The following is a 223372-nucleotide window of genomic DNA, read 5'->3' on the forward strand; positions in this document are numbered from 1 at the left end:
ACAGTCAACTAATTCTACTATTTCCGATTTGAGAGGGCAAGCCGTTAGTCATTTGAAGTTTATGTATGGTATGTATTTCGCGATTAGGGGATGTTTAGAAGCATATAATGATCAATCTGAACCTAATTTCAAGCCGACAGTTACTTTATCCGAGGCGCAGCAGGTTCTGCGTGCGGCGGATGCTGCTGCTAGATCAGTCGGCATCGATGTTGACAAGGCATGGCTTGAAATGAGCTCCATTGGACAAGCAGCGGGAGAAGCGCTTAAAATTAAGACAGACGATAATTTTAAAAAATGTCAACAAAGTGGAATGTTTTTCCGCACAGTTACATCTCGCCTTCAGATGACAATTCGTAAATTAGATGGAAATATTCCTATAATAAGAAAGGATTTTTGATATGTATAATTCTTCATAAATAACATAAATTTATCTGATTTGTTGAAATATATAGCTAATTTTAGTGATAACAAATTCGACTTGGCGCAGCAGATGGCACAAATCACGGTTCCTAAATTGTCATTCCTATGTCGTTTATATTATCAAAAATTATACTATCAATTTCTATCTAACATTTCATAAGTGTGGCATGAAATTTGAGGCGGGCGATGTGAATCCAGCTTAATGGTGACAATTCCGTCGCTTGGAATAGCGGAAGAAGGTCGTTGGGCGCGAACAGACAACGAGCTTACTTAGAAGGAGACTTTCATTAGCATGGTTTGGTCTAAATCATCTATTTTATGAAATGGCCGCGCCCTCTCTCGATCTAATCTCTAATGTCCAAGTTACTGATGGTAAAATATCTCAAAAATATGATGTATTATGTAAAAGTTATGCATTAATGTACGTTATAATCCGACGATATAATTTTAATATTTCGCATACTTGCACATAAAATACAAACATTTGATGCGTAATATTTGTGATATCATGTAATTCATACTGAATTATATGCCGTTATTGAAATGGAGAACGTTTCCAATGTCGAATAACAGTACGGAAATTGAAATCCGCTACCTCAGGTATTTAATCGCTGCTTCCGAATATGGAAGCTTTCGGAAGGCAGCAGCGGCACTCGGTGTGCAGGAGTCCTCCGTTAGTCGGCGGATCCGGGACATCGAGGATCAGGTCGGGGCCTCCCTGTTCTTGCGACACCCCGGGGGGATCAACCTGACCATAGCCGGACAACGCTTCCTGCATCGGGTCCGCCATGCGTTGGACCACATTCGCGACGCGGCGGCGGAGGTGGCCGCCATTGGTCGTGCCGAGGACGGATACGTCAAAGTGGGACTATTTTCTTCACTTTCATCGGGTTTTTTGTCGGACTTATTTCGAGAATATGACGCAAAATATGGATCTGTTCATATCGATTTCGTCGACGGCGAAGCACACGATCACATCAACTCCATTCGGAAATTTCAGCTTGATATTGCTTTTGTCATCGGATTGGGCGATTGGCCGGAATGCGATACAACTTATCTTTGGTCGGAACAGGTTCTTGTGGCATTGCCCGAAGGCCATCCGCTTTCCACCGAGGACGCGTTGACATGGCGAGATCTCAGTTCTGAAAAAATTCTTATCCGAGACACTGCGGCTGGGATGAGAATCCAAGACTATGTCATTCGCAAAATCCGGGAAGTCGAATGCGAGCCCCGTGTCGAGGCTCAGCGGGTTGGGCGATATAAGCTTCTCAATCTCGTCGCGTCCGGCCGCGGAATAACGTTGGTCATAGAATCCGAAAATTTGGTCAAGGTCCCCGGCGTTATCTATCGTTCTCTGCGCGGCGAGGTGCTCCAGTTCTATGCTGCATGGTCGCCGAAAAACGACAATCCCGCGTTTCGGACATTGCTCAGCCTTGCTCGATCGATGGCTCGCTCTTCAGCACCCCAGACGTCATCCCCCGTGCAGGATCTGGATGGGGTGCTTGCCGAGCCTTCGCGAAAACGCGATCTGTCGCGATGAAGCGCTCCAGCATGGGCGCGATCAGCCTGACGGGATCGGTGATCGGATTCCCCGTCTCGCCACCCAGCACCTGCGCATAGGCGACAAGATCGCGGTGCAGCTTCGCTGGCAGTTCCACGGTCACCTTCACCGGCTTGTCGTCGAGGATCTCGCTGAGCTTCAGCTTCGGCATTTCAACCTCCATAGGATTCAAGAACGAGGTCGCGCGTGACGATGATCCGCACCGGGAATCCCGGCCGGATCGTGAGGGTCGGCGCAATGTTGAGCTGGCGCTGGACGAGCTGCCGGCCGGTCTGGCTGATGCTGTCGGATGCGCCTTCCCGCAAAGCACTCACGAGGTCGCTATCGCTGCCGGACGTTCCTGCGCTCGCCCCGACGCTGAGGATGGTCGAGAGCACCGCCGCCTTGAACAGCTCGCCCCAATGGTAGTCGATGCCATCCTCAAGGCCAGCGTAGCCTTCCGCGTCGGCTCCGGTCTGGCGCTCCAGCACGATGGACCGGCCATTGGGGAAGATCAGGCGGTTCCAGACGAGGAGCACCCGGCGCTGCCCGAAGCCGACGCCATTGTCATACTGGCCAATGATGCGGGTGCCCTGGGGGATCAGGAGGATCCGCCCGGTCGGGCTATCGTGGACATTCTCGGTCACCTGGGCGGTGATCTGGCCCGGCAGGTCCGAGCGGATGCCGGTGATCAGCGCCGCGGGGATGACGGCGCCGGCCTGCAGGATGTTGGCGGAGGCAGGAGCCGCCACGCGGTCGGGCGACACGGTGCGCCGGTCCACGGCCTGGCTCAGGAAGGCAAGCTGGCGCTCCTGGGCCGTCGGCGTCGCCGCCTGCGGCGCAAGGCCGAGGCTGGTGAGATCGGCGGCCGGCGCCGCTGACGCTGAAGTGACTCCCGCCTGCTGGGTCACCGCCGGGCTTGCCGACCGGGTATTGGTCTGAGCGAACAGCCGTCCGGTCCGGGCGTCTTCGCTTTCCCGCTGCTGGCGTTGCTCCTCGGGGCTCAAGGCGGGATTTGGCATGCCTCCCATTGTCGGCACCGTCGGCTGCACTGCCGTCTGCGCATTGAGGATCGGCCGGCCGAGGTCGCCGGGCAGCGGAGGCCCGAGCTTGGGGATGCCGGTGTAATCCTTGGGTAGGCCGGCGAGCCCGTCCGGCGTCGCCTTGACGTCGGTGGCGTAGAGTTCCTGGCCGTGTCCGTGGTCCTTTCGCGCTTGCAGGGCGTAGATCAGCGCCCCGCCGATCCCAAGGCCGGCAACGAGCCCCAGCCCGGCTAATACCTTTCGGGACAGGCGGGTCACCCGCGGCGGTTCCGGCCGCAGCCGCATGGCCGACACAGTCTCCCCCGTCAGTGGCCGAGCGCCGTCATCACCGCTCAGCTCCGGCCCTGTCTCCTTCCCGGGTTCGATGCCGCTCATAGGACCGGCCTCCCGTCGGTGCGGGAGATGCGCACGCGCTTCTGGTCCTTGTCGGCGCCGAAGCGCAGCTCGGCGGCTGCGAAGAGCCGGTCCACGATCATGTAGGTGCCGCGCACGCGATAGTTCACGAGTTCGGAGGTGTCGCCTTGCGGCCCGACCACGAACAGCGGCGGCATCTCGCCATGGGCGATCCCGCGGGGAAACTCGATGAAGACCTGCTGCCCATCATCGAAGGCGCGCAGCGGCCGCCACGGTGCCCGGTCGCCGCTCACCTCGTAGCGGAAGTTCACCTTTGCCAGGTCGATGCCCGTGGCGACGGGCTGCACCGCCTGCGCTTCCGCGTTCTGGCGCCTGAGGGCGATGAGCTGGTCTTGGGGATATTGCCAGGAGACCGAGGCCATGTAGGTCTTCTCGGTGGAGCGCAGCTCCATGTGGTAGGTGCGCAAATTGGTGTTGATGACGAGGTTGGTGGTGAGGTCCGGCCGTGTCGGTTTCACCAGGATGTGGACTTGCTTTGCCCCGCCCGCCCCGCTCTCGGTGTCGCCGATGATCCAGCGCACCGTGTCGCCGGCAGCGACCGGCCCCGTGCCCACCAGTTGCTCGCCGGGTTGCAGGGCGACGTCGGTGATCTGACCGGGCGAAGCGTAGACCTGATAGAGCGCGCCATCCACGAAGGGATAGACCTGCATGGAGTTGATGAAGCCGTTGCGCACCGGCTGAACGCGCGCGGCAGCATTGGCCTGGTTCACTCGGGCCGTCGGGTCCGCGGACTCGGGCTCGGCCTTGCCGTCCTTGCCCACCGGCTTCAGCTGGCCGGGCAGCGGCAAGGGCTTCGGCAGCTCAACGATGCGCACCGGCCCCGGCGGCTCAGCCTTGAAGACGGCGGGCGGGGCATCGTCATATTCGATCTCCGGGGGCTTCTCGAAGGTGGCGCAGCCCGCCAGGGCCGATGTGCAAAGCAGGAGAAGCGGCAAGCCGGACTTCCGGAAAGACGGAAAGGAGAGGACGCGGAAAGCCGGCCTCCCGGATGTGCGGATGGCAGGCATCATTGTGCGAGTTCCTTCGACCAGTTGATGGCGTTGACGTAGATCCCCAGCGGATTGGCCCGGAGCCGATCCGCATCCCGCGGCGCCTGCACCGCGACGGTGAGGATGGCGCTCCAGCGGGAGGTGTCGGCGAGGCTGCCGTCCTGGAAGCGGCGCTCGGTCCAGGCGATGCGGAAGGAGTCCGGCGAGGCCCGGATCACGCTGGAGACCTCCACCGCCACCTGCTGCTTGCCGACCCGGGCGAAAGGATCATTGGCGCGGGCATAGTCGTTGAGGGCGATTGCTCCGGCCAGGGTCGTGTAGGCGTAGGCCCTGAGCCAGTTCTGGCGGACGATCACGGGATCGGCAGAGATGCTGCGGACCTCTTCAATGAAGCGGGCGAGGTGGAAGGCGATCTGGGGATCGGAGGGGCGATAGTCCGAGGCGGCCGGCGCGACCGCCTGCGCCTGACCGAGCTTGTCCACCTGAACCACCCACGGAACCACCGAGCCGCTCAGGGCCTGCCACGCCAGGGCGCAGGAGAGGCCGGCCGACAGGGCGAGGCAGCCGAAGGCCATGAGGCGCCAGTTCTTCGCCTGGACCCGGGCCGAGCCGATGCGGTCATCCCAGACCTGGGCCGCGCGCTGATACGGCGTCTCAGGCTCGGGGGAGCGGCCGTAATGGACCGACGGGCGCTTGAAGGGGGTCATGGGCGATCGCTTTCGGAGAGGGAGATGGACGACCCGCCGCCATGGCTGTCGCCGGATCGGACGGCATGGGTCGCGGTCTGGATGCCGTGGGCGACCTGCTGGGAGCGGCGCATGCGCCGGGCCCAATCGGGGGCATCGCCGGAGGAGGCCGGGTTGCTCGACGGGGCTGGGCCGGAGCTGCTGGCCGCCGCTTCGCCTGATGTGTCGACCGAGCGCTGCAGAGGAGAGGTGGCCGCCGCTGCCCCGGCGCGTGCGACACCACCAAGCCCACCCGCGACGCCGGACATGCCCGACTGGCCAGCAGCACCGGCGCTGTAGGCAGATGCTGCACCGCCTGCGAGACCCGCTCCGGCGCGAGCGGCGGCCGCTGTTCCGGAGATCGCGGCCCCGGCTCCGCGCGCAGCAAGGCCTGCCGCGCCGGAGCCCGCGAGCGCCATGCCGCCGGCGGCAAGGCCCGTCCCCACGGCGGCTCCGGCGCCGAGCTGTGGCGCGCCCGTGATCAGTCCCGTGGCGATTCCCGGCCCGAAGATGCCGAGCCCGAGGAGCGCGAGCGCTGCTAGCACAGCGGAGAGTGCCTGGCTGATGGTGGGCTGGGCATCGCCATAGGAGGTGGTGAACTGGGAGAAGAGCCCCGAGCCGATGCCGACGATGACCGCCAGCACCATCACCTTCACACCGGAGGCGACGATGTTGCCGAGCACCTTCTCGGCGAGGAAGGCGGTCTTGCCGAAGAAGGCGAAGGGGATGAGCACAAAGCCGGCGAGCGTCGTCAGCTTGAACTCGATGAGGGTGACGAAGAGCTGCACCGCCAGGATGAAGAAGGCGATCAGGATCAGGAGCCAGGAGACCAGCAGCACGGCGATCTGCACGGCGTTGACGAAGATCGCCACCGGCCCGGTGAGCTGGCTCGCGGCATCGAGCAATGGCTGGCCGGCGGTGAGCCCCACTTCCGCGAGGCGGCCCGGCCGCAGGAACTCCGCCGTGCTGATGGTCGACCCGCCGGCCTTGAGGCCGAGGCCGGCGAAGCTCTCGAACACGATCTTGGCGAGCGCGTTGAAGTTGCCGATGATCCAGGCGAAGAAGCCGATGGCGAGGGTCTTCCTCACCAGCCGGCGCATCACATCCTCGTCCGCGCCCCAGGCCCAGAACAGGCCAGCGAGGGTGATGTCGAGGGCGATGAGGATGGAGGAGAGACCCGTCACCTCGCCCTTGATCAGACCGAAGCCGGAATCAATGTAGCTGGTGAAGGCGTTGAGGAAGGTGTCGATGACGCCGACGTCGTTCATGGCGTCGATCCGTCCACGGGCTTGCCGAAGAAGCGACGGCGGTTCGCCTCCCAGAGCGCGGCGCAGCGCGGATCCACGGGATCGGCGGTCTCCAGCGTGGCGCAGCTCTTGAGGTCAGCCGAGGAGACGCTTCCCGCCTTCACGCCGGTTGAGACGACCGGCTCCGTCTGCCAGCCGGAAGCCATGGCCAGAGCTGAGATCACCGCGCCAACAAGGCCGGCGACGACGAGGGTTCTGAGCGCGGTGCCCTGATCCATGGTCGCGCCTCAGTTCCCGCGGAACATCGTGACGGCGGAGGGCTGGTAGCTCGACGGGATCGAGAAGCGCCGGTAGCGCTCCTCGCCTTCCGACACCGCCGTCGCGCGCTCGGCTTCGGACAGGGCCTGCGCCCGTCCATTGGCGGCCACCACCGCGGTGAGGTCGGAAAGCTGCTGCGCCTGGAGGGCCTGGAGCTGGTTGCCCGCCTGCATGGCCTGCAATGCGCCGGTCGCCGCCTGGCTCTGCCCGACGAGCGTCGAGGCCTGGGTGCGGCCGGTATCGAGATTGCCGACGACGCCCGCCTGCACCCGCAGCGCATCCTGGAGGCCGGCGACCGTGGTCTCCCAGCGGCTCTTGGCCTGGGTGACAAGGGCGGCATCCGAACTGCTCAGGGAGACGGAGCCGTACTGCCCCTGGAAGGCCCGGTCGATGGCGGTGACGTCATAGGCGATCTTCTGGGCCTGCCCGAGCAACTGCTGGGTGCGCTGGGCCGACTGCTGGAGGGCGCTGAGGGAGGAGTACGGCAGGCTCGCAAGATTGCGGGCCTGGTTGATCAGCATCTGCGCTTCGTTCTGCAGCGAGGTGATCTGGTTGGTGACCTGCTGCAGGGCGCGGGTCGCCTGAAGGAGGTTCTGCGCATAGTTGGAGGGGTCGTAGACCACGTACTGCGCGGCCGCCGGCGTCAGCGGGTAGAGAACGAGCGGCGCAGCGACGAGCGCTGCCCGCAGCATCGAGCGGATCATGAGCGTGTCTCCAGACTGTCGAGGGTGGGGATGAGGTCGGCGGCCCAGCCGAGGCCGCGATGCCGCAGCCAGGCGGCGAGGAAACCATCGCGCCCATGCTCGGCGAGGATCTGCGAGAGCGCGGCCTGATCGGTCTTGGACCCCGCGGCGCACAAGGCGACCGCCACCTGCGAGAGCCCGAGCTCGAACAGGCGGTTGCCGCGTCGGGACTGGCAGTAATAGTCCCGCTTCGGGGTAGCCCGTGCGAGGATCTCGATCTGCCGGTCGTTGAGGCCGAAGCGGCGGTAGATTGCGGTGATCTGGGGCTCCACCGCCCGCTCGTTGGGGAGCAGCAGCCGCGTCTGGCAGCTCTCGATGATGGCCGGGGCGATGGCCGAGCCGTCGATGTCGGAGAGGGACTGGGTGGCGAAGACGACGCTGGCGTTCTTCTTCCGCAGCGTCTTGAGCCACTCGCGGAGCTGGCCGGCGAAGCCCTGGTCATCGAGGGCGAGCCATCCCTCATCGATGATGATGAGGGTCGGAGACCCGTTGAGCCGGTCCTCGATGCGGTGGAACAGATAGGACAGCACGGCCGGTGCCGCGGTGGTGCCGATCAGCCCTTCGGTCTCGAAGGCCTGGACGAAGGCCTGCCCCAGGTGCTCCGCCTCGGCATCGAGCAGCCGGCCATGGGCGCCACCGATACAATAGGGGCGCAGCGCCTGTTTGAGATCGTTGGACTGGAGCAGGACGGCGAGGCCGGTGAGGGTCCGCTCCTCGACGGGAGCGGAGGCGAGGGAGGTGAGGGTCGACCAGATGTGCTCCTTCACCTCCGGGGCGATGGAAACGCCCTCGCGGGAGAGGATCGCCGTGATCCAGTCGGCGGCCCATGAGCGTTCGGCGAGATCATCCACACGGGAAAGAGGTTGGAGCGCGACGCTGTCCTCGCTCCCATCGGACAGGCTTCCGCCAAGGTCGTGCCAGTCGCCGCCCATGGCGAGGGCGGCCGCCCGGATGCTGCCGCCGAAGTCGAAGGCGAACACCTGGGATCCAGCGTAGCGCCGGAACTGCAAGGCCATCAGCGCCAGCAGCACCGACTTGCCGGCGCCCGTCGGCCCGACCACGAGGGTGTGGCCCACATCGCCAACGTGGAGGGAAAAGCGGAACGGGGTCGCCCCCTCGGTCTTGCCGTAGAACAGCGGCGGCCCGCTGAAATGCGCGTCCTGTGCCTCGCCCGCCCACACCGCCGACAGCGGGATCATATGGGCGAGGTTGAGGGTGGAGATGGGCGGTTGGCGGACATTGGCATAGACGTGTCCCGGCAAGCTGCCGAGCCAGGCATCCACGGCATTGATCGTCTCGACCATGGCGGTGAAGTCCCGGCCCTGGATCACCTTCTCCACCAGCCGCAGCTTCTCGTCGGCGATACGGGGATCGGCATCCCAAATCGTCACCGCGGCGGTGACATAGGCAATGCCGGCATGGTCGGCGCCGAGTTCCTGCAACGCGAGGTCGGCATCCTCCGCTTTGTTGGCGGCATCCGAATCCACCAGCACCGAGGCCTCGTTGGTCATCACCTCCTTGAGGATGGCGGCGATGGACTTGCGCTTGGCGAACCACTGCCGGCGGATCCTGGTGAGGAGCCGGGTGGCGTCGGTCTTGTCGAGCAGGATGGCGCGGGTCGACCAGCGATAGGGGAAAGCGAGCCGGTTAAGGTCGTCGAGGATCCCAGGCGTCGTTGCCGTCGGAAAGCCCACGATGGTGAGGACGCGCAGATGCTCAGCCCCGAGCATGGGCTCGAGCCCACCGGTGAGCGCCTGATCGGCGAGGAGCGCGTCGAGATACATGGGCGTATCGGGGATCCGGACCCGCTGGCGTCGGGTCGAGATGCAGCCGTGGAGATAGGTCAGGGTCTCGGCGTCATCGAGCCAGCGGCACTCGGGCATGAAGGCTTCGACGAGCCGCAGAATGCGATCCGTGCGATCAATGAACCCGCCCAGAGCCTCATGGGGATCGAGCCCTTTCCGCTCGCTGCGCTCATAGAGCCAGCTCTCGGCCCGCGCGGCATCCTCCACCGGCGGGAGCCAGGTGAAGGTCAGGAAATAGCTGGATTCGAAATGGCTGCCCGCCTCCGCGAAATCCGCCTTCCGCTCGGCATCTACCAGGGCTGACGCGGCTTCGGGAAAGACACTCGCAGGATAGGTGCCCGCCGCATGCCGCTGGGCCTCCACAAAAAGTGCCCAGCCGGAGCCGAGGCGGCGAAAGGCACTGTTGAGGCGCCCCGCCACCGCCACCAGCTCAGCCGGCACTGCGGAATCGAGGTCCGGCCCGCGGAAGCGTGCCGTCCGCTGGAAGCTGCCGTCCTTGTTGAGGACGACGCCAGAGCCGACCAGTGCCGCCCAGGGCAGGTAGTCGGCGAGCCGGCTGGCGTGACGCCGGTATTCTGCGAGGTTCATCATGGTGTGCCTCACTCAAACCGACAGATGACCGGGGATGCGCAGATGGCGGCGCACCACATCGACGAAGAGCGGATCGCGCTTGGCGGCCCAGACGGCGGCGAGATGGCCCACGGCCCCGACCGCGAGCCCCACGAGCCAGAGCCTCAGCCCCAGCCCGACAGCACCGGCGAGGGTACCGTTGAAGATGGCGATCGCCCGCGGCGCGCCGCCGAGCAGGATCGGCTCGCTCAAGGCCCGATGGACCGGGACGGAGAAGCCCGGCACCCCGCCAATATCGCCCGCCATCAGACCAGCGCTCCGCCGCTGAAGGAGAAGAAGGAGAGGAAGAAGCTCGAAGCGGCGAAGGCGATGGAGAGGCCGAACACGATCTGGATCAGTCGCCGGAACCCACCCGAGGTGTCGCCGAAGGCGAGCGCGAGGCCGGTGGAGATGATGACGATGACCGCGATGATCTTGGCGACGGGCCCCTGGATCGAATCCAGGATGGACTGCAGGGGTGTCTCCCACGGCATGGAGGAGCCGGAGGCGTGGGCCGCGGAGACAACACACACGCAGGCGGTGGCACCGGCCATGGCCTTCAGCAGCCGGCGGTAGAACGGGGGGAGCGTGAAAGTCACAGGGAGGTTCCTTCTTCGGAGGGAGCAGTGATGGGGATGACGCGGTAGTCGCCGTCGGGCCCGAGACCTTCGACGCGGGCCAGCTCGGTGAGGTGGCGCGCGCAGCCCCGGCCCGACAGCACGGCGATGAGGTCGATGGTCTCAGCGATCAGGGCGCGCGGGACCGTGACGACAGCTTCCTGGATGAGTTGATCGAGACGCCTCAAGGCCCCGATGGCGCTGCCGGCGTGGATGGTGCCGATGCCGCCGGGGTGGCCTGTGCCCCAGGCCTTCAGGAGGTCGAGGGCCTCGGCGCCACGCACTTCGCCGATGGGGATGCGATCCGGCCGCAAGCGCAGGGATGAGCGAACGAGGTCCGACAACGAGGCGACGCCGTCCTTGGTGCGCATCGCCACAAGGTTGGGGGCTGCGCATTGGAGTTCCCGTGTGTCCTCGATGAGGACGACGCGATCGGAGGTCTTGGCCACCTCGGCGAGGAGCGCATTGGTGAGCGTGGTCTTGCCGGTGGAGGTGCCGCCGGCGACCAGGATGTTGGCGCGGGAGGCAACGCCTTGGCGCAGGGCTTCGGCCTGCGCCAGCGATATGATGCCGGAGGCCGCATAGTCGTCGAGCGTGAACACGGCAACGGCCGGTTTGCGGATGGCGAAGGTCGGGGCGGCCACGACGGGAGGGAGCAGGCCTTCGAACCGCTCTCCCGTTCCCGGCAGCTCGGCTGACACCCGCGGGGCGCCGGCATGGACCTCGGCACCGATGTGGTGCGCAACGAGGCGGACGATACGCTCACCATCTGCAGCGGCCAGTCGCTCGCCTGTATCGCAAAGCCCTTCGGACAGCCGGTCAACCCACAGGCGCCCGTCCGGATTGAGCATGACCTCGACGACGGCAGGGTCTTCGAGAAGGCGGGCGATCACCGGGCCAAGTGCGGTGCGCAACATGCGCACGCCCCGTGTCAGGCCTTCCGAACTGTGAGGTGAAGTCGCCATCTCATCCCCGCGCTTGTCTGGGACGACGCAGACGCGCCCCAGACGGGGATGATTAAAAGAGCCGGAAATTGGGAGGGTTCAACAAGCCAATGCGGGCGTCGCGGTCTGGCGTGCAGATACTTGAGAACGGCGGGGGTGCTGATATTCAACTTTGGACGAGTTTCTGATCGCCTGGCGAAGGCTTTTTATGGACCATCGTGCAATCTCCGGTCGTGCAGGATACGTTGGCGTGGCCACGTCGAATTGCTAGTCCTGCAGCGATCGCCGGCATAATTTCTGACGCGCCTTCGGAGCCCTACGGCCGATGATCATCATAGAGGAAGCCTTGTCGACGAAGACCTCGCTCCAGAGGAACCCCTTCGCCATTCTGGGCGCCACAGCCAGGGACAACCGCAGCCGTCTCATCGAACTGGCTGACGAGGTTGCGTTGGTCGCGGATGGTGATGAGCCCGAGAAGGCGCAATCCGCCCTTTTGAACATCCGTACGCGACTTGCTGCGGAAATGGGATGGCTGCCCGGTGTCGCCCCCAAAAAGGCTACGGCCGTCATCGAGAACCTCTTGACCACGGCGCACAAAGCTACTGGAGAACTGCCCCCTCTTGCCCGCGCGAATGTCCTCTCGGCATTCGCACAGTCGAAGTCAGATACAGTGACGCCTCAGGAGGCCGCCTCAATCTTCTATCGGCTAGCCTTGGCCGTGGAGGACATCGATCTCGGCGACGTGCTGCGGGACATCAACGAGGATCGTTCGGTCGCTGGTTTTCCTCCCGTCCGCGACGAGGACGCGGTCCTAGAGGAGTTCGAAGCCAGGAAGGGCGAATACGGAAAGGCCATCAACTATATCCTTGACCGGCTCCCGAGCCGAACCCTTGTGAAGGTGATGGACGCTGTGGTCCAGAAGGGTACGAAGGAAGGTAGTGAGCACGCGCCTGCTTTCATTCAGGAGATCGTTGCTTCCTACGAGTTCGAGCTGCGCGGGTTCATTGAGGCCGAAAGCTCCAACGTCGAGAGGCTCGTGAAACGCGGTGTTGCCTTGGCGGACTTTGGGGAGGCGCACCTCATCCCCGTGATCGAGGAGATCAAGAAGGTAGCGACGAACTTCAACGAGATCGTCGGGCCTGCCCAGCTCGTGGCGAAGACGAACGGCATCGACCATGTCGCGACCCATAACCTGGCTATCGTGATCCGCGAGCTAGCGATCACACTCCACAACGAACATGGCTTTGTCGACGCGCCGGCTCGGATCGCCGTCGTTCTGAACGACCACTTCGGTCTCCTGGATACCGTCGCCGATCAAGTCGCGCAGGATCTTGCCTACCTCAAGGAGGCCGAGAAGGGTAAGAAGAAGTCGGAAGCGGAGCGCGCTGAGTTCGAGAGGGAGATAACCTACAGCGCCGAGATTGGCGCCATGTTCAAGGACAAGGTGAGCATCTCGCCCGACGGTGTATCCTGGCAAAACAATCGCATCGCCCTCGACGCGGTCACGCGGCTCAGATGGGGCGGGACGCGGCACTCGGTTAACGGCATCCCCACCGGCACGGCCTACGTGATTATGCTCGGTGACCGCCGCTCATCGTTCACCATCAACACCCGCAAGAACGATATCTACGGAAACCTCGTCGATCGCATATGGCGGGCGATCGGTGTCAGATTACTGCTTGAAGCCGCAGCCAGGCTTCGGGCAGGGGAAGCGATGCGGTTCGGGGGGGCCATCGTGCGCGACGACGGCGTCACCTTGGTGCGGCATAAGATGTTCGGCTCGAATGAGCCCGTGGTTCTGAGCTGGCATCAGGTCAACATCTGGTCACAGGACGGCAGCTTCTTCATCGGCTCACGGACCGACAAGAAGGTCTATGTCGGCATGTCCTACCAGAACGACGACAACATTCCCGTCCTCGAAAACCTTATTCGTGCTTTCTTCAACACGGGCAAGGACAAGATTTCTGAGATGTTCAACTGATCAGTGCCAACCTCCGACCTGCTCGGCGGCCTGCGATTGAAGCGTCGGGAGCATCGCCTCGACCTCCGAACGAGCGACCGTCATGTCCGATTGGCGATAGCGATAGCTGGCGCAGCGGGCGTTGTAATTATCGACCCGGGAGTTGAAATTTCGAATATGCGTGTCACGCGTGCGGTCGATGATCGTCTGCATGCGCTCGATTCGGATCCGTTCTGCAAGGCAATACTTGATCTCCCCGAGAGATAGGGGCTGGGTCTCACCGACCGGTGGAATCTTCATCGGCTCGGAAGTTCGCGCCGACGTTGGTAGCGGATTGGCCGGCGCCGTCGGCTTACTGGCGGGTCGCGGCGCGTAGTTCGAGGACTGCGGCCCCGAGTTTAGATACACCACGACGCAAATGCCGGCGGCGATGACCACCGCCCACGTCCTCCGGCTTCCAGTCCAGAACCCCGGGCCTGCCGGAGTATCGCTTTTAGGAGACCACGACTTCGAGGGCGCAGTATCGGAGGGCTTGGCGACAGTTTCGGCGCTCGGCGCAAGCCGCGGCTCGAGCGTCGGCTCTGGGGAAATTGTCGAAGCCAAAGCCGCCAGCCCTGCGAAGCCTCGAGGTGGTTCCTGATTTATACCGCTCACCAGAACCTCCTAAAGGAAACCAACACGCGGCTTCGGAGGCTCGCCGCTCTGCGGCAGAGCGTTAATGGCATTCGCGAAGCATGTGTCGTCTATCTTGTCCATACGCGCGCGCGCGGCACGCCTCGCGGCTTCCCGAACCACAAAGGCGGTGTCGGAAAGCGGCCGCCCAGCCAATCGGGACGCGTAGACTTCAAGGGTCACGTCCTCTGTGAGCGGCACCCCCTCGAGGAGCGTCCGCAATAGATCAAGCATCTCCGTCTTTTCGGCATAATCGACCTTCACGATATGGTCGAAGCGACCGCGCCTAAGGACCGCAGGATCGATCATGTCGACGCGGTTTGTCATCCCGACGACAAGCACGCCCGCCTTGATTGCCTCTGGGATCGCTCGCAGGAACTCGGCGATTTCCTCGATCCTATGCTGACCGCCGCCCGCATCGCGCTCTGAGAGGAACGCATCCATCTCGTCGATCACGATCACGGAGGGCGCCGCGGCGATCGCGGCTTGGAACAATTGTCCCACCTTGCGACTGGTCTCGTGAATGAAGGGGCTCGCGACGCTCTCCGCGTCCACGGCGAAATACGGCCAGCCGAGGTGGGCAATGAGCCGCTCGACGGCGACCGTCTTCCCGCAGCCCGCCGGCCCTTCTAAAACGATTGCACCTGGATTTTCGATGCCGAGTGCGGCGTAATGGGATCGGTTGTGCACGATGTCGACGACGTGGTCGTTGAAAAAGTTCTCAAGCGCTGAGCGGCCCGGCAGGCGGAAACGTCCCTCGGTCCCCCCATTCCCTTCGCTCCGTGCAATCGAAACGTCGTCCATACCGCTGCTTGGGACCGGAATAGCGCCTGTGGGTTCCAACCCGGCCGCGCGGATCACGTCGGCCAGTTGCTCAACGGACATCCACGAGAGCAGGTTTTGAATCCCGGACATGGGATTGACCGACACGCGCAGCCCTCCTGTCAGCCACGAGCCTAAAACGAGTTCGTCGACCAGGAGCGCATCCTCGGTACATGCCGGAAGTATCCGCGACAGCTTTTCCACGTAGAGCCCGTGTCCAAGCGAGCCATCCGGATAGCGGACGCGAGTCTCGCGCAGGGAGGTCGCGAACGACAGTGCTTCCACCTTGTTTCGTGGCGAAGCACACTGATCGAGCGGCGCCAGCGAAAACGAAGGCTCGTTCAGGATAGCGCCCATCTCATTGGAGCCGAACCGGATCCTCAGCACATCGGCTTCGTCGAGAAGCCTATTCCCCAGCCAGCCTCGGAGCAGCTCGCCGCGCATCAGGAGCAACCGATCCTCGCCGTCCGCCTTCACGATCTGCCAGTCCTTTCCGGATAGCAGCACGCTACCGGCCTTCGCGCGGCCAGCGATGTCGAAGCCGATCGGGAGCCAGGCATCCAGGGGCATGTCAGGCCGACACGATGTTGGTGGTCGCTATGAGATCGTCCGCCTCCGCGGAGATGATCCTGATCCCGTCGAGGCCCTGAAGCACCGCTCGGAGCCTCTCGACGTCATTCGCGGAGATCGCGCGGAGGCCTTCGGCGACGAGGCGCTCGAACATCTTCCCGTCGGTGAATAGATGGGGGGTGGAAGCGTAGAGCTTGAAGCGGTCCACGATGAACCAATCCTGGCGGCGGAGAATCGCGCCTATCTTTCCGCGAAGTTCCTGGAGGTTGGCCTCGAACGCATGTCCCAGCGTGCTGATGAGGCGTTCCGTGGCCGCGTGCAAGGCCTCGAAGGAGCTGATCTCCGCCGGCTTCGCCACGGGCTTGATTTCCTGGAAGAACTCAACGAGGCGATCCAACTCCATGCGACGGATGACACGGAAGTTTGATTTGCGAGCGGAAGCCAGCAGGCTTTTGGCTTTCTGGACATTTTCCAATGCTTGCTTGGCAACGTGAGGATCAGTCTCCTGCTCGTTGATTGCAGCCGCTAGCTCCAGCTTCTCTCGCGCATCCAAGAGTGCAGGATCGTCGATCTTGGCGGAGATATCAGCAAGCTGTCCGGCCGCCTTGGAGGCATCGTCCAGAATGCGCTTGGCGGCTCGGCTGTAATCGATCATTCCGGAGGCGCGGGAATAGAAGTTTTTGTTGCTCTGGAACGCCCCACCGATGGCAGGGATTTCCACTTGGAGATCGATATTTCCGCCGTCGCCAATCTCATAGGTAAGAATGAGCTCGGCACCCGCGGGAATGACGCCGTCGTCGAAGTCGTTACCAGAGACCTCGAACAGGCCGACGAAGGTATTGTCCGAGACGGGGTGATCGATATCGCCCTCCCAGATCTTGAACTTCAACGAGCCCGGTGTGCCAGCGCGGAGCGATTCGGTCGCTTTGAAGCGCTGGACGCCTCGGGCCGGCAACTGGTCACCGGCCTTCACGAGATAATGGAGCTTGGCGACGTCGCTGATGGTGTCTCGAACCTCGACGCTGATAGAATGAGAGGCGGGGATGGCGTCGATGGTGGCGGCCGTCCGCGTGATGACGATGCGATCCTGCGCCAGCGTGAGCGGGCCTCCTGCGGGATCGAAGACGAACATCTTGAAGGTGTTTTCGCCCTGGTTTGAGAGTGGCACCTCCATGATGGCGCCATTCTTGATCTCCGCACGACCCGAGGACCAGCCGGTGTCCAAGCTGTCGACCTGGAACGATGAGCCAGGCGCCGCGGCGGATCCGAGCTTCAGCGCAATCTTCGCCTTCTGGTCAGGGGTTCTCGCGACGTAATTCACTGTCAGGTCCAATGTCGAACCGACACTGACAGTCCCCCTCGAACTCTTGCGGCCTCGGCTATGTGTGCTCCAGTCGATGGCCTCGGCGAAGATGGCGGCTCCGGTGGCGACCGCCGTCATTGGGTTCACGTCCGTCGATGGCGCGATGCCAAGTTCGAATGCGACGCGCTCGCGAAGCGGCTTGTATTGGGTGGGACCGCCAACGAAGACGATGCGTTCAATGTCGTGTGGTGTCAGACCCGCATGCTCGATGGTGTCCCGCGCCGCTTGGACAGACTCCTTGATCTTGCCTTCGATCAGGCCGCCCAACTGATCTCGGGTGATGTTGACGTCGAGATAAATCTCGGTTCCCGCCAGATCCCTGCACCCGCACTCGGTCTCCTGAGCGCCGATCACCGCGTTGTCGCGACTGGACAGCTCGATCTTGGCCTTCTCCACCGCTCGCTCGGCAACGCGCCGGAGCAGCTTATATTCGGAACGGGTCGCAAATCCCTCCGGAAGCTCGAAGGTCCCCTGGAGCCATGGCATGACGAGATTATCGACGATCATGCGATCGAAGTCGCGGCCGCCGCACATCTGGATGCCCCCCTGTCCGAGCAGGCTCACGCGTCCGCCGATGCTTTGGGCGATGGCGATGTCCAAGGTGCCACCGCCGAGATCGTAGATCAGGAAGATGCCATCACCCTGTCGACTGCGCATGACGCTCATCACTGCGGCGACGGGTTCCTGCATCAACGCCACCTTGCCGAGCCCCGCTGCACGCGCGGCCTCGATCGTAGCGTCCTTCTGCATCTGGTTGAAGGCCGCGGGCACGGTGATGACGGTGGCGACGTTCTCGTCGTTGCGGATATGTTCTGGAAGGTATCCAAATAAGGTACGCAGGATCTCGGAGGAGCATTCCTCCGGCGTCATCGCGATCCCTACCGCGGGTAGGTTGATCGGAGTCAACGTGCCAATGAGCCTCTTGAACAGCATCGCGGTGCTGTCCGAGTTGCGAGGTGCATTTTCGTAGGCCCGCTGCCCGACATAACGATTGCCGCGCCGGTCAATCGCGATCGCGGACGGTGTCACGTCATTCTGCTCCGGGCTCTTGTAGAGGTGGACGATCTTACCGTCGTAGGAGCAGATCGCGCTGTTCGTGGTGCCCAAATCGATGCCGACGTAATAGCTCATCATCCCACTCTCTTCAGCCTGACCGTACCCATGCGAAGCAGGCCGGAGGAATTCATCACGATCGGATCGATGGTCTCAGCGACGACCAACGTATCTTCCGGTCCAAACTCGTCGATATTGAGCGCCGTCGCGGCTGTGCCGGTGTCGTATTGCTGACCTTCCAAGTTCACCAAGCGCATGCCAGACGCTTCGAGGCAGCTTTCCACCTTACAGATGAAATATCTATGCTGGTTCGTGAACCGCGACGCCTCCATCGGATCCAACTTAGCCAGGGCTCTTCCGAAGAGCCGCTGGAAACGCCAGCTTTCCAGCGCGAGCTCCAAGAGCGCGTCTTCGGCGCGATTGGCCGGTTGATTGGGATCCATTGGTTCTTCCGTATTACGAGATAGTTTTGGATCGTCCTGAATCCAAGTGCAGCGAGTTTCACGCGCAAATTGTATGGGATGCGAATTCCGCCGCAACTCCCTATCAGCATCCTTGACGTTGGCGCTAGGGCCGTAAGTTGAGAGACTGCCCTTTCTGCGCTTTTCGTCGGTTGTATCAAGGCTGCTCTCTGGCACGAGCGGGTCTTCAAGCGAGCCTCTGCCAAGGCGCGCTCCTGGCGCACAGTGCTCGCAGTCACGGTGTGGGAGCGGCTTGGTCTTCCGTAACCTCCTGAATGAGCTTCGGTCCCTTCGCGAGGCGCCGACCGAGCGCGGCGACGAAGGCCTCATAGCGTTCCCCCGCCTTGGCCCTGGCTGCCTGGGCCGCGGGCTCGGGCAGGGCCGGCGTCGTGGTGAGCCAGAAACGGATGAACACGGCCAAAGTCTCGACCGAGATGCCGACGTCGCGCTCCATCCGCGTCATCCGTCTGTCCAGCAGATCCAGGCGCTTGGCGATCGCGGCTTCGCGTCGTTCGGCGGCGTCGGGAGACAGGAACGATGCGATGGCAGCCTCGGCGACCAGCGACTGAGGCTGGTCCCGGCGCGCAGCGTAATCAGCGAGCAAGGCCATGGTGTCCGGTTCGAGATAGACAGTGATCTGCGCCTTCTTTTTGCGCGGAGCCATCGCCGTCACAGCTCCATGCCGTCGCGGGGGTCGAGCGAGACCTGACGCGCCACACCCTGCATGACGCGCGTCATGCGGCTGTTTCGGGCGACGTCGTCCTCACTCTCGTCCGCGAGGTCGATCTCGAACTCGTTCTGCGGTAATGCAAGCTCCTCGACCGAAGCCACCCGAGCCAGCTCCGGCTGGTGTCGGCGCTCCGACCCGGTCGTGTCCTCATCATCCCTTCCCTGCACCATCAGGCTCAGTTGCGAGGGTGCGGGCAACGGCAACACGGTCCAGTCGTCGGCGCGCTGCTCGTTGGGTTCTGCAAGCAGAGGTGGCTGCAGGATTCGCTCCCGGAAGCGCGCATCCTCATAGTACCGCGCCTTCTTCGCCCGGATCGGCGGCGTGCCGGCGACCATGACGATCTCGTCGGCGGGTGGAAGCTGCATCACCTCACCCGGCGTGAGGAGCGGGCGGGCCGTCTCCGAGCGCGACACCATCAGGTGGCCGAGCCAGGGCGAGAGCCGGTGGCCGGCATAGTTCTTCATGGCCTTCATCTCGGTGGCGGTGCCGAGGGCGTCGGAGACACGCTTGGCGGTGCGCTCGTCATTGGTGGCAAAGCTCACCCGCACATGGCAGTTGTCGAGGATCGAATTGTTCGGGCCATAGGCCTTCTCGATCTGGTTCAGGCTCTGCGCGATCAGGAAGCTCTTGAGCTCGTAGCCCGCCATGAATGCGAGGGCGCTCTCGAAGAAGTCGAGCCGCCCCAGCGCCGGAAACTCGTCCAGCATCAGGAGGAGCCGATGGCGGCCGGCCTTCGCCTGCAGGTCCTCGGTGAGGCGACGCCCGACCTGGTTCAGGATCAGGCGGATCAGAGGCTTGGTGCGGTTGATGTCGGACGGCGGCACGACGAGATAGAGGGTGGTCGGCTGCCGGTGCGCTACAAGGTCGGCGATGCGCCAATCGCAGCGCCGGGTCACCTTGGCGACCACCGGATCGCGATAGAGCCCGAGGAAGGACATGGCGGTGGAAAGAACGCCGGAGCGCTCGTTCTCCGACTTATTGAGAAGCTCCCGTGCCGCGCTGGCGATCACCGGATGAGGACCCGTCTCGCCGAGGTGCGGCGTCGTCATCATGGCGGCGAGTGTCGCCTCGATGGGGCGCCTGGGGTCGGAGAGGAAGACGGCGACGCCGGCGAGGGTCTTGTCGCGCTCGGCATAGAGCACATGGAGAATGGCGCCGACGAGCAGAGCGTGGCTGGTCTTTTCCCAGTGGTTGCGCTTTTCCAGTGAGCCCTCAGGGTCGACCAGGATATCGGCGATGTTCTGGACGTCGCGGACCTCCCACTCCCCGCGGCGGACCTCCAGCAGCGGATTGTAAGCGGCCGATTTCACATTGGTGGGGTCGAACAGCAACACGCGCCCGTGCCGTGCCCGGAAGCCGGCGGTGAGCTGCCAGTTTTCGCCCTTGATGTCGTGGACGATGGCAGAGCCTGGCCAGGTGAGGAGCGATGGGACGACGAGGCCCACGCCCTTGCCCGACCGGGTGGGCGCGAAGCACAGGACGTGCTCGGGCCCGTCATGGCGCAGATAGTCCCCTCCATGGCGGCCGAGCACTACCCCGTCGGATCCGAGAAGACCGGCTGAACGGATCTCGTCCGGCTCGGCCCAGCGGGCGGAACCGTAGGTCTCGACCCGCTTCGCCTCCCGGGCCCGCCAGACCGACAGGCCGATGGCGATCGCAATGGACAGGAACCCGCCCGAGGCCGCGATGAAGGCGCCTTCTGTGAAAATCTCCGGCGCATAGGCATCGTAGAAATACCACCACCAGAAGAAGGCCGGCGGGTGATAGACGGGCCAGTACCCCAGCACGAACCAGGGTGAGCCGAGTTGGTCCTGGAAGCCCAGCCGCCAGGCGACATATTCCGTCGCCCCCCAGGTGGTGGCGAGCACGATGGCGAAGACTGCGAGGATCTGGCCCCAGAGGATCTTGGTCGCGGACATGCGGCGGTCCTTTTGCGCTTGAGGTCAGAGGCCGAGGCCGCGCTTGCGGCCGAAGGACCAGTCGATGCCACCATCGGACCGGGTGACACCGGAGACGTGCTTGCCGAGCTGCTTCTCGAGCGAGGGCGTCCAGGGCACGAGCTGGAAGCCGAGGCCGTCGTCGATCATGGCGAAGCGGCCTGAGGCCAGGGCGAAGCGCTGGCGATAGGTGCCGGTGACGTACTCACCAGTCCCGGCACGTTTGAAAGGCTGCCCGTTCCCGGCGGCGAGCCGCTCGCCCAGTGCGCTTATCTCCTGCCGGCGCAACGTCTCGATGAGGTCGCGAGCGAAGACGATGTGTTGGCCCTGACGCTGGGCGAGGCCTTCGGCGACCAGATGTGCAGCACGGCGGTCCTTGGCGTCCCGCACATCGCCGCCGAAGCCGTTGTCGGAGAGGGAGGTGGGCTCGCGGGCGAGCGCCTGCCGGTCGAGCCAGGTGGCGCCGGCTGCCGTGACCTGTCGCTCGATGTCGAGGTCCGAGCGGACCGCCAGCGCGGCCCGCTGTTGGCCCCGGGCATCCTCGAACCTCCTCAGCTCGACGATGGAGCCCGGAGCGCAATCGCCTGCCGAATCGAGGTCGGGCAGCCGGATGTGATGGGTGCGTCCATCGACGCCATCGACCACGGCATAGGCGGATCCCTTCAACTCGTCGTCGAGCCCGCGATCGACCAGGCGGCCGATGATAGGTGCATCGAGGCGCTCACCGGAAAGCACATAGCTTGCTGTACCGCGCTCGATGCCCTGCGCGGTCAGGGCCCGGTGTATCCGCTTGATGATGTCACCGCGCTCGCCCAGCGCGCGGAGCGTCGCTTCGGCCTTCTCGTCGATCACCCACTGGCCGGGGCCGACCTGATCGGCGAAGCCGAGGGTTTCGAGCTTGCGCAGTCGCCCGACCTTCAGGGCATGGAACCCGTCCGGCTGGCGATCGGCATGGGGCGCGACGTCGATCACGCCGGTCTCGTGCTGGTCCCGGACCAGTTGACGGTCGAGCTGCGTCCACCTCTCCGCCTCCACTTGCCGCTCGATGGCGCGGCGGATGTCGAGGTCGGTGTGCGGCCCCAGCTCCTGGGTGACCAGATCCTGTGCGCGGGCGCGCATGCCCTCCTTGATGTAATCGCGGGAGATGACGAGGTCCTGGCCGTCGTCGGTCTGGCCACGCACCAGGATGTGCAGGTGGGGATTGTCGGTGTTCCAGTGATCGACGCCGACCCAGTCGAGTTTGGTGCCGAGGTCCGTCTCCATCTGGCCGACGAGGTCGCGGGCGAAGGATCGAAGGTCGGCCATGTCCGCCGCGTCCTCGGGCGACACGATGAAGCGGAAGTGGTGCCGATCGTCGGCGCATCGCTCCGCGAAGGCGCGGCCATCCCCCTCCTCGGCGCCCGGCCCGAACAGGCGGGCCTTCTCTCCATCCCGGGTCACACCCTCCCGGTGCAGATAGCTGAGGTGAGCCGAGAGGGGCGTAGCCCGCGCCGTGTGCCGGACCACGCGGGTCTTGATCACCACGATGCGCGAGAGCCCAGTGAGCAGTCGGTTGGCGACGATGCTTGCCGTCCGGCCACGGCCGAAATGCGAGCGCGCGCCGGGCGAGATGCGGCCGGATCGGGAGACGTGCCCGCCAGCCTTCTGGGCCGCGGCGAGGGCCTGGGCGATGAAGGGACGGGACCTCTGGGCACGGGACGAGCGGATGCGGCCGGGCCGGACGCGAAACTCGTGCTCATCGGCCATGGCTCGGCTCCGCAAGGTGCGAGGAGACCAGAAAAACCAGAGACTTGAGCCACGGCGACAAGTTGCCAGTCGGAGGCGCAAGGTGCGAAGCGCCGGAAATTCCCAAACAAAAACAACCGCCAGACCGAAGCGCACCTTGCGCCCTTTTATCTCGCCCTCCTAATCGGTCGTATTTCCACTGCTCTTGCGGACATCGTCGTTCATCCTTCCCGATGCGAGAATATACTATGCTGTTCGCCACGGCACGCCTCCGCTCGCGGGCTTCGAGTTCCGATGCGCCTTGCACTCCTCCGCGCTCTGCGACGGGGTGTTCCGGCTGCACGTCGGCAGCGCTCGAACCGTCGCGGCGCACTTTTCCATCGGATTGACGGAGCATCGTCACAGGCAATCGAGCGCGGTCCGGCCGTCTTCCGATCGGCACAGCCGCAGGCAAGATAACGTGCGTTCCGTCGGTCCTGGTCTGCATCGGTCCTCATCCGCCGAGGGCGGATCTCCATGTTCAGAATGGCGTCCGTCAGCTGCGGGCGCGCTGCATGTCTCGTGTCAGCAAGTTGCTCATCGGTGGGCTCCCAGGAGCTTGCGATCCTTGGTGTGCGCCCGCTGCGCGGCGTCGGCAGTGCTCGCTGCCGGATCGCCGAGATAGAAGGTGCCGTCGCTCCACATGGCGTGCATGATGACGGCCAGTTTGCGGGCCACGGCGACGCACGCCTTGCGATGGCAGGAGCGCTTGGCGATCTCCTGGCCCCAGGCCTTCACCTTGTCCTTGCCCTTGAAGCGGGTCAGCAGTCCCGATGCCGCCTCGTAGAGCGCGCGGCGCACATCAGAGTCCCCAGCCTTTGAGATACGCCCCTGCACGTCGATCGATGTGCCCGACTGCCATCGCCTGGACGTCAGCCCGAAATAGGCGGCAACGTCGCGCGAGCGGCGGAAGCGGGACGGGTCGTCGATCGCCGTCATGAAGCTGAGCGCCGTCACCGGCCCGACGCCTGGGATCGCCATGAAGCGCCGGCACAGCTCGCTTTGCGCCACCAGCTTCACGACGAGATCGTGCAGCCGGCAATACTCCTTCCACAGCGCGGCGCGCGCCGACAGCATGGCGTCCATGAGCTCGCAGGACAGCGGATCGTCGGCCACCGCCTCCCGCACCGCCTGGTCGAACTTGCCGCGCGAGGTGCCACCGAGCTTGATCCCGAAGCTCTTCAGCGAGTGGCGGATGGCGTTCTCGAGATCGAGGAACTTGCGCTTCAGGTTGCGTCGATGCGTCAGCAGCAGGCGCATCCGGTAGCAGCTTTCCGTCTTCACGTGCGCCTGGCGGAACCAGCCTGTGCGCATGATGTGGGCGATCCCGAGGGCGTCCGCTGCGTCGGTCTTGTTGCGCTGGGCCGACATCGCGGCCCGCACATGCTGCGTCTCCAGGCAGATCGCCGGCAGGCCGAGCTTCTTGAGCTCGGGATGGAGCCAGGGCGACAGCGAGCCGGCCTCGTGGCCGACACGCTTCAATCGCCCAACGAAGGGCTTCAGCACCGCCAGCAACGCCTCCGGCTCGGTCGCCACCTTCACCGTCAGATGTACTTCACCGCGATCATCGACGACGCACACCGCCGTCTCCTCGATGGCCACGTCCAGCCCGCAAAAGAAGTCCATCACCCGCCTCCTGCGTTGCGTAACGCGGGAGATTTTACCGGGCGGCGAAGCTGTTGGTGGCGCGCTCTTCGGCGGGGAACCGTCCTGCCGATTACGGGCGGCAATCGGACGGTTGTGTCCTGCGTCTCCCATCCCGCCCCTCGCCTGAACACGAGAGGCCCCGCCAATCTGCGAATGAGCCCGGTCGTGGTCATTGCACGCCTCCAGAGCCGCCACGGGCGACGAACAGGCCAGCAGACTGCGGAACGATGGCCGAGATATCGCGCACGTCAGGTGTCGGCTGAGCATGATCCGTTGACATTGGATCTGCCGCTGACGTGCGCACTGGCTGCACGGCGAAGATCGGAGCTTGAGCCCAGGAGGGTGTCTCGACCGCCGGCGGAGAGGGTGATTTCGGCGCGGAAGGTTCGGCTTCGCCGCGCGCGATGTCCGGCGCCAACTTGTCGACGTAAGCGCGCGTCTCCGGGGGCAGCGGGCGTCCCTTCCGAGAGGCCTCGTAGCGGCCCGGCCCCGCATTGTAGGCGGCGAGGAAGCCAGGATTGCCGTAGCGATCGAACAACTCCCGCAGGTAGGCCGCACCCGCCATGATGTTGTCGTGCGGGTCGTAGGGGTCGTCGCCGAGGCCATAGTGGACACGCAGTTCAGCCCAGGTCTGCGGCATGATCTGCATCAGCCCCATGGCGCCTTTTGGCGAGGTAGAGCGCGCGTCGCCGTCGCTTTCGGCGCGCATGACGGCCCGGATCCAGGCTGCGGGAATGTCGAAACGCTCCACCGCTTCCGCGATGAAGTCGGCGTAGCGATCGCTTGACGACGGCGGGTTTTGTGGCCCTCGTGTTTCCGCCGCCATGGCTGTCATTGACCAGCCGCAGAGCACTCCGGAAAGGAGAAGAAGGACCAGCGCACGAGGGCAAATGAGCACGCGCATCGGTCCGCACGCGCCATCACAGGCGCGCAAAAACAGTCTCGTCCGCGGCATGACGGCCTCTCGACGTGTGATGAAGGTGAAGATGGTCGGTCGCCCTCAGCGCGTCGGCGCACGCCAGACGAAGTGCCCATCGCCGGCCTCATCGGTGTAGAGCGGCACGGCGCGGCCGATCACGGTGCTGGCGGGCAGTGGCCCGAAATACCGCCCATCGAGACTGTCGGGCACATCGAAGTTCATGAGGAAGAGCTCGCCGTGGGCGATGCGACGGCATCCGCGCCAGACCGGCAGGGGACGTCCCATGCGGTCGCGCTCCAGCGCCTCACCGTAAGCCACGCCATCGACGGTGATGGTGCCGTCTTTGCGGCAGACCTCCTGCCCGGGAAGCGCCGCCACGCGCTTCATCAATGGGACGCCGGCGCCCACATAGGCGCGCTCCACCAGGAAGCGGGCGAGCGCTGCCGGCGGCGTGATGGCGAGGAGGTCCATGACATCGAGCCTGCGCGCGGGCTCGATTTCGTAGAGCCCGACGGGCGCGCTGGCGGAGACGTTCCACACCAGCTTGAGCGGTGTCGGAACAAAGGCGGCCGCCGCCGCCCCCATCACCGAGAAATACGTCACCATGACATAGCCGAAGCGGGTCATTCTTCGCACTCCCGCCGCTTGAGCCACGCGTGATGGCGCTCAGTCGTGTAGGCGCGGGGCATGTGGCCGGCGATCAGGCGGTTGTGGACGTGCCGCCAGTGGTCGGGGGCGACATCCGCGCCGTTGACGCCGATGGCCTCGACGGCATCCACGTGCTGGAGCACTTTCTCGACCTTCGGCCAGCCGTCGGCGCGCAGCAGGATCTCTCCGCCGGGACGCACGAAGGGCAGCGTCTGGTAGGCCTCGCCGGGTGCGACGGCGCGCACGATGTCGATGCGCGACACCACGGTGCCGAAGTCGTTTGCAGCCCAGCGGACGAAGGCGAAGATGGAGTTCGGCGCAAACGATACGATGCGGCGGCTACGGTCGAGAGTTTGTGCCTGCGCAGGCCGGCCGAAGCGGATCCAGTTCTCGATCCGCTTCTCGATCCAGGTCAGCTCCACATGGGTGAGCGGGTCTGGGGTCGGCGCGGCGGGTGATGGGGCGATGGGTTTGGGAACAGAGGATGGCACCGGCGGGCTCATCATGAGGCCTCTCCTGATGTCGGGGGAAATTCTCGGGCGAGGAGATCGCGGAGCATGTCCGCGACGGTCTGGCCGCGACCGAAGGCGGCGATCTTGATGCGCCCGCGCAGGTCGGGCGTGACGTCGATGGTGAGCCGCGCGGTAAAGCCGCCGGTGACGTCATTTGACGTCTTCGCCTCCGCAGCCTTGATCCACTGCTCCGGATCAGCCGGCCGCGCGGCGAAGCCCTTGCGGGTCGGCGGTGCGCTCATGGTAGGCGTCCATAACCGGCGAGACCGACGATCTCCGCCGCCAGCGCCGTGATCTCGCGCGCAGCCGGGCCACGTTCGTCCAGCTCGCTGACGAGCCGCCCGGACTGTGCCGACATGGCGAAGGCGACGCGCTGGCCAATGGTGGTCGCGAGCACGGGCGGATCGTGATCCGCCAGCGTCTCGGCCGTCTCACGGGCGAGCACGGTGCGGGCACCGCAGCGGTTCAGCACGAACCGCGCAGCAAGCGCCGGTCGGTAAATGCGCGCCTCATTGAGGAGCGCGAGCATCTCCGCGGAGGCCCAGCCATCGAGCGGCGATGGCTGCGCCGGGATCAGCACGAGGTCGGCGGCGAGGAGCGCCGAGCGCATGAGGCCGGCGACGCGGGGCGGCCCGTCGATGACCACATGGTCGGCATCCCGCGCCAGCTCAGGGGCCTCCCGGTGCAGCGTGTCACGGGCGAGGCCGACGACGCCGAACAGGCGCGGCAAGCCCTCGCGGCTGCGCTGCTGCGACCAGTCGAGGGCCGAGCCCTGAGGGTCCGCATCGATGAGGGTCACGCGCCGGCCGCGGCTCGCCCAGGCGCCGGCAAGGTGCAGGGCAAGCGTCGTCTTGCCGACTCCGCCCTTCTGATTGAGCAGCGCGACGATCATCGACGGCCTCCCGATGCGTTCGCGGGAGGCAGATCGGCTACGGGAAGAGGTTCTGGCGCCTGAAATCCGTCTTTACGGAAAGACGGAAGACCCTCATCCTTAGAGGTGCGCAGATGGGCAGCTTTTTGGGCCGGCTGAGCGCGGTTATCCACATCGCCCGCGCGCCTTTTAAAGTTAGACTCTATGTTAGAGTCTAAGTTAAGAGCGCGATTTTGCGTTTTCGGGCTTAGGGTTAACCCCTGTTTCGGTTCCTGAAAGCACGAGGGGCCGGTTCCTGATGGCACGTGGCACCGGGTTCCCGATGGCACGAAGGGATTCACAGGTTGTCCACAGGCCGGCTCGAAGGCGAGCAGCGTGCGCGCACCCGCGTCACACTCCAGAAACAGGGTGTAGCCGGGCAGCGGCTGGCGGCGGATGATGTCCCGCAGCTCGAAGGCGAAGCGCTTGAACGGCGAGAGGCTACCGGACTTGAGGTGCAGGTGGCGGAAGTCGAAGCGCCAGCCGTTGTGCTGGCGGCCGCCGTGCTTGCGCACCAGCCGGTAGAGCCAGCGGTCGAGCCCGCCCGTCAGGTCGAAATAGGCCCGGTCGATGGTGAGAACGAGGGCATCTTCGAGAATGGCGCAATAGAACCAGTCAGGAACGATGAGCTCGATTCCCGCGGGTCTGCCATCCCGGTCGGTGCGCTCCTTCCACTCGTTGATCCAGGAGAAGCGATGGCGCCGTCCCTCGGCCCGCTGGCGGATCGAGGTGGACACGGTTGTGGATTGCAGCCGGTCGAGCGCCGCCTTCAGGCGCTGGTAGTCCCGCAGCGAGGTGCCGCGCCCCACGAACCTGAGGATCTCATAGGGGGTGGCGACCATGAAGCGCGACGTGCGCAGGCCAGCGTCGCGGGCCTCCACGATCTGGCTCGCCGCCCAGATCAGGATGTCGGCGTCCCAGATGGTCGCCATGCCGTGGTCAGGCACGGCCTCGACCCGGATGGAGACATCGCCGGCGGCAAAATCGATGGGCGCGATACGATGGGTCTTGGAGAGGGAGAAGAAGGGATAGGCCATGAGATCCTGCGCATCCCGTGGCGCGAACGCGCCGGGAAGCGCGCGGAACAGATCGAGCTGTCCGCGCTCCGGCTGGGAGCGATGCCGCGCCGCCATGGAGAAGGGTTCCGATCAGCGTGCGAAACGGTGGGGCTCGACAACGCCGGGCAGGGCGTGGCGCTTGGCCGGCAGCACGCAGCCGCGCGGATCGGAGGTGGAGGTGACGGCGCCACGGGCGACCCAGGCCTGCAGGTCCTCGATGGCATAGACGACGCGTCCGCCGAGCTTGCGATAGCCGGGTCCGGTTCCGTAGGTGCGGTGCTTCTCGAGCGTGCGGGGCGAGAGGCTGAGGAAGACGGCGGCTTCCTTGGTGCGCAAGTAGCGTGGCGGCAGCGGGACAGCGTCGGGTCGCATGGATCGAACCTCCGTGGGCGATCTCGGGCCGCTGGTCATCAGCGGCGGATGGCGATCACGGTGGCGAAGGGCAGCCGTCGAGGGGGATGGGGAAGTTGAGGGGGGCGAAAATCCCCACCCTCAGGATGCCGACGATGCGGCTATGGTCTTCTGCGATGACGCAGGAGCCTGAGATAGCCGCCGCCGATCATGGCGAGGCCGCCTTTGACGAGGCCGATGACCTTGTCGCGCAGCGCCGAGGTTTTCCAGGGCTCGGATGCCACGCGCTTGTGGCTGTAAAGGAAGATGGCGATGTCGCGATAGCTGGCGCCGTTCGCCCGACCATCGGCCGCCAGCATCATGGTGCGCAGCCGGCCACGCTGCTGCGCGGTGATGCGGGTGTCGGGGATCGCCGGCCGACCCTCGACAGCGCGCCAGAAGCGGGTCAAGGCCTCCACCCGTCCAATGGTGTCCGCGTCCAGCGGGATCAATGCCGCCAGCGGCGCGTCGGGGCGAGTCCCGGTCAGCAGCAGCACCTGCGCGGCATGAGGTGCCGAACCATGGACCCAGTATCGTCCCTCGGTGCTATCGCGCGGCGCAACCATGCCGCCGAACGACACGCTGGGCGCGCCCGGAAGAAACGCGGGCTGTTGGGCGAGAAGCACGATGGCCGGATCGACAACCGGCGACCACGGGACGTTCTGTTCCACAGCGGAGAGAGATGGCCGCGCGGCGAAATCGCAGCCCCCAGCGTTGCTCCACCTCCCGGGGGAGCGGGTCGGCGTCCGAGCCGGCCTTCACGAGGGACTGGTAGTGTTCCTGGTAGGTCTCGTCCCGGCGCAGGCATTCCCAGGCGAGGCCCTCCACCGACAGCGTGTCGAAATAGACGTAGCTGGCATCCTCTCGCCAGCGCGATGTATCGGGCTTCATCACTCGTCTCCGCATCCAGCGTGCGTGTCGAGTGAGGACAATCTGGGATTGAGAATACTGGGGGAAGTCTGCCAGGGAGCATCGCGTGATGCCGCAGCCGCATCACCCCTGCAAACGGGCTGCAACGTCAGACAGGGCGGTGGAGGAGGTCCTTGTAGCCGCTGGAGGCCACCCATCGGGCCCGGGCCAGATGGCTGTCATGGACATGACGGGCACGTTCGGACTCCCGAGCCGCGTCGATGCCGAACAGCACCGAGGCGATCTCCTCCCAGCCGGCGCCATCCGCCGTGGCGTCCAAAAGGCGCGCATAGAGCTTGATGTGCGCTCGGTCGTAGTCGGTGAGCTCGGAAGCGGACGGAGCGGTGTCTGCAAACGCGTCGGTCATGTCACCCCCCGTTTCCATGCCTGGCGCAGCCTTCGTCCCTTCTAGACGACGGCGGATGGTGAAGCGAGCCCGCGAGCCGGGAGCATCCCCGGGCCGCTCGGTGATCGATCGGCATCGGCATTGCCGCCGTCTAACCCGCTAGGGCCGCTTGATTACATATTATAGTTGATAAGCTCAAAGTGTGTAAATTGCGATCCGTCTGCGCATGGATATGCGCAAGCTGGTCGGCCGGAACTTCGCTCGCCTGCGTCAGGAAAAAGGCCTGACGCAGGAGGATGTCGAGGCGCGCTCCGGTTTCAGCCAGCAGTATATCAGCGGCCTCGAGCGTGGCCGGCGCAATCCGACGGTCATCACCCTCTACGAGCTGGCTCAGGCGCTGGGGGTCAGCCACGTCGAACTGGTGCGGCCGGACGGCAACGACTGACCGGTGAACCCGGTGGCGGGAAGGCCCCGGCCGGAACCGGCCGGGGCCTTGTGCGGCTCACTCGCCGCGGCGCCCGCTGGGGCGGGACCAGATCAGCGAGAAGGTGTCGGCGTCCTCGTCGTCGAAGAGGTTGGCGTAGATCGGGGCGTTGAAGCTCGGGTCGTCGAGCTTGAGGCCCAGATAGTCGCGGCCTTCGCTGGAGCGCTTGGACCAGGCGGCGCCGATCTCGATCTTATGTGGAGCTCCACATAACGTCGATTATGCGGAGAGCGGGATTATGCGGAGCGCTGGCCTGTGAGGTCTGTGTTGCCGCCGGTTTCGGCGGGGGTTCTGCTCCGCATAATTGCGAGGGTGGAAGGCGGGCGCCCCGCGGGAAGCGGAGCGCCCGTGGCCGGTCATCGCGACCAGATGAGCTTGTGCTCGCCCTTGTCGCCCTGGACCAGGGAGGCGTAGACCGGCGCCGTGAAGGACGGATCGTCGAGCTTGAGCGAGAGGTATTCGGTGCCCGTCTCGCGGGCGGTCCGGCTCCAGCCGGCGCCGAACTCGACGCCGTTGGCGGTGACGCGATAGTCGGGCGCCTTGTCGGTGTCGCGGTCGCAGGGCTTGATGGTGGCCTTGACGTTGAGGGTGAGGGTCTTGATCGTCCCGGCATAGGCGCCGTTCTCGTCGCGGGTGAAGGTGCCGATCTGAGCCATTGTCATATCTCCTGAGAGTTGCCCGAAGCCGCCCGATGAGGCCTCGATGGCGGTCGAGAGGCGACGGACCGGACGGCTGCACCCCTTGTGGGCCGCAGCGGCAGCGGAGGACGGTGGCAGCCGAGCTTGTTGTCCCGCGAGGAATGACCGCTTGCGGTCAGGGGAAGAAGGTCGGCGGAGCCGTTGCAGGCCAAGGCCGAACCGGCGCCAGACCAGCCCGGAAGAGAGGCCGCCTGGGGGCTTCGCCGCATGATCGGCAGAGATCGACGCAGGCGGTCGGCACCTCATCAGCACGTCGGCGACGCCAGCGCGTCATCCTCCCGCGGTCACCGACGCCAGCCTCCGAGCCAACGACACATGCCCCGCCCGATACGGCACAGACCGTGGCCGCGTTCGGACCGGCCATCCTGCTCCTGGCCCGACTGGGCCTCAGGGCCAGCGAAGTCGCCAACCTCGACTTCGATGAGATCGACTGGGTGACAGGCCGCATAACCCTTGCTGGCAAGGCGCGGCGTGAGGAGCGCCTGCCGCTGACCCAGGAGATCGGGGACGCCATCCTCGCCTATATCGAGCGGGCGCGGCCACGGATCGCGACGACGCGGGTGTTCCTGACGGACACGGCGCCTGTCCGCCAGCTGAGCCGGATCGCCGTGAAGTGCATCGTGCGCCGCGCCCTCGACCGGGCCGGCGTCAAAAGTGTCCATCGCGGCGCCCACGTTCTGCGCCACTCCGCCGCGACGTCCATGCTGCGCAGCGGCCGAGACCTGCTCATCGCTGCGTGGTCGGAGCGTCTCGCCACATCAGCTCCGGCACAGCTGCGCGGTCGTCATGCTGCAGGCCACCCACGACATCCGGAAGGTTGCCCTGTGGCTTGGTCATGCCGACATCCGCACGACGGAGGCCTATCTCCGCATGGACCCCTCTGAAAAGCTGGAAGCGATCGAGGCGGTCATCCCGCCGGAGCTCAGGCGCGGCCGGTTCAAGGCACCGGATGCGCTGATCGCTTCCTTGCTCTCGGACCTGGAGGCACCGGCCGGATCGGAACGGGTCCGCACCTGAAGCGGCTCTCTCGCCCAATCGCCCCGGTCCTGCACCGGCATCGTGTTCGACACGGTCTGTGCCGTATCGGGCGGGGCATGTGTCGTTGGCTCGGAGGCTGGCGTCGGTGACCGCGGGAGGATGACGCGCTGGCGTCGCCGACGTGCTGATGAGGTGCCGACCGCCTGCGTCGATCTCTGCCGATCATGCGGCGAAGCCCCCAGGCGGCCTCTCTTCCGGGCTGGTCTGGCGCCGGTTCGGCCTTGGCCTGCAACGGCTCCGCCGACCTTCTTCCCCTGACCGCAAGCGGTCATTCCTCGCGGGACAACAAGCTCGGCTGCCACCGTCCTCCGCTGCCGCTGCGGCCCACAAGGGGTGCAGCCGTCCGGTCCGTCGCCTCTCGACCGCCATCGAGGCCTCATCGGGCGGCTTCGGGCAACTCTCAGGAGATATGACAATGGCTCAGATCGGCACCTTCACCCGCGACGAGAACGGCGCCTATGCCGGGACGATCAAGACCCTCACCCTCAACGTCAAGGCCACCATCAAGCCCTGCGACCGCGACACCGACAAGGCGCCCGACTATCGCGTCACCGCCAACGGCGTCGAGTTCGGCGCCGGCTGGAGCCGGACCGCCCGCGAGACGGGCACCGAATACCTCTCGCTCAAGCTCGACGATCCGTCCTTCACGGCGCCGGTCTACGCCTCCCTGGTCCAGGGCGACAAGGGCGAGCACAAGCTCATCTGGTCGCGATGACCGGCCACGGGCGCTCCGCTTCCCGCGGGGCGCCCGCCTTCCACCCTCGCAATTATGCGGAGCAGAACCCCCGCCGACCGAGCCCGACAGATTGACCTATACGATCAGTGCCGTATCGATCGGCGTCTTCTTGCCCGAATCCTGCGCCGCTGCACGATCCGCCGCGACCAGAGCCAAGCCGAAGGCAGAAAATCGAAGCAAGGAAGATCTCTCTGGAACCGAGATGCTATCATCCATTTGCGCGGAATAGTCCGCGCATTCAACGTGATAATGCGGCGACGCGCCCTTTCCAGTAAGCCTAAATAAATCCAGGCGCCGGGAGCGACCCATGAGGATGCAATGCGCCCGAAACCGTGTCAGAGCGAACCGATCACGCTCTTGAGCTTCGCCTGGACGTGTTCGGCCGCCTGCTTGAGCCGCGGATTGTCGATCGCTTGCATTGAGGCGACGGGATCGATCGCCGCCACTTCGGTGTTGCCGTCCCCCTTGTCCTGCACGATGACGTTGCACGGCAGCATCGTGCCTACCTTGTCCTCAATCTCAAGCGCCTCGTGGGCAAGCGCCGGGTTGCAGGCGCCGAGAATGCGGTAGGGACGGAAATCGACATTGATCTTCTTCTTGAGAGTGTCCCTGACGTCGATCTCGGTGATGATGCCGAAACCCTCGCGCTTGAGCGCCTCAGTCGTCAGCCGCACGGCGTCATCGAAGCCGAGCGCAAGCGTTTTGGCGAAATAATAGCTCATGGTTCACTCCCAAGGCGTTCTTGCAAGACGCGAATATAGGAAAGTTCAACGCAGGCCGGAGAGATATTCGGCCACGGCCCTCTTATCGGCTTCGCTCAGCGCCGCCGCGATACGGCCCATCATTGTCGACGACGGACGCGCGCCACTCGCGAAGCGATCCAATTGATCGACGATATATGCCGCATGCTGTCCATTCAGATAGGGAGCGTCGGCCATCATGCCCATCATCGGCATCCGCTCCATCATGCCGCCTCCCATCATGCCCGTCACGGGCATGCCGCGTTGGCCGGACGCACGGTGACACATGGCGCAAGCGGGCATTCCCGCGAAGAAGATGCGCTCTCCAATCGCCGCCAAGCGTTGGTCCTTGACCGCGTCCGCCTTGCGCGACTGCTTGCCATAAAAGCTCGACGCATTCGCCATGTCGGCGTCGCCGAGGTCTGCCGCGATTGGCGCCATGATGTCCGACCTGCGAGTCCCATTCCTGAAGGCCCAGAGTTGGCGATAAAGGTAAGCCGGACTTTGACCCGCCAGTTTCGGAAATTGCGATTCGCTGCTATTGCAATCCGCGCCGTGGCACTCGGCGCATTTGGCATCGGCCACATGGCTTCCTAGCGCCGGGTCGCCTGCGCGCGCGCCATCCGATTGTCCCCGTGAGGCTCCCGTCATGGCGAGTAAACCTGCTCCAGCGATGAGAATGATCGCACCCGCTAATGAGATCGCCATCTTGCTCATTGTCATGGCTCCGCGACGTCACCCGGTCCGGATCAGGCGCTGAGGTCGCGCTTTTCCTGGAGGTATTCGTCGCGCTGGATTTCTCCCTTCGCGCAGTACTCACCGAGAATGTCGAGGCCTCGCGAAAGGCTTCGATCGTTACCGATCCGCACGGCGCCTCCAAAGAAGGAGAGGACAAGCGCAACGATCCCAACTGTCAGAAGCACCAGCAACAAAAAGGAGAGGATGCCGTCGGCATCCATCCCCAGCTATGTCTATCAGCCCGAGGGCCGTTCCACCACATCGGGGTCATTGCGCAGATTGCCAAAAGCCCGTCCGCCCCGATGTCCGCGGCCGGTTCCGCAAGTTCCCGTATTTGGCCCTGCCGCCGAGCGAAAGGAACGATTTATATAGGGTACCCCCCTATATTATAAACCCGTGATGGCACACACGATCAAGCACAAGACCAAGCTTCTCGCCCGCATCCGCCGAATCAAGGGGCAGGCCGAAGCCGTGGAGCGCGCGCTGGAAGCCGAGATCGGCTGCACCGACGTGTTGATGCTGGTCGCCTCCATGCGCGGCGCCATCAACGGACTGACGGCGGAGCTGATGGAGGACCACATCCGCCATCACGTGGTGAACCCGGACGCCGAGCCGGACCCCGAGCGTGCCAAAGGCGCCGCCGACCTGATCGAGGTCGTCCGCACCTACCTCAAGTGATCTGAGAGCAAGATGACTGCGTTTACAGACCTGCTCCAGCAGGGGGCCGCGCACGCCTGGCTGTTCATCCCCTCGGCCATCCTGCTCGGTGCCCTGCACGGGCTTGAGCCGGGCCATTCCAAGACGATGATGGCCGCCTTCATCATCGCCATCCGCGGCACGCTCACCCAGGCCGTCCTGCTGGGCCTCGCCGCAACGGCCTCGCACACGGCGGTGGTCTGGCTCATTGCCCTCGGGGGGCTGTATTTCGGGCAGCAATGGGGTGGCGAGGCCAGCGAACCCTATTTTCAGCTCGCTTCAGCCGTGGCGATCATCACCATCGCCGCCTGGATGGCCTGGCGGACGTGGCGCGAGCAGAGCGACGCGCATCACCACCATGAGGACAAGACCCGTCTCCTCTCGACCGCAGAAGGGGAACTGGCGCTCGACATCTTCGAGGATGGCGTGCCGCCGCGGTGGCGCATCTCCAGCCCCGGCGGGCGCATGCTTCCTGACGCCGAGCGCGTCTTTCTCGAAATCCTGAGGCCCGACGGTGGCCGCCAGGTCTTCCCGTTCGTGAACCGGGGTGAGTTCATCGAGAGCGTGCACGACATTCCCGAGCCCCATGCCTTTTCAGTGGTGCTGCGACTGTCCCTCGCCGACGGCGGGGAGGAGGTCCATACCCTCGCCTTCGAGGAGCATGACCACGCCCACATGAATCTCGGCGACGAGGACGATGCCCACGCCCGCGCCCACGCCGCCGATATCCGCAACCGCTTTGCCGGCCGCTCGGTGACGACCTGGCAGATCATCCTCTTCGGGCTGACCGGCGGGCTGATCCCGTGCCCGGCGGCGATCACGGTGCTGCTCATCTGCATGCAGCTGAAGGCGTTCAGCCTCGGCTTCGTGCTGGTGCTGTGCTTCAGCATCGGCCTGGCGCTCACGCTGGTGGCGGCCGGGGTGCTCGCCGCGCTCAGCGTCCGGCACGTCTCGCAGCGCTGGTCAGGCTTCAGCGCGTTCGCCCGGCGCGCCCCCTATGCCTCGGCCGCGCTGATCCTGATGGTTGGCCTTTATACCGGCTGGCTGGGCTGGCACGGTCTTTCACGGGAGCACGCGCCGTCGGCCGGCATCAGCGCGGCCACGGTGCGGGGCGCTCTCTCGCCGTTGCCAACTTCATATGGCGAAGCCGGCCTGCTGGGATAAAAGGGCTTGTCCGCGGAGCCGCCGGCGCGCTTGCGGGCCGGCTACGCAGGAGTGCGTCACCCCGTGTCCCCCGAAGGCCATATCCTGATCGTCGACGACGACGCGGAGATCCGGCGCCTCGCCGGCAAGTTCCTGCGCGAGCATGGGCACAAGGTCACCACGGCCCAGGACGCGCGCGAGATGCGCGAGGCGATGAAGGCGGGGCCGGTGGATCTCATCATCCTCGACATCATGCTGCCGGGCGCGAGCGGGCTCGACCTGTGCCGGGACATCCGCCGCACCTCCAGCGTGCCCATCATCATGCTCACCGCGCGCGGCAGCGACGTGGACCGCATCGTGGGGCTGGAGCTGGGTGCGGATGACTATCTGTCGAAGCCGTTCAATCCGCGCGAGCTGCTGGCGCGCATCCATGCGGTGCTGCGGCGCATGCGGCCTTCCGGTGGCGCCGCGACCGGCGGCTCCCTGCTCAACTTCGCCGGCTGGACGCTCGACACCCGCCGGCGCGAGCTCACCAATCCGGCGGCCGTCGTGGTGGACCTCTCCACCGGCGAATACGACCTGCTCCTGACCTTCCTCGAACACCCCCAAAGGGTACTGACCCGCGACCAGCTGATGGACGCCGCCAAGAACCGCACCGCCACGGGCTTCGACCGCGCCATCGACATCCAGGTCAGCCGGCTGCGGAAGAAGCTGGAATCCCACGGTGGGCCGGAGATGGTGAAGACCGTGCGCGGCGCCGGATATTTCTTCGTCCCGGAGGTGGAACGCTCGTGATCCGCGCCCTCATCCGCGCATCGGACAGCCTCGCCGTGCGCACCGCCGTGGTGGCGGTGCTGGGCATCGTTGTCGTGCATCTGCTGAGCCTGTGGACCTACGAGCACGCCATGGAGCGCGAGCGCCACGCCGCCCACGCGATCCGCCTCGCCGACCAGATCGTCTCGCTGCGCCGGTCGCTCATGGCGGCGGCGCCGGAAAGCCGCGAGGATGTGGCCCATGACCTGTCCGGCGGCGCCATCGACGCCCACTGGAGCCGGGAAGCCATGGCCGCGCCCGGTTCCCATGTCGTGGAGGGATGGCAGCGCCTCGCCGACGACGTGCGCACGCTGGCGCCCGACCTCGGGCCGCAGGATGTGCTGGTCGGCGCGGGTACCGACCCGCACCTCAGCCTGGTCGCGGTGCGTCTTCCGGACGGCAGCTGGCTGAACGCGCGCCTGTTCGCCTCCGTCCCGCAGGCGGCCGGGGCGCACGGATCGGTGCTGTCCACGACCCTCATGGCGTCGGGCGTGCTGCTGCTGTCCCTCGCCATCGCCGCCTGGCTGACGCGGCCGCTCCGGGCCATGGCGCGGACCGTCGCGACCTTGCCCCCGGATGCGCCGCTGGTGCGGTTGCCGGAGACCGGCCCCAAGGAGGTGCGGGAGCTGGCCCACGCCTTCAACGGCATGCAGGCCCGTATCGCCGAGCTGATGGAGCGGCGCACCCAGGCCCTTGCCGCGGTCTCCCACGATCTGCGCACGCCCATGACGCGCCTGCGTTTCCGCATGGAGGACGTGGCCGATCCGGTCCTGCGCGCGGCCATGGCGGCGGATGTGGCAGAGATGGAGCAGATGGTGGACGCCACCCTGTCCTACCTGCGGGGCGAGGCCAGCGAGGAGCCGGTGCGCCCGCTCGACCTCGTGGCGCTGGTGGAGACGCTGGTGGACAATGCCCGCGACCGGGGACTTGCCGCCGATCTTGCCGCGCCGCCGCGCCTGGTTGTGGCGGGCCGCCTCGTCAGCCTGAAGCGGATGGTGTCGAACCTTCTGGAGAATGCACTTCTTTATGGCGGCGCCGCGCATGTCGTGCTTGTGGAGGAGGGCGGCGAGGCGGTGCTGACGGTTCGGGACGAGGGCCCCGGCATTCCCGATGACCAGCTTGCCGCCGTGCTGGAGCCCTTCGTGCGGCTCGAAGCCTCGCGCAGCCGCTCCACCGGCGGGGTGGGGCTGGGCCTTCCCATCGCCCGCGCGGTGGCTGAGGCGCATGGCGGCTCGCTGACCCTCGAAAACGGCGCTGGCGGCGGGTTGGTCGTCACAGTGCGCCTGCCCAAGGTCCAGCCTGAAACAAACTGATACAGAAGCGATACGCGGCGTGACAGCCCGCGCGCTATCTGGCTCCCGTACCACCGGATCAAGGATCGGACGGGTTGAAGGATGGCGCGTCATTTCGTGCGGAGAGCAGGCCTTGGGCTGTGCGCCCTTCTCGCCGGCCTGATGCTGGCGACGGGCGCGAGCGCCCACGAGGGCCATGACCATGGCGAGCCCGCCACACCACCGGTGACGACGCTTGCTCCCCGCGCCGAGGCGGCTTCCGCCGATTTCGAGCTGGTCGCGGTGCTACGCGACGGCATGCTCGCCATCCACCTCGACCGCTTCGCCGACAACGCGCCGGTGGACGGAGCGACCATTGAAATGGACACGCCTGAAGGCGTGCAGGCCGCAAGGCCGATGGCGCCCGGCACCTATGCGGTCGCCGCTGCCTTCGCCGCGAAGCCGGGCGCGCACGATCTCGCCTTCACGGTCACGGCCGACGGCACGGTGGACGTGCTCGCAACGACGCTCACGGTGCCCGCGGCCCCGGCGCTGGCTGACTCCCGTGCCACCCCGACGGTGCTGGCGCTGCTGGGCGGGTCGCAGCTGGGCTTGCTCGCGGGCGTGGTCATCGGCTTTCTCGCGGCCGTGCTCCTGATGTCCTTGCGGCGGCGCACGGCGGCGCTCGTTCTCGCCGCCGGCCTGGGGCTTGCCGCATCCCTGCCGCCGGAGGCGCAGGCCGCGGATGCGCCGAAGCCTTCAACCCGCGATGCCGCCCAGCGCCTGCCTGACGGCTCGGTGATCGTGCCGAAGCCGAGCCAGCGCATCCTCGGTGTGCGCACCATCGTAACGGCATCCGCGAGCCATGCCCGCGCGGTGGAGCTGCCGGGGCGGGTGGTGCCGGACGCCAATGCCAGCGGGCTGGTGCAGACGGCGGTGGGCGGGCGGCTGGCGCCGCCGCAGGGCGGCTTCAAGCCGCTCGGTACCAAGGTGGCGGCGGGCGACATCCTCGCCTACGTGCACCCGCCCATCGGAGCCTCGGATCTCAAGGATCTGGAGCAGCAGGGCTTTGAGCTGGACCAGCAGATCGCCATCGTGAAGCGCCGCTACGAACGCCTGTCCGCCATCCAGAACGCCGTCACCCGCCGCGAGGTGGAGGAGACGGAGATTGAGCTGAAGGGCCTTCAGACCCGCCGCGCCACGCTGGAGCGGGTACAGCGCGAGCCGGAGGCGTTGCGTGCGCCCGTCGCCGGAGTCATCGCCACGTCGGACGCGGTGGCGGGGCAGATGGCGGACCCGAACACGGTGGTATTCCGCATCATCGATCCGGACCGGCTGTGGGTGGAAGCGCTGGGTTTCTCGCCGGATGTCGGAAGGTCCGGCGCTTCGGGTCGGTTGCCCGATGGCCGCTCGGTCATGCTCGCCTTCCTCGGAGCCGGGATGTCCGAGCGCAGCCAGGCCATTGCGCTGCAGTTTTCTGTCACCGTAGGTATCGAGGGACTGCGCCCCGGCCAGTTTCTCACGGTCCTCGCGGAGGCCGGCGCCCCGCGCACGGGCATCGCCATCCCCCGCACGGCGGTGGTGCGCGGGGCGAACGGCCAGGCCATCGTCTACGAACATGTCAGCGCTGAACGCTTCGTTGCGCGCGAGGTGAAGACGGAGCCGCTCGATGCCGGCCGCGTGCTGGTGACGGCCGGCCTGCCGCCCGATCGCCGCGTGGTCACCGAGGGTGCCGAACTCATCGACCAGATCCGCTGAGGCCGGCCGATGTTCACCTTCCTCGTCACCCAGTCCCTCAACAACCGCCTGCTGGTGCTGGCGCTGTCCCTCGCGCTGGTGCTCACCGGCGCCTATGCGGTCACCCGCCTGCCGGTGGATGTGCTGCCGGACCTCAACCGGCCCACCGTAACCATAATGACCGAGGCGGAGGGCCTTGCCCCGGCCGAGGTGGAACAGCTCGTCACCTTCCCGCTGGAGACGGCGATGAATGGCCTGCCGGGCCTCATCCGCCTTCGCTCGGTGTCGGGGGTGGGGCTCTCCGTTCTCTATGTGGAATTCGATTTCGGCACCGACATCTTCCGCGACCGCCAGCAGGTCGCCGAGCGCCTCGCCTTGGTGCGGGACCGGCTGCCGGCGAACGTCGCCCCGCAGATGGGGCCCATCAGCTCCATCATGGGGCAGATCCTGATGTTCGCGGTGACGAGCGACACCGCGTCCCCCATGGCGGTGCGCGAGGCGGCGGACTTCATCATCCGCCCGCGCCTGCTCGCCATTCCCGGCATCGCGCAGGTCATTCCCATGGGCGGGGAGGTGCGGCAGTTCCGCGTGTCGCCGGACCCGGCCGCCATGCGCGCCCTCGGCATCTCCGTCGATGTGCTGGAACAGGCGGTGGCGCAGTTCGGCACCAATTCCGGCGGTGGCTTTGCCGACCACGGCGGGCGCGAGTTCCTGATCCGCAACATCGGCCGCACCCTCAGCCTCGATGATCTCAAGGGCCTGGTGCTGCCCCGTCCCGGCGGCGGCACCGTCTTCCTGCACCAGGTGGCGCAGGTGGATTATGCGGCCCGCCTGAAGCGCGGCGATGCCGGCTATATGGGTCGGCCGGCGGTGATCGTCTCGGTGGAGAAGCAGCCGGAGGTGGACACCCTTGCCCTCACCCGCGCGGTGGAGGACGCTGTCAACGACCTCAACCACACGCTGCCCGACGGCATCCGCATCTCGCCGCCGGTGTTCCGGCAGGCGGACTTCATCTCCGCCTCCATCGGCAACGTGGAAAAGGTGCTGATGGAGGCCATGGCGGTGGTGGCCGTGGTGCTGTTCCTTTTCCTCGTCAACTGGCGCACCACCTTCATCTCGCTCACCGCTATACCCGTGTCGATCCTCGCCACGGCCATCGTGTTCCACGCCTTCGGCCTCTCCATCAACACCATGACGCTGGGCGGCCTCGCCATCGCCATCGGCGAGCTGGTGGATGACGCGGTGGTGGACGTGGAGAACATCTTCCGCCGCCTGCGCGAGAATGCCGCCGCCGCGGCGCCGCGGCCGGTATTCGACGTGGTGGTGGCGGCGAGCCGGGAGGTGCGCTCCGGCATCGTCTACGCCACGCTCATCATCGTGCTGGTGTTCGTGCCCTTGTTCGCGCTGCCGGGCATCGAGGGGCGACTGTTCGCGCCGCTGGGGCAGGCCTATATCGTCTCGATCCTCGCGAGCCTTGTCACCTCCGTCACGCTCACGCCGGTGCTCGCCTTTTACCTGCTCCCCGCACTCAGCCGCCATGTGGAGCGGGAGAGCGTGCTGGTGCGGGGTCTGAAGCGCGGATACGCCGGCCTGCTCGCCGCCGCCTTCCGCCACCAGCGCCTCGTGATGTGCGCAGCCGCGCTTCTCTTCCTCGCGGCGGTGGCGGCCGCCGTGGGCCTGCCGCGCGCCTTCCTGCCGCCGTTCAACGAGGGCTCGCTCACCATCTCCATGTCCTTCCGGCCGGGCCTTTCCCTCGCCGAGAGCCATCGCATGGGCCTTGTCGCCGAAAAGCTCATCCTGGACGTGCCGGAGGTGAAGGCGGTGGGTCGGCGCACCGGCCGGGCCGAGCTCGACGAACACGCCGAGGGCGTCCATGCCTCCGAGATCGAGGTGGATCTAGGACCCTCCGCCCGCAGCCGCGCCGAGATCACCGCCGACATCCGCGACCGCCTCGCGGTGCTGCCGGCCGCCTTCAACCTGGGCCAGCCCATCTCCCACCGGCTGGACCACATGCTCTCCGGCGTGCGGGCCGAGATCGCCCTGAAGCTGTTCGGCGACGACCTCGATACCCTGCGAACTACGGCGGAAGACCTGCGGGGGCGCCTCGCCGGCATTCCCGGCCTTGCGGACCTGCAGGTGGAGCGGCAGGTGCGCGTGCCGGAAGTGACGGTGCGCGTGGATTATGGCCGCGCCGCCCTCTACGGCCTCCAGCCCGCGCAGGTGACGGACGCGCTGGAGCGGCTTTCCAACGGCCGCGTGGTCTCCCGCCTCGTGGACGGCGCGCGGCGCTTCGACGTGGTGGTCCGCCTGCCCGATGCGGCGCGCACCACGGAGGGACTTTCGGGCCTGCTGATCGAGACGCCCTCTGGCTGGGTGCCGCTCTCGCAGGTCGCCGAGGTGACGGAGACGGACGGGCCGAACCAGATCCTGCGCGAGGGCGGGCGCCGGCGCATCGTCGTGCTGGCCAACACCTCCGGCGGGCGCGACGTGGCGGTGGTGGTGGCCGACATGCGTGAAGTGATCGCGGCGACCGCACTGCCGGCCGGCATCTCCGCGAGCCTTGAGGGCACCTTCGCCGCGCAGGAGCAATCCATGCGCACCATCGGCGGCCTGTCCGCAGTGTCGGCGCTACTCGTTTTCGCGCTCCTCTACAGCCGCTACCGCTCGGCGCTGTTCGCCGCCATCATCATGGGGAGCGTGCCGCTGGCGCTCATCGGCGCGGTGGTGGCGCTGTGGATCGCCGGGCAGCCCCTGTCGGTGGCGAGCATGATCGGCTTCGTGACGCTCACCGGCATCGCCGCGCGCAACGGCATCCTGAAGATCAGTCACATCATCAATCTCGCCATCGCCGAGGGCATGGCGTTCGGCCCCGCTCTGGTGATGCGCGGCAGCCTGGAGCGGCTGACGCCGGTGCTGATGACCGCCGCGTCCGCCGGCATCGCTTTGCTGCCGCTCATGAGCGGGGCCGAGGTTCCGGGCAAGGAGATCCTCCACCCCGTCGCCATCACCATTTTCGGCGGCCTGGTCAGTGCCACGCTGCTCGACGCCGTTCTCACCCCCGTCCTCGTCCTGCGCCATGGCCGACGCCCGCTGGAGCGGCTGGTGGCAGCGGCGTGGGAGACCGCCCCCTCCACCGCCGCCGCCCGCGCGGACGCCTTCTGACCGGAGCCTGTCATGATCTTTCGCCGCCTTTTGCCGGCCGTCCTCAGTCTCCCGCTGGTCGCCTTGCCCGTCCTGGCCCACGAGCCCGGCGCGGGGGCGAACGGCGGGGTGCGGGTGGATGCCGGCCATTACCACGCGGAGCTGGTGGCCGACGGCACGCCCAATGTCGCGCTTTATCTGAGCGACGGCGCCGACAAGCCGGTGGCGGCCGAGGGCTTCAAGGCCAACGCCATCCTCGTGGTGGACGGCAAGGCCCAGCGCTTTCCCCTCTCGCCCGCCGGCGGCAACCGGCTCGCCGGGACGGCGGCGGTTGCCATCCCAAAGGGCGTGAAGGGCGTGGTCCAGATCTCCGCGCCCGACGGCGCCTCCGCTCAGGCCAAATATTGAAGACCGCCCGAAACCCCTTCGCTTCGCCTCGTCTGCCCGGCGACGAGCCAAAGAGGCCGATCATGACCCGACCCGTGTTCCAATCCGCCCTCTCCCGCCGCGCCGTCCTGACCGGTGGCGCGGCGCTCGGCGCCCTCGCCTTCTCCAGCGGCTGGCAGCGCGCCCTTGCGGCTCCGCTTCTCACGGTGGAAAGCCTCACCCTCGACGTGAACGGCAAGGCGGCGAAGGTGTTCGCCGTTAAGGGCCCTTCCGGCGAGGGCCTCTTCGCCAAGGAGGGAGACCGGCTCACCGGCGCGGTGCTCAACGCCTCGCAGAGCCCTGCGGTGATGCACTGGCACGGCCAGATCTTCGCCCCGCCGGACCAGGACCTCGCCCGTCCCAATGGCGGCGAACTTGCCCCCGGGGGCATCGATCAGGTGGATTTCCGCCTTACCCCGGGCACCCACTGGATGCACTCCCACACCTTGAGCGAGCAGCAATTGCTCGCCGCGCCCCTCGTCACCCGGGAGGCGGACGCGGGCGATGTCCAGGACGTGGTGGTGATGCTGCACGACTTCTCCTTCCGCAGCCCGGAGGAGATCCTGGCCGAACTCGGCGGAGCGAACGCACACGGCGGCCACGGTGGTCACGGCATGGGCCAGCAGATGCAAGGCATGCCGGGAATGGCGATGCCGGGAATGGACCACTCCGGCCACGGCATGGGGGGAATGGGTGCCGGGCCGGGCGCTGGAATGGGCGCCGCGATGCAGGGGGGAGGTATGCAAGGCGGCGGCATGATGGTGCACGCCAACGATGTTGCCTACGACGCCTTCCTTGCCAACCGCCGCACCCTCGCCGATCCCGAGGTGGTGCAGGTGGAGAAGGGCGGTCGGGTGCGGCTCCGCATCATCAATGGCGGCACCGCCACCGCCTTCTTCATAACCGTGCCGGGCCTGAAGGCGACCTGCATCGCGGTCGATGGCACGCCTTGCGCCCCGCTGGTGGCGGATGCCTTTCCGCTCGCCCAGGGACAGCGCATCGACCTCCTCGTGGAGATCCCGGCAGGGGGCGGTGCCTTTCCGGTGCTGGCGCAGGTGGAGGCCTCGCCCCGTCGCACCGGCTTCGTGCTGGCGACGGCCGGTGCTGCCATCGCCCGCCTCGGGGAGACGGCCGACAGACCGCAGGGGCTTCTCGACCTCGCCTTCGAGGGGCGGCTTTCCGCCTTAAATCCTCTCCCGGCGCGGCGGGCGGACAAGGTCTTCCCCATCATGCTGGGCGAGGAGCCGGGCTATCGCTGGACCATCAACGGCCGCATCCACGGGGAGGACGTGCCCTTCAGCGTGCAGCAGGGCGAGCGGGTGGAGATGACCTTCCTGAACCCCACCGGCATGAGCCATCCCATGCACCTGCACGGCCACCATTTCCAGGTGGTGGGCATCGGCGGGCGCCGCTTTGCAGGCGCCCTGCGCGACACGGTGATGGTGCCGCCGCACACGCCCGTGACCATCGCCTTCGATGCCGGGCAGAGGGGCGAGTGGTTCCTGCACTGCCACCACCTCTATCACATGGCCACCGGGATGATGGCGGTGGTGAAGGTGGCTTGACGATCGAGGTGGACAGGAAGCAGCAGGAAGCCTGGCGGGAGGCTGCAGGTCCGCGCCCCGCCATCCCGAGGACCGTCTGGGCCCTCGGCTTCGTCAGCATGTTCATGGAAATCTCGTCCGAGATGATCCACGCGCTGCTGCCGCTCTTCCTCGCCGGCACCCTCGGTGCGAGCGTCGCCATGATGGGCATGATCGAGGGCGTGGGGGAATCCAGCGCGCAGATCGCGAAGGTCTTCTCGGGCTATTTGTCGGACCACTTCGGTCGGCGCAAGCCGCTGATCCTGCTCGGCTACGGGTTCGGCGCCGCATCCAAGCCGTTCTTTGCCCTGGCCGGCGCTCCGGCGATGGTGTTCGCCGCGCGCTTCGCCGACCGCGTCGGCAAGGGCATCCGGGGCGCGCCCTGCGATGCGCTTGCGGCCGACGTCACCCCGCCCGAGATCCGCGGACGCGCCTATGGCCTGCGCCAGGCCCTCGACACGGTGGGCGCCTTCGTCGGGCCGCTGCTTGCCGTCGCGCTGATGGCGCTGTTCGCCGACGACATGCGGGCCGTCTTCTGGGTCGCCCTCGTTCCCGGCGCTCTTGCCGTGCTCTGCGTCGTCCTCGGCGTCGAGGACAGGTCCGTGGGCACGGTTGGAACAGGCCGGCCTCCACCGGTGCGGATCGCGGATCTCAGGCGCCTCGAACGTCCCTTCCTTGTCGTCGTGGCCATCGGTGTCGTCTTCACGCTCGCGCGCTTCAGCGAGGCCTTCCTCGTCCTGAATGCCTACGACGAGGGACTGCCGCTGGCGCTCGCTCCGTTCGTGCTCGTCGCGATGAATGTCGTCTATTCCCTCGGCGCCTAACCCGCCGGCGCCTGGTCGGATCAGGCGCCGCCGGAGCGGCTTTTGCTCAGCGGCCTTGCCGTGCTGGTGGCGGCCGACCTCTCCCTCGCCTTCGTCCCGGGCCTGTGGGGGGCGTTCCTCGGCATCGGCTTGTGGGGCGCGCTCATGGCGCTCACCCAGGGCCTTCTCGCCAAGCTCGTGGCCCAGAACGCCCCGGCGGCGCTGCGCGGATCAGCCTTCGGCCTGTTCAACCTCGCCACTGGCCTCGCGACGCTGGCGGCGAGCCTTGCCGCCGGGCTGCTGTGGGACATCAGTGGCGCCCGGGCGACGTTCATCGTCGGCGCCGTCTTCGCCCTCCTCGCATCCGCGCTCGTGATCACCTTCGATCCCAGCCGGAAGTCCTGAGGCGGTCCCGCCGACCATCGTCGCGGGAGGCGCGCTGGTCCTGTCCGACAGGGGGCGGTGGACAGGCTTGGCCTGCCCACCCCTTTCGTCCCCGGGACGCACTCTCATCGGCCGAGATACTTGAGGAGCGCCGCGATCCCGAGGACGACCAGGACCAGGATCAGGAGGCCGAACAGCCACATCCCCCACATGCCGGAGCCCATCATTCCGTCGAAATTCAGCATGGTTCCCTCCCTGGAGCCGGATCCGTCTCTGCAGTCCAAGAACGAGGACGCCTTAGCCAAGCGGCGTGCGCCGCAGGCGCAGGGCATTGGCGATGACGCTGACCGATGACAGCGCCATGGCCGCGGCGGCGATGATGGGCGACAGCAGAAGCCCGAACAGGGGATAGAGCACGCCCGCCGCCACCGGTATGCCGGCCGCATTGTAGATGAAAGCGAAGAACAGGTTCTGGCGGATGTTGCTCATGGTGGCGTGGCTCAGCTGCCGGGCGCGGGCGATGCCCTGGAGATCGCCCTTCAGCAGCGTCACGCCGGCGCTCTCGATGGCGACGTCCGTCCCGGTACCCATGGCGACGCCGACGTCCGCCGCGGCGAGGGCGGGCGCATCGTTCACGCCGTCGCCGGCCATGGCGACGATCCGCCCTTCCTGGCGCAGCCGCGTCACCACCTGCGCCTTGTTCTCCGGCAGCACCTCTGCTTCCACCTCGTCGATGCCCAGGCGCCGGGCCACCGCCTCGGCGGTCGTCCGATTGTCGCCGGTGAGCATGACGACGCGGACCCCGGCGGCCCGGAGCGCCGCCAAGGCCACGGGGGTGGTCGCCTTGACCGGGTCGGCGATGGCGATGAGGCCGCCGATGCGCCCGTCCATTGCAACGAAGATCACGGTGGCACCATCGGCGCGTAGCGCCTCGGCCTCGGCCGACAGGGGGGAGAGGTCCACGCCTTCCTCGCCCATGATGCGGTGGCTGCCGATGACGAGCTTTTGGCCGTCCACCGTGCCAGTCACGCCCTTGCCCACCGGGCTGTCGAAATCCTGGGCCTCGCCGAGAGGCAGGGCGCGCTCCTCCGCCGCGGCGACGATGGCCGCCGCGAGCGGGTGCTCGCTCGCCCGCTCGAGCGTCGCCGCAAGCCGCAGGAGCGCGTCCTCTTCCAAGGCGCCGGCCGTCTTCAGCGCGACCACCTTCGGCTTGCCTTCCGTCAGGGTGCCGGTCTTGTCCACCACCAGCGTGTCCACCTTCTCGAACCGCTCCAGCGCCTCGGCATTCTTGATGAGCACGCCCATGGATGCGCCGCGACCGACGCCCACCATGATGGACATGGGCGTCGCCAGCCCGAGCGCACAGGGGCAGGCGATGATGAGCACCGCCACGGCGGCGATCAGCCCGTGGGCGAAGCGCGGCTCCGGCCCAAAGATGCCCCACGCCGCAAAGGCAAGGACCGCGATGGCGATCACCACCGGCACGAACCAGCCGGATACCTCGTCGGCGAGGCGCTGGATCGGCGCGCGCGAGCGTTGCGCCTCGGCCACCATGTGGACGATCTGCGCCAGCATGGTGTCCCGCCCCACCTTGCCGGCGCGCATGACGAAGCCGCCGCTCTGGTTGAGCGTGCCGCCGATGACCTTCGCGCCGACGTCCTTGGTGACTGGCATGGATTCGCCGGTGATCATGGATTCGTCCACCGAGGAGCGGCCCTCGACCAGCTTGCCATCCACCGGCACCTTCTCGCCTGGCCGCACGCGCAGGCGGTCGCCCACCACGACCGCCTCCAGCGCCACGTCCTCGTCGCTGCCGTCGTCACGCACGCGCCGGGCGCTCTTGGGGGCGAGGTCGAGCAAGGCGCGGATGGCGCCGCCGGTCTGCTCGCGGGCGCGCAGCTCCAGCACCTGGCCGAGCAGGACCAGCACTGTGATGACGGCAGCGGCCTCGAAATAGATGGCAACCGATCCGTCGGCGGCGCGGAAGGTCGCGGGGAAGATCTGCGGCGCGAAGGTCGCCACCACGCTGTAGGCCCACGCCACGCCCGTGCCCATGGCGATCAGCGTGAACATGTTGAGGCGGCGGGTGACCAGCGACTGCCAGGCGCGGGTGAAGAACGGCCATCCCGCCCACAGCACCACCGGTGTTGCCAACACGAGCTGGGTCCAGTTGGACGCTTGCGCGCCGAGCAGCATGTGGAGATTGGTGAGGTGCCCGCCCATCTCCAGGGCCAGCACCGGCAGCGCCAGCGCAAGGCCGATCCAGAAGCGGCGCGTCATGTCCACGAGCTCGGCGCTGGGACCGGTTTTGCCTGTCGCCACCTCGGGCTCCAGCGTCATGCCGCAGATGGGGCAGTTGCCCGGTCCCAGCTGACGGATCTGCGGGTGCATGGGGCAGGTGTAGATCACGCCTTGAGGCTGACCCTTCGCTGCGGGCGGCGTTTCCGCCGCACCGGCGGTATAGGCAGAAGGGTTTGCGTCGAATTTGTCGTGGCATTTTGCCGAGCAGAAGAAATAGCTCTTGCCGCCGTAGTCCGACCGGAACCCGGCGGTGGCCGGGTTCACCTCCATGCCGCAGACGGGATCCTTGACCATTTCCGTGGGCGCGATCCCGGCGCCTTCGGGCGGGTGAACTGCATGGTCGTGGTGGTGATGGTGGCCGGCGTGCGTGTCGTGCTCAGTCATGAGGGCGGTCTCCGGAGCGAGGGGCTGTCGCGGATGAAATTCCGATACGGGGAAAAAGGCGGGGACGCGGCTGGCATAATCATCCCACGTCGGCCCGAACTCAGTGCGGGCTGCGGCTTCTTCCTGCCGTGCGAGCCGCACATAGACCGAGACGAGAATGGGGAACATGGCGAGCGTGACCAGCGTCGGCCATTGCAGCAGGAAGCCGAACATGATGACGACGAAAGCGGCGTACTGGGGATGCCGCACGCGGGAATAGGGACCTTCGGTCGCGAGGCGGTGATCGCGCTGGGCCGCATAAAGCACGTTCCAGCTCGCGACGAGCAGCCAGAAGCCGCCGAAGATCAGAATATTGCTGAAGATGTGGAACGGCCCGAAATGGGGGTTCACGCGCCATCCGAACAGGGTCTCCAGCAGATGGCCGGCGTCGTGGGACCAGAAATCGACACCGGGAAACTGCCGGCCGAGCCATCCCGACAGGAGATAGATGGTCAGCGGAAAGCCGTACATCTCGGTGAACAGGGCAAGGATGAAGGCCGAGAACGCCCCGAGCGTGCGCCAGTCCCGCGGTGTCTGCAGCCGGGTGAAGCTTGCCGCAAACAGGATGAAGACCGCCGAGTTGATGATCACGAGGCCCCACAGGCCATAAGCGGAGGTCTCGGTCATCGGTTGCCCCCATCGGGACCCGGCGGCCGTTCGCCTGGCTGGTGTCCCGCATGATGGCCGTGGCCGTGATGCATGAACATGTGCATCAGCGGGCAGGCGAGCAGCAGGAGGAAGGGCAGATACCCCAGCGCATGGACGCGGTGCTCCGAGAACAAAAGAAAGGCCACCGCGAGAAGAAAGCCGATGGCGACGATGCCGCCGGGCGAGCGCCAGAAGCTTCGGTGCGGGGCGCGCGTGCCGGTGTCATTGCCGGGCCGCGGCATATGGCCGGTGTCGTCATGCAAGGACATTTGGTCCTCCTCCACCTGAGCGAAGCAGGCCGGCTGCGATCGCCGACCCGCCAGCGAGGTTCGACGCTCACATGGGGCCCATTCCACCCGGCATCATGAGCTGGTCCGCCGTGCGCTTCTGCGCTTCGTCGAACGACGCGTAGAGCGGCCCGAGCGCGGCCTTGAGGCGGCGCACCGCTTCGAGGCGGGCGACGAGCATGCGCTCGTGACCGTCGATCCGCTGCGGCAGGGTCGGCGCCGAGCCGCCCTGCGCGGCCATCATCATCTCCTGCATGTCACCCATCATGGCGCGATTGGCCTTGAGCGCTTCCGTGAATGCGCTCCACAGGGGCTGCTGCGCCTCAGTGATCTTCAGTTCGGCCTTCAGGAAGGCGATGCGCCCTGCGATGCGGTCGGGGTCCATCATCTGGCTCATCCCCATGCCGGCCCCTGCGTTTCCGCCGCCCATCATGCCCATGCCACCCTGGCCCATCATCCCCATCATGCCCGGCCCCATCATGCCTTGAGGGCCACCTGGCGTCGGCGTGGCCTGAGATGGCTGCGGTGCCGGCGCGGCAGCCTGGGGCGCAGCAGGCTGGGCCTCCGGCGGATGGTGCGCGTCCTCGGCGAAGCCCGGCGTCGAGAGCAGCAGCGCGCCGGCGAGCATCAGATTGCGAAACGTCGTCATAGTCAGTTCTCTCCTATCGCTGCGGTCCGGCTGATGCCGGCCGCCTGGAAATCCAAACCGCTCCGTGTATCCTGTGGCCCTGTGCCCTCACTCCTGTGCTGTGGGTCCGCACCGGCTGGGTGGGCACTGCCCACGCCGTCATAGAGACTGTCGAAGAGGCGCTCCCACAGGGCGTCCCGCAGGCGCCGGCCCTGCTCGATCCCCTCGGCGACGCGCGAGACGACGTGCTCCTCCTCGACCTTGAAGGGGTTGTCCGCTGCGGCCGGATGCCGGTCGGCGGCGACCTGCTCCGCGAGCCATCGGACATCGCGCATCCAGGGCATAAAGCCTTCCGACAACAGGTAGCGGCTGGTGCGCATTGGGTGCAGCGTCTCAAGCATCGCCGCCGACCAGGGCGTCGTCAGCGCCCGTACCCAGGGGCTGACGAACGTGCGGTAGAAGGCTTCGTTGCGCTCCGACAGGTCGCGCACGCGCTCGAAGGCAGGGTCCTGCCGGGCGAAGCGGATGTCGGACACCTCGCGCGCCTCGAAGCGGACCTGATAGGCGCCCTCACGGCAATCGGGATCGCCGGACGGATTGTCGATCTTCATCTCGTAGAGGCCGGGCGGGAGCGTCTCGATCCGCGGCAGGCTCTCGAGGATGGCCCGATGCTCCAGCCGCGCAACCTTTGCGGAAACGAAGATGCCGAGGTGACCCACATGGCGGTTGATGAGATAGACGATGCGCTGGCCCGCCGCCTTGAGATCTTCCGTATCCTGGTACACGATCGGTAACCAGCCGAGCGCCTGATGGGGCGGCGTGATGTTGTCGCCATAGGATGCGAAGATCACGAGCGGGTTGCGGATGCGCCTGAGATCCGCATGGCACCCTTCGCAGATCCGGACGCGGCCCTGCTCCAGCCTGTTGCCGACGAAGAAGTTCTCCACGATGGCGAGGATCTCCTCGCGGCTCAGGAAGTAATAGCCGCCCCACCAGCGCTCGAAGGCGAGGAACCGCTCCCGCTCAGTATCCATGTGGGCATAGAGGTTCGCGTACTTCTCCCATACCGCCTCGGGCTTCAGCCCCTCGAAGTTCTGCACCAGAAAGGCGCCGTCGAAGCGTCCGTCCCCGAGGTCGGCGAGAAGGTGTGTCAACCACGCCCCGCCCTCGAAGCCGGCGGCGATGCGCATGGGGTTGATGCCGGTCTCGCCGGCCCAGTAGGACAGAGGGGTCCCGTTCAGCACGGCCGGTCCGGCCAGCCCCGCGCAGTTCGCGGCGAGCAGCGTCACCGCCCAGCCGGCCTGGCAGTTCCCATAGAGCACAGGCGCGGCGCCGGAATGTCGCCATGACACCTCCTCGACGAACCGCCGCAGCACGTGAAGCACGTCGGCGAGCGTCTGCCCCGCGGCGGGCTCTGGATAGAAGGTGACGAAATAGACGGGGTGCCCCTGGTGCAGGGCGATGCCGACCTCGGAGTCCTGCTTGAAGCCACCGATGCCGGGGCCGTGGCCGGCGCGCGGGTCGAGGATCACCACGGGCGGCTTGGCCGCGTCCAGACAATCTTCCAGGCACTCGTCCCCCACGCGGGTCACGCGCAGGAGGGCATAGTTTGCCGGACGCTCGAGCCGGCGGGCATCGAGCAGGACCTCATAGTCGAAGTCGAGCAGAGCCGGCTTACCGGCGCGCTCGTGCGCCAGCATGTTGTCGGCCCGCTGGCGCAGCGTGTCCCAGAACAGGATCCAGCGCTCGGCCACGTCCCTGCCATAGGACAAGAAATCGCGAGCGAACGTTCCGGGATCGCTGGAGAAGGCGCTCCCTTGGGCATTTCGGGTTTGCCGCGGGGTTCCGGTGCCAGTCGGTCCGGATTGTCCAAGCGCAGCCGTGCCGGCCATAGGCTCGGCAAGCGTGTCGCGACCATACATGGAAAGGTCCTCGTTTCGCCATCGGCACGAGGCCGACGCTGATTTCGGGGGCATCTTGCGGCACGTCGACGCGCCGGCGCCCTCAACGGGCGCTGCTTCGCGCGTCCGCCTCACGCCTGAAATGCGTTGAGACCGGTATCAGCTCTGGAAACGCGGGGGATCGAGGCCGGGCAAGACCGCCAAGCCGTCCGCGGCCTGGTTGGCGAGATCAAAGGGCTCTCGAACAAAGGTCAGATCCAGAACGTGCAGGCTCGCGCCGTCGGCCACGGGCACATAGACACTGCAGGAGACGCTGCAGCACTTTCCGTGTTCAGCGGGTTGGGTCGGCTCGTCCGGATGATGATCTGCGGGATCAAGCGAGGCGATCTGGTACGGATGATCCGCCGCAGCTGCGTATGCCGAATCCTCGTCATGGCACGGCGCGGAATAGGCGCTCGCGATGGGTCCGAACAGCATGGCCATTGCCACCAGGATCGCTGGCAGCACCTTCACCCACCCCGCTGCCGACCTGAGCCTGATCATATGCCTCATCGCCTCACCGGCGAACTATGCCTCATCATAGGTGCGCATGAAAGGACCGCCTTGAGCAGGATCAACGCGGGCGCCGACGAGGTCACCTGTTGCACGTGCTGTTCGGCGAGATCATCACGCTGAACACGCTGGGACTGGGCCTGGAGGTGCCGATGTTGGCGTCGATCCGGCCAGCGTCCCTGATCCTCACCCTTGCCGCGCTCAACGCCGTGTTCCGCTTCCACCTCGGCGTGATGACGATTTTGGCAGGCTGTTCAGTGCTCGGACTGCTCTATGGGCTTGCGGGCGGTATCGGGTGAGCCATGAATAATGGCTCTGTTCGACTTGGCGCGTCGACGGACGGATGCCGAACGGGGATGATGGCGGCCTCCGCAACCTCACAGAAGACCGGCCCGATCCTCTTCGGCTTCACGTCCCCCGTTCCGGGCCGGCTCCGTGCACTTCCGCCGCGACGGGTAGGACCAGATAAGATAGCTCCCATCATGCGCTGGTCCGCGACCGACCACGTGGCGTCGTCTCGTCTCAAGTAATCGCGATCGACCGCCGCTTGGGCCTCTGCCACAATCCGGACGGCGCCACCGATCCGCATCCTCGGACAGCATGGATGGCAAGGCTCTTTCGGCTCCGGCCCTGCCGAATGACATGGAGCGTGCTCAGATCTGCGCAAGGTCCCAACTGGACGCGCTGGCCGCGACCCGCAACAGCGTCGTGACGCCGATGGCAATAGCGCCGATGATCGAGAAGACGATCTGCCACGTCTCGGACGGCATGGCGAGCTTCGCGATGCCATGCGTGGCGTGATAGCCGACGATGACGGCCGGGATGACGAAGGCGAGCGCAAAGAGGAGCCGCGCCCACATCGGACGAACGACCGCGAACAGAACCTGGCCGATGCCGAGCGTGATGCCCCCGGCGATCAGGCCAACGACGATCGCACCGAGCCAGCCCGCGCCGGTTTGGTGTGCCCAAGTGCCGGCGCTGACAGCGGCGAAGAACGGCAGCGCGAAGACCGCGAGCGTAAACAGCAGCCAGCAGAATAACGCGATGGCGGCGAGACCAAGCAGGATGCCGAGGAAAATCATGGTGGTATCTCCATAAGGAAAGCTCTGACGGTTGCGCCTTCCACCACCACCACCGCGGCGCGATCACCAGCATAGCAAGGGAAAAAGCCGCCGGAATCCCTGCAATGGGGATGCTCGGGACTTCCGCGCTCCCTCCGCTATCTGGCGAAGGGATCAATCTCCCAGACGATCTGGGAGGCATCGCCGTCGAATTCGTCGGCCGGCACGACCGAGAGGCTGCCGTCGCCGGCGCGAAAGATCACGATGACGACCATCAGGGTCTTGGCAAGGCTGAGGGCGAAGGCCTGCGCATCGGTAGAGGACATGGGGTCCGGCTCCTGCTCGAAGCGGAGGACCATCCCCCGCTGACAGGCGCCCGATTGGTCCGGCCGATGGCCGCAATCACCGCGACGGCGAAGCGGAGCGGCGGCACGCGGTGCGTAGCCGACCCCTTGCGGGTTGATGGCGTCAGGCCCTCGGCCGGACCAAGGATCAGCGCAAAAAAAGCGGGGGTGGATGGTCGCTCGAAGATCGGCAGGTGCGGCCGTCTCCCTGCATAAGCTGACTCTGGAGGCTTTGTTCAGCTACACGTCTGATGAGTACAGGTCCTGCTCGTCAGTCCGGTGAAAATCGATAATGGAGCCAGCACTTTCATGAGAAACGTTCAGGGCTCGTGAAATTCGATTCCGATGGTCGAGAAGGGGGCAGCGCTCATGCGCCGCCTGACCCGAACCGATAGACCGGGATGCCGAGCTTGCGGGCCTTGTCGGCGAGGTTGTCCTGGATGCCCGTGCCGGGGAAGATAATGACCCCGATGGGCATGACCGAGAGCATCTGGTCGTTGCGCTTGAAGGGGGCGGCCTTGGCGTGCCGTGTCCAGTCGGGCTTGAACGCGACCTGCGGCACCTTACGGGCATCGGCCCAGCAGGCGGCGATCCTCTCGGCACCCTTGGGCGAGCCACCGTGCAGCAGCACCATGTCAGGGTGCTTCGCGCGGACCTGATCGAGCTTCGCCCAGATGTGCGTGTGGTCCATCGTGTCGCCGCCGGAAAAGGCGATCTTCGGACCTGTGGGCATCATCACCTCGGTCTCAGCCCGCCTGCGGGCGGCGAGGAAATCGCGGCTGTCGATGAGGGCTGCGGTGAGGTGCCGATGGTTCACCAGGGATCCGGAGCGCGGGCGCCAGGCTGAGCCGGTGTGCCGTTCGAAGGCATCGGCAGCCTCGTCGCGCATCAGCTCGAAGGTGTTGCGGCGTTCCATGAGGCTCTGGCCCTCGGCGATGAGTCGCTCCAGCTCCGCCGAGCGCACCTCGCTGCCGTCCTGTTCCTGCTGGCTGCGGCGCTGGCCTTGCTCGTTGTCGTCAAGGGTGCCCGAGATACGGCCGGCGGCACGGTGGAAGAGATGGACGGTCGACCACAGGAGATCGGGAAGGTCCGGCTCGAGGCGAGTGTCTTGCAGCGTCGCGATGAGGGCATCGAAGATGTCGGCAATTGCGCCGGTGATGCGGTCGGCATCGGGAAGCGGCCGCGGATCCGTTTCGTCGTCCGAGGGACGGTAGCCATAGAGCTGAAGTTCCTGCAGCAGGTGATCGGTGGGAGAGGAAGCGTGGCGGGGTCCGTCGTGCTCGGTGCTCATGGGAGGCTCCGTCGGTTGGACCGCAGCCTTGCGGCCTTCATGGCGACGAAGCCGGCGGGCGGGACGGACCTGCACCCCGCGGGAAGCGCGGGGCCGGAGCGTGAGCGGAGGATGGCGAAGGCCGGGGATTTTGCTTCGCGATGGAACGCCGCGTGTCGGGGCCCTGCGACGCCTGCGTCGTGGGGAAACACCGGCGACGGAAAATCACCGGCCGGAGCCATTGCCGGTCCGGGACGACTGCCGGCCGATCGCCCTCTGGAAGGCCTGGCTGCGGGTTCTCTGTCGGCGGTGGGTATCAGAGCGTGGCGGAAGAGCATTCCCGCTCGCAGCCACTCCAGATCATGGGCTCGTCACGGACAAGCGGGCGACGTCCTCGGGAGCAAGCTGACATCGGAGTTGCGCCCGCAAGGCGTCAACGCCAAAGGCGCGCAGATCTTCGTTGAAGTCGCCAAGCGTCGGCGAGAGCACGATGGCCTCGATCCCGGTGGAGTTCGCTCGTGCAATGAGGCTGTCCCGTGCCCTGTTGCCGGCCGGATCGGTGTCGCGGGCGATGTAGAGCCGCCGTAGCCCGGGTGGAAAGGCGATGGCGGAAAGGTGGGCGGCCGAGAGCGCCGCTGCCGTCGGGAGGCTTGGCAACACGCCGCGGAGGGAAAGGATCGTCTCGATGCCCTCTCCGGCAGCCATCACGTCATCAACTCGGCCGAAGCGAACGGCATGCTCCAGCAGGTGACCTATGGCCCGCCGGGGCGTGGCGATTGCCGCCTTGTCCGATCCGTCCGGAGCGAGCCACGTCCGGTGGATGCCCATGATCCGTCCCCTGAGGTCGGTGACGGCAGCGATCATGGCCGGCAGGGGTTGAATGGGCCCGTGCGCAGCCGGGCGATAGAAGCAGCGAGGATGAAAGCGCAAGCTTCCGGTTTCGTGCAAAGCCGAGATGCCGCGGGTCCGCAGATACGCCTCTACGATTGTGCCCGAAATCGGCTCTGCAGCGGCGAACAGCCGTCGTGCCGAGATGACCGGATCACGTGAGGAACATTGCTTTCCGCCATGAGGAGCTTCCGCGTCTGGTGAGATTGGTGGAAGGCGCAGAAATGCTTGAGCCTCTGCGACCACATCGGTGAAGTTGAGCAGGCCCCGGCTTTCGCGGATCACGTCGAGGAGGTCGCCGTGCTCGCCCGTGGCAGCGTCGGTCCATTTTCCGGCTGGGCCCTTCGCGGTGTCCGTCAGCCGCACGAACATGGAGCGGCCGGGAGAGTTGCGAACATCGCCGACCTGCCAATAGTGCCCCTGCCGTCGGCCCGCGGAGAGATAATGGCGGCAGACTGCCTCCGCCTGCCGCCCCAACTGCCGGGCCAGATCATGGGTCACATCCGTCATGGGGACGCTCCAAGAAAATGGCCCGCCGTCCGGGCCACGCGATAGGGGGGATCGCGGAGCCACAGACGGCGGGCCAGGTTGCCCGGGGAGGATTATTCGGCAGCGATCGAGGAGGAGATCGCTTCGGGCTCCTCAGTGTCGGCGAGGTCTTCGCTGTCGGCCATGGCCGTTTCGCCGTCGGTCTCCGCCGTTTCCTCGCCGACGGTGTCCAAGGGCTGGGTCCGCAGCGCCTCCGGGAGCCAGCCGCTGTCGGCGAGGAGGGTCTCGGCCTCCCGGGCCATGTCGCCCTTCTTGAGGTGGGCGATCCGCTCGGCCGGGCGCTCCCCCTTGGCCTCGGTCACCGCCTGCAGGATGCGGGCCTTGGTGACCCTGCCGAGGAAGGTGTCCACCGTGGGCTTCCATCCGACGGCTGCCATGTCGAGCGACACCGCCTGCGCCAGCCTATCGGCATGGGCGAAGGCGCGGGGACGGCGGTTCCAGGCCTCATGCACCGCATTGACCGAGAGGCTCACCACATGGGCGAACAGTGCGGCCCGGCTGTCGTGGTCCCACCCGCTCAAGGTGTCCCAGAGCGTGCCCGGCTCCTTCGGCAGAGCCTTGGCCCAGCTCTCATGCCGGACACGAATGGACTCGGCGGAGACGCTGTCATTGAGGCCCGGCGCCTGGGCATTGAACGAGACGCTCTTGAGATCGAGCTCAAGGCAGCTGTCCGAGCCATAGGCGTAGAAAGCTTTCAGCGTCAGGGCATGGACCGCGGCAAGGAAGGCGACGTCAGGCTGCTCGCCCAGCGAATGGCGCAGGCCGAGGGTGCGGTGGGTGGTCAGCTCCGTGAGCAGCCGGTCGGAGATGGGGGTGAGGCCGTCCTCCTCCTCGGGCTCGCCAGGAGCATCGCCTGCTGCCGCCTCCTGCCGAGGGGATGAGGCCACGAGGTTGGCACCGTCGGTCTCGATGGAAGGGTCATGGTCCTCCTCGACCGGCACCTCGTCCTCCGGGCGGACGAAACCCCGTTCCACCCGGAGCTTTCCATCCTGTGCGATGCTGACGAAGGCGCCGGCCCGGGCGACCTCCGCCGGATCGAACGCGAGAGGACGCGCTTCGAAGGCCTCCAGCATCGCCTCGAGTGCCCCGAGCCGCGCGTCGACCTCTTCGGGAAGCTCGTCGACATCGGCATGTTCTTCGGACAGACGATCGTATTCCCCCTGGGCTGCCTCCCGCGCAGCCTCCTCCGCTTCGGTCAAATGCATGGGCTCGCCCCGCAATTGGCGTAGGCCATAGGTGTGGCCATAGGCGAAGTCCGGCGCGACCTCGATCCACTTCCAACCCTCGCTCCGGATCACGTCGGCCTCGGCGACGAGCTTCTCGGCCACCATCCGGTCGACGAGGGGCACATCCTGCAGCCAGCCACCGTCATCGCCCTGGAACAGGTCGCGCAGCACCGTGCCGCCGGCCATCTCGTAGGCCTCGATGCCGATGAAGCGGGCCCGCTTGTCGGATGCCCGCACCGCGCCCTCCGTCAGCATGCGCCGGATGACATAGGGCTGCTTGTCGTAAGCTTGGGCGAGACGCTCCAGCACCTGCTCCTGCCGTTCATGGTCGCCCGATACGGTGAAGGCCATGAGCTGGTCGAGGGTGAGGCCATCCTCGGCATAGGTGTCGAGGAGCGTCGGAGAGAGCGAGGCGAGCTTCAGCCGCTGCTTCACCACCGCGACCGAGACGAAGAAGGCGGCGGCGATCTCCTCCTCGGACTGGCCCTTCTCCCGCAGAGCGAGAAAGGCACGGAACTGGTCGAGGGGATGGAGCGGCGCGCGCTGGACATTCTCGGCGAGGGAATCCTCCTCGGCGATGCCGCCCTCACGGACAATGCATGGCACCGGGGCCGTCCTGGCGAGGCGCTTGCGCTTCACCAGCAGCTCCAGCGCCCGATAGCGCCGCCCGCCGGCCGGGATCTCATACATGCCGGTCTCGACGCCGTCGGGATCGACCACGGCTCGGACATTGAGGCCCTGGAGCAGGCCGCGCCGGGCGATGTCCTCGGCGAGTTCCTCGATGGAGACGCCCGCCTTCACCCGGCGGACGTTGGCCTGACTCAGCACCAGCTTGTTGAAAGGGATGTCGCGGGAGGACGAAAGGGTGATCTTCTGAACGGCCGTGGCCATGGGATATTTCTCCGCGACGGGCGGCCAGAGAACCTCTCTCTGGCCTCCAACCCGTCACGAAGGACGGCGCCGCCCTCTTCCTCTGAGGGCAGCGCCGCAGAACCGATGATCCGGAAATCCGGAACAACACGAAGCCGGAGACACGACATTCCGCATCTCCGGCTTCGCGGATCTCAGACGGCGCGGTCGAGGAGTTTCTTCGCCCGCGCCTCCAGATCGAGGCGGGCATCCTGGTGGGGCTTGTCCCGGGCCACGGCCGTGATGCCCTGCACGAAGTCGAAGATGCTCTCCGGCTTGCGACCTTCTTCGGCCAGCACGGTCTCGATCACCTTCTGCGTCTCCGCCTTGGAGAAGCCCTTGCGGCGCAGGAACTCGGTGCGGTCCTCGTCGGTGCGCGCCACGATGCGCTCGCGTGCCGCCTTGATGCCGTTGACGAAGGGCATGGGGGAGGAGTTAGCAAAGCGCTCCAAAGCCGGCGCCGCCTGATGGGCGAACCGAGATGCGGCATACTTGGAGTGCCGGATGGTGATCTCCTCGAAATCCTCGACGCCCCACAGGTTGCGGTTCTGGCAGACGGCCCGCAGGTAGAAGCTGGCGATCCCCAGCGTCTTGGCGCCCACCTCCGAGTTCCAGCAATAGAAGCCCCGAAAAAACAGGTCCGGAGAGCCGTCCGGCAGCCGGCCAGCCTCGATGGGATTGAGATCATCCACCAGGAACAGGAAGACGTCCCGATCCGAGGCGTAGAGCGTGGTGGTGTCCTTGGTGATGTCGACGCGGGGATTGTAGATGCCTGTCGACCAGTCGAGCACACCCGGCACCTTCCAGCGGGTGTCGCCGGTGCCATTGCCGGCGATGCGGCGCACGGCATCCACCAGCTCGTGGTCGTAGATGCGGCCGTAGTCGGGACCGGTCACGGCCCGTAGCTCGACGCGGCCGTCCTCCACCTCCAGCGTCTTCACCTGCTCAGCGCGGTGCGTCAGCAGGCCGTGCTGCAGATTGATGCCGGCGAGCGGAGCCGGGAGTTGCCGCAGGTAGGCCGCCGGCGCGCCGATGAGGCTTGCAAGCTGGCCGAAGCTCCAGTGGGTCGGCGCAACAGGAGCCTCCGTCCCCGGCAGCGCGAGCGTCAGCCGGTCCGGCGCCTCTCGGCTCGCTTTGACGCGGATAGCCGCGCTCTCCACCGTCCGGGTCCGGCTCCGGTCGGACCGGCCGCGCACCGCGCCATACAGCTCCGACAGGGACAGATAGCGTTCGTCCGCCGGCCGGGAGAACCACTCCGACGACACGCGGCCGACGCGCTCGCCGCGATTGACATCCACCTTATACCCGCCGCTCGGATCACCGCGGGCGTCCAGAACCTGTTCGTTCATGGGATCGTTCTCCATGACGGGCGCCGGCAGCCTCTCTCCCGGCAGTCAACCCGTCACGGAAAACCGGTCCACCCTCTGACTCTTGAGGGGCGTTGCGGGGGCTCCCCGCTCGATGGGGTCGGCCGAGACCTGGCTCGGCCGCAGGGGAAGGCTTTCCCCTAGCAGCGTCACATCAGAAGAGCCGGATTCATTCAGGCCGGCTCGGGAACAGGAGATAGATCCAGTCGGCGCAAGCCGCCAGGATCTTCAGCGCCATGCCGGGGGAATGAATTTCAGCGCTGCCGTGGGACAGACCATTACGTAATGCGATAAGCGCCTCGACAGGATCGGCCATCAGCATGCTGCCCTCGACCATTGGCGGCAACGCGCCCGTTTTGCGTGCTCGATCGACCAGATTGCGCAGCGTGCCGCGTGCGTCTCCACCATGCCCACTCAAACGAAATTTGAGCGCTAGCTCGAAAGCTCCGAATGCTTGGATTTCTCCCACCACGAAGAGATCGTAGTCAAAAAAGGCGTAAAGCATGATGCTACGCGCTCTGTCGAAGGCCTTTTGAACCTCTACGGGTGCCGCACCCTTCAAGCCGACATCAACTATTCCGGCATGATGGTCTCGAAGCGTCATTCGACGCGCGACATCTTGCTCAATAACATAGAGGTCAGCGAACCGGGGATCGGGCTCGAGAAGGGAGTCGAATGGCTTGAGAGACATGGGGCAGATGGCTCCTCTGAGCTATGCGCCCCAAGCGTCAATGATTTGGCGCAGAGGAAACGGAGCTCTTTCCTTCGACCATTCGTGGTACGGCGCTGCCGTCTGGCTATAGGGGCCAGGCTCCGGTCGATCGAACTGAACCCGCGCCGGGATATGGAACGCGCTTCCGAAAACGATCGCCTCGCCCGACGACAAAATCGTCACCTGATCGAGCAAACGCCGCGCCTGCATCGGGATGATGCGTCGGAAATGGTCGATGTCGTCCGGGTTCTGCAGACGATGGCTGATGAAGTTGGCACACTGGCTGATAATTGTCTGGCTGATCTCGCTCGGTCGCTGGCTGGCGATGATCAGTGAGAGGCCAAACTTCCGTCCCTCCTTGGCGATACGCTCATAGGCGAGACGTGCGAGGCGATGGCCGCGGTCTTCGTCCGATCGCGCCGGCCGCGCGTAGTTGTGCGCCTCCTCCAGGACGAGCACCCAAGGATGCTTATAGCGTGATGCCGCCGGCAATCGCTCCCTTGCCTCGAGGAGTACGCGCCCGATGACGGCGCAAGCATAAGGGAGAATCTCGTTTCCCAACATGGATAAGTCGAGCACCGACACCTTAGGCCCGCCCGCATTTCCGAGACCAAAACGGGAAAACCACGATGCCAGATCCGGGATGCTAGTTTCGGCGTTCTCATAATTGAGAAACGAATGCCAGCGTTTATCGTCGAGGCGCGTCTTCAACCTCAGTTTCAACGTCGTGAGGTGTGCATCGACCCTTATGGTATCTTCCTTGGACACCGCTCGATTGATCAGGGATGGATCTGTCAACGTCGAACGGGAGATGCGCAACGGTGAATCGGCTGTCCGAACGGCAGTCTCGGCGACATGGCTGCCGCCGATGATCTTTGCGCGGATTTCATCCTGGAGCTTTCGAGCCTCGGCTTCGATCTGAGCAGCATTCGCGAGGACCTCTTGATTGAAACCGGTGATCGCTTTGTGCGATGCGAACAGAGTTTCAAATGAGGCTGTATCGATGTCGGAATTCGCCAGATAGCCTACAATCAGATCGCAATATGAACCAGCCGACTTCCGTTGTATCTTTTGGAGATCGGAAAGCAGCTTTTCGATTGAGATTAAAGCACTCTGGAATGTATTAAGATTCGAAACCTCATCAGCATTCCCGCCCTTCGCGATCGCCCACCAATCCTTCAGGACCGGCTCCTGCGTTTGTTCGGCAGCGCTCAACCAAGCGCAGATCTCTTCAGCATTGAGAAACCAGAGTGGAAGGCCGAATTCTTCACCGTTGAGGTAGATGCGATCGGGCAATCGTGTGACGGTCTTGCCTGTTGGGAATGCCTTTTCATACTCGCCATTAATGTCGAGGATAAAGACATGCGGCTCCTCGGCGGCACCATCGAGCGCCTTCATCGCCTTCTGGATCAGGCTGGAAACGGAAAAGGACTTGCCCGAGCCGGTGTTGCCGACGATCGCCAGAGGGCGCGAAAACAGATCGTTGTAGGAGGCGCGCACGACATTGCGCGTCTGGCCCGTTGGAAACCCGATTTTCAGGTCGTAGTCGAAGTCCTTGTCATCATAGCCTTCTGGCCTATTGCGCCGCGGCGGAAGCTCGAACACAGCGCGCAGCACGGCCGGCGATCCGATCTCAGCAGGGGTATCGAGGGTTGGCAGAACGGATATGCCCGGGCTGAAGGAGGCGTCGTCATCAATGTTCTCGATCGTGCCCAGCAACTGCACGCTGGCGATCCGGCGAGACTTCATCAACTCAAGGCTGAGGTCGTCGCCACTTGCAGGGTCGAAGCTCTCGCGCGCCTCGAGGTCGGTAATGATGCCGATGACGGTTTCGCCCGCCCCCAATGAAAATGTCAGGTAGGCGTTGATGGCGATCGCGACCTGGACGCCGTCAAGGGTCGCGCGAAGCGCCGAGCGGGTTTCGGGCAAAAGCTCGACTTTCACCCGAAACCCCTGAACAGCGACGATGTGGCCGACAAGTCTAGGATTATCCATGGTCAAGCCCCCGTATCGGGTTCGGCGGGCATTGCAGACGAGGCGATCTGCTTTTCAAAACGACGCAGACGCAAGAAATCGTCGAGCCATTGGACGTCGGGCATCGCTGACCGCGCAAAATCATCAAAGGTCGCGTGCTTGAACGTGGCAGCCGCAAAGGCTGCGTCGGTCGGGCACAACACGAAAGCGCGCTTGCCAAGGTCCTTGTACCGCCGGATGCGCTCGACGACCGGGCTCTCCGGATTGGGCTCCACCACCAGCATAACCAGCGACGGGTTGATCAAGGCACTCTCGATGATTCGGCTGACATGATCGTCGCCGAAGCCGTAGCCGAGGACGAGCAGGAACGTCTGAGGGATGCCGAGGCGCACTTGGAATGATCGGAAGAGATGCGCATACGGCATCGTCAGCGTCTGCGTGAACTTATTCGCGGTCGGCAGAATACCGATCGATGCGGTTCCCTCGGCAAGATCAACGAGTGCGGCTGCCTTCTCCTCCGGCTTCAAGTCCACATAGGCTCGGAACGGCGCGAGGTCGGGGTGCCGCGCCCGCATCTCGCCATCTTGCTCGAACCAGTGAATTGACCCATGCAGCTTGTAAAAATGCAGGAACTTGTCGAAGCGCCGGACTCGGCCTTCGGCGACTTCCCCCGGATAATAGACGTCAAGGCCGTAGACGGAGGGATCGAACCGCGCTGCGGCGCGGCCGGTGAACCCATCGAAATACTGGATGCCGAGCAACTCCAGCGCCTGCTCGAACAGGGTGTCGTAGTTCAACGTGAAAAGATGAGTTCGCCCGAGATTGCTATCTCGGGCGACGAGCTTGGAGAGAAATGCGAGCTGCGGCGGGGTCTCTCTTATCGACTTCGCCATGGCCTTATCGGGCAAGGACAGCGCGCATTCTGCGAAAATCGACATGCGCAGATGGTTTACGAACCACTGGAGATCGTCAAAGCTTGGTGCGGGTGTGCTCGGCCAGGTGACACCGGAGAATGGTGCGTCTTTCGACTGGCCAATGACCAAGGCGTTGGCGACGAAGGATAGCCAAGCTTCGAAACCTAGCGTCGGTTCATCGATAAAATTAGCCAGCCAGACGGCGTCCCTCCGCGCCTTGATGATGGGGCCGATTGAGGCAGGCACATCCGGGAGGGCCTCGATCGTTTCGAAGACAGCGGTTTCAAGATTCGCCATGGTCTTCCCGCCGGCTGAAACCGACGTACCGGAACCCGTCAAAACCACGAGGTTTTCCATGCGTAGCCATTCGGAGATCAGAGCTTGGAGGCGAACTCGCCCCTGTTTCTGGTCAAGCCCAAGCAGGAGATCTCCAGCATTGCCGTCTTCGGTCAGACCGATGAGCTGGTACTCGATGGGTACAGGCGGCGGCGCCATCTTCATTTTTCCCCCTCCAGGCCGCCACGCAACGGATTGATGATCTGGAGCCCGGCGAAGTCCTTCTCGTTGTCAGTCACCACGACGCATTCATTCGCACCGGCGACGGCGGCGATGATCATGTCGAGTCCGCTACGGGGACGACCCGCCACCTTGCCCTCCGCCATCAGCCGCGCCCAGATCAGGCCGGCCTTGGCGTCGAAGGATAAAATGCGGCCCGTGAACAGGGCCTGCGGCCCCTCCGGCCCGACAAACCAGGCGTCGAGCGCATCGCGTTTCTTGCCGCGGGGCTTTTCCAGAATGCCACGTCGAATTTCAGCGACGGTCAATGACGCAATAAACAGGTCCTCGTCGCGCTGTGTTGCCATCCAAGCCAGCAACGACGCCGACGGCTGCGGCTTGACGATATTGCTGATGATGTTGGTATCGAGGAGATAGCGCGTCACAGATCGACCTTACGCCCCTCTTCACGCGGGCGGGAAAGATCAAGCTCCGCGCCCACCAGCGGCGAGCGGCGTAAAGCGGTGAGGATGCCGCCGGGCTTGGGTGGTTCGCCAGCGACGACTGTCTTCACGGCCGCGCGAACCTGCTCCGCTTCCGGCCCTTCCTCAGCCAGACGACGGGCAAGAGCGCGTATCAGCTCGCGATCGGATTCGAGCGCCATGATCTCGAAGCGCGTGAAGCCGCGCTGCGTCAGACGGGCGCGGTAATTCTGGATCGCTCTCTTCTGTGCAGCATTGCCCATGGCCACCCTCCATGCTATATCTGGATATATAGCCCAGATTTGTTGTGCAGACAAGTGAGGACGCGATGGCGAAACGCGTTTCAGACAGGCTTGGCCAGAGAGCGGATCGCCGCGCCATCCGATGCCGGTATTTTCCGTCTGCTGTGATGCGCTTTTCTACGCCGGATGGCGCCAGCACCAGCAACAATATGCCGAATGCCGTCGAATACTCTCCGTTGATTTGCGTTGCTTATACTTCGATTCACAACAATCGTGAAGCCGATCAACTTGCAATCGCTATCGAACGGCGCAACGATGGACCAGGACAAACGCCAGCAGCAAAGGAGCGCGCTTCGGCTCGTCGAGCCGGAACTGTCGCTCGTGCGCCGCGGCGACGGTCCCGACCCGCGCCTGAGCGAGTTGGCTCGCCTGCTCGCCCGTCGTGCTGCGCGGGAGGTGTTCGAAGAGCAGATGAAGGAACGCAGCACGACGCGCTCCTGACACCTCAGGAGAGTGCGCTTTGAAAGTCGCGATCTACGCCCGCTATTCGTCCGACAATCAGCGCGACGCCTCCATCGCCGACCAGCTCCGCATCTGCCGCCTCCATGCCGAGAAGCAGGGTTGGCAGGTGGTCGAGGAATATACCGACCACGCCATTTCCGGCGCCTCCCTTCTTCGTCCCGGTATCCAAGCCCTGATCTCGGACGCAGCGCGCGGCCGTTTCCAGTACGTGCTGGCCGAGGCGATGGATCGTCTTTCGCGCGATCAGGAGGACATTGCCGGCCTCTACAAGCGCATGGCCTATGCGGACGTGAAGATCGTCACGCTCTCCGAGGGCGAAGTCACGCATCTGCATGTCGGTCTGAAGGGCACGATGAACGCCCTGTTCCTCAAGGATCTCGCCGACAAGACGCGCCGAGGCCAGCGCGGGCGCGTCGAGATGGGCAAGTCCGGCGGCGGCAACGCCTATGGCTATGATGTGGTGAAGAAGTTCGACGCCGGCGGCGAGCCCATACGCGGCGACCGGACCATCAACGAGTTTCAGGCGGGGGTCATCCGCCGCATCTTCCGTGACTATTCGGCCGGAAAGTCGGCGAAGCGAATTGCCTTCGAGCTGAACAAGGAGGGCATCTCCGCGCCGGGCGGTGGAGAATGGGGCTTCAGCACGATCAACGGCAATCCGAAGCGCGGCAACGGAATCCTCAACAACGAGATGTACGTTGGCAAGCTGGTCTGGAACCGTCAGCGCTTCATCAAAGACCCGGACACTGGCAAGCGCCAGGCGCGCATAAACCCGGAGGAGGACTGGATCACCCAGGATGTGCCCGAGTTGCGCATCCTTGACGACGAGCTGTGGCGGGCGGTCAAGGATCGCCAGAAAGCGGTCAAACTGAACCGTAGCGACAACGGCGAGACCGAGAACCACTTCCGGGAACGTCGGCGCCCCAAATACCTTTTCTCGGGCCTGACCAAGTGCGCCTGCTGTGGCGGTGGCTATTCGATGATCTCGGCTGACCTGGTTGGCTGCTCGACAGCCCGGAATAAGGGCACTTGCGACAATCGCAGGAACATCCGGCGCGATCAGTTCGAGGCGCGCGTCCTGAACGCGCTGCGCCATCACCTGATGGACCCAGCGCTGTTCAAAGAATTCTGCGAGGAATTCACCCGCGAGATGAATCGGCTGCGCATGGAAGGCCGAGCGTCGATCGATGCGGCCGAGGCCGAGATCAAGCGAATCGACCGGGAACTCGACAAGTTGATGAAGCTCATCCTCGCGTCCGACAGCGACGACGCCCCCACCCGGATGATGAAGCAGATGAAGGAGCTGGAGGCTCGCCAGAAGGAGCTAAAAGCGTTCCTGCAGGACGCCCAGGAGCCGCCGCCCCTCCTGCATCCAAACATGGCGCATCACTACCACGCCCAGGTGGATGAGCTGTATGCGGCGCTTCAGGAGGATTCGGAGGAAAAGCGGATGACGGCGGCCGACCTGATTCGCTCGCTGGTGAAGGAGATCATCCTGACGCCGGCAGAAGGCGAGCTTCGGGTCGACGTGCGAGGTGATCTGGCTGGAATTCTTGCGATTTCGCTCAAAAGCAAACGGCCCGCCAGAGGGGCGGGCCGATCGCAAGTCGAGATGGTTGCGGGGACCTGCTCTGATCAGAACTTGCGAACGCAAAAAAGCCGCCCGGTGGGGGCGGCTGATTTGCGCGATTTGGTATCGCAATTTGAGATGGTTGCGGGGGCAGGATTTGAACCTGCGACCTTCAGGTTATGAGCCTGACGAGCTACCGGGCTGCTCCACCCCGCGTCAGAACCGAGAGTTTGCCGGCGAACCGGCTGTCGGCGAGGCGTATGTAGCAATCCCCGCTCCCAATGGAAAGGCCACGGAGCATTATTTGTGGCCGGGCACCCCTGCCCTGTGGACGACGCATGTCTACGCGCCCTCCGCGATTGCCTGAAATTCCTTTATTCGCAAAAGGTTGAACGAAAAGGACAGGCTTCAGCCGTGGAGCCAGTAAGCGCCGGCCATGAGCACGATTTCGCCCACCACCACCCCGGCGAACACCGAACGGCGCACCAGAAGGAAGCCGGCGACGCCCGCCACCACCGAGCCGAGGCGCAGCATAAGCGGTATCTCGGCCAGCGCCCCGGTGGGCGCGAAGAGGAGCCGCGCCACCACGGCGGCCAGAAGCGCGGTCGCCACCGCCCGCACCCAGTGGAAGACGGCGCTGCCCTCCTCCACCCGGCGGCCCGCGATGACGGCAAGGGTGCGCCACACCTCCGTCGGCAGGAAGCCGAGGAGGATCACCAGCAGCAGGGCCGCGCCTTCACTCATCGGCGCGATCATCGCCGCCGCTCCAGCAGGCGACCGGCGATGAAAGCCAGCGTGCCGCCGCCGATGCCGGCAATCATCAGATCAAGCCCGCCCGCAAGGTTCAGCGTCAGCGGCATCAGGATGAAGCCGGCGGCGAGGGCCAGCCAGTCCGTCGGCAGCGTTGCGTTGCGCACCATCAGCACGGTGAAAGACAATGGCGTGAGCAGCAGCAGGCCGGCCGCGACCCATCCGGGCACCTCGCCGGCCACGGTATAACCCGCAACCGTGCCGAGGCAGCTGACGCCGATCAGCGACAGGCCGAGGCCCAGGGTGAAGGGCACGCGCCCCTCGCCCGGAAGGTGCGGCAGCATGCGCAGCCCTTCGAGCCACACGGTCATCGCCACGAAATGCGCGCAGACCAGCTCCCAGAACAGGCTGCGGCGCGGCCCGCGCATGTAGGGCGCCACGGAGACCACCATGGGCAGGAGGCGCATGGACGACAGCCCCACGGCGAGCGCGATGGCCGGCAGCGCCGTGCCCGCCGCGAGCCCGCCGATGAGGATGAGCTGCGCCGGCAGCGCCCACACGAGGAAGGTGGATGCGACGCCGGCCCCAAGGGGAAATCCCACCCCGTTGAGCACCGCGCCGAACCCGAGATAGCTCGCGAACAGCACCAGCGCGGGCACTGATACGGCCTTGCGCATTCCCATCAGGAAGTACACCGGCGGCGCATGATGCGCGGGGTGAAGGGAGGGCGGGGCGTTCACGGGAGTTCGGGTCCGGAGGCGAGAGGCAGAGGGGACACGGGTCGCCACAAGCCGGCGAACGCCTCCCAATAGCATCTCCCCCCGCAGCCGGGGAGTGATCCCGCCGCAGGGCGCCGGCGCGGGTCATGCGGGAATGACGCGGCTGCCAGAGCCGAATCTGCGGCTGGTGCGGACGGCGGGACTCGAACCCGCACGCCTTGCGGCGCAAGATTTTAAGTCTCGTGCGTCTACCGGTTTCGCCACGTCCGCGGGGCCGGGCGCACGGCCCGGCGGACGTGTCTTAGAGCATGTTTCGCGGCGGGAGTGTACCTCCTCGCCGCGCGTCGGGACGCCGGCTCAACGCCGGCCGGTGCGTTCGGCCTCGAGACGCCAGCACAGGATGGCGCCCATCATCAGGCCGCCGATGAGGCTGAGGTGCTCGACCACCACATGGAACTCGAACAGGCGCTGCTCGCCCTGCATGGTCCAGAAGGGATGGGCGATGGGGATGGTGAGCGCGGTGAACACCGCCAGCATGCCGAAGCCGAGCCAGGCCATGCGGTTGGCGATGACCATGGCCGAGCCGGCCAGCAGCACCACGATGGCGAGCGGCACGAACACCACGGCCGGCTTCACGCCGAAGAATTCGAACAGCGCGAGTGCCCCGCCGAAGTTGAACAATTTGTCCAGGCCGGCGCCCCAGAAGATGAAGGTGAGCAGCGCACGGGCGAAGATGCCGAATGCGGGGCTCGACAACAGGGCGGCGATGGGACGTGGGGTCAAGATGGCACCTGTGGGCAGTTGAGACGGCGCGCGCCTGATAGCCGGCGGCCGGCACCCGCGCGCCTGCCTCTCTTGCCGCCCGCTCTCTGAACGGCAGCTGAACCGATGTGCGCCGCCCGCCGGCGCGCCGTCCTCAGGAGGCGTCGGCGGCAACCGGGGTGATGGCGACGGATTCGCCGCAGCCGCAGGAGGACGTCTGGTTGGGATTGTTGAAGACGAACTGGGACGACACCCTGTCCGTCTTGAAATCCATCTCGGTGCCGATCAGGAAGAGCACCGCCTTGGAATCCACCACAACCTTCACGCCCTTGTCCTCGACCACCGAATCGAGCGGTGCCACCTCGGTGGTGAAGTCGAGCTTGTAGGACATGCCGGCGCACCCGCCGTTCTCGATGCCCACGCGCACGGCGGTCCCCGGCTCGGCATCGGCGAGAATCTCGCGCAGGCGCTCGGCGGCGACGTCGGTGATGCGGATCACCGGCGGCAGGCTGCGCCGGGCGGGGCGGACGGGGGGCGTTTCAGTGACACTCATGGCAAACCTCCAGACCCTGCCGGTTCAAGGTCGGCGGGCCAGCCTCCTACAAATGGTGGATGATCGCGGCAGGAGCAAGTCTCAGGATGCATCCGGGATGCCGCCCCCCTCCAAGGATGGCCGTGAGCCTGGTGAGCCGGTATTTTGCAACCATGACACCGCAACCATGACATGGGGAATTTCCGCGATTTCTCTTTTTCGCAGCGACGGTCAAGATATAGGTCTCGACACGGCGGCCTGACGCCGGCTCGAGGGGGCAGACGAAGCATGAGGGCGAAACCGGCCAGCAGGCGGTTCCGCGCGGCGACCGCGATCATGGCGGTTGCCGCGATGTGGAGCCGTGCGGCCGAAGCCCAGCCGGCCATCGCCACCGGCAGTTTCGGCAGCGCGCCGACGCTCAAGACCACCCTTATTGCCCTCGTGGTCGCCGCCGCCATTGGCGCCGCAGCCTTCATGGCCGCGCGACTGGTCGCCCGGCGAAACGCGGCGAGCGACGCGGCCGCAGGCCCGTTCAGCGCGAACGGCACGGCACATGCGCTGCCGGTGCCCACGGGCGCCGGAGGCGCCATGCGCGCCGTGCTCCTGCTGCTTGGGCTCGGCGCCATTCTTCTCGTGGTGACCGTGCTCGTCTACCAGGCCAGCGTGCAATCGGCGATCACCGATACGCGGCGCCTCCTCGCCACCCTCGCCGAGGTTCAGGTGCGCAGCCTCGCCCAGGAGCGCCAGCGGCTGGAGACGGGAGCGCTGGCGTTGGGATCGAGCCGCTTCCTCGCCGACGATGTGGCCGGCTGGCACGCCGAGCCGTCCTCCGAACGGCGTGAGCGCCTGCGCCTTCTGCTCGGCGACAGCGCGCGGGCCTTCGGCTTCGTCGGTGCCGAGCTGTGGACCAACAAGGGCGCCTTCGTGATGTCGTCCGGCCCGGAGCCCGGCCGGCCCGACATGGCGGAGATGGTGCGGCAGGTGGCGGCAACAGGCCAGTTGGCTGAGGCCCCCCCGCCCCGCGATTCCGGCCGCGCCGGCGGCTTCGCCTTCCTGGTGAACGTGCCGGTGCGCAACGCCGCGAACGAGCCTTGCTGCGTGCTGCTCCTGCAATCGCCGGCGCGGCCCGATGCCCACCCCATGCTCTCGGCGGTGTTCCGCACCGCCCGCACGGCCGAAGCGCTGCAGGTGGGGCCGGATCCGCGCGGCGGCGTGCGTGTCACCACGGCGGTCTCGCGCGATCAGGCGGCGCCGATGCCCCGGACATTCGCCGCCGACCCCTTCAGCTTCGCGGCCGGCACTGGCAACGCGGTCGGTGCCGGGACGGGCACCGATCCGTCCGGCCGCGCCGTTCTGGCGGTGCGCGTGCCAATTCCCGGCGAGCAGTCCGCGCTGGTCCTCAAGGTGGATCGCGACGAGATCCTCGGCGGCGCCCGCACCTCGGCCTTCTTCTCGGCGGCGCTCGCCTGCGCGCTGCTTCTGCTGGCGGTGGCGGTGGGGCGTGGGCTCCTGCAGAAAACCCGGATGCGCGATGCGGCGCGCGAGCTCACCGCCGCCCGCGCGGTGGGCGAGGCCGAGGCGCGCTTCCGCGCCGCCTTCGACCAGGCCGCCACCGGCATCCTCCACCTCGACCTCGACGGCACCATCCTGCGCGCCAACGACAAGGCCTGCCGCATGCTGGGCCGGCCGGCGGACACGCTTGCGGGCTTGAGCCTGTGGCAGCTGCGGGAGGCGGCCCACGCAGCCAAGGGTGCCGACGTGATCCGCCCCCTCCTCGACGGACGGGCCGCCGAGATCGAGACCGAGGAAAGCGTGGTGCGCCCGGACGGCTCGGCGATCTGGCTTGGCTTCACCTTCTCGCTGGTCCGCAATGCGGATGGCGCGGCGGACCACCTGCTGCTGGTCGCGCAGGACATCTCCGCCCGGCGCGCCGCCGAGGCGGCCCTGCGCGAGAGCGAGGAGCGCTTCGGCCTCGCGGTGAAGGGCTCGGACCAGGGCGTCTGGGATCTCGACGTCCGCACCGGCCGGCTCTACCTGTCGCAGCGGGCGCGGGAGATGCTCGGCGTCGGCCCCGATGAAGCGGTGGACGTGCGGCGTCCGTGGCACGAGATGCTGCACGCCGACGACCGGCGCAAGGTGGCGGCCGCGTGGAAGGCCTTCCTCAGGGGCGGGTCGCCGACCCTGGAACTCGACATCCGCCTGCGCCGGCCGGATGGCGCCTATCACGATTTCCGCTGGCACGGTCTCGCCGCCCGCGATGCCGCCGGCGCCATCAGCCGGACGGTGGGTCTTCTCGCCGACATCACCGGCTCCAAGCAGACCGAGCGCCACCTCCGGCTCGCGGCGGCCGTGTTCGCCAATTCCCACGACGGGCTGGTGGTGACGAACCTCAGGTCCGAGGTATCCGCCGTCAATCCCGCCTTCTCGCGCATCACCGGCTACGCCGAGGAGGAGATCCTCGGCCAGAACATGCGCCTGCTCCATTCCGGCCGGCACGACCGCGACTTCTACCGGGCCCTGTGGAGCGAGCTGACCACCGCCGGCGTCTGGCGGGGCGAGATCTGGAACCGGCGCAAGAATGGGGAAATCTTCCTCCAGCAGCTCAACATCACCACGGTCTATGACGAGAGCGGCGCGGCGCAGAACTTTGTGGGCGCCTTCCAGGACATCACCCAGAGCAAGCATTCGGAATTCGAGCTGGACCGGCTCGCCCATTACGATCCGCTGACCGACCTGCCGAACCGCACGCTCATCGCCTCGCTGCTCGACCTCGCCCTGAGCCGGCCGGGATCGCGCTGCGCCGTGCTGTTCTTGGACCTCGACCGATTCAAGACCGTCAACGACAGCCTCGGCCACATGGCCGGCGACGCGGTGCTGCAGATGGCCGCCCGGCGTATCCAGGACGGGCTGGAGAGCGGCGCCACCCTCGGCCGGCACGGCGGCGACGAATTCGTCATCATCCTGGAGGGCATCGCCGGGCCGGAGGACGCCGCAACCGTCGCCAACCGGATCATCCAGGAGATGGGCCGGCCCTTCGCCATGCCAGGGGGCGGCGAAATCTATCTCGGCGCCAGCGTCGGCATCAGCCTGTTCCCCGAGGACGCGGACACCCCGGCGACCCTGCTCCAGCACGCGGATTCGGCCCTCGCGGAAGCCAAGTCCCACGGCCGCGGCGGCTATGCCTTCTACACCCAGGCACTCACCCGCGGCGCCCGCGTGCGCATGGAGATGGAGGCGGACCTGCGCCGCGCCCTCGCCCGCGAGGAATTCGTCCTGAACTTTCAGCCGGTGGTGAATCTCGCCACTGGCCGCATCGCCGGCACCGAGGCGCTGGTGCGCTGGCAGAGTCCCACCCATGGCCTCGTCACCCCCAACCGCTTCATTCCCCTCGCCGAGGAAACCGGCCTGATCGAGCCGCTGGGCAATTGGGTGATGGAGGCCGCCTGCCGTCAGATGGCCGAATGGCTGGACAAGGGCGCCGACCTCGACTTCATCGCGGTGAACCTGTCACCGCGCCAGTTCCAGCGCGGCGCCCTGTGCGAGTTCGTGGACGACGTGCTGCGCCGCACCGGGCTGCCGCCGCACAAGCTGGAGGTGGAGATTACCGAAAACCTTCTGTTCGATGCGCGCGCCGCGGCGGAGCGCAAGCTGCGCCAGCTGAAGGAGACCGGCGTGCGCATCGCCCTCGACGATTTCGGCACCGGCTATTCCTCGCTCGCCTACCTCAAGCGTTTCCCCATCTCCAAGCTGAAGATCGACCGCAGCTTCGTGCGCGACCTGCCGCGCACGGCAGACGCGGAGATCGCCACCGCCATCATCTCCATCGCCCGGGCGCTCGGCTTCTCGGTGGTGGCGGAAGGCATCGAGGATCCGCGCCAGCACGACTTCCTGAAAGCGCGGGGCTGCGACTTCGGCCAGGGTCACCTGTTCAGCCGCGCGGTGTCCGGGGAGCGCCTGCTGCGCCTCGCGCTCAGCGGCCCTCTGGCGCCGGTGCCGACACCCGGCGCGCCCCGCGGCCCGGCGCCCCGGACCAATACGCCGGGCAGCACCTCCCTGCATTGAGGAGACGCTGCTATTCCCCGACCTTGAAGGGCATCGGGATATCTTCCAGCGAAATGATGCCGCTGGTCATGAGGTAGATGATGCCGGCGGTGACGACGAGCGCGATCAGGCTGGTGGCGATCACCTTGTAGAGCATCAGCGGACGCACCGGCGCGCCGGGATCGGTCCCGGGGACGACGTCCGCGCTCTCCGCCTGGGAGCGCACGCCCCACGGCAGCACGGCGAACAGGCTCACCCACCACACGATGAAATAGATGGCGACGACGGCACCGACCGACACGGCGTCTTCCTTGATTGGCGGCGCCAGGGTCCCGGCGCCGCGAAGGGAATTTCATGCCATCGGCCCCGGTCTGCGACCGGTGCCGCGCGGGCCGTTCCTCAGGCCTGCTCCAGTTCCACCAGCGTGCCGTTGAAGTCCTTGGGGTGAAGGAACAGCACCGGCTTGCCGTGGGCGCCGATCTTCGGCTCGCCCGAGCCGAGCACGCGGGCACCGCTGGCCTTGAGCTGGTCGCGGGCGACGATGATGTCGTCGACCTCGTAGCACAGGTGATGGATGCCGCCGTCCGGATTGCGCTCGAGGAACTTGGCGATCGGCGAATCCGCGCCGAGGGGCTCCAGGAACTCGATCTTGGTGTTGGGCAGGGTCACGAACACCGTGGTCACCCCATGCTCCACCTGCGGCACGGCGGCGGAGACCTCCGCGCCCAGGGTGTCGCGATAGAGCGCCGAGGCGGCCGCGATGTCGCGCACCGCGATGGCCACGTGATTGAGCCGTCCGATCATGTTTCCCCTCCGGTTCGTCACCGATCCATAGCGCAAGGCGCGGCACGGAGAAATACGGCCATTGGGCGCCCTCGGCTCAGCACGCGGCCAAGCGATCGCCGCGCGGGCTGTTTGGGCGTTGCTCCGCTCAGGCGCCGCGCGGGCTGTTTGGGCGTTGCTCCGCTCAGGCGCCGCGCGGGCTGTTTGGGCGTTGCTCCGCTCAGGCGCCGCGCGGGCTGTTTGGGCGTGCTCCGCTCAAGCGCCGCGCGGGCTTGGTCCGGAGGCTGCACCTCCGGACAGGCTCACACCTCAAGCACGTGGACGTGGCAGACCGGCTTCTTGCCCCAGGCCGCGTTGACGGCCGAGCGCACCGCCCGCTCCAGGCTCTCGGCCAGCGCCTCGGGATCGCGGCGGCGGGCCTTGGGAAGGTTGTCGAGGGTGGCGACCACCGTGTCGAGCACGTGATCGAGCATGTCCAAACCGCCCTCCCCGCGCTCCGGCACGCCGGTGATCTCCACGGAAGGATCGCCCGCGAGGCCGCCCTGCTTGTTCACCGCCACGGCGATGGAGATGGCGCCCACATAGCTGAGCTTGCGCCGCTCGGGGATGGCGCGCGCCCCCTCGGCCAGCAGCAGGCGACCGTCCTTGTAGAGGCGGCCGAAGGGCACGTCGTCCACCCGCTCGGCCGGGCCGGGGGCGAGGCGGATGACGTTGCCGTCATAGCAATTCACCACCTCCGGCACGCCCATGCGGCGGGCGAGCAGCGCGTGCTCGTGCAGGTGCAGCGCCTCGCCATGCACCGGGATCGCCACTTCAGGGCGGATCATGCGGTACATCTCCTCCAGTTCGCCCCGCCGGGGATGGCCGGAGACGTGGACGAGGGCGGTGCGATCGGTGATGACCTCCACCCCGCGCTTGATGAGCGCGTTGACGATGTGGTTCACCACCTTCTCGTTGCCGGGAATGGTACGCGAGGAAAACACCACCTGATCGCCCGGCGACAGCGCGATCTCGGGATGATCATCGTCGGCGATGCGGCGCAGCGCGGCGCGCGGCTCGCCCTGGCTGCCGGTGAGGATGGCCACCACGCGCTCGCGCGGCAGGTATCCATAGGCATCCGCGCCCCGGAAGGCGGGAATGCCGTCCAGCAGCCCCTGCTCACGGGCGACGCCGACGACGCGCTCCAGCGCCCGGCCCACCAGCACCACCTCGCGCCCGTTGGCATAAGCCGCCTCGGCGATGCCGCGGATGCGGGCCACGTTGGAGGAGAAGGTGGTGAAGGCGATGCGGTGCTTCGCCTTGGCGACGATGGCCTTCAGCGAGGCTCCCACATCCGCCTCGGACGGGGAGATGCCGTCGCGGATGGCATTGGTGGAATCGCAGATGATGGCGCGCACGCCCTCGTCGCCCAGCGCCTTCAGCCGCGCAATGTCGGTGGCCTCGCCGACGAGGGGCGTCGGGTCGAGCTTCCAGTCGCCCGTATGGACCACCAGACCCGCCTTGGTGCGGATGGCGAGGGCGTGGCTGTCCGGGATGGAGTGCGAGACCGGCACGAATTCGACGCTGAACGGCCCGATCTGTATCGGCTGGCGCGCGCGCACGACCTCGATGGGCAGTTCGGAGGGCGCGCCCGGCTCGCCGGCCCGCTTCGCTTCCAGAAGGCCGGCAGTGAAGCGGGTGGTGTAGATGGGGCACTTCAGGCGCGGCCACAGGTCCAGCACCGCGCCGATATGGTCCTCATGACCATGGGTCAGCACGAGGCCGGCGATCCTCTTGCGCTCGGTTTCGAGGAAGCGGATGTCGGGCAGCACGAGGTCCACGCCCGGCGCCTCCTCCCCCGCGAAGCTCATGCCGAGATCGACCACGAGCCATTCCCGCGCCTTCTTCGGGCCGAAGCCATAGAGGCCGAGGTTCATTCCGATCTCGCCCACGCCGCCGAGGGGCGCGAAGACCAGTTCATCCGTGGGTGCCATCAGGGGGTCACTTCCAAACGCGGCGCCCGGCGCGCCGGCGCGAGCGCGTGCCGGCGAGCGCATGACGCGCCAAACAGAAACAGCCCCGCGACGCGAGGCTCAGGAAAAGGCGGGCGGTCGTATGATGGGGTCCCGCCCCCGCAATGCAAGCCTTCCAGGCCCGGCCGCGACGATCAGTCGGGCTTGCCGAGGGAGACATCGCCCGCGGTGATGATCTCGGCCACGCCGTCCCGACGCCGCAGCATCATGGCGCCGCGGGTGTCGATATTCTCGAAACGCCCGACCACCTCGCGCTCGCCGATCTTCACGCTTACCTGGTCACCCATGCCAAGCGCATGACGCATCCAGTCCGAGCGGATGGCGGGGAAGCCGGCGCCGGCGTTCCACTGGTTGAGGCGGACCGCCATGGCCAGGTCGAGGGCCTCCAGCATCCGGTCGGGCGCGGTGGGCGCGCCGAGGGCTTCGAGGCTGGTCGCCTTGTAGGGCAGGTCCTCGGGATGGTGCAGGCAGTTGACGCCGAAGCCGATCACCGCCGCCGGGCGGCCGTTCGGGTCGGTGCCGCCTTCCACCAGAATGCCGGCCACCTTGCCGCCATCGATCAGAAGGTCGTTCGGCCATTTGAGCTTCATCTGCTCGGCCGCGATCTGCGGCGCGGCGGAGACGACCGCATCCCGCAGCGCGAGGCCGGCGACGAAGCAGAGCTGGGCGAGATTCGCCACCGGCGCCGGATTGGGCAGCACCAGCGTGGCGAAGAGATTGCCCAGCTCGGACGTCCACGGCCGGCCGCGGCGTCCCCGCCCGGCCGTCTGGATGTCAGACACCAGCCAGACCGGGAAGGTCTCGCCGCGCTGCAGGCGCGCCATCCCCTCGGCGTTGGTGGAGCCGATCTGGGTGAAGCGGACGATGGGAACCGTGGAACCCTGGAATTCGTAATGAGCCATCGTCTCAGAAGAGCGAACGGGCAGCGGCACTCGCAGCCTCAATGAGAGGAGCGGGATAGACGAAATAGAAGATCGTGAAAAGGCCGCTCACCGCCAGAACCGCCTTCAGCTCGGTCGGCATGGGGTCGAAGGCGTCCACCGGCTCGTCGAAATACATGATCTTGACGACCCGCAGGTAATAGAAGGCGCCCACCACCGACGCGAGCACGCCCACCACGGCGAGGCCGTAGAGGCCGGCCTGGATGGCGGCGACGAACACGTAATATTTGGCGAGGAAGCCCGCGAGCGGCGGGATGCCGGCCAGCGAGAACATCAGCGCGCCCAGCATCAGCGCCATCAGCGGATTGCGGCGGGCAAGACCGGCGAGGTCTTCCACCGTCTCCACGGCCTGGCCCTTGCGGCGCATGGTGAGCACGCAGGCGAAGGTGCCGAGCGTCATCATCAGATAGATCGCCATGTAGACCAGCACGCCGCGCACCCCCTCGGTGGTGCCGGCGGCGAGGCCCACGAGGGCGAAGCCCATGTGGCCGATGGACGAATAGGCGAGCAGTCGCTTGATGTTGCGCTGGCCGATGGCGGCGAAGGCGCCGAGCACCATGGAGGCGAGCGAGACGAAGGCGACGATCTGCTGCCACTGGTGGGAGACGTGGGGGAAGGCCTCGATGAGCACGCGCACGAAGATGGCCATGCCGGCGACCTTCGGGGCGGAGGCGAAGAAGGCGGTGACCGGGGTGGGCGCGCCTTCATAGACGTCTGGCGTCCACATGTGGAACGGCACGGCCGACACCTTGAAGCACAGCCCCGCCACCAGGAACACGAGGCCGAAGATGAGGCCGATGCTCGGCTCCTTCGCCACGGCGGCGATCTGCAGGAAGTTCACCGAGCCGGTTAAGCCGTAGATCAGCGAGGCCCCGTAGAGCAGCATGCCCGAGGAGAGCGCGCCGAGGACGAAATACTTCAGGCCCGCCTCGGTGGAGCGCACCGAGTCGCGATTGATGGCGGCCACCACGTAGAGCGAGAGGCTCATCAGTTCGAGGCCGAGATAGAGGGCGATGAGGTCGCCGGCCGAGACCAGCATGAACATGCCGAGCGTGGCGATCACCACCAGCACCGCATATTCGAACTTCGCCTGCTTCTCCCGGGCCTGCCAGTCCACCGACATGATGAGGGAGACCAGCGCGCCGATGGAGACCAGCACCTTCATGAAGCGGCCGAAGGCATCGATCACCAGCGAGCCGTTGAAGGCGGAGACTTCGGTGCCCGGCTGCAGCAGCACCAGCACGCCCGCCGCGGCGAGCACCGCGATGGCAAGCCCGGTGACCAGATTGGCCGAGCCCTCCCCGCGGAACGCGCCGATGAGGATCAGCACGATGGCCGAGACGGCGAGCACCAGTTCCGGCAGGACCGCGCCGAGGGGAGGCAGGAGCTGCGACATGAGGCGTCCTCGAAAATCAGAAGCTCAGCAGCAGGGCGGTCTTCACCGCGCCCGCCACGGAATCGGTGCGCGCGACGACCGCGTTCACCGCATGGGATGTCATGTTGAGGATGGGCGCGGGCCACACGCCGAACAGGATGGTGAGGATCACCAGCGGGACCATGATGACGATCTCGCGGGGCGAGAGGTCGGCCATGGACTTCAGCTTCTCCTTCTCCAGCGGGCCAAACACCACGCGCCAGTAGAGCCAGAGCGCGTAGGCCGCCGAGAAGATGACGCCGGTGGCCGCGAAGAAGGCGACCCAGGTGTTGCGCTCGAAGGCGGCGAGCATGGTGAGGAATTCGCCGACGAAGCCCGAGGTGCCCGGCAGGCCCACGTTCGCCATGGTGAACACCATCAGCACCGTCGCGTAGAGCGGCATGCGCTTCACGAGGCCGCCATAGGCGGCGATTTCGCGGGTGTGCAGCCGGTCGTAGATCACGCCGACGCACAGGAACAGCGCGCCCGAGACGAAGCCGTGGGAGATCATGAGGAACATGGCGCCCTGGAGGCCCTGCTCGTTCATGGCGAAGATGCCCATCGTCACGAAGCCCATGTGGGCGATGGACGAATAGGCGATGAGCTTCTTGATGTCCTCCTGCACCAGCGCGACGAGCGAGGTGTAGATGATGGCCACCACCGACAGGGTGAACACCATAGGCGCGAAATAATGGCTCGCCTCCGGGAACATGGGCAGCGAGAAGCGCAGGAAGCCGTAGCCGCCCATCTTCAGCAGCACGCCCGCCAGGATGACGGAGCCGGCGGTGGGCGCCTCCACGTGGGCGTCGGGCAGCCAGGTGTGCACCGGCCACATGGGCATCTTCACCGCGAAGGAGGCGAAGAAGGCGAGCCAGAGCCAGAACTGCATGCCCGACGGGAAGCCGAACTGCATCAGGGTGGGCACGTCCGTCGTGCCGGCCTTCCAGTACATGGCCATGATGGCGAGCATCATCAGCACGGAGCCGGCCAGCGTGTAGAGGAAGAACTTGAAGGCCGCGTAGATGCGGCGCGGCCCGCCCCACACGCCGATGATGAGGAACATCGGGATGAGGCCGCCCTCGAAAAAGAAGTAGAAGAGGACAAGGTCGAGGGCCGTGAAGGTGCCGAGCATCATGGTCTCGAGCACCAGGAAGGCGATCATGTATTCCTTCACGCGCTTATGCACGCTCTCCCAGGAGGCGAGGATGCAGAAGGGCATGAGGAAGGTGGTGAGGATGACGAAGGGCAGCGAGATGCCGTCCACGCCCATGTGATAGGACGCGAGATCGCCGAGCCACGCCTTCTTTTCCACGAACTGGAAGCCGGGCGCCGAAGCGTCGAAGCCCGGCAGCAGCAGCAGCGACACCAGGAAGGTGACGAGCGTGGTCCACAGCGCCACCCAGCGGGCGTTGCGCGCGGACACCTCGTCGTCGCCCCGCACCACGAAGATGAAGAGCGCCCCGACCAAAGGCAGGAAGGTGACGACGGAGAGGATGGGCCAGTCGGTCATCGTCACACTCCGGCGAACATGAACCAGGTGATGAGGGCCGCGACGCCGATCAGCATCACGAAGGCGTAATGGTAGAGGTAGCCGGTCTGCAGCCGCACCACCCCGCGGGTGATGTCGAGCACGCGGGCGGAGACGCCATCCGGGCCCAGCCCGTCGATGATGGTGCCGTCACCGCGCTTCCACAGGGTGCGGCCGAGCCAGAGGGTCGGGCGCACCAAGAGGAAGTTGTAGATCTCGTCGAAGTACCACTTGTTCAGCAGGAACTGGTACAGCGCGTCCTGCGACTTCGCGAGCTGCGCCGGCACCTTCGGGTTCACGATGTAGAACCAGATGGCGAACAGCGAGCCCACCACCATCATCACCGTGGGAGCGAAGGCCGCCCAGCCGGGGATGTCGTGCATGGCGTGCAGGATATGGTTCTCCGCGCCCATGAAGATGGAGTGGCGGAAGAAGTGCTCCACGCCCTCGCCCACGAAGATGTTCTTGAAGGCGATGCCGGCGAACAGCGCGCCCAGCGAGAGCACGCCGAGCGGAATGGTCATCACCAGCGGGCTCTCGTGCGCGGCCTCATAATGATGATGGTCGTGCGGGTGACCCCAGAAGGTGAGGAAGATGAGACGCCACGAGTAGAAGGCGGTGAGCGCCGCGGCGATCACGGTCATCCAGTAGCCGTAGACGTGGAAATAGTTGTGGCTCGCATAGGCCGCCTCGATGATGGCGTCCTTGGAGTAATAGCCGGCGAGGAACGGGAAGCCGGTGATGGCCAGCGTGCCGATCACCATCGTCCAGTAGGTGAAGGGGATCTTCTTCCTCAGGCCGCCCATGTGCCGCATGTCCTGCTCATGGTGCATGGCGTGGATGACCGAGCCGGCGCCGAGGAAGAGCAGCGCCTTGAAGAAGGCATGCGTGAGCAGGTGGAACATTCCGATGGAATAGGCGCCCGCGCCCATGGCCACGAACATGTAGCCGAGCTGGGAGCAGGTGGAATAGGCGATCACCTTCTTGATGTCGTTCTGCACCAGGCCGACCGTGGCGGCGAAGAAGGCGGTGGTCGCGCCCACCAACATCACCACGTTGAGCGCAGTCTGCGACAATTCGAAGATGGGCGACATGCGCGCCACCATGAACACGCCGGCCGTCACCATGGTGGCGGCGTGGATGAGGGCGGAGACCGGGGTCGGTCCTTCCATCGCGTCCGGCAGCCAGGTGTGCAGCAGGAACTGGGCCGACTTGCCGCACGCGCCGACGAACAGCAGCAGCGCGATGACGGTCGGCGCATCCCAATTGTGGCCGAGGAAGGAGATGGTCTTGCCCGCAAGGCCCGGGGCGGCGGCGAACACCTCCTCGAAGGCGATGGAGCCGGTCATCACGAAGATGGCGAAGATGCCCAGCATGAAGCCGAAGTCGCCCACGCGGTTCACCACGAAGGCCTTCATGGCCGCCGCGTTGGCCGAGGGCTTCTCGTACCAGAAGCCGATGAGCAGATAGGAGGCGAGGCCCACGCCCTCCCAGCCGAAGAACAGCTGGAGAAGATTGTCCGCCGTCACCAGCATGAGCATGGCGAAGGTGAACAGCGACAGATAGGCGAAGAAGCGCGGCCGGCTCGGATCCTCGTGCATGTAGCCGATGGAGTAGAGGTGGACGAGCGAGGACACGGTGGTGACGACGATCAGCATGATCACCGTCATGGTGTCGATGCGGAACGCCCAGTCGACCTTGAGGTCGCCCACGTAGATCCACTTCATCACCTGCACGCGGGTGTCGTGGTCGCCGAAGCCGACTGCGAAGAAGGCGATCCAGGCGAGCAGGCACGCGACGAACAGGAACGAGGTGGTCACCACCTCGCTGGCGCGGTCACCGATCTTCTTGCCGAACAGGCCGGCGATGAGGAAGCCGAGAAGGGGGAGGAAGACAATCGCCTGATACATGGCCTCAGCCCTTCATGGCGTTGATGTCCTCGACGGCGATCGAACCGCGGTTGCGGTAGAACACCACGAGGATGGCGAGGCCGATGGCCGCCTCGGCTGCGGCGACGGTGAGCACGAGCAGCGCGAACACCTGGCCCGTCAGATTCCCGAGGAAGGCGGAGAACGAGACGAGGTTGATGTTCACGGCGAGCAGGATCAGCTCCACCGACATGAGGATGACGATGACGTTCTTCCGGTTGAGGAAGATGCCGAGCGTCCCGAGCGTGAACAGGATCGCCGCGACGGTCAGATAGTGGGAGAGACCAATGTCCATGCCCATCCCCCTCAGAGGCCCTGGCCGGGACGCACCTTCACCACCTCGATGGTGGAGGAGCGCGTCACCTGAGCCGTGATGTTCTGCCGGCGCACGTTCACCTTGTGGCGCAGCGTGAGCACGATGGCGCCGATCATGGCGACGAGCAGCACGAAGCCGGCGGCCTGGAAGAAGTAGATGTAGTCCGTGTAGAGCACGGCCGCGATGGCGCGCACGTTGCTCTCGGTGGCGATGCCGCCCGGCGCGGACTGGACCGCGGAGGCGACCCCCGGCCCGGTCGCCCAGGCGCCCACCACCAGCACCAGCTCGGCGAGGAAGATGAGGCCCACCATCACGCCAACCGGCAGGTACTGCAGGAAGCCCTGGCGCAGCTCCACGAAATCCACGTCGAGCATCATCACGACGAAGAGGAAGAGCACCGCCACCGCGCCCACATAGACCACCACCAGGATCAGCGCGAGGAACTCGGCGCCGATGAGGATGAAGAGGCCCGCCGCGTTCACGAACGCGAGGATGAGGAACAGAACCGACTGCACCGGGTTGCGGGAGGAGATCACCATGAAGGCGGACGCCACCAGCACGAAGGCGAAGAGATAGAAAAACGCTGCCGCGACGCTCATGCGCGTAGCCCCCCTGCCCGCGGCGCGCCCGCGCCGGTCATGTCCGGCCCCGCAAGGCGGCCGGCCCCTGTGATGTGCTGACGCATCCCGAAAACCCGACGCATCCCGAAAGTCCGATCTTGGGCGCCGCGCGTTGCCGCACGTCGCCGGTCCCGTTCCAGAAGACCGGCAGGATGCCGGCCGTGTTCGTCTCGCCGCTCAGCGGTAGGGCGCATCGAGTGCGATGGACCGCGCGATCTCGCGCTCCCACCGGTCGCCGTTCGCGAGCAGCTTTTCCTTGTCGTAGTAAAGTTCCTCGCGCGTCTCGGTGGCGAACTCGAAGTTCGGTCCCTCGACGATCGCATCCACCGGGCATGCCTCCTGGCAGAAGCCGCAATAGATGCACTTCACCATGTCGATGTCGTAACGCGTCGTGCGGCGGGTGCCGTCATTGCGGCGCGGGCCGGCCTCGATGGTGATGGCCTGCGCCGGGCAGATGGCCTCGCACAGCTTGCAGGCGATGCAGCGCTCTTCCCCGTTGGGATAGCGGCGCAGGGCATGCTCGCCGCGGAAACGCGGCGAGAGCGGGCCCTTCTCGAAGGGATAGTTCAGCGTCGCCTTGGGCTTGAAGAAATAGCGCATGGCGAGGAAGAAGCCCGAGACGAGCTCCGTGAGAAAAATGGCGCGCGCGGCCTGATCGAGCTTCACAGGCGCTCTCCCCGAAGGCTGTGCGGAAGGGTGGAGGGACGGTTCATCGCGGTGCCGTCCCAGTGAAGTGCAGCACGCCCGCGACCACCACCACGGCGACGAGGGAGATCGGCAGGAACACCTTCCAGCCGAGCCGCATGAGCTGGTCGTAGCGATAGCGGGGCACCATGGCCTTGGCCATCGCGAACAGGAAGAACATGAAGCAGAGCTTGATGACGAACCACACCAGCCCCGGCACCCAGGTGAAGGGCGCGAACGGGATGGGCGAGAGCCAGCCGCCGAGGAACAGGATGGTCCCCATGGCGCACATGGTCATGATGGCCACGTACTCGCCCAGCATGAACAGCAGGTAGGGGGTCGAGCCGTATTCCGTCATGAAGCCCGCCACCAGCTCCGATTCCGCTTCCACGAGGTCGAAGGGCGGGCGGTTCGTCTCGGCCAGCGCCGACACGAAGAAGATGACGAACATGGGCAGCAGCGGCAGCCAGTACCAGCCGAGGAAGCCGAAGCGGCCGTTCTGCGCCTCGACAATCTCGGAGAGGTTCAGCGAGCCGGCGCACATCAGCACGGTGATGATGACGAAGCCGATGGAGACCTCGTAGGACACCATCTGCGCCGCCGAGCGGAGCGCGGCGAGGAAGGGGTACTTCGAGTTCGAAGCCCAGCCGCCCATGATGATGCCGTACACGCCGAGCGACGAGATGGCGAAGATGTAGAGCACGCCGACGTTGAGGTCCGCGATCACCCAGCCCGGCGCGATGGGCACCACCGCCCAGGCGGCGAGCGCGAGCACGCAGGTGACGAGCGGGGCGAGCAGGAAGATCGCCTTGTTGGAGCCCGACGGGATGGTCGGCTCCTTCAGCACGAACTTCAGAAGGTCGGCGAAGGATTGCAGGAGGCCGAACGGCCCCACCACGTTGGGACCGCGGCGCAGTTGCACCGCCGCCCAGATCTTGCGGTCCGCCAGCAGGATGAAGGCGATGAAGATCAGGAGCGCCACGAGCAGCGCGAGGCTCTGCCCGAGGATGATGAGCACCTGGATGAGGGTGTCCTGCCAGTTCATGTCCGCGTTTCCGTGAAGCTCGCAGCCGTCCGGTTCACCGTGCCCATCGCCTACTCCGCCGCTTCCGCCGCCGCCGCAAGGCGCAGCGCGGAGCATTCGGCCATCACGGCGGAAGCCCGCGCGATGGGGTTGGTGAGGAAGAAGTCCTCGATCACCGGCGCGAACGCCGCCTTGTCCACGCTGCCGCCGGCGCCCGCAAGGGTCGCCACCGCGCCCGCGTCCGCCACCGCCGCCTCGTCGATATGGCCGAGGTGGGGATAGGCCGAAACGAGCTGCGCGCGCAGCGCCTGCATGTTGTCGAAGGGCAGCGTCTGGCCCAGCACCTCGGACAGCGCCCGCAGGATCGCCCAGTCCTCGCGCGCCTCGCCGGGCGGGAAGGCGGCGCGGTTGGCGAACTGCACCCGGCCTTCGGTGTTCACATAGATGCCCGACTTCTCGGGATAGGCGGCGCCGGGCAGGATCACGTCCGCCCGGTGGGCGCCGCGATCGCCATGGGTGCCGAGATAGACGACGAAGGCGCCGGGGGCGACCTCCACCTCATCCGCGCCCATCAGGAAGGCCACGTCCAGCGCGCCGGGGGCGGTCATGGCCGCCACGTCCAGCCCGCCGGGCCCGGGCACCGCGCCCACGTCGAGCGCGCCGACGCGGGAAGCCGCGGTGTGCAGCACGCCGAAGCCGTTCCAGCCGTCCTTCACCGCGCCCACCGCAACCGCCACGCGGGCGGCCAGCGAGAGCACCGCCGCGCCATCCGGCCGCGCCAGCGCGCCCTGGCCGACGATGACCAGCGGCCGCTCGGCCTTGCGCAGGATATCGCCGAAGGCGGACGAGCCGGCGAGATCGGCGAGGCTGTCGGGGCCGGCGCCGAGATAATCATAGGCGTAGGTGAGGTCCACCTTGGCGCCGATGAGGCCCACCTTCAGCCCGCCCTGGCGCCAGCGCTTGCGGATGCGCGCATTGATGACGGAGGCCTCGTGCCGCGGGTCGGTGCCCACGAGAAGGATGGCGTCCGCCTGCTCGATGCCGGCGATGGTGGGGTTGAACACATAGGTCGCGCGACCCAGCGCCGGATCGAGCTTCGCGCCGTCCTGGCGCGCGTCGATGTTGGCGGAGCCGAGCTTGCCCATCAGCGTCTTGAGGGCGAACACCTCTTCCACGCTGGCGAGATCGCCGACGATGGCACCGACCTTCGCGGGGGTGGTGGCCTTCACCTTGGCGGCGATGGCGGCGAACGCCTCGCCCCAGGAGGCGGCCACGAGACGGCCATCCTTGCGCACATAGGGGCGATCGAGCCGCTGGACCTTCAGTCCGTCCCACACATAGCGGGACTTGTCGGAGATCCACTCCTCGTTCACGAGGTCGTTGTTGCGCGGCAGGATGCGCATGACCTCGCGGCCACGGGTGTCGATGCGGATATTGGAGCCGACCGCATCCATGACGTCGATGGACTCGGTCTTCACCAGTTCCCACGGCCGGGCATGGAACTGGTAGGGCTTGTGGGTCAGCGCGCCCACCGGGCAGAGGTCCGCCACGTTGCCCTGCATCTCGGAGCGCATGGCGTGCTCGAGATAGGTGGTGATCTCCATGTCCTCGCCGCGGCCGATGGCGCCGAGGTCCGGCACGCCGGCAACTTCGGTGGAGAAACGCACGCAGCGGGTGCACTGGATGCACCGGTTCATGGAGGTCTTGACCAGCGGGCCGATATATTTGTCTTCCACGGCCCGCTTGTTCTCGGCGAAGCGCGAGGTGTCCGCGCCGTAGGCCATGGCCTGGTCCTGCAGGTCGCACTCGCCGCCCTGATCGCAGATCGGGCAATCCAGCGGGTGGTTGATGAGCAGGAACTCCATCACCCCTTCGCGCGCCTTCTTCACCATGGGGCTCTTGGTGAGCACCACGGGCGGCTCGCCGTTGGGGCCGGGGCGCAGGTCCTTCACCGCCATGGCGCAGGACGCCGTGGGCTTGGGCGGACCGCCCTTCACTTCCACCAGGCACATGCGGCAGTTGCCCGCGATGGACAGCCGCTCATGGAAGCAGAAGCGCGGAATCTCGACGCCCGCCGCCTCGCACGCCTGGAGCAGCGTGTATTCGGCAGGTACATCGACCTCGGTTCCGTCGACGACGATCTTCGCCATCACTTCCACCTCACCTTGAACCGCGCCGGGCGCGGCCGGAGCCGGACGCACGGCGTCCGCTCCCTGAGACAACTCCCCTCCCCGCCCGTCGCGTCGGCGCGCCCGGCGGGGTGCTCTTCACTCCGCCGCCACCGGAACCACCGGTTCCGGATGCGGGTTGGCGGCATACTGGTCGATGCGCGCCTCGATCACATGACGATAGTGCCGGATGAGGCCCTGCACCGGCCACGCGGCGGCATCGCCAAGCGCGCAGATGGTATGGCCCTCGATCTGGGTGGTGACTTCCAGCAGCAGGTCAATCTCGCGCTTCTGGGCGCGGCCCTCGGCCATGCGGTTGACCACCCGCCACATCCAGCCGGTGCCCTCGCGGCAGGGCGTGCACTGGCCGCAGCTCTCATGCTTGAAGAAGGCGGAGATGCGGGCGATGGCCTTGATGATGTCGGTGGACTTGTCCATCACCAGCACGCCAGCGGTGCCGAAGGACGACTTCACCGCGCGGGTGCCGTCGAAGTCCATGATGAGGTCTTCGCACTGCTCGCCGGGGATCACCGGGCACGACGCGCCGCCGGGGATGATGCCGAGCAGATTGTCCCATCCGCCACGGATGCCGCCGCCATGCTTCTCCACGAGCTCCTTGAAGGGGATGCTCATGGCCTCCTCGATCACGCAGGGCGTGTTGACGTGGCCGGCGAGGCTGAACAGCTTGGTGCCCACGTTGTTCGGCCGGCCGATGGAGGAGAACCAGGCCGCGCCGCGCCGCAGGATGGTGGGCGCGACCGCGATGCTCTCCACGTTGTTCACCGTGGTGGGGCAGCCGTAGAGGCCCATGTTCGCGGGGAACGGGGGCTTCAGGCGCGGCATGCCCTTCTTGCCCTCGAGGCTCTCCAGCAGCGCCGTTTCCTCGCCGCAGATGTAGGCGCCCGCGCCGTGATGCACGTAGAGATCGAAGGGATAGCCGTGGACGTTGTCCTTGCCGATGAGGCGCGCCTCATAGGCCTGGTCCACCGCCGCCTGCAGGCGCTCGCGCTCGAAGATGTATTCGCCGCGGATGTAGATGTAGGCGGCGTGGGCGCCCATGGCGAAGGAGGCGATCAGGCAGCCCTCGATCAGCGTATGCGGATCGTTGCGCATGATCTCCCGGTCCTTGCAGGTGCCGGGCTCGGATTCGTCGGCGTTCACCACCAGATAGTGGGGGCGGCCATCGGACTGCTTGGGCATGAAGGACCACTTCATGCCCGTGGAGAAGCCGGCGCCGCCGCGGCCGCGCAGGCCGGACGCCTTCATCTCGTTGATGATCCAGTCGCGGCCCTTCTCCAGGATGGCCTTGGTGCCGTCCCAGTTGCCGCGCTTGAGGGCGCCCTGAAGACCGAAGTCGTGGAAGCCGTAGAGATTGGTGAAGATGCGGTCCTTGTCGGCGAGCATGGGCCTCACTCCTCCGGATCGCGCACGCCGGTGCCGGTCTTCACCGGCTCACGGTCGGAACCTGTAACGGACGGGCTGGAGGCCTGCGCCTCCGCGGCGACGGCCTCGCGCTTCTCGCGGGTGTCGGCGCCGTCGGCCGCCTTCTCCTGGGCCGCCGCGACGGCGCCCATGGGATCGGCCGGGCTTCCCTCGGCGGCACGGTGACGGCCGGCGGAGAGGAGATCGGGCGTCTCGGCGGTGGCCGCAGCCGGAGCCGGCGCGTCGGGCGCGGACGGCTCGGTGCCGGGCACGGTGGTGGCGAAGGCATAGAGCGCGGGATCGAGCAGCACGCGCGGGCCGCCCTCGGGCTCGGAGCCCCTGCGGGAATTCTGCGGCCCCACCTTCACCGGGCGGCCGGCGGCGAGATCGTCGAGCAGCTTCTCGAAAGTCTCGGGGGTCAGGTCTTCGTAATAATCGTCGTTGATCTGCACCATGGGCGCATTGGTGCAGGCGCCGAGGCATTCCACCTCAAGCCAGGAGAAGGTGCCGTCGGCGGACACGTGCCGCTCATGGCCGATCTTCTTCTCGCAGACGTGCTTGATGGCTTCCGCGCCGCGCAGCATGCAGGGCGTGGTGCCGCACAGCTGCACGAAATACTTCCCCACCGGCTCAAGGTTGAACATGGTGTAGAAGGTGGCAATCTCCAGCACGCGGATGTTCGCCATGCCGAGGCGCTCGGCGACCGCGCGGATGGCGGGCTCGGGCAGCCAGCCGCCGGCGGCCTTCTGGGTTTCCCACAGAAGGGGCACCACGGCGCTGGCCTGCCGGCCTTCCGGATACTTGGCGATCAGCTTCTGCGCGATGGCCTCCAGCTCCGGCGGGAAGCTGAAGCTCTCGGGCTGCTCGGCGGCGAGGCGGCGGACGGACATGGTTCAGATCCCGGAAGAAGCCGCGCGCAGGCCGCACGCGAGCATCGGGCAAAGGGCGAGCGGAAGGCGGGCCATCAGCGGTCCACCTCCCCGAACACGATGTCGAGCGAGCCGAGCACCGCGGAGACGTCGGCCAGCATGTGGCCGCGATTGAGGAAGTCCATGGCCTGCAGATGCGCGAAGCCGGGAGCGCGGATCTTGCAGCGATACGGCTTGTTGGTGCCGTCCGAGACGAGATAGACGCCGAACTCGCCCTTGGGCGCTTCCACCGCGGCATACACGTCGCCTTCCGGCACGTGGAAGCCCTCGGTGTAGAGCTTGAAGTGGTGGATGAGCGCCTCCATGGAGCGCTTCATCTCCGCCCGCTTCGGCGGCGCGATCTTGTGGTCCTGGGTGTGGACCGGACCGGATTCCTTCAGCAGGCGCTCGACGCACTGCTTCATGATGTAGGTGGACTGGCGCATCTCCTCCATGCGGACGAGATAGCGGTCGTAGCAGTCGCCGTGCTTGCCCACCGGAATGTCGAAATCGAGTTCCGAATAGCATTCGTAGGGCTGGGAGCGGCGCAGGTCCCACGCCGCGCCGGAGCCGCGCAGCACCGGGCCGGAGAAGCCCCAGGACAGCGCCTCTTCCACCGACACCACGCCGATGTCCACGGTGCGCTGCTTGAAGATGCGGTTGTTGGTGACGAGGGCGTCGAGGTCCGCCACCAGCTTCAGGAACGGGTCGCAGAAGGCGCCGATGTCTTCCACCAGCGCGCGGGGCAGGTCCTGGTGGACGCCGCCGGGCCGGAAATAGGCGGCGTGCATGCGGCTGCCGGAGGCGCGCTCATAGAAGATCATGAGCTTCTCGCGCTCCTCGAAGCCCCACAAAGGCGGGGTCAGCGCGCCCACGTCCATGGCGAACGTGGTGACGTTGAGGAGGTGGGAGAGCAGGCGCCCGATCTCGGAATAGAGCACGCGGATGAGCTGGCCGCGCCGGGGCACCTCGATGCCCAGCAGCTTCTCCACCGCGAGGCAGAAAGCGTGCTCCTGGTTCATCGGCGCGCAATAGTCGAGCCGGTCGAAATAGGGCACGGCCTGAAGGTAGGTCTTGGCCTCGATCAGCTTCTCGGTGCCGCGATGGAGGAGGCCGATGTGCGGGTCCACCCGCTCCACCACCTCGCCATCCAGCTCCAGCACGAGGCGCAGCACGCCGTGCGCCGCAGGATGCTGCGGGCCGAAATTGATCTGGAAGTTGCGGACCTTGTCCGCGGGCTTCATCTCGTCGGCGACATCAACCATGAGACGCTCCCTCACCCGGCCTTGGGCGGCGCGGGCGGCTGGCCCGAGGCCTTCTCGTCACCGGGCAGGACGTATTCGACGCCCTCCCACGGCGAGAGGAAGTCGAAGTTCCGGAACTCCTGCGGCAGGCGGACCGGCTCGTAGACCACGCGCTTCTGGGCGTCGTCGTAGCGCACCTCCACGAAGCCCGTGGTCGGGAAGTCCTTGCGCAGGGGGTGGCCGTCGAAGCCGTAGTCCGTCAAAAGGCGGCGCAGCTCCGGGTGGCCGGTGAACAGGATGCCGTACATGTCGTAGGCCTCCCGCTCGAACCAGTTGGCACCGGGGAAGACGCCGGTGATGGAGGGCACCGGGGTGTCCTCGTCGGTGGCGACCTTGAGGCGGATGCGGGCGTTCTGCTTCACGGAGAGCAGGTGATACACCACGTCGAACCGCTTCTCGCGGGCCGGATAGTCCACGCCGCACACGTCCACGATGCAGGTGAACAGGCAGGCGGGGTCATCCCGCAGGAAGGTCACGGCCTTGACGATCTGCGACGGCTCGATGAAGAGCGCCAGCTCGCCAAAGGCGATCTCGGTGCCGGTCACCACGCCCGGCAGGGCGCCGGAGACGTGGGCGGCGAGGTCGTTGAGGGTCTCGTCCATCACACCGGCTCCCGATCAGCGCTCGATGGTGCCGATGCGGCGGATCTTCTTCTGCAGCAGCAGCACGCCATAGAGCAGCGCCTCCGCCGTGGGCGGGCAGCCCGGCACGTAGATGTCCACCGGCACGATGCGGTCGCAGCCGCGCACCACCGAATAGGAGAAGTGGTAATAGCCGCCGCCATTGGCGCACGAGCCCATGGAGATGACATAGCGCGGCTCCGGCATCTGGTCGTAGACCTTGCGGAGCGCGGGGGCCATCTTGTTGGTCAGCGTGCCGGCGACGATCATCACGTCCGACTGGCGCGGCGAGGCACGCGGCGCGAAGCCGAAGCGCTCCACGTCGTAGCGCGGCATGGACACCTGCATCATCTCCACCGCGCAGCACGCGAGGCCGAAGGTCATCCACATGAGCGAGCCGGTGCGCGCCCAGGTGATGAGGTCATCCGCCGTGGTGAGGATGAAGCCCTTGTCCGCCAGCTCGCTGTTGATCTCCTTGAAGAAGGGATCATCCGCGCCGACCGGACGGCCGGTGGAGGGATCGACGATGCCGGTGGCCGCGCGCGCGACCTCGGGCTTTGTGGCCGAAGGGGTCAGTCCCATTCCAGAGCTCCCTTGCGCCATTCGTAGATGAACCCGACGGTGAGCACGCCGAGGAAGATCATCATCGACCAGAAGCCGAGATCGCCAAGGCCACCGAAGCTGATCGCCCACGGGAAGAGGAAGGCGACCTCGAGGTCGAAGATGATGAAGAGGATGGCCACCAGATAGAAGCGCGCATCGAACGTCATGCGGGCGTCGTCGAAGGCGTTGAAGCCGCACTCATAGGCGGACAGCTTCTCCGGGTCCGGATTCTGGTAGGCGACGATGAAGGGCGACACCAGCAGGGCCAGGCCGATCACCGCCGAAACGCCGATGAAGATCACCACCGGCAGATAGTCCATGAGCAACGCGTTCATCTTGCTCGCACCTCGGAGCGCTCGGTCGGTGCCATGGGCGCCGCGCTGGGGTCACCCAATCGGGTCTTAAGGAGCTAGAAACGGCTGATCGCCTGAAGCGTTACCGCGCCGCCCGGCTAGAGAAGTTCGAAACGACGCGTGAGCCTTATCGCAGCGCCAGAAGGGAGGCAAGTGCGCGGTTCGGCCAAGGTGTCATGCCATTGGTGGAGGATCGCGGGTACGCCCCCGGGCCTGTGGCGGCGGGCGCTGCCCCGCTCCTCCCGCGGCGCGGCGAAAGCTGGGCCGAAGCGGGATTGGCCGCATCGGACGAGAGGTAGATGGGGAGGGCCGCAATTCTGTGCAAGACGCGGTTGCGGGTCCCCTGTTGCAATCATGCGACACAATGCCGTGCGCAATTCCGGCATCTGCCGCATTCGCCGCGCGCCGGAACGCTCCGGACGGAACGACCGGCGCGAGGCGAGTCGCGCCGGCCCTCGGAAGATCGGAATGCCGGGACCGAGCCCGGCACCGTCTCAGCGGTGGCCGCGGCCACCGCCCCCGCCGCGAGCCTTCCCGCCGCCGCCGCCGACGCGCGCGCCGCCGCCCTGGAGCTTGGCGCCGCCGCCCTGTCGCGGCATCACGGCGGGCTTTCCGCCGCCGCCGCCGCCCCGCTTGATCTGCTGGGCGCCGCCGCCGCCCGGCTTGGCGGGCTTGGCGGGTTTGGCCGCGGCGCCTCCGGCCGGACCGCCCGGCTTGCCGGCACCGCCCGCGCCGCCGGGCTTGCCGGCGCCACCAAGACCACCCGGCTGGCCGGCTCCGCCCGGTCCGCCGGGCTTCCCCGGACCGCCGGGACCACCGACACCACCGGGACCGCCCGGACCGCCCGGACCGCCGATACTACCGGGACCGACGGGACCACCGGGGCCGCCGGGCTTGCCGGGGCCACCCGGCTTGCCGGCCAGCGGCTTGCCCGGATTTGGCTTCCACGGACCAACGGGGCCACCCGGACCACCCGGACCACCGGGACCACCGGGACCACCCGGCCCCCCGGGAGGCGGCGGCCAGCCGGGATGGCCGGGACCGCCCGGCCAGCCGCCCGGCGGGCGGGGCGGCGGCGGACGCCAGCCGGGATAGCCCGGCCACGGCGGGGGATAGACCCAGCCGCGATTCCAGTTCCAGGGATTGTTCCAGGCATTGCCCACCAGCACGCCCGCCCCGAAAGCCAGCAGGCCGACGCCGGCCGCGGTGTAGATGGTGGTCGGGTCGTAGGTCGGCACATACACCGTCGTCGGGTCGGCCGAGGTGATGTAGACGACGCTGCGTCCGTCCTCCTGCTTCGTCGTCACCACCTGCTTGTCGTTGGTCTTCAGCGTGCCCGCCGCATCGGCCTTGGCGCGCAGGGTCTGGATGGCGACCGAGACATCTTCCGGCTGGCTGACGAAGGCGTAGCCGATGGACTGGGTGGCATCGAGGTTTTCATTCAGCTTGGCGACGACGGTGGGGAAGCGCGCCAGCGCCTTCACCGAGGGATCCCATGTCTTCGCGTCCACGCCCGTGAAACTGCCCTTCTTCACCGCGCTCGGATTGGCATCCAGCCAGCGCTGAAGTTGCACCAGTTCCAGCGGATAGGCGGTGGCCGGCAGCATCTGCGCGAGCAGCGTGTCGGGATAGAGCGCATAGGGCGCCAGCAGGGTTTCCAGCTCGGCGACGCTGTAGAGCGCGGACGCAGGCGGCGCGGCGGGCGCAGGCGCACCGGTCGGAGGCGGCGCGTTGGCGGGCGGCGCGGCGGCAGCTGCGGGGGGCGGGGCGGCGGGAGGTGCGGCCGGCGGAGCCGTCTGGGCCGCGGCATCCGGCGGCGGGGCCGGCGGCGCGGCGGGCGGTTGGGCCGCAGGCGACTGAGCGGCCGGCGACTGAGCGGCGGGAGCCCCCGCGTCCGGCGCGCTTTGCTGGGCGAAGGCCGGATAGAGGCTCGTGGTCCAGCCGAAGGCCAGCGCCACGGCGATGCGGGACCAGCCCGCCAGTTCCCGGCGCCGCATGTTCGTGCGTGTTGATGTCAAGTCAGGGTCCTCCCCCTCGCCGGCCAGCCCGACCGCAGATCGGGCGAGGTGGCCAGATCTGGCGACCGCCGGGCAAGCCGCGCCTTGACAATGCGCAAACGCGGCCCGCCCGTCTAGAGCGCGGGGCGCCTGACGAAACGCCATCGCGAGGGCCGATAACCCCTCTCTCTCATTACGTTAGAGAAAGGCAGCGTCCCCGGCGGGCGGTATCAGGCGCGCAGCGTCTCGCTCACGGCCGCGACCAGCTGCTTCAGGGAGAAGGGCTTGGGCAGGAAGGAGAAATGCTCGCTCGGCGGCAGGTTGCGGGCGAACGCCTCCTCGGCATAGCCGGAGATGAAGATCACCTTCAGCCCCGGCTCGCGGCTCCTCAGTTCCCGCAGCAGGGTTGGGCCGTCCATCTCCGGCATCACCACGTCGGAGATGACGAGATCGACGCTGCCTTCCCGGTTCATCAGCTCCAGCGCCTCGACGCCGCTGGCGGCCGCCAGCACCTCGTATCCGCGATTGGCGAGGGCGCGGCTGGCGAAGGCGCGCACGGCGTCCTCGTCCTCCACCAGCAGCACGCGGCGCCCCTGCCCCGTGGTGTCGCCGGCCTTCGGCTCCGGCTCGGCGGGCTTCGGTGCCTCCTCTTCCTCGGCGCCCGCCATGTGGCGGGGCAGGAACACGCGGAAGGTGGTGCCGTGTCCCATCTCGCTGTCGGCGAGGATGGTGCCGCCGGTCTGCTGCACGATGCCATAGACCGTGGACAGGCCGAGCCCGGTGCCCTTGCCCACCTCCTTGGTGGAGAAGAAGGGCTCGAAGATCTTGTCCATGATGTCGGGCGGAATGCCGGTGCCGGTGTCGGCCACCTCCACCATCACATAGTCGCCCTCCGGCAGGCCCTGCCCATAGGCGGCGCAGCCGGCGGCCGGCACGTTGCCGGTGCGGATGGTGAGGGTGCCGCCATCGGGCATGGCATCGCGCGCGTTCACCGCGAGGTTCACGATCACCTGCTCGAACTGGTTCACGTCCACCTTCACCGGCCACAGGTCGCGGGCGTGCTCCACGTCCAGCGTGATGCGCTCGCCGATGAGGCGGCGCAGCAAGGCGGCGGCGTCGGATATCACGTCGGCGAGCTCGATCACCTGCGGCCGCAGGGTCTGGCGACGGGAGAAGGCGAGCAGCTGCCGCACGAGGCCGGCGGCGCGGTTCGCATTCTGCTTGATCTGCATGATGTCCGGGAAGGACGGATCGCTCGGCCGGTGCTTGGCGAGCAGTAGGTCGCAATATCCGATGATGGCGGTCAGCACATTGTTGAAATCGTGCGCCACGCCGCCCGCGAGGTGCCCCACGGCCTGCAGCTTCTGCGACTGGGCGAACTGCACCTCCAGTGCGCGCTGCTCCGTCATGTCGATGGCGCACAAGGCGATGTCGCCGCTGGCGCCCAGCGGCGCCGCATAGAAGCGGGCGGAGCGGGCGTTGGCGCCGGCCAGCGTCACGTCGCAGGGCGCGGGCGGCTCGCCCGCGCCGGCCGCGGCGGCGAGCAGCGCCTCGGTGCCGGCGGCATCGGCCACCAGAGCGGTGAGCGGCCGGCCGGCGGCGTCACGGCCGAACAGCCGCTCGAAGGCCGCATTGGCGGCGCGCACCCCACCGGAGCGGTCCACCAGCGCCATGGCCAGCGGCGCCCGGCGGAAGAACAGGTCGCCGAGGACGTCGGTAGACGTTTCCGGCGCGGAGGCGTTGGACGCGCGACCTGTCGCGCCCATGCCGGCCGAGGCCCCGAGCGCGCCCTCGACGGCATCGAGCGGAAGGGCCACGGCGCCGGTGCCATCGGCCGAGGCGGCGATGCGCAGCAGCACCGGCAGCGCGGTCCCGTCCTTGCGGCGGAGCGACGCCACCAGCGCGGCGCGGCCGCCGTTCGCCTGCGCGGCGGCGAGCGCGGGCACGCTCTCGGCGGCAAGGATGCGGGCGAGCGGCATGCCGTCCGGCCCCCAGTCAGCCAGCGCGTAGCCGAGCATCCGGCAGAAGGTGAGGTTGGGGTCCACCACGCGGCCGCCGACGATGCGCAGCAGCCCGGCCGGCAATTCCTCCCACGCCGCCACCAGATCCGGCCCCGCGTAGCCTTCGGGCGCGGCGGCTGGAGCGGGGCTCGCCACTTGTAGCTTGGGCTCGGGAGCGGCAACCGGCCCGGCTACGGGAACAGGCTCCACGATGGAAGGCTCCGGCGGGCGCACCGCCGGGGCGGCCGGCAAAGGCTTCGCGACAGTGGGCGCGGAAAGGGGCGCGGCAGGAAGCGGCGCGGCAGGGAGGGCCGCAGGAAGCGCCGGAGAGAGGGCCGGCGCCGGTTCGGCCTCCGCCATGTCGACCATGCGCAACGTCCACAGCACGCGCCGCGCGCCGCCCACGGGATGCACGGACACCTCAAGTTGCCGCGCGGTCTGGCCGCCGCCGAACGGCATGGTACTCAGATGGGCGCTGGCGCCGGCGACGGCATTCAGCAGTTCGCCCACGGTCGCCTGGCTGCCGGGAATGCGGGAAAGGAAGCGCTCGGGCAGCGGCGGCTCGGCGGTGCCTGAGCGGCACATGCGCAGATAGGCGGCGTTGGCCTCGACGATGCGCTCGCCATCCTCCACCACCGCCATGGCATCTCCGGTTGCCGCAAGGGCAATGCCGCCCAGCGGATCATCCGGCTCGGCGCCCTTGAGAGCCCGCCGGGCGGCGAAGAAGAGTTCCACCACCCCCACCACGGCCAATGCGCCTATGATGGCGGAGGGCACGCCACCCCCGTCCCGCCCGAGGATGGTGGCGCCCGCGAAGCCGCCCGCGAGCGCGAAGACGATGATGAACAGCCGGGTGCCCAGCGCCCCTGCTCCGCGCCCCCTGCGGCGCCGCCCGGCGGTGCCCTGGTCCTTCGTCTGGCGACCCCGCATGCGCTCTTTACCCATTCCGGCGACCCGTTCAGGCGATCCGCCGCCCAGATGCGTGCGGCATTCGCACGGATTTAAGGGAGAGAATCGCTGGTGACTTAAATCCTGCCACGATTATCAACAAAACCTTAGGCCCTGAGGCTCACGATGCGGTCCCGACGCGGCGAATGGCGCGTCCGGGTGCTTTGGCGTTTCGTGATAATGACGGCGTGATCGCCCAAGGGCATCGCGCATTCCAATATGGGTGCTGCAGGAGGCCGCCGACGGGCCTGCGCCCGGGGATGCGCCCTGTTCGAGGTAAGCGGAGGCATAATGCTACAGCAGATGTTCGGTACCCAGCTCGCGTTCCCGATTCGGGTGGCCGTCGCGGCCATCGTGATCGCAGCGCTGCTGGGGTTGACGGTGCTGGTGATGCGCCGCCTCGCCGCCCGTGGCACCGGAGGCGATCGTCGCGGCCGGCCCGGGCCGCGTCTTTCCGTGCTCGACAGCATCTCCGTGGACCAGCGCCGCCGCCTCGTGCTCATCCGTCGCGACGAGGTGGAGCATCTGCTGCTGATCGGCGGCAACAGCGATCTCGTGATCGAACAGAACATCGGCGCCGCCGACGCCGTGGAGGCCGCTGAAGGCCAGCCCGCCGCCGTCGCCCCGCCCCGTGAGGCTCCGACCCTCCAGCGCCCGACCCCGCGCCGCGCCCTCTCGGCTGCGCCCGCCCCCGCGACGCTGACCGCCGAGCCCGCCGCCGCCGGCCTTCCCGCCCCCGAGCCTGCCGCTACGGAACCCGCGCCCGCGCCGGCCGAGCCCCGCGAGGAGCGCCGCGCGGGCCTGTCGCGCCGTCCGCTGATGCGCGGCGACGGCACCCTGTCCGGCCGCCCCGCCGCGCGCGCCGCCGATGCCGCGCCCGAGCCTGCGGCCCGGGAGCCCGCCCGCGCCGAGGCGCCGCGCCCCGACCAGGCCCGCCTCCAAGCCCTCAAGGCCGAGTTCGCCGCCAGCACGCCCAAGATGGACGCGCCCAAGATCGACTCGCCCAAGGTCGACTCGCCCAAGATCGACGCCCCCCGGATCGAGACCGCCCCTGCCGACGCCTCCAAGGTGGAGGCGCTGAAGGCCGAGCCTGAGGACGCGCCACCCGCCGTCAGCGAGGCCTCGGCGAAGCTCGAGGACCTCTCCCATCGCCTCGATGCCGCGCTCGTCCATCCCGAGCCGGCCGCTGCCGCGCCGCAGATCAGCCTGTCCGACCTCCTCGGCGATGAGCCCGCTGCCGCCGCCGAGCCGGCCCCCGCGCCGCGCGCCGAGCCGGTGATCGAGCCCCCGCCGCCGCCGCGCGGCGAAGGCCCGCTGTCGCGCTTTCTCTACCAGTCGCGCACACGCGCCGCGGAAACGCGCGGAGCGGAGCCGCGCCCCGAGCCGCGCGCGACCGATGTGCGTCCCACCGAGCCCCGCGCCCGCGTGGATGCGCCGCTGCGCACCGAGACGCCGCGCCCGGAAGCTCCGCTGCGCCCCCGGGAATTTTCCTTCCGCCCGGCCGGCGAGGGCCGTCCGCTGCCGCCGCCGGCACAGCCCCGCCGCGAGCCCCTCGCCCTGCGCGACGTGAGCCGCGAGGAGGGAGCCCCCCGTCCGGACGCCGCCAGCCCGCTGCTGCGCGCCCCCTCCCCGACTGCGACTCCGGTCTCCACGGACATCGCCGCGCCCGTGATCCACGCGCCGGCGCCGTCCATCACCGCCCCGGTCCAGCCGGCTCCTGCCGTCGCCGCCCCCTCCGCCGGGGACGCGCCGACCGTCGAGCCGGAGACGCCGCGCGATCCGCTGGACGATTTCGACGCCGAGATGGCGAGCCTGCTCGGCCGCACCAACGCGCGCAGCCGCTGACCCTTTCGCAGGGTACCAGACGCAAGAAGGCCGGCGGGGCGATGGCTCCGCCGGCCTTCTTCATAGGTGCGAACGCGCCGCCGGAAGGGGCGGCCGGAACATTGGATCAGTCGTCGCGATAGACCCGCTCGCGCCGCTCATGACGCTCCTGGGCCTCCACCGAGAGGGTGGCGATGGGCCGGGCCTCGAGGCGCTTCAGCGAGATGGGCTCGCCGGTGTCCTCGCAATAGCCGTAGGAGCCGTCCTCGATCCGCAGGAGCGCCGCGTCGATCTTGGCGATCAGCTTGCGCTGGCGGTCGCGGGCGCGCAGCTCGATGGAGCGATCGGTTTCGGACGAGGCCCGGTCCGCAAGATCCGGGTGATTCTGGTTCTCGTCCTGAAGGTGCTGCAGGGTCTCGCGGGCCTCCTTCAGGATGTCGTCCTTCCAACGCAGCAGCTTGATGCGAAAATATTCGCGCTGCCGGTCGTTCATGAAGGGCTCGTCCTCACGGGGCCGATAGTCCTCGTCGATTTGGATCGACATCAGCAAGGTCCTCGATATGCGTCGCTCTGCCGTCGAAGCCCGACGCGAAAGGCGGATCGTGCCCATCCGGCCTTGCGTGGCGCCGAGTCCCGATGGCGAACTCCCCGTCACGGAACTTAAGGGCTGCCGCCCCAGCGTGCGGGCCGGCGGAGCCGACCTTTCGGCCAGGAGGACGCCCCTTGGTCGCCGCGCTTATATCGACGCCTTGGGGTTACGACAACCGGCATATCCGATCCCGTCCGCCTGCGCGCACCGGTTTCGACGCGGCCCGGATGCACCCTCGCGCGCGCCCCCCGTTCCGGCGCGCCCCTTGACGGATGGTCGCGGGGTGCCGACCTTGCTGCGGCGCGAGAGAGCGCGGGAAGGAAACACGTCTCATGCGGTTCGAGGGCACGAAGAGCTATGTGGCCACCGACGACCTGAAGGTCGCCGTCAACGCGGCCCTCGTCCTCGAACGACCGCTGCTCATCAAGGGCGAGCCCGGCACGGGAAAAACCGTTCTGGCGCAGGAGGTTGCGGCGGCGCTCGGGGCGCCCTTGATCGAGTGGCACGTCAAGTCCACCACCAAGGCGCAGCAAGGCCTCTACGAATACGACGCCGTGGCGCGCCTGCGCGACAGCCAGCTCGGCGACCCCAAGGTCCACGACATCGCCAATTACATCCGCAAGGGCAAGCTGTGGACCGCCTTCTCCTCGGACCAGCGGCCGGTGCTGCTGATCGACGAGGTGGACAAGGCGGATATCGAGTTTCCCAACGATTTGCTGCAGGAACTCGACCGCATGGAGTTCCACGTCTACGAGACGGGCGAGCAGGTGAAGGCGGCGCAGCGCCCCCTCGTCATCATCACCTCCAACAACGAGAAGGAGCTGCCGGACGCCTTCCTGCGCCGCTGCTTCTTCCACTACATCCGCTTTCCCGATCCCGAGACCATGCGGGCCATCGTCGAGGTCCACTTCCCCGGCATCAAGCAGCGGCTGGTGGGTGAGGCCCTGCGCATCTTCTATGAGTTGCGCGACGTGCCGGGGCTGAAGAAGAAGCCATCCACCTCCGAGCTGATCGACTGGCTCAAGCTGCTGATGGCCGAGGACATCGAGCTTGAGACCCTGCGCGAGAAGGACGTGCGCAAGGCCATTCCCCCGCTCGCCGGGGCTCTGCTGAAGAACGAGCAGGACGTGCATATGTTCGAGCGCCTCGCCTTTCTCGCCCGGCGGGAGCAGCGCTGACCCATGGATGCGACGCAGATCCTCGTCGCCCTCCTCGTCATCGGCGCGCCGCTGGCGCTGTTCCTCAGCCTGCGCGGCGGCGGCAAGGCGGCAGCCGGGAAGGCCGATGCCGTCAGGCCGAATGCCAAGCCGGACCCCACGCTGAACCGGGCGAAGCCGCCGGCCGATTACGGCCTCGGCCGGGAGGACTCCCCTGCCCCTGCGGCATCGGCTGCGAACACCGAGCCGGACAGTGCCAATGCGCAGCGGGCCGCTGCGGCTGCGGCAGTCGGTGGCGCGCTCATCATCGCGGCTGGTTATTCCGCCCATCATCATTCCGGCGAGGCGGGGGGCGAATCCCCCCATGTGGGCCACAGCGGCGGTGGGTCTGATTCCGGCGACAGCGGCGGCTCGGGCGACGGGGGTGGGGGAGACGGCGGTGGCGGCGAATAGCGTCTTCCTGCGCCTCATCGGAGACGATACTTAGCTAAATTACGAAGTTTTCCTTGCAGCCCTGTTCTGCACCTCTATACTTAGCCACATGGCTAAGCATGATCCCGATCTCTCCCTGCTCTTCCACGCGCTGGCCGATCCGACCCGCCGGTCGATCCTGACGCGCCTTGCCGAGGGGCCGGCAGCGGTGACGGATCTTGCCGGCCCCACCGGGCTGCGCCTGCCGACCGTGATGCGACATCTGTCCGTGCTGGAGGAAGCCGGACTGATCGCCACCACCAAGGACGGGCGGGTGCGCACCTGCGCCATCCGTCCGGAGGCGCTGGAGCCCGCCCGCACCTGGCTCGACGAACAGCGCGCGATCTGGGAGGCCCGGCTGGACCGGCTGGACGCCTTCGTGACCAACGCGATGAAGGGAGGAACAGAATGACCCCGACGGACCAGCCCGGCCGTTTCGCCACGCTGACCTTCACCCGCGAGGTCGCCGCGCCGCTCGCGACCATCTGGCAGGCCTGGACCGCCCCGGCCGCGCGGGCGGTGTGGGCCGCGCCCACGCCCGCCGTCACGGTGGAATTCTTGGAGGCGGACACGCGCGTGGGCGGCCGCGAGGTGTCGCTCTGCAAGGTCGAGGGCCAGCCGGACATCCGGTGCGAGTGCGGCTGGCTGGCGCTGGCGCCCTCGGCACGCAGCGTGAACTATGAGGTGGTCTCCACCGAGGGCGTCCCGCAATCGGCGGCACTGGTGACGGCGGATTTCTCCGGCGACGGCGAACGCAGCCGGCTGGTGGTGACCGTCCAGCTCTCAGCCCTCGCCGCCGACATGGAGGCCGACATGGAGGCGGGATACCGGGAGGGCTTTGACGCCGGCCTCGGCCATCTCGCCGCCGTGGCCACCCGCACCATGGTGCTGGAGCGGGTCATCAAGGCACCCCGCTCGGCTGTCTGGGGCGCGTGGATGGACCCCGCCTCGCTGCCGCAATGGTGGGGGCCGGAAGGCTTCTCCTGCCGCACCACGCGCATCGATCTCCGGCAGGGCGGCGAGTGGGTGTTCGACATGATCGGGCCGGACGGCACCGTCTTTCCCAACCACCATCTCTATGGAGAGATGCGGCCGCAGGAGCGGATCGCCTATGCCCTGCTCTGGGGCGAGAACGGCCCGAAGCATGCCGATGCCTGGGCCACTTTCGAGGAGCAGGACGGAGCGACCAAGGTCACGCTGGGCATGGTGTTCAGCACGGCGGCCGAGTTCCAGACCGCCAGGGGCTTCGGCGCCGAGGCGCTGGGCCAGCAGACGCTGGCGAAGCTGGAACGGCGCGTCACGTCGGGCTGAGGATCAGCCCGCAACCTTCGCGGCGAAATCCCTCACCACCAGGCCTTGCCGATGTTGAAGGTGTAGCTGAGGGAGACGCCGGCGGTGAACTGGTTGGCGTCGCTGGTCAGCGGCGAGGAGCCGGCATCGCCGATCAGGCGGCCGTAGCCGCCGAACACGCCGGTCTCGAAGCCGTTGCGGAAATTGTAGGTGACCTGCGCCACCGCACCCACCATGTCGAAGCCCGCCGAGGCGTTGTAGACGGGCAGCGGATTGTTGAGCGCCGTGGCGAGAGCCGACTGCAGCGGCGTGACGCCGAAATAGGCGCTCATGTAGCCCGCGCCGCCATAGGTGAGGCGGGGGCCGACGGCGAAGCGCCACTGGCCGTAGGGCAGGATCACGTCCGCGCCCAGCAGGCCGCGGATGCCGTCGAAGCCGCCAACGCCGTAGCGCAGCTCGGCGCGGGTGCGCAGCCAGTCGGTGATGTACCACTCGGCGAAGGCGCCCGCTTCCAGCGAGGCATCGATGTTGCCAAGGCCGGTGAGACGATACGAATCGTCCGAATCCCGGCCCCAGTCGATGCGGCCCACGGCGCCGATACGGAAATTGCCGGTGTCGAAGAGCGCGAAGGACGGGTTGTCGTCCACGCTGCGGAAGACGTTGAGCTGGCTCGCCTTGCGGATGGAGAAGATGAGGCCGGGCCGGAAGGAATAATTGTCGGCGCCGGGATAGCTCGGGTCCGCCGAGACGGACCCGCCGATGGTCAGGTACCAGTCCTCATTGGCCGAGGGCGGGACGGGCGTGGCCGGCGGCGGCGTGAACAGGTCGCCCGCATGCGCGAGGCCGCACGCTCCCCCGGCGAGCACCGTGGCGAGGAGGAGGGAACGCAGCTGCGGGAAAACGACCATCGGGCGACCTCTGAAAGAACCTGCGGCCACCCTGCGGCCGTGCGGCTTTACGAATTGCCAAAACCGGGGCAACGGCGCACGGCAATAAAGCCGGCAAATCCGCCTGTGCAAAGTGAGGGTTAACCGAGCGTTGGGTCAAGGCCGGCGGAACGATCCCTGCCGCGCGTTGCAGATCGGCCACGCCCAGTGCGCGATCCGATCAAATTGAATCAATTTGATCGGTGAATCGCCCTCTCATTCCAAGTCAGAGAACGCATTATCCGATCTGATAGCGATGTAATCAGACCGGCGCGTGCTCTGCCGTCAAGCCCGGCTCACGTCAGGATGCGCGGCGCCGCCGGCTGATGAAGACGGCGATGGCGACGCCCACCAGCGAGGCCGCGAGGCCGTACCAGGTGAGCGCATATTCCAGATGCCGGTTGGGAAAGGCGATGCGCGTGCCCCCGCCCATGGGCAGGCCGCCGGGCACCGGCGTCGCATCGGCATCGATCAGGAACGGCGCGGCGCCCGCGACGCCCCGGGCTGCGGCGATCTCGGCCGGCTCCATACGGTAGAAGCTGCCGCGCGCCGGATCATTGGCCGGCACGAACCAGCTCGCCTCCTCCGGGAAGCGCAGCAGGCCGACCACCTCCACCTCTCCGGTCACCTGCCCTTCCGCGCGCGTCGCCGGATCGCGCCGGTCGGCCGGGACGAAGCCGCGATTGACGAGGATGGGCGGACCGTCGCGGCGAATCAGCGGCGTCACCACCAGGAAGCCCTGCCCCTTCACCGAGCCGGAGGCCTCATCGCCACGCACCGTGTAGACGAGCGCTTCCCTGGCATGATCGAAGGTGCCCCGCACCTTGACCCGGCGGTATTCGTCTGCCTCGCGAGTCAGCGCCGGCCATTGGGCGGGGGGCGGCACGTCCGCCGGGGCGGCGTTGACGCGCGCCTCGACGCGGGTGAGCAGCGCCTCCTTCCAGGCGAGGCGATTAAGCTGCCACGTGCCGAGGCCGATGAGCACGGCAAAGGCGGCGCAGGCGAGGACGAAGAGAAGGAGGCCCCGCCCGCGCGGCGCCGGCGACGATGTCGGCGAAGGCACGGGGGAAGTCGGCGTGCCGGTCACTGGCCGGACTGATCCAGCCGGCCCTCGGAGGCCTTGTTGCGATACTGCAGCGCCACCATCAGCGCCTTCAGCGGCCGCAGCAGGCCGAGGGTGACGACGAGGATGGCCGGGATCCACAGCAGGGCATGCACCCACAGGGGCGGCTCGAACTTCACCTCCACCCAGAAGGCCAGCCCCACCACGATGAAGCCGGCGAACAGGATGACGAACACCGCCGGGCCGTCGCCGGCATCGGCGAAGTCATAATCGAGGCCGCACGAAGTGCAGGCGGGCGCGAGGTCCAGGAAGCCCTTGAACAGGGGTCCACGGCCGCAGCGCGGGCAGCGGCAGGAGAGCCCCGCCGCCAAGGGGGAAACCGGCGCGTGATAGGGATCGAGCGTCATGGGGCACCTCCGGTGCCGAAATGCGAAGGCCGGCGCATGGGTGCGCCGGCCTGGTGCTTGTCTCTGGCGCGAAGGGCCTTCGGATCAGGCGTGTCCGCCCTGCGCCCACACGTAGATGAAGGTGAACAGGAACAGCCACACCACGTCCACGAAGTGCCAGTACCAGGCGGCCGCCTCGAAGCCGAAATGCTTCTGGGGGGTGAAGTCGCCCATGTAGGTGCGCATCAGGCAGACGGCGAGGAAGATGGTGCCGACGATCACATGGAAGCCGTGGAAGCCGGTCGCCATGAAGAAGGTCGCGCCATAGATGTTGCCCGAGAAGTGGAAATGGGCGTGGTAATACTCGTAGGCTTGGCACATGGAGAACAGGACGCCGAGGATCACCGTGCACCACAGGCCCCACTTGAGGCCCTGGCGGTCGCCATGCACCAGCGCGTGGTGCGCCCAGGTCACCGTCGTGCCCGAGGTCAGCAGGATCAGCGTGTTGAGCAGCGGCAGGTGCCAGGGATCGAGGCTCTCGATGCCCTTGGGCGGCCACATGCCGCCGGTGAATTCCATGCGCTGGAAGTTGATGGCCTCGCCGGCGAACAGCGACGCATCGAAGAAGGCCCAGAACCAGGCGACGAAGAACATCACCTCGGAGGCGATGAACAGGATCACGCCGTAGCGCAGGCCGAGCACCACGACGCGGGTGTGGAAGCCGGCGCGGCTCTCGCGGATCACGTCCCGCCACCAGCCGAACATGGTGTAGAGCACGCCGAGGAAGCCGACGATCATGACGAGCGAGGTGCCGCCATGCATCCACACCACGGCGCCCGAGGTGAGGATCAGCGCCGCGACCGAGCCGATGATCGGCCACGGGCTCGGGTCCACGACGTGGTAATCGTGCTTCTTGATATGTACGTCGGCCATGGCGAACCGGCCTCCCCTTTTCCCTGTCTCGTCCCGCCCGCCCGGCGTCACGCCGGGGAGCCTATTGCTGTCCAGAACGGCGACGCCGCCCTGATGTCATGCCCCGTGGGGCGGTGATCGTTCGCGCCCTAGAGGGGCTTGCGCGTGCCGTCCGCGTCGACGCCGACCTTGCCCGGCTTGTCCGCGCGGACTTTGCTCAGCGCGTCCGCGTCGGCGCGGACCTGCGGCCTGTCCGGCTTCGCGGGGAAGAACGTGTAGGACAAGGTGATGTCCTTCAGCGTCTTCAGGTCGGGGTCGTCGGCAATGGCGGGGTCCACGTAGAACACCACCGGCATGTCCATCTTCTCGCGGCCGGCCAGCGTCTGCTCCTCGAAGCAGAAGCATTGCAGCTTCACGAAATAGGCGCCGGCCTGGGGCGGCGACACATTGTAGGTGGCGTTGGCGCGGGTGTCGTCGGCGGAGCGGTTCAGCGCCGTGTAATGGGCGAGGCTCGTGGCGCCGATCTTCACATTCATCTCGCGCTCGACGGGCGCGAAGGTCCACGGCAGGCCGGGCGAGACGTTGGCGTCGAAGCGGATGGTGATCTCGCGCTCAAGCGGCGCGGCGGTGGGTGTCGCGCCGACGCGGGTGGCGCCGCCGAAGCCGGTGAGCGAGCAGAACATGGCGTAGAGCGGCACGGAGGCGTAGGTCACGCCCACCATGGCGGCAATGAAGCCGACGCACGCGGCCGCCACCACCCAATGTCGGGCGGCGCGGGGGGCGTTCTCGGCCATCTTGTCGTTCGCCTTGTCCATTCCTCGTCCTCGCGTCCGGTCTCTCCTGCGAGAGAAGTCGCCCCCGGACCCCATCCTCTGCCTGTCCCCGAATGCCCCTGCCCTACAGCGGGCGGTTGAGCACGTTGGGACCGAGCTTCACGATCGTCACCACGTAGAACAGCAGCGCCAGGAACCCCAGCACGGAGGCGATGGCGATGTTGCGCGCCCGCCGCCGCTTCAGCTGCTCCGGCGTCAGCACCACGCCGTCCTCCTTGGGAGGGCGCGGCTTTTCCTTCTTTTCACCCTTTTCACCGCTCATCGCAGCAGGCCACCGATGACCGCCTCGCCGAGCAGCGTCGCGAACAATGCAAACAGATACACGATGGAAAATCCGAACAGGCCCTTGGCCGCCTTCACCGCCGCCTCGCCCTCACGCACGCGGAAGACGCGCACGGCGAGCACGATCATCCAGGCCCCGGCCAGCACCGAGACCGCGCCATAGGCGAGGCCGGCATAGCCGAGGAAGGCGGGGCTGGCGGCGAGCGGCACCAGGAACAGGGTGTAGAGCAGGATCTGGAGGCGGGTCTCGTCCGGCCCTGCCGTCACCGGCAGCATGGGCACGCCGGCGCGGGCGTAGTCGTCGGCCCGGTAGAGCGCCAGCGCCCAGAAGTGCGGCGGCGTCCAGAAGAAGATGATGGCGAACAGCAGCACCGGCTCCAGCGACACCGTGCCGGACGCGGCGGCCCAGGCGACCAGCGGCGGGAAGGCGCCGGCGGCGCCGCCGATGACGATGTTCTGCGAGGTCGAGCGCTTCAGCCACATGGTGTAGATCACCACATAGAAGAAGATGGTGAAGGCGAGCAGCGCCCCGGCGAGCGCATTGACCAGCAGGCCGAGAACCACCACCGAGAAGGCGGAGAGAGTGAGGCCGAAGGCCAGGGCCTCGTGCCCGGTGACGCGGCCGGACGGCACCGGACGGCCGCGCGTGCGGGTCATCACGGCGTCGATGTCGGCATCCCACCACATGTTGAGGGCGCCGGAAGCGCCCGCGCCGACGGCGATGCAGAGCAGGGCCGTGAAGGCGATGACGGGATGCACGTCGCCCGGTGCGCGCACGAGGCCGACCAGCGCCGTGAAGATCACCAGCGACATCACGCGCGGCTTCAGGAGCTCGAAATAATCGCGCGGAGCCGCCAGCCCCTCGCCGGCCGACGCGACCGTGCCCGACGCCAAAGCGTAGGGGTCGGTTCCGGTCAGGCTGGCACGCTCGTCACTCATTCGGTTACTCCGGACGTCCTGGTACGCGGGACTGAAAGGCGCGTTTCAGATTTCAACGATGGCGGCCCCGAAGAGCCGCGGGAGCCGCGGTGTCCCGCGGCTCCGGAGCTTTGCGACTGCCTCACTTGATGCGGGGCAGGACCTCGAACTGGTGGTAGGGCGGCGGAGAGGACAGGGTCCATTCCAGCGTGGTCGCGCCCTCGCCCCACGGATTGTCGGCCGCCTTCTCCTTGCGCAGGAAGGCGAGCGCGGTGCCGGTGAGGAAGATCAGCACGGCGATGCCCGAGATGTAGGAACCGATCGACGAGATGAAGTTCCAGTGGGCGAACGCGTCCGGATAGTCCGCATAGCGGCGGGGCATGCCGGCGAGGCCGAGGAAGTGCTGCGGGAAGAACACCAGGTTCACGCCGACGAAGGTGACCCAGAAGTGCAGCTTGCCCCAGAACTCGGGGATCATGTAGCCGAACATCTTCGGGAACCAGTAGTACCAGCCCGCGAAGATGGCGAACACGGCGCCGAGCGACAGCACGTAGTGGAAGTGCGCCACCACGTAATAGGTGTCGTGCAGCGAGCGGTCGATGCCGGCGTTGGAGAGCACGACGCCGGTGACGCCGCCGACGGTGAACAGGAAGATGAAGCCGATCGCCCACAGCATGGGCGTGCGGAACTGGATGGAGCCGCCCCACATGGTGGCGATCCACGAGAAGATCTTCACGCCCGTGGGCACCGCGATGATCATGGTGGCGGCCACGAAGTAGGACTGCGTGCCGGAGGAGAGGCCCACCGTGTACATGTGGTGCGCCCACACCACGAAGCCCACCACGCCGATGGCGACCATGGCATAGGCCATGCCGAGATAGCCGAACACGGGCTTGCGGGAGAAGGTGGACACGATGTGGGAGATCAGCCCGAAGCCGGGCAGGATCAGGATGTACACCTCGGGGTGGCCGAAGAACCAGAAGAGGTGCTGGAACAGGATCGGGTCACCGCCGCCGGCCGGATCGAAGAAGGTGGTGCCGAAGTTGCGGTCCGTCAGCAGCATGGTGATGGCGCCGGCGAGGACGGGCAGCGACAGCAGCAGCAGGAAGCCGGTGATGAGCTGCGACCAGGCAAACAGCGGCATCTTGTGCAGCGTCATGCCCGGGGCGCGCATGTTGAAGATGGTGGTGATGAGGTTGATGGCGCCGAGCAGCGAGGACGCGCCGGCGATGTGGAGGGAGAAGATCAGGAGATCCATGGCCGGGCCGGGGTGGCCGAGCTTGGACGAGAGCGGGGGATAGATGGTCCAGCCGCCGCCGAAGCCGTTGGTGCCGGGCGCGCCTTCCACGAACAGAGAAGCCAGCGCCAGGATGAAGGCGGGCGGCAGCAGCCAGAAGGCGATGTTGTTGATGCGCGGGAACGCCGTGTCCGGCGCGCCGATCATCAGCGGGGCGAAGTAGTTGCCGTAGCCGCCGATGAGCGCGGGCATCACCATGAAGAAGATCATGATGAGGCCGTGGCCGGTGGTGAACACGTTGAAGGTCTGCGGATCCTTGAAGATCTGAAGGCCCGGCTCCTGCAGTTCCATGCGGATGCCGATGGACAGGGCGCCGCCCACGATCCCCGCCACGATGGCGAAGATCAGGTACATCACGCCGATGTCCTTGTGATTGGTCGAGAAGACCCACCGCTTCCAACCCGTGGGGATGTGCGAATCGTGGGTGTCGCCGTAGCCGTGGCCGTGGGCGCTTTCGTCGTGATGGCTGTGGGTGACTGCCTCGGTGGCCATTCCCGCTTTCCTCGTGTTCCCGGCGCCGGCCCCGTCCCGCCGCGCCGCATCTACCCTGGAAACCGCCCGGCCGTCCGCCGCGCGGAGAAACATCGCGGGTCCGCGCGGGGCGGACCCTTTGAAATCAGCGCGCGGTCGCGGCGCCCTCGAGGCTGCCCGCGTCAGCGAGATTTCCCGCGTCAGCGAACTTGCCTTCGGCATCCTTGGCGGAGGCGAACTTGGCCTTGGCCTGGGCGACCCAGGCGTTGAAGTCGGCCTCGCTCACGGCGCGCACGGCGATGGGCATGAAGGCATGGTCGCGGCCGCACAGCTCGGAGCACTGGCCGTAGTACACGCCCTCGCGGGTGATCTTGAACCAGCTCTCGTTCAGGCGGCCCGGCATGGCGTCGATCTTCACGCCGAAGGAGGGCACCGCGAAGGAATGGATCACGTCCGCCGCCGTCACCTGGATGCGGATGTTCTTGTTGATCGGGACCACCACCTCGTTGTCCACCGCGAGGAGGCGGGGCTGGCCGGGCTTCAGGTCCTTCTCGGCGACCATGTAGGAATCGAAGCCGAAGCCGCCGTTGTCCGGATATTCGTAGGACCAGTACCACTGGTGGCCCGTCACCTTAACGGTGAGGTCGGGCTTGGGGATGTTCAGCTCAAGGTGCAGCAGCCGGAACGAAGGGATGGCGATCAGCACCAGGATCAGCACGGGGATGACCGTCCAGGCCACCTCGATCATGGTGTTGTGGCTGGTCTTGGAGGGCACCGGATTGGCGCGCTCGTTGAACCGCACCGCGACGATCACCAGCAGCACCAGCACGAACAGCGTGATCGCGGTGATGATGGTGATGAGCAGGAAGTTGAAACTGTGGATGTTCTCCATCACCGGCGTGACGGCATCCTGAAGGTTGATCTGCCACGGGGCGGGCTGGCCCATCTGGGCGTTCGCCCCCGCGCTCGCGAGCATCGCCGTGGCGAACACGCCGGCGGCGAGGGCTGCATCGCGCATACGGGCCGCGGTGCGAATGAGCGACATCATCTTCTACCCATCTCCCTGGCCGGCGGAGACCCGCCGGAATTTCCCTGCCGCCGGCGCGCCGTGGGGGCGCGTCACGAGGCCCTGTCCGAGTGCGAGACCCATTTTGGCAGTCGCGTGCAACTGCGCTGTTTTTGGGCAGGCACTCTCCCTAGAATCCATCAAACACAATTGGGTTCGCCTTGCAATCGCCCCGGGTTGGTCGCCGATGCGACATTAAGTCGAACGGTCCGGAAGGCGCCCGGACGGGTCTTTCGCCCCCCCGCCGCGAGCCCCCGCCCCGCCTCGATTTTGGGGCCTTGCGCGGGCACCGGCGCATACCCCGCGCGGGGCGGTGGATGACGCCACGGGGGACAATATGGCGCGCGTCCGGACGCAGCGGCAGCTCTGCCTGACCCAGCGGAACGAGGGCCGCGGAGAATCTCCCCGCCATCCCCCGCAGAAGCGATCCTGCCCCATTGTTGACGCGATGCCTTGGGCATTAAGGCATTGGTTCACGAAATCAGATAAGGCAGGATCGCCCGGCCTCCCCCGCCGGACACTGCCGGAGCTTGCGATGGTCCTGTCGTTCCGACCTTTTCCCGCCATTGAGACCGATCGCGCCAAGACGCCCGGCCCCGCGACCCGCCGCGCCGGGGGGCGCGCGCTCGTGCTGTTCGTCGGCGCCTTCGTGGTCGCGCTGATCTCGGCGGCGGCGCCGGCGGCGGCGCAGGGCGTGGTGAAGTCGGTGTTCGGCGAATGGCAGATCCGCTGCGACACCCCGCCCGGCGCGCAGAGCGAGCAGTGCGTGCTGCTCCAGTCGGTGCAGGCGGAGGACCGGCCCAACGTCGGTCTCACCGTGATCGTGCTGAAGACCTCGGACCAGAAGAGCCGCCTTCTGCGCGTGCTGGCGCCGCTCGGCGTGCTGCTGCCCGCCGGCCTCGGCCTCAAGATCGACGACCAGGACATCGGCCGCGCCGGATTCGTGCGCTGCCTGCCCAACGGCTGCGTCGCCGAGGTGGTGATGGACGAGACCCTGGTCGGCCGCCTCAAGACCGGCAAGCTCGCCACCTTCATCATTTTCCAGACACCCGAGGAAGGCATCGGCGTGCCGCTCAGCCTCAATGGATTCGGCCCCGGCTTCGACGCCCTGAAATGACCGCCGCGCTGCGCTGATGATCGCCGCGCTGCGCTGACCTGCGGACGGCCATCCCGGCGCCGTCCGGGCGGCATGGTTTCGACACGCTCGCCCGTCATGAGCGGTTTGGGGGCGCCACCGGGGGACGGGTGGCGTTGAACTTGCTTGAAACCAGCCGTTGCGGAAGCCATTCCGATCCGCCAAGGATCGCAGCGGTGGGGGGAGGACGTCGCGCATGCCAGTCGATGAACACGCCTTGTTCGGTGCAGCGCTGGCCTTCATGTGCGCCGCCGTACTCGCCGTCGTCGTCGCCAAGCGCATCGGCTTCTCGCCCATAGTCGGCTACCTGCTCGTCGGCATCGCCATCGGCCCCATCGGCATCAACGTGGCCGACCCGGCGGTGGTGCATACCGTCGCCGAGTTGGGCGTGGTCATGCTCCTGTTCCTCGTGGGACTGGAGCTGAAGCCCTCGCATCTGCTCTCCATGGGGCATTACATCTTCGGGCTCGGCACGGCGCAGCTGGTGCTCACCTCCCTCGCCTTCGCGCTGCTCGCCTATTTCGGCCTCGGCTTCGGCGTCGCGGCGGCAGTGGTCTCGGGCCTCGCGCTGTCGGTGTCGGGCACGGCCATCGCGCTCCAGTTGCTGGGCGAGCGCGGCGACCTCGGCAGTCCCTACGGCCAGCGCACCTTCTCCATCCTGCTGTTCCAGGACATCGCGGTGGTGCCGCTGCTGGCGCTGGTGCCGCTGCTCGCCCCCGGCGGGGAGAGCGAGATCCACGATCCCAAGGGCACGCTGGTCCAGGCGGCCATGGCGGTGGGCGCCATCGCGGTGATCGTGGTCGCCGGCCGCTATCTCCTCAATCCCCTGTTCCGGGTGCTGGCCCGCTCCGGCGCGCGCGAGGCGATGACGGCGGCGGCGCTGATGGTGGTGCTGGGCGCCGCCGGCCTCATGGAGATCGCCGGCATGTCGGCCGCCATGGGCGCGTTCCTCGCCGGCCTGCTGCTGTCGGAAAGCACCTTCCGGCACGAACTCGAAGCCAATGTGGATGCCTTCCGCGGCCTGCTGCTCGCCATCTTCTTCATGAGCATCGGCATGACGCTGAACATCGATGTGATCCTCCACCACATCCCGCGCCTCGTGGTGGGCGCGCTGGCGGTGGCGGTCATCAAGTCGGTGGTGGTCTATCTGGTGTTCCGCGCCGACAACATCGCTCCCGGCGATTCCCTGCGCGCCGCGGTGGCGCTGATGGCGGCGGGCGAGTTCGCCTTCGTGCTGTTCCCGCTCGGCCTCGCCAACGGCATCCTGCGCACCGAGCAGGCGGATCTGCTCATCGCCCTGGCCGCGCTCACCATGGTGCTCGGCCCGCTGCTGTTCGCCGGCATCTCGCGCTTCCTGCCGCGCTTCGCCCCGGCCGTGCCCGAGCCGCCCGCCGACGATTTCACCGATGCCGACGGCTCGGTTCTGGTCATCGGCTTCGGCCGCTTCGGGCAGATCGTCTCCCAGTGTCTTCTGGCGCAGGATGTGAGCGTCACCATCATCGACAAGGACGTGGAGATGATCCAGAGCGCCGGCCGGTTCGGCGTTCACATCTATTATGGCGACGGCACCCGGCTCGACGTTCTTCGCGCCGCTGGCGCGGAGACGATGGAAGTGATCTGCGTCTGCGTGGACAACAAGGAAGACGCCAACCGCATCGTGGAGATCGTGCGCGCTTCCATTCTGGGGCCGCGCCTGTTCGTGCGCAGCTTCGATCGCGTGCACTCGATGGAGCTGGTGCGGCTCGGCGTCGATTTCGAGCTGCGCGAGACGCTCGAATCGGCCCTCTCCTTCGGCGCCCGCACGCTGGAGGCGCTGGGAGTGAGCGAGAGCGCCGCGGAGGCCCGCATCACCGACGTGCGCGAACGCGACCGCGCCCGGCTGGAGCGGCAGATGCAGGACGGACTGTTCGCTGGCGGCGACGCCTTTGCCCGCCCCAAGGTGGAGCCGGAGCCCCTCACCGAGCCGGAGCGCCGCGCCCGCCCGCTCAACCCGGAAGCGCAGGACATCCTCAGCCACGAGACCGAATTCTCGGGGTAAGGGGGAGCGCGGCTCCCGGTATTTTGCCCGCTGCGCGGAAGTCCCGTGCCGGCCCCCGGATCAGCGCTCCGCCCGGCACCGCCGCTTGCCGCCGCCGTCGTCCTCCGACTTGATCGGAGGACCCATTTCGCCGTTCGCCCCCACGCCCGCTTCAGCCCAGCGATGGGCCCTCCGGTCAGGCCGGAGGGCGACGGCGGACACATGCTCGCCCATCCCCGTCAATTCCCCTGATCCAACCGAAGCATGTCGTGATTTCGGCGGGACGATGGCGTAAGCTCCTGCCAAGATTTCGGGCAGAAGCCGGAGCGGACGCCTTCGCCCGCGCAGGTCCGGAATCGGACGGAGTCGGTGGATGGATCAGTTTGTGGAGATGCTGCGCGCGGCCCAGGGCGGGCAGGCGATGGACAATATCGGCCGCATGTACGGCCTTTCCGCGCAGCAGGCCCAGCAGGTCGCCGAGGCGGTGATGCCCGCCTTCGCAGCGGCGTTCAACCAGGCCTCGCAATCTCCCGATTCCCTCGCCGCGCTGATGACGTTGATGACCAGCGGCCCCTACGGCGCCTTCTATTCCCAGCCCGCCGCCCCGGCCGAGCTGACCCGCGCCGGATCCGAGGCGCTCGATACCGTCTTCGGTTCGTCGGACGTGAGCCGCGCGGTGGCGGCCCATGTCGCTTCCTCGACCGGCCTCGGCATGACCCTGGTGAAGCAGGTGATGCCCACCTACGCCACCCTGGTGGTGGGCGGGCTCGCCAAGTCGCTGGCCGCCTCCGGCGCCCTGCAGCAGATGCTGGCCGCCATGCTGAGCCGCATGCCCGGGCAGACCGAACAGAAGATTGCCCCCATCTCCTCCGGCAATCCCTGGATCGACGCCTTCCTGGCCTTCACCAGCACCGCCACCGAGCAGGGCGGGCGACCCTATTCCACCGGCAATCCCTGGGCCGATTCCTATGCCCAGATGATGTTCCAGCGCGCCGCCCCGGCGCCCGCGCCCCAGCGCAACCCGGCGAACGCATGGCAGGACGTGGTGAACGCCATGACCAAGACCATGACCCAGGCCGGCGTGCCGCCCACCCGCGAGAAGCCGCCGGAGCCCCCGCCGGCACCGCTGCTGCCGTTCCAGAACTTCTTCGCCCAGATGTTCGCCCAGGGCTTCCCGCCGCCCTTCCCGCCCCCCACGCAGCCCGGCGCGGCGGATGCGGGCCGGCAGGCCTACAGCGTGCCCGACTTCTGGCTCGACATCATGCGCTCCGCCGCCTCCTCCATGGCCGCCGCCACCCAGAGCATGAGCGCGGCCACGCAGAACGTCCAGAATGTGCAGGAGGCGGAGACCCTCCCGCCGGACCGCCCCCGCCTCGGCCGGGCCGACAGCGACAAGTCATCGGGCGGCGGCAAGTAGAGCGGCGGCAAGTACAGCGGAGGCGCATAGAGCGCAGACAAAAATCGACCCGCGCCGGTTGCGGACGGCGCGGGTCGAGGAACGGCGGAATCGAGGGGCGCTTCCGCCGGATCAGGTTCAATCAGTCGACCGGGTTGCCACGCCACGCGGCGAGCCGCGCCGCCGCCCGGCGCTCCCGCACGCGGGTCACCAGCGTCTGGGTCGGATCTTCGAACAGCGGGGTGGCGGCGGCATCGCGCAGGTCCGCCCGCGTCACACCGATGTCGCGCAGCATGTGGTCGTCGAGATGGGAAAGCTCGGCCATCATCTGCCGTCGCTCCATGACGCGGCCGATGGTCTTCACCGACTGCAAGCCCTTGGCCGCGACGCCGACGGCCGAGAGGCACAAAGCGGCGACGAGTTCGCCAGCGGGGGCGAAGGGGGTCCTGCGGGTTTCACCATGGTACGTCATCTTCATCTCCGTTGCCTGGATGCGCTCCGCCGACCCTCCTTTCCGGGGCCGTGATGGTCTGAACACACCCGGCATGTGCCGAACGGGCCCGATAAGCCCCCGAACACCCCGGTGAAACCACCCGATTTCGCGCCGCATCCAATCGGCAGGACCTTTCTGGATGCTTCGCACAAATCACGCTAGCGAATGTTTTTCATCTCTCGTATCGTTTTGCGTGATGATTGCGGCGACGGGGCGGCCGGCCCATGCGGCCGGCGCAGGGCTGCCCCTCAGGAGCGCGACGATGACAGCCATGCTCGACCCCGACCAGCTGAGAACCTTTGTGGCCATTGCGGAAACGGGCAGTTTCACGAAGGCTGCGGAGGTGGTCCACAAGACCCAGTCGGCGGTCTCCATGCAGATGAAGCGGCTGGAGGAGCGGGTCGGCCGGCCCGTCTTCGTCCGCGACGGCCGCGCCTCCCGCCTCACCGAGGACGGCGAACGCCTGCTGGACTACGCCCGGCGCATCGTGAAGCTGAACATGGAAGCCGTCTCCAGCTTCGCCGACGCGGAGCTTTCGGGGCGCGTATGCCTTGGTGTGCCGGACGATTACGCGGATCGCTATCTGCCTGATATCATGGCGCGATTTTCCCGCACCCATCCGTCCGTCGAGCTCACCGTGATCTGCGAGCCCACCGCCGAACTGGTGCAATACATTGCCGCCGGCACCATCGATCTCGCCATCATCACCGCCACCGAGATCACCTCCCGCAATGCCCATGTGATCCGCCGGGAGCGGCTGCTGTGGGTCTCCTCCGCCCGCCATGCGGCGCATCTGGAAACCCCGGTGCCGCTGGCTTTGGGACGAACCACCTGCCAATGGCGGGAGATCGCCGTCTCGCGGCTGGCGGGGGCCGGGCGGGGGCACCGCATCCTCTACACCAGCCCCAATTGCGGAGCCGTGGTGGCGGCGGTTCTCTCCGGCTTGGCAGTGTCGGTGCTGCCGGAATCCGCCCTGCGGACGGGGATGCGCGTGCTCGGCGCGGCGGACGGGTACCCGCCCCTACCCCCTTGCGATATCGGACTTTTGCGCAACCGGCATGAGCCGTCACCGCTGGCGGATGCGCTGGCGCAGCACATCGTCCAGGGCCTCGACAATCTCACGGACGCAGACGCGGCGGAATAGGCGCAGTCCTCAGAGCGTCTCGGCGTAACGCTCGTAGGCATCCTCGACGGTCAGGATGTGCGCGCGCATGGCCTGCGCCGCCTCCCCCTTGTCGGCGCGCAGGATGGCCCGAACCACCCTGTCGTGCTCCTCATAGGAGCGGGCGAGTCGCCCAAGCGTGCGGAACTGCGCGCGGCGGAACGGCTGCAGGCGGGCGCGGGTCGCCAGCGTCAGTTCCGTCAGATACTCATTGTGGCTGCCGGCATAGAGCGTGGTGTGGAACCGCTCGTTCAGCAGCGTGTAGCTGCTCTCGTCGCCCCTGCGGGTGAGATCGGCCAGCTCGGCATGGATGGACTCGAGCCCCGCCCGCTCGGCCGGCGTCATGTTCACCGCGCTCAGCCCGGCGCACAGGGCTTCCAGCTCCGCCATCACATCAAACATGCCGCGCAGCCGCTCCAGAGAGGGCTGGGCCACGAGCGCGCTGCGATGGGGCCGCGCTTCGACCAGGCCGGAGGCGGCAAGATCGCGCAATGCCTCCCGTACCGGCGTGCGTGAGACGCCGTAACGCTTTGCGATATCGACCTCTTCCAGCGCGGTGCCGGGGGCGAGGCGTCCGCGCACGATGTCGTCGGCGATCTGCAGGCGCAGTTCCTCCGTGCGCGTCACCGGGCGCCCCACCGTGCGGCGCTTGCGCACGCGCGGGGCGGGGTCCGATGTCTTCAGGGGAGATGGCGCGAACAGGGTCATGTGCAGGATTTTACCGGGATTCCCGCCTGAGGCGAAATCCGTGAAACGTCGTAGGCCGGCGGCGCTCTACGCCGTCGGCTCGTCGATAACGGAGACATGGGCGCCCACCACGCGCCAGCCGTCCGGCTGTCGCACCCAGGTCTGCTGCTGGCGCCCGACCTTGCCCGGCGCGTTGTCGCGATAGAACAGGGTGGAGGCGACGGCGAAGTCCCGCCCGTAGGTGGTGATGACGGTCTGCGCGAGATCGCGCGCGAGGCCAACCGGCGAGCGGCCGCGACGAAAGGCGCGGATGGCGTCCATGCCATAGAGGTTCTCGCCGCCGCCAAAGCGGATGGTGCGCGGATCGTCATGGAACAGCGCTTCCAGCGTCTCCACGTCGTTGCCGACGAGCGCGGCCTCATAGCGCGCGAACGCGGCCTCAACCTCGGCCTTCACCTCGGGAATGTCGATCTCCAACGGGTCCTCCTTCACAGGGTTGCGGCTGGGGTTGCGGCCACGCCCAGCCGCTCCAGTTCCGCCGCAACACGCAGGGCCATATCCTCGCGCCACGGCGGGGCGATGACCTGCACGGCGATGGGCAGGTCAGGCGCCTCGCCCACCGCCACCCGCACCGGCACGGCCACGACGGGCAGACCGATAAACGAAATGGGCTGGGTGAACAGGCCGAGATTCGGTCGCACCAGCATCTCCTCGCCATCGAGCACAAAAGTCTTCTGCCCCAGCTTCGGCGCCCGGCAAGGGGTCGCGGGGGCGAGGAGCACGTCGTACCCCTCGAACAGCTTCAGCATTTCGTCCCGGAAGTGCCGGCGGAAGCGCTGCGCCGCATCGACCCACGAGGCGGGGATGGCGAGGCCGGCCAGCAGCCGGTCGCGCACGGCGGGATCGAAATCCTCCGGCCGGACGGCGAGCCGCCGCGCGTGCAGGCTCGCGCCTTCGGCTGCCGTGATGATGTAGGCGGAGGCGCGGGCGCGGGCGGCATCCGGGATGTCCACCATGTCGCGCGCGCCGAGCGCGGCGGCAACCGCATCCACCGCCGCGAAAACCTCGGGCTGCGCCTTGGCGCGGAACCAACCGCCGGCGATGGCGATGCGCAGACCGCCGATTCCCTCACCGATCAGCCCGGCAACGGGCTCGAACGGACGCGGCGTCTGGCCCGGATCGCGCGCGTCCTCGCCCTGCATGGCGTCGTAGGAGAGCGCGAGATCGGCGACGGAGCGGGCGAGCGGGCCGAGATGGTCCAGCGCCGTCACGAAGGGAAAGCTGCCGCCCCGCCCCAGCCGGCCATAGGTGGGCTTCAGCCCGAACGTGCCGCACAGGGAGGACGGCACGCGGATGGAGCCGTTGGTGTCGGAGCCCAGCGCAAGGGGCACCATGGCTGCAGCCACCGCCGCCCCGGTGCCGCCGGAGGAGCCGCCGGACATGCGGGTCAGATCGTGCGGATTGCGGGAGGCGCCGTCATGGACGTTCTCGCCGGTGAAGTCATAGGCGTATTCGCCCATGTTGAGCCCGCCGACGAGGATGGCCCCGGCCGCCTCCAGTTGCGCCACCAGAAAGGCGTCCTGCGTGGACGGGTGACGCTCCCGGTTGATTTTCGAGCCGGCGCGAGTCGGCAGGCCCGCGATGTCGAACAGGTTCTTCACCGCGAACGGTACACCAGCCAGCGGCCCCAGCGGCGCACCGGCCGCACGGGCAGCGTCGATACGGTCCGCACGGGCGCGGGCGCGCTCGGCGATCACGTCGGTGAAGGCGTTGATCGACGGGTCGACAGCCGCGATGCGCGCCAGCGTCGCCTCGATGACGGCCCGGGCGGTGACGGTGCCGGAGGCTACCGCGGCGGCGATCTCGGCCGCTGTCGCACCGGCGAGGCGGGTGGCGTCGGGAACGGGGACGGGCGCGTTCATGACCACCTCACGGACGATAGACGGGGGCCGGCTCCTCGGCATCGCCGAGGTCCAGGCTGCGGACGAGAGTCGCCGCATCGGCGATGCTGCGCAGATAGGCGAGCGCCTCCGTGCGCCATTCGGGGCGCGCGGTGATGCCATGGGCGGAGAGCGCGCCGTCGAGAAGCTGCGCGAGGGCGGCGTCCTCGACCTTGGGCAGGGTGGTTTCGGTGGCCATGGCGTGCCTCAGACCGGGGGATGGGGAATGGCGGCGATGAGTTCGCGGGTATAGGCGTCCTTGGGCGCCTCCAGCACCTGTTGCGCGGTGCCCTCCTCCACGATCCGGCCTTGCCGCATCACGATCACCCGGTCACACAGAAGGCCGACGACGTGGAGGTCGTGGGAGACGAAGAGATAGCTCATGCCGAGCCGCTGCTTCAGCTCCTCCAGCAGGTTCAGGACCACGGCCTGCACCGACACGTCCAGCGCCGCCGTCGGCTCGTCGAGAATGACGAGATCGGGGTCGAGCGCGATGGCGCGGGCGATGCCGACGCGGGCCTTCTGGCCGCCGGAGAGCTGATGCGGGAAGCGCTCCAGCAGGTTCTGCGGCAGGCCGACCATTTCGGCCAGCTCTGACACGCGGGCATCGAGCTTCGCGCCTCCGGAATAGCCCCCCATGCGCAGCAAGGGATCGGCAATCGCGCGGGCGGCGGTGTAGCGCGGATTGAGGCTCTCGGTCGGATCCTGGAACACCATCTGGATGCGCTTGCGCATGGGATGGTGAGCGAAGTCCTTGGCGGGGATCGCGCCGATATCCTCGCCCGCGAAGGTGATCTTGCCCGCCGTGGGATCGATGAGGCGCATCACCATGGTGGAGGTGGTGGACTTGCCGCAGCCGCTCTCGCCCACGAGGCCGACGCTCTCGCCGCGCTTCACCTCGAAGGAGATGCCGTCCACGGCGCGGAAAATGGTCTCCTCCCGCGTCAGGGGCTTGCCTTTGAGCTTGGCGAGGAAGGCCGAGGGCGCGCCCTGGCGGGGATATTCACGGACGAGGTTTTCGACGGTGAGAAGCGTTTCCCCGGTCCCGGTCGCAGGCGCGGGCGTCGCGGCCGGAGCGGCTGCGGCCTCGCCTTCCGGCAGAAGATCCTTCAGCGTGATGCCCGGGCGCGGCGTCGCCCGCATGAGCTTCTTGGTGTAGGGGTGCTGGGGATCGCGGAAGATGCGCTCGGCGGGGGCCGTCTCCACCACCTTGCCCTTCTCCATCACCATCACCGTGTCGCAATAGGTGGCGGCGAGGCCGAGATCGTGGGTGATGAGGATGGTGGACATGCCGCGCTCGCGCGTCAGCTCGGTCACCAGGTCCATCACCGCCTTCTGGGTGGTCACGTCGAGGCCGGTGGTGGGCTCGTCCGCGATCATCAGCTGCGGCCGGCAGGCCAGCGCGAGCGCGATGACGATGCGCTGGCACATGCCGCCGGACAGCTCGAACGGATAGGCGTGGTAACGATCCTCCGGCCGGGCGATGCGCACCTGCTTGAGGATGTCGATGACCTTGTGCTTCACGTTGCGCGGGTCGGCCTGGACATGCTGGAGCAGCACGTCGCCGATCTGCGCGCCCACGGTGCGGATGGGGTTCAGCGCCGCGCGCGGGTTCTGGAAGATCATCGACATTTCGCGACCGCGCAGGTCGCGCATCTCGCTCTCGGGGGCGTGGGCAACATCGATGCCCGAGAACGTGATGGTGCCTTCCGCGATGCGGCCGGCGCGGTCGAGGATGCGCATCACGGTGTAGGACGTGACCGACTTGCCCGAGCCGCTCTCCCCCACGATGCCCAGCGTCTCGCCCTTGCCCAGGGTCAGGTTCACCTGACTGACCGCGGTGACGATGCCGCGGCGGGTGGCGAACTCGACGGTGAGGTCGCGCACCTCCAGCAGCGGGCCGCTCGGCGTTTCGGAGGACTTGGCGGCGTGTTCCTTCACGTCCACAACTCCATGCATGGCGGCCTCCTCAGGTGCGGCGCTGGGGATCGACGATGTCGCGCAGACCGTCGCCCAGGAGGTTGAAGCAGAAGACCGCGAACATGAGCGCGAGGCCGGGGAACAGCGCGATCCACCATTCGCCGGAGACGATATAGGCCGAGCCCTCAGCCACCATGATGCCCCACTCGGGCGTCGGCGGACGCACGCCGAGGCCGATGAACGAGAGGCCGGCCGCGTTCAGGATGGCGTAGCCCATGGTCAGCGACATCTGCACCATCATGATGGGCATGATGTTGGGCAGGATGGTCGTCAGAAGGATGCGCCATTCGGAATTGCCGGTCAGCCGCGCCGCCTGCACGTAGCCGGCATTGCGGCGGATGGCGGCTTCGGACTTCGCCACGCGCACATAGAGCGGGAAGTTGATGATGGCGGTGGCGATGACGATGTTCGTCACCGTGTTGCCCAGCGCCGCCACGATGCCCATGGCCAGCACGAACAACGGGAAGGCCATGATGGTATCGGAGATGCGGCCGATGATCCGGTCCGTCCAGCCGCCGAAGAAGCCGGAGGCGATGCCCGCGACGCCGCCCACGGCGAACACGAGCGCCACCGAGAAGATGGCGATGGCCATGTCCAGCCGGCTCGCCACCACCACGCGCGAGAAGATGTCGCGGCCGAGATTGTCGGTGCCGAACCAGTGCGCCGCCGAGGGCGGCTGCAGCGCCGCCGCCGTGTCCGAGGCCAGCGGATCATAAGGGACGATGAACGGCCCGATCGTGGCGCACACCACCAGCACCAGGAACATGCCGAAGGCGATGCCGGTGACGGGATTGTCCGAGATCACATAGCGGGCGTGGGCGAGCGTGGCGGCAAGGCCGCCGGGCGCCTTCTGGGTGTCGGCCGTGGCGAGGGTCATGCTTCGCTCCGCGCGCGGGGATCGATGATGCCGTAGGCAAGGTCGATCAGGAGGTTGAGGATCACGTAGAGGATCGCCATGGCGAGCACGAAGCCCTGCACCGGCGCGTAGTCCGAGGTAATCAGCGCCTCGACCGCGTAGGAGCCGATGCCCGGCCAGGCGAACACCTTCTCCACCAGCACGTTGGCGCCCAGCAGGAAGGAAAACACCATGCCCAGCGTCGTCACCACGGGGAGCATGGCATTGCGGAAGGCGTAGGTGATGATGACCGTGTAATCCGTCAGCCCCGCCGCCTTCGCCGTGCGCACGAACTCGGAGGAGAGCACCGCCAGCATGGAGGCGCGGGTCATGCGGGCGATGGGCGCAAGGGCGAAGATAGCCAGCGTGATCGCAGGCACCGCCAGTTGCGCCAGCGCGGCGCGGAAGGTCTCGAAGTCGCGGGCGATCAGGCTGTCGATGACATAGAAGCCCGTCACCGTCTCGGGCGCCGAGAAGAACACGTCGAGCCGCCCCAGCGGCGCCGGCGCCCACCCCAGCTTGAAGTAGAAGACATAGACCAGCAGCAGCCCGGTGAAGAACACCGGCAGCGAGACGCCGGCCGTGGTGATGATGCGGCAGGCGTGGTCGATCCACGACCCTTGCCGTACCGCCGCAATGATGCCGAAGGGCACCGCGATGAGCAGCGCCAGCACCAGCCCCGCCAGCGTCAGTTCGGCCGAGGCCGGCAGGCGGGCCGCGATCTCGGTGGCGACCGGCTGGCCGGTGGAGAGCGAAGAGCCGAGGTCGCCCTGAGCGAGGGCCGAAACATAATCGGCGAACTGGGCCGGCAAAGACTTGTCGAGGCCGAGCTTGGTGCGGATTTCGGCGATGGCCTGCGGCGTCGCGGCCGGTCCCGCGAAATAGGCCGCCGTGTCGCCGGGCAGCACGCGGGTGAGCAGGAAGGTCACGATCACCACGCCGATCAGGCTGGGCACGGCTGTGGCGAGACGACTGCCTAGGAGCTTCAGCATGGCGATATCCCTGTGTGCAAATCGGGCTACGGGGCATCGGGCACCGCAACCGGTTCTCGTCTCCGGCGGGGCGCCGGGTGTGGGGTGAGGGGCGGCACCGATGCCGGCACCCGGGCGAACCCAAAGCGCCGGCTTCCGCCCCCAGCGCCACCCCTCACGCCGCTTCCTCCCTGAAGAGGAAGAGGGATGCCTCAGCCCTTCTGGAAGGCGCGATAGTCGAGGCGGCGGTGGAACCAGTATTCGTAGCCGGTGATGTTCTTCTGCATCGCGACGTTGACGAACGGCTGGTAGAGCGGAATGCGCGGCACGTCGGCGAAGGCGAGGTCCACCATGCCCTTCACGTCCGTATCATAGGCCGCCTTGTCTCCGCTCGCCGCCGCAGCACGCGCGCCGTCGATGAAGGTGTCCATCGCCGCCGACTGGTAGCTCATGGTGTTGAAGACGGAATTCGAGCCGTGGTAGCACCAGAAGAAGAAGTATTCCGGATAGTCCAGCCAACCCGAGAACACGTTGGTGTAGAGCGGCAGAACCTTCTTGTTCAGCTCCGTGCGCCAGTTGGCACCGGGGATCTTGTTGATGGTGGTCTTGATGCCGATCTGCGCCAGATTTTCCTGGAGCAGCACGCAGATGGGCTCGTTGACGCCGGCGAAGCCGAGGTCGAAGGAGAGCGTGGTGTCGATGCCGCCGGCAAGGCCCGCCTCGGCCATCAGCTGCTTGGCCTTGGCGAGATCGGTCTTGAACTTGGTGGGCTGCGGCCAGGCCACCTTGGTGGCGGCATCCGCCGGCGCGCCGAACATGGGGCGGCCCAGACCGTAGAGCACGGCCTCCATGATCTTCTCATAGGGAATGGCGTAGGCGATGGCCTCGCGCACCTTCGGATTGTCGAAGGGCGGGTTCTTCACGTTCATGCCGATGTACTGCACGCCGTTGGAATACGGCACCGACGTGATGTTGAGCTTGCCCGCCTGCTTCAGCTCCACGAAGTCCTTGTTGGGCAGATCGTAGGAGATGTCCGCGTCGCCGCGCTCCAGCAGCGCCCGGCGGTTGCCGGCGGACGGCACCATGCGCCAGATCACGCGCTTGATCTTGGGCAGCGGGCCGCCCTTCCAGTCGTCGAAGCGCTCGAAGATGACTTCCGTGCCGGGCGTCCACTTGGTGACGCGATAGGCGCCGGAGCCGGCGGTGTTCTGCTTGGTGTATTCGAGACCCCAGGGGTCCTTCTCGGTGGCGTTCTTCTGAACGAGCCCGGAATTGATGACGCACGGCACGATGACCGCGAGATCCGGGATGGTCAGGCGATCCTTGCGCAGGAAGTCCACGCGCACCGTGTGGTCGTCAACCACAACGAACTGCTCGGGCTTCTCCAGCGAGCCGGCTTTCATCTGGAAGGTGGGAAACCCGCCCACGGAGACGGCGCGGTCCAGCGACCACTTCACGTCCTTGGCGGTCACCGGCGTGCCGTCCTGGAAAGTCGCGTTCTTCTTCAGCTTGAAGGTGACGGACATGTCGCCGATGTTCATGTCCTCGGCCAGCTCGCCCTTGAGCTTGTCGCGGTCATAGTAGCGAACGCCCTCCTTCTCGGTCATCTCGTGGGTGATGAGCCGATCGTAGGTGTTCCAGCTCGCCTCATAGCCGGGCACGTTGGTGCCGACGCCATGGATGTCGAGATTGTTCGGGCCGCTCTCCGAAACGATCAACAGCGTCTCGTTGCGGGCCTGCGCCTTCGCCGGCGAGAACACCGCTGGAGCGGCGACGCTGGTGCCGGTCGCGACGGCTGTGGCGGAGGCGGATTTCATGAATTCGCGGCGGTTCATCAGCGACGTCCCTGTGGTGGTGGTCGCCTAATGCCATTCAAGCCGCGTGCCAATTGCATACAGTTTTTTATTTTAATCGTAAAATCAATTATATAGATCCGCTGCGCCGTAGATTGCACCATGGCGCAGGGCGGAAAATGACTACAATATGTGCAGCTATGTGCGCATTGTATGCAATTAGATGCGCATCACTGCGGCAACGCTTGCCCAGCGCGTGGCCAGCAGCCGCTTGGGGAAGATCAGGAGGGCAGGACGTCCGGGTCGGCGGACGGCGCGGCGGCGCGCTCGGCTTTCCAGGCCTTCATCTGGCGCCGATAGCGCATGGTGGAGACCGGCAGCAGAGCCAGATAGAGGATGGTGCAGACGGAAAGCACGATCCAGGGATAGCTCGCCAGCAGCGCGAAATAGATGGCCACCGCCACGAACAGCGGCAGCACCATGTCCCGCCGCACCCGCCGCCCCAGCGTCTTGCCGGACCAGGCGGGCACCGTGGAGATCATCAGGAAGGCAATGGCCAGGCAGTAGACCAGCGCGATCAACGCGCTCACCCGCCCGTGGGGAAGGCCGATCAGCTCCAGGTAAACCGGCAGCAGCACGGTGATGGCGCCGGCCGGGGCCGGGATGCCGGTGAAATAGTCGCCCGCGAAGGGCGGCTTGTTCGGGTCGTCCAGCATCACGTTGAACCGCGCGAGGCGAAGCGCTGCGCAGATGGCATAGGCCAGCGCGGCGATCCAGCCGAACGAGCCGGCTTCGTTGAGGCCCCAGAAATAGAGCATCAGCGCCGGCACGCAGCCGAAGTTCACGAAGTCGGCAAGGCTGTCCAGCTCCGCCCCGAAGCGGGAGGTGCCTTTCAACGCCCGCGCCAGCCGCCCGTCCACGCCGTCGAGGATGGCGGCGAAGACGATGGCCGCCAGTGCCAGCTCGATCCGCTCCTCGATGGCGAGGCGCACGGCGGTGAGGCCGGAGCACAGGGCCAGCAGTGTCACGAGATTGGGCAGCAGAACCCGGATCGGCACCTTGCCGATGCTGCCGCCAAGGCGCGGCCGGGGCCGGCCTTCGGGATCGAACGGGGGAAAGGGCGTTTCCATCAGCTCACCCGGTAGGCGGTCTCGCGCTGCTGCGGCTGGGAGAGATCGCACAGGACGGTCTCGCCCGCCACCGTCAACTGGCCCTCGCTGACCAGCACGCGCGACCCCACGGGCAGATAGACGTCCACGCGCGATCCGAAGCGGATCAGGCCGAAGCGCTCGCCGGCACCGATGGATTCGCCCTCGCGCACGAAGGAGACGATGCGGCGCGCCACGAGGCCGGCGATCTGCACGCATCCCACCCGGCAGTAGGGGGTGGAGATGATGAGGCCGTTGCGCTCATTGTCCTCGCTCGCCTTGTCGAGGTCGGCATTCAGGAAGAGGCCCGGCTTATAGGCGATGCGCTCGATGCGTCCGGTCACCGGCGCGCGGTTCACGTGGACGTTGAACACGTTCATGAAAATCGACACGCGCAGCAGCGGCTCGTCCGAAAGGTCCAGCTCCCGCGGCGGCCGCGCCAGCCCCACCTGCGAGACCCGTCCATCCGCTGGCGCGATGACGAGGCCCTCGCGCACCGGCGTCACGCGCTCCGGGTCGCGGAAGAACAGCGCCGTCCAGATGGCGAGGCCGAAGCCGATCATGCCGAAGAAGGTGGAGAAGGCGAACAGCACGAGCGCGATCACCACCGCGATCGCGATGAAGGGATAGCCCTCGCGATGGACGGGAACGAGCGTCTTGCGGATGCTGGCAATGATCGACAACAGCTTACTCCAGGGCGCACCGGTCGGCGCCGGCCGGCGCCGCGGCGCCAGAAGTCAGGTTTCCACCGGCGCCGGGACGCCGGGGTTTGCGCACAGGTAGTCAGCCGCCGGCCCGCCGTCAAATGGCGGAACGCCGCTCTTCCTCAACGCCCCGCACGTCGGAAGGCGCCGGGGCTCGCGCCTGTCCATTTGCGGAAAGCCCGGTGGAAGGCGCTCGGCTCGGAAAAACCCAGATCCGCGGCGATCTCCCCGACCGGCCGGTCGGTGCCACGCAGCAGATCCTCGGCCTTCATCCGGCGCAGGTCGTCCTTGATGTCGCGATAGGCGGCCCCCTCCTCCGCCAGCCGCCGCCGGAAGGTCGAGGCCGGCAGGCGCAGTTGGCGGGCAAGGTCCTCGAAGGAGGGCCAGGCCGCAGCCGGCTGCTCCCGCAGGCGCGCACGGACCCGTGCCGCCAGCCCCTCGTCGTGCCGGTAGCGCACCAGGATGTTGGCCGGCGCGCCGCGCAGGAAATCGCGCAGCGCCCGCTCGCTGCGGTGGGCCGGGAGCTTCAGGAAGGCGGCATCGAAGGCGAGCCGGCTTTCCGGCGCATCGAACCGGACCGGCGCGCCGAAGAACAGGCGGTAGTCGGCCCCGTGCTCCGGCGGTCCGCAGCGGAAATCCACCTGCCGCAGCGGGATGCGCCGGCCTACCAGCCAGCAGGTGATGCCGTGGAGGATGATCCAGTAGGTGCGATAGGCGAAGGCCGAGCGCGCCGCACCTCTGTCCACCAGCACCACCGACGCAAGACCATCGCCGACGACGAGTTCGCCGCTCGGGTCCTCCAGCACCACACGCAGAAAGCGCAGCGCCCGCCGCAGGGCTTGCTCCAGCGTTCCCGCGCCCATGAGGGCATGACAGAGCAGGGTAAAGCTGCCGCAGCGCATGGGGCGGGCGGCGAGGCCGAAGAATTCATCGTCCAGCGCCTCGGCCGCCGCCGTCCACAGCGCGCCGTATTGTTCGGCCGAGACCGCCTCGGTCACCGGCAGCGCGAGCCCCGCCCGTGCGAGCACCGGACCGGTCTCGATCCCCTGCGCCGCGAGGCAGCCCAAGGCATCGTCCACAAAGGTGCCGGAGATCATGCGCCGTTCCACGGCGTGCTCCCGTATGGCAAAAACGCTCACATCAATAGATCGCTAGTGTCATCGAATGTCACTCGGCTTTTCTGCTAGACGTGAGTCAACGGCCGCTCAAGCGGCGGCATGTCTCCCTGGGAGGGGCACCATGAAGATCGAAGGGCGCGTCTTTCTCGTCACCGGCGGCGGCTCGGGCCTTGGCGCGGCGGTGGCGCGGATGGTGGTGGACAACGGCGGCCGCGTCGTCCTCGTCGACATCAACGCCGACGCTGGCGCCGCCATGGCCGCCGAACTCGGCGACGCCGCCCGCTTCCAGCGCGCCGACGTGAGCAGCGAGGCCGACGGCAAGGCGGCCGTGCAGCTCGCCCTCGACAGCTTCGGCCACGTTCACGGCCTCGTGAACTGCGCGGGCGTCGCTCCCGGCGAGAAGGTGATCGGACGCGAGGGCCCGCATCGGCTGGACAGCTTCGTGCGCGGCATCACCATCAATCTCATCGGCACCTTCAACATGCTTCGGCTCGCGGCCGACGCCATGGTGAAGGAGCAGCCGGACGCGGACGGCGAACGCGGCGTCATCATCAACACCGCCTCCATCGCCGCCTTCGACGGGCAGATCGGGCAGGCCGCCTATGCCGCCTCCAAGGGCGGCGTTGCGGCCCTCACGCTGCCGGTGGCCCGCGAGCTTGCGCGCTTCGGCATCCGCGTCCTCACCATTGCGCCCGGCATCTTCGAGACGCCGATGATGGCCGGTCTGCCGCAGGATGTTCAGGACAGCCTCGGCAAGAGCGTTCCCTTCCCCTCGCGCCTCGGGCGGCCGTCCGAATACGCCGCGCTGGTCAAGCACATCTGCGAGAATTCCATGCTGAACGGCGAGGTCATCCGCCTCGACGGCGCGCTGCGCATGGCGCCGCGCTGACCCCCGACGCCCTCCTCCCTCTCCGGAGACAAGACCCATGACGGCTTCCGACCCCATCGTCATCGTCGGCACCGCCCGCACGCCCATGGGCGGCTTTCAGGGCGACCTCAAGGATGTCGCCGCAACCGCGCTCGGCTCTGCGGCCATCGGTGCCGCCCTCTCCCGCGCCGGCCTCGCGCCGGATCAGGTGGAGGAAGTCGTGTTCGGCTGCGTGCTGCCGGCGGGCCTCGGCCAGGCGCCGGCCCGGCAGGCGGCTCTGGGCGCGGGCCTTCCGCTCGCGACCGGCGCCACCACGGTCAACAAGATGTGCGGCTCCGGCATGAAGGCGGCCATGTTCGCCCATGACCTCCTCGCCGCTGGCTCCGCCTCCGTCGCCGTGGCGGGCGGCATGGAGAGTATGACCAACGCGCCCTACCTGCTGGACCGCGCCCGTGGCGGGTACCGCATGGGGCATGGACGGGTCATCGACCACATGTTCTTCGACGGGCTCGAGGACGCCTACGACAAGGGCCGCCTCATGGGCACCTTCGCGGAGGAGTGCGCGGAGGCCTATCAGTTCACCCGCGAGGCGCAGGACGCCTTCGCCATCGCCTCGCTCACCAAGGCGCAGAAAGCCATGGCCGATGGCGCCTTCGACAGGGAGATCACCCCCGTCACCGTTAAGGCCGGCAAGGCGGAGCGCGTGGTGGCGGCGGACGAGCAGCCGCCCAAGGCGAAGCTGGACAAGATCCCGACGCTGAAGCCCGCCTTCCGCGACGGCGGCACGGTGACGGCGGCGAACTCCTCCTCAATCTCCGATGGCGCGGCCGCGCTCGTGCTCATGCGCCGATCGGAGGCGGAAAAGCGCGGGCTCACCCCCCTCGCCGCCATCGTCGGCCATGCCACCCACGCGCAGGCGCCGAACCTGTTCACGACGGCCCCCATTGGCGCAGTGCAGAAGCTCGCCGACAAGACCGGCTGGGACCTGAAGGACGTGGACCTGTTCGAGATCAACGAGGCGTTCGCCGTGGTGCCCATGGCCGCCATGCGCGATCTCGGCCTGCCGGAGGACAAGGTGAACGTCCATGGCGGCGCCTGTGCGCTGGGCCATCCCATCGGTGCCTCGGGCGCGCGGGTGATGGTGACGCTGCTGGCGGCACTGGAGCGCTACGATCTCAAGCGCGGCATCGCGTCCCTGTGCATCGGCGGCGGCGAGGCGACGGCGGTCGCCATCGAGCGGCTGAGCTGAGGCCGCGTCCACCGCTCGGCAGCAAGCAATAAGAACCGGAGGGAGCCCATGATCCTCACCGAGACCCAGGTCGCCATCCGCGACGCCGTGCGCGCCTTCGCCTCCGAGCGCCTCGCGCCCGGCGCCGCCGCGCGGGACAGGGAACACCGCTTCCCGGGAGATGAACTGAAGGAGCTGGGCGCTCTCGGCTTTCTCGGCATGCTGGTGCCGGAGGAGCTTGGCGGCTCGGCCACCGATCTCGTCTCCTACGCCCTCGCGCTGGAGGAGATCGCGGCGGCGGACGGCGCGTGCTCCACCATCGTCAGCGTGCATTCCTCGGTGGGCTGCATGCCCATCGTGAAGTTCGGCACAGATGCGCAGAAAGAGCGCTTCCTGCCCAAGCTCGCCTCCGGCGAATGGATCGGCGGCTTCGCCCTGACAGAGCCCCAGGCGGGATCGGACGCGGCGGCGCTGCGCACCCGCGCGCGGCGGGACGGCGACCATTACATCCTCTCTGGCGCCAAGCAATTCATCACGTCCGGCAAGAACGGCAACCTCATCATCGTCTTCGCGGTCACCGATCCGGATGCGGGCAAGAAGGGCATCTCCGCCTTCATCGTTCCCACCGATACGCCCGGATACGAGGTCGTGCGGGTGGAGGAGAAGCTTGGCCAGCATTCCTCAGACACCTGCCAGCTCGCCTTCAACGACATGCGGATCCCTGCTGAACTGCGGCTGGGGGCCGAGGGCGAGGGGCTGAAGATCGCCCTGTCCAATCTCGAAGGCGGGCGCATCGGCATCGCCTCCCAGTGCGTGGGCATGGCGCGCGCGGCGTTCGAGGCGGCTTGCGCCTATGCAAAGGAGCGCGTGACCTTCGGCAAGCCCATCATGGAGCATCAGGCGGTCGCCTTCCGCCTTGCCGACATGGCAACCCGCATCGAGGCGGCCCGCCTGATGGTGCTTCACGCGGCGTCCCTGCGCGAGGCCGGCCTGCCCTGCCTTGCCGAAGCCTCCATGGCGAAGCTGTTCGCGTCCGAGATGGCCGAGCAGGTGTGCTCCGCCGCCATCCAGACCTTCGGCGGCTACGGCTATCTGGCGGACTTCCCCGTCGAGCGCATCTATCGCGACGTGCGTGTCTGCCAGATCTACGAGGGCACGAGCGACGTGCAGCGCATCGTCATCGCGCGGGGGCTGTGATGGTGGAGGCCCCCTCCCCGGCCCCGCGCGGTCCCCTCGCCGACATCCGCGTGGTCGATCTCTCCCGGCTTGCCCCCGGCCCCTATTGCACCATGCTCCTCGCGGATTTCGGGGCGGAGGTGATCGTGGTGGGCGGCGGGCGGGCCGGCGTCGCCATTCCGGAATTTTCTCGCGGCAAGCGGCATATATCTCTGGACCTGAAGGCCCCCGCCGGCCGGGCCGCGCTCCACGCTCTGGTGCAGACCGCCGACGTGCTGGTGGAGGGCTTCCGCCCCGGCGTCGCCGATCGCATCGGCGCCGGATACGAGACACTGGCGGCGCTCAATCCGCGCCTCGTCTATTGCTCGCTGACCGGCTTCGGGCAGGACGGCCCGCGCGCGCTGGAAGCGGGTCACGACATCACCTATCTCGCGCTCGCCGGGGTGCTCGGTTCCATGGGCCCGAAGGACGGACCGCCCGAGGCGCCGCTCAACCTTGTCGCCGATTTCGCCGGCGGCAGCCTGATCGCCGCCCTGGGCATCCTCGCCGCCGTGATCGAGGCGAAGACCACCGGACAGGGTCAGAAGATCGACGCCGCCATGGTGGATGGCGCGCTCTCCCTGATGGCCATGCACTGGCCGCTGTGGAAGACACCCCATTGGCCCGCGCGCGGCGACGGGCTGCTCGGCGGCGGCGCGCCGTTCTATCGCTCCTATCGCTGCGCGGACGGCGGGTTCATCGCGGTTGGCGCGCTGGAGCGGGGCTTCTTTGAAGCACTGTGGCGGCGCCTCGCGCTAGGCGAACCGCCGGACCATATGCGGCGGGACCTGTGGCCTCACATCGAGCGCACGCTGGAAGCGACCTTCGCCGGCCAAACGCGCGACCACTGGACCGCCCTGTTCGCCGGTACGGACGCCTGCGTCGCGCCGGTTCTGGCGCCCGACGAGGTGTGGAGCGATCCCCACATTGCCGCCCGCCATCCCGACAGCGGGCCGAACCGGGTGCCTGCGGTGCCGCGCCTCTCGCGCACGCCCGCACAGGCCCACCCGCTCGATCTCGCCGATTGCACGACCGACGTGCTGCGCGAGGCCGGCCTCAGCGACGCGGACATCGCCGCCGCCGTCATGCCGCCCGACACAGCGGGCCGCTCGGGCCTCGACTGGCCGCCGGAGCTGCGCTGAACGTCAGAAGGCGGGATCGGCAACCGCGGCCTTCGGCTTGTGGAGGCTCCGGCTGTCGTCCGGCGCCTCGTCGCGCTCGAACATGCCATAGTCGCGCACCACGGCGGCGACCCTCAGGCGATAGTCGCGGAACACGCCTGCCCGCCCCGCCGCCTGCGTCTTGCGATGGGAGGTGAGGTTGCGCCAGGCCTTCACCGCTTCCTCATCGCGCCAGAAGGAGAGCGAAAGCATCTTGCCTGGATTGGTGAGGCTCTCGAACCGCTCCACCGAGATGAAGCCGTCCATTTTCTCCAGCTCCACGCGCAGGCGCGCGGCGAGATCGAGATAGGTGTCGCGCTGACCTTCAGCCGGCCACACCTCGAATATGATCGCGATCAAGACCCGACCCCCTGTCCGGTGTTCGACGAGACTAAACCTTGTCGCCGGGCCGGCGCTGCACCTCGGGGAAGACCCACATGGCGATGACCATGAAAACACCCAGGAAGGCGACCGCATATTTCGGTCCCTCCTGCCCAAGCGCGGACTGGAAGGCATAGCCCGCCGCCGCGACGGCGAGGACGATGAGGGAGAGGATGAGCTTGATGTGGGTGGGCATGGAATGTCCCCTCTTGAAGGCCGGACAAGGCCGGCGCTGAGCTTCAGATGAGCGCGGCGCCGCCGCCGGGAAGCGCGGCCCAGACGGCCAGCGCCGCGCCCTGGAGCGCCACCAGAGCGGCAAGGCCGCGCCGGCCGTCGCGGAACGATGTGGGCAGCAGCTCGAACGGCGCCGGGGCGAACAGCAGGACGAGGCCGCCGACGACGATTAGGCTGGTGAGGCGCAGGTTCGCATAGCCGTAGGCCAGCGCCGCGGCGGCGAGCACGAGCCAGAGCAGACTGTTGACCAGGACGAGGGCGCGGCCCCCTGCCTGCCGCGCCCCCGCCGGCCGCGTGTTCGCCGGGAACATGCCGGAGAGCACGAGAAAGCCGAGGCACGCCGCCGTCCACAGACCGGTGAAGATCAACAGGCCGGCGACATTGGGTTCGATGGAGGCCATGGCCTCACTCCGCCGGGGCGACGTGGCCGGAAGGCGCCGTCTTGCCCTTCGGGGTGCGCGCGGTGCGGCGCATGTCGGTCTTCAGGTGGCGGGTGTCATAGCCGTTGAAGAGATGGCCGAAGAGCCCGCGATTGAGGTCCGACGTGCCGAACGCCCAGTCCATGATGGGGAAGGTCAGGTTCATGTTGCGCTCCATCATGAGCGACTGGTTGTGGTGCGCGGCGTGGTGGCGTCGGTTGGTGTTGATGAAGGGCACGTTCCGCACGAACCAGTTCTCGTCGATGTGCGTGGTGAAGTGCATGAATTCGTAGAGCAGATAGACCGAGGTCGTGGTGGTGATGAACAGCCAGCCCACATTCGGCGAGATCAGCCAGCCGAACACGATGGCGCCGGGAATGGACATGAGCGTGAAGGTCACCAGCGCATAGGGCGGGAAGAAGGTGACGCGCCAGTCGTGGTGACCGGCGAAGCGCATCTCCTCCTCGGTGAAGAACTGGTGATGCATGAGCGTGTGGCGGTTATAGACCGCGCGGAACAGCGGAAAGCTGGACGGCCGGTGCATCACATAGCGGTGCAGCCACCATTCGAAGAAATTGCAGAACAGGAACACGACCGGAATGGTGAGCCACTCCCACCACCGGACATCGTGCATGTTCGAGATGTAGATGTAGAGCGCCGTAAAGCCGATCGCATAGATGATGGCGATGTGCAGCCAGCCGTTATACCAGCCGGTGACGCGCTCGCGATAGGTTGCGCGGTATTTGCGCTGGCGATCCGTCATGGGGCTCGAGGTGAGTTCCATCGCTCTCTCCCTTGCGCGCTGTCGGTGCGCGCCATTCTCTTGATTCCCCCGCGCTTGAACTGGAGTGCCACGGCTTGAGGGCCGGCACCCCTTGCGATGCCCCCGCCGGACGGCCGAGGGGCGCTTCGCGACAGCGCGTGAAGAACTAATATGTCAGTCACACATCATATGCAAGACGGAGAATCTCTGGCTCAAACCGCCTCGCCACGCGCCCGAACAGCCAAGCCGAATGTCATCAACATATTGATTTTATTGGCATCGATCCATCCATTCCCTTTTAAAATGATCCAGATCAAAAAAGCTTCTTGCAGACATTCTTTTGGCATATCTATGATATGTCAGTTCACAAAGGCGGGCATGAGACCCGCCTAGGGGAGGACGCCAATGAACATTTCTCGCCGCACATTGATGCGGGGGATCGGTGCTGCCGGTCTCGCCGCCGCCGCTCCGGGGGTTTTCTCCCCCGCCATCGCCCAGTCGAAGCCGGTGCGCATCGGCATTCTCGCGCCCCGTTCGGGCGCCATGGGCACGGTCGGCGAATGCGGCATCCGCGCGGTGCAGTGGGCGGCGGAGCGCATGAACAAGGACGGCGGCATCGCCGGCCGCCCCATCGAGCTGGTGTTCGAGGAGGAGACCTCGCCGAAGGACACGATCGAGCGCTTCCGCCGCCTCGCCCTGCAGGAAAAGGTGGACTGCGTCCAGGGCCTCATCTCCACCGGCGTGTCGCTCGGCGTCGCGCCCGTGGCGGAGGAAGAGCAGGCCCTGCTCATCATGTGGGACGGCACCACGCAGGACGGCGTGAAGGAGGCGATGCCCAAGTCGCGCTATGTCTTCCGCTCCACCGACAACGAATGCGAGGCGGTGATGGCCTCGCTGCTCGCCATCAAATACTTCAAGGGCAAGATCAAGCGGATCGCCGGCATCAATCCGGACTATTCCTACGGCCGCAACAACTGGGAGGCCTTCCGGCAGATCCTCGCGCGCGCCGGGGTCGAGGTGGAGGTGGTCGCCGAGCAGTGGCCCAAGGTCGGCACCATGGACCTCACCTCCCATGTCGCCGCGCTGAAGGCCGCCAAGCCGGACTTCATCTTCTCCTCCATGCTGTTCGCCGATCTGCCGGTGTTCATGAAGCAGGGCTCGGCCGCGGGCCTGTTCGAGGGCGTGAACCTCGCCCTTCCCGCCGCCGGCTGGCAGATCAACCAGCTGAAGAAGGAGTTCATGCCCGAGAACATCGTGTTCGGGCACAACACGCTCTACTTCGCGCTGCCGAACGCTTCCGCGCTGCAGAAGGCGTTCGTCGAAGACTATATGGGCCGCTACAAGGAAGCCCCGCACTGGGAGGCCGACCGGGCCTATTTCGCGCTCGCCGCCTACAAGGCCGGCGTTGAGGCCGCGGCCAAGGCCACCGGGCGCTGGCCCAAGCTCGACGAGATCATCGATTCGATCCCCAAGCAGAAGGTCGAGAGCCTCGGCGGTCCGGGCCAGTTCCGCACCGACAAGATCGCCGAGCAGACCTTCTACCAGGGCCTGTCCACCAACCAGAATTCCTACGACTTCCCGACGCTGAGGACGGTGGACAGCTTCACCGCCGACCAGCTCCAGAAGCCGCCGGGCGTGGACTTCTGGGAATGGCTCAAGACCTCCAAGCTTCCCGTCTGAGGAGCGCCGCGTGACCGTCTTTCTCGACGTCCTCCTCGGCGGCGTGTTTCACGCCGCCATTCTCTTCCTCGTCGCCGCCGGGCTCCAGCTGGTGTTCGGCGTGCAGAAGATCGTCAACCTCGCCTGCGGCTCGTTCTACGCGCTGGGCGCCTATTTCGGCATAACGGCCGTGGGCCTTGCCTCGGCCGTGGGCTTTCCGGCCTGGACCGTTCTCCCGGTGCTCATCCTCGCGGGGCTCGTCATCGGCCTTGTCGGCCTGCCGGTGGAACGCGTCCTGCGCACCGTCTATCGCCGGGACGAGAGCTATCAGCTGCTCCTCACCTTCGGCCTGCTCCTGATGTTCCAGGACGTGTTCCGCTTCTTCTGGGGCGCGACGCCCCGGACGCTGGACAACGCCTATCTCGCCTACGGCACGGCCGAGTTCCTCGGCCTCAGGGTGCCCACCTACAATCTCCTCGTGATCGCCGCCTCCATCGCCATCGCGGTGGCGCTCGGCGCCTTCCTCCAGAAGACGCGCACGGGCCGCATCATCCGCGCCACGGCAGAGAACCGGGACATGACCGAGGGTCTCGGCGTGAATTCCTCCCGCGTCTTCGCCGCGGTGTTCACGGTGGGCTGCATGCTCGGCACCGTGGGCGGCGCGCTGGTGGTGCCGGCATCGGCCTCCTCGCTGGACATGGCGGTGGAGCTTGTGGTGGAAGCCTTCGCCGTGGTGGTCATCGGCGGCCTCGGCTCCATGCGCGGCGCGCTCGCCGGGGCGCTCATCGTCGGCCTGATCCGGGCAGCGGCCATCATGGTTCTGCCCGAGGCCGAGATTCTCTCCATCTATCTGGTCGTCATCGCCGTGCTCATCCTGCGGCCGGCCGGGCTCTTCGGAAAGGCAATGGCATGAGCACGCCCACCCTCGGCACCCCCACGGCCGCCCGCGCAGCCGCCGCGGCGGCCCCCGCCGCCGGCATGCGATGGCCCAGCGGCCTTGCTGCCTTCCTCGTGATCGTGGTGGCGATGGCGGGCCTGCCCCTCGTCGCCTCCACCTACATGCTCACCCTGATGGTGCCCTTCTTCGGTTTCGCCATCGCGCTGCTCGGCTTCAACCTCCTGTTCGGATACACGGGCCTTCTCTCCTTCGGCCATGCCATGTTCCTCGGCATCGGCGCCTATGCGGCGGCGGTGATGACCTCCAAGCTGGGCGTCCGCTCGCTGGAGCTGACTCTTCTCGTTGCGGTGGCGGCGGCGGTGGTCATCGCGGTGCCGGTGGGCTTCCTGTGCGTGCGTTACACGCGCATCTTCTTCGGCATGCTGACCCTCGCCTTCGGCATGCTGTTTCACTCCATCCTGTTCAAGTTCTACGGCCTCACCGGTGGCGATCAGGGCATGCGGGTGATGCGCCCGCTCCTGTTCGGCATGGAGTTCGAGGGCGGCAAGACCGCCTTCATCACCGGCCCGTTCTATTACTACGCCCTCGGCCTCCTCACGCTGCTCGGCTACGCCATGTGGCGGATCGTGCGTTCGCCCTTCGGGCTGCACCTCACGGCCATCCGTGAGAACGCGCAGAAGGCGGCCTATCTCGGCGTCACGGTCTCGCGGATGCGGCTCGCGGCCTATGTCATCTCAGGTGTCTACGGCGCCATCGGCGGGGTGATCCTGGCCGTCACCATCGGCCTCGCAGACCCAGAGATCGTCTATTGGACGCAGTCCGGCAACCTCGTCTTCATGGCGGTTCTGGGCGGCTCCAGCGCGTTTGCCGGTCCCGTGGTCGGCGGCCTCGCCTTTGTGCTGCTGCAGGACACGGTGATGTCCGCCACCCAGTACTGGCGGTTCGTGATGGGCGGAATTCTCGTGCTCATCGTCATCTTCTTCCCGCGAGGCATCGCCGGCCTGTTCGGCGACGCCTTCGCCCGCCTCAAGCGCGGGAGCTGACCCATGGCATCTCACGCCCTTCTCTCCGCCCACCAGGTCTCCAAGAGCTACGGCGACTTCCACGCGCTCCGGAATGTCTCGGTGCATGTGGACGACGGCGAGTTCATCTCGATCGTCGGCCCCAATGGGGCCGGCAAATCCACCCTCGTCAACGTGCTCACTGGCCTCCTGAAGCCCACAACCGGGCACGTCCATTTCCGCGGGCAGGACATCGCCGGCATCGGCCCGGTGGAGCTGTCCCGCCGCGGCATGGCGCGGGGGTTCCAGCTGGTGAACATCTTTCCCGCCCTCACCGTTCGCGAGACGCTGGGGGTCGCCGCCGCCTCCCGCCTCAGGCGCATCGGCAACCCCTTCCGCAGCCTCGGCGCTGACCGGGAGGTGCGTGACGCCGTGGAGGAGGTGGCCGACATCTTCAACCTGCGCCATCGGCTGGACCAGCAGGCGAGCGCCCTCTCCCAGGGCGAGAAAAAACTGCTGGACGTGGCGAGCGCCTTCGCCCTCAAGCCCGAACTGATCCTCATCGACGAGCCCACCTCCGGCGTCTCCACCGGCGACAAGCACGCCATCATGGAACTGCTGGTGGCTGCCTCGCGGAAGGCGGGCGTGCGCGGCATCATCCAGGTGGAGCACGACATGGATCTCGTCGCCCGCTACTCGGACCGCATTGTCGCGCTCCAGGCGGGCACGGTGCTGGCGGACGAAAAGCCGGAGACCTTCTTCAAGGATCCCGCCCTCATCGCCGCCGTGGTGGGCACGCGCCCGCCGAAGATGACCCAGAAGCCGGCCGTTCAGGAGATCCGCCCATGCTGAGCATTTCGGGCCTCAAGGTGGATATCGCCGGCAGCCGCATCCTGTCCGGCATCGACCTTGCCGTAGAGCCGGGCGAACTCGTCTGCCTCATCGGCCGCAACGGCGCGGGCAAGACCACGACGTTCCGATCCATCATGGGCTATCGCAAGCCCGCCGCCGGCTCCATCCGCTTCGCGGGCAAGGAGCTGGTCGGCCGCGCGCCGCACGAGATCGCGCAGATGGGCGTGGGCTTCTCGCCGGAGGAATCGGAGGTCTATGCCGACCTCACCGTGGCGGAAAATCTGGAGCTGCCGACCTGGACGCGGCGCTCCAAGATGTCGGAGAAGGATCGCGTGGAGCGCTCCCTCACCGTCTTCCCGAAGCTGCGGCAGTATCTGCACCGGGGCGGCGCGCAGCTCTCGGGCGGCGAGCGCAAGATGGTCTCGGTGGCGCGCGCGCTCGCCCTCGATCCGAGCCTCCTCCTGCTGGACGAACCGTTCGAGGGTTTGTCCCCGGCCATCATCCCGGTGATCTCGGAAGGCATCGCCTCCATCCGCGCCATGGGACAGGCGGTGCTGATGGCGGAATCCAACGTGCATCACCTGCCGGACTATGTGGATCGCCTCTACGTGCTTGAGCGCGGCGAGATGATCTTCTCCGGCACGCTGGCGGAGGCGCACCGTGACAAGGCGGTCATGCGCGTCATCGCCGGCGAGGTGGAGCTGGAGCACGCCTGAGCCATGCCCCTCACCTATCGTGCCGCGGTGCTTCACGCGCCGCAAACGCCGCTCGCCATCGAGACGGTGGCGGCGGCCCCGCTCGGCCCGTCGGACGTGCTCGTCCGCATCAAGGCGGCCGGGCTCTGCCACACTGATCTGGAGGTGATCGAGGGCGGGCTGGTCTATCCCATGCCCATCGTGCTCGGCCATGAGGCGGCGGGCATCGTGGAAGACGTCGGGCGTGAGGCCAAGGGCGTCCGCAAGGGCGACCATGTGGTGCTCTCCTGGAATCCCCATTGCGGCCACTGCTTCTATTGCGACCGCTCCCTGCCCATCCTGTGCGAGGGCTATCTCGCCGAAGGCCCGAAGGCGCGCGCCTTCGACGGCGCCGCCAAGGCGCGGCTCGCGGACGGGCGCGAACTCGGCAACCTCATGTTTCTCGGCGCCTTCGGGGAATACTGCATCGTCGCCGACCAGCAGGCCGTTCCCGTGCCGAAGGATCTGCCGTTCGAGGAGGCCTGCCTCATCGGCTGCGGGATCATGACCGGCGTCGGCGCGGCGCTGAACGTCGCCCATATCGGGCCGGGCGACACAGCGCTTGTCATCGGCTGCGGTGCCGTGGGGCTCGCTGCGGTGCAGGGCGCCCGGTTGGCGGGCGCGGAAACCATCCTCGCCACCGATCTCGACGACGCCAAGCTCGCCCTCGCCCGCACCATGGGTGCCACCCACACGGTGAATGCCCGCACAAGCGACGTGGTGGAGGCCGCCCGCGCCCTCACGGGTGGTCGCGGGGCGGACGTGGTGCTGGAATCCGCCGGCAGCCCCATCGCCTTCCGCACGACGGTGGAGGCGGTGCGGCCGGGCGGCGAGGTGATCTGGCTGGGCAAGATCGACGTGACGAAGGACGTGTCGTTCCGGTGGGGCGCGCTGATGGCGGAAAAGCGCATCCGCCGCGTCTCCTACGGCGGCGCTCGCCCCGCCCGCGACTTCCCGTTCCTGGCGCGCGCCGCGCTCGCGGGGCGGCTGGATCTCAAGGGGCTCATCTCCCGCCGCATCGCGCTGGAGGAGATCAATGCGGGCTTCGCCGCGCTGAAAGCGGGCGAGACCATCCGCAGCGTGGTGCTGTTCTGAGGCGGGCGGCCGCCCCACCTTGAGACTCCCTCTCCCGCAAGGGGAGAGGGGAGAAACAATCCTCACGCATCCAGCGTCTTGCGGGCGAAGTCCTCGATGTAATCCACGAGGTTGGAGGCCGCCGTCTCGGCCCCCTTGCGGTCGCGGCGGGCCACCGCCTCGGCCACCTCGGCGTGCAGCCGGGCCGCGAGCGGCAGGTCCGCCACTTCCCTATAGTGCTGATACCAGAAGCGGCGCGACAGGGCGTTCATGAGGCCCATGGAGCGCACCGCGAACTCATTGCGCGAGGCCTGCGCCATGAGGAGATTGAAGCGCCGGTCAAGGCGCATGAAGGCGAGGTCGTCCTCCACTTCGGCCGCCTGCCGCATGGAGCCGGCGATCTCGGCGAAGGCGTCCCGCTCCTCGGACGTGGCCCGCTCCGCGGCGAGGCCCGCCATCAGCACCTCCAGCACCCGCCGCACCTCCAGCAGGCGGAGCTGGGTGCGCAGATTGATGTCCGACACGAGCACGCCGCGGCGCGGCAGCACCACCACCAGCCCATCCCGTGCAAGCCGTTGCAGCGCCTCACGGATGGGCGTTCGGCCGATCTTCAGGCGATCCGACAGGGTGAGTTCGGAAAGCACCGCGCCGGGGGGAAGCTGGAGGGTCGCGATCAATTCCTCAAGGATGCGATAGGCCCGGTCGGTGAGGCTTGCATCTTCCGCCGGAGCCTCCTCGCGACGAGACCGCCGGGCCGGGACCCGGGGCTCCTTGCGGGTCTCGCGCAGCGGCTCGAGCAGGAGGTCCAGTCCCGCATCGGCGTCGTTCAGAGCCGCCTGCCGCTTCTGGCGCTTGACCGGCGCCCTGGACACCACCTTGGACACCGCCTTCGCCATGCCGCCCGCTCCTGTGCCGTCAATAAAAATGTGACGACGGATTCGCTCACCGCCGTCAAGCGTTGGGGCGTCCTTTGGCTCAGGCTGCGACGCGATGGATGGCGGCGGCGATGTCGTCGGAGGTCATCTCCCATTCGTTGGCGAAATTCGCCACCACATCGCGCATGAACTGGTCATGCAGCGCATAGGCGCGCCTGTCGTCGCCGAGATGGTCGGCGAGAAGCGCAAGCGCGAGTTGCGCGGGGGCCTGCCCCTCATAGCTCCATTCGAAGCCGTCGCTGCTCAATTTGGCGATGTCGGTGCGCTGGGGCAGCGGCTTGCCGTCCACCGTCACCGCGATGCCGTCGATGGTGCGATCTCCCCGATAGGTCTTCATGCGTCCTGCCCTGCCTGTCATTGCCCGTCCAATTGGGATTGCACTGATATGTTACATGAGCAGCAGACGGCATTCAACGACCCTGCGACGCGAAAGCTGCACGCGCGGCGGCACGCACTGGGGTAAGGTCGGCGCTTTCAGACGGGGGATTGCGATGACGACGACGATCTATGGCATCAAGGCCTGCGACACCATGAAGAAGGCCCGATCCTGGCTGGACGATCAGGGCGTCGCCTATGCCTTCCACGACTACAAGTCGGCGGGCATTGATGCGAAGACTCTACAGGGATGGGCGAAGAAGGTCGGCTGGGAGAAGCTGCTCAACCGGGCCGGTACCACCTTCAGAAAGCTGCCGGATGCCGACAAGGCGGACATCGACGAGGCCAAGGCGCTGGCGCTGATGCTGGCGCATCCCTCCATGATCAAGCGCCCGGTGCTCGAGCACGGGCGCGACCTGATCGTCGGCTTCAAGCCGGAGGAGTATGCGGCGCACATAAAGTGACGCGCGGCGAGATGAGGCCGGTCGGCGCCGGCCTCCCGATCGCTCCCGCCCTCAGGATGCCTCTGCCGCCGGAGGCGTTTCCACCGGCGCATTCAGCGCATCGGCGAAGCTGGTGAAGAACTGGTCGGACAGCTTCTTCGCGGTCGCCTGCACGAGGCGTCCGCCGAGGGAGGCGAGCTTGCCGCCGATCTGCGCATCAGCGACGTAGGTGAGGATGGTGTCGGCGCCATCCTCCGCCAGCGACACCTTGGCCTCGCCCTTGGCGAAGCCGGCGATGCCCCCATTGCCCTGCCCGACGATGCGGCAGCCGGCGGGCGCCTCCATATCGGTCAGTTCCACCGAGCCGGAAAAGGTGGCGGATACCGGCCCCACCTTCACCTGCACCTTGGCGGCATAGGCATTGTCACCGGTCTGCTCCAGCTCCTTGCAGCCCGGGATGCAGCGCTTGAGCACCTCCGGATCGAGGATGGCTTTCCACACGGTCTCGCGCGGGGCGCTGATGCGATACTCGCCGGTCAGTTCCACGGGATGGTCCTCCCCTTGTTCTCGTTCGCGCGTGCCGGTCTGAGGCGGCGCCGCTCAGACCGCACAATAGCGGTCCTGGATGTCCTTGTCGGCGAGGAGTTCAGCAGCGCTCGACTGATGCACCAGCTCGCCCTGGTCGATGATGATGGCGCGGCTCGCCAGATTGAGCGCCCATTCCACGTTCTGCTCGACCAGCAGCAGCGTCGTGCCCTGGTCCCTCAAGCGGCGGAAGAGGACGCCCATCTCCTCCACCAGAACCGGCATGATGCCTTCGGATGGCTCATCAAGCAGCACCATCTTTGGCTTCGAGATGATGGCGCGTGCGATGGCGAGCATCTGCTGCTCGCCGCCGGACATGGTGGTTCCCTGCTGCTCCAGCCGCTCCTTGAGGCGCGGAAAGCTCTTGGCGATCTCGTCGATCGCCTCCCGCTCATCCGTGCGGGCGGCGGCGACGAGGCCGAGCTGCAGGTTCTCCCGCACGCTGAGGCCGGGGACGATGCGCCGCTCCTCCGGCACATAGCCGAGGCCGAGGCGGAACCGGGCGTGGGCGCCGAGCGGGAGCAAGTCCGTGCCATCGAACGTCACCCGCCCTTCCACGCGCGGCATCAGCCCCATGATGGCGCGCAGGGTGGAGGTCTTGCCCGCGCCGTTGCGGCCGACGAGAGCGACGATCTCGCCCTGTTCGATCTTGAACGTCAGGTCGTGGACGACGTGGCTCGGCCCGTACCAGGCGTTGAGCTTCTGGACCTCAAGCATAGCCATCGTTCTGCCCCAGATAGACGCGGCGGACTTCCGGATCGGCCTGCACGGCGGCCGGCGTGCCATCGGCGATGAGCCGGCCGTGATGCAGCACGAGGATCCGGTCCGACAGGCCGAGGATCATCTTCATCTTGTGCTCGACGAGGAGAATGGTGCGGTCCGCCGCGAGGCGCTCGATGAGCGCTACCATGTCCTTGGTCTCTTCCGGCCCCATGCCGGCAGTCGGCTCGTCCAGCAGCAGCAGCTCGGGGTCCGCGACCAGCGCGATGGCGATCTCCAGCGCCCGCTGCTCGCCATGGGCGAGGTCGCGGGCGCGACGGGCGCTGCGATGGGTGAGGCCGACTTCGGCAAGGGCCGCATCCGCCTTCTGCACCAGCTCAGGATAGCGGTCGCGATGGCTGAACACGTCATAGCGCGTCTTCAGCGCCTGCGCGGCCACCCGCACGTTCTCCTCCACCGACAGCTCGGGGAAGAGGTTGGTGATCTGGTAGGAGCGCGCGATGCCGAGATGGGCGAAGCGGTGCTGCTTCAGCCCTTTCAGCTCCTGCCCCTTGAAGCGGATGGAGCCCGTGGACGGCTGAAGCACGCCGGACAGCACATTGAAGAACGTGCTCTTGCCGGCGCCGTTCGGGCCAATCACGGCCGTGACCTTGTTCCGCTCGAAGCTGGCCGAAATGCCCGCGAGGGCGACAAAGCCGCCGAAGGAGCGGCCCACGTCCGTCACTTCCATCAGCGCGCTCATGACGCCCTCCTGCGGCGCACGATCTGGATCAGGCTGCCCCAGATGCCCTTGGGCAGGAACAGCACGAACAGGATGAAGACGATGCCGACGATGAGCTGCCAGTGGGAGGTCCACAGCGAGGCGACATCCTCGATCAGCAGGAACACAAGCGCCCCCACGAACGGCCCGAAGAAGGAGCCGGCGCCGCCCAGCATCGTCATCATCACCACGATGGACGAGGTGTGGACGCTCAAGGCATCGAGCGGCACGATGGAAAGGTGCAGCGCCGAGAGCGTGCCGGCGAGGCCGCACAGGCCGCCGGAGAGGACGAAGGACAGGAGCTTGGTGCGCTCCACATCGAAGCCGCAGGCGCGGGCGCGGGTCTCGTTCTCGCGCACCGCCTCGATGGCCGCGCCGAAGGGTGAGTTCAGCACCCGCGAGACGAACCAAAGCGCCAGCGCGGCGAAGAACATGATGAAATAGTACTTCGCCAGCGGGTTCAGGAGGTTCACCGAGAAGCCGCCGATCAGGTCGGCCTTCGCCACGGTGAAGCCGCGCAGACCGTTCTCGCCGCCGGTCCAGCCGGAGGCCTGGAGCGCGACGTAATAGACGAGTTGCGCCAGCGCCAAGGTCACCATGCAGAAATAGATGCCGCGGGTGCGGATGGAGAGCGCGCCGATCACCGCCGAGAGCAGGCTCGCGCCGACGATGCCCGTGAGCATGGCGGGGAACCAGCCGAAGCCGAAATGCGCGATCGACATTCCGGTGAGATAGGCGCCCGCACCGAAGAAAGCCGCATGGCCGAACGAGAGCAGGCCCGTGTAGCCGAACAGCAGGTTGAAGCCCACGGTGAACAGACCGTAGATCAGCACGTTCACCGCCAGCGCCTGGGAGGGCAGAACGAAGGGCAGCACCGCCAGCACGGCGATGGTGAGCGGCACGCGCCAGCGGTCCAGCGCGGCGCCGGCCTTCGGCAGCGTGCGCGGCGCCACGGCCTGCCCGGCGGCGAGGTCGGTTGTGGTCATGGGGTCGTCTCCGTTCACGCGCCGGTTCCGTCAGGCGCCCGCCGGCCGGCCGAACAGGCCCTGCGGTCGGACGAGGAGGATGAGGGCCATCAGGCCGAACATGACGATGGTCGCCATTTCGGGAGCGAACAGCGCGGTCATGCTCACCGCGACACCCACCAGCAGCCCGGCCACCACCGCGCCGAGCAGCGAGCCCATGCCGCCGATGACGGTGACGACGAAGGCCTCCGCCAGCACCAGCGTGCCCATCTCCGGGCTCACGTTGCGCATGGGCGCCGCCAGGACGCCGCCGAGCGCGGTGAGGCCCACTCCGAGGCCGAACACGAGCAGCCAAAGCCGGCTCACGTCCACCCCCAGCACCTTCATGATGAGCGGATCGCGCGCGCCGGCCCGCACGATGAGGCCGAAGCGCGTCTTCTCCAGCGCCACCCAGAGCAGCAGCAGGATGACCGCCACCACGCCGACCACGAACAGCCGGTAGATGGGGAAATAGCCGACCCCGAGGTCCACCACGCCCTGCAGGGCGTCGGGCGCGGAGAACGGGATGCCGTCCGTGCCGAAGGTGATGCGCACGGTCTCCACCAGCACGTAGCCGAGGCCGAAGGTGAGGAGCAGCGGGTCATCCGGCGTGCGGCCATAGAGCGGCCGGATCAGGAAGCGCTCGATGAGCATGCCGAGCACGCCCACGGCGATGGGCGCGACGATGAGCGCCCACCAGAAGCTGCCCGTCTGCGCGGCGATCCACAGCCCTGCGTAGGCACCCACCATGAATAGGGCACCATGGGCGAAATTCACGATGCCGAGCATACCGAACACGATGGTGAGCCCGAGGGCGACCATCACCAGGATCGCCCCGAGGGCGAGCCCGGAGAACAGCTGCATGAGGATGAGTTCAAGGTCCATCGGGCGTCTCTCGGGGCGGACGGGGCATCTTCTCCCCTCTCCCTTCGAAGTCGGCTGTTGCCGACTTCGACTTTCGCGAGCCGAACTCGGCAACAGCCGAGGTCGGGCGGGAGAGGAGCTGGAGGTTGAGGGGGCAGGAGTGCTTTCGCCAACGCCAGTATCCGGCCCGACGGCGGCACACCCCTCACCCCGCCCCTCTCCCGCAAGGGGAGAGGGAGTTTGATGGCGGGGAGAAGGAAAAAATCCTCAGGTCGGGAAGCCCAGCTCGCCGCAGGAGCGCAGCATCTGCTCCGAGCCGGGGACGTTCTCCACGATGTCGAACAGGTCCTGCTCGCTCTTCATGTCGGCCTTGGCCTTGGACTTCAGCACCAGCACCGACTGCACCGACTGGTGATCGCACTTGCGGAAGTATTGCGGACCCTTGGCCACGTCATACTTCAGGCCTTCCAGCGCCTCGATCACCTTGTCCGTGTCTGTGCCGCCGGCCTTCGCCATGGCCAGCAGCAGGGCCGAAACACCGGTGAAGCCATAGGCACCGTAGTCCGTGGGCAGGGAGCCATAGGCCGCCTTGTAGGCGTCGTTGAAGGCCTTGGCGGAGGGAATGGTGCTCTCCAGCGCCCAATAATAGTTGGCGCCGCCGATGATGCCCTCGAACACGTCGGGCGCCACCGCGATGCGCTGGTTGTGCAGCAGCACGGGCACCACGATCTGCATCTGCTTCTTCATGCCGAAGTCGTTGGCCTGCTTGATCGAGTTGGCCTGGTCGCGACCGAAGTTGCAGATGGCCAGGATGTCCGGCTTGAGGGCGCGGATGCGCGGCATCAGCGTGGAATAATCCGCCGCGCCGAACGGATGCAGGATCTCGCCGACGATTTCGGCGCCCAATTCGCCGGCCGCGCGCTTGAAGCCGCGCATCATCTCATGGCCATAGGCGTAGTCGGCGCCCAGCAGGACCACCTTCGAGCCCTTCTTGAAGGTCGCCCGCGCCACGGCGGCCGTGGTCATGTGCGGGTTCAGCGCCTCGTGGAAGGTGTATTTCGAGAAGTCCTTCACCTCGTTGATGGTGTCGGACTGGCTGATGGAGACGTAGATGACGCCACGGGCGCGCGTCACCTCGTTCACCGCAAGCTGGACGGCGCTGGAGAGCGCGCCGACCACCGCATGCACCTTGTCCTTCTCGATCAGCTCAAGCGTGCGGGTGGCGGCCTCGCCGGCGTTCAGCTTGTCGTCGCGGACCAGCAGCTCGACCTTGCGGCCGGCGATGCCGCCCTTGTCGTTGACGAGCTTCACGGCGAGTTCCGCGCTCTTCACCTGGTCCTTCGCCTCGGCGCCAAAGGGGCCGGTGAGCGGGGTGGGGAAGCCGATGCGGATGGCTTCGGCCTGCGCGCGCACGATGGCCGGCGAGGCGATGAGGCCGACGCCCGCGGCGCCGAGGCCGGCGAGCACGGTGCGGCGGGATACGCTGGAGAGGGGATGGTCGGTGCGCTTGGTCATGAAATCCTCCCGGTGAGTCTTGTTTTTTGGCTGTGGGCGGTCGTCAGTAGGCGCCGAGCGCTTTCAGGATGCGCGCGGGGGTCATGGGAATCTGGGTCAGCTCGGCGTTGAGCGGCGCGAGCGCGTCGTTGACGGCATTGAGCGCGGCGGCGGACGAAGCGGCGGTGCCCGCCTCCCCGCAGCCCTTGGCGCCGAGTTCCGTATCGCGGGTCGGCGTTTCCATGTGGGCGATGACGATGTCCGGCATCTCGCAGGACATCGGCACGAGATAATCGACCAGCGAGCCGTTCACGAGCTGGCCCGCATCGTCGTAGCGGCATTCCTCGAAGAAGGCGGCGCCAAGCCCTTGCACGACGCCGCCGCGCACCTGCTCCTCCACGAGGAGCGGGTTGATGATACGGCCGCAATCCTCCACCACGAAGTGCTTCAGGATTTTGACGAGGCCGGTCTCCGTATCCACCTCCACATGGCAGCCGTGGATGCCGTTGGTGAAAGCGAAGGGATAGCCGGACGGCGCGAAATGATGCGCCACGGTGAGCTGGGCATCGGTGCCCGGCGGCAGCGTGTCGGAGCGGAAATAGGCGATGCGCGCCACCTCGGCGAGGCTGAGGCGCGCGGTGCCGCCGGCCCTGTCCACCACCTCGGCATCGACGAGATCGAGGTCGTCCGGCTGCGCCTGGAGGATGGCGGCGGCAACGTTCAGCACGTTGGCCTTCAGCTTCCGCGCCGCCTGCAACGCCGTCTCGCCGCCGATGCCGGCACCACGGCAGGCCCAGGTCGCACCGCCATGGGGCGTTACCTCGGTGTCGCCGGTGATGACGCGCACGATGTCGCGCGAGACGCCGAGATAATCGGCGACGATCTGGCCGATGATGGCCTCCGTCCCCTGCCCCTGCTCCGTCACCGAGATGAGGCAGCGCACCTCGCCGGAGGGGGTGATCTGGATGACCGCCCCATCCTGCGCCGAGATGCGCGCGCCGCCGATGCCGTAGAAGGCGGGCGTGGGATTGGTGATCTCCACGAAAGCCGCGATGCCGATGCCACGATGGATGCCGCGGGCGCGCAGCTCCGCCTGCTCGGCGCGCAGGCGATCGTAATCCATCAGCGTCTTGAGCTTGGCGAGGCAGGCCTCGTGGGAGAGTTGCTCGAACTTGTAGCCTGTGAGCGATTGGCAGGGATAGGCATCGTCCGGAATGAGGTTGCGCGCGCGCACCTCGAACGGGTCGAGGCCAGTCGCGGCCGCCGCCTTCTCCATCAGATGCTCGGTCACGGCGCAGGCGATGGGATGGCCGACGGCGCGATACTGGCTGGTCTGCGTCTTGTTCTGGAACACCACCTTCAGATCGGCGCGATAGGCCTCCAGCCGATAGGGCGCGCCGATGAGGCGGATGACCTGGTTGCCCTCCACCGCGCTGGTGCGGGGATAGGTGGAGAAGGGGCCGATGGCGGTCTCGTCCTCCACCGCCATGGCGAGGATCCGGCCACCGGCGTCCACCGCCGCCTTCGCCTTCACGCGATGGTCGCGGGCATGGATGTCGGAGACGAAGGCCTCCAGCCGGTCGGCCACATATTTCACCGGCCGGCGAGCCAGCATGGATAGGCCGATAACCGCCATGTCCTCGTGATAGACGTGCAGCTTCACACCGAAGGAGCCGCCGACATCCGGGGCCGCAACGCGCACCCGGCCCTCCGGAATGCCGTAGTGCCGCGAATAGAGATCCTGGAACTGGAACGGCGTCTGGGTGCCGTGGTGGACGGTGAGCGCGTGCACGCTGGCATCGTAATCGGCGATGAGCGCGCGCGGCTCCAGCGTCACGCCGGTATGGCGGCCGAAGGCGAGGTCCGCCTCCACGACATGTGCGGCAGAGGCGAAAAGATCGTCAACCGCGCCGCTTTCCAGCGAAGAACGGAAGCACAGATTGTCGGCGAAGCCCTCGACGAGGCGCGGCGCATTAGGCGCGAGCGCGGTGTCGAGATCGGCGAGGATGGGAAGATCCTCGAATTCGATCTCCACCAGCTCGCAGGCATCCTCGGCAGCGGCACGGCTTTCCGCCACCACGGCCACCACCGCCTGCCCGCTCCAGGTCACGCGATCGAGCGGCAGCGGGAGCTGGGGCTCGGACTTCATGCCCTTGAAATGATCGAGCGTGCCGACCCATGGCGTGCAGAGCTTCGCCAGATCCTCGCCCGTCGCCACCAGCGCGACACCGGGCGCCACGCGGGCGGCCTCCACATCGATGCGCAGAATGCGCGCATGGGCGAAAGGCGAGCGCACGAAGGCCGCATGGAGCATGCGCGGCAGCTTCATGTCGGTGACGTAATTGCCCCGCCCGGCCACGAGCCTCTTGGCATTGGGGCGCGGCAGCGGACGGCCCACATGGACGCCCGGCTGGAGATGGGGCGCGGCGCCGAGGGGACGATCGAACGGCGCGTTCATTCCGCGCCCTCCCCGTTCAGCTTGCGGGCGGCGGCCTCAATGGCGTCCACGATAGCCTCATAGCCGGTGCAGCGGCAGTAATTGCCGGAAATGGCGTCGCGAATTTCCTCGCGATCCGGCACCGTGCCTTTCGTGATCAGGGCATGGGCGTTCACCAGCATGCCCGGCGTGCAGAAGCCGCATTGCAGCGCGTTGCGCTCGTGAAACGCCTGCTGGAGCGGCGCCAGCGCGCCGCTGGCCACCAGCCCCTCCACCGTCTCGACGCGCTGGCCCTGCGCCTGAACGGCGAAGACGAGGCAGGAATGGACGGGAACGCCGTCCAGCAGCACGAGGCAGGCACCGCACGCGCCCATCTCGCAGCCCACATGGGTGGCGGTGAGTTCGAGGTCCGCGCGCAGGAAGTCCGCCAGCGTGGTGCGCGGCGCGACCATGCGCGCGGTTTCCACGCCGTTGACGGTGAGCGTGAGGGGGACGGCGCCCGCCATCATGTTCATCAGCAGGTCTCCAGCTTGCGCAGCAGACGGCCCAGCAGCACGCGGGCGAGGTGCCGGCGCATGGCGGCGGGGATTTCGGCGTCGTCGAGCGGGTCGATGTCCGCATCGAGCGCGCGCTGGGCCGCGGCGATGGCGTCGGCGTCAAGCGCCTTGCCGGCGATCTCGGCCTCAGCATTGCGGGCGCGCACCGGCGTCGGACCAACCGAGAAAAGAGCGATACGCGGGTTCTCGATCACGGCCCCGTCGCGTTCGGCGAGGATGCCGCCGCCGACCATGGCGTAATCGCCGCGCCGGCGTGCCATCTCATCGAAGGCCCAGACATGGCGCGGACCGGCAGCCGGCACATGCAGCGCCACGAGGATTTCACCGGGCACTATCGCCGTCTGGTAGAGATCCTGGAAGTAATCGTCCGCCGGGACGCGCCGAAGCCCGGACGCGCCGGAAATCTCCATCTCCGCGCCCATGGCCAGCATCATCGCGGGGAATTCGGACGCCGGATCGGCCAGCGCCACGCTGCCGCCGACCGTGCCGCGATTGCGGATGGCGGGATGGGCGACGAAGGGCGCAGCGGCCGCCAGCAACGGCGCATGGGCGCGGATGAGCGGCTCGGTCAGCGTTTCGGCGTGGCGGGTGAGGGCGCCGATGCGCAGGCTCTCCCCCTCAAGCCGGATGCCGCGCATCTCGGGAATCGCGGAGAGGTCGATGAGAACCTGCGGCGCCTGAAGCCGCATCGCCAGCGCCGGCACGAGGCTCTGGCCGCCGGAGATATAGCTCGCGTCCCCATCGGCCCCGTCGAAGGCGGCATGCGCTTCGGCAAGGGATGAGGGACGCGCATAGGCGAAAGCGCGGGCTTTCAAGGCAGTCCTCCCGGTTCTCGTGGCTTCATTTTTGTGACCACTTGGTCACAACATGATCTCAGGCCCATCTTCCTGTCAATAGTGCTGCCGCGCGAATGTCGGTGAACTTGGGGCGTGCCCGCCGCGACGCCGATTTTGCAATGCATCACAACGCTATTCCCATATGTATATAGGATTAAACATACCTCTCTTCTTTTCCTCGACTTGCACCTTCTCGCCCGGCCCGTGCAGCGCGGCTAACCGCCGCCGACTCCCTCCTGTGACCGGAAGCCCTTGGTGACACGGAGCGCTTGCGCTATCGCAGGAATAGTGGGCGCCCGGCCCATGCGCCGAACGGACGAGCCTTGAAGCCCCCTCCCGACCCGAAGCCGACTCCGCCCGCCCGCCGCCGCCAGCACATGCGCGCGGCGGATCGCGAGCAGGCGATCATCGAGGAAGCCGTCCGCTTCTTCGCCGAGCACGGGTTCGAGGGTCAGACCCGCGAACTGGCGAAGCGGATGGGAATTACCCATTCCGCCATCTATCGCTACATCCCTTCCAAGGAAGCGCTCATCGAGCGGGTGTACGAACACGTCTATCTCAGCCGCTGGAAGGCGGACTGGGCGGCGCTGGTGACCGACCGATCGATGCCGCTGGAAGCCCGGCTCACCCAATTCTATCTCGAATATGTCGAGAAGGTTTTTGATTACCACTGGGTGCGGATCTTCGCGTTCTCGGGGCTGAAGTCCTTCGACATCACCAGCCGCTATCTCACCATCGTCCGTGACCAGATCATTTTACCGGCCTGCGCCGAGTTGCGCGCAGAGCTGAAGCTGCCGCCCCCGAGCGAGACTCCCGTGAGCGAGCGCGAGGCGGAGCTGTTCTGGGGGCTGCACGGGCGAATCTTCTATCTCGCCATCCGCCGCTATGTGTACGGGACCACAACCCCGGAGAATCTCGATCCCGTGGTGAGGGACGCCGTGCGCGCCTTCCGGGCCGGCGTCGCGCCCGTGCTGAAGGACATCCTCGCGCAAGCCGATTCCTGAATGATTGCAAGCGCGGCCTTAGGCAACGCTGGCTCACGCAAGGTCATCTGGCCCCCTCGCCAAAGCGGGCGTCGCTTGGTAAAGTTTCCGTGCGATCGGCCTTGTTCTCGCCGTCGTGATCTGGTCTAGCGAGGGGCGTAAAGGGAAAAGAAACCGAATTTCGGCAGGTTTGCAGGGCTGGAGGGACTGTGCGGCGGGGCCGCGCGGGCGCGGCGTTCCGGGCGGTGGTCGGTCGGAGATGATCCGAACCGGGTATGGCTTGTGCGGTGCGGTAGACCGAAGGACCCTGGGATGGACGAACGGAGCCGGCAGCGACCGGCAGCGCTGATAGCGGGGACCATGAGGCACTCGGACCGTCAGGAATTCGCGGCTTGGCAGGACCACGCGGGCGACCAGCACGCACGCGGGGACCATGATGCCGGTTTGCGTGAACACGGTGAGTGGGACCGCGACGAGGCCGATCCCCACGCCGACTGGCATGACCGGGCCGACTGGCACTGGACGCCCCATATTCACGAGGAAGAGGTCGATGCCTCGGACTACGATCCCCACGCTGGCGATCCGCGTCCCGAAGGGCTCTCCCGCCGCGGCACGCTCGTCGGCATCGGCACCGGGATTGTCGCCGGGCTGCTGGTTGCCGCTGGAGCGGTCTGGTATTCGCAGGGCTCGTTCGCATTCGGCGTCTCCGCGCCGCCGCCTCAGGTATCGCAGCGCCCCGTGGTGCGCGAGCTGAGCATGGCGGCCGCCGGCGCGACCGTGACGGAGATCTCCCTCGTCGTCGGCTCCGGGTCTCTAGGCGTCGATGCCTCAAGCATCTACCTCACCAACGTCGCCGCCGATGGCCGGTTCTTCGCCGCCACGGCAGAGCCTTCCGACAATTCCCAGCGCCTCACCGGCCGCGTCGTGCCGCTGCCCATGGCCAATCCGCTGAACCGCAACCAGGTCGCGGCGGCGGACGGAATAAAGGCCCTGGAACAGTTCGATCAGGGTGCGGTGCCCCTGCCCCTGCGCAAGCCGGCCATGCCGACCCAGCGCCTAGCGTACGCCTCTCTTCCCGACGCCTCGCTCACGGACGCGCCCTCCGCAGTCCCAGGCAGCCAGGCTCCGACGCCGGATACCCCGACCCCGTTGTCCGAGGATGAGCCGGCCCTGCCCACCGCCGGCAGCGGCTATGCCATCTACGATATCAAGGCCAAGGTGGTCTACATGCCGAACGGGGATCGGCTGGAGGCCCATTCGGGCTACGGCGATACCTTCGACGACATCCGTGCCGTCAACAAGCGCATGGTGGGCCCCACCCCGCCCAACACCTACCAGCTGACCATGCGCGAATCGCTGTTCCATGGAACAGAGGCGGTGCGCCTCAACCCGGTCGGAACGGGCAGGATGTATGGCCGCACGGGCATCCTCGCGCATCCCTATCTCCTTGGTCCGCGTGGCGATTCCAACGGCTGCGTCTCCATCAAGGACTACGGCCGCTTCCTCGCCGCCTTTAAGCGAGGCGAGGTCAAGAAAATGGTCGTGGTGGCCGAGCTGAAGAACGGTCCGAAGCGGGAAGAGAACTTCCTCCTGTCCTTCCTGAAGCCGAAGGACTGACGGCGGCGCGGGTGCCTTCACCAAGGGTATCACCTTGGGTCAAGAGGACTTAAGGCCGAGCCCATCTCGGGCTATAAGGGGTGCGGAGGAACGCACCTATGAGCTTTAAATTCCTGACGAGACTGGTATCTGCCGCGGCCATCGGCTTCGCCGCCATGACCGCGACCGCCTCGGCGCAGACTTATCCGGACCGGCCCGTCCGCCTTGTCGTGCCGTTTGCAGCCGGTGGCTCCACCGACATCGTTGCCCGCATCATCGCCGCCAAGATGAGCGAAATCCTGAAGCAGCAGGTGATCGTCGAGAATCGCGCGGGCGCGGGCGGCAATGCGGGCGCTGCGGCGGTGGCCCGGTCTGCACCGGACGGCTACACCGTGCTGATGGGCACGGTCGCGACCCATGCCATCAATCCCGCCCTCTATGTGAAGATGCCCTACGACCCGGTGAAGGACTTCGCGCCGGTGTCCCTGCTGGTCAACGTGCCCAACGTCATCGTCGTCAATCCGTCGCTGAACGTGAAGACGGTGAAGGAGCTGATAGACCTCCTTAAGGCCAACCCCGACAAGTACGACTACGCCTCGTCCGGCATCGGGACGCCGCTGCACCTGTCGGGCGCCCTGTTCGAGAGCATGTCCGGCACCAAGATGGTGCATGTGCCCTACAAGGGCGCCGGGCCGGCGCTGCTCGACGTGGTGGGCGGTCAGGTGAAGATCATGTTCGACAATCTGCCGTCGTCCATAGGCCAGATCCGCAAGGGTGGCGTCATCGGGCTCGCGGTGACCACCAAGGAGCGTTCGCCGGCCGCGCCGGAGATTCCGACCGTCGCGGAATCGGGCCTGCCCGGATACGAGACCTACAGCTGGAACGCGATCTTCGCGCCCGCCGGTACCCCGCAGGCCTATATCGACATTCTCGCCAAGGCCGGCGCGGAAGCGGTGGCGGACCCCGCGGTGAAGGCGCGCCTCGCCGACCTGTCGGCCGTTGCGGTCGGCTCCACCCCGGCCCAGCTCGCCGACCATGTGAAGGCCGAAATCGCCAAATGGGGCCCGGTGGTCAAGGCGTCCGGCGCGTCGGTGAACGAGTAGTCGAACCGAGGGCCAGCCTGCCCCTGCGGCGCGGTTGCGCCTTCGGGCGGGGATGAGGATGCTGCAGGCGCGGGGGGCACCTCCGCGCCTGTTTTGCGTCACGACACCCGGACCCATCCATTGCCGATGCCACGCCTGCTGCCCGCCCTCCTCCTCGCCCTTCTGCCGACCGCCGGCCACGCCAACGACGACGTGCTCAGGCGCACCGCCGCCGGCGCGGAGCAGGTGTTGCAGACGGTGGACTACGCCAACACGCGCTATTCCCCGCTGAAGCAGATCGACAGCGGCAATGTCGGGCGCCTCCAGGTGGCGTGGACCTTCTCCACCGGCGTCCTGCGTGGCCATGAGGGCGCGCCGCTCGTGGTGGGGGACGTGATGTATGTCCACACCCCCTTTCCCAATGTGGTCTACGCCCTCGACCTTAAGAACGACGGCCGCATCCTGTGGAAATACGAGCCACGCCAGAAGAAGGACGTGGCGGCGGTGATGTGCTGCGATCTCGTCAATCGCGGCCTCGCCTATGCGGACGGCCTTATCTTCCTGCATCAGGCCGACACCACCATCGTGGCGCTCGATGCGAAGACGGGCACGAAGCGCTGGTCGGTGGCGAACGGCGACCCGGCGCTCGGCGCCTCCAACACCGCCACCGTGATGCCGGTGAAGGACAAGCTCATCGTCGGCATCTCCGGCGCCGAGGCCGGCGTGCGCGGACATCTCTCCGCCTACGACCTGAAGGACGGCCACCTCGTCTGGCGCGCCTACAGCACCGGGCCGGATGCGGACATGCTGTTCGATCCGGAGAAGACCACGGAGCTAGGCCGGCCGGTGGGCCGCGACTCGTCGCTGAAGAGTTGGTCCGGCGAGCAGTGGAAGATCGGTGGCGGCGCCACCTGGGGCTGGTTCGCCTACGACCCGAAGCTGAACCTCGTCTATTACGGCACAGCGAATCCCGCCACCTGGAACCCCACCCAGCGGCCGGGCGACAACAAATGGTCAGACACCATCATCGCCCGCGACGCGGACACCGGTGTCGCCCGCTGGGTCTATCAGATGACCCCCCACGACGAGTGGGACTATGACGGCGTCAACGAGATGATCCTGACCGAGCTGGAGGTGGACGGGAAGCCCACGCCGCTCCTCACCCATTTCGACCGCAACGGCTTCGCCTACACCCTGAACCGGGAAACGGGCGCCCTGATTCGCGCCGGGAAATACGAGACGACGGCCAACTGGGCGACCGGCATCGATCTCGACCCCGCCAGCCCCGCCTATGGCCGGCCGAAGCGCGATCCCGCTTTTTCCACCGAGCGAGACGGCGAGGATGTCACCTACACCGGCATCTGCCCCTCCTCGCTCGGCGCCAAGAACCAGCAGCCGGCGGCCTTCTCGCCGCAGACCCGCCTGTTCTACGTGCCCGTCACCCGCATGTGCATGGATTACGAGCCGTTCCACGTGGATTACGTGCCGGGCCAGCCCTATGTGGGCGCCACCCTCGCCATGCACCCCGCCCCCGGCACGGACGGCAGCACGGGCGCCTTTGTGGCGTGGGATGCGCTGAAGGGCGCGGCTGTGTGGTCGAAGCCGGAGCTGTTCTCGGTCTGGTCGGGGGCGCTGGCGACGGCGGGGGGTGTTGTCTTCTACGGCACGCTCGAAGGCTGGCTGAAGGCGGTGGATGCGAAGACGGGGCAGGAGCTCTACCGCTTCAAGACGCCCTCCGGCATCGTCGGCAACGTCACCACCTTCATGCTGGGCGGCCGGCAATATGTGGCCGTGCTCTCGGGCGTCGGCGGTTGGGCCGGCATCGGCCTCGCCGCCGGCCTCAGCGATCCGGGCGACGGCTCCGGCGCTAGCGATGCCTATGCGGCGCTGAACCAGTATACGGCGCTGGGCGGCCAGCTGACTGTGTTCGCCCTGCCGAGGGGGGAGTGAGGGCGGCGCGGTCTGAAAGCATCGCCGCAGGGCGTCTCGCCCCGGATCATCCGCCCGTCATCGCCCGGCTCGTCCGGGCGATCCACCCCTCCGCAGGAGCGCTGACCGGAAACCCGAACCCGCCCAACCGTGGATCGCCCGGACGAGCCGGGGGATGACAGCTCCCAGTTTCCCTTCTCCCGCAAGGGGAGAGGGAGCTCCTCCGGCGCGCGGATGCAAAAGCCGTCCATCCCATCAAACAACTGTCATGCCCGCCCGCGCCGCCCTATTGCGCGGCGGGCGGCACCCTGCTCAAGCGGGTGGCGAGGGCTTCTCCGCGCGGCAGGAGCCGGCTGATGGGATCGCTCTTCAGGCGGGCGAAGAGGATATGGTCCTCCCATGTGCCGTTGATGCAGAGATATTCCCGCGAATAGCCCTCGCGGGTGAAGCCGCAGCTTTCCAGCAGGCGGATGGAGGCCTGATTGGATGGCATGCAGGCCGCCTCCACCCGGCGCAGGTGCAGCACGTCGTGGGCCACCGGCAGCAGCGCCGTCACCGCCGCGCGCATATAGCCCTGCCCGGCATAGGGCGCCCCCATCCAGTAGCCGAGGCTCGCCGCCTGGCACACGCCGCGCCGCACGTTGGAGAGGGTGAGGCCGCCGACCAGTTCGTCGTCCACCCGGCGGAAGATGAAGAGCGGATAGGCCTCGTCCGTCACCATGTCGCGGGCGTAGCGCCGCAGGCGGCGGCGATAGGCGCCGCGGGTGAGGTCATCGGCCGGCCACAGGGGCTCCCACGGCGTGAGGAAGCCGCGGCTGATGTCGCGCAGGTTCCGCCAGGCCATGAAATCCCGCATCTGCGGCACGCGCAGATAGACCCCCTTCCCCTCGATGGCGGGGAGGGGCTCGGCCGGGAAGGGGAAGAGTGCGGACAGCCACATCAGGTTGCGCCCGAGCCAATCTCCATGCGGGGCAGGATGCTCAGCCGGGCAAGCCGGCTAATGCGTTTCGAGACGCTGCACCACCCGCGCAGCCGGTTCAAGCCCGCCCTTCGGTCCAATGACGCTGAGCGTTGGCCGCCCCCGGCCGATGAGCCGCGTCGCCGCAGCGCGCACGGCGGCCACGTCCACCGCCTCCACCTTGGCGACGATCTCCTCCACCGGAATCACCCGGCCGAAGCCGAGGATCTGCCGGGCGAGCTGGTCGGCACGGGCGCCGGAGCTTTCCAGCGCGGCCAGCAGCCCGACCTTCATCTGCGCCTTGGCGCGGGCCACCTCCAGCTCGGTCACGGTCTCCGCCGTGTCGAAGATCTGGTCCACCACCGCGTTGGAGAGCTCCTCCACGTCGCCGGTGTCGGTGCCGGCATAGATGCCGAACAGGCCGGTATCCTGATAGGTCCAATGGAAGGCGTAGATGGAATAGCAGAGCCCCCGCTCCTCCCGCACATCCTGGAACAGGCGGGAGGACATGCCCCCGCCCAGCACGTTCGAGAGCACCTGAAGGGCGTGGTAGTCCGCATCCTTGTAGGAGCAGCCCTCCAACCCCATCAGCACATGTACCTGCTCGAGGTCGCGCGCGGTCAGCCGCGTGCCGCCGGCGTAGGTGGCGGGCGAAAGCTCGGGCGCCGCACCGTTGCCGACGCCGGAGAGGCGCTTGGCGGCCTCGTCCACCAGCCGCTCATGCTCCACCGCACCGGCGGCGGACACCACCATGCGCGGCCCCCGATAGGTGCGCCCGAGATAGGCGCCGAGCTGGTCGCGGCTGAAGCCGCGCACCGTCTCCGGCGTGCCGAGGATGGAGCGGCCGACGCTCTGGCCGGGGAAGGCCTGCTCCTGGAAGAGGTCGAACACCAGGTCGTCGGGCGTGTCCATCACCGCGCCGATCTCCTGCACGATCACGTTCTTCTCCCGCTCCAGCTCGTCGGGGGCGAAGGCCGGCTCGGTGAGGATGTCGGCGAGGATGTCGATGCCGAGGCCCACGTCCTCGCCCAGCACGCGGACGTTGTAGGTGGTCTGCTCCACCGAGGTCGCGGCGTTGATGTCGCCGCCCACCTGCTCGATCTCCTCGGCGATGCGCCGGGCAGAGCGGCGGCGGGTGCCCTTGAACGCCATGTGCTCCAGAAGGTGCGAGATACCGTGCTCGTCGGCCTTCTCGTCGCGCGCGCCGGCGCCCACCCAGATGCCGAGGGACGCAGTGCCGAGATGGTTCATCTCGTCGGTGATGACGGTGATGCCGTTGTCGAGTGTCGAGATCTTCACGCTCATGCCGCGGCGCCCCGGCCGACGCGGGCATGGGTGCGGATGAAGGTCTCGATGGCCACGAGGTCGTTGGGCAGCACGCTCACGCTTTCCTTGCGGGTCAGAAGGTCCGCCATGTGCGGCGGCAGGCCGGGACGGATGCCGGTGGCGGCTTCCACCGCATCGGGGAATTTGGCGGGATGGGCGGTGGAGAGGATCACCTGCGGCACCTTGGCGGCATGCTCCACCTTGTCCGCCACCGCCAGCGCCACCGCCGTGTGCGGATCGGCGAGATAACCGGCGGACTGGTAGAGCCTGGCGATCGTCTTCGCCGTCTCCGGCTCGTCGGCGCGGCCGGCGGAGAAGTCGCCGCAGATAGTGGCGAGCGCGTCGTGCGGCACGGTGAAGGCGCCGGACTGGCCCAGCGAGGCCATGAGCTGGCGCACCTCACCACTGTCGCGGTCCAGCGCCTCGAACAGCAGGCGCTCGAAGTTCGACGACACCTGGATGTCCATGGACGGCGAGGAGGAGGGATGCACCCCCTTCACCTCATAGCGGCCGGTCTCCAGCGTGCGCACCAGGATGTCGTTGACGTTGGTGGCGATGGAGAGATCGCGGATGGGCAGGCCCATGCGCTTGGCCACATAGCCGGCGAAGATGTCGCCGAAATTGCCGGTGGGCACCACGAACGACACCTCGCGGTGCGGCGCGCCCAGCGCCGTGGCGGCATAGAAATAATAGACCACCTGCGCGACGATGCGCGCCCAGTTGATCGAATTCACCCCAGCAAGCGCGAGGGAATCGCGGAAGGCGTGGTGATTGAACATGGCCTTCACATGGGCCTGGCAATCGTCGAACGTGCCTTCCACGGCGATGGCGTGGACGTTGTGCGCGTTCACGGTGGTCATCTGCCGGCGCTGCACCTCGGACACGCGCTTGTGCGGGTAGAGGATGAATACGTCCACGGCATCGGAGTGCCGGAACGCCTCGATGGCCGCGCTGCCGGTGTCGCCGGAGGTGGCGCCGACGATGGTGGCGCGGGCGCCGCGGGCGGCGAGCACATGGTCCATCATGCGGGCGAGCAACTGCATCGCCACGTCCTTGAAGGCCAAGGTCGGGCCGTGGAACAGCTCCAGCAGGAAGCGGTTGGGGCCGATCTGCGTCAGCGGCGTCACCGCCGGATGGCGGAAGGAGGCGTAGGCGTCGGCGATCATCAGATCGAGCACGCGCTCGGGCAGCGCATCACCGACGAAGGGGGAAATCACCGCCTTGGCCACCGCCGGATAGGGTTTTCCCGCCAGCGCGGCGATCTGCTCCGCGCTCAAAGTGGGGAACGCCTCCGGCACATAGAGGCCGCCGTCGCGCGCCAGGCCAGCCAGCAGCGCATCGGAAAACGACAGGACAGGAGCTTCGCCCCGGGTGGAAACGTAACGCACGGGCCCTCGACAGGTCTTGAGAGGCCCAAAGCGGGCCTGCCGCCAAACTACCCGCAAGCGCGCTCGCGGGAAAGGCGGGGTCGCGAGGGGTGGGAGGAAGGGCGCTTTGGCGGTGAGCGCTGGCCGCCCGCGCCGTCGTCCTCCGGCTCGACCGGAGGACCCATGGTGGCGTTTGTCCCGGTATCCGCGCGAAGGCTCAAGCGGGGGGATGGGCCCTCCGGTCGAGCCGGAGGGCGACGGTTCTTAACCCTCAGCTTTTCTCGCGCACGTAGCGGCCGGGGGCGTCCTCGATGGCGGCGAAGTGGCCGCCGCCGATGGCGCGGGCGGGAACCTCCGCTGGATAATAGCTGGAGAACCAGTTCAGCCAGTCCGGCCACCAGGAGCCCTTGTGCTCCTGCGCGCCCTGGAGCCACAGATCGTAGCTCGGCCCGGTGGGGCCGTCGGCCCAATACTGGTACTTCATCTTGGCCGGGGGGTTCACCACGCCGGCGATGTGCCCCGAGCCGGCGAGAACGTAGCGCACCGGGCCGGACAGCATGTTCGCGCCGATGAACACCGAATTGGGCGGGGCGATGTGGTCTTCCCGCGTCGCCAGCGAATAGACCGGCACGTTCACCTTGGTCATGTCGATGCGCACGCCGGAAAGCTCGGCGAGGCCGCGGGCGATGTTGTTGGTGAGGTAGCAATTGCGCAGGTAATAGGAATGGTTCGCCGCGGGCATTCGGGTGGAATCGGCGTTCCAGAACAAGAGGTCGAAGGGGAACGGCGCCTTGCCCTTCATGTAGTTGTTGACGACATAGGGCCAGATCAGGTCGTTCGAGCGCAGCATGTTGAAGGCCGAAGCCATCTTGCTGCCTTCGAGATATCCCGTCTGCTTCATCTTGCGCTCGATGGCGGCGAGCTGGTCCTCGTCCACGAACACCTTCAGATCGCCCGCATGGGTGAAGTCGATCTGAGTGGTGAGGAAGGTGGCGGAGGCGATGCGGTCGTCGCCCGTCTGGGCCATGTAGGCGAGCGTCGTGGCGAGCAGGGTGCCGCCGACGCAATAGCCCATGGCGTGCGCCTGCCGCTCGCCGGTGGCGACGGCCACCTTGTCGAGGGCGGCCATGATGCCCTCGCGCATGTAGTCGTCGAAGCCCTTCTCGGCGAGGCGGGCATCGGGATTGACCCAGGAAATCACGAAGACGCTGATGCCCTGGTCCACCAGCCACTTGATGAAGGACTTCTCCGCCGTCAGGTCGAGAATGTAGAACTTGTTGATCCACGGCGGCACGATCAGCAGCGGCATCTTCTTCACGCTGCCGGTCGTGGCCTCGTACTGGATAAGCTGCATCAGATCGTTTTCGTAGATCACCTTGCCCGGCGTGGTGGCGAGGTTGCGGCCCACCTCGAAGGCACTCAGGTCCGACTGGCGAATCTTGAGCGAGCCCTTGCCGGCGACGAGGTCCTCCTTGAGATTTTTCATCCCCTTCACGAGATTCTCGCCGGACGACGAGAAGGTCTCGCGGATCAGCTCCGGATTGGTCATCACGAAGTTGGAGGGCGAGATGGCGTTCGTCACCTGCTTCACCAGGAAGCCGGCCTTGTGCTTGATATGGGGATCAAGGCCTTCGGCCTCCTCCACCATGTCCTCCGCCCAGCGCGTGGTGACGAGATAGGCCTGCTTGAGCGCGTCGAAGATGGGGCTCTCGCGCCAGCCTTCGTCCTTGAAGCGGGCATCCCGGGCGTCCGGCGCCGTCACCGGCTCCACCTGCTCGCCGCCGAGGCGCTTCAGGGTGTTGGTCCACACCGAGAGATAGCCGGCCATGAGGCGGGTCTGCGCCTCCAGCGTGCGCTGGGGATCGGTCATCCAGTATTCCGCGACCTGGCCGACGGTCTTGAGGGCGTCGGCGATGTCTTCGGCGAGATCGTCGGTCTTCGCCTGCGTGCGGGGCCCGAGATAGGCGGCGAGCGCCTTGCCGCCCTCGTCCACCATCTGCGCGAGATTCTGGGAGAAGGCCTCGATGTCGAGACCGGGGCGCGCGCCTTCGGACTTGCCGCTGGAGGCTCCGTCCACCTTGCCCTTGCTCTCGGCCTTCTGGCTCGCTGCCTCAGGCTTGGCCGTCGGCGTGGACGCGGGAGACGGGCTGTGCTGGGTCGCGGGAGGGACGACGCTGAGATGCGGGGGCGCCTCCACCGGCATCACGGGAGCGGTGGCGGATACGTTCGGCGTTTCCTCAACACGGGACATTCGCGTTTCCTTCTCGCGGGTCTTGCTCGCGGGCCGTTGCGAAACGTAGCCCATCTTTATCGCTGCCTGCGCTTCCTTCATACTCTAGAGTGTGAAAGTGACAGGATCGAGCCTCACGGCCGCGCCCGAGGCGCCTCTAGACACATCTCCTTGGTCGAACCTGCGGTACGCCCGCACGGCGGCGGCCCCACAGGAGGTATCTCGCCCCGGCATCGTCACGGCCGGGACCGGGATTCAGCCGGAACGGATAATGGACCTCTTCTCTCCGACGGCCCGTGGCCGGGCCGTCCCCTCGCTGCGCGCCGCACTTCTTCTCGCGCTGGCCGGCAGCCTCTGCGCCTGCGCGGGCGCCAACATTCCCGGGCTTTCGCCGCCGCAGACCGCGGTGCCGGAGGTGGACGCCGCCCAATTCCCCACCCTCGGCGGCCCGACCCCGGACCGGCGGGAACCGCTCACCGCAGAGCAGCAGCAGAAGCTGCAGCGCGACCTGGAGCGCCTCGCCCGCCAGCAGCAGGCGAAACAGGTCCCGCAGGCCCAGTGATCGCCGCCCGGCCGCCGGGCGTCTCTGCCTGTTGTGCGGTGCGATATCGGCGCCCCTGCCCCATCGCGACCGCAATCAAGGCTTTTTCATTCACCGAACAGTGCTACAAAGCCCGACTGCCGCGCCGGGAGAGACATGCGCGGCTTCTGGAGCCATTGAGATGACGACCGATTTCCACCGCATTCGCCGGCTGCCGCCCTACGTGTTCGAGCAAGTGAACCGTGTGAAGGCCGCCGCCCGCAATGCCGGGGTGGACATCGTCGACCTCGGCATGGGCAATCCGGACCTCGATGCGCCGGCGCATGTCTATGAGAAGCTCAAAGAGACCATCGGCAAGCCGCGCACCGACCGCTATTCCGCCTCCAAGGGCATCCCCGGTCTGCGCAAGGCGCAGGCGGCCTATTACGAGCGGCGATTCGGCGTGAAGCTGGATCCCGATCGGCAGGTAGTGGCGACGCTGGGCTCGAAGGAAGGCTTCGCCAACATGGCGCAGGCCATCACCGCGCCGGGCGACGTGATCCTGACCCCCAATCCCTCCTACCCCATCCACGCCTTCGGCTTCCTGATGGCCGGCGGCGTCATCCGCTCGGTGCCGTCCGAGCCGGGGCCGGAGTTCTTCCACGCGATGGAGCGGGCAGTCCAGCACTCCATCCCCAAGCCCATCGCGGTGGTGCTGTGCTATCCCTCGAACCCCACGGCCTGCGTGGCGGACCTTGAGTTCTACAAGGACGTGGTGGCCTTCGCGAAGAAGAACGACCTCATCGTCCTCTCCGACCTCGCCTATGCCGAGCTGTATTTCGATGGCAACCCGCCCCCCTCCGTGCTGGAGGTGCCCGGTGCCATGGACGTGACGGTGGAGTTCACCTCCATGTCCAAGACCTATTCCATGGCCGGCTGGCGCATGGGCTTCGCGGTGGGCAACGAGCGCCTCATCGCCGCCCTCTCGCGGGTGAAGTCCTATCTGGACTACGGCGCCTACACCCCCATCCAGGTGGCGGCGACGGCTGCGCTTAACGGCCCGCAGGAATGCATCGCCGAGATGCGCGAGACGTACAAGAAGCGCCGCGACGCGCTGGTGGAGAGCTTCGGCCGCGCCGGCTGGAACATCCCCGTGCCTCGCGCCACCATGTTCGCCTGGTCGCCCATCCCGGAGCCCTTCCGGGCCATGGGCTCGGTGGAATTCGCCAAGCTCCTCATCGAGAAGGCGGAGGTGGCGGTGTCGCCGGGCGTCGGCTTCGGCGAGCACGGCGACGAATACGTCCGCATCGCCGTGGTGGAGAACGAGCAGCGCATCCGCCAGGCGGCGCGCAACGTGCGCCGCTTCTTCGAGCAGGCCGGCACCACGCTGCACAACGTGGTTCCACTCAGCGCCGCGCGCTGAACCTTCGCCATCGGCCCCGTCTTCCGGCGGGGCCGGTCGGGCCGGCACCCAGGCGCAGCGCGGGCTGTGGTATGACGCCGGCCGAGGACAGAAACCGGACGGACAGATGAGCGAACTGAAAGTGGGCCTCGCCGGCCTCGGCACCGTCGGGGCCGCGGTCTTCCGCATGCTCGAGCGCCGCGCCGGCGAGCTGGAGGCGCGCACCGGCCGCGCCGTGAAGGTGACCGCGGTGGCCGCCCGCGACCGCAGCCGCGACCGCGGCCTCGATCTATCAAGCGTGACCTGGTTCGAGGATCCGGTGGCGCTCGCCCGCGAGGGCGACATCGACGTGCTCGTGGAGCTGATGGGCGGCGACGGCGACCCCGCCAAGGCGGCGGTGGCCGCCGCGCTCGACCGTGGCATTCCCGTCGTCACCGCCAACAAGGCACTGCTCGCCAAAAGCGGCGTGGACCTCGCCCGCCGGGCCGAGGCGTCCGGCGCGGGCCTCCACTTCGAGGCGGCGGTGGCGGGCGGCATCCCCATCGTGAAGACGCTGCGCGAGGCGCTGGCCGGCAACGCCATCGAGCGCGTTTCGGGCATCCTCAACGGCACCTGCAACTACATCCTCACCCGCATGGCGGACGAGAAGCTCTCCTTCCACGTCTGCCTCACCGAGGCGCAGCGGCTCGGCTATGCCGAGGCGGACCCGACCTTCGACATCGACGGCTTCGATACCGCCCACAAGCTCGCCATCCTCACCTCGCTGGCCTTCGGCACGCAGGTGGATGCGGAGGCGATCTATGTGGAGGGCATCCGCCAGCTGACCCTCGCCGATCTCGAGGCGGCGGACGATCTCGGCTACCGGGTGAAGCTGCTCGGCGTGGCGGTGAAGACCGACACCGGCATCGAGCAGCGGGTGCATCCCACCATGGTGCCCAAGCACTGGCCCATCGCGCAGGTGTCCGGCGTCACCAATGCGGTGGCGGTGGACGGCGACGCCGTGACGCTGACGCTGGTCGGCCCCGGCGCGGGCGGCGACGCGACCGCCTCGGCAGTGGTGGGCGACATCTTCGATGTGGCGCGCGGCGCCAAGGGCTATGCCTTCGGCCTGCCGGTGGAGCGCCTCGCCAAGGCCGAGCGCGCCGCCATGCAGCGCCACGAGGGCGGCTATTACATCCGCCTCGCCGTGACGAACAAGCCGGGCACCGCCGCCACCATCACCCGTCGCATGGCGGACGAGCAGATCTCGCTCGAATCCATCGTCCAGCGGCAGCCGGGCGGCGCGGCGCCGTCCGAGACGGCCCATGTGATCCTCATCACCTATGCCACCACCGAGGCCGCCGTGCGCCGCGCCATCGCCGCCATCGAGGCGGATGGCGTCGTCGCCTCCCTGCCTCAGGTCATCCGGATCGAGAAGGACTGATCCGGCGCGGCGACAAAACCAGAAGGACCGACGTCATGAGCGGTGCCCGGACCCAGAGGACGCCTGAGAAGTCTGCCCCGCGAGCCCAGCAGGTGCTCGATCGCCGCCTTGCCCTCGACATGGCGCAGGCCACGGAGCGCACCGCCGTCGCCGCCGCCCGGCTGCGCGGGCGGGGCGACGAGCAGGCCGCGGACATCGCCGCCATGGCCGCCTGCCATCGCGAGGTGAACGAGATTCCGGTCTCGGGCACGCTGGTGATCGGCGAGGGGCTGCAGGGCGAGTGCGACCAGCTGTTCGTCGGCGAAACGCTCGGGCGCGGCGGGGCCGAGGTGGACCTCGCCGTGGACGCGCTGGAGGGCACCACGCTCTGCGCCAAGAACATGGAGGGCTCGCTCTGCGTCCTCGTGCTGGCCGAGCGCCACTCCCTGCTCCAGATGCCGCCCTGCTACATGGAGAAGATCGCCATCGGGCCGGGCTATCCGGAGGGCATCGTCTCCCTCTCCCAGAGCCCGCAGGACAACATCCGCGCGCTGGCCGAGGCCAAGGGCGTGCCGCCCTCCGACGTCACCGCGCTCATCCTCGACCGGCCCCGCCATGCCGGCCTGATCGACGCCGTGCGCAAGACCGGCGCGGCCATCAAGCTCATCACCGACGGCGACGTGGCGGGCGTGGTGCACACCACCAACCCGCATGAGAGCGGCATCGACATCTATCTCGGCCTCGGCGGCGCCGCCGAGGGCGTGCTCGCCGCCGCCGCTCTGCGCTGCATCGGCGGGCAGATGGAAGGCCGCCTCGTGCTCGACACGGAGAAGAAGCGCACCCAGGCCAAGGCGCTGGGCATCACCGACTTCTCCAAGGTCTACAGGCTCGACGAGATGGTGCGCGGCGACTGCCTGTTCGCCGCCACCGGGGTGACCGACGGCGCGCTGCTGAAGGGCGTGCGCTTCGGCCGTGACGTGATCCTGACCGACACCATCGTGATGCGCGCCGCCACCGGCACGGTGCGCCGCATCGCCACCGAGCACCGCGACTTCTCCAAGTTCCGTCTGGCTTGAGCGCACCCGTCTCCCCTTGCGGAAGAGAGGCCGGTGCTGGTTATCGGTGTCATCGCCCGGCTCGTCCGGGCGATCCACCTCCCCGCAGGCTGGATGTACGAAGACCGGTCCCGGTCCAGCCGTGGATTGCCCGGACGAGCCGGGCAATGACGGTCACATTTCTCCCCTCTCCCCGTGCAGCAGAGGGATCGCACCGCAAGCTCTTCCCACGAAAAGCGGAACGGCCATGCGCCCGTCTGTCTTTTCCCTGACGTGGGATTGGGTGTAAGCACCTTGGCCCCGTTCGCCGGCTCCGGCCGGGCGGCGGAGACCCTCGGGAGAGCAAGATGTCTGACGCTAAGGCAAGGATCGCGGTATTGGGCGCCTCGGGCTACACCGGCTCCGAGCTTGTGCGCCTGCTGCTGCGCCATCCGCGCGCCGAGATCGTCGCGCTCACCGCGGATCGGAAGGCCGGCCAGTCCATGGCCGAGGTGTTCCCCCAGTTCGCGCCCTTCCCGCTGCCGAAGCTCGTGACCATCGACGAGGTGGATTTCACCGCCGTGGACGTGGTGTTCTGCGCCCTGCCGCATGCCACGACGCAGCTCGTCATAAAGAAAGTCTTCGACGCGGCGCCGAACGTGAAGGTGGTGGACCTTTCCGCCGACTTCCGCCTCTCCGATCCCGGCGCCTATGAGGAATGGTACGGCCATCCCCATCAGGTGCTGGAGCTCCAGAAGGAGGCGGTCTACGGCATCGCCGAGATCTATCGCGACGAAATCAGGAAGGCGCGGCTCGTCGCCAATCCGGGCTGTCATTCCTCCACCGCCATCCTGCCCATCGTGCCGCTGCTGGAGGCCGGCGCGCTGGACCCGGAGAGCATCGTCATCGATTCCAAGACCGGCATGTCCGGTGCCGGGCGCGCGGCCAAGGAGGCGATGCTGTTCTCCGAGGTGTCGGAGGGCATCCACGCCTATGCCGTCTCCGGCCACCGGCACATGGGCGAACTGGACCAGGAATTCTCCAAGGCCGCCGGCCGGCCGGTGAAGCCCATGTTCGTGCCGGTGCTCGCGCCCATGAACCGGGGCATCTACGCCACCATCTATGTGCGCACCACCGGCGCCACCGCCGAGGACCTGCACCGCATCCTGACCGACTTCTACAAGGGCGCGCCGTTCGTCCATGTCCTGCCCTTCGGCCAGGTGCCCCAGTCGCGCCACGTGCGCGGCTCCAACATGGTGTTCCTCGGCGTGGTGGCGGACCGCCTGCCCGGCCGGGCCGTCATCGTCTCCACGCTGGACAACCTCGTGAAGGGCGCGTCCGGCTCGGCGGTGCAGAACATGAATCTCGTCATGGGCTTCCCCGAGACCGAGGGCCTGGAGCAGATCGCGCTGATGCCCTGAGGCAGGGGCTGCTCGCCGAGGCGTCCCGCCGAACCGTCACCGCTTTGCACGACTGTCATCCCCCGCCTCGTGCGGGGGATCCGCCGGGCGGCTTGTCCGCTCAGCGTCACCCGTCACCCCTGCGGCGGCGAGGTGGATCGCCCGCACACGGCGGGCGATGACGGCGGGCGGCGTGGGCTGGCTGCCTCCACCCCTCGGAAACTATTGCGCCGCAACACTTCTTATGATTTCCGAAGCTGGTGCTCGGCCGTAGGGCGCATTACTGTCCCGCCTGAGGGACCGCCCTACCGTCGCCGGATGCACCGCCATGAGCTTCGTCGTCTGCCTCGCCGCGCTCTTCTTCCTGATGCTCGTGGCCTATCGCGGCTTCAGCGTGATCCTGTTCGCGCCCGTCGCCGCCATCGGCGCGGTGCTGCTCACCGATCCGGCGGCGGTGCCGGTGATCTTTTCCGGCCTGTTCATGGAAAAGATGGTGGGCTTCATCAAGCTCTACTTCCCGGTGTTCCTGCTGGGCGCCATCTTCGGCAAGCTCATCGAGCTGGCCGGCTTCTCGCGCTCCATCGTCTCGGCGGTGGTGAACCTTCTGGGGCCGACGCGGGCCATCGTCTCCATTGTGCTGGTGGGGGCGGTGCTCACCTATGGCGGCGTCTCGCTGTTCGTGGTGGTGTTCGCGCTCTATCCCTTCGGGGCCGAGATGTTCCGGCAGGTGGGCATCCCCAAGCGCCTGCTGCCGGCGGTGATCGCGCTCGGCGCCTTCTCCTTCACGGCGGATACGCTGCCCGGCACGCCGCAGCTGCAGAACATCATCCCCACCGCCTTCTTCGGCACCACGGCCTATGCCGCGCCCATCCTCGGCATCGTCGGCTCCATCTTCATCTTCGTAACGGGCATCGCCTATCTGGAATTCCGCCGGATGCAGGCCCACCGCGCGGGCGAAGGCTACGGCACCGGCCACCTCAACGAGAGCCTGCCGGACGACAGCGTCCCGCCCGTCCCGCCGCTGCTCGCTGTGCTGCCGCTGGTTGTGGTCGGCGTCGCCAACCTGTTCTTCGCCTGGCACATCCCCGGCTGGTTCGGGCCGCAGGCGAGCGCGACGCTGGTGGAAGGCGGGCCGGCTGTGAGCCTCGACACCCACGTCTGGGCCGGCATCTGGGCGGTGGAGGCGGCCCTGCTGCTGGGCATCCTCACGGTGGTGGCGTTCGGCTACAGGGCCATTGCCGGGCATTTCGCCGGCGGCTCGAAGGAGGCGGTGGGCGGCGCGCTCCTCGCCGGCCTTAATACGGCGACGGAATACGGCTTCGGCGCGGTGATCGCGGCGCTGCCGGGCTTTCTCGTCATCAAGGCGGCCCTCACCTCCATCCCCAATCCCCTCATCAACGAGGCGATCACGGTGACGACGCTGGCCGGCATCACCGGCTCGGCCTCGGGCGGCCTCTCCATCGCCCTTGGGGCCATGGCGCAGCAATTCATCGCCGAGGCACAGACCTACGGCATCCCGCTGGAGGTGATGCACCGCGTCGCTTCCATGGCCGCCGGCGGCATGGACACGTTGCCGCACAACGGCGCGGTCATCACGCTGCTCACCGTTACCGGGCTAACGCATCGTCAGTCCTATGGCGACATCTTCGCCGTTACCATCATAAAGACCACCGCGGCCTTCTTCGTGATCGGCTTCTATTATTTGACCGGCCTCTATTGAGCAGGTGCAGCATCGCCTTTAGGTTGCGGCGCAACATGGGCTGCGAGGGGTGGTGCGGACATGGCTGAAGTCGGGGGGGCCGAAGCCGGGGAGGCCGCTGCCGGGGGGCAGGTGATCGCCGTCGCCAACATGAAGGGCGGGGTGGGCAAGACCACCACAGTGGTCATGCTGGCGGAAGGCTTTGCGGAGCAGGGCGCGCGGGTGGTCGTGGTCGATCTCGACGCGCAGGCCAACGCCTCCTACTGCTTCGCCCATGACGACGAGCTGAAGGCGATCCTCGAGCGCCGCCAGTCGGTGACATCCTTCCTTGCCGACCGGCTGCTCTATGGCGACCGGACCTCCATCGCCCAGTACATCACACCGAGCATCTGCCATGTGATGAAGGCGGGCGAGGAACTGGCCATCGACATGGTGGTGGCGAGCCCCCGCCTGCGCCTGCTGGAGCGCGAGATCGTGCTGCGGCTGGCGGAGAAGAATTACGGGCTGCGCTCGCTGGAAGGCCAGTCGCTGAAGGTGCTGGACGAAGCGCTCAAATACCTGCGCGCGCATTACGACGTGGTGCTGTTCGATTGCGCCCCCGGCATCTCCGCCTTCACCGAGGTGGCCATCCGCCTCGCCGACATGGTGATCGTGCCCACCATTCCGGATTATCTCTCCACGCTGGGCTTCGACGCCTTCCGCGCCTCGGTGTGGGAGAATGCCCACGTCACGCGATCCACACTGCCCCAGCCCAGGCGCCGCCCGCTGGTGCTGGCGAGCCGGGTGCACGCGCAGAAGGTCCAGCATCGCGACACGCTCATCAGCCTGCGGGAGGAGGCGGCCGAAGACGGCGCGGTCTATGAGATCTTCGACACCGAGGTCCGCAACCTCGCCGCCATCGAGCGGGCCATGGACCCCGAGAACTTTCCCTACGCACCCTCCTTCGAGCAGAAATGGTACAACGCCGTGGACGCGGTGCGCGACCTCGTGAACGAGACGCGGAGGCGGCTCAATGGCTGAGACTTCGGAATTCTTCGCCCTCCTCGCGGCCATCGGCGGCCGGGCCGCCCTCTTCGCGGCGGGCGGCAATCTCGCGCGCAAGGCGGTGAACGAGATCGTCCGCGCCCAGCTCGTGGCCGACGGGACCGACCTCGAAGCGCTGCGCGCCATCCGAGCCGTGCTCGGCCCCGCCGCCTTCGCCGAGGCGCTGGACGGGGTGCCGGCGCCCAAGACCAAGGCGCTGCTGGCCCGCATCGATCCCCACGCCCCTGCCCTCGCCCAGCCCGGCGACCGGGTGAAGGCGCTCCTCGCCCTTGCCGATGCCAGCCGCGATCCTGCCCAGCCCGTTGCCAAGCCGGCAAAGAAGGCGTCGTCCCGCAAAGCGCCCGCGGCCGCTCCTGCTGCGCCCGCCACGGCCCCGGCTGCCCCTGCGGCCGAGGTTGCCCCCGAAGGCAAGCCCGCGCCGCGCAAGCGCAAGATCACCGGGCGCACGGCGCTCCGGGTGTCCGAGGAGCGGTGATTCCGCCGCGCGGGATTATGCCTTGTCCTTCTCTGGCGCGGGGTCCGGCCCCAGCGTGAAGATTTCCGCCACCGCCACCAAGGTGGGCACGAACAGGCACCACATACCCACCGCGCGATAGAGCAGCGCGGCCGAGAGGCAGCCGAAGAGGAAGGCGGCGAGGTACGCACTCATCCGCCCGAGGCGGGCGCGGTTGGCGGCAATGTTGGTGCCCTCCAGCGGCCGCCAGAGATTGGCGATGTCCACCAGCACCTGCGTGAACGTGCCCGTCATCACGGTGGAGGGCGGTGAATCGGTAAGGTGGGTGCGGTGGAGCGCGTTCTGCAGCGCCATGGCCGCCACCAGGGTCATGCCCATCATTACGGCGGCGGGGGAATTGTGGTCGTAGAAGGGCCCGGACTGCACGGCAACCAGCGCCGCATGCGCCAGCAGCACGAGCTTCGCCGCCATCAGCACGCGGAAATCGTCCCGCCCGCGCCGGGCGAGGGCGAGACTCAATTCCCGCGCGCACAGCACCACGAAGGCGAACACCGGCAGCGCCAGGACCTTCGCCAGCGATGGCGCCTCCCCATGGGCCAGCGAGGCGGCGATGGTGACGAAATTGCCGGTCACATGGGCCGCGAACAGCCCGCCGAGCGCGACGAAGCCCGCCGCATCCACGAAGCCGGCGTTGAAGCAGAGGAGGACGGCGAGCAGCACTTTCACGGCAGAGCCCTCATCCCGCCTCGGCCACGTCGCGGATGCGCAGCGCCACCCGCGTCTCGCCCTGCCAGGTGTCGATGTCGAGGCATCCGGCCACATGCAGATTGCGCCCGCGCGCAGCCAAGAGCGCCCGGCCCAGCGGCTCCTCGGCGCAGCGGAAGGCGGTGGCCTTCAGCGTCGTGCCGTCCGGCGAGGAGATGCGGGCGCGCACATGGCCGCCGCCGAAGCTCTCCACATAGCTGATGCGGTGGCCGGGAAAGGCGAACACCGGCTCCGGATTGCCGGCGCCGAACGGGCCGGCACGGGCGACGGTCTCCACGAGGTCCACCGTCGCCCCGCGCGCGGTCATCGCGCCGTCGATGGAAAGGGTGCCCTCGGCGCGGGCACGCTCCACATCCGGGGCAAGGCGCTGCTCCAGCTCCGCGCGCAGGGCGCCGAGCTGGCGGCGCTCCACCGTCAGGCCGGCCGCCATGGCATGGCCGCCGCCCTTCACCAATAGCCCGCTCTCCACCGCGCCGCGCACCGCCCGGCCGATATCCACGCCGGGAATGGAGCGGCCGGAGCCGGTGCCGGTCTCACCATTGAAGGCGATGGCGAAGGCCGGGCGTTGGAAGCGCTCCTTCAGCCGCGCGGCGACGAGGCCGACGACGCCGGGGTGCCAGCCCTCACCGCTCACCACCACCACCGCGCCCTCCTCCGAGATGCCCAGCGCCGCATGCGCCTCGGCCTCTGCGGCGGCAAGGATGGCGCGTTCCACCTCCTGCCGCTCGGCGTTCAGGCGGTCCAGCTCGGCGGCGATGCCGCGCGCCTCGGCGGGGTCCTGCGTCAGCAGCAGGCGCGCGCCCAGCGTCGCCTCGCCGATGCGCCCGCCGGCATTGATGCGCGGGCCGATGAGGAAGCCGAGATGGAACGGCCGGGGCGGCCCGTCGAGCCGCGCCGCGTCCATCAGAGCGGTCAGGCCGATGCGGGTGCGCCGGCGCATGGCGATGAGCCCCTTCGCCACGAAGGCCCGGTTGAGGCCGATGAGCGGCACGACGTCCGCCACGGTCGCCAGCGCCACGATGTCGAGTGCCTCCAGCAGGTCCGGCGCCGGGCGCTCGGCGTTGAAATGCCCGCTCTGGCGCAGCGCCCGCACAAGCCCCACCGCCACCACGAAGGTGATCCCGGCGGCGCAGACATGGCCGAGGCCGGAGAGGTCGTCCTCCCGGTTCGGGTTCACGATGGCGGTGGCGGGCGGCAGCGTCTCCCCCGCCTGATGGTGGTCAATGACCACCACATCCATGCCGAGCCGTTTCGCGGCCGCCAGCGGTTCCTGCGAGGTCGTGCCGCAATCCACCGTCACCAGCAGGGTCACGCCCCGCGCGGCCAACTGCTCGATGGCCGGCACGTTCGGCCCGTAGCCCTCGAAGATGCGATCCGGAATGTGGAAGAACGGGTCGAGCCCGCCGGCCTGGAGCACGCCCACCATGAGGGCGGTGGAGCAGGCGCCGTCCACGTCATAGTCGCCGAACACCGCCACCTGCTCGCCGGTCGTGACCGCGCGGGCGAGGCGGGCCACGGCGGCGGGCATGTCGGTAAGCGTGTCGGGATCGGGCAGAAGGGTACGGATGGAGGGGTCGAGATAGCGCTCCACCTCGTCCAGCGGCACGTTGCGGGCCGCGAGCACGCGGGCGAGCAACTCGCTGATGCCGAAGCGCTGGGCCATGGCGAGCGCCGTCTGTCCCCCGCGCACGTCCAGCCGCTCCCGCCAGGTGCGGCCGGTGGCGGAGCGGGCGACGTCGAGGAAGAGGCGATTCGGCACGGCGATATTCACGCGCGCATGAAGCCAGAGGAGAGGCGCGGCGTCGAGCGCGGGGGATTATGGGGGTTTTGTTGCCATTCCGTTCCCCTTCGGCGCCGGGTCTGCCACACTGGGGAAATCAGGGGCCGCGGCGCCGTCCCGATTCGCGCCGGCCCTGCCGTTCTGCTATCTGGCGCCCAAACCTCCGACCTCAGAGTGCCATGTCCGACAGCGATAATTCCGACGATCTCTTCGCCGCCCGGCCGCGCGGCTCCAGCAAGGCGCCGGCGAAGGAAAGCGCGCGCGGCAAGGCCGCAGTCGTGCCTCAGATGGCGGGCGATTATACCGCCGCCCACATCGAGGTGCTGGAAGGGCTGGAGCCGGTGCGGCGCCGGCCGGGCATGTATATCGGCGGCACCGATTCCAAGGCGCTGCACCACCTCTTTGCCGAGGTGATCGATAATTCGATGGACGAGGCGGTGGCCGGCCATGCCACCTTCATCGAGGTGCAGCTGGGTGCCGACGGCTATCTCACCGTCTCGGACAATGGCCGCGGCATCCCGGTGGAGGAGCACCCGAAGTTCCCCGGCAAGTCGGCGCTCGAGGTCATCATGACCACGCTGCATGCCGGCGGTAAGTTCGACAGCAAGGTCTACGAGACCTCCGGCGGCCTGCACGGCGTGGGCGTCTCGGTGGTGAACGCGCTCTCCGACGACCTGGAAGTGGAGGTCTCGCGCAACCAGACCCTCTATCGCCAGAGCTTCTCCAAGGGCCTGCCCCAAGGGCCGCTCAAGGAAGTCGGCCGCATCACCAACCGGCGCGGCACCCGGGTGCGCTTCCATCCCGACCCGGAGATCTTCGGCGCCGGCGCGCACTTCGAGCCGGCCCGCGTGTTCCGCATGGCCCGCTCCAAGGCGTACCTGTTCGGCGGCGTGGAAATCCGCTGGGCGTGCGATCCCGAGCTGCTGAAGGCCGGCGAGAACATCCCGGAGAAGACGGTCTTCCGCTTCCCCGGCGGCCTCAAGGACTATCTGGCGGCGGACCTCGAAGGCAACACGCTGGTCCATCCGGACATCTTCGCCGGCCGCATCCAGAAGACCGGCGGTCACGGCTCGGTGGAATGGGCGGTGGCGTGGGTGGCGGATGCCGATGGCGGCATCTCCTCCTACTGCAACACCATTCCGACCCCTGACGGCGGCACCCATGAGAACGGTCTCAAGGCTGTGCTGCTCAAGGGCCTGAAGGACTATGCGGAGCGCGCCGGACAGGGCAAGCGCGGCTCCGTCATCACCGGCGACGACGTGATCACCGGCTGCGCCGCCATGCTCTCCGTGTTTGTGCGCGAGCCGGAATTCCAGGGCCAGACCAAGGACCGCCTCGCCACCGCCGAGGCCGCCCGCATCGTCGAGCAGGCGCTGCGCGACCCCTTCGACCACTGGCTCGCCGCCAACCCGGTGCAGGCGAGCCGCCTGCTCGACCATGTGATCGACAGGGCCGAGGAGAGGCTGCGCCGCAAGCAGGAGAAGGAGGTCTCCCGCAAGACCGCCGTGCGCAAGCTGCGCCTGCCCGGCAAGCTCGCCGACTGCTCCAACACCGAGGCGGCGGGCTCCGAGATCTTCATCGTCGAGGGCGACTCGGCCGGCGGCTCGGCCAAGCAGGCGCGGGACCGCAAGACGCAGGCAGTGCTGCCCCTGCGCGGCAAGATCCTGAACGTCGCCAACGCCACCCGCGACAAGCTTGCCGCCAACCAGCAGCTCGCCGACCTCGGCCAGGCGCTGGGCTGCGGCACGCTCACCCATTACCGCGAGACGGACCTCAGGTACGAGAAGGTCATCATCATGACCGACGCCGACGTGGACGGCGCGCACATCGCCTCCCTCCTCGTCACCTTTTTCTTCCGCCAGATGCCGAAGCTGATCGAGGAGGGCCACCTCTTCCTCGCCGTGCCGCCGCTCTACCGCATCACGCAGGGGGCCAAGACCCTCTATGCGCGGGACGACGCCCACCGCGAGCGGCTGCTGAAGAAGGAGTTTTCCGCCAAGGGCAAGGTGGATGTGGGCCGCTTCAAGGGCCTCGGCGAGATGATGCCGGCGCAGCTCAAGGAAACCACCATGGACCCGAAGACGCGCACCCTGCAGCGCGTCTCCGTGGAGGATGCAGAGCGCGCCGCCACCGTTGATCTCGTGGAACGGCTCATGGGCAACAAGCCGGAAGCGCGCTTCGCCTTCATCTCCGAGCGCGCCGCTTTCGCGGGCGAGGAGATGCTGGACATCTGAGCCGGCGCTATCCGTCCTCGCAGGGGGCTCGGGCGGCACCTTGCTACAGCGTCTCTGACGGCGAGATGTGCCCCTTGCGCGGCTGGAGCAGCCCGGCGGGGCCGGCGAGCACCAGCATGCCGATGCCGGCGGCGATGAACATGGCCACCACCCCGGCGAAGCCCGCCGCCTGCGTCAGCGCCAGCGCACCCACCGCCTGGCCGATGAAGAAGAAGGAGGCGAACAGCGCCAGCGCCGATCCGCGCGCCTCCGGGGCAAGCTCGGTGGCGAGGATCTGCAGAACGTTGTGGATCATGTAGAAGGCAAATCCGGCGGCGCCGAAGATCGCCGCCATCAGCAGGAGCCCGTGGGCGCGGGTGGCGAGGATCAGCAGCACCCCCACCCCGGCGGCGCCCCACCGCACCATGCCGCCGAGCCCGAGATAGCGCACCAGCAGCGGGACGGCGAAGGTATAGAATGCACCGCCGATGGCGAAGGCGCCGAGCGCGATGCCCGCCTCCTTGGCATCGCCGATGCCCTGGTGGACCATCAGCGGCGCCACCAGCGGGAACACGCCGAAGCTCAGCGCGCCCTCGATGGCGACAACGCCATAGACTTTTATGGACAAAGGGTTGCGCAGCACGATGCCGTAGCGGGCGATGGACGCGGCGAACGACAGGGGCTGACGCTGCCCCTCCTCCGTGAGCCCGAAGATGGTGGCGAGCGCGGCGAGGGCGGCGACGCCGAAGGCGGACCAGAACACCTCGCGCCACCCCGCCATCTCGGCGATGAAGCCGGCCAAAGCCGAGCCGGAGAGCTGCCCCAGCACCAGCGCGAGCAGCACCCGGCTGAGCGCCACCGGCCGGCGCTCGTACGCCACCCTGTCGCCCACCGTCGCCAGGACCACCGGGATGATGCCGCCGGCGAAGGCCCCGGAGAAGACGCGGGAGGCGAGCAGCATCTCGTGGCTGGTCGCGGTGGCCGACACCGCGAGGCCGATGGAGAGCATGACGAGGTTCCCGCGGATGAGCCGCACCTTGCCCACCGCATCGCCGATGGGGCCGAACACCAGCTGCATCACCGCATAGGGAAAGGTGAAGGCGCTGGCGAGCATGGCCACCTGCTGCAGCGTCACCTGAAGGTCGCTCGCCAGAATGTTCAGCATGGGATCGACGACGCGCATGGAAAACGCGCTCGCGAACGCCGCAAGACCGAGGACGAGAAGAAAGGGCATGGGATCCGGGACGGCGACAGGGCCGCCATCCCTGCGGCGTCGGGCGGGATGGGTCAACCCGACGAGGCCGCATGGGTGCAGCGCACACACATTCACTCAACGCATGGCGGGTGCTCGGAAAGCGTGCATTGACGCAACCTCGTCCGCGCTTTCTGGCGTTTTCGACCCCGAATCGGCGACCCCGGCCGGAAAACATTGACACGGCGCATCATTTTCTTATGTTGCTATGCGTCGTCCGAGATATGTCGAATCCAAGCGCGCCGACCGACGACCACTCGTCTGACCCCGTACGGCACGGGACGTTCGATCAGCGGCGCGCCGCCGCATCCAAAAGATGCAATGTCATTTTCCGAACTCGGCCTGAGCGACAAGGTCCTCGCGGCGGTCGCCGACACCGGCTACACGATCCCGACCCCGATCCAGGCCCAGGCCATCCCCCATGTTCTCGCGCGCCGGGATGTTCTCGGCCTCGCGCAGACAGGTACCGGCAAGACCGCCGCCTTCACGCTCCCCATGCTGACGCTGCTGGAGCAGGGCCGCGCCCGTGCCCGCATGCCGCGCACTCTCATCCTGGAGCCCACCCGCGAGTTGGCGGCCCAGGTGGAAGAGAATTTCACGCGCTACGGCAAGTACAGCAAGCTGAACGTCGCCCTGCTCATTGGCGGCGTTTCCTTCGGCGACCAGGACTCCAAGCTCGCTCGCGGCGTGGACGTGCTGATCGCCACCCCGGGCCGCCTGCTCGACCATGTGGAGCGCGGCCGCCTGCTTCTCTCCGGCATCGACGTTCTCGTCATCGACGAGGCCGACCGCATGCTGGACATGGGCTTCATCCCGGACATCGAGCGCATCTGCAAGCTCGTGCCCTTCACCCGCCAGACGCTGTTCTTCTCGGCCACCATGCCGCCGGAGATCCAGCGCCTCGTCTCGCAATTCCTCTCCAACCCCGTGCGGGTGGAAGTCTCCAAGCCCGCGTCCACCGCCACCACGGTGACGCAGGAACTGGTTGCCTCCGGCCGCGAGGACTATGAGAAGCGCGACGTGCTGCGGGAGCTGATCCGCAGCTGCGAGAACCTGCAGAACGGCATCATCTTCTGCAATCGCAAGCGCGACGTGGCGGTGCTCCACCGCTCGCTGCAGAAGCACGGCTTCAATGCCGTCGCCCTGCACGGCGACATGGACCAGCACGCCCGCATCAAGGCGCTGGACGAGTTCCGCAACGGCGAGGCGACCCTGCTGGTGGCCTCCGACGTGGCCGCGCGCGGCCTCGACATCCCGGCGGTGAGCCACGTCTTCAATTATGACGTGCCGCACCATTCCGAGGATTACGTCCACCGCATCGGCCGCACCGGCCGCGCCGGCCGCGCCGGCACGGCCTACACCATGGTCACGCACCTCGATGCCAAGTCCCTCTCGGCCATCGAAAAGCTGATCGGCAACCCGATTCCCTGGCACGGCCCGGCCCTCGGCGATGCGCCGCCGGCCTCCGAGCGCCGCGGGCGCGAGGATGGCCGTCTGCGCGGCAAGCGCCGCATGGACAAGGAGCCGCGCGAGGGTCAGCCCCGCGAGGCTCGTGGCGATCGCGAAGGTCGCGGCGAGCGCGAGCCGCGCCGCGAGCGCGAGCCCCGGGCCGAGGGCGCGGAGCGTGCCGAGCGGCCCGAGCGTCAGCCGCGGGCTGAACGGGCGGAGCGTCCCGAGCGCGCCGAACGTCCCGAGCGTCAGGAGCGGGAACGCGCCGCGCGTCCGGAACGGTCCGCCGAGCGTGGCGACCGCCCCGAGCGCAACCGTCGTCCCACCCGCGAGGATGCTGCCGAGGCGCGTCCCCCGCGCCGCGAGCGGGCGCCTGCCAACGAGCCGGCCGACATGTCCCACCTCCCCGCCTTCCTCCTGCGCCCCGTGCGCGTGAAGGCCGGCGCGTGAAGGTAGCTGCGTGAAGGCCTGCGCCGACCTCCGGGCCGGCGCATCCTTTCAAATGTTCTGATGGATCAGCGCGCCGCTCAGCCTTGGGCCGGCGCGCTTTTCTTTTTGGCGGCGGGCTTCTTCCCGGCCGCGCCAGCCGCCGGCTTCGCCTTCTTCGGGGATGCTCCGCCTACGGGCTTCGCTTTGGCCTCATTGGCCGCATGTGCCACGAAGAGGGCGCGGCGGGCGAGGGCCGCGAGGTCCTCGGCATCGTCCAGCGCCTCTTCGGGCACGGACCAGAAGCCGCCCATGGTGCGGGTGACGCCCTTGGCCAAATAGCTGAAGGGCACGGAGCCCCGCCCCTTCAGATCCTCGGCCAATGCGGCATCGGCCTTGAGATAGAAGGTGTCGCCGGCCCACAGCGCGAACATCAGCCCGTCCGCATAGAGCCCGGCCCCGCCGAACATGCGCCGGACCGCCACCGGGCCGAAGGCGGCGAAGAGATCGGCAATCGCGTCCTCGTCCATTCCCCCTCCCTGCCCCGGCGTGTGGCCCTCCCACGCTCAAGCGCCGCGCGGGCTTGAAGGGGGAGCGGATCAGCCCACCAGCGCCAGCACCTGCGCGGCGGCGTCCATCTCGGTGCGGCGGGCGGCGCGGCGGAGACTGGCGAGTTCGTCCTCACCCCACTGCTCGCGGTTGAAATCCTCATCCACATGAGCCGCCGTCCAGGCCTCATCGGCGGAGAGGGCGCCTTCCGCCACCGCGAGGGCGAGGAGGGCGGAGCCCGTGAGGGTGGTCATGGAATGCACGGCCGCGAGGCGCAGCGGGTCGGCCGGCACCAGCGCCCGGACCTTCGCCAGCGACTCCTCCGGCTGCGCCACATGGGTGACGCCCTCGGCGAGGTAGAAGCGCGCGCCGTGGGTCGCCTTCATCCAGTCCAGCACAGCATCCCAGTGCTTCGCCTGCCGGTCCAACAGCTTCTGCGGACCATCGGCGCGATAGAAGAGCATGTCGGTGCCGGCGTAGTTCACTACCTCGTCCGTAACGGCCTGCGCCTCGGGCGCCACCCGGTCGAGGGCGACGTTGACGAGGCGGGTCAGCGGCATGGTGAAGGGGTCGATCTCGGTCTGCTGCGCCGCCCACTCCGCCGCCATGGCCTCGGCGAGGGCACGGGTCGGCGCCTTGAGCAGGCCGCGCGCGGGGGTGCGCACGGGCCGCCCGTCGAGGAGGATGGTGAAGCCGCCCTCCCCTTCGCCCACGCTCACCTCGGTGTAGAAGCGCTTGGGCAGGGGCGCCTTCTGGGCGGCGCGAGCGCGGGCGACGGGATCGCCCGGATCGCCGCTCTCCACATCTTCCAGGAACTCACGCATCTTGAGCTTTCCTCAGATCACGACGCGGCGGCGGGCCAGAAGCTCGGCGATGGCCTCGGGCACCTCGCGGAAGTGCTGGACGATCCGGTCCGCGCCCGCCCGCTCCAGCGCCGGCGTCTCATGATAACCCCAGGCGACGCCAAGCGCCGAGGCCCCGGCCTGCAGGGCCATGGAGATGTCATAGGTGGTATCGCCGATCACCACCGTATCCTCCGGCCGGGCGCCGATCTCCCCCATGGCCTGGAACACCATGGCCGGATGGGGCTTGGAAGGCGCGTCGTCGGCGGTCTGGATGGTGGAGAACCAGCCCTCCATGCCTTGCACGGACAGGATGCGGTTCACCCCCCGCCGCGACTTGCCGGTGACGATGCCGAGCACCACGTCCTCGCGCTGGCGCAGCCCCTCCAGCACCTCGCGGGCGCCGTCGAACATGGGCTCGGGCGCATCGGCATTCAGCAGGCGGTTGAAGGCGAGCTTGTAGGCATCGACCATCGCCTCGATGGGATAGGACGCATCCCCCTGCGACAGCACCGCGAATGCCTGCGGCAAAGAGAGCCCCACCAGCGAGAGCAGTTTCTCCCGGTCGGGCAGGGGCACGCCGTGGGCGGCGTGGACATCGTGCATGGCGGAGACGATGAGGTGCTGGCTGTCCACCAGCGTGCCGTCGCAATCGAACAGCACCAGCTTGAGGCCGGCGGCGGAGGAAGGATCGGTGTCGCCTGCTGCGCTCATTTCTGGGTCATCTGCTGGGTGGCGATATCGTAGGTCCATGTGATGCCGGACGGATCGACGAACAAGACCTGCCGGAAGCCGCGCTGCTCACACTGCTTGGGGAACGGCCCGGCGACGATCAGCTCGGCCGCCGTCTTGGCCGGGAAGTTGAACTTGATCGTGAGCAGCGTCGCATCGTCTCCGCCGGCCGTGACGGTGAGGTCGAGGCCGTTCTGGGCGAAGCTGTCCTGCTTGCTCTTGGCGAAGGCGCGGCGCGCGGCAGCGTCCGCCGCCGGGGCCGCGACGGGATTGTTCACGGTGGGCAGCGGGAGGGAGGCGTCCTGTCCCGGCGCGGCGGCGGGCGGGGTTGCCGGAGGCGGCGCTGCGGCCTGCGCCGGAGGCGGCGCGGGCGTGGGAGCAGGCGGGGCCGGCGCTGCGGGAGCCGGCGCCGCGGCCTGAACCTGCGGCTGGGCGTCGGGCGCGTCGCCCGGCTCGTCGGACATGACCCACCAGACGAGGCCGCCGGAGATCAGCGCCACCACGGTGCCGCCGAGGCCGACGAGGAAGGGCATGACGAAACTGGTGTGGAGCTTGCGGCCGCAGAAGGGGCAATGGGCCTCCTCGGGATAGACCTGCGCCCCGCAGCCGGGACAGAAGTCGGGCCTCGGGTTCATCGCAATCACCTCCGCACGCTCGGCCGAGCCCGTTCCGGTCGGCCTGGCTCCGCCACGCTGGCGGTCGCCCCGGCCCGTCCAGCACCTTGATCGATCGATGGACCCTGGATCATGCGGCAGGCCGCGAATCGCAGGGTCTTCCCCGTCACCACGAATGCACGACGGGGCGGAGGAACAGAAGCCCTCCACCCCGTCATCTCACTTCCGAATGCGCCCTTAGGAGGGCAAAGCCGGCCGGCCGGGCCCCGCTACTTCCCGAAGCCGAGATCGAGGGGCGGCGGGGGCGCCGCGTCGAGGCCGGGCGAAAGGTTCTCGAACTGCTGCTGGATCTGCTGCTGGTCGAGCTGCACGCCGCCGCTCTTGTAGTGGGTCACCATGCCGGGGAAGAGGATGATGAGCGCCACCATGACGAGCTGGATGCACACGAACGGCACTGCGCCCCAGTAGATCTGCCCGGTGGTCACGGGTTGCATCGTCTTGCCGGTCACACGGTCCACATAGGGCACCTTGGCCGCCACCGAGCGCAGGAAGAACAAGGCGAAGCCGAAGGGCGGATGCATGAAGGAGGTCTGCATGTTCACCGCCAGCATCACGCCGAACCAGATGAGGTCGATGCCCATCTTGTCCGCCGCCGGCCCCAGCAGCGGGATGATGATGAAGGCCAGCTCGAAATAATCGAGGAAGAAGGCCAGCACGAACACCAGCGCGTTCACCGCGATGAGGAAGCCGGTCTGCCCGCCGGGCAGCGACACCAGCAGCTCCTCCACCCATTTGTGCCCGTCCACACCGTAGAAGGTGAGCGAGAACACGCGGGCGCCGAGCAGGATGAACAGCACGAAGGCGGAGAGCTTGGCGGTGGAATAGGTCGCCTGCCGCATCAGGTCGAACTTCAGCCGCCCGCGGGCAAAGGCGAGGATGACCGCGCCCAGCGAGCCCATGGCGCCGCCTTCGGTCGGCGTCGCGACGCCGATGAAGATGGTGCCGAGCACGAGGAAGATGAGCGCCAGCGGCGGCACCATCACGAACACCACCTGCTCGGCGAGCTTGGACAGGAGCCCGAGTCGGAACACGCGGTTCACCACCGCCACCACGAAGGCGATGCCCACCGTGGCCGACATGGTGAGCACCACATAGTCCGCGCCGAACTTCACATGGCTCATCTCCATCAGTTCGATGGCGCCGGCGATGGACAGGGAGAGCGCGATGAAGAGCGAGGGCGTGAGCAGCTTCGCCGTGCCCGACATGACGAAATAGAGCACCACGAACGACGCGACGCCCCACACCGCCATGTTGGCGACGCCGGGAATGGCCCCCGCCGTGAGGCCCGGCAGGGAGCCCCGGGCGATGAGGAAGGCGAAGCCCGCCGCCGCCACCGCGCCGAGGATGCGCGAGGGCATCGTCTTCTGGTCCGGATCGCGCAGGGTCTGCGCCTCCAGCGGCAGGCCGGGCGCGGCGCTGGGGAAGATCGATGAGACCAGGAAGATGTAGCCGGCGTAGAGGCTGGCGAGCAGCAGGCCGGGCAGGAAGGCGCCCTCATACATGTCGCCCACCGAGCGGTTCAGCTGGTCGGCCATCACGATGAGCACGAGGGAGGGCGGGATGATCTGCGCCAGCGTGCCGGACGCCGCGATGACACCGGATGCGACGCGCCGGTCGTAGCCGTAGCGCAGCATGATGGGCAGCGAGATGAGGCCCATGGAGATCACCGAGGCCGCCACCACGCCGGTGGTCGCCGCCAGCAGCGCGCCGACGAAGATCACCGCATAGGCAAGGCCGCCGCGGATGGAGCCGAACACCTGGCCGATGGTGTCGAGCAGGTCCTCGGCCATGCCGGAGCGTTCGAGGATGAGGCCCATGAAGGTGAAGAAGGGCACCGCGAGGAGCACTTCATTGTTCATCGTGCCATAGACTCGTTCCGGCAGCGCCTGCAGGAACTTCGGCTCGAACAGGCCGAGATAGATGCCGATGAGCCCGAAGATGAGCCCGTTGGCGGCCAGCGAGAAGGCGACCGGGTAGCCGAGCAGCAGGAACAGCACCAGCGCGCCGAACATGATCGGCGCCATGTTGTGGACGAACCAGCCCCGGAAGCCGGGCTCCGCCGCCATCGCCACGTCTGGCAGGGCGATGAGCAGGACGGCGAGCAGCGCGACGGCGAGCGCGGCGACGGGACGACGCTTCAAGAGCGTGCGGACGAAGGACATGGCGCGCGCCCCTACTTCTTGGTTGCCGCAGCGGCGCCGGGCGCCCCTTCGGGGAGTTCGGCCTCGGCGAGCAGGCGCTCCGCCTCGGCTGCGAGCGCCGCATGGCTGCCGCCCGCGCCCTCGTGGGGGTCCTCCATCTTTCCGGTGAAGATGGCGATGCGCTTGATGAGTTCGGAGATCCCCTGCAGCGTCAGGAAGAAAAAGCCCACTGGCACCAGCAGCTTGGCCGGCCACTGGGGCAGACCACCGGCATTGAGGGACTGCTCGTTGATCCCGTAGGACGCCAGGAAGAAGGGCCAGGAGGTCCACAGGAGCAGGATGGAGAAGGGCAGCAGGAAGAAGATGTGGCCGAAGATGTCGATGCCATCGCGCCAGCGCTTGGGCAGGCGGGAATTCACGATGTCGATGCGGATGTGCTCGTTATCGATGAGCGTCCACGAGGCGCACAGCAGGAACACCGCCGCGAACAGCACCCATTGCAGTTCCAGCCACGAGTTCGAGCTCATGTCGAACAGCTTGCGGATGATGGCGTTGAGCGCCGACACCAGGATGGAGACAAGGATCAGCCACGCGGCGGCCTTGCCGATGCGGGTGTTGACGGCATCGATCCCTCGCGAGAGGGCGAGAAGGGCTGTCATTGAGATCAATTCCCTCGGGCGCGACCGGAGACGACTCCGGAGTGCTTCTTCTTTGGCCTTCAGGCCTTGGCCCGCACCATAGGGGAAGATGCCGCGACTTCAAGCCGGAGGCGGTTACCAGAATCCCTTACGTGACAAGGCTTAGACCAAGGTCGAAGGCGTCAGCTTCAGCGTGGCGCGCCGAAGGTCCCCGATATTGGCGAGTTTCAAGCCTCAGGCGCTTCGAGGATCGGATCGTACTGCGAGGCGTCAAAGCCCAGCACGGCGAAAGTCTGCGCCATGTGCTGCGGCAGCGGCGCGGATACGTCGATCACCCCCTGCCCGCGCGGATGCGGGATGACGAGCCGCCGCGCCAGCAGGTGCAGGCGGTTCTGCAGGCCGCGGGGCAGTTCCCAGTTTTCGATGTCGAAGTATTTCGGGTCGCCCAGGATCGGGTGGTGGATATGGGCGAGGTGGGCGCGCAGCTGGTGGGTGCGGCCCGTCACCGGCTTCAATGACAGCCAGCTCATCTTCTGCGCGGCCTGGTCCACCACGGCGTAATAGGTGATGGCGTGGCTCGCCTCGTCCTCGCCATGGCGGGCGACGCGCATCTTCTCCTCGTCCTCGTCGCGGGCGAGATAGGTGGAGATGCGCCCCTGCCGGGGCTTCGGGACGCCGGGCACCACCGCCCAATAGACCTTTCGCGCCTCGCGCGAGCGAAAGCTCTTGGCCAGCACCGAGGCGGCGAGCCGCGACTTGGCGATGAGCAGGCAGCCGGAGGTGTCCTTGTCGATGCGGTGGACGAGGCGCGGCTTCTGCCCGTCCCGGTCCTTCAGCGCCTCGAGCAGCCCGTCCACATGGCGGTACGTGCCCGAGCCGCCCTGCACGGCAAGGCCGAATGGCTTGTTCAGCACCATCACGTCCTTGTCCTCGAACAGGGTGATGGATTTGAGGAAGGCCCGGTCCTCTTCCAGTTTGCGGAGGGCGGGGTCCTTGGCCGCGCGGGGCTTGGCCGATGGATTGGACGGCGGGGTCGCGCCGGACTCAGGGGCGCCCTCCTTGCCGGCCTCGCCGTTGCGCGCGCCCTTTGCCGGCACGGGCGCCGCCTCGGGCTCATCGGCGCCGAGCGGGGGAACGCGCACGCTCTGGCCGGGCTCGACGCGGGAGGAGGTCTTCACCCGGCCGCCGTCCACCCGCACCTGTCCTGTGCGCACCAGCTTCTGCAGGTGACCGAAGGAGAGGTCCGGATAATGCACCTTGAACCAGCGGTCGAGGCGCATGCCCGCCTCGTCCTCGGCCACGGTTCTGGTCACGACAGCCATCTTCGCCCTGTTCCTCGCGCAAACCCTTTGATGCCGCAGCAATAGAGCTTTCACCGCGCCATGGCCACCGTCTCGCCGAAAGTCCTGCGCACCCTAAAAGCCCGCGCGGCACCTGAGCGTCGGCAACGCCCAAAAGCCCGCGCGGCGCCTGAGCGTGGCAACGCGACAATCACGTCAGGCTGCGCACCAGCATGATGCCGGCCCAGACGCCGCCAAAGCCCAGCAGCACAGAGCCGAGGGCATAGGCGAAGGCCAATCCCAGTTCGCCGCGTTCGGCGAGATAGAGGAAATCCAGCGAGAAGGTGGAGAAGGTGGTGTAGCCGCCCAGCATCCCGGTGGTGAGGAACAGCCGCACCGGCTGCGTCCACGTCTCGCCGTCCTTGAAGGCGAGATAGCCCGCCATGAGCCCCATGATGAGGCTGCCCGACACGTTGATGAGGAAGGTGGCGAAGGGAAAGCCGGTGCCCAGCAGCCGCGGCACGGCCAAGTTCACGAAATGCCGGATCATGCCGCCGAGGCCGGCGCCGAGGAAGACGATGAGGGCGGGGGGCAGGGTCATGGCGGGTCCCGGAACAGATCAGGAGCGCGCGCGGCGCGCGGCATGGAGAACGGCGAGGATGGTGATGCCATCCGCATCCGCACGATAGATGACAAGGTAGGGCGTATCGGCGATGGCGAGTTGCCGCGTACCCGGCACGGTGCCCGCCGGAGCGGATAGAGGGTGGTCTGCGAGATTGAGGATGGCCCGCTCGATGCGAGCGACAAGACGGCCGGCGGCCGTGGGGCTGTCGGCGGCGACGTAGCGCTCGATCTGCCTGAGGTGGCCGAGGGCGCGGGCACGGAAGGTGACCTTCATCCCCGAAAGCGGGCAAAAAAGGCTTCGACCTCCTCGGGGGACGCGTTCGGCTCCCCATCCTCCAGCGCGCGGCGGACCTCCTCCTCCTGCTCCGGGGTGAGGACATAGACGGCGCTTTCCCCGGCGCCAGCCTCGATCACGTGGAGGAACTCGCGGGCGAGTGCGTCCTGCTCGGCCTCGGGCAGGGCTTCAAGCTTCTCGATGAGTTCGCGCATCAGCCGGGTCATGGTCGCCTTCAGGGTCCAGCCTCGGGGCGGATCATATACGAAGGCCCGAGCCCCCGCCATTTGCCCCGCTATTTCCCGCCCCGCTCGGACCTGAGCCGCGCCCAGTAGTCGAGCCGCTTTTTGATCTCCCGCTCGAAGCCGCGCTCCACCGGGTGGTAGAAGCTCTGGCGGCCCAGGGCCTCGGGGAAATAGTCCTGGCCGGAGAAGGCATCCGGCTCGTCGTGGTCATAGCGATAGCCGGTGCCGTAGCCCTCGGCTTTCATCAGCTTGGTGGGCGCGTTCAGGATAACCTTGGGCGGCACCAGCGAGCCGCCCTCCTTGGCCACGCGCTTCGCCGCCTTGAAGGCGGTGTAGACGGCATTGGATTTCGGCGCGGTGGCGACATAGACCACCGCCTGCGCCAATGCCAGTTCGCCCTCCGGAGAACCAAGGAAGTCGTAGGCCTCCTTCGCCGCATTGGCGATCACGAGGGCCTGCGGATCGGCATTGCCGATGTCCTCGATGGCCATGCGCACGATGCGGCGGGCGAGGAACAGCGGGCTCTCCCCAGCATCCAGCATCCGCGCGAGATAATAGAGCGCCGCGTCGGGGTCCGAGCCCCGCACCGCCTTGTGCAAAGCGGAGATGAGGTTGTAGTGGCCGTCCTCGCTCTTGTCGTAGATGGGCGCGCGGCGCTGCACCACTTCGCTCAGGCCCGCCACATCGAACACCTCGCCCGGACGCGCGGCGCGCCAGACCTCCTCCGCCAAGGTGAGGGAGGCGCGGCCGTCGCCATCGGCCATGTTCACCAGCGCCACGCGCGCGTCTTCGGTGAGCGGGAGTTCGCGGCCCTCCACCTCCTCGGCGCGGGCAAGTAGCTTCGCGATGGCCTCGGCATCGAGGGAGCGGAACACCAGCACGCGGGCGCGGGAGAGAAGCGCCGCGTTCAGCTCGAAGGAGGGGTTTTCCGTGGTGGCGCCCACCAGCGTCACCGTGCCGTCCTCCATCACCGGCAGGAAGCTATCCTGCTGGGCGCGGTTGAAGCGGTGGATTTCGTCCACGAACAAGAGCGTCGCGGTGCCGGAGAGGCGACGGCCGCGGGCCTGCTCGAACACCTTCTTGAGGTCTGCGACGCCGGAGAAGATGGCGGAGATCTGCTCGAAATGCAGGTCCGTGGCCGAGGCCAGCAGGCGCGCCACCGTGGTCTTCCCGGTGCCGGGCGGCCCCCACAGGATGAGCGAGCCGAGGGAGCGCGTCTCCAGCATGCGCGAGAGCACGCCGTCCGGCCCCACCAGATGGTCCTGCCCCACCACCTCCGAGAGGCGCGACGGGCGCAGCCGGTCGGCAAGCGGCCGGGCCACCCCTTCCCCCAGTCCCGCGGCCTCGAACAGATCGCTCATGGGTGCCTCTGCCGGGGTCAGCCGCGCAGGACGGCGGTGATGCTGCGCCCGCCGCGCAGCACGGTCACGCGCCAGCCACGCTGGGGCACCGAGGACAGCTGGTCGAGATCGCGCGTGCGGCCGACCTTCTCATTGTTCACCTCGACGATGACGTCTCCCGGCCGGAAGCCGGCCACCGCGGCCGGGGAATTGTCCTGCACGTCATAAACGACGACGCCGGTGGCGTTGGCATCCACCTTCAGCTCCTCGGCGACGGCGGGTGAGAGATTAACAATGGTCGCGCCGGCGAAGGGCGTGCGGCCGCGCAGCAGCAATTCCTCACGCGGGACCGTCTCCGGCGCCACCTCCAGCACCACAACCAGCGTCTGCTCCTTGCCGGAGCGGTTCACCAGCAGCGCCGCCTTGCCGCCAATGGGGCGGGTCGCGAGGCGGTAGTTGAGGGATTCGGGATCGTCGATCCCCAGCCCCTCCACCGACACCACGAGGTCGCCGGTCTTGAGCCCGGCCTTGGCGGCGGGGCTGCCGGCGGTGACACTCTGCACCAGAACGCCGGTGGGACGCGGCAGGCCGAGGCTCTCGGCGATGTCCGGCGTCACCCGCTGGAGCCGGGCGCCGAGCCACGGCCGGCGGACCGTCTTCGACCCGCTTTTCGCCTGCTCCACCACAACCCGGCCCATATTGGCGGGAATGGCGAAACCGATGCCGTGGGAGCCGCCGGAGCGCGAATAGATGGCGGAATTGATGCCCACCACGCGCCCGGCCATGTCCACCAGCGGACCGCCGGAATTGCCGGGATTGATGGCCGCGTCGGTCTGGATGAAGAACTGGTAGTCGGAGACGCCCACCTGGGTGCGGGCCAGCGCGGAGACGATGCCCTGCGTCACCGTCTGGCCGACGCCGAAGGGATCGCCGATGGCCAGCACGAGGTCGCCGACGGCGAGGCCATCCGAATCGCCCAGCTCCAGGAAGGGGAACCGCTCCTTCGCCTCGCTCTTGATGCGCAGCACGGCGAGATCGGTGCGCTGGTCGCGCAGCAGGACCTCGGCCTCGTATTCGCGGCGATCATTGAGCGCGATGCGGATTTCATCCGCCCCCTCGATGACATGGTAATTGGTGAGCACCAGCCCCGAGGGATCGACGATCACCCCCGAGCCCAGCGAACGCTGCACCCGCTCCGGCGCGCGCAGGCCGGGGCCATCGCCGGGACCACCCGGCCCGCCGGGGCCGGGCATGCCGAAGAAGCGGCGGAAGAAGGGGTCGTCGAAGATCGGATTGACGCGCTGCTGCGCCGTCTTCAGCGCATAGACGTTCACCACCGCCGGTGCCGTCTTCGCCACCACCGGCGCGAAGGAGAGCGTCACCTCAGCCTGCGACGCCGGAACCCGCTGCTGCGCCGCCGGCTGGGCGAAAGCGGGCGCGCCGAGGACAAGAGCGAGGGCGGCCACTGCCGCCACCTGGGAAAATCGTTCGAACATACCCGCCACCCTTGAAGCCTGATCCGCGCTCAATGACCGGCGGAGCGCCTCGTTCCAGGCGCGGGGCCGGCCGATTCGCGCGGAGCAGCCGATCTTCGCAACGAAAGACGTTCTCTCGAACGAAAAAAGGGCGGTCCCAAGGACCGCCCCTTTTCATACGCTCAAATCAGCAGACGCTCACGCGGCCCGATCTCGCGCAGCCCGGTCTCACGCAGCTTCCGCAGCGGCGGCGGCGGTGCGGGCGTGGTCGGCGGCGCCCTTGGCGTCCACGTCACGATCCACGAACTCGATCACCGCGACGGCGGTGTTGTCGCCGTAGCGGAAGCCGGCCTTGACGATGCGGGTGTAGCCGCCCGGACGGGCTGCATAGCGGGGCGCCAGCACGTCGAACAGCTTCTTGACCACGGCCTGGTCCTTCAGCTCGGCGATCGCCTGGCGGCGGGCGTGCAGGTCGCCGCGACGGGCGAGGGTCACGAGCTTCTCCACCACCGGGCGAAGATCCTTCGCCTTGGGGAGGGTGGTCACGATCTGCTCGTGGGTGATGAGGGCGCCCGCGAGGTTGGAGAACATCGCCTTGCGGTGCTCCCAGGTGCGGTTGAACTTGCGGTGTACCTTGCCGTGACGCATGACGGCGAACTCCTGAAGATGGCGACGGACGAGCCGGTCGATGGGTTGCGCGGCTCGGGCCGCTCAAAGGGGATCAGGGCAGCGTGCCGCCCCGGATTGCGGATCAGTAGTGCTCCTCGAAGCGCTTGGCCAGCTCTTCGATGTTCTCGGGCGGCCAGCCGGGCACTTCCATGCCGAGATGCAGGCCGAGGGAAGCAAGCACTTCCTTGATCTCGTTGAGCGACTTGCGGCCGAAGTTCGGCGTGCGGAGCATCTCCGTCTCGCTCTTCTGGATCAGGTCGCCGATGTAGACGATGTTGTCGTTCTTCAGGCAGTTCGCCGAACGGACGGAGAGCTCGAGCTCGTCCACCTTCTTCAGCAGCGCCGGAGAGAACGGCAGCGTCTGGATCGCGGTCGCCTCGCTCTCGCGCTTGGGCTCCTCGAAGTTGACGAATATCTCCAGCTGGTCCTGCAGGATGCGGGCGGCATAGGCCAGCGCGTCCTCGGCCGTGATCGAGCCATTGGTCTCGATCTGGAGCGTCAGCTTGTCATAGTCGAGAATCTGGCCCTCACGGGTGTTCTCGACCTTGTAGGAGACCTTGCGCACCGGCGAGTAGAGGCTGTCGATCGGGATCAGGCCGATCGGGGCATCCTCGGGACGGTTGCGGTCGGCGGCCACGTAGCCCTTGCCGGTGTCCACCGTGAACTCGATGCGCAGCTCCGCGCCCTCGTCGAGGGTGCAGATGGGCAGGTTCGGGTTCAGGATGGCGACGTCACCGACGGTCTGGATGTCGCCGGCCACCAGCACGCCGGGGCCGGTCTTCTTGGCCACCATGCGCTTCGGGCCATCGCCCTGCATGCGGATGGCCACATCCTTCACGTTGAGGATGATGTCCGTCACGTCCTCACGCACGCCCGGGATGGACGAGAACTCGTGCAGCACGCCGTCGATGTGGATCGAGGTCACCGCCGCGCCCTGGAGCGACGACAGGAGGATGCGGCGCAGGGCGTTGCCGAGGGTCATGCCGAAGCCACGCTCCAGCGGCTCGGCGACGACGGTCGCGAAGCGCTTGGGATCGTGGCCCGGATTGACCTGCAGCTTCTCGGGCTTGATCAGCTCTTGCCAGTTCTTCTGAATCACTTGCTTCACCTTGCTTTCTCGCCGGGCCACGGCAGCTGCCGGGGTGATCGACCTCGTCCGGAGGCCTGGCCCGTCCCGCTCGGGGGAGGAGAAACCGGGCTTGATCCCCGCGGGACCGACCCGCGGAGGAACGAAGAGCGGATCAGACGCGGCGGCGCTTGCGCGGACGGCAGCCGTTGTGCGGGATCGGCGTCACGTCGCGGATGGAGGTGACGAGGAAGCCCGCCGCCTGAAGCGCGCGAAGAGCGGACTCACGACCCGAACCCGGACCGCAGACTTCCACTTCCAGGGTGCGCATGCCGTGCTCGGCCGCCTTGCGGGCCGCGTCCTCGGCCGCGACCTGCGCGGCGTACGGGGTGGACTTGCGCGAGCCCTTGAAACCCATGGCACCGGCCGAGGACCAGGAGATGGTGTTGCCCTGGGCGTCGGTGATGGTGATCATGGTGTTGTTGAACGAGGCGTTCACATGCGCCACGCCGGAGGCGATGTTCTTGCGCTCGCGGCGCTTAACGCGTGTTGCTTCTTTTGCCATCTGTTTCTCAGATCCTTCAGGCGCGCCCGTAGCTCCAGGCGCTCGGGATGGCCCTTGACGGGCCGGTCAACGGGGAAAAGGCCGGCTTGGCCGGCCTCCCCAAATCTCAAGCCTTGCGGCCGATCACTTCTTCTTGCCGGCGATCGGCTTCGCCGGCCCCTTGCGGGTGCGGGCGTTGGTGTGGGTGCGCTGGCCGCGCACAGGCAGGCCGCGGCGATGGCGCAGGCCGCGGTAGCAGCCGAGGTCCATGAGGCGCTTGATGTTCATCGCCACTTCGCGGCGCAGGTCGCCTTCCACGATGTAGTCGCGGTCGATGGTCTCGCGGATCTGCAGCACTTCCTGGTCGGTCAGCTGGTTCACGCGACGCTCGGCGGGAATACCCACCTTCTCGACGATCTCTTCAGCCTTCTTGGGGCCGATGCCGTGGATGTACTGGAGCGCGATGACGACGCGCTTGTTGGTCGGGATGTTGACGCCTGCGATACGAGCCACTGCGCTCTCCATGCGGGCCTGCGCCCGAAGGCAGCTGGCCGGTTGTTGTCCCCGCGTCCGGTGGAGGCCGGCCCATGCGGGATCTTGACGAAATCTGCCCCGGATACGACAAAACGACCGCCCTGCCCGACCCTTTCGGGTGGACCGAACGGCACCTTTTCCGAAGCGAGGGAGTGCCCATAGCGGAGATTCCCCGATGGGTCAAGGGCGTCAGGCCCCGCCCTTCAGCCCGCCCAGGGCAAGATCCGCAACGAAAAGGCCCTTCCGCCACCCGACGAAAGGGCCTTGATCTCGGGTTGGATGCCGAAGCCCCCTGCCCTCACGCCGCCTCGGCGAGGACCCCGTCAATGGCGGCGGTGACCTGATCGATGGGCGCCATGCCGTCGATCTGCTTCAGCTGGCCGCGCGCCTTGTAGTAGGGCGCCACCACAGCAGTGTCGCGGTTATAGGCTTCCAGGCGGGTCTTGAAGACCACCGGATCATCATCCTTGCGCACCGGCTCGCCCTTGGCAGCGGCTTCGGCGGCGCGGTTGAGGATGCGGTTGACCAGCTTTTCCTGGTCCACCACCAGCTCGATCACCGCGTCGAGCTTGAGGCCCTTCTCGGTGAGCAGATGGTCTAGCGCCTCGGCCTGCGCCACCGTGCGCGGGAAGCCGTCGAGGATGAAGCCGTTTCGGGCATCAGCCTCGCCGATGCGTTCGGCGATGATGCCGATGACGATCTCATCCGAGACCAGCCCGCCGGCATCCATCACCGCCTTCGCCTTCAGCCCCACCGGCGTACCCGCGGCAACCGCCGCGCGCAGCATGTCTCCGGTGGAAAGCTGGACGATGCCGTGACGGGCCACCAGCCGCTGTGCCTGAGTTCCCTTGCCTGCCCCGGGCGGGCCCAACAGCACCAGCCTCATATTACTTCCTCCTCCCCCCGCGCAACTTGGCCTTCTTGACCAGTCCTTCGTACTGGTGGGCCAACAGATGCCCCTGGATCTGGGACACGGTGTCCATGGTCACGCTGACCACGATCAGAAGCGACGTTCCTCCGAAATAGAACGGAAGAGAGGCGTAGGAAATCAGCAGTTCGGGGAAGAGGCAAACCGCCGCAATGTAGGCGGCACCCACGACGGTGATGCGGGTGAGCACATAGTCGATGTACTCGGCCGTCCGCTCACCCGGGCGGATGCCCGGAATGAAGCCGCCGTGCTTCTTCAGATTGTCCGCCGTCTCCACCGGATTGAACACGATCGCGGTGTAGAAGAAGCAGAAGAACACGATCAGCGCCACATACAGCACCATGTAGAGCGGGCGCCCGTGGCCGATGTGGGTGGTGATGGTCTGCAGCCATTCCGGACCCGAGCCCTGCATGAAGCTGGCGATCGTGGTGGGAATGAGCAGCAGCGAGGAGGCGAAGATCGGCGGGATGACACCCGACGTGTTGAGCTTCAGCGGCAGATGCGAGGACTGGCCCTCGTAGATGCGGTTGCCCACCTGGCGCTTGGGATACTGGATCAGCAGCCGGCGCTGGGCGCGCTCCATGAACACGATGAAGGCGATGACCACGATGGCCATCAGGATCATGCCGAGAATCACCACCGTGGAGATGGCGCCCTCGCGACCGAGCTCCAACGTGCGCACGAAGGCGCCCGGCAACTCGGCGACAATGCCGGCAAAGATGATGAGCGAGGTGCCGTTGCCGATGCCGCGCGAGGTGATCTGCTCGCCCAGCCACATCAGGAACATGGTGCCGCCGGTCAGCGTGATGACCGTCGAGATGCGGAAGAACCAGCCGGGCTCCGCCACCAGGCTGCCCGAGCCTTCGAGGCCGACCGCGATGCCATAGGCCTGGAACAGCGCGAGCACCACGGTGAGGTAGCGCGTGTACTGGTTCAGCTGCTTGCGGCCCGCCTCGCCCTCCTTCTTCAGCGCCTCCAGCGTCGGCGAGACGCTGGTGAGGAGCTGGATGATGATGGAGGCCGAGATGTACGGCATGATGTTCAGGGCAAAGATGGCCATGCGCTCGACGGCGCCGCCCGAGAACATGTTGAAGAGGCCGATGATTCCCTGCTGGGCGTTCTTGAAAACGTCCGCCAGCGCGTCCGGATTGATGCCGGGCATGGGGATGTAGGTGCCGAGCCGATAGACGAGAAGCGCGCCGAGGGTGAACCAGATGCGCTTCTTCAGCTCCTCGGCCTTGCCGAGGGCACCGAAATTGAGGTTCGCCGCGAGTTGTTCCGCCGCCGAGACCATGCCTTGCTCCGATGGACGCCACCCTGGTGGGCGGCCCTTATATGAGGGCGCAACGCTCGGGTGCCAAGGCAGAAGGACCGGAGCTCCCCGCCCACGGTCCGGTACCAGGCTCCCTTGCCGCGGCGCTGGTCCCTGGCGGGAGTGCCATGGGGCCGGTGCCCGGGCGCGTCCTGGACGAAGTGTCCCGAACGGAGCGTTGGGGCAAACTGGGGCCGGCGCGACGGATGGCCGCAGGCCGGCAGGAAGAGCCGGTATCCGGCCAAAGGCGTGCCGCCTGCGGCATGCGAGGCCGATCCCGACTCGGATGCTCGGGCCGAAAGGACCGTCGCACCCGTCAAACCAATGGCGGCACCGGAGCGTCACCTGAAACCGGGCGCGCGAGATACGCGCGGCCCGAAACACGAAGACCCGGCCATGAGCCGGGAATCCGCAGGAGGTTGGTCCGAACATGGGTTCGGCGCGGCGGCATGAAGCCCCGCGCCGTCCCCTGTTCCGATCAGCCTCTGCTCACTCGGCCTCGACGGCCGCCGCGAGCATGGTCACCGAGCCTCCGGCCTTCTCCACGGCGGCGACGGCGGATTTGGTGGCGTAGGCCACTTCCAGCGTCACCTTGGCGGAAAGCTCACCGGTGCCGAGCACGCGCACGCCATCCTTCACCCGGCGCAGCACGCCGGCGGTGACGAGGGCGGCCTCGGTCACGGGCTGACCCGCGTCGAGACGGCCGGCATCGACAGCGGCCTGGATCTTGGCGAGGGAGACCTCGTTGTAATCCAGGCGGAAGATGTTGTGGAAGCCGCGCTTCGGCAGGCGACGATGCAGCGGCATCTGGCCGCCCTCGAAGCCCTTGATGGCGACGCCGGTCCGGGCCTTCTGACCCTTCACGCCGCGGCCAGCGGTCTTGCCCTTGCCGGAGCCGATGCCCCGGCCCACGCGCATCCGCTTCTTGCGGGCGCCGGGATTGTCCCTGATTTCGTCGAGCTTCATGTCCCGCTCCTCACTCGACCACACGGACGAGGTGGGCGACCTTGGCGATCATGCCGCGGACGGCCGGGGTATCCTTGAGAGTGGAGCGGCGGTGCCGCTTGTTCAGCCCGAGACCGACGAGGGTGGCCTCCTGGTCGAACGGGCGGCGGATCGGCGAACCGACCTGCTCCACGGTGATGGTCTTGTCGCTCATGGCGCAATCCTATCCTTCGGTCGCGCCGCTCAGTCCGTCGCTTCCGCGTCTTCGACGCGGCGGCGGGACTGGAGCTGGGAGACCTTGATGCCGCGACGCGCAGCGACGGAGCGCGGCGAGTCCTGGTTCTTCAGGGCGTCGAAGGTGGCGCGCACCATGTTGTAGGGGTTGGAAGACCCGAAGGACTTCGCCACCACATCGTGCATGCCGAGGGTCTCGAACACCGCGCGCATCGGGCCGCCGGCGATGATGCCGGTACCCGCCGGAGCGGCGCGCAGGATCACCTTGCCGGCGCCGTGATGACCATGCACGTCGTGGTGCAGGGTGCGGCCTTCGCGCAGCGGCACGCGGATGAGGGCGCGCTTGGCGCTCTCCGTTGCCTTGCGGATCGCCTCCGGCACCTCACGGGCCTTGCCATGGCCGAAGCCGACGCGGCCCTTCTGGTCACCGACCACCACCAGGGCAGCGAAGCCGAAGCGACGGCCGCCCTTCACAACCTTGGCGACGCGGTTGATGTGGACCAGCTTGTCCACGAACGTATTGTCGCGGTCCTCGCGCTCGTGGCGCTGTTCCCGTTCACGGGCCATGTTCGCTCGTCCTTGCGTCAGAACTGAAGGCCGCCTTCGCGGGCGCCCTCAGCGAGCGCCTTGACGCGCCCATGATAAATGTATGCGCCACGGTCGAAGACGACCGCGGTCACGCCCTTGGCCACAGCGCGCTCGGCCACAAGCTTGCCGATCGTCTTGGCGGCCTCGGTGTCCGCACCGGTCTTCAGCGACCCGCGCAGATCCTTCTCGAGGCTCGACGCGGCGGCGAGGGTCTCGCCCTTCGCATCGTCGATGATCTGCGCATAGATGTGCTGCGAGGTCCGGTGCACCGACAGGCGGGGACGCCCGTTCGCCGCAACGCGGATCGCACGGCGCACCTTGGCCTTGCGGCGCGCGTGCGCCTCCAAATCCTTAGCCATGGTTCGCCTCCGTCACTTCTTCTTGCCTTCCTTGCGGAAGATGAATTCGCCGGCATACTTGACGCCCTTGCCCTTGTAGGGCTCGGGGCCACGGAACTCGCGGATCTCCGCCGCCACCTGGCCGACCTTCTGCCGGTCGATGCCCGAGATCACCACTTCGGTGGGCTTGGGGGTGACGATCTGGATGCCCTCGGGAATCGCGTAGATCACGTCGTGGCTGTAGCCAAGCGACAGGTTGAGGTTCTTGCCCTGCACCGCCGCCTTGTAGCCGACGCCGGTGATCTCGAGCTTCTTCTCGAAGCCCTTGGTCACGCCTTCGACCAGGTTGGAGACCAGCGTGCGGGACATGCCCCACATGGCCTTGTGCCGGGAGGTCTCGCCGTTCATGGCGAGCTTGATCTCCGAGCCCTCGATCTTGGCGGCGATTTCTTCCACCAGGGTCACTTCCAGGGCACCCTTGGGGCCCTTTACCTTCACCGTCTGTCCGTCCAGGCTGGCGGTGACGCCGGCCGGAATGGCGACGGGCAGCTTGCCGATCTTCGACATCTTGTCCTCCGTCGTCAGAACACGGTGAAGAGCACTTCGCCGCCGACGTTCTTGTCGCGGGCTTCGTGGTCGGCCATCACGCCCTGGGGCGTGGAGACGACGGCGATGCCGAGACCGTTGGCGACGCGGGGCAGGTTCTTGACAGCCGCATACACGCGGCGGCCGGGCTTCGACACGCGGGAGATCTCACGGATCACCGGCGTCCCGTCGAAATACTTCAGCTCGATCTCGAACTCGGTCCGGCCGTTGCCGTGATCGGTCGAGGTGTAGCCGCGGATGTAGCCCTCGTCGCGCAGGACATCGAGAACCGAGGCGCGCAGACGCGAGCCGGGGGTCGAGGTCTTGTCCTTGCGGCGCATCTGGGCGTTGCGGATGCGGGTGATCAGATCGCCGATGGGATCAGTTACAGCCATCGTTCCCTCCTCACCAACTCGACTTCACGAGGCCGGGCACCATGCCCTGGTTGCCCAGCTCGCGCAGCGCGATACGGCTCATCTTGAGCTTGCGGTAGAAGGCACGCGGACGGCCAGTCACCTCGCAGCGGTTGCGGATCCGGATCTTCGCGCCGTTGCGCGGCATTTCCGCCAGCTTGAGGGTCGCCTGGAAGCGCTCCTCGATCGGCAGGGTCTTGTCATTCACGATCGCCTTCAGACGCGCGCGCTTCGCCGCCTGGCCAGTGGCCAGCTTGCGGCGGCGCTCGTTCGTCTCGATCGCGCTCTTCTTCGCCATCTTAAGCTCCTGTTCTCCGCGTCTGAGCAGCTCGACCTGAGCCCCTCACGGCCGGAAAATCATGTCCTCACTCGTCTCGTCTTCCGGCTGCGGCCAGAGGCCGGAACCGAAGAGGCGCTTCGAGCGAAGCGCCCCTCATACCCGCTCACTGGCGGAAGGGGAAGTTGAAGGCCTTCAGAAGCGCGCGGGCTTCCTCGTCGGTCTTCGCCGTGGTGCACACGATGATGTCCATGCCCCAGATCTGCTCGACGCGGTCGTAGTTGATCTCGGGGAACACGATGTGCTCCTTCATGCCCATGGCGTAGTTGCCACGGCCGTCGAAGCTCTTCGGGTTCAGGCCGCGGAAGTCGCGGACGCGGGGCAGGGCCACGGTCACGAGGCGGTCCATGAACTCGTACATCCGGGTCTTGCGAAGGGTGACCTTCGCGCCGACCGGCTGGTTCTCTCGCAGCTTGAAGTTCGAGATCGCCTTGCGGGCCCGGGTGATGACCGGCTTCTGGCCGGCGATCTGGGCGAGGTCCGCGGCGGCGGTCGTCACCTTCTTGGTGTCGGCGGTGGCTTCGCCAACGCCCATGTTGATGACGATCTTCTCGATGACCGGCACTTCCATGGGGTTCTTGTAGCCGAACTGCTCGATCATCTTCGGCCGCACCACCTCGTCATAGAAGGTGCGCAGCCGCGCGTTATAGGTCGCCTCAGCCATCGATCCTCTCCCCGGAACGCTTGGCCACGCGGACCTTGCGTCCGTCATCCAGCACCTCGAAGCCGACGCGGGTCGGCTTGCCGTCCTTGGGGTCGGCAATGGCGACGTTCGACAGGTGGATGGGAGCCTCCTTGGAGATGATCCCGCCTTCCTGGTTCGCCGACTGGCGCTGGTGACGCTTCACGATATTCACGCCGCGCACGAGAGCCTTCTCGTCCTTCGGCATCACCTGGATGACCTCGCCGGTGCGGCCCTTGTCGCGGCCGGCGAGGACGACGACCTTGTCGCCCTTCTTGATCTTCGCGGCCATCACAGCACCTCCGGCGCCAGCGAGATGATCTTCATGTGGTTCTTGGAGCGCAGCTCGCGCGGAACCGGTCCGAAGATGCGGGTGCCCACCGGCTCCTTGTTGTTGTTGATCAGCACGGCCGCGTTCTTGTCGAAGCGGATGACCGAGCCATCGACGCGACGGATGTCCTTGGCGGTGCGAACCACCACGGCCTTCATCACGTCGCCCTTCTTCACGCGGCCGCGCGGAATTGCCTCCTTGACGGACACCACGATGATGTCGCCGACGTGGGCATACTTCCGCTTAGAGCCGCCAAGTACCTTGATGCACATGACGCGACGGGCGCCGGAATTGTCCGCCACGTCGAGATTGGTCTGCATCTGGATCATGACGCACCTGTTCTCGTCATCCAGCGCCGCCGGCGCACCGGCATTGCCTTAACCCTTGTTCGCCGTGCCCGCTCATCGGAACACGGTGTTGCCGCGGTGCGGTCTCCACTCGATCTTCCCTTGGGGCGATCGACGGACCCGGCACCGGAGCCCTCCCGGCCGGACGATCCATCCGGACGGGAAACTCTCTTATCAGACCTCGGCGCGCTTTTCGCCCTGGATCACGATCCAGTTCTTCAGCTTCGAGATCGGACGGTGCTCCTCGATCCACACCGTATCGCCCACGTGCCAGGAATTGGCCTCGTCATGGGCATGATACTTCTTGGACCGGCGAACGGTCTTCTTGAGCAGCGGATGGGTGAAGCGGCGCTCCACCCGAACCACCACGGTCTTGTCGGTCTTGTCGCTCACCACGACGCCCTGGAGCACGCGCTTCGGCATCGCTTCCTCACTTCGCCTTCTGCACCGGCGAACCGGTGCGCTTGTCGGTCTGCACGGTCTTGATCCGCGCGATGTCGCGGCGAATCTGCTTGGACCGGGCGGTATTCTCGAGCTGTCCCGTCGCCTTCTGGAAGCGCAGGTTGAACTGCTCCTTCTTCAGCTTCAGCAGCTCATCGGCGAGCTGATCGGGGCTGAGGGCCCGAACGTCCTCGGCTTTCATGAGCCTCTCCTCACTCGGCGATGCGCTGGATGAAGCGCGTCTTGATGGGCAGCTTCGCCGCCGCGAGGGTCAACGCCTCGCGAGCGGTCTCGACGCTGACCCCGTCGATCTCGAACATGATGCGGCCGGGCTTGACGCGGGCCGCCCAATATTCGGGCGCGCCCTTGCCCTTGCCCATACGGACTTCCGTGGGCTTGGCCGACACCGGGACGTCGGGGAACACCCGGATCCAGACGCGTCCGGCGCGCTTCATGTGGCGGGTGAGCGCGCGCCGGGCCGCCTCGATCTGGCGGGCAGTCACGCGCTCCGGCTCGACGGCCTTGAGGCCGAACTCGCCGAAGTTCAATTCCGTGCCGCCCTTGGCGACGCCGTGGATGCGTCCCTTGAACTGCTTGCGGAACTTGGTGCGCTTGGGTTGCAGCATGGCTTGATCGCCTTCTCTCTAGCCGGCCATCAAGCCCGGGAGCCGCGGTCGCCGCGGTCACCGCGATCGCGGTCACCGCGCTCGCGCCGCTGGGGACGCGACGACGGGCCAGCTTCCTGCTCGGCCTGGCGCTTGTCCTGCGCCATGGGATCGTGCTCGAGGATCTCGCCCTTGAAGACCCACACCTTCACACCGCAGGTGCCGTAGGTGGTGAAGGCCGTGGCGGTGCCGTAGTCCACGTCCGCACGCAGGGTGTGCAGCGGCACGCGGCCTTCGCGGTACCATTCCAGGCGCGCGATCTCAGCGCCGCCGAGACGGCCCGAGCAATTGATACGGATGCCCTCGGCGCCGAGGCGCATGGCGGACTGCACGGCGCGCTTCATGGCGCGACGGAAGGCCACGCGGCGCTCCAGCTGCTGGGCGATGGACTCGGCGACGAGGCGCGCGTCGATTTCCGGCTTCCGGATCTCGACGATGTTGATGAAGACTTCCGAGTTGGTCATCTCGGAGACCTTCTTGCGCAGCTTGTCGATGTCCGCGCCCTTCTTGCCGATGACCACGCCCGGACGACCCGAGTAGATGGTCACGCGGCACTTCTTGTGCGGGCGCTCGATCACCACCTTGGACACCGCCGCCTGCTTGAGCTGCTTCATCAGCATCTCGCGGATCTTGATGTCCTCGTGCAGGAGCTTGCCGTATTCGCCCTTGTTGGCGAACCAGCGCGAATCCCACGTGCGGTTGATGCCGAGCCGGAGCCCGACCGGATTGACCTTTTGACCCATCAGGCCCGCTCCTCGACTTCCCGCACCACGATGGTGATGTGGGCGAAGGGCTTCTCGATGCGCGAGGCGCGACCGCGCGCCCGCGGCGAGAACCGCTTCATGACCAGACCCTTGCCCACGTGCGCCTCGGCGACGATGAGATCGTCGACATCGAGCTCGTGGTTGTTTTCGGCGTTGGCGATCGCGCTCTCGAGGCACTTCTTCACGTCGCGGGCGATCCGCTTGTGAGAGAACTCGAGATCGGCGAGCGCCGTCGCCACCTTCTTGCCGCGGATCAGGCCCGCGACGAGGTTGAGCTTCTGGGGCGAGACGCGCAGGTTGCGCGCCACAGCCTTGGCTTCGTTGTCCGCGAGCGCGCGGGGCTTTGCCTGCTTACCCATGACCGATCACCGCCGCTTCGACTTCTTGTCGGCCGCGTGCCCGTAGTAAGTCCGCGTCGGAGCGAACTCGCCGAACTTCTGGCCGATCATGTCCTCGGTGACGTTCACGGGCACATGCTTGTGACCGTTGTAGACGCCGAAGGTTAAGCCCACGAACTGGGGCAGAATGGTGGAGCGCCGGCTCCAGATCTTGATGACGTCGCGACGACCCGAACCCGCGGCAGCTTCAGCCTTCTTCAGCATGTAGCCGTCGACGAACGGGCCCTTCCAGACAGAGCGAGACATAGCTCAGGCCCTCACTTCTTGCGCTTGTGGCGGCTGGACACGATGAACTTGTCCGTCGCCTTGTTGCTGCGGGTCTTCTTGCCCTTGGTGGGGATGCCCCAGGGCGTGACCGGATGACGGCCGCCCGAGGTGCGGCCTTCACCGCCGCCGTGCGGGTGATCCACCGGGTTCATGACCACGCCGCGGTTGTGCGGCATACGCCCGAGCCAGCGGCTGCGTCCCGCCTTGCCCAGCGAGATGTTCATGTGGTCCGGGTTGGAGACCGCGCCCACGGTGGCGTAGCACGCCCCGTGCACGAGGCGCTGCTCGCCGGAGTTCAGGCGGACGATCACGTAGCCCTCGTCGCGACCCACGATCTGCGCGTAGGTGCCGGCGGAGCGGGCGATCTGGCCACCCTTGCCGATCTTCAGCTCGACGTTGTGCACGATCGTGCCGACCGGGAGCGAGGACAGCGGGCCGGCATTGCCGGGCTTCACGTCCACGTTGTCCCCGGCGATCACCTGGTCGCCGACCGCCAGGCGCTGCGGCGCCAGGATGTAGGCCAGCTCACCGTCCTCATACTTGAGGAGGGCGATGAACGAGGTGCGGTTCGGATCGTACTCCAGCCGCTCCACCGTCGCCGACATGCCGCGCTTGAGGCGCTTGAAATCGACCAGACGGTAGGTCTGCTTGTGGCCGCCGCCGCGGAAGCGGACGGTGATGCGGCCATTGTTGTTGCGTCCGCCCGAGGAGCTCTTGCCCTCGGTCAGGGTCTTCACCGGCTTGCCCTTGTAGAGGCCGGAGCGGTCCACGATCACGAGCTGGCGAAGGCTCGGCGTGACCGGCTTGAAATGCTTCAGCGCCATGGTCTTATCCCGTTCCCCTCGGCTCTCAGAGGCCCGTGGTGATGTCGATCTTCTGGCCCTCTTCGAGGGTCACGACCGCTTTCTTGACGTCGCTCTGGACGCCCTTGCGGCCTTTGAAGATCTTCGTCTTGCCCTTGCGGACCAGCGTGTTCACGCTCTTGACCTTCACGTCGAAAAGCTTCTCCACGGCTTCCTTGATGGAAGGCTTGGAAGCGGTCTTCGCGACGTTGAAGACAACCTTGTTCTGCTCGCTCGCGGTCGTCGCCTTCTCGGTGATGACGGGCGAGACGATCACGTCGTAATGACGCGGTTCGATGTTGCGCGTGCTCATTTGAAGCGCGCCTCCAGCGCGTCCACGGCGGCCTTGGTCAGGACCAGGGTGTCGCGGCGCAGGATGTCATAGACGTTGATGCCCTGGATGGGCAGCACGTCCACGTAGGGCAGGTTGCGCGCCGCGAGCGCGATGTTCTGCTCCACCTGGGCGCCGTCCACGAAGAGAACGGACGAGATGCCGAGCTTCTCAAGCCGATCCTTGAGCGCCTTGGTCTTCGGATCGGCGAGGTTGGCGGTGTCGAGCACGATGATCTGCTCGGCCTTCGCCTTCGACGAGAGCGCATGCTTCAGCGCGAGGGCACGGACCTTCTTCGGCAGGTCGATGGCGTGCGAGCGCACCACCGGGCCGAAGGCACGACCGCCGCCGCGGAACTGCGGAGCGGACGCGGCGCCGTGACGGGCGTTGCCGGTGCCCTTCTGCTTGTACAGCTTCTTGGACGTGCGGTTGATCTCCGAACGGCCCTTGGTGCGGTGCGTGCCGGCCTGGCGGCGGGAGAGCTGCCAGGTCACGCAACGGTGCAGGATGTCCGCGCGCGGCTCAAGGCCGAAGATCGCGTCGGACAGGGTCACGGAGCCGGCTTCGGAGCCGTCGAGCGTCTTGACGGTGAGTTCCATCACGCGCCCTCCTCATTGGCGGCTTCAGCGGCGGGGGCCGCGTCCGAACCGTTGCCGAGCTTGAACGCGCCGGGCTTGGGGGCCTCGGCGGGCAACCTCTTCTTCACGGCGTCGCGCACGGTGATCCAGCCACCCGCATGGCCGGGAACGGCGCCTTCGACGGCGATGAGGCCGCGCTCGACGTCGGTCATCACGACCTTCAGGTTCTGGGTGGTGACGGTGACGTCACCCATGTGGCCGGGCATCTTCTTGTTCTTGAAGGTCTTGCCGGGGTCCTGACGGCCGCCGGTCGAACCGATCGAACGATGCGAGATGGAGACGCCGTGCGAGGCGCGAAGACCACCGAAATTGTGGCGCTTCATGCCGCCGGCGAAGCCCTTGCCGATGGTGGTGCCGGTGACATCCACATACTGGCCCACGACGAAGTGGTCAGCGGTGATCTCGGCACCGACGGGGATGAGCCCGTCTTCCGGCACGCGGAACTCGGCCATCTTCCGCTTGGGCTCAACCTGAGCCACGGCGAAGTGGCCGCGCTCGGCGCGGGTCACGTTCTTCGGCTTGCGCCGGCCAGCACCGAGCTGGACCGCGACATAGCCATTCTTGTCGAGCGTGCGGTGGGCAACCACCTGGCAGCTCTCAACCTTCAGCACAGTGACCGGCACGTGCTCGCCAGCATCGGTGAAGATGCGGGTCATGCCGACCTTCTGGGCGATGACGCCTGACCGCATGGTCGTGTCTCCTCGCACCACGTCAGAGCTTGATTTCGACGTCAACGCCGGCGGCGAGGTCGAGCTTCATCAGCGCGTCCACCGTCTGGGGCGTCGGATCGACGATATCGAGCAGGCGCTTGTGGGTGCGCATCTCGAACTGCTCACGCGACTTCTTGTCGATGTGAGGGGAACGGTTAACGGTGAACTTCTCGATCCGCGTGGGCAGCGGGATCGGGCCGCGCACCTGCGCGCCCGTGCGCTTGGCCGTGGCGACGATCTCGCGCGTCGACGCATCGAGGATGCGGTGATCGAACGCCTTCAGGCGAATTCGAATGTTCTGGCCGTTCATGGCTCAATTGACTCCAGGAAGAGGAAACGCGCACGCCGATGCGCAGCGCGTTTCGTTCGCGTTGATCACTCGATGATGGCAGCGACGACGCCGGCGCCAACCGTACGGCCGCCTTCACGGATGGCGAAGCGCAGCTTCTCCTCCATGGCGATCGGAACGATCAGGTGCACGTCCATCGACACGTTGTCGCCCGGCATCACCATCTCGGTGCCTTCGGGCAGCGTGCACACGCCGGTCACGTCCGTCGTGCGGAAGTAGAACTGCGGGCGGTAGTTGGTGAAGAAGGGGGTGTGACGACCACCCTCTTCCTTCGTCAGGATGTAGGCCTCGGCCTTGAACTTCGTGTGCGGCTTCACCGAACCCGGCTTGCACACCACCTGGCCGCGCTCCACGTCCTCGCGCTTGGTGCCGCGCAGCAGGATGCCGACGTTGTCGCCAGCCTGGCCCTGATCGAGCAGCTTGCGGAACATCTCGACGCCGGTCACCGTCGTCTTCACCGTCGGGCGGATGCCGACGATCTCGACTTCCTCACCCACCTTGATGATGCCGCGCTCGACGCGGCCGGTCACCACGGTGCCGCGGCCGGAGATCGAGAACACGTCCTCGATCGGCATCAGGAACGGCAGGTCGATGGGACGCTCGGGCTGCGGGATGTAGGCGTCGACCGCCTCCATCAGCTTCAGCACCGCGTTCTTGCCCAGCTCCGGATCGCCGTTCTCCAGCGCAACAAGCGCCGAGCCGCGGATGATCGGGATGTCGTCGCCGGGGAAGTCGTACTTCGAGAGGAGCTCGCGCACCTCCATCTCCACGAGCTCCAGGAGCTCCGGATCGTCCACCATGTCGCACTTGTTCAGGAACACCACCAGCGCCGGCACGCCCACCTGACGGGCGAGCAGGATATGCTCGCGGGTCTGCGGCATCGGGCCGTCGGCCGCCGACACCACCAGGATCGCGCCGTCCATCTGCGCCGCGCCGGTGATCATGTTCTTCACATAGTCGGCATGCCCGGGGCAGTCGACGTGCGCGTAGTGGCGGTTGTTGGTCTCGTACTCAACGTGAGCGGTCGAGATCGTGATGCCGCGCGCCTTCTCTTCCGGCGCCTTGTCGATCTGGTCGTACGCCGTGAACGTCGCGCCGCCGGACTCCGCAAGAATCTTCGTGATCGCAGCCGTCAGAGACGTCTTGCCGTGATCAACGTGACCGATCGTGCCGATGTTGCAGTGCGGCTTCGAGCGGTTGAACTTCTCTTTGGCCATGGGACTCTCCGTTGGGTCTCTCTGGCGTGATCCGAAAGGGTGAAGTGGGGTTCAGGCCAACGCGATCACGCGTACTTGGCCTGGACCTCCTGAGCGACGTTCGACGGCACCTGCTCGTAGTGGTCGAACTGCATGGTGAAGGTGGCGCGGCCCTGGCTGAAGGAGCGCAGGGTGTTCACGTAGCCGAACATGTTGGCCAGCGGCACCATCGCGTTGATGACGTTCGCATTGCCACGCATGTCCTGGCCCTGGATCTGGCCACGACGCGAGTTCAGGTCGCCGATGACCGAGCCGGTGTAGTCTTCCGGGGTCACCACCTCGACCTTCATGATCGGCTCAAGCAGCACCGAGGTGCCCTTCTGCAGGGCCTCGCGGAACGCCGCGCGGGACGCGATCTCGAACGCCAGGGCCGACGAGTCCACTTCGTGGAACGCGCCGTCGGTGAGCGTCACCTTGACGTCCACCACGGGGAAGCCCGCCAGCACGCCGGCGCCAAGCACGCTCTCGAGGCCCTTCTGGACGCCCGGGATGTACTCCTTCGGCACCGCGCCGCCGACGATCGCGCTCTCGAAAGCGAAGCCCTTGCCGGCCTCGTTCGGCTCCACCGTGAACTTCACCCGCGCGAACTGGCCGGTACCACCGGTCTGCTTCTTGTGGGTGTAGTCCACCTCGGTCTTCTTCGTGAGGGTCTCACGATAGGCGACCTGCGGAGCGCCGATGTTGGCGTCCACCTTGTAGGTGCGCTTCAGGATGTCGACCTTGATGTCGAGGTGCAGTTCGCCCATCCCCTTGAGGATGGTCTGGCCGCTCTCGAAGTCGGTCGACACGCGGAAGGACGGGTCCTCGGCAGCCAGCTTGGAGAGGGCGATGCCCAGCTTCTCCTGGTCAGCCTTGGACTTCGGCTCGATCGCGATCTCGATGACCGGCTCGGGGAATTCCATCTTCTCCAGGATCACGGCCTTGGCCGGATCGCAGAGGGTATCGCCCGTGCGCACATCCTTGAGGCCGGCGAGGGCGACGATGTCGCCCGCATAGGCTTCCTTGATGTCTTCGCGGTTGTTGGCGTGCATCAGCAGCATCCGCCCGACGCGCTCGCGCTTGTCGCGGGTGGAGTTGAGCAGGCCCATGCCGGTTTCCATCTTGCCGGCGTAGACACGGCAGAAGGTGATGGTGCCGACGAAGGGATCGTCCATGATCTTGAACGCGAGCACGGAGGTCGGCTCCTCGTCCGAGGGAAGACGCACGGTGTCTTCCTCGGTCTTGAAGTCGATGCCCTTGATCGCGCCGCGATCGATCGGCGACGGCAGATAGTCCACCACCGCGTCGAGCAGGGGCTGCACGCCCTTGTTCTTGAACGCCGAGCCGCAGAACACGGGGTTGAACTTGCGGCCGATGACTGCGAGACGGATCAGGCGCTTGAGGGTCGCCTCGTCCGGCTCGGTGCCGTCGAGATAGGCAGCCATGGCGTCGTCGTCGAGTTCGACGGCGGCTTCCACCAGCTTGTTGCGGTATTCGGCAGCCTTGTCGGCGAGATCCGCGGGGATCTCCTCGTCATGGTACTTGGCGCCGAGGGCTTCATCTTCCCACACGACCGCCTTCATGCGGACGAGGTCGATGATGCCCTTGAAGTTGTTCTCCGAGCCGATCGGGAGCTGGCAGCACACCGGGTTGCCGGCGACGCGGTCCACGATCATCTCGACGCAGCGGTAGAAGTCGGCGCCGATCTTGTCCATCTTGTTGACGAACACGACGCGCGGCACGTTGTACTTGTCCGCCTGGCGCCACACGGTCTCGGTCTGCGGCTCGACGCCCTGGTTGCCGTCAAGCACGCACACGGCGCCGTCGAGCACGCGGAGCGAGCGCTCCACCTCGATGGTGAAGTCCACGTGGCCGGGGGTGTCGATGATGTTCAGGCGCTTGCCCTGCCAGATCGCAGTCGTCGCGGCAGACGTGATGGTGATGCCGCGTTCCTGCTCCTGGGTCATCCAGTCCATGGTGGCAGCGCCATCATGGACTTCGCCGATCTTGTGGCTCTTGCCGGTGTAATAGAGGATCCGCTCGGTGGTCGTGGTCTTGCCGGCATCAATGTGGGCCATGATGCCGAAGTTGCGGTAGTCCTCGATCGCGTGAGTCCGGGGCATTGCTCAGTCCTCTCCGATCACCAGCGGTAATGCGAGAACGCGCGGTTGGCTTCGGCCATCCGGTGCGTGTCTTCGCGCTTCTTCACGGCGGAGCCGCGATTGTTGGCAGCATCGAGCAGCTCGGCGGAGAGACGCTCCACCATGGTCTTCTCGTTGCGGGCGCGGGCCGAGGCGATGAGCCAGCGGATCGCGAGGGTCTGGCGACGCTCGGTGCGCACCTCGACCGGGACCTGGTAGGTGGCGCCACCGACGCGGCGGGAGCGAACTTCCACCGCAGGGGCCACGTTCTCGAGCGCCTGAATAAAGACCTCGACCGGATCATGCTTCGCCTTGGCCTCGACCACGTCGAGGGCGCCATAGACGATGCCTTCGGCAACCGACTTCTTGCCGTCGCGCATGACGGAATTCATGAAGCGCGACAGGGTGGTCGAGCCATACTTGGCGTCCGGGATGACTTCGCGGCGCTCGGCCTTGTGACGACGGGACATCGTTCAGATCCTCACTATCACTTCGGCCGCTTCGCGCCGTACTTCGAACGGCGCTGCTTGCGGTTCTTCACGCCCTGGGTATCCAGAACGCCACGCAGGATGTGGTAGCGCACGCCGGGAAGATCCTTCACGCGGCCGCCACGGATCATCACCACGGAGTGTTCCTGAAGGTTGTGACCTTCACCGGGGATGTAGCCGATCACTTCGTAGCTGTTGGTGAGCCGCACCTTGGCGACCTTACGAAGGGCCGAGTTCGGCTTCTTCGGGGTCGTCGTGTAAACTCGCGTGCAAACGCCGCGCTTCTGCGGGCTCGACTGAAGCGCCGGCGCCTTGTCGCGCGCCTTCTGCGCTTCGCGCGGCTTACGGATCAGCTGGTTGATCGTCGGCATGTACGCCTTCGCCTCGTCCTGATCTGCGGCCTTGGCCGCATTCCTTCATTTCGACGACCCTTTTGGGATCGCCACGATCGGCCCCGACGGGGCCCGAATTCCCTTCGCACCAACGAACACGAAAGGCGCCGTCCACCGCCCAAAAGGGGGCAGACACGCCTTTCTCGCGACAGAGGATCACAGCGCGCTATACCGGGGCTTTTTTCCCGGCCGGCGCCGCGATCATGCACCTGAAGTTATCGCAGTGCTGTTCCTGGCAGCGTTTCGGCTTCAAGATCGCCCCTTCAAGCACTTGGAAGCGCTGATTTCGAAGGGACCAATCACTCAGACGCCGACCGCCTGCCGCGAAAGTGGGCTGCTTCTAACCGGAGAGTCGCCGAACGTCAATAAGGATCGCGCCGACTTTCCCGCAAATACGCGGCTTTGAGGCTTACGAAGGCGTGACCGCAGTCACAAATCGCCCCCACCCTGCCGGTAATTCATACTTTTTTAACAAATGCCCCCGCCCGCGGCGCGGGTGGGGGCGATTTTAAGGGAATCAGGCGAGAAGGGCGGCGACGCCGTCGCGCTCTTCCAGCAGTTCCTTGAGGGTCTTGTCGAACTGGGTCTTGGAGAAGTCGTCCATGGGCAGGCCCTGGACCACTTCGTACTCGCCCGCGGTGCAGATGGCAGGCATGCCGAAAACGATGCCCTCGGGCACGCCGTAGGAGCCATCGGACGCGACGCCCATGGACACCCACTTGCCGGCGGTGCCGTGGATCCAGTCATGCATATGGTCGATGGCGGCGTTGGCGGCGGAGGCCGCAGACGACAGGCCACGGGCCTCGATGATGGCGGCGCCGCGCTTGCCGACGGTCGGCAGCAGGGTCTCGCGATACCAGGTCTCGTCGTTGATGAGCTCCGGCAGCGGCTTGCCCTTCACGGTGGCGAAGCGGTAGTCGGCATACATGGTCGGGGAGTGGTTGCCCCACACCGCCACCTTCTCGATGTCCTTGCTCTCGACGCCAGCCTTCGCCGCGAACTGCGACAAAGCGCGGTTGTGGTCGAGGCGGAGCATGGCGGTGATGTTGCGGGCCGGCAGGTCCGGGGCGCTCTTGGCGGTGATGTAGGCATTGGTGTTGGCCGGGTTGCCGACCACCAGCACCTTCACGTCGCGCTTGGCCACCTCGTTCAGCGCCGCGCCCTGGACCTTGAAGATCTCGGCGTTGGCGGAGAGGAGGTCGGCGCGCTCCATGCCCTTCGAGCGCGGACGGGCGCCGACGAGAATCGCTGCGTCGATGTCCTTGAAGGCGACCTTCGGATCATCGGTGATGACCACGCCCGCGAAATTCGGGAAGGCGCAATCCTCGATCTCCATCACCACGCCCTTCACGGCACCCTGCGCCTGGGGAAGGTCGAGAAGCTGGAGGATGACCGGCTGGTCCTTGCCGAACAGGTCGCCGTTGGCGATGCGGAAAAGAAGAGAATAGCAAATCTGACCGGCGGCGCCCGTGACTGCGACGCGAACGGCGGGTTTGGTCATGAGAGGAAGCCCTTTGCCTTGGATGAGCCCCGAAGGCTCGGGCGCGCAATCTATGCTGCGGCGCGGCCGATGGAAAGGCGCTCGCGCCCCTCAGAATCGGCGACGCCGCACGACCTTCGGCTAAAGCGTCCCGGGGCCGAAGTTTGCCCGTCACACCTCGGCCGGCACCGGCGGAAAGGCAGCGGCCTCGAGAAAGGCGAGGACGCTCTCGAACTCTTCCGGCGTGATCGCATAGTCGTATGTGCCGTCATAAAGCCGGAAGAGGCTGCCACTGATCTCCACCTGGAGCTTTGGCGGAGTGGACTTCCCGGCGGAGAGCAGGCGGCAGGCGACCGTGACGTCGGGTCCCGGCGCGTCCCCCCGGCAGAGGATGGCGGCGGGGCCGCTGGCCCGCAGGTCGTAGAGCTTGATGATGGTCACATCCTTGGGCCCATCGGGATCAATGCGGATGAAGCCCTTGTCAACGGCGGTCTTCTCAAGCGTGATGCTGTAGGCCTGACCTTTGGCGTCCACCGGATTGACGGTAACCAGCATGATGTCCTCCCCAAAACCACCCCCCAAAAGGTGGCCGGGCCGGACATTACAACTAAAACGAGTTCAATAAAATAATACAATCCAAAAGGGCGGCTCCGATCAGAGCACCACCACATGGTTGGGCATCTCATTGCTGTCGCCCGGCCGGCGCGGCAGGGGGCCGGCGAGGAGTTCGCCCGCCTTCTCCACCCCCGCCACGAGCCCTTCGGCAAGGCTGCCCTGCCGGGCGCGGGCGGCGACCGTGTCGCAGATGTCGCGCCACGCGGCGGCGCCCAGCGGGCCATGGGCCGCGTCGTCCGCCACCACTTCCACGAGGCGCTCGCGCGCGGCGGCGAAGATCAGGATGCCGGTGCGGCCCTTGGTCTGGGGAATGCCGTAGCTCAGGAAGGTCTCGATGGCCGCGTTGCGCGCGGCCGCCTTGAGCGCGAGGCGGGGGATGGCTTTCTCCGCGACGCCCGGCATTAGCAGCGCGGCAGCGAGTAGCACGAACAGCACCGACTGCAGCGCCAGAGCCGACAGCGCCGGCATGGGATAGGCGAGCACGACGAGCCACGGCAGCACCAGCGCCGCCAGCGAGGCCCACAGGATGGAGAAGAATGAGTGCTGCACCAGCGGCGCCCGGGTCACCACCACGCGGATTTCAGCAGACGTCTTGGCCTCCGCCAGCGTCACCGCCTCGGCGATGCGCTGGAGCGCGTGCTGCGGCAGGCCGTAGCGGCCGGCATCCTGGGTGGTGGTCGTCGTGGCGGATTGCGGGTCCATCCAAAGCTCTCCCCCCGCGACGGCGGGATCGGCAGTTTGCAGGCGCGCGGTAAAATCGCAAGGGCGGAGCCGGCGCGACCTACCAGTCCCCCGAAGCGCCGCCCCCGCCGGAGGAGCCTCCGCCGCCCGACCAGCCGCCGCCCGAAGACCCGCCGGACCAGCCGGAGCTGCTGCCCGTGCCCCATTCCCAAGCGATCGGTCCGCCGGCCACCGCCCCGTCGCGCCGCCTGCGGGCGGCCGGACCGCCCGGCCCGCCCCCGCGCATGACGCGCCAGATGATGAACCCCATGAAGATGACCATCACCGCGAGAAAGATGAGGTTGTCCACCTCCTCCTCGGTCCAGTCGGAAGATTCCAGCGTCTTCGCCCGCGCCTTCGCCTCGTCCGGATCGAGGTTCAGGATTTCTATGATCGCGTCCGTGCCCTTGACGATCCCGGCCGCCATGTCGCCGGACTTGAAGGCGGGCACGATGGCGTTGCGGATGATGGTGGAGGCGACCGCATCGGTGAGGATGCCTTCCAGCCCGTAACCCACCTCGATGCGCACTTTGCGCTCGTTGGGGGCGACGAGAAGGAGGACGCCATTGTTCTTCTTCGCCTGCCCGATCTGCCAGGTGCGGAACAGGCGGTTGGCGTAGTCCTCGATGGAGGTGCCCTGCAGCGAGGGAATGGTGGCCACCACCAATTGGTCGGTGGCCCGCGCCTCCTGCGCCGCGAGCTTGGCATCCAGCGCGGCGAGGGTGGCGGCGTCGAGCACATGGGCGGCGTCCACCACCCGTCCGGTGAGGGGCGGGAAGGTCAGCTCCGCGCGGGCGGGCGCGACGGCTCCGGCCGCGATGGCGAGGCACAGCGCCACCAGGCCGGCCAGCACGGGCACGAAGCGCCGGGCCGGGATCGCAAAGGCGCGTGGCTGGGCCACCCGGCGGGCTTTCTCCTCGCCCATCGCCGTCACTCCGGCCTCAGTTGAACTTCACCTTGGGCACCTGCATCTGCTGCTCGGAGATGGTGAAGGTCTCCATGGGCTTGTAGGCGCGATAGAGGGTGGCGGCCCACAGCGCGCCGGGGAAGGTCTTCAGCTCGGTGTTATAGACGCGCACCGCCTCGATATAGTCGCGCCGCGCCACGGCGATGCGGTTCTCGGTGCCCTCGATCTGAGACTGGAGGGCGAGGAAGTTGGCATTGGATTTCAGGTCCGGATAGGCCTCCGACACCGCGATCAGCCGCCCCAGCGCGGAGGAGAGGCCCGCCTGCGCGTCCTGGAACTGCTTGAACTGCTCGGGATTGGTGATGGTGGAGGCATCCACCCTGATGGAGGTGGCCTTGGCGCGCGCCTCGATCACCGAGGTCAGCACGTCCTTCTCCTGGGCGGCATAGCCCTTCACCGTCTCCACCAGATTGGGAATGAGGTCCGAGCGGCGCTGGTACTGGTTCAGCACCTCGCTCCACGCCGCCTTGGCGCGCTCCTCCTCGGTGGGAATCACATTGATGCCGCATCCCGCCAGCATGAGCGCGGCCAGCACGGCGAAGAGCGGCGCCCGGAGGCGGGCGAATTCACGAAGAACGATGGACATGTGGCCCCTCCCCTGTCGCCGCAGCGTGGCAGCGGCGTGCTTATAACACGGCGAAGGTCGAGAAAGGTTCCGGGACAATCCGGATCCCCCATCCTCACGCCTTGCCGAGATAGCCCGGCAGATCCTGCGCCTCATCCAGCAGAGACACCTTGATGGCGAGCTTCTCCGCCATAACGATGTCAGTCTCAAGCAGGCGGGTGGTCATGAAGGAGCGGTAGTAATTGCCCCACATGAATTCCTGGAACGGCGTGTCCTCGTTGGCATAGGCCATCCCGCGCACCCCGCGGGCGAGCGTGCGCCAAGGGTTGTCGGTGAGCGCGCTCACGTGGGCCGGAATCTTGACGCAGGGGCGGCGATTGCCGTCCACGTCGATGGGCCAGCACAGACCCTCGGTCTCCATGCGGTGCCAGAAGGCCTTGAGGTCGAGGTCCGACCAGTCGGCCCGCGCCTCACCGAGGAACACCGTCTCTTCGCCGACAGCAAGCAGCGCCCGGCACAGATGGTGATGGTCGATGATGTAGAGCCGGCGTTTCGGCCCGATCACATAGGGCACAGCCTTGTCTTCCTTCAGCGCCCTCAACTCGCGCTGGGAGAGCTTGCGCATCTGCGCGGCGCGCCGCTCCACCTCCTGCAGCCCCAGCGTGAGCTGGGTGGGGTTCAGCGCCGCGATGTCGATTTCGGTGAAGTCCGCCATTCCAGTCCCCTGCTCCAGTCCCCTGCCCTCGTCCGCGCCGGCGGAGCAGGCCCGAAAACGAAGGCGGCGGCAACCCGTGCCGGGGTGCCGCCGCCGAACCCTCTACGCTGCGGACTGCGATCAGCCGGGAGAGATCATCTTCTCCGGCCGCACCACCTCGTCGAACTCTTCGTTGGTGACATAGCCGCCGCCCACGGCCTCATCGCGCAGGGTCGTGCCCTTCTTGTGCGCGGTCTTGGCGATCTTGGCGGCGTTGTCATAGCCGATCTTCGGGGCCAGCGCGGTGACCAGCATCAGCGAGCGCTCCAGCGCCGCCTTGATGTTGTCCTCGCGCGCCTCGATGCCGACCACGCAATTGTCGGTGAAGCTGATGGCCGCGTCCGCCATCAGGCGCACGGACTGGAGGAAGTTGTAGGCCATCACCGGATTGTAGACGTTCAGCTCGAAATGGCCCTGGCTGCCGGCGAAGGTGAGCGCGGCGTTGTTGCCGAAGATCTGCACGCAGACCTGGGTCAGCGCCTCGCACTGGGTGGGGTTCACCTTGCCCGGCATGATGGAGGAGCCGGGCTCGTTCTCGGGCAGCGACAATTCGCCGAGGCCGGAGCGCGGGCCGGAGCCGAGCAGGCGGATGTCGTTGGCGATCTTGAACAGCGAGGCCGCCACCGTGTTGATGGCGCTGTGCGAGAACACCATGGCGTCGTGGGCGGCGAGCGCCTCGAACTTGTTGGGCGCCGAGGTGAAGGCGAGGCCGGTGATGCCAGCGATCTTCGCCGCCACCTGCTCGGCGAAGCCGACCGGGGCGTTGAGGCCGGTGCCCACGGCGGTGCCGCCCTGCGCCAGCTCCATCAGCGCCGGCAGGGTCATCTCGATGCGCTTGATGCCGTTCTCGACCTGCTGGGCGTAGCCGGAGAATTCCTGGCCCAGCGTCAGGGGCGTCGCATCCTGGGTGTGGGTGCGGCCGATCTTGATGATGTCCTTCCACTCCGCCGACTTGGCGGCGAGCGCGCCATGCAGGTGCTTCAGCGCCGGCAGCAGGCGGTGGACGATCTCCTCCGCGCAGGCGATGTGCATGGCGGTCGGGTAGGTGTCGTTGGACGACTGGCTCATATTGACGTGATCGTTGGGATGCACGGGCTTCTTGGAGCCCATTTCCCCGCCGAGCATCTCAATGGCCCGGTTCGAGATCACCTCGTTCGCATTCATGTTCGACTGGGTGCCGGAGCCGGTCTGCCAGACGGCGAGCGGGAAGTGGGCGTCGAGCTTGCCCTCGATCACTTCCTGCGCCGCGGCGACGATGGCGTCAGCGATCTTGGGATCGAGGCGGCCGAGGTCGCGGTTCACTTCCGCCGCGGCCCGCTTGACGATGCCGAGCGCGCGCACCACCGGCAGCGGCTGCTTCTCCCAGCCGATCTTGAAGTTGCCGAGCGAGCGCTGCGCCTGCGCGCCCCAGTAGCGGTCGGATTCAACTTCGATGGGACCGAATGTGTCGGTCTCTGTGCGGGTGGTCATGGCGGGCCTTTCCTTAAGACGCGGGCGGGCCGGTCCTTAGCACAGCTCGCGCCCGCTGGGGGAGGCGCAGTTCCACCCTAAAATAGTTCCAGAGAGGTATCAGAGGGATGTTACCTCCTCGGAATTTAGCCATATCTTGACCGTGCCCGATGAGGTAAAATTCTTCGGCGGGCTAAGTGGCCTGACGCGTGACGCCGGCCGTACAGAAGATCATCTGCCGTCGGCGCGGAGGAATCCGACGGCAAGGTGAGGCAAGCGTTGGGCGACGTGGTCAATCTTCACCGGGCGCGCAAGGCGCGGGCCCGTCAGGCGGCTGATGCGGCAGCCAGCCAGAACCGGATCCGATTCGGTCGGACCAAGGCTGAGCGTCAGCAGCAGGCGGACGAGCTCGTGCGGCAAGAGCGCCACCTTGAGGGCCACGCCCTGACCGAGAGGGATGAACATGAAAAGCCCCGTGGTTAAAAGATCCATCGTCATAGCCGGGCACAAGACCAGCGTCAGTCTCGAGGATGCCTTCTGGGAGGCTCTGAAGGAGATTGCGAGCGGCCGCCGGCTCACCCTGTCCGATCTCGTGGCGACCATCGATTCCGGCCGTTCGCAGGGGAATCTTTCCTCCGCCATCCGCCTGTTCGTGCTCGACCATTTTCGTGGCGCGGCCACCCAGGCGCGCGCCCAGGCCGCAGGAGAACGTCTCCAGGTCTCCAGCCCTCCCGTTGCGTAAGCGCGAGGTCAACCTTATCTGCGGTTCGAGCTGACCGCGCATCGCGTTGAAAGGCGGTGCGCGGTTTCCTATAACCACCTGGCCCGGCGGGGCAGGCCAGACGCGGCATGCCACGTCGAGGTCCCTCCCGCCGAACGGGTCTTCCCGGTCGACGCGCTCCCTGCGGAGCTTGATCGCCTCGGACGACCCGCTGCGGGCGGCGTGCTAGCCTGCGGCCTGTCCGCAGCCGCGCCGGTGGCAGGATCAGCGACGCGGGTGCCGGTGGCGGCACCGCCCACGGGAGACGACGGATGTCGTGGAAGAATCAGAGTGGCGGCCCATGGGGTAATGGGCCGCGGGGTCCCTGGGGTTCGGGGCCCTCTTCATCGGGACCGACGCCGCCAGACCTTGAAGACCTGATCCGCCGCAGCCAGGATCGCCTGCGCTCCATCATGCCGGGCTCGTTCGGCACCAATGGCATCATCCTCGTCATCGCGCTCGTGGTGGCCGGCTGGTTCCTCTCCGGCTTCTATCGCGTGCTGCCCGACGAGCAGGGCGTGGTGCTGCGCTTCGGCAAGTTCGTCGGCATCACCCAGCCGGGCCTCAATTATCACTGGCCCTACCCCATCGAGACCGTGCTCACCCCCAAGGTGACCTTCGTCAACCGCATCGACATCGGCATGCGGGTCAGCGAGGACACCCGCCGCACCGGCACCCGCATGACGGACGTGGCCGAGGAGAGCCTGATGCTCACGGGTGACGAGAACATCGTCGACGTGGACTTCTCGGTGTTCTGGGTGATCAACAACGCCGAAGAATACCTCTTCAACGTGCAGAACCCCGAGGGCACCATCAAGGCGGTGGCCGAGAGCGCCATGCGCGAGGTCATCGGCCGCACCAATATCCAGCCCATCCTCACCGGCGCCCGCCAGGGCATCGAGACCGGCGTGCAGGAGCTGATGCAGCAGGTGCTCAACAGCTACAAGGCCGGCGTGCAGATCACCCAGGTGCAGATGCAGAAGGTCGATCCGCCCAGCCAGGTCATCGACGCCTTCCGCGACGTGCAGGCCGCCCGCGCCGACGCCGAGCGCTCCCAGAACGAGGCGCAGACCTACGCCAACCGCGTGCTGCCCGAAGCCCGCGGCGAGGCCTCCCGCATCGAGAATGCGGCCCAGGCCTATCGCGAGCGGACCGTGGTGGAGGCCCGCGGCCAGGCCGCCCGCTTCCTCAAGGTGTTCGACGAATACCAGAAGGCCAAGGAGGTCACGCGTCAGCGCATGTACCTCGAAACCATGGAGCGCGTGCTCGGCAGCGTGGACAAGGTGCTGATCGATCCCTCCGCGAGCCGCCAGAGCGGCGGTGGCGGGGTCGTGCCGGTCCTGCCCCTTGCCGATCAGTTCCGCCGCACCCCGGCGCCCGCCACGCAGCCCCAGGGAGCCGCCCGATGAGAAACCCGGTCCTCGGCGGCGTCATCGCCGTCATTGGCGTCGTCGCCCTCATCCTGATCTATTCGTCCGCCTACATCGTCAGCCAGACCCAGCAGGCGCTGGTGCTGCGCCTCGGCGATCCGCTGGCGCCCGTGACCGCGCCCGGATTGCACTGGAAGGTGCCGTTCATCGACAGCGTGGTCTATATCGACAACCGCATCCTCGACCTGGAGAACCCCTCCCAGGAAGTGATCGCGGCGGACCAGAAGCGCCTCGTGGTGGACGCCTTCGCGCGCTACCGCATCACCAACCCGCTGCGCTTCTACCAGGCGGTGGGCACGGTGCAGGGCGCCAACTCCCGCCTCTCCACGGTGCTCAACTCGGCCCTGCGCCGCGTGCTCGGCGAGAACACCTTCACCAGCGTCGTGCGCGACCAGCGCGAGGGGCTGATGCGGCAGATCAACGAGCAGGTGAACCGCGAGGCCGCCAACTTCGGCATCACCGTGGTGGATGTGCGCATCCGCCGCGCCGACCTGCCGGAGGCCAACAGCCAGGCGGTGTTCCAGCGCATGCAGACCGAGCGCCAGCGGGAAGCGGCGGAAATTCGCGCCCAGGGCAACGAGGCCGCCCAGCGCCTGCGCGCCCGCGCCGACCGCGAGGTCACCATCGTGGTCGCGGAGGCGAACTCCAAGGGCGAGCAGCTGCGCGGTGAAGGCGATGCGGAGCGAAACCGCATCTTCGCCGATGCCTACCAGCGCGACCCGGACTTCTTCGCCTTCTACCGCTCCATGCAGGCCTATGAGGCGAGCATGAAGTCGTCCGACACCCGCATGCTGCTGGCGCCGGATTCGAACTTCTTCCGCTTCTTCCAGAGCCCGACGGGAGGCCCCGTAGCGGGCGCGCCCGTCGCGCTGCCTTCGGCCGGCAACTGACCGGCCCGGCGGGCGGCATGAAGGACCTTCTGGCTGCCCTTGGCCTCATGCTGGCCATCGAGGGCCTGTGCCTCGCCGCCTTCCCGGTGGCGTGGCGCAAGGCCATGAAGGCGGTCTTGCACGCCCCGGAAACCCCCATGCGCCTCGCCGGCCTCGGCGTCGGCGCACTGGGGGTGCTTCTGGTGTTCCTCGTGCGCAGCTTCTGAATGCGGGGCCGGTCGGATCGGCCCCACCTTCCCACACCTTCTCTCCCGCACCGATTTGTCCCCGTGTCATCGCCCGGCTCGTCCGGGCGATCCACTTTCGGGCCGCCGGGATGCCCGGTATCCCGGAAGCCGTCTGGCGGCGCAGTGGATCACCCGCACAAGGCGGGTGATGACGATTGCGAAAAGATCGCCGCAATCGTCCCCGAAGCTTGCCTCCCAACCCGCCGGATCGTGAGCGGCGCGGGGCTTGCGCCCGGCGCGCCGGCGTCGCAGCCTCTGCGGATGATCTCGAGGACAGCCATGCCCGCACCGTTCGTGCCTTCCCGCCGCCTTCCCCGCCGGTCCCGGCTGCCCGCGCTGCTTCTGGCGGCGGCGGTGGCCCTCGCCGGCATTGGCAGCGCGCCGCTTCATGCCGCGCCCGGCAAGGGACCGGACACGGTGGCGGACGTGGCCGAGAAAGTGATGGACGCGGTGGTGAACATCTCCACCTCGCAGAACGTCGCCCCCTCCCGCTCGGTGCCCGCGCCGCAACTGCCGCCAGGCTCGCCCTACGAGGACTTCTTCGACGAATTCTTCAAGCGCCGCCCGGACGATGGCGGCGAGCAGCGCTCGCGCCGCGTCTCCTCGCTCGGATCCGGCTTCGTCATCGATCCGTCCGGCTTCATCGTCACCAACAACCACGTCATCTCGGACGCCGACGAGGTCTTCGCCAATTTCAACGACGGTTCGAAGCTGAAGGCCGAGGTGGTCGGCCGCGACGCCAAAACCGACCTCGCGCTGCTCAAGGTGAACCCGCCCAGACCCCTCGTGGCGGTAAAGTTCGGCGACAGCGAGAAGCTGCGCGTGGGCGACTGGGTGATGGCCATCGGCAACCCGTTCGGCCTCGGCGGCACGCTCACGGTGGGCGTCGTCTCCGCCCGCAACCGCGACATCAATTCCGGCCCCTACGACAATTTCATCCAGACCGACGCGGCCATCAACCGGGGCAATTCCGGTGGCCCGCTGTTCAACATGGAAGGCGAGGTGATCGGCATCAACACCGCCATCATCTCCCCCTCGGGCGGCTCCATCGGCATCGGCTTCGCCGTGCCTTCCGCCACCGCCCAGCCGGTGCTGGCCCAGATCGAGCAGTTCAAGGAAGTGCGGCGCGGCTGGATCGGCGTGCGCATCCAGCCCGTCACCGAAGACATCGCCGAGAGCCTCGGCCTCGGCAAGCCGCGCGGCGCGCTCATCGGCGTGGTGACGGAGAACAGCCCGGCCGCCCAGGGCGGCGTCAAGGCCGGCGATGTGATCGTCAAGTTCAACGGCCGCGACATCAAGGAAGTGCGCGACCTCACCCGCACGGTGGCCGACACCATGGCCGACACCGAGGTGGAGGTGGTGGTCATCCGCAAGGGCAAGGAGGAGACCCTGCGCGTCAAGGTCGCCCGCATGCCCGAGGACGACAAGCCGGACGCCTCCAAGCCGGCCCCCGAGGCGCAGAAGGTGCCGCCGAAGAAGGCCCTCGGCATCGAGCTCTCCGCCATGAGCGACGACCTGCGCAAGCGCTACCGCATCAAGAGCGAGATTTCCGGCGTGGTCATCACCGACGTGGACCGCTCCTCCCCCGCCGCGGACAAGGGGCTGAAGGCGGGTCAGGTCATCGTGCAGGTGGGCCAGGAAGCGGTGGCAAGCCCCGCCGACGTGGAGAAGCAGATCGACGCCCTGCGCAAGGCCGGCAAGCGCTCGGCCCTGTTCCTCGTCTCCGACGGCGAGGGCAAGCAGGAGTTCGTGACGGTCCCGCTGAACTGAGAATAGGACAGGATTGATACCGTCGTCCTCCGGCTTGTCCGGAGGCCCCATGGAGACGCTCGTCCCGCCCCCGGAGGCTTCCGTACCGGCGGGATCGGCCCTCCGGTCAAGCCGGAGGGCGACGGCGGGAGGTGTGGCGCGGACAATCTCATCCGGTCCCTGCCGCCGATGGGCGGACCGCGCCCCGGCGGGCGGGCGACACCCGCCCCCTACCCCACCCCGCCCCTCAGCCGCTCCTCCGCCCGCGCGCGGCCCATCAGCGGTAGCAGCGCGGCGAGTTCCGGCCCCGTCTCGCGGCTGGTGAGGGCGAGGCGCAGCGGGTGGAACAGGCCACGCCCCGAGCGCCCGGTGGCAGCCTTCACCGCGCTCGTCCACGCCTTCCACGTCGCGCCATCCCACGGCTCCGCCGGCAGCAGGTTGGCGGCCTCGGTGAGGAAGGCGCGGTCGTCTTCGGCGATCACGCCCGCCTGAGGGGCGGCGACGATCTCCCACCATCCGCGCGCGTCATCGAAGCGGGAGAGGTTCGCG

The 223372-nt window shown here is 67.2% G+C and carries 226 protein-coding genes, 2 tRNA genes and 4 pseudogenes (2 of these 232 running past the window's edge); 60 read left to right on the forward strand and 172 right to left on the reverse strand.

Features of this window, described 5'->3' with window-relative positions; translation table 11 throughout:
- Both V5F63_RS14400 and V5F63_RS14405 read left to right on the forward strand, forming a co-directional pair.
- Positions 1 to 397, forward strand: partial view of a hypothetical protein gene (locus tag V5F63_RS14400; RefSeq protein WP_188079577.1) — the 3' portion only. Its footprint begins 80 nt before the window's first position; the window shows 397 of its 477 coding nt (coding positions 81-477); its start codon lies off the left edge, out of view; the stop codon is at positions 395 to 397.
- A gap of 582 nt (positions 398 to 979) precedes the next feature.
- Complete coding sequence (locus tag V5F63_RS14405) at positions 980 to 1960, forward strand: LysR family transcriptional regulator (protein ID WP_149577671.1); 981 nt, start codon at positions 980 to 982, stop codon at positions 1958 to 1960.
- Here the strand turns inward: V5F63_RS14405 and V5F63_RS14410 are convergent.
- The 11 genes from V5F63_RS14410 to trbB are packed head-to-tail and all read right to left on the reverse strand — an operon-like array spanning position 1848 to position 11435.
- Positions 1848 to 2132, reverse strand: coding sequence for a DUF2274 domain-containing protein (locus tag V5F63_RS14410; RefSeq protein ID WP_138397510.1), 285 nt, complete (start codon positions 2130 to 2132; stop codon positions 1848 to 1850). The genes V5F63_RS14405 and V5F63_RS14410 overlap by 113 nt on opposite strands.
- Position 2133: 1 nt before the next feature.
- Positions 2134 to 3378 (reverse strand): TraB/TrbI/VirB10 family type IV secretion system protein, encoded by a 1245-nt coding sequence (locus V5F63_RS14415; RefSeq protein WP_012115962.1) that lies wholly within the window; start codon positions 3376 to 3378, stop codon positions 2134 to 2136.
- Positions 3375 to 4427, reverse strand: coding sequence for a P-type conjugative transfer protein TrbG (trbG, locus tag V5F63_RS14420; protein WP_012115963.1), 1053 nt, complete (start codon positions 4425 to 4427; stop codon positions 3375 to 3377). The genes V5F63_RS14415 and trbG overlap by 4 nt, the downstream gene beginning before the upstream one ends.
- Positions 4424 to 5113: a conjugal transfer protein TrbF gene (gene trbF, locus V5F63_RS14425; protein WP_012115964.1), complete on the reverse strand. Its 690-nt coding sequence runs from the start codon at positions 5111 to 5113 to the stop codon at positions 4424 to 4426. Before trbF ends, trbG begins: the two co-directional genes overlap by 4 nt.
- On the reverse strand, positions 5110 to 6399 hold the full coding sequence (gene trbL, locus V5F63_RS14430) for a P-type conjugative transfer protein TrbL (protein ID WP_394004094.1): 1290 nt from the start codon (positions 6397 to 6399) through the stop codon (positions 5110 to 5112). Before trbL ends, trbF begins: the two co-directional genes overlap by 4 nt.
- Positions 6396 to 6656 carry a putative entry exclusion protein TrbK-alt gene (trbK-alt, locus tag V5F63_RS14435; RefSeq protein ID WP_394004098.1) on the reverse strand — a complete coding sequence of 87 codons (261 nt, stop codon included), beginning with the start codon at positions 6654 to 6656 and terminating at the stop codon, positions 6396 to 6398. Before trbK-alt ends, trbL begins: the two co-directional genes overlap by 4 nt.
- Positions 6657 to 6665: 9 nt before the next feature.
- Entirely contained in the window at positions 6666 to 7400 is a 735-nt protein-coding gene (gene trbJ, locus V5F63_RS14440; RefSeq protein WP_394004100.1) for a P-type conjugative transfer protein TrbJ, read from the reverse strand.
- Entirely contained in the window at positions 7397 to 9835 is a 2439-nt protein-coding gene (gene trbE / locus V5F63_RS14445) for a conjugal transfer protein TrbE (protein ID WP_394102927.1), read from the reverse strand. The genes trbJ and trbE overlap by 4 nt, the downstream gene beginning before the upstream one ends.
- Before the next feature lie 12 nt (positions 9836 to 9847).
- Positions 9848 to 10120 carry a VirB3 family type IV secretion system protein gene (locus tag V5F63_RS14450; RefSeq protein WP_394004104.1) on the reverse strand — a complete coding sequence of 91 codons (273 nt, stop codon included), beginning with the start codon at positions 10118 to 10120 and terminating at the stop codon, positions 9848 to 9850.
- Entirely contained in the window at positions 10120 to 10407 is a 288-nt protein-coding gene (locus V5F63_RS14455) for a TrbC/VirB2 family type IV secretion system protein (RefSeq protein ID WP_394004123.1), read from the reverse strand. Before V5F63_RS14455 ends, V5F63_RS14450 begins: the two co-directional genes overlap by 1 nt.
- A 41-nt stretch (positions 10408 to 10448) precedes the next feature.
- Positions 10449 to 11435 carry a P-type conjugative transfer ATPase TrbB gene (trbB, locus tag V5F63_RS14460; protein WP_394004106.1) on the reverse strand — a complete coding sequence of 329 codons (987 nt, stop codon included), beginning with the start codon at positions 11433 to 11435 and terminating at the stop codon, positions 10449 to 10451.
- A gap of 304 nt (positions 11436 to 11739) precedes the next feature.
- Between trbB and V5F63_RS14465 the strand changes: the two genes are divergently transcribed.
- Positions 11740 to 13395, forward strand: a complete 1656-nt coding sequence (locus V5F63_RS14465) for a pentatricopeptide repeat-containing protein (protein WP_394076404.1) — start codon at positions 11740 to 11742, stop codon at positions 13393 to 13395.
- On the opposite strand, the gene V5F63_RS14470 is transcribed toward V5F63_RS14465, so the two are convergent.
- The 18 genes from V5F63_RS14470 to V5F63_RS14555 all read right to left on the reverse strand — a co-directional run bounded on the left by V5F63_RS14470 (position 13396) and on the right by V5F63_RS14555 (position 30106).
- Entirely contained in the window at positions 13396 to 13812 is a 417-nt protein-coding gene (locus V5F63_RS14470) for a hypothetical protein (protein ID WP_394076406.1), read from the reverse strand.
- Positions 13813 to 14037: 225 nt separating this feature from the next.
- Positions 14038 to 15438: an ATP-binding protein gene (locus V5F63_RS14475; RefSeq protein WP_394004112.1), complete on the reverse strand. Its 1401-nt coding sequence runs from the start codon at positions 15436 to 15438 to the stop codon at positions 14038 to 14040.
- Between the two features lies 1 nt (position 15439).
- Positions 15440 to 17932 (reverse strand): Hsp70 family protein, encoded by a 2493-nt coding sequence (locus V5F63_RS14480; protein WP_394076408.1) that lies wholly within the window; start codon positions 17930 to 17932, stop codon positions 15440 to 15442.
- On the reverse strand, positions 17932 to 18492 hold the full coding sequence (locus V5F63_RS14485) for a hypothetical protein (RefSeq protein WP_394004116.1): 561 nt from the start codon (positions 18490 to 18492) through the stop codon (positions 17932 to 17934). The genes V5F63_RS14480 and V5F63_RS14485 overlap by 1 nt, the downstream gene beginning before the upstream one ends.
- A 58-nt stretch (positions 18493 to 18550) precedes the next feature.
- A complete protein-coding gene (locus V5F63_RS14490) occupies positions 18551 to 18979 on the reverse strand; it encodes a CopG family transcriptional regulator (RefSeq protein WP_394076410.1) in 429 nt (142 codons plus the stop codon).
- Positions 18980 to 18984: 5 nt separating this feature from the next.
- Positions 18985 to 20964, reverse strand: a complete 1980-nt coding sequence (locus tag V5F63_RS14495) for a conjugal transfer protein TraG (RefSeq protein ID WP_012115976.1) — start codon at positions 20962 to 20964, stop codon at positions 18985 to 18987.
- 24 nt (positions 20965 to 20988) lie between these two features.
- Positions 20989 to 22728, reverse strand: coding sequence for a relaxase/mobilization nuclease domain-containing protein (locus V5F63_RS14500; RefSeq protein ID WP_012115977.1), 1740 nt, complete (start codon positions 22726 to 22728; stop codon positions 20989 to 20991).
- A gap of 555 nt (positions 22729 to 23283) precedes the next feature.
- On the reverse strand, positions 23284 to 24372 hold the full coding sequence (locus tag V5F63_RS14505; RefSeq protein WP_012112611.1) for an IS110 family RNA-guided transposase: 1089 nt from the start codon (positions 24370 to 24372) through the stop codon (positions 23284 to 23286).
- Between the two features lie 190 nt (positions 24373 to 24562).
- On the reverse strand, positions 24563 to 25297 hold the full coding sequence (locus tag V5F63_RS14510; protein ID WP_149578529.1) for a lytic transglycosylase domain-containing protein: 735 nt from the start codon (positions 25295 to 25297) through the stop codon (positions 24563 to 24565).
- 96 nt (positions 25298 to 25393) lie between these two features.
- Positions 25394 to 25939: a S26 family signal peptidase gene (locus V5F63_RS14515; RefSeq protein WP_149578523.1), complete on the reverse strand. Its 546-nt coding sequence runs from the start codon at positions 25937 to 25939 to the stop codon at positions 25394 to 25396.
- The gene (locus V5F63_RS14520) at positions 25936 to 26466 is read right to left on the reverse strand and encodes a DUF2840 domain-containing protein (protein WP_373878253.1); all 531 of its coding nucleotides are present in this window, start codon (positions 26464 to 26466) and stop codon (positions 25936 to 25938) included. The genes V5F63_RS14515 and V5F63_RS14520 overlap by 4 nt, the downstream gene beginning before the upstream one ends.
- Complete coding sequence (locus V5F63_RS14525; protein ID WP_149578524.1) at positions 26463 to 26714, reverse strand: hypothetical protein; 252 nt, start codon at positions 26712 to 26714, stop codon at positions 26463 to 26465. Before V5F63_RS14525 ends, V5F63_RS14520 begins: the two co-directional genes overlap by 4 nt.
- Positions 26711 to 27364, reverse strand: coding sequence for a ParA family partition ATPase (gene parA, locus V5F63_RS14530; protein WP_149578525.1), 654 nt, complete (start codon positions 27362 to 27364; stop codon positions 26711 to 26713). Before parA ends, V5F63_RS14525 begins: the two co-directional genes overlap by 4 nt.
- Positions 27361 to 28515, reverse strand: coding sequence for a replication initiator protein A (locus tag V5F63_RS14535; RefSeq protein WP_149578526.1), 1155 nt, complete (start codon positions 28513 to 28515; stop codon positions 27361 to 27363). The genes parA and V5F63_RS14535 overlap by 4 nt, the downstream gene beginning before the upstream one ends.
- A 15-nt stretch (positions 28516 to 28530) precedes the next feature.
- Complete coding sequence (locus V5F63_RS14540) at positions 28531 to 28812, reverse strand: helix-turn-helix transcriptional regulator (RefSeq protein ID WP_149578527.1); 282 nt, start codon at positions 28810 to 28812, stop codon at positions 28531 to 28533.
- Between the two features lie 140 nt (positions 28813 to 28952).
- Entirely contained in the window at positions 28953 to 29456 is a 504-nt protein-coding gene (locus tag V5F63_RS14545) for a DUF2285 domain-containing protein (RefSeq protein WP_309298308.1), read from the reverse strand.
- The gene (locus V5F63_RS14550) at positions 29377 to 29736 is read right to left on the reverse strand and encodes a transcriptional regulator domain-containing protein (protein WP_309298307.1); all 360 of its coding nucleotides are present in this window, start codon (positions 29734 to 29736) and stop codon (positions 29377 to 29379) included. Before V5F63_RS14550 ends, V5F63_RS14545 begins: the two co-directional genes overlap by 80 nt.
- A 112-nt stretch (positions 29737 to 29848) precedes the next feature.
- On the reverse strand, positions 29849 to 30106 hold the full coding sequence (locus V5F63_RS14555; protein WP_149578528.1) for a DNA -binding domain-containing protein: 258 nt from the start codon (positions 30104 to 30106) through the stop codon (positions 29849 to 29851).
- A gap of 205 nt (positions 30107 to 30311) precedes the next feature.
- Here V5F63_RS14555 and V5F63_RS14560 point away from each other — a divergent pair, with 205 nt between their 5' ends.
- A complete protein-coding gene (locus V5F63_RS14560; protein ID WP_138397488.1) occupies positions 30312 to 30530 on the forward strand; it encodes a helix-turn-helix domain-containing protein in 219 nt (72 codons plus the stop codon).
- Between the two features lie 57 nt (positions 30531 to 30587).
- On the opposite strand, the pseudogene V5F63_RS14565 reads toward V5F63_RS14560, so the two are convergent.
- Positions 30588 to 30764 (reverse strand): annotated as a pseudogene (locus V5F63_RS14565) (DUF736 domain-containing protein); the annotation flags it as partial.
- Positions 30765 to 30925: 161 nt separating this feature from the next.
- On the reverse strand, positions 30926 to 31225 hold the full coding sequence (locus tag V5F63_RS14570) for a DUF736 domain-containing protein (RefSeq protein WP_149578558.1): 300 nt from the start codon (positions 31223 to 31225) through the stop codon (positions 30926 to 30928).
- Between the two features lie 143 nt (positions 31226 to 31368).
- Between V5F63_RS14570 and V5F63_RS14575 the strand changes: the two are divergent.
- From V5F63_RS14575 to V5F63_RS14585, 3 genes and pseudogenes are all read left to right on the forward strand, one after another.
- Positions 31369 to 31866 (forward strand): annotated as a pseudogene (locus V5F63_RS14575) (tyrosine-type recombinase/integrase); the annotation flags it as partial.
- Positions 31867 to 31921: 55 nt separating this feature from the next.
- Positions 31922 to 32284 (forward strand): tyrosine-type recombinase/integrase, encoded by a 363-nt coding sequence (locus tag V5F63_RS14580; RefSeq protein ID WP_408068511.1) that lies wholly within the window; start codon positions 31922 to 31924, stop codon positions 32282 to 32284.
- A gap of 436 nt (positions 32285 to 32720) precedes the next feature.
- On the forward strand, positions 32721 to 33020 hold the full coding sequence (locus tag V5F63_RS14585; protein ID WP_149578558.1) for a DUF736 domain-containing protein: 300 nt from the start codon (positions 32721 to 32723) through the stop codon (positions 33018 to 33020).
- A gap of 356 nt (positions 33021 to 33376) precedes the next feature.
- Here the strand turns inward: V5F63_RS14585 and V5F63_RS14590 are convergent, their stop codons facing one another.
- Genes V5F63_RS14590 through V5F63_RS14600 form a run of 3 tightly spaced genes read right to left on the reverse strand, consistent with a single transcriptional unit; the run spans position 33377 to position 34740 of the window.
- Positions 33377 to 33763 carry a DUF302 domain-containing protein gene (locus V5F63_RS14590; protein WP_149578546.1) on the reverse strand — a complete coding sequence of 129 codons (387 nt, stop codon included), beginning with the start codon at positions 33761 to 33763 and terminating at the stop codon, positions 33377 to 33379.
- A gap of 45 nt (positions 33764 to 33808) precedes the next feature.
- Positions 33809 to 34498 (reverse strand): c-type cytochrome, encoded by a 690-nt coding sequence (locus tag V5F63_RS14595; protein ID WP_245327175.1) that lies wholly within the window; start codon positions 34496 to 34498, stop codon positions 33809 to 33811.
- A 32-nt stretch (positions 34499 to 34530) separates the two neighbouring features.
- Positions 34531 to 34740, reverse strand: coding sequence for an SHOCT domain-containing protein (locus V5F63_RS14600; RefSeq protein ID WP_149578544.1), 210 nt, complete (start codon positions 34738 to 34740; stop codon positions 34531 to 34533).
- A 178-nt stretch (positions 34741 to 34918) separates the two neighbouring features.
- On the opposite strand from V5F63_RS14600, the gene V5F63_RS14605 reads away from it, so the two are divergent.
- The 9 genes and pseudogenes from V5F63_RS14605 to V5F63_RS14645 all read left to right on the forward strand — a co-directional run bounded on the left by V5F63_RS14605 (position 34919) and on the right by V5F63_RS14645 (position 46537).
- Positions 34919 to 35197: a metal/formaldehyde-sensitive transcriptional repressor gene (locus V5F63_RS14605; RefSeq protein ID WP_138399103.1), complete on the forward strand. Its 279-nt coding sequence runs from the start codon at positions 34919 to 34921 to the stop codon at positions 35195 to 35197.
- Positions 35198 to 35209: 12 nt separating this feature from the next.
- On the forward strand, positions 35210 to 36379 hold the full coding sequence (locus V5F63_RS14610; protein WP_394102819.1) for a nickel/cobalt efflux transporter: 1170 nt from the start codon (positions 35210 to 35212) through the stop codon (positions 36377 to 36379).
- 63 nt (positions 36380 to 36442) lie between these two features.
- On the forward strand, positions 36443 to 37153 hold the full coding sequence (locus V5F63_RS14615) for a response regulator (protein WP_012115378.1): 711 nt from the start codon (positions 36443 to 36445) through the stop codon (positions 37151 to 37153).
- On the forward strand, positions 37150 to 38484 hold the full coding sequence (locus tag V5F63_RS14620; RefSeq protein ID WP_394001172.1) for an ATP-binding protein: 1335 nt from the start codon (positions 37150 to 37152) through the stop codon (positions 38482 to 38484). Before V5F63_RS14615 ends, V5F63_RS14620 begins: the two co-directional genes overlap by 4 nt.
- Positions 38485 to 38565: 81 nt before the next feature.
- Positions 38566 to 40200 (forward strand): efflux RND transporter periplasmic adaptor subunit, encoded by a 1635-nt coding sequence (locus V5F63_RS14625; protein WP_394102818.1) that lies wholly within the window; start codon positions 38566 to 38568, stop codon positions 40198 to 40200.
- 9 nt (positions 40201 to 40209) lie between these two features.
- A complete protein-coding gene (locus V5F63_RS14630) occupies positions 40210 to 43341 on the forward strand; it encodes an efflux RND transporter permease subunit (protein ID WP_394102817.1) in 3132 nt (1043 codons plus the stop codon).
- Positions 43342 to 43353: 12 nt separating this feature from the next.
- Positions 43354 to 43728, forward strand: coding sequence for a hypothetical protein (locus V5F63_RS14635; protein ID WP_149577254.1), 375 nt, complete (start codon positions 43354 to 43356; stop codon positions 43726 to 43728).
- 62 nt (positions 43729 to 43790) lie between these two features.
- Positions 43791 to 45311 (forward strand): multicopper oxidase family protein, encoded by a 1521-nt coding sequence (locus V5F63_RS14640; RefSeq protein WP_149577255.1) that lies wholly within the window; start codon positions 43791 to 43793, stop codon positions 45309 to 45311.
- A gap of 98 nt (positions 45312 to 45409) precedes the next feature.
- Positions 45410 to 46537: pseudogene (locus V5F63_RS14645) on the forward strand (MFS transporter).
- A 276-nt stretch (positions 46538 to 46813) separates the two neighbouring features.
- On the opposite strand, the gene V5F63_RS14650 reads toward V5F63_RS14645, so the two are convergent.
- From V5F63_RS14650 to V5F63_RS14675, 6 genes and pseudogenes are all read right to left on the reverse strand, one after another.
- Positions 46814 to 49201, reverse strand: coding sequence for a heavy metal translocating P-type ATPase (locus V5F63_RS14650; protein WP_232847551.1), 2388 nt, complete (start codon positions 49199 to 49201; stop codon positions 46814 to 46816).
- Positions 49202 to 49354: 153 nt separating this feature from the next.
- Positions 49355 to 49867, reverse strand: a pseudogene (locus V5F63_RS14655) (methyltransferase family protein); the annotation flags it as partial.
- Positions 49864 to 50157: a DUF2933 domain-containing protein gene (locus tag V5F63_RS14660; RefSeq protein ID WP_188079545.1), complete on the reverse strand. Its 294-nt coding sequence runs from the start codon at positions 50155 to 50157 to the stop codon at positions 49864 to 49866. The gene V5F63_RS14660 and the pseudogene V5F63_RS14655, both read right to left, overlap by 4 nt.
- 67 nt (positions 50158 to 50224) lie before the next feature.
- Positions 50225 to 50824 (reverse strand): Spy/CpxP family protein refolding chaperone, encoded by a 600-nt coding sequence (locus V5F63_RS14665; protein WP_149577257.1) that lies wholly within the window; start codon positions 50822 to 50824, stop codon positions 50225 to 50227.
- 2 nt (positions 50825 to 50826) lie between these two features.
- On the reverse strand, positions 50827 to 52725 hold the full coding sequence (locus tag V5F63_RS14670; RefSeq protein WP_149577258.1) for a DUF3141 domain-containing protein: 1899 nt from the start codon (positions 52723 to 52725) through the stop codon (positions 50827 to 50829).
- Between the two features lie 138 nt (positions 52726 to 52863).
- Positions 52864 to 53217 carry a hypothetical protein gene (locus tag V5F63_RS14675; protein WP_232847539.1) on the reverse strand — a complete coding sequence of 118 codons (354 nt, stop codon included), beginning with the start codon at positions 53215 to 53217 and terminating at the stop codon, positions 52864 to 52866.
- A 128-nt stretch (positions 53218 to 53345) separates the two neighbouring features.
- Between V5F63_RS14675 and V5F63_RS14680 the strand changes: the two genes are divergently transcribed.
- The gene (locus V5F63_RS14680; protein WP_012116555.1) at positions 53346 to 53555 is read left to right on the forward strand and encodes a hypothetical protein; all 210 of its coding nucleotides are present in this window, start codon (positions 53346 to 53348) and stop codon (positions 53553 to 53555) included.
- A gap of 354 nt (positions 53556 to 53909) precedes the next feature.
- On the opposite strand, the gene V5F63_RS14685 is transcribed toward V5F63_RS14680, so the two are convergent.
- The 11 genes from V5F63_RS14685 to V5F63_RS14735 all read right to left on the reverse strand — a co-directional run bounded on the left by V5F63_RS14685 (position 53910) and on the right by V5F63_RS14735 (position 65710).
- Positions 53910 to 54338 carry a hypothetical protein gene (locus tag V5F63_RS14685; protein ID WP_012116554.1) on the reverse strand — a complete coding sequence of 143 codons (429 nt, stop codon included), beginning with the start codon at positions 54336 to 54338 and terminating at the stop codon, positions 53910 to 53912.
- Positions 54339 to 54475: 137 nt separating this feature from the next.
- Positions 54476 to 54643, reverse strand: a complete 168-nt coding sequence (locus V5F63_RS14690) for a hypothetical protein (RefSeq protein WP_188079546.1) — start codon at positions 54641 to 54643, stop codon at positions 54476 to 54478.
- 385 nt (positions 54644 to 55028) lie between these two features.
- Positions 55029 to 55952, reverse strand: a complete 924-nt coding sequence (locus V5F63_RS14695) for a DUF2493 domain-containing protein (RefSeq protein WP_012116552.1) — start codon at positions 55950 to 55952, stop codon at positions 55029 to 55031.
- Between the two features lie 339 nt (positions 55953 to 56291).
- A complete protein-coding gene (locus V5F63_RS14700) occupies positions 56292 to 57329 on the reverse strand; it encodes a DUF7146 domain-containing protein (protein WP_149577259.1) in 1038 nt (345 codons plus the stop codon).
- 92 nt (positions 57330 to 57421) lie between these two features.
- Positions 57422 to 59485: a ParB/RepB/Spo0J family partition protein gene (locus V5F63_RS14705; RefSeq protein WP_012116550.1), complete on the reverse strand. Its 2064-nt coding sequence runs from the start codon at positions 59483 to 59485 to the stop codon at positions 57422 to 57424.
- Positions 59486 to 59658: 173 nt separating this feature from the next.
- Positions 59659 to 60852, reverse strand: coding sequence for a hypothetical protein (locus V5F63_RS14710; protein WP_012116549.1), 1194 nt, complete (start codon positions 60850 to 60852; stop codon positions 59659 to 59661).
- A 187-nt stretch (positions 60853 to 61039) separates the two neighbouring features.
- Complete coding sequence (locus V5F63_RS14715; protein WP_012116548.1) at positions 61040 to 61561, reverse strand: hypothetical protein; 522 nt, start codon at positions 61559 to 61561, stop codon at positions 61040 to 61042.
- A 21-nt stretch (positions 61562 to 61582) separates the two neighbouring features.
- Positions 61583 to 63577 carry an ATP-binding protein gene (locus V5F63_RS14720; protein ID WP_394102824.1) on the reverse strand — a complete coding sequence of 665 codons (1995 nt, stop codon included), beginning with the start codon at positions 63575 to 63577 and terminating at the stop codon, positions 61583 to 61585.
- A gap of 2 nt (positions 63578 to 63579) precedes the next feature.
- Positions 63580 to 64971, reverse strand: a complete 1392-nt coding sequence (locus tag V5F63_RS14725; RefSeq protein ID WP_188079547.1) for an SIR2 family protein — start codon at positions 64969 to 64971, stop codon at positions 63580 to 63582.
- Complete coding sequence (locus V5F63_RS14730) at positions 64968 to 65411, reverse strand: type II toxin-antitoxin system VapC family toxin (protein WP_012116545.1); 444 nt, start codon at positions 65409 to 65411, stop codon at positions 64968 to 64970. Before V5F63_RS14730 ends, V5F63_RS14725 begins: the two co-directional genes overlap by 4 nt.
- Positions 65408 to 65710, reverse strand: coding sequence for a hypothetical protein (locus V5F63_RS14735; protein ID WP_012116544.1), 303 nt, complete (start codon positions 65708 to 65710; stop codon positions 65408 to 65410). Before V5F63_RS14735 ends, V5F63_RS14730 begins: the two co-directional genes overlap by 4 nt.
- Positions 65711 to 65962: 252 nt before the next feature.
- Here V5F63_RS14735 and V5F63_RS14740 point away from each other — a divergent pair, with 252 nt between their 5' ends.
- Entirely contained in the window at positions 65963 to 66190 is a 228-nt protein-coding gene (locus tag V5F63_RS14740; RefSeq protein WP_229644185.1) for a hypothetical protein, read from the forward strand.
- 19 nt (positions 66191 to 66209) lie between these two features.
- A complete protein-coding gene (locus V5F63_RS14745; protein WP_229646959.1) occupies positions 66210 to 67964 on the forward strand; it encodes a recombinase family protein in 1755 nt (584 codons plus the stop codon).
- Here V5F63_RS14745 and V5F63_RS14750 read toward each other — a convergent pair.
- The 6 genes from V5F63_RS14750 to V5F63_RS14775 form a co-directional block, all read right to left on the reverse strand.
- Positions 67921 to 67997: transfer RNA gene (locus V5F63_RS14750), tRNA-Met, on the reverse strand. The two genes, V5F63_RS14745 and V5F63_RS14750, sit on opposite strands and share 44 nt — an antisense overlap.
- Before the next feature lie 192 nt (positions 67998 to 68189).
- Complete coding sequence (locus V5F63_RS14755; protein ID WP_209483384.1) at positions 68190 to 68537, reverse strand: AzlD domain-containing protein; 348 nt, start codon at positions 68535 to 68537, stop codon at positions 68190 to 68192.
- A complete protein-coding gene (locus V5F63_RS14760) occupies positions 68534 to 69271 on the reverse strand; it encodes an AzlC family ABC transporter permease (RefSeq protein WP_394031155.1) in 738 nt (245 codons plus the stop codon). Before V5F63_RS14760 ends, V5F63_RS14755 begins: the two co-directional genes overlap by 4 nt.
- A 164-nt stretch (positions 69272 to 69435) precedes the next feature.
- Positions 69436 to 69520: transfer RNA gene (locus V5F63_RS14765), tRNA-Leu, on the reverse strand.
- Between the two features lie 87 nt (positions 69521 to 69607).
- Complete coding sequence (locus V5F63_RS14770; protein ID WP_394102816.1) at positions 69608 to 70033, reverse strand: DoxX family protein; 426 nt, start codon at positions 70031 to 70033, stop codon at positions 69608 to 69610.
- Positions 70034 to 70166: 133 nt separating this feature from the next.
- Positions 70167 to 70565, reverse strand: coding sequence for a HesB/IscA family protein (locus V5F63_RS14775; protein WP_209483398.1), 399 nt, complete (start codon positions 70563 to 70565; stop codon positions 70167 to 70169).
- Positions 70566 to 70880: 315 nt separating this feature from the next.
- Between V5F63_RS14775 and V5F63_RS14780 the strand changes: the two genes are divergently transcribed.
- On the forward strand, positions 70881 to 74606 hold the full coding sequence (locus tag V5F63_RS14780; protein WP_394102815.1) for a sensor domain-containing protein: 3726 nt from the start codon (positions 70881 to 70883) through the stop codon (positions 74604 to 74606).
- 10 nt (positions 74607 to 74616) lie between these two features.
- On the opposite strand, the gene V5F63_RS14785 is transcribed toward V5F63_RS14780, so the two are convergent.
- The 20 genes from V5F63_RS14785 to V5F63_RS14880 all read right to left on the reverse strand — a co-directional run bounded on the left by V5F63_RS14785 (position 74617) and on the right by V5F63_RS14880 (position 98140).
- On the reverse strand, positions 74617 to 74886 hold the full coding sequence (locus tag V5F63_RS14785; protein ID WP_209483401.1) for a DUF1467 family protein: 270 nt from the start codon (positions 74884 to 74886) through the stop codon (positions 74617 to 74619).
- 98 nt (positions 74887 to 74984) lie between these two features.
- The gene (gene mce, locus V5F63_RS14790; RefSeq protein WP_209483403.1) at positions 74985 to 75389 is read right to left on the reverse strand and encodes a methylmalonyl-CoA epimerase; all 405 of its coding nucleotides are present in this window, start codon (positions 75387 to 75389) and stop codon (positions 74985 to 74987) included.
- A gap of 281 nt (positions 75390 to 75670) precedes the next feature.
- Positions 75671 to 77341 (reverse strand): ribonuclease J, encoded by a 1671-nt coding sequence (locus V5F63_RS14795; protein WP_394031162.1) that lies wholly within the window; start codon positions 77339 to 77341, stop codon positions 75671 to 75673.
- Positions 77342 to 77514: 173 nt separating this feature from the next.
- Positions 77515 to 78282, reverse strand: coding sequence for a biotin--[acetyl-CoA-carboxylase] ligase (locus V5F63_RS14800; protein ID WP_209483407.1), 768 nt, complete (start codon positions 78280 to 78282; stop codon positions 77515 to 77517).
- 4 nt (positions 78283 to 78286) lie between these two features.
- Entirely contained in the window at positions 78287 to 79717 is a 1431-nt protein-coding gene (gene nuoN / locus V5F63_RS14805) for an NADH-quinone oxidoreductase subunit NuoN (protein ID WP_394102814.1), read from the reverse strand.
- A 16-nt stretch (positions 79718 to 79733) separates the two neighbouring features.
- Entirely contained in the window at positions 79734 to 81245 is a 1512-nt protein-coding gene (locus V5F63_RS14810) for an NADH-quinone oxidoreductase subunit M (RefSeq protein WP_209483412.1), read from the reverse strand.
- Positions 81246 to 81247: 2 nt separating this feature from the next.
- Positions 81248 to 83173: an NADH-quinone oxidoreductase subunit L gene (gene nuoL / locus V5F63_RS14815; protein ID WP_394102813.1), complete on the reverse strand. Its 1926-nt coding sequence runs from the start codon at positions 83171 to 83173 to the stop codon at positions 81248 to 81250.
- Between the two features lie 4 nt (positions 83174 to 83177).
- Positions 83178 to 83486, reverse strand: coding sequence for an NADH-quinone oxidoreductase subunit NuoK (nuoK, locus tag V5F63_RS14820; RefSeq protein ID WP_024278575.1), 309 nt, complete (start codon positions 83484 to 83486; stop codon positions 83178 to 83180).
- A gap of 11 nt (positions 83487 to 83497) precedes the next feature.
- Positions 83498 to 84106 (reverse strand): NADH-quinone oxidoreductase subunit J, encoded by a 609-nt coding sequence (locus V5F63_RS14825; RefSeq protein WP_394102812.1) that lies wholly within the window; start codon positions 84104 to 84106, stop codon positions 83498 to 83500.
- 198 nt (positions 84107 to 84304) lie between these two features.
- Positions 84305 to 84793 (reverse strand): NADH-quinone oxidoreductase subunit NuoI, encoded by a 489-nt coding sequence (gene nuoI / locus V5F63_RS14830; RefSeq protein ID WP_024278573.1) that lies wholly within the window; start codon positions 84791 to 84793, stop codon positions 84305 to 84307.
- A gap of 43 nt (positions 84794 to 84836) precedes the next feature.
- Entirely contained in the window at positions 84837 to 85856 is a 1020-nt protein-coding gene (gene nuoH, locus V5F63_RS14835; RefSeq protein ID WP_209483418.1) for an NADH-quinone oxidoreductase subunit NuoH, read from the reverse strand.
- 50 nt (positions 85857 to 85906) lie between these two features.
- Positions 85907 to 87985 carry an NADH-quinone oxidoreductase subunit NuoG gene (nuoG, locus tag V5F63_RS14840; protein WP_394102823.1) on the reverse strand — a complete coding sequence of 693 codons (2079 nt, stop codon included), beginning with the start codon at positions 87983 to 87985 and terminating at the stop codon, positions 85907 to 85909.
- Positions 87986 to 88102: 117 nt separating this feature from the next.
- Positions 88103 to 89407 carry an NADH-quinone oxidoreductase subunit NuoF gene (gene nuoF / locus V5F63_RS14845; RefSeq protein ID WP_029558860.1) on the reverse strand — a complete coding sequence of 435 codons (1305 nt, stop codon included), beginning with the start codon at positions 89405 to 89407 and terminating at the stop codon, positions 88103 to 88105.
- A gap of 5 nt (positions 89408 to 89412) precedes the next feature.
- Entirely contained in the window at positions 89413 to 90315 is a 903-nt protein-coding gene (nuoE, locus tag V5F63_RS14850; protein WP_245327177.1) for an NADH-quinone oxidoreductase subunit NuoE, read from the reverse strand.
- A gap of 74 nt (positions 90316 to 90389) precedes the next feature.
- On the reverse strand, positions 90390 to 91577 hold the full coding sequence (locus V5F63_RS14855) for an NADH-quinone oxidoreductase subunit D (RefSeq protein WP_209489746.1): 1188 nt from the start codon (positions 91575 to 91577) through the stop codon (positions 90390 to 90392).
- Positions 91578 to 91609: 32 nt separating this feature from the next.
- Entirely contained in the window at positions 91610 to 92239 is a 630-nt protein-coding gene (locus V5F63_RS14860) for an NADH-quinone oxidoreductase subunit C (RefSeq protein WP_394102811.1), read from the reverse strand.
- A 15-nt stretch (positions 92240 to 92254) separates the two neighbouring features.
- On the reverse strand, positions 92255 to 92839 hold the full coding sequence (locus V5F63_RS14865) for a NuoB/complex I 20 kDa subunit family protein (RefSeq protein WP_209483421.1): 585 nt from the start codon (positions 92837 to 92839) through the stop codon (positions 92255 to 92257).
- Positions 92830 to 93195, reverse strand: coding sequence for an NADH-quinone oxidoreductase subunit A (locus V5F63_RS14870; RefSeq protein WP_209483424.1), 366 nt, complete (start codon positions 93193 to 93195; stop codon positions 92830 to 92832). Before V5F63_RS14870 ends, V5F63_RS14865 begins: the two co-directional genes overlap by 10 nt.
- Before the next feature lie 512 nt (positions 93196 to 93707).
- Positions 93708 to 95231 carry a DUF3300 domain-containing protein gene (locus V5F63_RS14875; RefSeq protein WP_394102810.1) on the reverse strand — a complete coding sequence of 508 codons (1524 nt, stop codon included), beginning with the start codon at positions 95229 to 95231 and terminating at the stop codon, positions 93708 to 93710.
- A gap of 209 nt (positions 95232 to 95440) precedes the next feature.
- Positions 95441 to 98140: a response regulator gene (locus V5F63_RS14880; RefSeq protein ID WP_394102809.1), complete on the reverse strand. Its 2700-nt coding sequence runs from the start codon at positions 98138 to 98140 to the stop codon at positions 95441 to 95443.
- 309 nt (positions 98141 to 98449) lie between these two features.
- On the opposite strand from V5F63_RS14880, the gene V5F63_RS14885 reads away from it, so the two are divergent.
- Positions 98450 to 100003 (forward strand): flagellar biosynthetic protein FliO, encoded by a 1554-nt coding sequence (locus V5F63_RS14885; RefSeq protein WP_509210804.1) that lies wholly within the window; start codon positions 98450 to 98452, stop codon positions 100001 to 100003.
- Between the two features lie 106 nt (positions 100004 to 100109).
- On the opposite strand, the gene dksA is transcribed toward V5F63_RS14885, so the two are convergent.
- Entirely contained in the window at positions 100110 to 100526 is a 417-nt protein-coding gene (gene dksA / locus V5F63_RS14890) for an RNA polymerase-binding protein DksA (RefSeq protein WP_209483428.1), read from the reverse strand.
- Positions 100527 to 100903: 377 nt separating this feature from the next.
- Between dksA and V5F63_RS14895 the strand changes: the two genes are divergently transcribed.
- The 4 genes from V5F63_RS14895 (at position 100904) to V5F63_RS14910 (ending at position 103510) form a co-directional block, all read left to right on the forward strand.
- Positions 100904 to 101749 (forward strand): AAA family ATPase, encoded by an 846-nt coding sequence (locus V5F63_RS14895; RefSeq protein ID WP_394030663.1) that lies wholly within the window; start codon positions 100904 to 100906, stop codon positions 101747 to 101749.
- Positions 101750 to 101752: 3 nt separating this feature from the next.
- Positions 101753 to 102181 carry a hypothetical protein gene (locus V5F63_RS14900; RefSeq protein WP_394102807.1) on the forward strand — a complete coding sequence of 143 codons (429 nt, stop codon included), beginning with the start codon at positions 101753 to 101755 and terminating at the stop codon, positions 102179 to 102181.
- 88 nt (positions 102182 to 102269) lie between these two features.
- Positions 102270 to 102611 (forward strand): ArsR/SmtB family transcription factor, encoded by a 342-nt coding sequence (locus V5F63_RS14905; protein WP_394102806.1) that lies wholly within the window; start codon positions 102270 to 102272, stop codon positions 102609 to 102611.
- Complete coding sequence (locus V5F63_RS14910; protein WP_394102805.1) at positions 102608 to 103510, forward strand: SRPBCC family protein; 903 nt, start codon at positions 102608 to 102610, stop codon at positions 103508 to 103510. Before V5F63_RS14905 ends, V5F63_RS14910 begins: the two co-directional genes overlap by 4 nt.
- Before the next feature lie 32 nt (positions 103511 to 103542).
- Here V5F63_RS14910 and V5F63_RS14915 read toward each other — a convergent pair whose 3' ends face one another.
- The 9 genes from V5F63_RS14915 to coxB form a co-directional block, all read right to left on the reverse strand.
- Positions 103543 to 104397, reverse strand: coding sequence for a MipA/OmpV family protein (locus V5F63_RS14915; RefSeq protein WP_394102804.1), 855 nt, complete (start codon positions 104395 to 104397; stop codon positions 103543 to 103545).
- Positions 104398 to 104716: 319 nt separating this feature from the next.
- Positions 104717 to 105478 carry an SURF1 family protein gene (locus tag V5F63_RS14920; protein WP_394102803.1) on the reverse strand — a complete coding sequence of 254 codons (762 nt, stop codon included), beginning with the start codon at positions 105476 to 105478 and terminating at the stop codon, positions 104717 to 104719.
- A gap of 20 nt (positions 105479 to 105498) precedes the next feature.
- Positions 105499 to 105885 carry a DUF983 domain-containing protein gene (locus tag V5F63_RS14925; protein ID WP_209483444.1) on the reverse strand — a complete coding sequence of 129 codons (387 nt, stop codon included), beginning with the start codon at positions 105883 to 105885 and terminating at the stop codon, positions 105499 to 105501.
- A gap of 84 nt (positions 105886 to 105969) precedes the next feature.
- Positions 105970 to 106797 (reverse strand): cytochrome c oxidase subunit 3, encoded by an 828-nt coding sequence (locus V5F63_RS14930; RefSeq protein WP_209483446.1) that lies wholly within the window; start codon positions 106795 to 106797, stop codon positions 105970 to 105972.
- A gap of 128 nt (positions 106798 to 106925) precedes the next feature.
- A complete protein-coding gene (locus tag V5F63_RS14935) occupies positions 106926 to 107591 on the reverse strand; it encodes a cytochrome c oxidase assembly protein (RefSeq protein WP_209483449.1) in 666 nt (221 codons plus the stop codon).
- Between the two features lie 82 nt (positions 107592 to 107673).
- A complete protein-coding gene (locus V5F63_RS14940) occupies positions 107674 to 107871 on the reverse strand; it encodes a cytochrome c oxidase system small membrane protein (RefSeq protein WP_394102802.1) in 198 nt (65 codons plus the stop codon).
- Positions 107868 to 108830: a heme o synthase gene (locus V5F63_RS14945; RefSeq protein WP_209483453.1), complete on the reverse strand. Its 963-nt coding sequence runs from the start codon at positions 108828 to 108830 to the stop codon at positions 107868 to 107870. Before V5F63_RS14945 ends, V5F63_RS14940 begins: the two co-directional genes overlap by 4 nt.
- Before the next feature lie 121 nt (positions 108831 to 108951).
- Positions 108952 to 110598 carry a cytochrome c oxidase subunit I gene (gene ctaD, locus V5F63_RS14950; RefSeq protein ID WP_209483455.1) on the reverse strand — a complete coding sequence of 549 codons (1647 nt, stop codon included), beginning with the start codon at positions 110596 to 110598 and terminating at the stop codon, positions 108952 to 108954.
- Positions 110599 to 110722: 124 nt separating this feature from the next.
- Complete coding sequence (gene coxB, locus V5F63_RS14955; RefSeq protein ID WP_394030782.1) at positions 110723 to 111553, reverse strand: cytochrome c oxidase subunit II; 831 nt, start codon at positions 111551 to 111553, stop codon at positions 110723 to 110725.
- A 625-nt stretch (positions 111554 to 112178) separates the two neighbouring features.
- On the opposite strand from coxB, the gene V5F63_RS14960 reads away from it, so the two are divergent.
- The 3 genes from V5F63_RS14960 to V5F63_RS14970 all read left to right on the forward strand — a co-directional run bounded on the left by V5F63_RS14960 (position 112179) and on the right by V5F63_RS14970 (position 116212).
- On the forward strand, positions 112179 to 112760 hold the full coding sequence (locus tag V5F63_RS14960; RefSeq protein WP_209483458.1) for an invasion associated locus B family protein: 582 nt from the start codon (positions 112179 to 112181) through the stop codon (positions 112758 to 112760).
- Between the two features lie 214 nt (positions 112761 to 112974).
- Complete coding sequence (locus V5F63_RS14965) at positions 112975 to 114816, forward strand: monovalent cation:proton antiporter-2 (CPA2) family protein (protein WP_209483460.1); 1842 nt, start codon at positions 112975 to 112977, stop codon at positions 114814 to 114816.
- 352 nt (positions 114817 to 115168) lie between these two features.
- On the forward strand, positions 115169 to 116212 hold the full coding sequence (locus tag V5F63_RS14970) for a DUF937 domain-containing protein (protein WP_209483462.1): 1044 nt from the start codon (positions 115169 to 115171) through the stop codon (positions 116210 to 116212).
- A 121-nt stretch (positions 116213 to 116333) separates the two neighbouring features.
- On the opposite strand, the gene V5F63_RS14975 is transcribed toward V5F63_RS14970, so the two are convergent.
- The gene (locus V5F63_RS14975; protein ID WP_394102801.1) at positions 116334 to 116663 is read right to left on the reverse strand and encodes a DUF1127 domain-containing protein; all 330 of its coding nucleotides are present in this window, start codon (positions 116661 to 116663) and stop codon (positions 116334 to 116336) included.
- Positions 116664 to 116946: 283 nt separating this feature from the next.
- Here V5F63_RS14975 and V5F63_RS14980 point away from each other — a divergent pair, with 283 nt between their 5' ends.
- The gene (locus tag V5F63_RS14980; protein ID WP_209483466.1) at positions 116947 to 117828 is read left to right on the forward strand and encodes a LysR substrate-binding domain-containing protein; all 882 of its coding nucleotides are present in this window, start codon (positions 116947 to 116949) and stop codon (positions 117826 to 117828) included.
- A gap of 9 nt (positions 117829 to 117837) precedes the next feature.
- Here V5F63_RS14980 and V5F63_RS14985 read toward each other — a convergent pair whose 3' ends face one another.
- From V5F63_RS14985 to V5F63_RS15035, 11 genes are all read right to left on the reverse strand, one after another.
- Positions 117838 to 118554, reverse strand: coding sequence for a GntR family transcriptional regulator (locus V5F63_RS14985; protein WP_245327179.1), 717 nt, complete (start codon positions 118552 to 118554; stop codon positions 117838 to 117840).
- A 66-nt stretch (positions 118555 to 118620) separates the two neighbouring features.
- Positions 118621 to 119010 carry an oxalurate catabolism protein HpxZ gene (hpxZ, locus tag V5F63_RS14990; RefSeq protein ID WP_394102800.1) on the reverse strand — a complete coding sequence of 130 codons (390 nt, stop codon included), beginning with the start codon at positions 119008 to 119010 and terminating at the stop codon, positions 118621 to 118623.
- Positions 119011 to 119021: 11 nt separating this feature from the next.
- Positions 119022 to 120455: an AtzE family amidohydrolase gene (locus tag V5F63_RS14995; protein ID WP_394102799.1), complete on the reverse strand. Its 1434-nt coding sequence runs from the start codon at positions 120453 to 120455 to the stop codon at positions 119022 to 119024.
- Positions 120456 to 120462: 7 nt separating this feature from the next.
- A complete protein-coding gene (locus V5F63_RS15000) occupies positions 120463 to 120672 on the reverse strand; it encodes an AtzG-like protein (protein WP_209483471.1) in 210 nt (69 codons plus the stop codon).
- 8 nt (positions 120673 to 120680) lie between these two features.
- Positions 120681 to 122432: a dipeptide ABC transporter ATP-binding protein gene (locus V5F63_RS15005; protein WP_394102798.1), complete on the reverse strand. Its 1752-nt coding sequence runs from the start codon at positions 122430 to 122432 to the stop codon at positions 120681 to 120683.
- 10 nt (positions 122433 to 122442) lie between these two features.
- Entirely contained in the window at positions 122443 to 123330 is an 888-nt protein-coding gene (locus V5F63_RS15010; protein ID WP_209483475.1) for an ABC transporter permease, read from the reverse strand.
- Positions 123327 to 124340, reverse strand: coding sequence for an ABC transporter permease (locus tag V5F63_RS15015; RefSeq protein WP_209483478.1), 1014 nt, complete (start codon positions 124338 to 124340; stop codon positions 123327 to 123329). Before V5F63_RS15015 ends, V5F63_RS15010 begins: the two co-directional genes overlap by 4 nt.
- A gap of 191 nt (positions 124341 to 124531) precedes the next feature.
- A complete protein-coding gene (locus V5F63_RS15020; RefSeq protein ID WP_394030691.1) occupies positions 124532 to 126154 on the reverse strand; it encodes an ABC transporter substrate-binding protein in 1623 nt (540 codons plus the stop codon).
- A gap of 239 nt (positions 126155 to 126393) precedes the next feature.
- Complete coding sequence (gene pssA / locus V5F63_RS15025; RefSeq protein WP_394030693.1) at positions 126394 to 127242, reverse strand: CDP-diacylglycerol--serine O-phosphatidyltransferase; 849 nt, start codon at positions 127240 to 127242, stop codon at positions 126394 to 126396.
- Positions 127242 to 127943, reverse strand: coding sequence for a phosphatidylserine decarboxylase (locus tag V5F63_RS15030; RefSeq protein ID WP_394030695.1), 702 nt, complete (start codon positions 127941 to 127943; stop codon positions 127242 to 127244). The genes pssA and V5F63_RS15030 overlap by 1 nt, the downstream gene beginning before the upstream one ends.
- A 143-nt stretch (positions 127944 to 128086) precedes the next feature.
- Positions 128087 to 129073: an AraC family transcriptional regulator gene (locus V5F63_RS15035; RefSeq protein ID WP_209483485.1), complete on the reverse strand. Its 987-nt coding sequence runs from the start codon at positions 129071 to 129073 to the stop codon at positions 128087 to 128089.
- Positions 129074 to 129203: 130 nt separating this feature from the next.
- Here V5F63_RS15035 and V5F63_RS15040 point away from each other — a divergent pair, with 130 nt between their 5' ends.
- Genes V5F63_RS15040 through V5F63_RS15055 form a run of 4 tightly spaced genes read left to right on the forward strand, consistent with a single transcriptional unit; the run spans position 129204 to position 133535 of the window.
- The gene (locus tag V5F63_RS15040) at positions 129204 to 129971 is read left to right on the forward strand and encodes a 3-hydroxyacyl-CoA dehydrogenase (protein WP_394030699.1); all 768 of its coding nucleotides are present in this window, start codon (positions 129204 to 129206) and stop codon (positions 129969 to 129971) included.
- A gap of 37 nt (positions 129972 to 130008) precedes the next feature.
- Entirely contained in the window at positions 130009 to 131199 is a 1191-nt protein-coding gene (locus tag V5F63_RS15045; protein ID WP_394102797.1) for an acetyl-CoA C-acyltransferase, read from the forward strand.
- A 48-nt stretch (positions 131200 to 131247) separates the two neighbouring features.
- On the forward strand, positions 131248 to 132375 hold the full coding sequence (locus tag V5F63_RS15050) for an acyl-CoA dehydrogenase family protein (RefSeq protein WP_394102796.1): 1128 nt from the start codon (positions 131248 to 131250) through the stop codon (positions 132373 to 132375).
- Positions 132375 to 133535 carry a CaiB/BaiF CoA transferase family protein gene (locus tag V5F63_RS15055; protein ID WP_394102795.1) on the forward strand — a complete coding sequence of 387 codons (1161 nt, stop codon included), beginning with the start codon at positions 132375 to 132377 and terminating at the stop codon, positions 133533 to 133535. The genes V5F63_RS15050 and V5F63_RS15055 overlap by 1 nt, the downstream gene beginning before the upstream one ends.
- Positions 133536 to 133538: 3 nt before the next feature.
- Here the strand turns inward: V5F63_RS15055 and V5F63_RS15060 are convergent, their stop codons facing one another.
- From V5F63_RS15060 to V5F63_RS15075, 4 genes are read right to left on the reverse strand one after another with little or no spacing between them, the layout of a single operon-like run.
- Entirely contained in the window at positions 133539 to 133913 is a 375-nt protein-coding gene (locus tag V5F63_RS15060; protein WP_394102794.1) for an antibiotic biosynthesis monooxygenase family protein, read from the reverse strand.
- A gap of 31 nt (positions 133914 to 133944) precedes the next feature.
- Positions 133945 to 134130, reverse strand: coding sequence for a hypothetical protein (locus V5F63_RS15065; RefSeq protein WP_209483496.1), 186 nt, complete (start codon positions 134128 to 134130; stop codon positions 133945 to 133947).
- 43 nt (positions 134131 to 134173) lie between these two features.
- A complete protein-coding gene (locus V5F63_RS15070) occupies positions 134174 to 134569 on the reverse strand; it encodes a hypothetical protein (protein ID WP_394102793.1) in 396 nt (131 codons plus the stop codon).
- A gap of 4 nt (positions 134570 to 134573) precedes the next feature.
- The gene (locus V5F63_RS15075) at positions 134574 to 135371 is read right to left on the reverse strand and encodes a sterol desaturase family protein (RefSeq protein WP_209483500.1); all 798 of its coding nucleotides are present in this window, start codon (positions 135369 to 135371) and stop codon (positions 134574 to 134576) included.
- A gap of 384 nt (positions 135372 to 135755) precedes the next feature.
- Between V5F63_RS15075 and V5F63_RS15080 the strand changes: the two genes are divergently transcribed.
- From V5F63_RS15080 to V5F63_RS15105, 6 genes are read left to right on the forward strand one after another with little or no spacing between them, the layout of a single operon-like run.
- On the forward strand, positions 135756 to 137030 hold the full coding sequence (locus V5F63_RS15080; RefSeq protein WP_394030710.1) for an ABC transporter substrate-binding protein: 1275 nt from the start codon (positions 135756 to 135758) through the stop codon (positions 137028 to 137030).
- A gap of 10 nt (positions 137031 to 137040) precedes the next feature.
- A complete protein-coding gene (locus V5F63_RS15085; protein ID WP_394030712.1) occupies positions 137041 to 137922 on the forward strand; it encodes a branched-chain amino acid ABC transporter permease in 882 nt (293 codons plus the stop codon).
- Entirely contained in the window at positions 137919 to 138950 is a 1032-nt protein-coding gene (locus tag V5F63_RS15090) for a branched-chain amino acid ABC transporter permease (RefSeq protein WP_245327180.1), read from the forward strand. The genes V5F63_RS15085 and V5F63_RS15090 overlap by 4 nt, the downstream gene beginning before the upstream one ends.
- Before the next feature lie 3 nt (positions 138951 to 138953).
- Complete coding sequence (locus tag V5F63_RS15095) at positions 138954 to 139760, forward strand: ABC transporter ATP-binding protein (protein WP_209483506.1); 807 nt, start codon at positions 138954 to 138956, stop codon at positions 139758 to 139760.
- The gene (locus tag V5F63_RS15100) at positions 139754 to 140476 is read left to right on the forward strand and encodes an ABC transporter ATP-binding protein (protein WP_209483508.1); all 723 of its coding nucleotides are present in this window, start codon (positions 139754 to 139756) and stop codon (positions 140474 to 140476) included. Before V5F63_RS15095 ends, V5F63_RS15100 begins: the two co-directional genes overlap by 7 nt.
- Positions 140477 to 140479: 3 nt before the next feature.
- A complete protein-coding gene (locus tag V5F63_RS15105) occupies positions 140480 to 141589 on the forward strand; it encodes a Zn-dependent alcohol dehydrogenase (RefSeq protein ID WP_394102792.1) in 1110 nt (369 codons plus the stop codon).
- Between the two features lie 62 nt (positions 141590 to 141651).
- On the opposite strand, the gene V5F63_RS15110 is transcribed toward V5F63_RS15105, so the two are convergent.
- On the reverse strand, positions 141652 to 142464 hold the full coding sequence (locus V5F63_RS15110; protein WP_394102791.1) for a GntR family transcriptional regulator: 813 nt from the start codon (positions 142462 to 142464) through the stop codon (positions 141652 to 141654).
- A gap of 79 nt (positions 142465 to 142543) precedes the next feature.
- Positions 142544 to 142840 (reverse strand): DUF6166 domain-containing protein, encoded by a 297-nt coding sequence (locus V5F63_RS15115; protein ID WP_209483513.1) that lies wholly within the window; start codon positions 142838 to 142840, stop codon positions 142544 to 142546.
- Positions 142841 to 142994: 154 nt separating this feature from the next.
- On the opposite strand from V5F63_RS15115, the gene V5F63_RS15120 reads away from it, so the two are divergent.
- Positions 142995 to 143342, forward strand: coding sequence for an ArsC family reductase (locus V5F63_RS15120; protein WP_209483515.1), 348 nt, complete (start codon positions 142995 to 142997; stop codon positions 143340 to 143342).
- Positions 143343 to 143393: 51 nt separating this feature from the next.
- Here V5F63_RS15120 and V5F63_RS15125 read toward each other — a convergent pair whose 3' ends face one another.
- The 9 genes from V5F63_RS15125 to V5F63_RS15165 all read right to left on the reverse strand — a co-directional run bounded on the left by V5F63_RS15125 (position 143394) and on the right by V5F63_RS15165 (position 152557).
- Positions 143394 to 143867 carry an SRPBCC family protein gene (locus V5F63_RS15125; protein ID WP_209483517.1) on the reverse strand — a complete coding sequence of 158 codons (474 nt, stop codon included), beginning with the start codon at positions 143865 to 143867 and terminating at the stop codon, positions 143394 to 143396.
- A 54-nt stretch (positions 143868 to 143921) separates the two neighbouring features.
- Entirely contained in the window at positions 143922 to 144623 is a 702-nt protein-coding gene (locus V5F63_RS15130; protein WP_394102822.1) for an ABC transporter ATP-binding protein, read from the reverse strand.
- Positions 144616 to 145368, reverse strand: coding sequence for an ABC transporter ATP-binding protein (locus V5F63_RS15135; RefSeq protein ID WP_394102790.1), 753 nt, complete (start codon positions 145366 to 145368; stop codon positions 144616 to 144618). The genes V5F63_RS15130 and V5F63_RS15135 overlap by 8 nt, the downstream gene beginning before the upstream one ends.
- Positions 145365 to 146372, reverse strand: coding sequence for a branched-chain amino acid ABC transporter permease (locus V5F63_RS15140; RefSeq protein WP_394102789.1), 1008 nt, complete (start codon positions 146370 to 146372; stop codon positions 145365 to 145367). Before V5F63_RS15140 ends, V5F63_RS15135 begins: the two co-directional genes overlap by 4 nt.
- Before the next feature lie 30 nt (positions 146373 to 146402).
- Positions 146403 to 147275 (reverse strand): branched-chain amino acid ABC transporter permease, encoded by an 873-nt coding sequence (locus tag V5F63_RS15145; protein WP_209483523.1) that lies wholly within the window; start codon positions 147273 to 147275, stop codon positions 146403 to 146405.
- 246 nt (positions 147276 to 147521) lie between these two features.
- A complete protein-coding gene (locus V5F63_RS15150) occupies positions 147522 to 148769 on the reverse strand; it encodes an ABC transporter substrate-binding protein (protein ID WP_209483525.1) in 1248 nt (415 codons plus the stop codon).
- A 43-nt stretch (positions 148770 to 148812) separates the two neighbouring features.
- Positions 148813 to 151206 (reverse strand): xanthine dehydrogenase family protein molybdopterin-binding subunit, encoded by a 2394-nt coding sequence (locus V5F63_RS15155; protein WP_394102788.1) that lies wholly within the window; start codon positions 151204 to 151206, stop codon positions 148813 to 148815.
- Positions 151203 to 151691, reverse strand: coding sequence for a (2Fe-2S)-binding protein (locus tag V5F63_RS15160; RefSeq protein ID WP_394102821.1), 489 nt, complete (start codon positions 151689 to 151691; stop codon positions 151203 to 151205). The genes V5F63_RS15155 and V5F63_RS15160 overlap by 4 nt, the downstream gene beginning before the upstream one ends.
- 8 nt (positions 151692 to 151699) lie before the next feature.
- Positions 151700 to 152557, reverse strand: coding sequence for an FAD binding domain-containing protein (locus V5F63_RS15165; RefSeq protein WP_394102787.1), 858 nt, complete (start codon positions 152555 to 152557; stop codon positions 151700 to 151702).
- 398 nt (positions 152558 to 152955) lie between these two features.
- Between V5F63_RS15165 and V5F63_RS15170 the strand changes: the two genes are divergently transcribed.
- From V5F63_RS15170 to V5F63_RS15185, 4 genes are all read left to right on the forward strand, one after another.
- Positions 152956 to 153582 carry a TetR/AcrR family transcriptional regulator gene (locus tag V5F63_RS15170; protein WP_394102820.1) on the forward strand — a complete coding sequence of 209 codons (627 nt, stop codon included), beginning with the start codon at positions 152956 to 152958 and terminating at the stop codon, positions 153580 to 153582.
- A gap of 423 nt (positions 153583 to 154005) precedes the next feature.
- On the forward strand, positions 154006 to 155178 hold the full coding sequence (locus V5F63_RS15175; protein ID WP_394102786.1) for a tlde1 domain-containing protein: 1173 nt from the start codon (positions 154006 to 154008) through the stop codon (positions 155176 to 155178).
- Positions 155179 to 155276: 98 nt separating this feature from the next.
- Positions 155277 to 156260 (forward strand): Bug family tripartite tricarboxylate transporter substrate binding protein, encoded by a 984-nt coding sequence (locus tag V5F63_RS15180; RefSeq protein WP_209483532.1) that lies wholly within the window; start codon positions 155277 to 155279, stop codon positions 156258 to 156260.
- A 126-nt stretch (positions 156261 to 156386) separates the two neighbouring features.
- A complete protein-coding gene (locus tag V5F63_RS15185) occupies positions 156387 to 158189 on the forward strand; it encodes a methanol/ethanol family PQQ-dependent dehydrogenase (RefSeq protein ID WP_394102785.1) in 1803 nt (600 codons plus the stop codon).
- A gap of 265 nt (positions 158190 to 158454) precedes the next feature.
- Here V5F63_RS15185 and V5F63_RS15190 read toward each other — a convergent pair whose 3' ends face one another.
- The 4 genes from V5F63_RS15190 to phaC form a co-directional block, all read right to left on the reverse strand.
- On the reverse strand, positions 158455 to 159108 hold the full coding sequence (locus V5F63_RS15190) for a GNAT family N-acetyltransferase (RefSeq protein ID WP_394030732.1): 654 nt from the start codon (positions 159106 to 159108) through the stop codon (positions 158455 to 158457).
- A gap of 57 nt (positions 159109 to 159165) precedes the next feature.
- Positions 159166 to 160431: a M16 family metallopeptidase gene (locus tag V5F63_RS15195; protein ID WP_394030734.1), complete on the reverse strand. Its 1266-nt coding sequence runs from the start codon at positions 160429 to 160431 to the stop codon at positions 159166 to 159168.
- Positions 160428 to 161840, reverse strand: a complete 1413-nt coding sequence (thrC, locus tag V5F63_RS15200; RefSeq protein WP_394102784.1) for a threonine synthase — start codon at positions 161838 to 161840, stop codon at positions 160428 to 160430. The genes V5F63_RS15195 and thrC overlap by 4 nt, the downstream gene beginning before the upstream one ends.
- A 250-nt stretch (positions 161841 to 162090) precedes the next feature.
- Positions 162091 to 164070, reverse strand: a complete 1980-nt coding sequence (gene phaC, locus V5F63_RS15205; RefSeq protein WP_394030738.1) for a class I poly(R)-hydroxyalkanoic acid synthase — start codon at positions 164068 to 164070, stop codon at positions 162091 to 162093.
- Positions 164071 to 164320: 250 nt separating this feature from the next.
- On the opposite strand from phaC, the gene V5F63_RS15210 reads away from it, so the two are divergent.
- The 8 genes from V5F63_RS15210 to V5F63_RS15245 all read left to right on the forward strand — a co-directional run bounded on the left by V5F63_RS15210 (position 164321) and on the right by V5F63_RS15245 (position 173025).
- Positions 164321 to 164611: a hypothetical protein gene (locus V5F63_RS15210; RefSeq protein ID WP_394102783.1), complete on the forward strand. Its 291-nt coding sequence runs from the start codon at positions 164321 to 164323 to the stop codon at positions 164609 to 164611.
- A 160-nt stretch (positions 164612 to 164771) separates the two neighbouring features.
- Positions 164772 to 165992, forward strand: a complete 1221-nt coding sequence (locus V5F63_RS15215; RefSeq protein WP_209483544.1) for an LL-diaminopimelate aminotransferase — start codon at positions 164772 to 164774, stop codon at positions 165990 to 165992.
- Between the two features lie 106 nt (positions 165993 to 166098).
- Positions 166099 to 167394 (forward strand): homoserine dehydrogenase, encoded by a 1296-nt coding sequence (locus tag V5F63_RS15220; protein ID WP_394030740.1) that lies wholly within the window; start codon positions 166099 to 166101, stop codon positions 167392 to 167394.
- 35 nt (positions 167395 to 167429) lie between these two features.
- Positions 167430 to 168449: a class II fructose-bisphosphatase gene (gene glpX, locus V5F63_RS15225; protein ID WP_394030742.1), complete on the forward strand. Its 1020-nt coding sequence runs from the start codon at positions 167430 to 167432 to the stop codon at positions 168447 to 168449.
- A gap of 326 nt (positions 168450 to 168775) precedes the next feature.
- Positions 168776 to 169828 carry an N-acetyl-gamma-glutamyl-phosphate reductase gene (argC, locus tag V5F63_RS15230; RefSeq protein WP_394102782.1) on the forward strand — a complete coding sequence of 351 codons (1053 nt, stop codon included), beginning with the start codon at positions 168776 to 168778 and terminating at the stop codon, positions 169826 to 169828.
- A gap of 307 nt (positions 169829 to 170135) precedes the next feature.
- Positions 170136 to 171527 (forward strand): GntP family permease, encoded by a 1392-nt coding sequence (locus V5F63_RS15235; RefSeq protein WP_394102781.1) that lies wholly within the window; start codon positions 170136 to 170138, stop codon positions 171525 to 171527.
- Positions 171528 to 171587: 60 nt separating this feature from the next.
- On the forward strand, positions 171588 to 172526 hold the full coding sequence (locus V5F63_RS15240) for a ParA family protein (RefSeq protein WP_394102780.1): 939 nt from the start codon (positions 171588 to 171590) through the stop codon (positions 172524 to 172526).
- Entirely contained in the window at positions 172519 to 173025 is a 507-nt protein-coding gene (locus tag V5F63_RS15245) for a hypothetical protein (RefSeq protein WP_394102779.1), read from the forward strand. Before V5F63_RS15240 ends, V5F63_RS15245 begins: the two co-directional genes overlap by 8 nt.
- A gap of 15 nt (positions 173026 to 173040) precedes the next feature.
- Here the strand turns inward: V5F63_RS15245 and V5F63_RS15250 are convergent, their stop codons facing one another.
- The gene (locus V5F63_RS15250) at positions 173041 to 173730 is read right to left on the reverse strand and encodes a YoaK family protein (protein WP_394030749.1); all 690 of its coding nucleotides are present in this window, start codon (positions 173728 to 173730) and stop codon (positions 173041 to 173043) included.
- Positions 173731 to 173740: 10 nt separating this feature from the next.
- On the reverse strand, positions 173741 to 175528 hold the full coding sequence (recJ, locus tag V5F63_RS15255; protein WP_394102778.1) for a single-stranded-DNA-specific exonuclease RecJ: 1788 nt from the start codon (positions 175526 to 175528) through the stop codon (positions 173741 to 173743).
- A 200-nt stretch (positions 175529 to 175728) separates the two neighbouring features.
- Here recJ and parE point away from each other — a divergent pair, with 200 nt between their 5' ends.
- The gene (parE, locus tag V5F63_RS15260; RefSeq protein WP_394102777.1) at positions 175729 to 177783 is read left to right on the forward strand and encodes a DNA topoisomerase IV subunit B; all 2055 of its coding nucleotides are present in this window, start codon (positions 175729 to 175731) and stop codon (positions 177781 to 177783) included.
- Between the two features lie 43 nt (positions 177784 to 177826).
- Here the strand turns inward: parE and V5F63_RS15265 are convergent, their stop codons facing one another.
- Entirely contained in the window at positions 177827 to 178996 is a 1170-nt protein-coding gene (locus tag V5F63_RS15265) for an MFS transporter (RefSeq protein WP_394102776.1), read from the reverse strand.
- 339 nt (positions 178997 to 179335) lie between these two features.
- On the opposite strand from V5F63_RS15265, the gene V5F63_RS15270 reads away from it, so the two are divergent.
- Positions 179336 to 180913: a DEAD/DEAH box helicase gene (locus V5F63_RS15270; protein ID WP_394102775.1), complete on the forward strand. Its 1578-nt coding sequence runs from the start codon at positions 179336 to 179338 to the stop codon at positions 180911 to 180913.
- A 77-nt stretch (positions 180914 to 180990) separates the two neighbouring features.
- Here V5F63_RS15270 and V5F63_RS15275 read toward each other — a convergent pair whose 3' ends face one another.
- The 50 genes from V5F63_RS15275 to fumC form a co-directional block, all read right to left on the reverse strand.
- Positions 180991 to 181419 (reverse strand): TfoX/Sxy family protein, encoded by a 429-nt coding sequence (locus tag V5F63_RS15275; protein ID WP_394102774.1) that lies wholly within the window; start codon positions 181417 to 181419, stop codon positions 180991 to 180993.
- Between the two features lie 69 nt (positions 181420 to 181488).
- Positions 181489 to 182262 (reverse strand): ATP12 family chaperone protein, encoded by a 774-nt coding sequence (locus V5F63_RS15280; RefSeq protein ID WP_394102773.1) that lies wholly within the window; start codon positions 182260 to 182262, stop codon positions 181489 to 181491.
- Positions 182263 to 182274: 12 nt separating this feature from the next.
- On the reverse strand, positions 182275 to 182994 hold the full coding sequence (locus tag V5F63_RS15285) for an HAD-IA family hydrolase (RefSeq protein ID WP_394102772.1): 720 nt from the start codon (positions 182992 to 182994) through the stop codon (positions 182275 to 182277).
- Positions 182991 to 183647, reverse strand: a complete 657-nt coding sequence (locus tag V5F63_RS15290; RefSeq protein WP_394102771.1) for a hypothetical protein — start codon at positions 183645 to 183647, stop codon at positions 182991 to 182993. The genes V5F63_RS15285 and V5F63_RS15290 overlap by 4 nt, the downstream gene beginning before the upstream one ends.
- Before the next feature lie 248 nt (positions 183648 to 183895).
- On the reverse strand, positions 183896 to 185752 hold the full coding sequence (locus V5F63_RS15295; protein WP_209489766.1) for a TRAP transporter large permease: 1857 nt from the start codon (positions 185750 to 185752) through the stop codon (positions 183896 to 183898).
- Positions 185753 to 185859: 107 nt separating this feature from the next.
- Positions 185860 to 186486, reverse strand: a complete 627-nt coding sequence (locus V5F63_RS15300) for a TRAP transporter small permease subunit (RefSeq protein WP_209483575.1) — start codon at positions 186484 to 186486, stop codon at positions 185860 to 185862.
- 206 nt (positions 186487 to 186692) lie between these two features.
- Positions 186693 to 187787: an RluA family pseudouridine synthase gene (locus V5F63_RS15305; protein ID WP_394102770.1), complete on the reverse strand. Its 1095-nt coding sequence runs from the start codon at positions 187785 to 187787 to the stop codon at positions 186693 to 186695.
- Between the two features lie 169 nt (positions 187788 to 187956).
- Complete coding sequence (crcB, locus tag V5F63_RS15310; protein WP_394030767.1) at positions 187957 to 188346, reverse strand: fluoride efflux transporter CrcB; 390 nt, start codon at positions 188344 to 188346, stop codon at positions 187957 to 187959.
- Positions 188347 to 188364: 18 nt separating this feature from the next.
- Positions 188365 to 188643 (reverse strand): type II toxin-antitoxin system RelE/ParE family toxin, encoded by a 279-nt coding sequence (locus V5F63_RS15315; RefSeq protein WP_394030769.1) that lies wholly within the window; start codon positions 188641 to 188643, stop codon positions 188365 to 188367.
- The gene (locus V5F63_RS15320; protein ID WP_209483584.1) at positions 188640 to 188870 is read right to left on the reverse strand and encodes a hypothetical protein; all 231 of its coding nucleotides are present in this window, start codon (positions 188868 to 188870) and stop codon (positions 188640 to 188642) included. Before V5F63_RS15320 ends, V5F63_RS15315 begins: the two co-directional genes overlap by 4 nt.
- A 68-nt stretch (positions 188871 to 188938) precedes the next feature.
- Complete coding sequence (locus V5F63_RS15325; protein WP_394102769.1) at positions 188939 to 190249, reverse strand: replication-associated recombination protein A; 1311 nt, start codon at positions 190247 to 190249, stop codon at positions 188939 to 188941.
- A 17-nt stretch (positions 190250 to 190266) separates the two neighbouring features.
- Complete coding sequence (locus V5F63_RS15330; RefSeq protein ID WP_394102768.1) at positions 190267 to 191724, reverse strand: DegQ family serine endoprotease; 1458 nt, start codon at positions 191722 to 191724, stop codon at positions 190267 to 190269.
- 207 nt (positions 191725 to 191931) lie between these two features.
- Positions 191932 to 192351 carry a 50S ribosomal protein L17 gene (gene rplQ / locus V5F63_RS15335; protein ID WP_169124348.1) on the reverse strand — a complete coding sequence of 140 codons (420 nt, stop codon included), beginning with the start codon at positions 192349 to 192351 and terminating at the stop codon, positions 191932 to 191934.
- A 103-nt stretch (positions 192352 to 192454) separates the two neighbouring features.
- Positions 192455 to 193471 (reverse strand): DNA-directed RNA polymerase subunit alpha, encoded by a 1017-nt coding sequence (locus tag V5F63_RS15340; RefSeq protein ID WP_209489768.1) that lies wholly within the window; start codon positions 193469 to 193471, stop codon positions 192455 to 192457.
- Between the two features lie 142 nt (positions 193472 to 193613).
- Positions 193614 to 194003 carry a 30S ribosomal protein S11 gene (gene rpsK / locus V5F63_RS15345; RefSeq protein ID WP_024278463.1) on the reverse strand — a complete coding sequence of 130 codons (390 nt, stop codon included), beginning with the start codon at positions 194001 to 194003 and terminating at the stop codon, positions 193614 to 193616.
- Positions 194004 to 194126: 123 nt separating this feature from the next.
- The gene (rpsM, locus tag V5F63_RS15350) at positions 194127 to 194495 is read right to left on the reverse strand and encodes a 30S ribosomal protein S13 (protein WP_024278462.1); all 369 of its coding nucleotides are present in this window, start codon (positions 194493 to 194495) and stop codon (positions 194127 to 194129) included.
- Between the two features lie 319 nt (positions 194496 to 194814).
- Positions 194815 to 195402, reverse strand: a complete 588-nt coding sequence (locus V5F63_RS15355) for an adenylate kinase (RefSeq protein WP_209483590.1) — start codon at positions 195400 to 195402, stop codon at positions 194815 to 194817.
- A 1-nt stretch (position 195403) separates the two neighbouring features.
- Positions 195404 to 196738 (reverse strand): preprotein translocase subunit SecY, encoded by a 1335-nt coding sequence (secY, locus tag V5F63_RS15360; protein WP_209483592.1) that lies wholly within the window; start codon positions 196736 to 196738, stop codon positions 195404 to 195406.
- Positions 196739 to 197245: 507 nt separating this feature from the next.
- Entirely contained in the window at positions 197246 to 197722 is a 477-nt protein-coding gene (gene rplO / locus V5F63_RS15365; RefSeq protein WP_394030775.1) for a 50S ribosomal protein L15, read from the reverse strand.
- Between the two features lie 10 nt (positions 197723 to 197732).
- Positions 197733 to 197915, reverse strand: coding sequence for a 50S ribosomal protein L30 (gene rpmD / locus V5F63_RS15370; RefSeq protein WP_209483596.1), 183 nt, complete (start codon positions 197913 to 197915; stop codon positions 197733 to 197735).
- Positions 197916 to 197944: 29 nt separating this feature from the next.
- Entirely contained in the window at positions 197945 to 198502 is a 558-nt protein-coding gene (rpsE, locus tag V5F63_RS15375; protein WP_012116752.1) for a 30S ribosomal protein S5, read from the reverse strand.
- 17 nt (positions 198503 to 198519) lie between these two features.
- Positions 198520 to 198882, reverse strand: a complete 363-nt coding sequence (gene rplR / locus V5F63_RS15380; RefSeq protein ID WP_209483598.1) for a 50S ribosomal protein L18 — start codon at positions 198880 to 198882, stop codon at positions 198520 to 198522.
- Positions 198883 to 198894: 12 nt separating this feature from the next.
- Complete coding sequence (gene rplF, locus V5F63_RS15385; protein ID WP_209483600.1) at positions 198895 to 199428, reverse strand: 50S ribosomal protein L6; 534 nt, start codon at positions 199426 to 199428, stop codon at positions 198895 to 198897.
- Between the two features lie 14 nt (positions 199429 to 199442).
- Positions 199443 to 199841: a 30S ribosomal protein S8 gene (gene rpsH, locus V5F63_RS15390; RefSeq protein WP_024278454.1), complete on the reverse strand. Its 399-nt coding sequence runs from the start codon at positions 199839 to 199841 to the stop codon at positions 199443 to 199445.
- A 10-nt stretch (positions 199842 to 199851) separates the two neighbouring features.
- Positions 199852 to 200157, reverse strand: coding sequence for a 30S ribosomal protein S14 (rpsN, locus tag V5F63_RS15395; protein ID WP_024278453.1), 306 nt, complete (start codon positions 200155 to 200157; stop codon positions 199852 to 199854).
- 145 nt (positions 200158 to 200302) lie between these two features.
- Positions 200303 to 200860, reverse strand: coding sequence for a 50S ribosomal protein L5 (gene rplE / locus V5F63_RS15400; protein ID WP_209483602.1), 558 nt, complete (start codon positions 200858 to 200860; stop codon positions 200303 to 200305).
- Positions 200853 to 201170, reverse strand: a complete 318-nt coding sequence (gene rplX / locus V5F63_RS15405; protein WP_029558958.1) for a 50S ribosomal protein L24 — start codon at positions 201168 to 201170, stop codon at positions 200853 to 200855. The genes rplE and rplX overlap by 8 nt, the downstream gene beginning before the upstream one ends.
- Positions 201170 to 201538, reverse strand: coding sequence for a 50S ribosomal protein L14 (gene rplN, locus V5F63_RS15410; RefSeq protein ID WP_024278450.1), 369 nt, complete (start codon positions 201536 to 201538; stop codon positions 201170 to 201172). The genes rplX and rplN overlap by 1 nt, the downstream gene beginning before the upstream one ends.
- Before the next feature lie 192 nt (positions 201539 to 201730).
- Positions 201731 to 201979 carry a 30S ribosomal protein S17 gene (gene rpsQ, locus V5F63_RS15415; protein ID WP_209483604.1) on the reverse strand — a complete coding sequence of 83 codons (249 nt, stop codon included), beginning with the start codon at positions 201977 to 201979 and terminating at the stop codon, positions 201731 to 201733.
- Between the two features lie 7 nt (positions 201980 to 201986).
- The gene (rpmC, locus tag V5F63_RS15420; RefSeq protein WP_024278448.1) at positions 201987 to 202199 is read right to left on the reverse strand and encodes a 50S ribosomal protein L29; all 213 of its coding nucleotides are present in this window, start codon (positions 202197 to 202199) and stop codon (positions 201987 to 201989) included.
- A 10-nt stretch (positions 202200 to 202209) separates the two neighbouring features.
- Complete coding sequence (gene rplP, locus V5F63_RS15425; RefSeq protein WP_169124360.1) at positions 202210 to 202623, reverse strand: 50S ribosomal protein L16; 414 nt, start codon at positions 202621 to 202623, stop codon at positions 202210 to 202212.
- 29 nt (positions 202624 to 202652) lie between these two features.
- A complete protein-coding gene (gene rpsC / locus V5F63_RS15430) occupies positions 202653 to 203405 on the reverse strand; it encodes a 30S ribosomal protein S3 (protein WP_024278446.1) in 753 nt (250 codons plus the stop codon).
- Positions 203405 to 203785, reverse strand: coding sequence for a 50S ribosomal protein L22 (rplV, locus tag V5F63_RS15435; RefSeq protein ID WP_038193664.1), 381 nt, complete (start codon positions 203783 to 203785; stop codon positions 203405 to 203407). Before rplV ends, rpsC begins: the two co-directional genes overlap by 1 nt.
- A 6-nt stretch (positions 203786 to 203791) precedes the next feature.
- Positions 203792 to 204070 carry a 30S ribosomal protein S19 gene (gene rpsS, locus V5F63_RS15440; RefSeq protein ID WP_024278444.1) on the reverse strand — a complete coding sequence of 93 codons (279 nt, stop codon included), beginning with the start codon at positions 204068 to 204070 and terminating at the stop codon, positions 203792 to 203794.
- An 11-nt stretch (positions 204071 to 204081) separates the two neighbouring features.
- A complete protein-coding gene (rplB, locus tag V5F63_RS15445; protein WP_209483606.1) occupies positions 204082 to 204915 on the reverse strand; it encodes a 50S ribosomal protein L2 in 834 nt (277 codons plus the stop codon).
- Positions 204916 to 204940: 25 nt separating this feature from the next.
- Positions 204941 to 205246: a 50S ribosomal protein L23 gene (locus tag V5F63_RS15450; protein ID WP_168458253.1), complete on the reverse strand. Its 306-nt coding sequence runs from the start codon at positions 205244 to 205246 to the stop codon at positions 204941 to 204943.
- Positions 205243 to 205863, reverse strand: coding sequence for a 50S ribosomal protein L4 (gene rplD, locus V5F63_RS15455; protein ID WP_209483608.1), 621 nt, complete (start codon positions 205861 to 205863; stop codon positions 205243 to 205245). The genes V5F63_RS15450 and rplD overlap by 4 nt, the downstream gene beginning before the upstream one ends.
- On the reverse strand, positions 205863 to 206591 hold the full coding sequence (gene rplC / locus V5F63_RS15460) for a 50S ribosomal protein L3 (protein ID WP_209483609.1): 729 nt from the start codon (positions 206589 to 206591) through the stop codon (positions 205863 to 205865). The genes rplD and rplC overlap by 1 nt, the downstream gene beginning before the upstream one ends.
- Before the next feature lie 22 nt (positions 206592 to 206613).
- Positions 206614 to 206922 carry a 30S ribosomal protein S10 gene (gene rpsJ, locus V5F63_RS15465; RefSeq protein ID WP_012113701.1) on the reverse strand — a complete coding sequence of 103 codons (309 nt, stop codon included), beginning with the start codon at positions 206920 to 206922 and terminating at the stop codon, positions 206614 to 206616.
- A gap of 65 nt (positions 206923 to 206987) precedes the next feature.
- A complete protein-coding gene (tuf, locus tag V5F63_RS15470) occupies positions 206988 to 208178 on the reverse strand; it encodes an elongation factor Tu (RefSeq protein ID WP_029557786.1) in 1191 nt (396 codons plus the stop codon).
- 65 nt (positions 208179 to 208243) lie between these two features.
- The gene (gene fusA, locus V5F63_RS15475; protein ID WP_209483611.1) at positions 208244 to 210319 is read right to left on the reverse strand and encodes an elongation factor G; all 2076 of its coding nucleotides are present in this window, start codon (positions 210317 to 210319) and stop codon (positions 208244 to 208246) included.
- Positions 210320 to 210336: 17 nt separating this feature from the next.
- Positions 210337 to 210807 carry a 30S ribosomal protein S7 gene (gene rpsG, locus V5F63_RS15480; protein WP_024278437.1) on the reverse strand — a complete coding sequence of 157 codons (471 nt, stop codon included), beginning with the start codon at positions 210805 to 210807 and terminating at the stop codon, positions 210337 to 210339.
- A 17-nt stretch (positions 210808 to 210824) separates the two neighbouring features.
- The gene (gene rpsL, locus V5F63_RS15485) at positions 210825 to 211196 is read right to left on the reverse strand and encodes a 30S ribosomal protein S12 (RefSeq protein ID WP_012171083.1); all 372 of its coding nucleotides are present in this window, start codon (positions 211194 to 211196) and stop codon (positions 210825 to 210827) included.
- Between the two features lie 538 nt (positions 211197 to 211734).
- Positions 211735 to 212718, reverse strand: coding sequence for a malate dehydrogenase (locus V5F63_RS15490; RefSeq protein ID WP_209483613.1), 984 nt, complete (start codon positions 212716 to 212718; stop codon positions 211735 to 211737).
- A 150-nt stretch (positions 212719 to 212868) separates the two neighbouring features.
- The gene (locus tag V5F63_RS15495; protein ID WP_394028230.1) at positions 212869 to 213252 is read right to left on the reverse strand and encodes a hypothetical protein; all 384 of its coding nucleotides are present in this window, start codon (positions 213250 to 213252) and stop codon (positions 212869 to 212871) included.
- 99 nt (positions 213253 to 213351) lie between these two features.
- The gene (locus V5F63_RS15500; RefSeq protein ID WP_209483617.1) at positions 213352 to 214014 is read right to left on the reverse strand and encodes a TPM domain-containing protein; all 663 of its coding nucleotides are present in this window, start codon (positions 214012 to 214014) and stop codon (positions 213352 to 213354) included.
- 79 nt (positions 214015 to 214093) lie between these two features.
- Positions 214094 to 214957, reverse strand: coding sequence for a TPM domain-containing protein (locus V5F63_RS15505; RefSeq protein ID WP_394100949.1), 864 nt, complete (start codon positions 214955 to 214957; stop codon positions 214094 to 214096).
- Between the two features lie 16 nt (positions 214958 to 214973).
- On the reverse strand, positions 214974 to 215585 hold the full coding sequence (locus tag V5F63_RS15510) for a LemA family protein (RefSeq protein WP_209483621.1): 612 nt from the start codon (positions 215583 to 215585) through the stop codon (positions 214974 to 214976).
- Between the two features lie 94 nt (positions 215586 to 215679).
- Complete coding sequence (locus V5F63_RS15515) at positions 215680 to 216279, reverse strand: ParB-like protein (RefSeq protein ID WP_394028228.1); 600 nt, start codon at positions 216277 to 216279, stop codon at positions 215680 to 215682.
- A gap of 120 nt (positions 216280 to 216399) precedes the next feature.
- Positions 216400 to 217788 (reverse strand): class II fumarate hydratase, encoded by a 1389-nt coding sequence (fumC, locus tag V5F63_RS15520; RefSeq protein ID WP_394028227.1) that lies wholly within the window; start codon positions 217786 to 217788, stop codon positions 216400 to 216402.
- A 267-nt stretch (positions 217789 to 218055) separates the two neighbouring features.
- On the opposite strand from fumC, the gene V5F63_RS15525 reads away from it, so the two are divergent.
- The 6 genes from V5F63_RS15525 (at position 218056) to V5F63_RS15550 (ending at position 222844) form a co-directional block, all read left to right on the forward strand.
- A complete protein-coding gene (locus V5F63_RS15525; protein ID WP_348634387.1) occupies positions 218056 to 218250 on the forward strand; it encodes a DUF4169 family protein in 195 nt (64 codons plus the stop codon).
- Positions 218231 to 218509, forward strand: coding sequence for a ribbon-helix-helix domain-containing protein (locus V5F63_RS15530; RefSeq protein WP_209483628.1), 279 nt, complete (start codon positions 218231 to 218233; stop codon positions 218507 to 218509). Before V5F63_RS15525 ends, V5F63_RS15530 begins: the two co-directional genes overlap by 20 nt.
- 290 nt (positions 218510 to 218799) lie before the next feature.
- Positions 218800 to 219936 carry an FtsH protease activity modulator HflK gene (hflK, locus tag V5F63_RS15535; RefSeq protein ID WP_209483630.1) on the forward strand — a complete coding sequence of 379 codons (1137 nt, stop codon included), beginning with the start codon at positions 218800 to 218802 and terminating at the stop codon, positions 219934 to 219936.
- Entirely contained in the window at positions 219933 to 220847 is a 915-nt protein-coding gene (gene hflC / locus V5F63_RS15540) for a protease modulator HflC (RefSeq protein ID WP_209483633.1), read from the forward strand. Before hflK ends, hflC begins: the two co-directional genes overlap by 4 nt.
- A 17-nt stretch (positions 220848 to 220864) precedes the next feature.
- Entirely contained in the window at positions 220865 to 221053 is a 189-nt protein-coding gene (locus tag V5F63_RS15545; protein ID WP_209483635.1) for a DUF2065 domain-containing protein, read from the forward strand.
- 300 nt (positions 221054 to 221353) lie between these two features.
- Positions 221354 to 222844, forward strand: coding sequence for a DegQ family serine endoprotease (locus V5F63_RS15550; protein ID WP_394100948.1), 1491 nt, complete (start codon positions 221354 to 221356; stop codon positions 222842 to 222844).
- Positions 222845 to 223053: 209 nt separating this feature from the next.
- Here the strand turns inward: V5F63_RS15550 and V5F63_RS15555 are convergent, their stop codons facing one another.
- Positions 223054 to 223372, reverse strand: the 3' end of a protein-coding gene (locus V5F63_RS15555; protein WP_394100947.1) for a glutamate--tRNA ligase. The gene runs 1046 nt beyond the window's last position; only the last 319 of its 1365 coding nucleotides appear in the window; the start codon falls outside the window, past its right edge; it ends in the stop codon at positions 223054 to 223056.

The organism is Xanthobacter wiegelii, from assembly GCF_043193855.2.
GTDB lineage: Bacteria > Pseudomonadota > Alphaproteobacteria > Rhizobiales > Xanthobacteraceae > Xanthobacter > Xanthobacter flavus_A.

Excerpts from the sequence above, each read along its gene's own strand:
- V5F63_RS14405 (WP_149577671.1), top strand. The coding sequence starts at position 980 with ATGTCGAATAACAGTACGGAAATTGAAATCCGCTACCTCAGGTATTTA.
- V5F63_RS14410 (WP_138397510.1), bottom strand. The coding sequence starts at position 2,132 with ATGCCGAAGCTGAAGCTCAGCGAGATCCTCGACGACAAGCCGGTGAAG.
- V5F63_RS14415 (WP_012115962.1), bottom strand. The coding sequence starts at position 3,378 with ATGAGCGGCATCGAACCCGGGAAGGAGACAGGGCCGGAGCTGAGCGGT.
- trbG (WP_012115963.1), bottom strand. The coding sequence starts at position 4,427 with ATGATGCCTGCCATCCGCACATCCGGGAGGCCGGCTTTCCGCGTCCTC.
- trbF (WP_012115964.1), bottom strand. The coding sequence starts at position 5,113 with ATGACCCCCTTCAAGCGCCCGTCGGTCCATTACGGCCGCTCCCCCGAG.
- trbL (WP_394004094.1), bottom strand. The coding sequence starts at position 6,399 with ATGAACGACGTCGGCGTCATCGACACCTTCCTCAACGCCTTCACCAGC.
- trbK-alt (WP_394004098.1), bottom strand. The coding sequence starts at position 6,656 with ATGGATCAGGGCACCGCGCTCAGAACCCTCGTCGTCGCCGGCCTTGTT.
- trbJ (WP_394004100.1), bottom strand. The coding sequence starts at position 7,400 with ATGATCCGCTCGATGCTGCGGGCAGCGCTCGTCGCTGCGCCGCTCGTT.
- trbE (WP_394102927.1), bottom strand. The coding sequence starts at position 9,835 with ATGATGAACCTCGCAGAATACCGGCGTCACGCCAGCCGGCTCGCCGAC.
- V5F63_RS14450 (WP_394004104.1), bottom strand. The coding sequence starts at position 10,120 with ATGGCGGGCGATATTGGCGGGGTGCCGGGCTTCTCCGTCCCGGTCCAT.
- V5F63_RS14455 (WP_394004123.1), bottom strand. The coding sequence starts at position 10,407 with ATGGCCGGTGCCACCGCCTGCGTGTGTGTTGTCTCCGCGGCCCACGCC.
- trbB (WP_394004106.1), bottom strand. The coding sequence starts at position 11,435 with ATGGCGACTTCACCTCACAGTTCGGAAGGCCTGACACGGGGCGTGCGC.
- V5F63_RS14465 (WP_394076404.1), top strand. The coding sequence starts at position 11,740 with ATGATCATCATAGAGGAAGCCTTGTCGACGAAGACCTCGCTCCAGAGG.
- V5F63_RS14475 (WP_394004112.1), bottom strand. The coding sequence starts at position 15,438 with ATGCCCCTGGATGCCTGGCTCCCGATCGGCTTCGACATCGCTGGCCGC.
- V5F63_RS14480 (WP_394076408.1), bottom strand. The coding sequence starts at position 17,932 with ATGAGCTATTACGTCGGCATCGATTTGGGCACCACGAACAGCGCGATC.
- V5F63_RS14490 (WP_394076410.1), bottom strand. The coding sequence starts at position 18,979 with ATGGCTCCGCGCAAAAAGAAGGCGCAGATCACTGTCTATCTCGAACCG.
- V5F63_RS14495 (WP_012115976.1), bottom strand. The coding sequence starts at position 20,964 with ATGTCCGCGACCAAGATCCTCTGGGGCCAGATCCTCGCAGTCTTCGCC.
- V5F63_RS14500 (WP_012115977.1), bottom strand. The coding sequence starts at position 22,728 with ATGGCCGATGAGCACGAGTTTCGCGTCCGGCCCGGCCGCATCCGCTCG.
- V5F63_RS14505 (WP_012112611.1), bottom strand. The coding sequence starts at position 24,372 with ATGGACTTCTTTTGCGGGCTGGACGTGGCCATCGAGGAGACGGCGGTG.
- V5F63_RS14510 (WP_149578529.1), bottom strand. The coding sequence starts at position 25,297 with ATGCGCGTGCTCATTTGCCCTCGTGCGCTGGTCCTTCTTCTCCTTTCC.
- V5F63_RS14515 (WP_149578523.1), bottom strand. The coding sequence starts at position 25,939 with ATGACCCGCTTCGGCTATGTCATGGTGACGTATTTCTCGGTGATGGGG.
- V5F63_RS14520 (WP_373878253.1), bottom strand. The coding sequence starts at position 26,466 with ATGATGAGCCCGCCGGTGCCATCCTCTGTTCCCAAACCCATCGCCCCA.
- V5F63_RS14525 (WP_149578524.1), bottom strand. The coding sequence starts at position 26,714 with ATGAGCGCACCGCCGACCCGCAAGGGCTTCGCCGCGCGGCCGGCTGAT.
- parA (WP_149578525.1), bottom strand. The coding sequence starts at position 27,364 with ATGATCGTCGCGCTGCTCAATCAGAAGGGCGGAGTCGGCAAGACGACG.
- V5F63_RS14535 (WP_149578526.1), bottom strand. The coding sequence starts at position 28,515 with ATGGCGGCGCGGCATCGCTCCCAGCCGGAGCGCGGACAGCTCGATCTG.
- V5F63_RS14540 (WP_149578527.1), bottom strand. The coding sequence starts at position 28,812 with ATGCGACCCGACGCTGTCCCGCTGCCGCCACGCTACTTGCGCACCAAG.
- V5F63_RS14550 (WP_309298307.1), bottom strand. The coding sequence starts at position 29,736 with ATGCGGAGACGAGTGATGAAGCCCGATACATCGCGCTGGCGAGAGGAT.
- V5F63_RS14555 (WP_149578528.1), bottom strand. The coding sequence starts at position 30,106 with ATGACCGACGCGTTTGCAGACACCGCTCCGTCCGCTTCCGAGCTCACC.
- V5F63_RS14560 (WP_138397488.1), top strand. The coding sequence starts at position 30,312 with ATGGATATGCGCAAGCTGGTCGGCCGGAACTTCGCTCGCCTGCGTCAG.
- V5F63_RS14570 (WP_149578558.1), bottom strand. The coding sequence starts at position 31,225 with ATGGCTCAGATCGGCACCTTCACCCGCGACGAGAACGGCGCCTATGCC.
- V5F63_RS14585 (WP_149578558.1), top strand. The coding sequence starts at position 32,721 with ATGGCTCAGATCGGCACCTTCACCCGCGACGAGAACGGCGCCTATGCC.
- V5F63_RS14590 (WP_149578546.1), bottom strand. The coding sequence starts at position 33,763 with ATGAGCTATTATTTCGCCAAAACGCTTGCGCTCGGCTTCGATGACGCC.
- V5F63_RS14595 (WP_245327175.1), bottom strand. The coding sequence starts at position 34,498 with ATGAGCAAGATGGCGATCTCATTAGCGGGTGCGATCATTCTCATCGCT.
- V5F63_RS14600 (WP_149578544.1), bottom strand. The coding sequence starts at position 34,740 with ATGGATGCCGACGGCATCCTCTCCTTTTTGTTGCTGGTGCTTCTGACA.
- V5F63_RS14605 (WP_138399103.1), top strand. The coding sequence starts at position 34,919 with ATGGCACACACGATCAAGCACAAGACCAAGCTTCTCGCCCGCATCCGC.
- V5F63_RS14610 (WP_394102819.1), top strand. The coding sequence starts at position 35,210 with ATGACTGCGTTTACAGACCTGCTCCAGCAGGGGGCCGCGCACGCCTGG.
- V5F63_RS14625 (WP_394102818.1), top strand. The coding sequence starts at position 38,566 with ATGGCGCGTCATTTCGTGCGGAGAGCAGGCCTTGGGCTGTGCGCCCTT.
- V5F63_RS14630 (WP_394102817.1), top strand. The coding sequence starts at position 40,210 with ATGTTCACCTTCCTCGTCACCCAGTCCCTCAACAACCGCCTGCTGGTG.
- V5F63_RS14635 (WP_149577254.1), top strand. The coding sequence starts at position 43,354 with ATGATCTTTCGCCGCCTTTTGCCGGCCGTCCTCAGTCTCCCGCTGGTC.
- V5F63_RS14640 (WP_149577255.1), top strand. The coding sequence starts at position 43,791 with ATGACCCGACCCGTGTTCCAATCCGCCCTCTCCCGCCGCGCCGTCCTG.
- V5F63_RS14650 (WP_232847551.1), bottom strand. The coding sequence starts at position 49,201 with ATGACTGAGCACGACACGCACGCCGGCCACCATCACCACCACGACCAT.
- V5F63_RS14660 (WP_188079545.1), bottom strand. The coding sequence starts at position 50,157 with ATGTCCTTGCATGACGACACCGGCCATATGCCGCGGCCCGGCAATGAC.
- V5F63_RS14665 (WP_149577257.1), bottom strand. The coding sequence starts at position 50,824 with ATGACGACGTTTCGCAATCTGATGCTCGCCGGCGCGCTGCTGCTCTCG.
- V5F63_RS14670 (WP_149577258.1), bottom strand. The coding sequence starts at position 52,725 with ATGTATGGTCGCGACACGCTTGCCGAGCCTATGGCCGGCACGGCTGCG.
- V5F63_RS14685 (WP_012116554.1), bottom strand. The coding sequence starts at position 54,338 with ATGATTTTCCTCGGCATCCTGCTTGGTCTCGCCGCCATCGCGTTATTC.
- V5F63_RS14690 (WP_188079546.1), bottom strand. The coding sequence starts at position 54,643 with ATGTCCTCTACCGATGCGCAGGCCTTCGCCCTCAGCCTTGCCAAGACC.
- V5F63_RS14695 (WP_012116552.1), bottom strand. The coding sequence starts at position 55,952 with ATGAGCACCGAGCACGACGGACCCCGCCACGCTTCCTCTCCCACCGAT.
- V5F63_RS14700 (WP_149577259.1), bottom strand. The coding sequence starts at position 57,329 with ATGACGGATGTGACCCATGATCTGGCCCGGCAGTTGGGGCGGCAGGCG.
- V5F63_RS14705 (WP_012116550.1), bottom strand. The coding sequence starts at position 59,485 with ATGGCCACGGCCGTTCAGAAGATCACCCTTTCGTCCTCCCGCGACATC.
- V5F63_RS14710 (WP_012116549.1), bottom strand. The coding sequence starts at position 60,852 with ATGAACGAACAGGTTCTGGACGCCCGCGGTGATCCGAGCGGCGGGTAT.
- V5F63_RS14715 (WP_012116548.1), bottom strand. The coding sequence starts at position 61,561 with ATGTCTCTCAAGCCATTCGACTCCCTTCTCGAGCCCGATCCCCGGTTC.
- V5F63_RS14720 (WP_394102824.1), bottom strand. The coding sequence starts at position 63,577 with ATGGATAATCCTAGACTTGTCGGCCACATCGTCGCTGTTCAGGGGTTT.
- V5F63_RS14725 (WP_188079547.1), bottom strand. The coding sequence starts at position 64,971 with ATGAAGATGGCGCCGCCGCCTGTACCCATCGAGTACCAGCTCATCGGT.
- V5F63_RS14735 (WP_012116544.1), bottom strand. The coding sequence starts at position 65,710 with ATGGGCAATGCTGCACAGAAGAGAGCGATCCAGAATTACCGCGCCCGT.
- V5F63_RS14755 (WP_209483384.1), bottom strand. The coding sequence starts at position 68,537 with ATGATCGCGCCGATGAGTGAAGGCGCGGCCCTGCTGCTGGTGATCCTC.
- V5F63_RS14775 (WP_209483398.1), bottom strand. The coding sequence starts at position 70,565 with ATGAGTGTCACTGAAACGCCCCCCGTCCGCCCCGCCCGGCGCAGCCTG.
- V5F63_RS14780 (WP_394102815.1), top strand. The coding sequence starts at position 70,881 with ATGGCGGTTGCCGCGATGTGGAGCCGTGCGGCCGAAGCCCAGCCGGCC.
- mce (WP_209483403.1), bottom strand. The coding sequence starts at position 75,389 with ATGATCGGACGGCTCAATCACGTGGCCATCGCGGTGCGCGACATCGCG.
- V5F63_RS14795 (WP_394031162.1), bottom strand. The coding sequence starts at position 77,341 with ATGGCACCCACGGATGAACTGGTCTTCGCGCCCCTCGGCGGCGTGGGC.
- V5F63_RS14800 (WP_209483407.1), bottom strand. The coding sequence starts at position 78,282 with ATGGCTCATTACGAATTCCAGGGTTCCACGGTTCCCATCGTCCGCTTC.
- nuoN (WP_394102814.1), bottom strand. The coding sequence starts at position 79,717 with ATGTCGCAGCTCCTGCCTCCCCTCGGCGCGGTCCTGCCGGAACTGGTG.
- V5F63_RS14810 (WP_209483412.1), bottom strand. The coding sequence starts at position 81,245 with ATGACCGACTGGCCCATCCTCTCCGTCGTCACCTTCCTGCCTTTGGTC.
- nuoL (WP_394102813.1), bottom strand. The coding sequence starts at position 83,173 with ATGTATCAGGCGATTGTCTTCCTCCCCCTTCTCGGCTTCCTCATCGCC.
- nuoK (WP_024278575.1), bottom strand. The coding sequence starts at position 83,486 with ATGGACATTGGTCTCTCCCACTATCTGACCGTCGCGGCGATCCTGTTC.
- V5F63_RS14825 (WP_394102812.1), bottom strand. The coding sequence starts at position 84,106 with ATGAGCGTCGCGGCAGCGTTTTTCTATCTCTTCGCCTTCGTGCTGGTG.
- nuoH (WP_209483418.1), bottom strand. The coding sequence starts at position 85,856 with ATGAACTGGCAGGACACCCTCATCCAGGTGCTCATCATCCTCGGGCAG.
- nuoG (WP_394102823.1), bottom strand. The coding sequence starts at position 87,985 with ATGGCGAAGATCGTCGTCGACGGAACCGAGGTCGATGTACCTGCCGAA.
- nuoF (WP_029558860.1), bottom strand. The coding sequence starts at position 89,407 with ATGCTCGCCGACAAGGACCGCATCTTCACCAATCTCTACGGCTTCCAC.
- nuoE (WP_245327177.1), bottom strand. The coding sequence starts at position 90,315 with ATGTCCGTCCGCCGCCTCGCCGCCGAGCAGCCCGAGAGCTTCAGCTTC.
- V5F63_RS14855 (WP_209489746.1), bottom strand. The coding sequence starts at position 91,577 with ATGAAGCCCGCGGACAAGGTCCGCAACTTCCAGATCAATTTCGGCCCG.
- V5F63_RS14860 (WP_394102811.1), bottom strand. The coding sequence starts at position 92,239 with ATGGACGAGACCCTCAACGACCTCGCCGCCCACGTCTCCGGCGCCCTG.
- V5F63_RS14865 (WP_209483421.1), bottom strand. The coding sequence starts at position 92,839 with ATGGGACTGACCCCTTCGGCCACAAAGCCCGAGGTCGCGCGCGCGGCC.
- V5F63_RS14870 (WP_209483424.1), bottom strand. The coding sequence starts at position 93,195 with ATGAACGCGTTGCTCATGGACTATCTGCCGGTGGTGATCTTCATCGGC.
- V5F63_RS14880 (WP_394102809.1), bottom strand. The coding sequence starts at position 98,140 with ATGCGGGGTCGCCAGACGAAGGACCAGGGCACCGCCGGGCGGCGCCGC.
- V5F63_RS14885 (WP_509210804.1), top strand. The coding sequence starts at position 98,450 with ATGCTACAGCAGATGTTCGGTACCCAGCTCGCGTTCCCGATTCGGGTG.
- dksA (WP_209483428.1), bottom strand. The coding sequence starts at position 100,526 with ATGTCGATCCAAATCGACGAGGACTATCGGCCCCGTGAGGACGAGCCC.
- V5F63_RS14895 (WP_394030663.1), top strand. The coding sequence starts at position 100,904 with ATGCGGTTCGAGGGCACGAAGAGCTATGTGGCCACCGACGACCTGAAG.
- V5F63_RS14900 (WP_394102807.1), top strand. The coding sequence starts at position 101,753 with ATGGATGCGACGCAGATCCTCGTCGCCCTCCTCGTCATCGGCGCGCCG.
- V5F63_RS14905 (WP_394102806.1), top strand. The coding sequence starts at position 102,270 with ATGGCTAAGCATGATCCCGATCTCTCCCTGCTCTTCCACGCGCTGGCC.
- V5F63_RS14910 (WP_394102805.1), top strand. The coding sequence starts at position 102,608 with ATGACCCCGACGGACCAGCCCGGCCGTTTCGCCACGCTGACCTTCACC.
- V5F63_RS14915 (WP_394102804.1), bottom strand. The coding sequence starts at position 104,397 with ATGGTCGTTTTCCCGCAGCTGCGTTCCCTCCTCCTCGCCACGGTGCTC.
- V5F63_RS14925 (WP_209483444.1), bottom strand. The coding sequence starts at position 105,885 with ATGACGCTCGATCCCTATCACGCGCCGGTTTCCCCCTTGGCGGCGGGG.
- V5F63_RS14930 (WP_209483446.1), bottom strand. The coding sequence starts at position 106,797 with ATGGCCGACGTACATATCAAGAAGCACGATTACCACGTCGTGGACCCG.
- V5F63_RS14935 (WP_209483449.1), bottom strand. The coding sequence starts at position 107,591 with ATGGACAAGGCGAACGACAAGATGGCCGAGAACGCCCCCCGCGCCGCC.
- V5F63_RS14940 (WP_394102802.1), bottom strand. The coding sequence starts at position 107,871 with ATGAGCGGTGAAAAGGGTGAAAAGAAGGAAAAGCCGCGCCCTCCCAAG.
- V5F63_RS14945 (WP_209483453.1), bottom strand. The coding sequence starts at position 108,830 with ATGAGTGACGAGCGTGCCAGCCTGACCGGAACCGACCCCTACGCTTTG.
- ctaD (WP_209483455.1), bottom strand. The coding sequence starts at position 110,598 with ATGGCCACCGAGGCAGTCACCCACAGCCATCACGACGAAAGCGCCCAC.
- coxB (WP_394030782.1), bottom strand. The coding sequence starts at position 111,553 with ATGCTCGCGAGCGCGGGGGCGAACGCCCAGATGGGCCAGCCCGCCCCG.
- V5F63_RS14960 (WP_209483458.1), top strand. The coding sequence starts at position 112,179 with ATGGTCCTGTCGTTCCGACCTTTTCCCGCCATTGAGACCGATCGCGCC.
- V5F63_RS14965 (WP_209483460.1), top strand. The coding sequence starts at position 112,975 with ATGCCAGTCGATGAACACGCCTTGTTCGGTGCAGCGCTGGCCTTCATG.
- V5F63_RS14970 (WP_209483462.1), top strand. The coding sequence starts at position 115,169 with ATGGATCAGTTTGTGGAGATGCTGCGCGCGGCCCAGGGCGGGCAGGCG.
- V5F63_RS14975 (WP_394102801.1), bottom strand. The coding sequence starts at position 116,663 with ATGACGTACCATGGTGAAACCCGCAGGACCCCCTTCGCCCCCGCTGGC.
- V5F63_RS14980 (WP_209483466.1), top strand. The coding sequence starts at position 116,947 with ATGACAGCCATGCTCGACCCCGACCAGCTGAGAACCTTTGTGGCCATT.
- V5F63_RS14985 (WP_245327179.1), bottom strand. The coding sequence starts at position 118,554 with ATGACCCTGTTCGCGCCATCTCCCCTGAAGACATCGGACCCCGCCCCG.
- V5F63_RS14995 (WP_394102799.1), bottom strand. The coding sequence starts at position 120,455 with ATGAACGCGCCCGTCCCCGTTCCCGACGCCACCCGCCTCGCCGGTGCG.
- V5F63_RS15000 (WP_209483471.1), bottom strand. The coding sequence starts at position 120,672 with ATGGCCACCGAAACCACCCTGCCCAAGGTCGAGGACGCCGCCCTCGCG.
- V5F63_RS15005 (WP_394102798.1), bottom strand. The coding sequence starts at position 122,432 with ATGCATGGAGTTGTGGACGTGAAGGAACACGCCGCCAAGTCCTCCGAA.
- V5F63_RS15010 (WP_209483475.1), bottom strand. The coding sequence starts at position 123,330 with ATGACCCTCGCCACGGCCGACACCCAGAAGGCGCCCGGCGGCCTTGCC.
- V5F63_RS15015 (WP_209483478.1), bottom strand. The coding sequence starts at position 124,340 with ATGCTGAAGCTCCTAGGCAGTCGTCTCGCCACAGCCGTGCCCAGCCTG.
- V5F63_RS15020 (WP_394030691.1), bottom strand. The coding sequence starts at position 126,154 with ATGAACCGCCGCGAATTCATGAAATCCGCCTCCGCCACAGCCGTCGCG.
- pssA (WP_394030693.1), bottom strand. The coding sequence starts at position 127,242 with ATGGAAACGCCCTTTCCCCCGTTCGATCCCGAAGGCCGGCCCCGGCCG.
- V5F63_RS15040 (WP_394030699.1), top strand. The coding sequence starts at position 129,204 with ATGAAGATCGAAGGGCGCGTCTTTCTCGTCACCGGCGGCGGCTCGGGC.
- V5F63_RS15045 (WP_394102797.1), top strand. The coding sequence starts at position 130,009 with ATGACGGCTTCCGACCCCATCGTCATCGTCGGCACCGCCCGCACGCCC.
- V5F63_RS15050 (WP_394102796.1), top strand. The coding sequence starts at position 131,248 with ATGATCCTCACCGAGACCCAGGTCGCCATCCGCGACGCCGTGCGCGCC.
- V5F63_RS15055 (WP_394102795.1), top strand. The coding sequence starts at position 132,375 with ATGGTGGAGGCCCCCTCCCCGGCCCCGCGCGGTCCCCTCGCCGACATC.
- V5F63_RS15065 (WP_209483496.1), bottom strand. The coding sequence starts at position 134,130 with ATGCCCACCCACATCAAGCTCATCCTCTCCCTCATCGTCCTCGCCGTC.
- V5F63_RS15070 (WP_394102793.1), bottom strand. The coding sequence starts at position 134,569 with ATGGCCTCCATCGAACCCAATGTCGCCGGCCTGTTGATCTTCACCGGT.
- V5F63_RS15075 (WP_209483500.1), bottom strand. The coding sequence starts at position 135,371 with ATGGAACTCACCTCGAGCCCCATGACGGATCGCCAGCGCAAATACCGC.
- V5F63_RS15080 (WP_394030710.1), top strand. The coding sequence starts at position 135,756 with ATGAACATTTCTCGCCGCACATTGATGCGGGGGATCGGTGCTGCCGGT.
- V5F63_RS15090 (WP_245327180.1), top strand. The coding sequence starts at position 137,919 with ATGAGCACGCCCACCCTCGGCACCCCCACGGCCGCCCGCGCAGCCGCC.
- V5F63_RS15095 (WP_209483506.1), top strand. The coding sequence starts at position 138,954 with ATGGCATCTCACGCCCTTCTCTCCGCCCACCAGGTCTCCAAGAGCTAC.
- V5F63_RS15100 (WP_209483508.1), top strand. The coding sequence starts at position 139,754 with ATGCTGAGCATTTCGGGCCTCAAGGTGGATATCGCCGGCAGCCGCATC.
- V5F63_RS15105 (WP_394102792.1), top strand. The coding sequence starts at position 140,480 with ATGCCCCTCACCTATCGTGCCGCGGTGCTTCACGCGCCGCAAACGCCG.
- V5F63_RS15110 (WP_394102791.1), bottom strand. The coding sequence starts at position 142,464 with ATGGCGAAGGCGGTGTCCAAGGTGGTGTCCAGGGCGCCGGTCAAGCGC.
- V5F63_RS15115 (WP_209483513.1), bottom strand. The coding sequence starts at position 142,840 with ATGAAGACCTATCGGGGAGATCGCACCATCGACGGCATCGCGGTGACG.
- V5F63_RS15120 (WP_209483515.1), top strand. The coding sequence starts at position 142,995 with ATGACGACGACGATCTATGGCATCAAGGCCTGCGACACCATGAAGAAG.
- V5F63_RS15130 (WP_394102822.1), bottom strand. The coding sequence starts at position 144,623 with ATGCTTGAGGTCCAGAAGCTCAACGCCTGGTACGGGCCGAGCCACGTC.
- V5F63_RS15135 (WP_394102790.1), bottom strand. The coding sequence starts at position 145,368 with ATGAGCGCGCTGATGGAAGTGACGGACGTGGGCCGCTCCTTCGGCGGC.
- V5F63_RS15140 (WP_394102789.1), bottom strand. The coding sequence starts at position 146,372 with ATGACCACAACCGACCTCGCCGCCGGGCAGGCCGTGGCGCCGCGCACG.
- V5F63_RS15145 (WP_209483523.1), bottom strand. The coding sequence starts at position 147,275 with ATGGACCTTGAACTCATCCTCATGCAGCTGTTCTCCGGGCTCGCCCTC.
- V5F63_RS15150 (WP_209483525.1), bottom strand. The coding sequence starts at position 148,769 with ATGACCAAGCGCACCGACCATCCCCTCTCCAGCGTATCCCGCCGCACC.
- V5F63_RS15155 (WP_394102788.1), bottom strand. The coding sequence starts at position 151,206 with ATGAACGCGCCGTTCGATCGTCCCCTCGGCGCCGCGCCCCATCTCCAG.
- V5F63_RS15160 (WP_394102821.1), bottom strand. The coding sequence starts at position 151,691 with ATGGCGGGCGCCGTCCCCCTCACGCTCACCGTCAACGGCGTGGAAACC.
- V5F63_RS15170 (WP_394102820.1), top strand. The coding sequence starts at position 152,956 with ATGCGCGCGGCGGATCGCGAGCAGGCGATCATCGAGGAAGCCGTCCGC.
- V5F63_RS15180 (WP_209483532.1), top strand. The coding sequence starts at position 155,277 with ATGAGCTTTAAATTCCTGACGAGACTGGTATCTGCCGCGGCCATCGGC.
- V5F63_RS15185 (WP_394102785.1), top strand. The coding sequence starts at position 156,387 with ATGCCACGCCTGCTGCCCGCCCTCCTCCTCGCCCTTCTGCCGACCGCC.
- V5F63_RS15190 (WP_394030732.1), bottom strand. The coding sequence starts at position 159,108 with ATGTGGCTGTCCGCACTCTTCCCCTTCCCGGCCGAGCCCCTCCCCGCC.
- V5F63_RS15195 (WP_394030734.1), bottom strand. The coding sequence starts at position 160,431 with ATGAGCGTGAAGATCTCGACACTCGACAACGGCATCACCGTCATCACC.
- phaC (WP_394030738.1), bottom strand. The coding sequence starts at position 164,070 with ATGTCCCGTGTTGAGGAAACGCCGAACGTATCCGCCACCGCTCCCGTG.
- V5F63_RS15210 (WP_394102783.1), top strand. The coding sequence starts at position 164,321 with ATGGACCTCTTCTCTCCGACGGCCCGTGGCCGGGCCGTCCCCTCGCTG.
- V5F63_RS15215 (WP_209483544.1), top strand. The coding sequence starts at position 164,772 with ATGACGACCGATTTCCACCGCATTCGCCGGCTGCCGCCCTACGTGTTC.
- V5F63_RS15220 (WP_394030740.1), top strand. The coding sequence starts at position 166,099 with ATGAGCGAACTGAAAGTGGGCCTCGCCGGCCTCGGCACCGTCGGGGCC.
- glpX (WP_394030742.1), top strand. The coding sequence starts at position 167,430 with ATGAGCGGTGCCCGGACCCAGAGGACGCCTGAGAAGTCTGCCCCGCGA.
- argC (WP_394102782.1), top strand. The coding sequence starts at position 168,776 with ATGTCTGACGCTAAGGCAAGGATCGCGGTATTGGGCGCCTCGGGCTAC.
- V5F63_RS15235 (WP_394102781.1), top strand. The coding sequence starts at position 170,136 with ATGAGCTTCGTCGTCTGCCTCGCCGCGCTCTTCTTCCTGATGCTCGTG.
- V5F63_RS15240 (WP_394102780.1), top strand. The coding sequence starts at position 171,588 with ATGGCTGAAGTCGGGGGGGCCGAAGCCGGGGAGGCCGCTGCCGGGGGG.
- V5F63_RS15245 (WP_394102779.1), top strand. The coding sequence starts at position 172,519 with ATGGCTGAGACTTCGGAATTCTTCGCCCTCCTCGCGGCCATCGGCGGC.
- parE (WP_394102777.1), top strand. The coding sequence starts at position 175,729 with ATGTCCGACAGCGATAATTCCGACGATCTCTTCGCCGCCCGGCCGCGC.
- V5F63_RS15265 (WP_394102776.1), bottom strand. The coding sequence starts at position 178,996 with ATGCCCTTTCTTCTCGTCCTCGGTCTTGCGGCGTTCGCGAGCGCGTTT.
- V5F63_RS15270 (WP_394102775.1), top strand. The coding sequence starts at position 179,336 with ATGTCATTTTCCGAACTCGGCCTGAGCGACAAGGTCCTCGCGGCGGTC.
- V5F63_RS15275 (WP_394102774.1), bottom strand. The coding sequence starts at position 181,419 with ATGGACGAGGACGCGATTGCCGATCTCTTCGCCGCCTTCGGCCCGGTG.
- V5F63_RS15280 (WP_394102773.1), bottom strand. The coding sequence starts at position 182,262 with ATGCGTGAGTTCCTGGAAGATGTGGAGAGCGGCGATCCGGGCGATCCC.
- V5F63_RS15285 (WP_394102772.1), bottom strand. The coding sequence starts at position 182,994 with ATGAGCGCAGCAGGCGACACCGATCCTTCCTCCGCCGCCGGCCTCAAG.
- V5F63_RS15290 (WP_394102771.1), bottom strand. The coding sequence starts at position 183,647 with ATGAACCCGAGGCCCGACTTCTGTCCCGGCTGCGGGGCGCAGGTCTAT.
- V5F63_RS15295 (WP_209489766.1), bottom strand. The coding sequence starts at position 185,752 with ATGGCGGCGGAGCCCGGCTTCCGGGGCTGGTTCGTCCACAACATGGCG.
- V5F63_RS15300 (WP_209483575.1), bottom strand. The coding sequence starts at position 186,486 with ATGACAGCCCTTCTCGCCCTCTCGCGAGGGATCGATGCCGTCAACACC.
- V5F63_RS15305 (WP_394102770.1), bottom strand. The coding sequence starts at position 187,787 with ATGGCTGTCGTGACCAGAACCGTGGCCGAGGACGAGGCGGGCATGCGC.
- crcB (WP_394030767.1), bottom strand. The coding sequence starts at position 188,346 with ATGACCCTGCCCCCCGCCCTCATCGTCTTCCTCGGCGCCGGCCTCGGC.
- V5F63_RS15315 (WP_394030769.1), bottom strand. The coding sequence starts at position 188,643 with ATGAAGGTCACCTTCCGTGCCCGCGCCCTCGGCCACCTCAGGCAGATC.
- V5F63_RS15320 (WP_209483584.1), bottom strand. The coding sequence starts at position 188,870 with ATGACCCGGCTGATGCGCGAACTCATCGAGAAGCTTGAAGCCCTGCCC.
- V5F63_RS15325 (WP_394102769.1), bottom strand. The coding sequence starts at position 190,249 with ATGAGCGATCTGTTCGAGGCCGCGGGACTGGGGGAAGGGGTGGCCCGG.
- V5F63_RS15330 (WP_394102768.1), bottom strand. The coding sequence starts at position 191,724 with ATGTTCGAACGATTTTCCCAGGTGGCGGCAGTGGCCGCCCTCGCTCTT.
- rplQ (WP_169124348.1), bottom strand. The coding sequence starts at position 192,351 with ATGCGTCACGGCAAGGTACACCGCAAGTTCAACCGCACCTGGGAGCAC.
- rpsK (WP_024278463.1), bottom strand. The coding sequence starts at position 194,003 with ATGGCAAAAGAAGCAACACGCGTTAAGCGCCGCGAGCGCAAGAACATC.
- V5F63_RS15355 (WP_209483590.1), bottom strand. The coding sequence starts at position 195,402 with ATGAGGCTGGTGCTGTTGGGCCCGCCCGGGGCAGGCAAGGGAACTCAG.
- secY (WP_209483592.1), bottom strand. The coding sequence starts at position 196,738 with ATGGTCTCGGCGGCGGAACAACTCGCGGCGAACCTCAATTTCGGTGCC.
- rplO (WP_394030775.1), bottom strand. The coding sequence starts at position 197,722 with ATGAAGCTCGACGAAATCAGGGACAATCCCGGCGCCCGCAAGAAGCGG.
- rpmD (WP_209483596.1), bottom strand. The coding sequence starts at position 197,915 with ATGAGCGACAAGACCATCACCGTGGAGCAGGTCGGTTCGCCGATCCGC.
- rpsE (WP_012116752.1), bottom strand. The coding sequence starts at position 198,502 with ATGGCCCGTGAACGGGAACAGCGCCACGAGCGCGAGGACCGCGACAAT.
- rplR (WP_209483598.1), bottom strand. The coding sequence starts at position 198,882 with ATGGCTAAGGATTTGGAGGCGCACGCGCGCCGCAAGGCCAAGGTGCGC.
- rplF (WP_209483600.1), bottom strand. The coding sequence starts at position 199,428 with ATGTCGAAGATCGGCAAGCTGCCCGTCGCCATTCCGGCCGGCGTCACC.
- rpsH (WP_024278454.1), bottom strand. The coding sequence starts at position 199,841 with ATGGCTGTAACTGATCCCATCGGCGATCTGATCACCCGCATCCGCAAC.
- rpsN (WP_024278453.1), bottom strand. The coding sequence starts at position 200,157 with ATGGCGAAGAAGAGCGCGATCGAGACGAACGAGCGCCGCCGCAAGCTG.
- rplE (WP_209483602.1), bottom strand. The coding sequence starts at position 200,860 with ATGGCTGAGGCGACCTATAACGCGCGGCTGCGCACCTTCTATGACGAG.
- rplX (WP_029558958.1), bottom strand. The coding sequence starts at position 201,170 with ATGGCCGCGAAGATCAAGAAGGGCGACAAGGTCGTCGTCCTCGCCGGC.
- rplN (WP_024278450.1), bottom strand. The coding sequence starts at position 201,538 with ATGATCCAGATGCAGACCAATCTCGACGTGGCGGACAATTCCGGCGCC.
- rpsQ (WP_209483604.1), bottom strand. The coding sequence starts at position 201,979 with ATGCCGAAGCGCGTGCTCCAGGGCGTCGTGGTGAGCGACAAGACCGAC.
- rpmC (WP_024278448.1), bottom strand. The coding sequence starts at position 202,199 with ATGAAAGCCGAGGACGTTCGGGCCCTCAGCCCCGATCAGCTCGCCGAT.
- rplP (WP_169124360.1), bottom strand. The coding sequence starts at position 202,623 with ATGCTGCAACCCAAGCGCACCAAGTTCCGCAAGCAGTTCAAGGGACGC.
- rpsC (WP_024278446.1), bottom strand. The coding sequence starts at position 203,405 with ATGGGTCAAAAGGTCAATCCGGTCGGGCTCCGGCTCGGCATCAACCGC.
- rplV (WP_038193664.1), bottom strand. The coding sequence starts at position 203,785 with ATGGGTAAGCAGGCAAAGCCCCGCGCGCTCGCGGACAACGAAGCCAAG.
- rpsS (WP_024278444.1), bottom strand. The coding sequence starts at position 204,070 with ATGTCTCGCTCTGTCTGGAAGGGCCCGTTCGTCGACGGCTACATGCTG.
- rplB (WP_209483606.1), bottom strand. The coding sequence starts at position 204,915 with ATGGCGCTGAAGCATTTCAAGCCGGTCACGCCGAGCCTTCGCCAGCTC.
- V5F63_RS15450 (WP_168458253.1), bottom strand. The coding sequence starts at position 205,246 with ATGAGCACGCGCAACATCGAACCGCGTCATTACGACGTGATCGTCTCG.
- rplD (WP_209483608.1), bottom strand. The coding sequence starts at position 205,863 with ATGGAACTCACCGTCAAGACGCTCGACGGCTCCGAAGCCGGCTCCGTG.
- rplC (WP_209483609.1), bottom strand. The coding sequence starts at position 206,591 with ATGCGGTCAGGCGTCATCGCCCAGAAGGTCGGCATGACCCGCATCTTC.
- rpsJ (WP_012113701.1), bottom strand. The coding sequence starts at position 206,922 with ATGAACGGCCAGAACATTCGAATTCGCCTGAAGGCGTTCGATCACCGC.
- tuf (WP_029557786.1), bottom strand. The coding sequence starts at position 208,178 with ATGGCCAAAGAGAAGTTCAACCGCTCGAAGCCGCACTGCAACATCGGC.
- fusA (WP_209483611.1), bottom strand. The coding sequence starts at position 210,319 with ATGCCCCGGACTCACGCGATCGAGGACTACCGCAACTTCGGCATCATG.
- rpsG (WP_024278437.1), bottom strand. The coding sequence starts at position 210,807 with ATGTCCCGTCGTCACAAGGCCGAGCGCCGCGAAGTCATCCCGGACGCC.
- rpsL (WP_012171083.1), bottom strand. The coding sequence starts at position 211,196 with ATGCCGACGATCAACCAGCTGATCCGTAAGCCGCGCGAAGCGCAGAAG.
- V5F63_RS15490 (WP_209483613.1), bottom strand. The coding sequence starts at position 212,718 with ATGACCAAACCCGCCGTTCGCGTCGCAGTCACGGGCGCCGCCGGTCAG.
- V5F63_RS15495 (WP_394028230.1), bottom strand. The coding sequence starts at position 213,252 with ATGCTGGTTACCGTCAATCCGGTGGACGCCAAAGGTCAGGCCTACAGC.
- V5F63_RS15500 (WP_209483617.1), bottom strand. The coding sequence starts at position 214,014 with ATGGACCCGCAATCCGCCACGACGACCACCACCCAGGATGCCGGCCGC.
- V5F63_RS15505 (WP_394100949.1), bottom strand. The coding sequence starts at position 214,957 with ATGGGCGAGGAGAAAGCCCGCCGGGTGGCCCAGCCACGCGCCTTTGCG.
- V5F63_RS15510 (WP_209483621.1), bottom strand. The coding sequence starts at position 215,585 with ATGTCCATCGTTCTTCGTGAATTCGCCCGCCTCCGGGCGCCGCTCTTC.
- V5F63_RS15515 (WP_394028228.1), bottom strand. The coding sequence starts at position 216,279 with ATGGCGGACTTCACCGAAATCGACATCGCGGCGCTGAACCCCACCCAG.
- fumC (WP_394028227.1), bottom strand. The coding sequence starts at position 217,788 with ATGACCACCCGCACAGAGACCGACACATTCGGTCCCATCGAAGTTGAA.
- V5F63_RS15530 (WP_209483628.1), top strand. The coding sequence starts at position 218,231 with ATGAAAAGCCCCGTGGTTAAAAGATCCATCGTCATAGCCGGGCACAAG.
- hflK (WP_209483630.1), top strand. The coding sequence starts at position 218,800 with ATGTCGTGGAAGAATCAGAGTGGCGGCCCATGGGGTAATGGGCCGCGG.
- hflC (WP_209483633.1), top strand. The coding sequence starts at position 219,933 with ATGAGAAACCCGGTCCTCGGCGGCGTCATCGCCGTCATTGGCGTCGTC.
- V5F63_RS15545 (WP_209483635.1), top strand. The coding sequence starts at position 220,865 with ATGAAGGACCTTCTGGCTGCCCTTGGCCTCATGCTGGCCATCGAGGGC.
- V5F63_RS15550 (WP_394100948.1), top strand. The coding sequence starts at position 221,354 with ATGCCCGCACCGTTCGTGCCTTCCCGCCGCCTTCCCCGCCGGTCCCGG.